This window comes from Streptomyces sp. NPDC007896 (assembly GCF_042959425.1).
Classification (GTDB): Bacteria; Actinomycetota; Actinomycetes; order Streptomycetales; family Streptomycetaceae; genus Streptomyces.
The window spans coordinates 450,472-676,322 of sequence record NZ_JBIBKX010000003.1 but is presented as its reverse complement, the minus strand read 5'-3'; the positions used below and the strand labels follow the sequence as shown (position 1 = coordinate 676,322).

The following is a 225,851-nucleotide window of genomic DNA, read 5'->3' as shown; positions in this document are numbered from 1 at the left end:
TCTTGTCGAGGGGGTACGTCGCCGGGTAGAGGTAGCCCTCGGGGTTGCCCTCCGCGTCGTTGGGCAACTTGAGGTCGGCCTTGGCCAGGGACTTCTTGGTGGATCCCAGGGGCAGCGCGAGGGCCATGTCGACAGCCTCGTAAACCTGGCCGGTGCGCCAGCCCTCCCGGATGACGAGGGACGTGGGCCGCGTCTCCTCGTCGTCCTCCTTGGTCAGGGTGAGCAGCGGCACCGCCACGGCGGTGGCCACCACGACGGCTCCGGTCGCGATGAGGGCGACCCGGCCCCGGCGCGTCAGTCGAATCGTGCTCCGTGGCGGAGTGTTCATCTGCATGCGGGCACGGTAACCCGCTAAAGCCCATAAACCCGGCATATCGTCATCTTGTCGACTCCAGTTGGGCGTCCCGATGGACGAGCGCCGCATAGCGCCCCTCCCGCTCCAACAGCTCCTCATGCGTGCCGCGTTCGACCGCGCGGCCGGAGTCCAGGACGACGATCTGGTCGGCGCCACGGATGGTGGAGAGCCGGTGCGCGATGGTGAGCGTGGTCCGGTTGGCCGACAGGGCGTCGATGGCCTCCTGCACGGCGTACTCCGTGCGGGTGTCCAGGGCGCTGGTCGCCTCGTCGAGGATGAGGACCGGCGGGTCCCGCAGGATCGTGCGGGCGATGGCGAGGCGTTGCTTCTCCCCGCCGGAGAACCGGTGGCCGCGCTCGCCCACGACCGTGTCGTAGCCGTCGGGCAGTGACGCGATGTGGTCGTGGATCTGGGCCGCCCTGGCCGCCGCCTGCAGCTCCTCGTCGGTGGCGTCGGGCCTGGCGAAGCGCAGGTTGTCCGCGACCGAGGCGTGGAAGAGGTACGTCTCCTGGGAGACGACGCCGATCCCGCGGGCGAGCGTGTCGAAGTCGAGGTCCCGTACGTCGACGCCATCCAGCGTGACGCGGCCGCCCGTGACGTCGTACAGCCGTGGGACCAGATAGCTGAGCGTGGACTTGCCGGAGCCGGTCGGGCCGACGACGGCGAGACTGCCGCCCGCGGGAACCGTGATGTCGATGCCCTCGAGGATCGGGCCGCTCTTGTCGTCGTAGCGGAACTCGACGTCCTCGAAGCGGATCTCGCCCTTGACCTGGTCGAGGTGGACCGGGTGCTCCGGCTCGGTGATGTCGATGGGCAGGTCGAGGTACTCGAAGATGCGCTGGAAGAGCGCGAGCGAGGTCTGGATCTGGACTCCGGTGGACAGCAGGCTGACCGTCGGCCGGAACAGACCCTGCTGGAGCGAGACGAAGGCGACGAGCGTGCCGATCGACACGGACGGGCCGCCGAACTGGAGGGCCATGCCCGCGGCCCAGTAGATGACGGCCGGCATGGCGGCCATGACGATGCCGATGACGGACATGCGCCAGCGTCCCGCCATGTTCGACTTCACCTCGAGGTCGACCAGGCTGTCGGACTCGGCCTCGAACGCCTTGGTGAGCGAATCGCCGCGGCCCATGGTGCGGCCGAGCAGGATGCCGCTGACGGAGAGCGACTCGGTCACAGTGGCGGCCATCGCGGCCATCTGCTTCTGACGCTGGGTCGCTATCTTCTTGCGTTCGTTGCCGACGCGTCGGCTGATCCACACGAAGACCGGCAGCAGGAGCAGCGAGACCACGGTGAGCCGCCAGTCCAGGGCGACCATCGCGACGATCGTGGCGACCACGCTGGTGAGGTTGGAGACCAGCGAGGTGGCCGTGGAGGTCACGGTCGCCTGCATGCCGCCGATGTCGTTGGCGATGCGGGACTGGACCTCGCCGGTGCGGGTCCGCGTGAAGAAGGCGAGCGACATGCGCTGCAGCCGGCCGTAGACGGCGGTGCGCAGGTCGTGCATGACACGCTGGCCGACGGTCGTGGAGATCAGGGTCTGCAGGACGCCGAAGATGCTGGTGACGACCGCGCTGAGGATCATGCCGAGCGCGAGCAGGCTCAGCAGACCGGTGCGGCCCTGGGGGATCGCGACGTCCAGGGTCTCCTTCAGCAGGAAGGGGGTCGCGACGGTGACCAGGGACGAGGCGCCGACCAGCAGGCCGACGATCGCGAGGCGGCCGCGGTAGGGCCGGAACAGCTTCAGGATGCGGCGCACCTGCCGTGGCTGTTCGCCCTCGGCGGGTGACGGGGTCCAGGTGGATTGGTCGGGACGCATGGGCTCCTACGGGAGGTGAGACGACGGCTACGCAGGGCAGGCAAACGATGACTGGCGGAGCCTAGCTCATTGTTACCTATACTCACAATGAACCGCATCCTGATATTGTTCCCGCATGACCACCCCCGATGCCGACGGCCTGCTCGCCGAGCAGTTGCTGCGGCTGACCCGACGTGTGCACCGCATCCAGAAGCGGCACCTGGAGCAGCGCGAGCTGGGCATCACCCCGGCCCAGTCCCGGCTGCTGCGCACGCTCGCGCACTACAGCTCACCCCCGCGCATGGCCGATCTCGCCGAGCGCCTGGAGGTGGTCCCCCGGGCCGTGACCACGCTGGTCGACGGCCTGGAGGCGAGCGGGAAGGTGCGCCGGGTCCCCGATCCCACCAATCGGCGGGTGATCCGGATCGAGGTCACGGACGAGGGGCGCGAGGCACTGCGGGAGCTGCGCGGCGCACGCCGGTCGGCCGCGGAGGAGATCCTGGCGCCGTTGACGGACGAGCAGCGCGAAATACTCGGGGGGCTGCTGGACACGCTGGTGGACGGCATGCCCAGGCTTGAGCAGCGCTGCTGAGGGGTTGTCATTGGCGCGCTCGTGGCGCGGCGGACGAAGCGACGGGCCGCGGCCCCCACTCCGTACGACTGGAGTGGGTGCGCGCGACCCGTTCCGGGGATCCGGGGCGGTGACCCGTCCCGGGTCGGTCAACCGACCTCGGGGGCAGGTTCCTTGGCCGAATGGGCGGGGACTTCCGGCTCGACCGAGTGGGTGGGGACTTCCACCTTGGTCGAACGGGCGGGGACTTCCACCTTGGCCGACTGGGCGGGGACGTCCGCCCTGTTCGACTCGGACCCCGGTTCTTCCGTCGGCGACTCCGGCGTCCGCGGCGCGTCGTCCTCCTCCACGAACGCGATCTCGCCGTCCAGCATCTTCTTGGCCCGCTCCGTGTCGAGCGCGCCCTCCCAGCGGGACACCGCGAAGACGGCGACGCAGTTGCCGAGCAGGTTCGTGGCGACGCGCATCGAGTCCATGATGCGGTCCACGCCGAGGAGGAGGGCGACGGCTCCGGCGGGGATGACACCGAGCGAGGACGCCGTCGCGGAGAGGGCGAGGAAGGCCGAACCCGGCACACCCGCCATGCCCTTGCTGGTCAGCATGAGGACCAGGACGACGGTGATCTGCTGGCCCAGACTCAGATCCACCCCCACCGCCTGCGCGATGAACAACGTACCGATGGACAGATAGATCGAGGCGCCGTCGAGGTTGAAGGAGTAGCCGGTGGGCAGGACCAGGCCCACGGCGTCGTCGCGGCAGCCCGCCTGGCGCAGCTTCTGCATCATGCGGGGCATGACCGTCTCACTGGAGGCGGTACCGAGCGCGAGCAGCATCTCCTCGCGGGTGTAACGGACGAACTTCCACAGGCTGAGCCCGGTGACCGCCTTCAGGGCGACGGCGAGCAGCGCGAGGAACAACAGCGCGACCGCGTAGCACAGGACGATCAGCTTGCCGTACGTCTTGATGACGCCGAGCCCGTACTCCCCCACCAGGTGGACCATCGCGCCGAACACCGCGAGCGGGGCCAGCTTCATGATGAAGCCGACGATCGCGAAGACGACGTCCTGGACCTGCTCGATGGCGGGCAGCACCTTGGGCACCTTGGTGTTGCCGAGGTGGAGCAGTGCCGCGCCCACCAGGCAGGCGAGGACGAGGACTTGGAGCAGGGAGTTCTCGGCGAAGGCCCCGACCGCGCTCTGCGGCAACGCGTTCAGGATGAATTCGCCGGTCGACGGGAGCGAGCCGCCGCCGGTCTTGCCATCGACGGCCGAGGCGTCGAGCTTGGAGGGGTCGGCGTGCATGCCCGAGCCCGGACCGACGACGTTCGCCGCGATCAGTCCGAGGAGCAGTGCGGCGGTGGACGCGACCTCGAACCAGATCAGGGCCTTGAGCCCGATCCGGCCGAAGGCCTTCAGGTCACCGGCCTTGGTGACGCCGACGACCACCACACAGAACACGAGCGGTGAGATGACCGCCTTGATGAGGCGTACGAATCCGTCGCCGAGCGGCTGGAAGGTCGTGGCCGTGTCCGGCCACAGCCTTCCGACGACGATTCCGAGGACGAGCGCGCAGGCGACCTGCGCGAACAGTGAGGTACGCAGTATGCGTGCGACGCGTCGCGGGGACGGTACAGACGGCGGCACGGGCACTCCTCCGAAGGGACTTCTGGTATGCGGAAACTTCCTTCCGCAGCGATCACTATTGAGGAGTTGCCGGTGCCGCCGGATACCTCTGTGTCACGTCCATGTAAATCCTGGAACAGACCTGCCGTTCCCCACCCGGGGCCCCAGCAGGCTCAGCAGTCGCTGTGGTCCCGCGTCAGCATTCCCTGCACGGTGACCAGAACGCGGTCGTAGCAGCCGTCCGAGCCGTACAGCCGGTAGCGCTCGCTCGTCGTGCCGACCGCATGCCGTTGGTCGCGGGGCACGTTCGCGGTATACGTCGCGTCTCCCGCGTACGTGTCGTCGAGCCGGGACCACGTGATGCGCCGGCCGCCGCGCGTCTCGTCGACCGCGGCCCGGTCGCCGAGCGTCAGGACGGTCCGCAACCGGTCGTCCGCGGCGAGCGTCGTGGTGCCGTCCATGGTGTACGTGCGGTGGGTGCGCGTCACGCCGACCGGTCCCCGCCCGTCGACGGTGACCGTCTCGTCGTCGGTCCAGGTGGCCTTGAGCGCATCCGTGTTCTCTCCGTCGGTCCATCGGTGCGCGGAGGTGCTGGCGAGCGTGCGGCGCACGGTGGTCCACACCCGGCCGTGCGAGGTGTCGACGTATCCGGCGGTCGTCAGCCGGTGTCCGCCCACGGTGTCGAGCCGCTCTTGCGAACCGGGCGTGTACGTAGAGGAGTTGGTGAGGTCGCCCGCCCTGACCTCGGTGAGCGCGCCACTCAGGTGCGCGCGCTTCGCGTCCTGCCAGACGAGGACGTCGACCGGGGCGCTCCATCCGGTCTGGCCCGCGGGGACGCCCACGACGGAGACGTCGATCCGGTGCGGACGACCGTCGTTGAGGAGACCGGCATAGGGCGTCAGGTCGTATTCGATCGGCTTGATGTCGAAGGCGCGCGGGCCCGGGATCACGTACCAGAGGAAGGGGTTGGACCAGCCGCCGGTCCACACGGTCGGGAACGGCTCGGCGATGCCCGCGAGTTGGCCGTCCACCTTGATCTGCACCTCGCGGTAGGGGCCCTTGTCCGCCTTGCACGAGTACGGGGCGGGGTCGGGCACCGTCAAGTACCAGTACTCCTCGCAGCCGCCGCCGGAGCCGGTCGCGTACACCTCGGCGACGATGCGCTCGCTGTTGCGCGGGGTGGTGAGGGTGCCGTCCTGGAGGGTGAGGACACGGTCGGGAGGCGCGGCGGACTTCACGGCGCCGCCCTCCGCGTAGAAGGTCAGGGTCACCTTCACGTCGAGGACTCCGGTGTACGTGTCGTCGACGACGTTCCCTATGAGCATCTCGACGTCGCCGCCGCTCCGGAACGTGTCGCTGTACCTGGTCACGTCCTTCTCGACGGACCACTGGATGCCGTCGGGCGAGGGCTCCGGGGTGGAGGTGCGGAGGATCTCCACGCCGCCGATGTGGAGATAGCCGAGCCGGTCGAACTGGCGTCCCTTGACCTTGCCGTCGAGCCGCAGGACGACCTTGCTCCAGCGGTCGCCGCAGCCGCTCGGCGGTGTGTACGTGCCCCGGTACGGCGTGAAGTCACGGAACTGCGCCTCGGCCACCGTCACCGCGCAGGACTTGGTGGCGGGTCTCGCCACCGGCGGGGCGGCGGTCAGGGGGTCGTGCCAGTCGGTGCCGAACTCGGCGGGCGTATCGGCGGTAGTCCCGGTGGGCGTCTCGGCGGCGGTCCCGGTGGGCGTCTCGGAGAGCGCGTCGTGGGGCGTATCGGCGGTCTGACCCGCCGGCCGGGCGGGGGTGCCGACGGGCCGGACAGCGTCCGTCGGCGGTGCCGCCGAGGCCGGGCCCGCTCCCAGGAAGGTGCTCGCCGAGAGGATCACTCCAGCGAGCATGGACATGACGATCCGTCTTCTCATGTGCGGTGTTCTACGGGGGAGTCGGCCCGCCCCGCAATGGGCTCTCGGTGACCGCACCACGCGGGGCGGCCCGGTCGGCCACGGCCGCTACACCTTCAGATCGGCCTTGTCCCCCATCACGATGACAGGGTGCTGATGCGGGTCGAGCGTCCGCAGGAGATATTCCATGGCCGACTTGGGCACGCTGACACACGCGGACGTACCGCTGCCGTGGTCCATGTGCAGCCAGATGCTGCCGCCCTTCGTCTGACCCAGGGGGCGGTCCGGGTTGTCCGGCGGGGTACCCACGCGGCGGTTGTAGTTGATGGCGACGACGTAGTCGAAGTCGTGCCAGTGCGACCTGGCCCAGTCACGGGGAGCCTGATAAGCCGCCGAGTGGTCGTACGGGAGCAGTGCGCCCGGGTCGTCGAGCACTCCGCCCGCGTCGGTGAGCGAGAACACCCCGACGGGGCTGCGCTTGTCGCCCTCGTGATGGTCGGTGGTCCAGCCCTTCGTCCCGTTGTGCGCGTGCCAGGAACGCCGCACCTCCCAGGTGGAACCGGACTTCTCGTACAGCACGACCGTGGAGTCGGCGGAGTCCCTGCCCTCGCCGTAGACCGCCACCACCTGGTGGGAGTCGGACGGGATCCGGGCCTGCAGGCGGTTGCCGACCTCCGGTATCCGGGTCAGATCGACGGTGCGTGCGGGGGCTTGTTCGCCCTTGGCACCGGCTCCGCCGTGGTCTTTCACCGCGCCGCTCCCCCCTCCCGAGCCACCGCAGGCCGACAGGAACACAGCGAGGGCACCGCACGCCACAGCGGTGAACCCCGTACGCCTCGCACTGTCTTTTCGCATGCGCCCCATCGTTGCATCACGTATCGGACGAATAACCCCTACCCCCCCGACTTCTCGGTCAGGTGTTGTCTTTCCGGGCGCACTTTCGATGGGCCGGAGGTGGTCCCAGCCTTGTCTCGGTGCCCCTGCCCCGAACTCCTGTCACACGAACTCGCATCCCGGCCCTCTGTCCTGAATCCATGTCCTGGGATGAAAAATCGTTTGCCTCCGGTCGCGCCATGACGCGAACCTTTCACGGTTTGCTGCCGACCCCCCACGGTCGGTCGCCGGAGCTCCACGGCTTCGCCCCGGCCCCATTCCCTGACCCACCCCTTACACGAGCCACTGGGACGTCATGCAGATTCAAGACCTTCCCTATCCCGACCCGGGTGTGCCGGACGCGCGCTCGGGTCCCCGATTCCTGTGGTGGCTCGGCCGGAATCAGCTCGGAGGGCAGTTCAAGGCCCTTGCCTGGGGGCTGCTGCACTTCGTGGCCGTCTCCGGGCTGCCGTTCTGCGTCGGCCTCGCCGTCCAGGCCGTCGTCGACCGCTCCGGCGCCCGACTCGCCCTGACCGGTGGGCTGCTGGTGCTGTGCGGCGCCTGCATCGCGCTGGGCGACACCATGCTGCACCGGGCCGCGGTCACCAACTGGATCACCGCCGCCGCGCGCGTCCAGCAACTGCTGGCCCACAAGACCGCCCAGTTGGGCTCCGCCCTGACGCGACGTGTCGCGGCCGGCGAGGTCGTCGCGGTCTCGACCGGCGACGTCGAGAAGATCGGCTGGTTCGTGGAGGCCCTGTCGCGGTTCGCGGCGGCCGCCCTGACCGTCGTGCTGGTCTGTGTCGGCCTGGTCGTCTACCAGCCCGCGCTCGGCGTACTCGTCGCGGTGGGTGTGCCCGTCCTGGCGCTCGCCGTACTGCCGTTGCTGCCCCGTGCCACCCGGCGCGCGGACTTCCAGCGAGAGAAGGCCGGCCGCGCCACCGAGTTGGCCTCTGACACCGTCGCGGGCCTGCGCGTGCTGCGCGGCATCGGCGGCGAGCAACTGTTCCTCGACCGCTACCGCCGCGCCTCCCAGGAGGTCCGCCACGCGGCCGTGCGCAGCGCCCGGATGTGGTCGCTGATCTCGGCCATCCAGGTGCTGTTGCCCGGCCTGCTGATGATCGCCGTCATCTGGCGCGGCGTTCACCTGGCCCGCGACGGCCGGATCACGGTCGGCGAACTCGTCACCGTGTACAGCGCGGTCATGCTGCTCACCTACCCATTGCGACACTTCGAGGAGATCGCGATGGCCTACTCCTTCTCCCGCCCGTCCGCCCAGCGCGCCGCCCGGGTGCTGTCCCTGGAACGGGCCATGGACAGCGGCGGATCGCGCTCGGCCGAGGTGCCGTCCGGCGATCTGTACGACCCCGCGACCGGGCTGCTCGCGCCCGCCGGGCGGCTCACCGCCGTGGTGTGCGGCGACCCGGACGCGGCGGGTGTGCTCGCCGCGCGGCTGGGTGGCCACCCCACGGAGGGGGGCACCTCGGTGCTCCTCGGAGGCGTACCCCTCGACGACTTGCCGCTCGACTCCGCCCGTACGGCCGTCCTCGTCCAGGACAAGGACCCGGTGCTGCTGTCCGGCTCGCTGCGCGACCTGCTCGACGTGCCTTCCTCCGGTCTCGTCAGCGCCGAGGCCGCGCTGACCGCCGCGCAGTGCGGCGACGTCCTGGACGCGCTCACCCAGGGGTCGTTGGACGCCGGGGACCCGATGCAGGCCCGCATCACCGAACGCGGACGCTCCCTCTCCGGCGGCCAGCGCCAGCGCCTGGCCCTGGCCCGGTCGCTGATCACGGACCCCGAAGTGCTGGTCCTCGACGAGCCGACCTCCGCCGTCGACTCGCACACCGAGGCCCGGATCGCCGACGGCGTGCGCGCCCTGCGCACCGGGCGCACGACGGTCGTCCTCACCTCCTCGCCGCTGCTCCTGGACCACGCGGACCGCGTCGTTCTGGTGCACGAGGGCGAGGTCGTGGCGGTCGGCGTACACCGCGAGCTGGTACGCGGTGAGCCGCGGTACCGGGCCGTGGTGACCCGGGAGACCGATGACGAGGCCGCGCGGAGCAGGGTGCGGGAAGAAGACGGGGCCGCGCGCGGCCACGTGCGGAAAGAGGACGAGGCCGACCTGAGCGGCGTTCTGAAGGAACTGGAAGAAATCGAGGAGACCGCATGATCGGCCTGGCGCCACCGGCCTACGACCCGGCGGCCCCGACGACGGCGCACACCCTGCCCGTCGGTGCCCCCGCGACCGTACGCGCCTACGTGACCGAACTCTTCCGGCGGCACCGTCGGGCCTTCCTGCTGCTCATCGCCGCCAACACGGTGGCCGTGGTGGCCTCGATGGCCGGCCCCTATCTGTTGGGCTCGATCGTCGAGCGGGTCTCGGACCACGCGCGGGAGCTCCATCTGGAGCGCACCGCCGCACTGTTCGCCGTGGCACTCGTCGTACAGGCCGTGTTCGTACGCGAGGTGCGGCTGCGCGGGGCCGTGCTCGGCGAGCGGATGCTGGCCGATCTGCGGGAGGACTTCCTCGTACGGTCGGTCGGGCTGCCGCCCGGCGTCCTCGAGCGGGCCGGCACGGGCGACCTGCTGTCCCGCATCACCACGGACATCGACCGGCTCGCCAACGCGATGCGCGAAGCCGTACCGCAGCTCGCCATCGGCGTGGTGTGGGTGGCCCTGCTGCTCGGCGGGCTCGCCGTGACCGCGCCGCCGCTCGCCCCCGCCGTACTGGTAGCCGTGCCCATCCTGCTGATCGGCTGCCGCTGGTACTTCAAGCGCGCACCGTCCGCCTACCGCTCCGAGGCCGCCGGTTACGCCGCCGTCGCCGCCGCGCTCGCCGAGACCGTGGACGCGGGTCGCACCGTCGAGGCGCACCGCCTGGGCGAGCGCCGCATCGAGCTGTCGGAGCGCCGGATCAAGGAGTGGACGGCCTGGGAGCGCTACACGCTCTGGCTGCGCACGGTGCTCTTCCCGGTCATCGGTGTCACGCACGTGGTGATCCTCTGCTCGGTCCTGATGATCGGCGGGGTCTTCGTCCTTCAGGGCTGGATCGGTGTGGGGCAGCTGACGACGGGCGCGCTCATCGCTCAGATGCTCGTCGATCCGGTGGGCCTGATCCTGCGCTGGTACGACGAGCTGCAGGTCGCCCAGGTGTCGCTGGGCCGGCTGGTCGGCGTCCGGGACATCGAGCCGGACGCGGGCGACCCGGAGATGGTCCCGGACGGACGGGACGTGCGCGCGGACGAGGTGCGCTTCGGCTACCGGGCCGGGGTGGACGTGCTGCGCGAGATCTCCCTGGAGGTCTCCCCGGGCACCCGGCTCGCGCTGGTCGGACCGTCCGGCGCGGGCAAGTCCACGCTGGGCCGGCTGCTCGCCGGGATCTACGCACCCCGGGACGGCCGCGTCACGCTCGGCGGTGCCGAACTGTCCCGGATGCCCGCCGAGGCGGTCCGCTCCCACGTGGCCCTGGTCAACCAGGAGCACCACGTCTTCGTGGGCTCCCTGCGCGACAACCTGCTGCTCGCCAGGACGGGAGCGGTCGACGCCGAGCTGTGGGCGGCGCTCGGAGCGGTGGACGCGGACGGCTGGGCGCGGGCCCTGGACGAAGGTCTGGACACCGAGGTCGGCTCGGGCGGGCTCGCGCTCACCCCGGCCCAGGCCCAGCAGATCGCCCTGGCCCGGCTGGTCCTCGCCGATCCGCACACCCTGGTTCTGGACGAAGCGACCTCGCTGCTCGACCCGCGCGCGGCCCGCCACCTCGAACGCTCGCTGGCCCGCGTCCTCGACGGACGCACCGTGATCGCCATCGCCCACCGGCTCCACACCGCCCACGACGCTGACGTCATCGCCGTCGTGGAGAACGGCCGGATCAGTGAGCTGGGCAGTCACGACGAGCTGGTCGCGGCGGGCGGTGCCTACGCGGCGCTGTGGCGGTCCTGGCACGGGTGAGGGTGCCCTGCCGGTGCGGTCCGCGGTCGTGTGCGGCAGCGGTCGCACCGGCGCCCGGGACCTGCCTCCGTGGGCGCGCCCGCACCGCCTCGGACCGTGTGGCGTTGCGCAGTGCCGAACCGGAGTGGAAGGCTGGATAACGGCACCGGCTCGGGGAACGCCCGGGAACCACCCGGTTCGCGAAGGGCGAAGCCTGTGTCGAGTGGCCCGCGCGCCCGCCGTCGAGCGCGGTGGGATCGGGCTCGCCCGCATCACCTGGAGGTACCCGTGAACAGCGTCGACGGATGGGGAGACGACGTCTACCAGCCCGACGGATCCGAGGTACAGGACGACGCGGGGCTGCTCGACTCCGAGGACACCCTGCTCTCCGACGGTGTCGGTGACCCGCTCGACCGGGGCTGGTCCCCGCCGGAGCGGCCGTGGGCGGTGGAGCATTCCGGGGTGACCGCCGCGGAGCGCCGACAGGGCGAGACTCTGGACCAGCGCCTCGCGGAGGAGATGCCCGACGTGGCCGAGCCGGACGGGGACGGCATCGGCGACTGCCAGGGCACCGACGGCGAACCCTGGGACAACGAAGTGGGCGCCAGCCGCTCCGGTCGTCTCGTCGCCCCCAATGAAGGAGCGCACGAGGACGACGAGAGCGGGCTGATCGCCACCGACGTCGGCATCGACGGCGCCGCGGCATCGGCCGAGGAGGCCGCGATGCACATCGTCGACGAGGACACCGCGTCCGGCTGACCGGCCCCCGCCCCTCTCCCCCAAGGAGCACCCATGCAGCAGGACAAACACCCCGACTACCGCGCCGTCGTCTTCCGCGACCGCGCCGCCGGGTACGCCTTCCTCACCCGGTCCACCGCGACGAGCGACCAGACCATCGAGTGGGACGACGGCGAGACCTACCCGGTCGTCGACGTCGAGATCTCCTCGGAGAGCCACCCCTTCTACACGGGCAAGGCCCGGACCGTGGACTCGGAGGGCCGGATCGCACAGTTCGAGAGGCGGTACGGCGGTGCGGGGCAGGGAGCGGGCAAGGACGGGACGGCGTGAGGGGTTGTCCCCCGCGCTCGGGCGCGAGGAGCCGGCGCTCCTCCTCGGGCGTGCGGGGCTGACACTCTCGCTCAGATGACGTTGAGCGCCGCCGCGCAGCCCACTCCGCCGAGCAGCATGAAGACCGGCATGAGCACCTTGAGCTCGACCCAGCTGCCGGCCCGGAAGCGCATGACCTTGGGCGGGCCGATGGGGTACCAGCGCTTGCGGCCGAGCGGGATGGGCCACAGGATCGGGCAGCCGGACACCGTCAGCGCGTCCCCGATGTCGTGTACCAGGGCTCCCAGGACGATCGGCAGTCCGAGCCACAGGTACTGCTGGCCCGGTGCGGTGAACAGCCAGTCCGAGCCGTTGCCCGGCTTGTCCAGGACTCCGGCGAGGATCCAGGCGCTGGTCGCCGCCAGCAGCCAGACCAGGACGTCGCTGCTGGAGCCGCGGGCGGCCCGCCACAGCAGGCCCTCGATCGCGAGCACCATGTGCACGAAGAGGATGGCCAGGACCGCCCAGCGGCCGCCTGTGATCGCAAGGACCGCGGTGCCCGCGCCGATCATCACCGCCCACAGCCAGGTGTGCGTCAGCGTGCGATGGCCGCCGTTGCGCCGTGGGTCGCCCGGCTTGCGGGTCGACTTGTAGACGGCGTAGGAGAGCTTGTCGACGATCTCGCACAGGGTCCGTGAGACGGGCCCGAAGGCCCGCGAGATCGTCGCCGCCTTGTGGTCCAGGTCGGGGGCGAGCGCGGCACCCGCGCAGATCAGGGCGCCGACGAGGAGGACAGGCCAGGGCATCGTGTGACCGGCGGCGGCTGCCGCCGCTCCGACGCCGAGCCAGGCCGCGGCTCCCGAGAGTGAGTGTGCTGGTCCCATCATGGCCGTTCCCCGCCCCATTCTTCTTTCGCCGCTGTCCAGTTGCCCGCATACGCTGATGCTTCGTCGGCGCCACAGCGTAACGGTCGTGATCTTCGGACGAGCATCCGATTCCCCCATCGAGCGGGTTGACAGGCAAGATGGGGGCGTGACCCTTATCGATCAGCTGCCGCAGACCGCAGATCCCGACGCCCTCTACGAAGCCTTCGAGTCGTGGGCCGGAGAACGCGGTCTCACGCTCTACCCCCATCAGGAGGAGGCGCTGATCGAGGTGGTCTCGGGTGCGAACGTGATCGTCTCGACGCCCACCGGCTCGGGCAAGAGCATGATCGCCGCGGGCGCCCACTTCGCCGCGCTCGCCCGCGACGAGGTCACCTTCTACACGGCGCCGATCAAGGCACTCGTCTCGGAGAAGTTCTTCGAGCTCTGCAAGATGTTCGGCACCGAGAACGTCGGCATGCTGACCGGCGACGCCTCCGTGAACTCCGACGCCCCCATCATCTGCTGTACCGCCGAGGTGCTGGCGTCCATCGCGCTGCGGGACGGCAAGCACGCCGACGTCGGCCAGGTCGTGATGGACGAGTTCCACTTCTACGCGGAGGCTGACCGCGGCTGGGCGTGGCAGATCCCGATCCTGGAACTGCCACAGGCGCAGTTCATCCTGATGTCGGCGACGCTCGGCGACGTCTCGATGTTCGAGAAGGACCTCACCCGGCGCACCGGACGGCCCACGTCGGTGGTCCGCTCGGCGACCCGGCCCGTGCCGCTCTCCTACGAATACGTGCTGACCCCGCTGACGGAGACACTCACCGAGCTGCTCTCGACCAAGCAGGCTCCGGTCTACATCGTCCACTTCACCCAGGCGCAGGCCGTGGAGCGGGCGCAGGCACTGATGAGCATCAACATGTGCACGCGCGAGGAGAAAGACCAGATCGCCGAGCTGATCGGCAACTTCCGCTTCACCACCAAGTTCGGCCGCAACCTCTCCCGGTACGTACGCCATGGCATCGGCGTGCACCACGCGGGCATGCTGCCCAAGTACCGGCGGCTGGTGGAGAAGCTGGCCCAGGCCGGTCTGCTGAAGGTCATCTGCGGCACGGACACCCTCGGCGTCGGTGTCAACGTCCCGATCCGCACCGTGCTGTTCACGGCGCTGACGAAGTACGACGGCAATCGGGTGCGCACGCTCCGTGCCCGTGAGTTCCACCAGATCGCCGGCCGTGCCGGGCGCGCCGGATTCGACACGGCGGGCTTCGTGGTGGCGCAGGCGCCCGAGCACGTCATCGAGAACGAGAAGGCGCTCTCCAAGGCGGGCGACGACCCGAAGAAGCGCCGCAAGGTGGTCCGCAAGAAGGCTCCCGAGGGCTTCGTCGGCTGGACGGACAACACCTTCGAGAAGCTCATCACCTCCGATCCCGAGCCACTCACCTCCCGCTTCCGGGTCACCCACACCATGCTCCTGGCGGTGATCGCCCGGCCCGGGAACGCCTTCGAGGCGATGCGGCATCTGCTGGAGGACAACCACGAGCCGCGCAGGCAGCAGCTGCGGCACATCCGGCGGGCGATCGCGATCTACCGCTCGCTCCTCGACGGCGGCATCGTCGAGAAGCTCGACGAGCCGGACGCCACGGGCCGCATCGTGCGCCTCACCGTGGATCTGCAACAGGACTTCGCGCTCAACCAGCCGCTGTCGACCTTCGCGCTCGCCGCGTTCGAGCTGCTGGACCCCGAGTCCCCCTCCTACGCCCTGGACATGGTGTCCGTAGTGGAGTCCACCCTGGACGACCCGCGGCAGATCCTCGCGGCCCAGCAGAACAAGGCGCGCGGCGAGGCCGTGGCAGCGATGAAGGCGGACGGCGTCGAGTACGAGGAGCGCATGGAGCGACTCCAGGACGTGTCGTACCCCAAGCCGCTGGAGGAGCTGCTCTTCCACGCCTACAACACCTACCGCAAGAGCCACCCGTGGGTCGGTGACCATCCGTTGTCGCCGAAGTCCGTCATCCGTGACATGTACGAACGGGCCATGTCCTTCACGGAGTTCGTCTCCCACTACGAGCTCGCCCGTACTGAGGGCATTGTCCTGCGCTACCTCGCGAGTGCCTACAAGGCGCTTGAACACACCGTCCCGGACGACCTCAAGTCCGAGGACCTGGAGGACCTGATCGCCTGGCTGGGCGAGCTGGTGCGCCAGGTCGACTCGAGCCTCCTCGACGAGTGGGAGCAGCTCGCCAAACCCGAGGAGATGACGGCCGAGGAGGCCCAGGAGAAGGCCGACCAGGTCAAGCCGGTCACGTCGAACGCCCGCGCCTTCCGTGTCCTCGTCCGCAACGCGATGTTCCGCCGTGTCGAACTCGCCGCACTCGACAACGTCGACGAACTCGGCGAGATGGACGGCGAATCCGGCTGGGACGCCGATGCCTGGGGCGAGGCGATGGACAAGTACTGGGACGAGTACGAGGACCTCGGCACGGGCCCCGACGCCCGTGGCCCCAAGCTGCTGTCGATCGTGGAGGAGCCGCAGAACGGTCTGTGGCGCGTCCGTCAGACCTTCGCCGACCCGAACGGTGACCACGACTGGGGCATCAGCGCGGAGGTCGACCTCGTGGCCTCCGACGCGGAGGGTCGCGCGGTCGTCAAGGTCACCGACGTCGGCCAGTTGTGAGCACAGGAGAATCCCACACATGACGAACCCAGCCGAGAGGCTCGTCGACCTGCTCGACCTGGAGCAGATCGAGGTCAACATCTTCCGTGGCCGCAGCCCGGACGAAAAACTGCAGCGGGTCTTCGGCGGCCAGGTGGCGGGCCAGGCCCTGGTGGCGGCCGGGCGCACCGCCGAAGCCGACCGGCCGGTGCACTCACTGCACGCGTACTTCCTGCGCCCGGGCCGGCCGGGCGTGCCGATCGTGTACCAGGTCGAACGGGTCAGGGACGGGCGGTCGTTCACCACCCGTCGCGTCACCGCCGTGCAGCAGGGGCGCACGATCTTCAATCTGACCGCCTCCTTTCACAAGCCTGAGGATGGGAGCTTCGAGCACCAGCTGCCGCCGGCCCGCGAGATACCGCACCCGGAGTCGCTGCCGACGGTCTCGCAGGAGATCACCGAGCATCTGGGCGCGCTTCCCGAGTCGCTGGAGCGCATGGCGCGCCGCCAGCCGTTCGACATCCGGTACGTGGACGGACTGCGCTGGACCCCGGAGGAGATAAAGGACGCGGAGCCGCGCAGCGCGGTGTGGATGCGTGCCGTCGGCCCGCTGGGCGACGACCCGCTGGTGCACACCTGCGCCCTCACCTACGCGAGCGACATGACCCTCCTGGACGCCGTCCGCATCCCGGTGGAGCCGCTGTGGGGTCAGCGCGGCTTCGACATGGCCTCGCTCGACCACGCGATGTGGTTCCACCGGCCGTTCCGCGCGGACGAGTGGTTCCTGTACGACCAGGAGTCGCCGATCGCGACGGGCGGTCGCGGGCTGGCCCGCGGGCGCATCTACGACCTGGAGGGACGCCTGCTCGTCTCGGTCGTCCAGGAGGGGCTTTTCCGGGCGCTGTAAGGATGCGGGAATGGGTCCGGCCCCCCAGGAAGAAGCCGTCCGGGGAGGACTCGTCAGGGCGTCGCGGGCAGGAGCGCCCCGTCAGGGGTTTCTGCGGCGCAGCCACCCGAGGAGCCTCCGTGGCCGCTCGGGCTCCACGCTCGGGGCCCGGTCGTCGAGGGCGGCTTCGCGCGGTCGCGAGGCCGCCGGAGCCGCCGCGGCCGAAGGGGAGACCGGCGTCAGCGGGGCCTTGGGGGTCGGGCGGGGTGCGGGGCGGAGCTCTCGGGCCTCGACAAGTGCCTGGCCCAGGTCGGCACGGAGCCAGCTGATCTCGTCGGGATCCTCGGCCGTCATGATGCGCGAGACGAGGTGCGCGGCGGGAGTGTCCGGCGCGGCGCCGTGGGCGGCCCGCTCGGGCCGGAAGCGGTTCAGATACGCGCGCTCGTACGGGTCCCTGACGATCTCGGCCACCTGAACGGGGTCGAGCAGGGAGGCCACGATCGCGGCCCGCGCCCAGGGGTCCTCGGTCTGCCGCAGCAGGAATCCCATGTGCCGGCCCCGCCAGTTGCGGGGGCGGAGGTCCAGGCCGGCTTCCAGCTGGTCGCGGAGTCCCTCGGGTGTACGGCCCTTCAGCAGCGGGGCGTTCTGCTCGTTCGCCCCGAACTGGCGAAGTTCTTCGCCCAGGTACAGCCAGACCACAGCCCTGTACCGGTTCAGGTAGAACTTCACGGGCACCACCAGACCCAAGCGCGCGAAGCGCGTGAACCTGGCGGACGTCACGCCCATGAGCGCTGCGCCCTCCGTGGTGCCGACGGCCTTGACGCGTTCCCGCAATGCCTCGGGGAAGCCGTCCTCGGAGCGCACCCGCTCGATCTCCGCACGGGTGACGCGGCGTCCGCCTCCCCCCTCGTCGGGAACGGTGCGGATGCATCCGAGATGCAGAGCGAGGTCGAACTCCCCGCGCTTGAGCTCCAGTTCTCGCGCGGCGCGTCCGAGCGACGATGTGGCGGCCCTCGATGCGGTGGACTGCGCGGTGGTGGACTGCGAGGCGGTGGACTGCGTGATGGTGTTGCCGGACATGACGGTTCTCCCCCGTGGAGTGAGGTGCTCGCGCCGTCGGGCGCTTGCTTCGAGAAAAACCGTAGCCGGTTTGGCCGATCTCGCGGCGAGCCTGTGGATAACTCTGACCGCGATGACGTATCCGCAGGTCAGAGGTCTACAGAAGACGGACGTTCCGGTTGGCGGACGTCCACGCCGAGGTGTTCGCCGACACGGTTGACGAGCAGTGTCATCTCGTAGGCGACCTGACCGATGTCGGCTTCCGCGGCGCTGAGAACACACAGACAGCTGCCCGCGCCCGCCGCGGTGACGAAAAGTACCGCGTCGTCGAACTCGATCATCGTCTGGCGCACCTGACCGGCGCCGAAGTACCGACCTGAGCCCTTCGCCAGGCTGTGCAGGCCCGACGAGACCGCCGCGAGGTGCTCGGCGTCCTCACGTCGAAGTCCTGTGCTCGCGCCGGTCACCAGCCCGTCGTTGGACAGCACCAACGCGTGCCGTACGTGTTCGACGCGCTCGGTCAGGTCGTCGAGCAGCCAGCCGAGCCCCGTGTTCTGCGCCATGCTCCATCTCCCCGTGATGCTTTTCCCCCTGGCTGGAGGATCCGACCAGCCAGCCTTCCCCACGGCCGCCCTCCGGGCAAGCAGGATGGGCGCATGGCACAGAAGATGACCGATGAGCAATGGCGGGCCTTCGTCTCCCAGGGCACCCGCACCGGAAAGCTGTCGACCGTCCGCGCCGACGGAAGTCCGCACGTGGCGCCGATCTGGTTTCTGCTGGACGGCGACCACGTGGTCTTCAACACCGCGAAAGAGAGTGTGAAGGGACGGAATCTGGCCCGCGACGGGCGAGTCGCCCTCTGCGTGGACGACGATCAGCCGCCGTTCGACTTCGTGGTGGTGGAGGGTCGTGCCGAGTTGTCGGAGGATCTGGCCGAGCTGCGTCACTGGGCAGCTCGGATCGGCGCACGCTACATGGGTGAGGACCGGGCCGAGGAGCTCGGGAAGCGCAACGGCGTGCCGGGGGAACTCCTCGTCCGTGTGAGGATCGAGAAGGTCGTGGCTTGGGCCTCGATGGCGGCCTAGGTCTCTCCTTCGGAGGTCTCGGCCCGATTTTTCCCCGGCCTCAACCGACGGAGTCGAGCAGCCGGGCGGTGTGCACCCGTCCGGCGTACTCCACGAGCCGGATGAGCACCTCCTTCCCGGAGTCGCGGTCCCTGGCGTCGCAGAGCACCACGGGCGTGCCCCGGTCGAGGTCGAGGGCGCGGGACACGTCCTGGGCGCCGTAGGCGCGGGCGCCCGTGAAGCAGTTGACGGCCACCACGAACGGGATGTGCCGGTGCTCGAAGTAGTCCACCGCGGGAAAGCAGTCCTCGAGCCTGCGGGTGTCCGCGAGGACGACGGCCCCCAGCGCGCCCTGTGACAGCTCGTCCCACAGGAACCAGAACCGGTCCTGGCCCGGTGTGCCGAAGAGGTAGAGGGAGAGGCCGGACCGGATGGTGATGCGTCCGAAGTCCATGGCTACGGTCGTCGTGACCTTCCGGTCCACGCCGTCGGTGTCGTCCACCGACTGACCCGCCTCGCTGAGCAGTTCCTCGGTGCGTAGCGGCCTGATCTCGCTGACCGCGCCCACCAGGGTGGTCTTGCCCACGCCGAACCCGCCGGCGACCAGTATCTTCAACGCCAGGGCCGTCGTTTCGTCGGCCGAGGCGTCGGAGTTCTCGGAGACCATCGATCACTTCTCTCGGGAGTGGCGGCAGCGGTCGGCGCCGGCCGAACGATGCCGGGTATGCGTCGGTGCGTGTGTGCGCGTGCGTGGAGTCGCGTCGTTCACCCGGATATGCAGAGTCGCGTCGTTCATCTAGAGCGCCCTCAGTCCTTCGATCACCTCGCGGAGGATCCGCTCGTCGGGCAGTTGTGCGGGCGGCACCGGGCGGCTGATGGTGACGCAGCCCAGTTCCAGCAGATCGCCGAGCAGCACTCTGACCACGCCCACTGGCAGGTCCGCGCCCGCGGCGAGTTCGGCCACGGATTGCGTCTCCGTGCGGCACAGGTCGATGAGGGCCCGGTGTTCCGGGCCGAGCAGGGAGTCCTCGTCGACTCCGGGTGCGCCCTTGTCGAGGGTGACCAGGGCGATCAGATCGAAGCGCACTCCGGTGGGGCCCGGTTTGGTGCGGCCGCCCGTCATCGCGTAGGGACGGACGAGCGGTCCCGCTTCGCCGTCGTACCACTGGCTGCCCGCGAGGTCCTCGGTCATCTGCGCCGCCCGCCCTCGGTCATCCGGCGGCGGGCGGCTGCGCGGCGACCCGCGGCGGCGTGTAGAGGTGCTCGCCGACGCGCTTGACCAGCCGCGCCATCTCATAGGCCACCAGGCCGATGTCGGCCGTGACCGCGGTGAGGACGGCGAGGCACGAGCCGTCGCCCGCTGCCGCGACGAACAGGAAGCCGTCGTCCATCTCGACCATCGTCTGACGTACGCCCCCGGCACCGAAGTGGCGTCCCGCGCCCTTGGCCAGACTGTGAAAGCCCGAGGCGACCGCGGCCAGGTGTTCGGCGTCCTCGCGCCGGAGGCCGGTGGAGGAACCCACCGCCAGTCCGTCGTTCGACAGCACCACCGCATGCCGCACTTCGGCGACACGCAGCACCAAGTCGTCCAGCAGCCAGTCGAGTTCGCCGGATCGCTGGGCGGCCCTCATGCTCGGGTCCTGGATCATGCGGGGTCTCCTTCACTGCTGTCGCTGCCCGCATCGGGGTCTGGAGTGGCGCGGCGACCGGATGTTCTGCCGCCGCCGCGCGCCCAGCCGTCGCGGTAGGCCGCCATACGGTCCCGTACGAGTTCGGGCGTGCGTGTGTCGTCGTGCTGGTGGGCCGCCACTTGTGTCGGCTCCTCGATTCGCTGTGCGCGCAGTTGGGGCGCGAGGCTCGCCTGCCGTACGCGCCGTGGGAGGTCGTCGGACCCTTCGGAGTCGTCCGGAGGGCGGTGCAGCCGCAAAGTGGTGACTCCAGGTGGTGGGGTTTCGGGCGAGCCGTTCGCAGGGGTTTCGGACGAGACGTTCGCAGGGGCTTCCGGCGAGCCGTGCGCTGGGGGTTCGACAGCGGTCTGCACGAGGGGCACGAGTGCGGGCCGCTCGATGGGCGCCTGGACGGAGTCGTGCTCCGGGGCGGCCGACACACGCGCGTACTCGCGTTCGTCGGGCCTTCCGTTGCCCGCCTTGCGGGGGGAACGTTCCGCCGCGCCTTCGTGCAGCAGCGCGGTCGGCAGCAGGACGACGGCGGTGGTGCCCCCGTAGGGCGAGGTGCGCAGGTGCACCTTGATGCCGTGCCGGGCCGCGAGCCTGCTGACCACGAAGAGACCGAGCCGGTCGCTGTCGAACAGGTCCAGCGCCTCGGACTGTTCGATGCGTCGATTGGCCTCGTCGAGTGTCTCCTTGCCCATGCCGAGCCCTCGGTCCTCGACCTCCACGGCGTATCCGTTGCCGACCGGTTCGCCGGTGATGCGGACGCGGGTGTGCGGCGGGGAGAACTGGGCGGCGTTCTCGACGATTTCCGCCAGGAGGTGGGTGAGGTCAGCCACGGCGGCGCCGCCGACCGCTGCCTCGGGCAACTGTCGTACCTCCACGCGCGCGTAGTCCTCGACTTCGGACACGGCCGCGCGGACCACGTTCGTCAGCGAGACCGGCATCCGCCAGGCCCGGCCGGGTGCGGCGCCGGAAAGGATGATCAGGCTCTCCGCGTGGCGCCGCATCCGAGTGGTGAGGTGGTCGAGCCGGAAGAGATCACTCAGTTCGTTCGGGTCCTCGGACCTGCGTTCCATGCTGTCCAGCAGGCTCAGTTGGCGGTGTACGAGGACCTGGCTGCGCCGGGCGAGATTGACGAAGACCCCCGAGATCCCGCTGGCCAGTTCCGCGCGTTCGACGGCGGCGCGCAGGGCGGCCCGGTGCACGGTGCCCAGGGCCTCCGCGACCTGTCCGGTCTCGTCTTCCGAGGGTGGTCCTGGCGGAGCCTCCGCGCGGACATCGATCTCCTCCCCCGCGCGCAGCTTGCGCATCGCCTCGGGCAGCTTGCGTCGAGCGATCTCGAGGGCGCTGTTGCGCAGGAGCACCAGTTCGACGACGAGGCCGCGTCCGATGCGTACGGAGATCACGAGCGACGCGGCGACGGCGGCGAGACCGAATACGACAGCGGCGCCGGCGGGTGTCAGCAGGCCACGGGTCAAGGGGTCGGCCCGGTCCGCGACACCCCGGCCCGCCTTCGCCTCGATGGCGCGCATGGCGTCCTGCACACGCGCGTGGGCGGTGTTCCAGTCGGCTTCCGACGCGGCGTCGGCGGCGTTTCCGCCGGGCCTTGACGCGAGCACCTTGTCCTCGACGGCGCGTACGTCGGCGTACGCACTCCCCGTCACGAGGTTGCGCCAAGAGGCCTGTTCGGGTCCGCGCAGATCCGCGACGGCGGCGTCGGTCAGGGTGCGGCGGGTGGCGACCGCCCCGGTGAACAGCCGCAGTCGCTCACCGTCCAGGGTGCCGGCGAGTCGGGCACCGGACAGCACGGTGTCCTCCTGGGCCAGCGCCTCGCCGGCCCGGGAGAATTCGAGGAGTACGCGCGCGTCGGAGCCCAGGTCGGCGTCCTGGATGCCGGTGAGGGCGCCCCCGACCGCGAAGGCCGCCGAAATGGTCCTGGTGTACTGCCCGTACGCCTCGTCCCATCCGGTACGGCGCTCCAGTACGGCGGCGCGCAGGGGCCCCAGGCTCTCGGCCCCGTTGACGAAGGCGTCGAGCCGTCCGGCCACTCCGACGGGCAGGTCGGCGCCGTCGGCGACGGTGTTGTGGGCGCCCAGTCGCAGCTTCGCCACCGCGCGGTCGGTGCGTTCCGCCAGCGTCTTGAGATCGCTCTGTGGCTCGGACGACGGGTCGGTCGCATGGCGGACGGCGGCCGCGCGCTCGGCCTGGAGCGCGGCGACGGCGTCGTCGACCGGGGCTCGGACGGTGGAGTCCACACGCTGCAACTGCCGCAGTCGCGCGACGTCCTGGGCGGTACTCACCGTGGCGTACGCCCACAGGGCGAGCAGCGAGACGACCGGCACCATGAGCAGACAGACGATCTTGGCCCGCACCGTACGGGGACGTACGCGCCATCGTCCCGCGCGCGCGGATGCCTCTGGCGGCGTCCCTGTGGCGTCCTCGTCGGGGTCGGTGTACTCGTCGGCGGGCGGTCCCGCGTGGGCGCGGCGACCGCGCTGCGGGGGTGGGGCCGGCGGCTCGGCGCCGGCTGCAGGGGTCCTACGGGGTGTACGCATGGCCTCCTCGCTCGGAGTGGTTCGGGGCGTGTCGTCCGAGCCGTCGTGGCTCGGGCCCGCCACTAACGGGCGACGCTCTCGACCGGCCGCTGGGCCGATGCGGATGCCTCGCGCTCGCGGGCTGTCGGGGACAGCGCGACGAATGCCGAGGTCAGGAAGAGATAGGACCCGAGGCCGACGGCGAGGGGGAAGATGAACTGCATCGCCGTGGCCCCGGGAAGGGCCTCCCCGGAGGGGCTGACACGCACGCTCACCGCCATCATTCCGGTGTAGTGCATGCTGCTCACCGCCCCACCCATGACGAGGGAGGCGACGGCGACCGCGACGGGCGACCTGATGTTGAGTGCCGCCCACAGGGCCGCGGTGGCCGCGACCACGGCGATCACGACGGAGAGCCCGACGAGCACCGGGTCGTAGCGCACGGCGCCGTGCAGCCGCAGCGCCGCCATGCCCAGGTAGTGCATGCTCGCGACGCCGAGTCCGGTGGTGAGTCCGCCGAGGACGAGCGCACGACCCCGGTCGCGGCCGTAGCCGACGGCGAAGACGCCCGCGCCGACGACGACCATCGCGACGAGCAGACTGAGGATGGTCAGCGGCACGTTGTAGCGCATTTCCGTACCGCTCACACTGAAGCCGAGCATCGCCACAAAGTGCATCGTCCAGATGCCGGTGCCGATCGCGGAGGCCGCGGTGAGGAGCCAGTTGCGGCGTGAGCGCCCGGTGGCGCCGAGCGCGCGGACCGTGCAGCGCAGCCCCAGGGCGGCGCCGATAGAGGCCATCGCGTACGACAGCACGGGGGTCAGCCAGCCGAAGGCGGCGTGGTCCAGGTGTCCCATGGCCCAGGGACGCTAGTCCGCGCAGGGGCGCACAAAGGTGGCGCATTTCGAAAGGTGTTGAAATATGACACAGACAGGTACGTGACCGATCGTGTGACGCTCGAACGTGTGCACAGCGTCGTACTTCGTGTCGGTGAGAGATCATGCGGAACATGAGCGAGGACCACACACACGTCCAGGAGTTCTTCACGGCGCGCGCGGCCGACTGGGACGCACGGTTCCCCGACGACGGGCCGGCCTATGCGGCGGCGGTCGGCGAACTCGGCCTGCGCGAGGGGGACCGGGTGCTCGACGCGGGCTGCGGAACCGGGCGGGCGCTGCCGCCGCTGCGCGCGGCCGTGGGGCCCTCCGGAGTGGTCGTCGCAGCCGATCTGACCCCGGCCATGCTGGCGGCCGCGGTACGGGCCGGCCGGCACCGCGAAGGGCAGTTGCTGCTCGCCGACGTCACTGCGCTGCCGCTGCGCACCGAGTCACTGGACGCCGTCTTCGGGGCGGGTCTGATCGCGCATCTGCCCAACCCCGCCGAGAATCTCGGGGAGTTGGCGCGGGTGGTGCGGCCCGGCGGCACGCTGGCGCTGTTCCATCCGATCGGCCGGGCTGCGCTCGCGGCGCGCCAGGGGCGCCGGATCACACCGGGCGACCTGAGGGCGGAGGCCAATCTCCGCCCCCTGCTGGCCGCTTCCGGCTGGGACATGACCTCGTACGTCGACGAGGACGCCCGCTTCCTGGCGCTTGCCACACGGCGGGGCTGAGGCCTCAGACCTTTGCGGCGACCTCGGCCACGAAGGCGTCGGGGTTGTCGAACATGACGTTGTGCCCCGCACCGGGAACGGTCACCACCCGGACGTCGGCGGCCTCCAGCCCCTCCCTGTCCTGCAGTTCACCGCTCAGCGCCCCCTGCAGGTAGACACGGTCCGCCGTCAGCCCTTCGAGCAGGCGGCGCATCGTGGGGACCGTGCCGCGCGCAAGGCCGATCGCGGTACGGTGCAGCGCGCGCGGGTCGGCGAGCCGCATGGTTGCCGCCCAGGAGGGGCCGACTTTGTCGAGCACGCGCGCGTGGCCACCGCTTTCGACGTACTCCTCCTCCGAGTACGAGGCGATGCCGCTGCTGCCCGCCTTGACCGGCGGATACGGGTCGAGGTTCGCCTCCACTAGGACCAGTCTGGACACGAGCTCGGGGCGCCGATGGGCCAGCACGATGGCCACCGAGCCGCCCATGCTGTGCGCGACCAGTTCCGCCGCCGTGGCACCGGCCTCGTCCAGGGCGGCCGCGAGCGCGTCCGCGTGGTCCTCCAGGGTGTAGCCGAAGTCCGCGGGGCGATCGCTGATGCCGTGACCGGGCAGGTCGACGAACAGGGTCCGGCGCCCCGCCAGTTCGGGCCGGGCCGCGATGTGGGCGTTGTAGGCCGTTGAGGCCGACCCCAGGCCGTGTACGTACACCCGGGCCGGTTCAGCGCCTGTCGCCTCCGTCCAGCGGATGCAGCTTCCCTTGCCGTCGAACTCGGCCTGCCTCATTGCTCTCCCTCAGGTCTGTCTCATCGTTTCTCGCGCTTCAGGAGAATACATCGGAGCCGATGTATAGAGGAAGCGATGTACAGAGGAGATGATGTACACCGCTGGTGCGGCAGAATGCGGGACATGCTTGAGCTGTCCATCCTCGGTTTTCTGTACGACGCCCCACTGCACGGCTACGAGCTGCGCAAGCGCATCACCGCGCTGACCGGCCACGTGAAGCCCGTCGCGGAGAGCACGCTGTATCCCGCGATCAAGCGGCTGGAGAAGGCGGGGTGGCTGGCGCGGGCGACGCAGCCCGGCTCCGTGGCCGCCCCTCGTCATGTCCTGACGCTCACCGAAGAGGGGAGAAGCGAGTTGCGCCGCCGACTCGCGGAGCCCGTGCAGCGCGACATCACCGACGAGAACCGCTGGTTCACGGTGCTCGCGTTCCTCAGACACCTGGCAGACCCCCCGGCGCAGGCCGCGGTACTGCGCCGCAGGCTCGCCTTCCTGGAGGAGCCCGCGAGCTTCTTCTACGAAGGCGACCGGCCGTTGCGCGCCGAAGAGCTCGACGATCCCTTCCGGCAGGGCATTCTCACCATCGCCCGGGCCACGAGCCGGGCCGAACTCACCTGGCTGCGGGGCACGATCGGCTCGCTCGAAGGGAACGTTCGCGACGCTTCACCGGACCGCCCCTCTTCTGCCGCCGGGCCTTCAACTCTACGTTGAGTAGCAGCAGGTGAACGATCAGCGATGGCAACCGCGCAGGGGGAAGGTGGCCCGATGACCGGAATGTTCGGCAGACTCCGCGAGATATGGCGCCGGAAAGCGACCGACGGGGCCGAGGCGCAACGGCCCGCCAAGCGACGACCGGAGAAACGTACACACAATCTTTTCGAGGCGGCCGCGGCCTACGTGTCGGCCTGCGCGGAGGACGACCAGGAGCAGATCGACGAGGCTGCGGCCTGGGTGTCGCCCGAGGCGCTGTCGTTCGGGGTGAACGAGCTGGCCTGCCGTGCCGTCATCGCTCTGGCGCGGGAGCGCGACGAGTCGCCCCGGACGGTGGCCCGGACGCTGCTCGGCCTGCCCGCCGTCTGACCGCGGTGGGCGCGGGCCGGGCGTTTCGCCCCCGTCCAGCCGGATAACTGCAGCTCCGCGTCTGTTTCGGGCTCGTGACAAGCGCCGTCGGGGCGCATTATGGTGCGCCGACGAACGTAGCGATCGGGAGGCTGGGATGGCCGGGACGGACGATGGCGCCGTCGCCACCGGGGACGACGACGCACTGTATGTACTGACGGCGGTGCTGTTGACGCCCGCGAAGTTCCCCAGCGTGCTGGGGGACGACTACCCGGAGGCCTGCGCGGGGCTCGACCTGGCACCCCTGGCCGACGGGTACGGTCTCGTGCTGGGCCAGGATGGCGAGGGTGCACGGTGGACGGTCGTCATCGACGACGTCTCACTGGTCGCCGTCGCCATCGCGTCCTGGGACTGCGGGATGGAGCACGAGTTGTCGCCCGACGAGCGCACGGTCGTCTCCGCGCTGCCCGGCTGGCCCCTGGACGTCGCCGTCGCGGCCCCCGGGGTGCCGGCCCCGCACGACCCCGCGCCCGAGCTCACGGATCGGCCCGCGCTCGCTCCACCGGACACCACCGTCTGGGGACCGGCCCAAAGGCGCCTCGGAGCCGACGAGATCGCCCTCCAGTGGGCGATCTGGCGCGAACAGATCGACGACGGCGACTTCGTCACGTCGGAGGACACCGCCCAACCCGACGACGCCCCCCGGGACGAGACCGAGAGCACCGACGGCGACAGCGGCGAGACCCGCAGCGGTGTCCGCCGGGTGCTCGCGGAGGCGCGCTCCTACGTGGACACCCCGCCGCCCCTGGGCCGTGTCCGCTCGTCCTTCGCCAGCGGTGACGCCCGGACCCTGCGCGCGGACGGCCCCGGCTGGTCCATGGTCGCCCGGACCGACGACATCGCCTTCGTCCTCCTCGACGAGGAGCCCGGAGAGGTCCTGCCCGTCGGCCGGGGCCCGGAACTGCCCGGCCTTCTGGAGGCCCTCGACAAGATGGCCGTACGCCCCAGCTGAGCGGTCGCGCAGCGGGTCGCCCCTCGCCCCGGACGAAGCCGGGCACGCACCCGCTCGCGGACCCTGCCGTCGGCACGGTCCGCGAGCGGCGACCGAGCCGCCTCCCTCATGCCGGGAGACGCACCCGATCGGCAGCGCCTCAGCGGCCGAGTTCCTTGCGGGTGACGCGACGCAGCCTGCGCCGCTGCGAGGGATCCAGCGTCAGGTACGCGGCCGCCGGAACTCCCACCACGATCAGGAAGGCGGCCCACCAGGGCAACCAGATCAGCAGGATGAGGCCGACCGCCACACCTCCTGCGGCGATCTTCGCGTTCTTCGACATGTGTCGCCTCCTTCGCGGCTGCTGCCGCTCTCTGTCCTGAAAACGGGTCCACGCCTCTCACGGTTCCAGTGCGCGACCCTGAGACATCCCTGAGGCGCTCCCCTGACTCACCCCTGAGACCCTCCGAGCTCACTCACCCCCTGAGACCTTCCGCGGCTGCTCGGTCCTGAGGGGTTCGCCGACCTCGTGCATGTGACGCAGGGCCTGCCGGTAGGAGTCGACGAGCCCGGTTTCCGCGTAGGGGATACCCAATTCCCGACAGTGTGCGCGCACCAGCGGTTGCGCGAGCCGCAGGTGGGGTCGAGGCATGCTGGGGAACAAGTGGTGCTCGATCTGGTAGTTGAGGCCACCGAGGAACCAGTCGGTCAGGGCGGCGCCGCGGACGTTGCGGGAGGTGAGCACCTGGCGGCGCAGATGGCCCCAGCGCTCGCCGTCCGGGTCGGGCATCTCCATCCCCTTGTGGTTGGGCGCGAAGGCCATGCCCAGGTGCAGGCCGAACAGCGCCTGGTGCAGCGCGGCGAAGGCCAGGGCCTTGCCGAGGGACATGGAGGTGAGCAGCAAGGTCGCGTACGCCACGACGTGGGTCACCAGCAGCAGTGCCTCCACCACCCGCTCGCGCGGCGGCTGCCTGCGCAGGTCCTGGAAACCGTGGACCTTCAGGGCGACGCCTTCCAGGAGAGTGAGCGGGAAGAAGAGCCAGGCCTGGTTGCGGGTGAGCCAGCGCCGGAAGCCGACCCTGACCTCGGCCTGCTCACCCGTGAAAACCAGGACGTCGGCGACGACGTCGGGATCCTTGTCGATGTGGTTCGGGTTGGCGTGGTGGCGGTTGTGCTTGTGGTTCCACCAGGAATAACTCAGTCCGAGGAGCAGGTTGCCGTGGACCAGGCCGATCGCACGACCGATCCCCTTGTTGCCGGTGATCTGTGTGTGGCCCGCGTCGTGGCCTATGAAGGCCGTGCGGGCCGAGAACACGGCGAGCAGCGGTGCGAGGACGAGCACCCACCAGGAGTTGCCGACCAGGGCGACACCCGTCACGACCGCGGTCAGCGCCAGCGCGTTCACGGTGATCGCGCATGCGTACCAGCCATGGCGCCGGTCCAGGAGACCCCGATCCCTGACGGTGCGCAGGAGGGGCGCGAAGTCACTCCCGGGACTCTGCCCGACGCCGCCCCCCGGAGGGCCTTCCACTACGGCTGTGGCGGTCTGGGGCATGACGGGTCTCCGGTTTCTCAGGGAAGGGGCTGACCTGATGAAACGTACGAATCAGTGACCCTCGGCGACCATGACGCCACCACCCGTGTCCGTGCTGAGGCCTGCCCCGCCCATCGAGGGGGGTTACGTACACCCCCGCCCAGGGGAGAGCCCCCTCGCGGTCCGGACATCCCCGCCCGGCGTACGCGGTGCTGTACCCTCGGCGACTCCGAGCCAGTAGTCAAATTTGAGGAATGCGTCATCGCTGTGCAGAGAATTCCTGCGGCAACGCCCGCCGAGATCTCCGAACTGGCCCCATGCTGTGCCGTGTTCATGCCCGCCGATCCGTCCCGTACCGGAAACGTCGCCTTCTGGCGGCCCGACGGTGACGTCCCACCAGTGGTGGCCTCCGGCGCCTTTGACGACCTGACCGTCGCACTGCCCGGAGACGACGGTGTCGAACTCGTGACCGTGCCCGCCGTCCTGCTCCCGGTGCGCGCCGCGCTGCCGGTCCTCACGCGCGCGCGTGCCACCGCGCACGCACACCGGGCGACCACGTTCTGGGGCGCGGCCGCCGTGCTCGCCCTCCAACTCGCCGCGCGGGGGCTGCTGCTGCCGGGGCTGACGGCGAGCGACCACGACGCGTGGCGTGCCGGTCCGCTGCGCGCCGACGACCTGGAGCGCGTACGCGAACTCGCCGCGGCGATGCCGCCCGAAGCGCACGCCGTACCGGTGGACGGCCGTGAGCCGGTGCGGCTGCCCGACCCGGAGCGGTTGCTGCGAGCCTTCCTCGACGCGGTCGCCGACGCGCTGCCCCGCTCCCCCGCCGCGTCGCCGGCCGCGGGAGGCGCGGCCTTCGCGGCGCCGGAGCCGCAGCATGTGCCGGAGCAGCGCGCCTGGGCCGCCGACGTGGCCGCGGGGCACGACGCGGGCGTACGCGTCTCGCTGCGCGTCGAGGTCCCTGGGTTGGCGTCGGTCGGGGCGGACGAGACGCGGCTCCCGTTCCGCGGGGTGCTGCAGGTGCACAGCGTGAACGACCCGGGTCTTGTCGCGGACGCCTCCGCCGTCTGGGCCGGATCGGCGGCCTTCGGCCCGCGCGCGCGGATGGACGTCCTGCTCGCCCTGCGCCGTGCGGCCCGCGCCTGGCCCCCGCTCACCCCGTTGCTCTCGGCGACGGTGCCGGACGCCGTCGAACTCGCCGACGAGGAGGTCACCGAACTCCTCGGTGAGGGCGCCCGCATGCTGGCGTCCGCCGGTGTCGACGTGCACTGGCCCAAGGAGCTGGCGCGCAAGCTGACCGCGCGCGCCGTCATCGGCCCGCCGGACGACGAGCGGAGTCCGGACAAGGTCGCGTCCGCCTCGCCCTCCTTCCTGTCCGCGGACGCGCTGCTGGCCTTCAACTGGTGGTTCGCGCTGGGCGATCAGCAACTCACACGGCAGGAGCTGGACCACCTCGCCGAGGCGAACCGCCCCATGGTGCGGCTGCGCGACCAGTGGGTCCTCGTGGACCCGCAGGAGGTGCGCCGTGCCCGGGCGCAACAGGACCGCAAGGTCACGCCCGTCGAAGCGCTGAGCGCCGCTCTGACGGGCTCCACGGAGATCGACGGCCGCAGGGTCGACGTACGGCCCACGGGGTGGCTGGCGACGCTTCGGGAGCGGCTCTCGGACCCGGAGGGGCAGGAGCCGGTCGGGCAGCCCGCCGCGCTCACCGCGACGCTGCGGGACTACCAGGTGCGGGGCCTCAACTGGCTCGCCCGGATGACCTCCTTGGGACTGGGCGGCTGTCTGGCCGACGACATGGGCCTGGGCAAGACGATCACGCTGATCGCCCTGCATCTGCACCGGCAGACCGACACGTCGGCGGCGGGCCCCACCCTCGTGGTCTGTCCGGCCTCCTTGATGGGCAACTGGCAGCGCGAGATCGAGAAGTTCGCGCCCGGCACGCCGGTTCGCCGATTCCACGGCTCGCGGCGCAGTCTGCAAAGCCTGGCGGACGGGGAGTTCGTGCTCACCACGTACGGCACGATGCGGCTCGACGCGCCGCGACTGGCCGAGGTGCCGTGGGGGATGGTCGTCGCGGACGAGGCGCAGCACGTGAAGAACCCCTACTCGGCGACGGCGCGGGCGCTGCGCACCGTCGGCGCACGCGCGCGCGTGGCGCTCACCGGCACGCCGGTGGAGAACAACCTCTCGGAGCTGTGGGCGATCCTCGACTGGACGACGCCAGGTCTTCTCGGGAGTCTCGGCTCCTTCCGGACGCGTTATGCGCAGGCCGTCGAAGGCGCTCAGGACCCCGCGGCGGCCGAGCGGCTCACCCAGTTGGTCCGGCCGTTCCTGCTGCGGCGGCGCAAGTCGGACCCCGGTATCGCGCCCGAGCTGCCGCCGAAGACCGAGACCGACCGTGCCGTCTCGCTCACCAAGGAGCAGGCGGGTCTGTACGAGGCGGTGGTGCGTGAGACCCTCGCGGAGATCTCGGGCGCCGACAGCATGGCGCGGCGCGGTCTGATCGTGAAGCTGCTCACCGGGCTGAAGCAGATCTGCAACCACCCGGCGCAGTTCCTCAAGGAGGACCGGCCGAAGATCCCAGGCAGGTCCGGGAAGCTGGAGCTGCTGGACGAACTGCTCGACACCATCCTCTCCGAGGGAGCGAGCGTTCTGGTCTTCACGCAGTACGTGCGGATGGCGCGCCTCATCGAGCGCCATCTCGCGGTGCGCGGCGTCGCGACGCAGTTCCTGCACGGCGGGACGCCCGTCCATGAGCGCGAGGCGATGGTGGAGCGCTTCCAGGAGGGCGAAATCCCTGTCTTCTTGTTGTCGTTGAAGGCCGCGGGCACGGGCCTGAACCTGACGCGGGCCGAGCACGTCGTGCACTACGACCGCTGGTGGAACCCGGCCGTGGAGGCGCAGGCCACGGACCGCGCGTACCGCATCGGCCAGACCCGGCCCGTGCAGGTGCACCGGCTGATCGCCGAGGGGACCATCGAGGACCGCATCGCCGAGATGCTGCGGCGCAAGCAGCAGCTGGCCGACGCGGTCCTCGGCGCCGGAGAGGCGGCGCTCACAGAGCTAACGAACGCCGAACTGGCTGACCTGGTGGAGCTGCGAGGGGACGCACGATGACGGATCGGAACGAGGAGCGTACGTTCGCTGCGCTGCCGCCCGCACAGGGGCGGGGCTTCGCTCAGACGTGGTGGGGCCGGGCCTGGCTGAAGGCTCTGGAGGACGCGGCGTTGGACTTGGAGCAGGTGAAGACGGGCCGCAGACTCGCGCGCGCGCAGGCGGTGGGAGCCGTGTCGGTGCGGCCGGGGCGCATCACCGCCGTCGTTCGGGACCGGGACGGCACCGCTCACCGCTCGGACGTGCTGCTTCAGGAACTGTCCGAGGAGCAGTGGGACCGTTTCCTGGACATGGCCGTCGAACGGGCCGGGCATGTCGCGGCGCTGCTCGACCGCGAGATGCCCCCACATCTGGTGGAGGAGGCGGCGGCCTCGGGAGTCGAACTGCTTCCGGGGTTGGGTGACTTGGAGGCCGAGTGCGACTGCGGGGCCTGGGACCACTGTGGGCACACCGCGGCGCTCTGCTATCAGATGGCGCGGCTGCTCGACCAGGATCCGTTCGCCCTGCTGCTGATGCGCGGCCGCGCCGAACGCAGGTTGCTGGACGAGCTTCAGTTGCGCGGCAGCGCGACCGCGAAGGATCGGGCGGACGCCCCGGAACCCGCGCAACAGGGCGTGGACGCCGACGAGGCGTACGCGGCCGGGGACATCCTGCCGTCCCTGCCCGCTCCTCCGGATCTGCCCGAGGCGCCCGGTCGGCCGCCCTCCCTGGACACCGAGGCCGCGCCCGCACCCGGCGTCGACCCGCCCGCCCTGGAGTTCCTCGCTGCCGCGACCGCGGCCGAGGCGCACCGGCTGCTCGCCGAGGCGCTCAGGCCGGCTCACGGGCAGGAAGCACCGGCGGCGGAGTTGACGGTCGAGCAGGACGCGGTTCGGCTCGCTGCGTCCGCCACTGAGGGTGCGATCGTCGAGCGGCTGGCCGGCGGATCGGGGCGCGACCGGCAGGAACTGGCGCTCGCCGTACGCGCCTGGCACTACGGGGGCGTGGTCGCGCTGGCCGTGCTGGAGGACGAGTGGGCCGTGGAGGCGGAGGCGCTCGCACGCGCGCGTGCCTCCCTGGAGACGGCCTGGGACGAGGACGAGCAGCCGCGACTGCGTGCCACCCGCAACCGTTGGACCGCCGTCGGCACACCTGCCCAGCTGCGCCTGGGGCGTGACGGTCGATGGTGGCCGTACCGCAAGGAGCGGGGTCGTTGGACGCCCGCAGGGCCGGCGGCGGGGGATCCGGCCACCGCCTTCGCGATGGCACAGGGAGACCCGGGCGGCGACCCGATAAGTGGTTGACGCCCCACATTCACCTCGAAGTCGTACGGCGTTCGGTACAGCGGCCAACTCTGGCCGCTGTCAACGAACTTGTGCCTCAGGAGGCCCGATGTCCCCGCACGCCGTCGGCCGGCGCCACGTCCACCGAACCGTCGCCGCGGGTGTACCGCTCGCGATGCTGGCCGCCCTCGTGGCGGTCGGCACCGCGAGCGCTCAGGGCTACCCGTCGCAGCCGAGGGTCACTCGCACCGCGACCCTTGGCGACATCCCCCTGGGCACGTTCAGCAACGCGCTGTTGCCCGGCACGGTGGGCGACGACCGGGGCGTGGACCTCGGTGGGATCGGCAGCGACATCTACCCGGCCGGGCGCCGGGGCGAGTTCTGGACGGTCACCGACCGCGGTCCCAATGGGCAGATCAAGGTGGACGGCAAGAAGCGCCGCACGTTCCCGGTGCCCGGCTTCGACCCGGCGATCGTGAAGATCAGGGTGTCCGGTGACACCGTGAAGGTACTGGACGCGCTCCCGATCACCACGTCCTCCGGGAAGCCCGTCACCGGGCTGTCCAACCAGGCGGGGCGCGACGAGGCGCCGTACTCCTATGACGCGCAGACCCCCCTCACGTACAACCCGAACGGCGTCGACACCGAAGGCATCGTCCGTTCCGCGGACGGCAGTTTCTGGCTCGTCGACGAGTACGGTCCCTCGTTGGTCCATGTCTCCGCGCGCGGGAGGGTCCTCACACGCTATGTGCCCAAGGGACTGAACCTGACCGGCACCGACTACCCGGTGGTCGAGGCGCTGCCGGCCATCCTGCTGCACCGGAAGGTCAATCGCGGCTTCGAAGGGCTCGCCCAGCTTCCTGGCGGCGACCTGGTGATGGCTGTGCAGAGCCCGCTCTCCCTGCCGGATGGCGCCGCAGGGGACGCCTCGCGCACGACGCGGCTGCTGCGCTTCTCCCCGAAGAAGCGGGCCGTCACCGCCGAGTACGCCTACCGCTTCGACCCGGTGAACGTGGTCGACCCCAGCGAGGACGACACGTCGGAGCTGAAGATCTCCTCCGTGGTGGCTGTCGGTCGCGATCGGCTGCTGGTGGAGGAACGCACGGACAAGGCGGCGCGGTTGCAGGTGGTGGAGCTCACGCGTGGCGCGAACATCCTCGGTAGTCCCTGGGACAGCGACACGACGTCCCCGTCGCTGGAACAGCTCGACGATCCGGCCGCCTCCGGCGTCCCGGTGCTCGCCAAGCGTCTGGTCGTGGACCTGGGAACGGTCGCGGGGGTACCCGGGAAGATCGAGGGCATCGCGCGCGTGGACCACGACACACTCGCGCTGATCAACGACAACGACTTCGGGATGACCGACGGGGCGGGGGCGTTCGACGCGCAGGGCCGGCTGGTGGACAGCGGTATCGAGACGACGCTCACGTACGTACGGCTGCCGCACGGGATCTGACCTCGGGACCCTTTTCGTCGGGCACGCGTGCGTGAGTCGCGAAACGGCGTCCATGCGCGCGTGCCCGTCACCTCAGTGACTTATGGCAGCGCGCCGTTCCCTAGGTCCTGTCGTCAAATTCCCGTCCGCCCTCCGAGCGGACGACGGGAATTTGACGACAGGACCTAGGTCGGGAGGAGCGACTGCAGGTCGCTCGGCAGGATGCTGCGCAGGTCGCTCGGCAGCTCCGAGGGCAAGGAGGAAGGCAGGGCCGAGGGCAGCGACGAGGGCAGCTCGCTGGGCAGCTCGGACGGAATGCTCAGCGACGGGGAAGACGATCCCTGAGTGCCGCCGCTCTCGGTGGGCCCCTTCTTGTCGGGCGTGTTGCTGCCGCCGCGGACCATCAGCACCACGGCGACGACAGCCACGACGGCCACGAGCGCGGCGAGCGCGAGGAACATCGGAGTACGGCGTCGCCCGCCACCAGGGCCTCCCGGACCGCCGGGAAATCCAGCGGGAGGTTCGGGCCCATCACCCCCCGGAGGGGGACCGTAGCCCTCGAAAGGGGGACCTTGGCCTCCCGAAGGAGGCCCATAGCCTCCGGGCGGCGGGCCGAAGCCACCGTTTCCCGAAGGGGGCGTGTCTCCCGGCGGCCGGGGAGGCTGGGGCGGTAAGGGCGGGGTGGCCATAGCGTCAAGACTCGCCTCGAACCGGTCATGGGGCGACCCCTGTGCCGAAGTTGATACGGACTCATGCCGTGGATCGCATGATTCCGGAGCATTCCCCGCCGGGTCCACGCAGCGAGATGTGAGGCCTGGCCCGCCGGACGGGCCAGGCCTCACCGGGACACGATCAGCCCCGCACGCCCAACAGGTGGTCCATGGCGAGCTGGTCCAGCTGCTCGAAGGCCATCCCGCGCGCGGCGGCCGCCTCCACGTCGAACTCCTCGAAGGCCGCACGGTCCGCGAGCAGCCCCGTCAGGCCGTCCGCCGCGGTGGGCTGCGCCAGCTCGTCGAGGCGCGACGCGCGCAGCGCCTCCTGGACCTCGGGGTCGGCACGGAAGGCAGCCGTGCGCTCCCGCAGGATCAGGTAGTTGCGCATGCAGCCCGCTGCCGACGCCCACACCCCGTCGAAGTCCTCGGTCCGCGGGGGCTTGAAGTCGAAGTGCTTCGGCCCCGCGTACCCGGCGCTCTCCAGGAGGTCGACCAGCCAGAACGCCGAGCGCAGGTCACCGGCACCGAAGCGCAGGTCCTGGTCGTACTTGATGCCGGACTGACCGTTGAGGTCGATGTGGAACAGCTTGCCCGCCCACAGGGCCTGCGCGATGCCGTGCGCGAAGTTCAGCCCGGCCATCTGCTCGTGGCCCACCTCGGGATTGACGCCGTACAGTTCCGGGCGCTCCAGACGCTCGATGAAGGCAAGCGCGTGGCCGACGGTCGGGAGCAGGATGTCGCCGCGCGGCTCGTTCGGCTTCGGCTCGATCGCGAACTTCAGGTCGTAGCCCTGGGAGGTCACGTACTCGCCGAGGAGGTCGAAGGCCTCCTTCATGCGGTCGAGGGCGACGCGCACGTCCTTGGCAGCGCCGGACTCGGCGCCCTCACGGCCGCCCCAGGCGACATACGTCTGCGCGCCGAGTTCGACCGCGAGGTCGATGTTGCGGATCGTCTTGCGCAGCGCGTAGCGACGCACGTCCCTGTCGTTCGCGGTGAACGCGCCGTCCTTGAAGACGGGGTGCGTGAACAGGTTGGTGGTGGCCATCGGCACCCGCATGCCGGTCGCGTCCAGGGCCTGGCGGAAGCGCTTGACGTGCGACTCGCGCTCGCTGTCCGAGGACCCGAAGGGAATCAGGTCGTCGTCGTGGAAGGTCACACCGTAGGCGCCGAGCTCAGCCAGGCGCTGTACCGACTCGACCGGGTCCAGGGCGCGCCGGGTGGCGTCGCCGAACGGGTCCCTTCCCTGCCAGCCGACGGTCCACAGGCCGAAGGTGAACCTGTCATCGGGGGTGGGCTGGTAGTTCATGCCGCGGCTCCTTGCTAGCTCCGACTATTTCGTCATGGCGATTAACAAATTAGTATGCGGAGGCATCTCTGGGAAGAGACGAAGTGCGAAACCTGGGCCACACCGGTCCGCAAGCCCCACCACCAGGACAGATCCCGCGGAGCCGCGGAAGAGGGAGAGCCCGATGTCAGCAGCCGAGGGTCCGCTCGTCGTCGGGGTGGACACATCCACCCAGTCCACCAAGGCCCTGGTCGTCGACGCGTCGACCGGACAGGTGGTGGCGAGTGGGCAGGCGCCGCACACCGTCTCCACCGGGGCGGGCCGCGAGAGCGACCCGCGGCAGTGGTGGGACGCGCTCCGCGAGGCGCTGCACCAGTGCGGCGAGGCGGCCCACGAGGCCGCCGCGGTGTCGATCGGCGGCCAGCAGCACGGGCTCGTCACCCTCGACGCCCAGGGCGATCCCGTACGCCCGGCCCTGCTGTGGAACGACGTGCGCTCGGCGCCGCAGGCCCGTCGGCTGGTCGAGGAGTTGGGCGGCCCGAAGGCCTGGGCCGAGCGCAGCGGCAGCGTGCCCGGCCCCTCCTTCACGGTCACGAAGTGGGCCTGGCTGGCCGAGAACGAGCCCGACGCCGTCCGCGCGACCACGGCCGTACGGCTGCCCCACGACTACCTCACCGAGCGCCTCACAGGAGAGGGCACGACCGACCGCGGCGATGCCTCCGGTACCGGCTGGTGGGCGTCCGGTACGGAGAGGTACGACGAGGAAGTCCTCGCGCACGTCGGACTCGACCCGGCGATGCTCCCCCGCATCGCCCGGCCCGGCGAGGTGGCCGGAACCGTGCACGCCCGCGATGAGCTGCCCTTCTCCAAAGGCACGCTGGTCGCCGCCGGCACCGGCGACAACGCCGCCGCCGCGCTCGGCCTCGGACTGCGCCCCGGCACCGCCGTACTGAGCCTCGGCACCTCCGGCACGGTGTACGCCGTCTCGACACGGCGCCCCGCCGACCCGACCGGCACCGTCGCGGGCTTCGCCGACGCACGCGGCGACTGGCTTCCCCTGGCCTGCACCTTGAACTGCACGCTCGCCGTCGATCGTGTCGCCGCGCTGCTGGGCCTCGACCGCGAGGCCGTCGAACCGGGCGTCGGCGTGACGCTGCTCCCCTACCTGGACGGCGAGCGCACCCCGAACCTGCCCCATGCCTCGGGACTGCTGCACGGCCTCAGGCACGACACAACGGGCGGACAGTTGCTGCAGGCGGCGTACGACGGCGCGGTCCACTCGCTCCTCGGCGCCCTCGACCTGGTGCTCGACCCGGACGCGGACCGCTCCGCGCCGCTGCTGCTCATCGGCGGAGGCGCCCGGGGAACGGCCTGGCAGCAGACCGTACGCCGACTGTCAGGACGTCCGGTTCAGGTGCCCGAGGCCAAGGAACTGGTCGCGCTGGGTGCCGCCGCGCAGGCCGCGGGCCTGCTGACCGGCGAGGACCCGGCCGCGGTGGCCCGCCGCTGGGGAACGGCCCACGGGCCGGTGCTCGACGCCGTGGACCGGGACGAGGAGACGCTCGCCAGGATCGCCGGGGTACTCTCCGACGCGGCCCCGCTCCTGGAACGGGAACCGAACAAGGACTGAGCGAGCACCGAGCGAGCACAGACGAGGACAGCCCCTAGGGGACCGGCCGGACGAGGACTGACGGAGGCATGACCGCACCACTGCACGAGGCCCACCCGACCGGTTCCGGCCGTCGACTGCCCGACACCCAACAGGGCATGCGCCGCCGCAACCTCTCCCGTGTCATGCACACCGTGAGCGCGGAGGGGCCGCTGTCGCGTGCCGCCGTCGCCTCGCACATCGGTCTGACGAGGGCAGCGGTCTCGACGCTGGTGGACGAACTGATCCGCTCGGGGCTCCTCGAGGAGCTGGGCCCCGAGCGGCCCGGACGGGTGGGGCGACCGGGCTCGGCGCTCGCCGTCAGCGGGCACGGCCCCGCCGGGATAGGCGCGGAGGTCGGCGTCGACCATCTGGCGGTGTGCGCCGTCGATCTGCGCGGTGACATACGGGCGCGGGCGGTGCGGCACGGCACGAACCGCGGTCGGCCGCCCGAGCCGGTGCTCCAGGAGCTGACCGCGCTGGTGCGGCAGGTCGTCGCCGAGGCCGAACGGGAGAGGCTGTGGCCCGCGGGCCTCGCGGTCGCGGTGCCCGGTCTGGTGGCCCGCGACGCCCGGACCGTGGTTCGTGCCCCCAACCTCGACTGGCACGACACGGATCTGGGCGCGCTGCTGCCCGGGGACCTCACGCTGACCGTGGACAACGAGGCCAACTTCGGCGGTCTGGCGGAACTCTGGCTCGGCGATGCCACCCCAAGCGACTTCCTGCATGTGTCCGCGGAGATCGGCATCGGTGCGGCCGTGGTCGTGGACGGAAGGTTGCTGCGCGGAACCCGCGGTTTCGCGGGCGAGCTGGGGCATGTACCGGTGTGGCCGGACGGCCCTCCTTGCCCGTGCGGCGGACGGGGCTGCCTCGAGCAGTACGCGGGTGAGGAGGCCGTGCTGCGCGCGGCCGGTCTGGAGCCGCGTGAGGACCGTGTCGGGCTGCTGGCCGAGCGTGCCGCCCAGGGCGATGCGGAGGTACGGCGTGCCCTGCGCGACGCCGGGACCGCGCTCGGTATCGCGCTCACGGGCGCGGTCAACCTCCTCGATCCGGAGACGGTCGTACTGGGTGGAGCGCTGTCCGGTCTCGCACCGTGGCTGCTGCCTTCGCTGGAGGACGAGTTGTCGCGGCGCACGGCGGGCCCCGCCTGTGCCGTGTCCGTGTCACCGCTGGGACCCGAGGGGCCGCTGCTGGGGGCCGCCCACTCGGTGGTGCGGGCGGTGCTCGACGATCCGGCGGGGTTCGCGGAGCGGGGGTAGCGCGGTCATCTCGGTCGGCGGCGCGGTGCTCAGGGTCCCTTTCCCCCTCACGGGTGACCGAGTTGTCCACAGTCCCGGAGTTGTCCACCGACGAACGCCGTGCCCTCCCGCCCAACCGGCAAGCGCCGTACCGTAATTCACGCGAGGCGCAGCCGTCGGGCCGATGGCCGGCTGTCCGGGCGAATCGGGGGATCGGGGGGTTCAGATGTCGGGGGAGACGGTTCCAGAACTGCGGCGCGAGGCTGTCGGGCTGCGGGAGGTCCTGTTCCAGAGCATCACGGCCATGGCGCCGGCCGCGGCTGTCGCCGCGTCCATTCCGTCGGGCGCGGCCTTCGCGGGCGGCAGTCTGCCCCTTTCCGTACTGATAGCCCTCGTCGCCTGCCTCTTCACCGCGTCCTGCGTGGCCGAGCTGGCACGACAGTTGCCCACCGCGGGCTCGGTGGCCACGTACGCGGCCCAGGGACTGCACCCGGCCGTGGGGTTTCTCGTCGGCTGGGGCTACGTGTTCGTCGAGGCGCTGGTGCCACCGCTGCTGCTCCTGCAACTCGGGTTCACCACGGCGGGCACACTGCACCAGGAGTGGTCCTCCTACCCGGACGAGCTGTGGTGGCCGTGGTCGCTCGCGGGCGCGGCGATCATCGCGGTCGCCGGATACTTCGGAGTGCGCGCCTCGGCTCGCTTCGGCACCGTCCTCGGCGTCTTCGAAGTGCTGGTCTTCCTTGCCTTCGCGGTATGGCTGATCGCCAAGGCCGGAGGGGACAACACGCTGTCGGTGTTCGGAACCTCTCACACGGCCAAGGGATACGAAGGCGTCAGCGGCGTGTTCGCGGGATCGGTCTACACGGTGCTGGCCTTCGCCGGATTCGAGGCGGCGGCACCGCTCGCCGAGGAGACGAAAGATCCCCGCCGGACCATGCACCGCGCGGTCCTCGGCGCGGCACTGGGGATCGGTCTCTTCTACGTCCTCACCACGTACGCCATGTCGGTGTACTTCGGCCCCGACCGCTTCGGGGGCTTCGGAGCCTCCGGCGCGGCGTCCTGGGAAGGCGTGGCTCGCGCTTCCTTCGGACTGTTCTGGGTGTTGGTGTTCCTCGCGGTGGTCAACTCCACGATCGCCAACGCCAACGCCTGCGCGACGGTCTCCACCCGCACGGCCTTCGCCCTGGCCCGGATCAAGCTGTTCCCGCGGCTCTTCACGCACCTGCATCCGAGGCACCGCTCCCCCGTCGCCGGCGTCGCCGCGCAGTGCGCCGTGGCGGTCGCGGCTGTCCTGGGCCTCGGTCTGTACTACGACCCCGTCACGGCGTTCCTGCTGCTCGCGACGGTGATCGTCACGGTCGTCATCGGCGTGTACATCGTGGTGAACCTCGCCTGTGCGTGCTATTTTCTGCGCCGCCGACGCGAGTTGCTCAAACCGGTGCGGCATCTGCTCTTCCCTCTGCTGGGCATCGTCGCCTTCGTCCCCGCGCTGCTGACGGCCGCGGGCCTGCCCGTCTTCGACTTCATTTCCGAACTCACCGCGCCCGTCTCGTACGCGGGACCGGTTGTCGGAGTCTGGATGGCGGCCGGGGTCGTGGTATTGATCGTCCTGTCGCGGCGCCACCCCGGGCGCATAGCCGAGACCGCCCGTGTCCACCTCGACGAGACCTCGTCCCCCGAGTCCCCCGAGTCCTTCGACCTTCGGCAGAGCGGAGCCGTGCAGCCATGAGTGACCCTCGCATCCTGACCGTGCGCCCCGAACCGGGCGAGTACGCCTGGACGTTCGGCGGCGCGCCGCCCGTGGCACGCATCGCGCCGGGCACCGTCCTCGATCTGTACACGGAGGACTGCTTCGCCGGACGGGTGCGCTCGGAGAAGGACCTGGTGTCCGAGGTGTGCGAGTTCCCGTTTCTCAATCCCCAGACCGGTCCCTTCCACGTGGAGGGCGCGGAGCCGGGCGACACCGTGGCGGTGCACTTCGTGTCGATCGAGCCTGCTCGCGACTGGGCGGCCTCGACGACGGTCCCGCTGTTCGGCGCGCTCACCTCCACACACACCACGGCCACGCTGCAGCCGCCGCTGCCGGAGACCGTGTGGATCTGGCAGCTCGACCGGGAGCGGCGCACCGCCCTGTTCAGCGCCCGGGACAGCGACATCCGGATCGAGTTGCCCATGGACCCGATGCACGGCACCGTCGGAGTGGCGCCCGCGAACCTCGAGGTGCGCTCCGCGCTGGTGCCCGACGCGCACGGCGGGAACATGGACACTCCGGAGATGCGGGCCGGCGTCACCTGCTTCCTCGGGGTGAACGTCGAGGGTGCCCTGTTGAGCCTCGGTGACGGGCATGCGCGGCAGGGCGAGGGCGAGACGTGTGGTGTGGCCGTCGAGTGCGCGATGAACACGGTGGTGATCGTCGAGTTGCTCAAGGGAGTCGCCACCCCTTGGCCGCGTATCGAGTCCGACACGCACATCATCTCGACCGGCTCGGCACGCCCGCTGGAGGACGCGTTCCGCATATCGCAGCTCGACCTGGTGCAGTGGTTGGTGCGCGACTACGGGTTCAGCGAGCTGGACGCCTACCAGTTCGCGACCCAGGCGGTCGAATCGCCGCTCGCCAACGTCTGCGACACCAACTACACGTGCGTCGCCAAGATCCGCAAGGAGTGGCTGCCCGCCCGCGAGACACACCGCGGCCTGCACGCGCACCTGCGTGACACCGCCGCGGTGCTGCGCCGCTGAGCGCGGCTGACCCTCGCCCCCCACCACCGAAAGGCAACTCCCCCATGGAACGGGCCAGTTCGTTCCCGAGCCGACGACGCCTGCTCAAGGGCGGCGCCGCCCTCGCCGCCCTCCCTTACGCGTTATTGCCCGGTACAGAGGCGACGGCGAAGACGGCGGCCGTCGACTATCCGCTCGCCGAATGGGCACCGGCGAGCACCTCCAACTACACGGCGTCCAGTCGGCCGACGGCCTATCCGCTCGACTACGTGGTCATTCACGTCACGCAGGAGACCTATTCCAAGACCGTGGCCATCTTCCAGAACCCCGAGAAGGAGGTGTCCGCGCACTACCTCGTGCGATCGGCGGACGGGCATGTCGCCCAGTGTGTCCGGGAGCGTGACATCGCCTGGCACGCGGGGAACTGGGACTACAACACCCGCAGCATCGGCATCGAACACGAGGGCTGGGTGGACCGGCCCGCCTATTTCACCAACGCTCTCTACGAGGAGTCGGCCAAGCTGACCGCCGCGATCTGCGCGAAACACGGCATCCCCAAGGACCGGGCTCACATCATCGGCCACTACGAGGTGCCGGGCACCGACCACACGGATCCGGGGCCGAACTGGGACTGGACGCGGTACATAAGGCTCGTCAACTTCGCCTGACGGAGTGCCCGCCGCGGCTCCCCGACGACCCACGCCGATGTGAGCGCCACGTGAGGAGCTCCGTCACGGTGCTTGTCCGCGCCCGCACCGGGAGTGACGATGGTCCCAGTCGCATCGCCTACCGGGAGGCCGAGTTGACCGAACCGTGGGTGGCCCTCGAACCAGGAGCCGACCCCGTCGAGCGGGTGCGGATACTGCGCCGTGCGCACGAGGCGTTCACCGAGGCGGGCACGGTGCCGCGGCCGGTGCGCTCCGTGGTGGCCGATTCATGGCGGCGGTCGGCACGGGCCGGTGTCGCACCGGACGGCACGGCACGGGTGGAGCTCACGGACGGCGACCTGGGCTCCTACCGGGCGGAGCATCCGCTGGCCCGGGTGATGCCGCTCTTCCGCGAGCTCATGGGGACGTTCGCGGCGGACGGCGAGCACCTTCTCGCGGTGTGCGACGCGCAGGGTCGGCTGTTGTGGGTCGAGGGACATCCGGCGACGCGGCGGCAGGCGGGGCGGATGAACTTCGTACCGGGCGCGCGGTGGTCGGAGACCTCGGTCGGCACCAACGCACCGGGAACGGCGGTCGCCGTGGACCGGCCCGTGCAGGTGTTCGCGGCCGAGCACTTCATCGAGCGGGTCCAGCCCTGGACGTGCGCCGCGGCGCCGGTGCACGATCCGCGCACGGGGCGAGTGCTCGGCGCGGTGGACATCACGGGTGGGGACGGGCTCGCGCATCCGCACAGTCTCGGTTTCGTACAGGCGGTGGCGCGGGCCGCCGAGTCCCAGTTGGCACTGCTCGCACCGGCGGAATCGGCGGCGGACACGCTCGAGCTGACCGCGCTCGGCCGCGACGAGGCCCAACTGGTCACGGGCGGCCGGAAGGTCAGGCTCAGCCGCAGACACAGCGAGATCCTGGTGCTGCTGGCAAGACACCCGGAGGGGCTGTCGGGCGACGAGTTGCTGTGCGCGCTGTACGAGGACGAGTCGGTGACGCCCGTGACCCTGCGCGCCGAGCTGACCCGACTGCGTCGGCTGCTCGGCCCCGGCCTGCTGGGCTCACGGCCCTACCGGCTCATGGCGCCGGTCGAGTCCGACGTGGCGGTGGTCGAACGGTGGCTCGGTACGGGCGCGGTCACGGCGGCCGCGGCGGCGTACGCCGGTCCGCTGTTGCCGGGTTCGGGGGCCCCGGCCGTGGTGCGGTTGCGGCACCGCCTCGCCGACGGGCTGCGTTCGGCGCTCATCGCCCGTCGCGACCCCGACCTGTTGGCGGACTGGGCGCGCGCCCCGTGGGGCGAGGACGACCTCGACGTATGGCGGGCGCTGGCCGCCGTACGTCCGACGGCGACGGTGCGGGCCCGGCTGGAGGGGCTGGAGCGCGAACAGGCCGCGCCATCGGGCCGACTGCACCCCGCGGCGTTCGAGGCGGGGCGTCGGCCGGCCGTCGGGAAGGGCTGACCTGCCGCGTCCGCAACGTCGTTGCAACGTCCGCGCTCCTAGCCTCGCGGCGAGAGCTGTCCAACGGCGGGCAGCGCTTCTCCGGGAGGCAGACCAGCATGACCCGTTACGCGGCGCCCGGCACCGAGGGCGCGATCGTCTCCTACCAGGCGCGTTACGACCACTTCATCGGCGGCGAGTACGTGCCGCCGGCTCGTGGGCAGTACTTCGAGAACCCGAGCCCGGTGAACGGGCAGCCGTTCACGGAGATCGCGCGGGGCACCGCCGAGGACGTGGAGCGCGCGCTGGACGCGGCGCACGCGGCCGCGCCCGGCTGGGGCCGCACCTCCGTCACCGCGCGTGGCGACATCCTGCTGAAGATCGCCGACCGGATGGAGGCGAACCTGGAGAAGCTGGCGGTCGCCGAGAGCTGGGAGAACGGCAAGCCGGTGCGCGAGACCCTGGCCGCCGACATCCCGCTGGCCATCGACCACTTCCGCTACTTCGCGGGGGCGATCCGCGCCCAGGAGGGTTCGCTCGGCGAGGTCGACGACGACACCGTCGCGTACCACTTCCACGAGCCGCTCGGGGTCGTCGCGCAGATCATTCCCTGGAACTTCCCGATCCTGATGGCGGTCTGGAAGCTTGCCCCGGCGCTGGCGGCGGGCAACGCGGTCGTCATCAAGCCCGCCGAGCAGACCCCGGCGTCCATTCACTACTGGATGAGCCTGATCTCGGACCTGTTGCCGCCGGGCGTCGTCAACATCGTCAACGGCTTCGGCGTGGAGGCGGGCAAGCCGCTCGCGTCCAGCCCGCGGGTTGCGAAGGTGGCGTTCACGGGTGAGACCACGACCGGGCGGCTGATCATGCAGTACGCCTCGGAGAACATCAAGCCGGTCACGCTGGAGCTCGGCGGCAAGTCCCCGAACATCTTCTTCGACGACGTCTGGGCGCAGAACGACGACTTCCGGGACAAGGCGCTCGAGGGCTTCACGATGTTCGCCCTCAACCAGGGCGAGGTCTGCACCTGCCCGTCACGGGCGCTCGTGCAGCGCGGTCACTACGGCGAGTTCATGGAGGCCGCGGTCGCCCGCACCGAGCTGATCAAGCCGGGCCACCCGCTCGACACCGACACGATGATCGGCGCGCAGGCCTCCAACGACCAGTTGGAGAAGATCCTCTCCTACCTGGACATCGGTCGGCAGGAGGGCGCCAGGATCCTCACCGGTGGCGAACGTGTCGAGCACGACGGGGAGTTGAAGGGCGGCTACTACGTCCAGCCGACGATCTTCGAGGGTGACAACCGGATGCGGATCTTCCAGGAGGAGATCTTCGGCCCGGTCGTCTCGGTCACGTCGTTCGACGACTTCGACGACGCCATCAAGACCGCCAACGACACGCTGTACGGCCTCGGTGCCGGCGTATGGACGCGCGACATCAACACCGCGTACCGCGCGGGCCGTGCGATCCAGGCGGGCCGGGTGTGGACGAACTGCTACCACGCCTACCCCGCGCACGCTGCGTTCGGCGGCTACAAGCAGTCCGGCATCGGCCGCGAGACGCACAAGATGATGCTGGAGCACTACCAGCAGACCAAGAACCTTCTGGTGTCATATTCGCCGAGGAAGCTGGGCTTCTTCTAGAGGCCCAAGGAAGGGCGCCTGACCTGGGCTTTTGCCCGTCAGGCGCCTTCCTCTCGGTCCGTCCGGGGCAAGGACCAACTTACGTCATAACTCCCAGTTCCTCCCACTGCTATCCCGCTCCTGACCAGTACTTCCGGACCAGTCACGGACCAAACCCCGGCTCACCCTTCAGACTCCACACCCTGGCTGACGCGATCCCACTCCTGCATCGACTGCTCGATGAGGCGGTTGGCCTGTTCTCGGACGCCGTCCAGGAATTTGGCGTAGTGGCGGAAGAGGACCTCAATGCTCTGGCCCGCGCGACGAGCGCACTCTGCGGGGTCCACACCGGAGTACAGCCAGAACGAGATCCCGGCGTGCCGGAGATCGTAGGGCCGCTTTGCCAGCCTGGAGGCGAGTTCTGTACGGGTCAGGACGTACTTCCGTGCCCGCGCCCACGTTGTGCCATATGCAGCTGCGTCCACGTAGTTGCCGGCCTGGTTCCGAAACAGTCGGCCGTCCGGCGCCACACCGAAGCGTTCTATGTGTGCACGGAGCATGCGTACGAACTGCGGCGGGATGGGCACAGGCCGGGTCGCGGTAGCCGCGCGGCGCTTGAGGGAGTGCACCTCGTGCACCGAACCACTGTCCGTCCACTCTTTGCCTGATGTGACGACGCCACCCGATAGGTTGAGCATCCCCCAGCCGGACTTGGGCAGATGGCACTGTTCGAGCCGGAGATGGATGACCTCCGCAGGCCGCATCGCCGCGTAGTACATGCAGCCGAAGAACGCCTCCAGGTGAGGGCCGCGCCCACGCTGTTGGGCAACCGCCCTGAGCAGACGGGCGACCTGGGCGGGATTGGGAACGGCAGCCGGGTCCACTTCCTCGTTGACCGCTGGAGCGTTCCACCTGAGCCCGTTGAGGGGATTCTCCGTGAAGAATCCTTTCTCCACAGCGATGTTGAGAACTTCGTTGAACGCAGCCCGCTTGCGTCGTGCCGTCTTGGCCGCAGCCTCTTTGCCGTCCAGCTTGAGGCACAGGGCGTCCAATGCCCGTCGCAACACATCGGCTTCCGCGAGAGCGCTGACAGGCAGGGAGTTCCGCTTCATCCAGTCCAGCGCCTGCCGCCATTCCTCAACTGGCTCTTTCTCCCACGCCTTCTTGTTGAACGCCCAGGAGTACAACGCTCGCCGCAGCACCCGCGGCTCCGCATAGGTCACGCCAGAGCGCACAAGGGCAGGCGTGATGGTGGCGAATGCGTCGGCCAGTGTACGGCGGGTGTTTCCCGGGGTGCGGTCCCAACGCTGGTCGAGGTATTCGTGCGCAAGGTCATACCATGTCGTCCGCTGCTTGATATCTCGCAGTTCGGACGCTGGCAGCCCTGTGCGCTCATCGAAGGGTTCACCATCGCGCGCCGCGGTCATCAGCTTTGACCGTCTACTGTCGGCGAGCCCGACGGTCATGAATGACTCTGATTTTTCGCGCCCATTGACCGTCCACCGGACCATAAACGGCTTGCGCCGATCGGGGCGCTCCCGTATGTCCCAGAAGCGGACATTATAACTCATCGCCAATTATCAGTATCTTTCTCGCACATGTCCCACCAGGCATCCAGGTCAGCGCGACGACACCGGAGTTCACCATTGGGCAACTTGATCATGCGGGGCGCTTGCCCGCGAGTGCGCATTCGATAGAACGCCGACGGACTCATACGAATCTCCGCGAGAACCTCGGCGAGCTTCAGCGCCGGAGGACGAGCCATGCAATATCACCTTCACATTGAGAAAGGCTTCATGCCAGAAATCCAGGCGCGCATCGTGTGCAGCAGAAATTCCCATTTCTGCACGGCCGCCGTCCCGAAGTGGACGACATGACACAGCCAGGTATCACACGTCGATACAACGGATGTTTTCCTCTCGGCGCACAAGCGAGCGGTCCGGAAGGAGACCTTGCGTAGCGAGCAGTAGTGGCCGTGGGCATGAAAGCTTGGTCATTGATGTAGCAGCAGGCAACAGCCACCCAAAATCTCCTCTCGGATGCGTACGGCCGTGCCAACTGCGTCCGCCACGGCTCCACCGCCAAGCGCAGCCGAATGCGAACACCATCAATGCTCTGGAAGATCCCCGGTTTCGGTAACCGGGGATCTTCTGCTATGTATCGCCCTGCGCTACGAAGGCGTGCTCATCGCGCCTGTTTCCGCCTCGGTCACGAGGCCAGGCGGTACGAGCAGAGGGCGAGGGTGCGCCATCCGTGACGAGCACGGGCAGCCTGCCGCCGGTGAGCCGATCGAGATTACGGACCCTCCGACGTCACAGCGCCAACAACCCAGGCTCCGTGGCACGTTGCTGTGCTGCGGTGCGGTGCGCACCGATGTACGTAGGCACCTCTCGGCCACTGCGGTAACCGCGATACAGCAGATCCTCGCCAATAAATCCTGGCGTGCAGCCCCAGAGAGGCAGAGCCTGGGAAGTGGCGCCAAGGCCCTCCGTCTCCGGGGCAGTCGTTCGCGGTGCCGAGCGGGATAGGGCGCGTGATGAGGGCGAATCGCAAGACGGGACTCGACAGGTGGACCTCCTCGGAGCAGGACGCGGCCGTAAGACCGAGCAGCGCGGCATGCGTACTGCCTAGCGACCAGCCCCTCCGCGGGCTGACCTTCAATGCCGCGCCTCGTGGCTGACCTGGTGTTTTCATGGTCCTTGTACGTTGGCATGATCCCGGACGGGGTTCCAGTCCCGTGGGCCATTTCCTCGTCTGCCGTGGGCGAATGCCGGAGCCTCGTCACACAGACCCACTCGCCCCTTGATGATCCCCGCCGTGGATCTGGCCGGCTTCCCCGACGGTGACCGGCGCATGCGATGCCGATGGTCCAGTACTGCTGCGCTGCAGTGATCAGCTGACCAAGGGCGGCGCCAAATTCCGGTCGCGCACGACTGTCTGAGGGAAGAGGGTGCCTGTCTGATCACTAACTCAGATCACCGAGTTGTACGCCCAGAATTGGAGCGGCGCGCATGGCTGTCCCGGATCACGATGCCGCTGGCACCTAGAGCTGACGCCAGCTGTCCTTGCAGCTCGTCCGGGATGGCCCCTGCCCCGAGGGGCGCAGACATGCACGAGAGCGCGGCAGTCCTGGGCTTGCTTGCCCGTGGCGATCGCGGTGAACAGCGGGTGCGCCAGGTTCTCGCGGGCCGCGTAGCCGTCTTCGGCACCGGCTGTCCTGCGGTGGAGGTCTTCGACGATGCGGTCGACAGTAGGAGCCTCGGCAGAACCGGTCGCGTCGAGCGCGGCAAAGCCGAGCCGGGTATCGAAGACGGTCATCCCAGGTTCGGTCGGCCACTCCAGATAGGTCGTCGCCAGCGCCGCCAGTTGGTCTTCGACCGGCAACTCAGCGCCGCGGCGACACAGGACGGTCAAGCATGCCGTGATGGCCTGCTCCCACGGATCGCCGAGCATCGTTTCGGCAAGAAGAACAGCTGCCCTTGCCGTCTCACCCGCAACGAGGGCAGTGAGTATGGCAACTTGGCGCCCGGCGAGCCCCTACCGTGTAGGCGGTGAACGGGCTGCGGTCGACCCACGGCGCCCAGACCCAAAGCATGAGGCCGATTGTGACGGCCACTATGCCGGTAGCAGTGGCCCACATCGGTATGCGTCGTCAGTCCTTCTCCGGGGTCTTTGTGAGCGACACCGGCGCTGGCTCCGCTACAGCTTCCCGGCCCTCAGCCATGCAGTGGATCATGCCAGCTCGGGCGCTGCTCAAGGTGGTCGGCCCCTGCAATCCCCGCCTCGGAAGAGGTGGGCAAGCACCGGAGACGGCTGGATAGGGTTGTGCTACACCAAGCTGGAGAGGTAGTTGCATGGCCAACGAGATTGTGATCGCGCAGACGACCATCGACGACGAGGAACAGGCAAAGGCCCTGGCGCGGGGCGCGGTTGAAAGCAAGTTGGCAGCCGGCGTTCACATCGAGGCACCGATCACCGCCGTCTACTGGTGGAAGAACGCGGTCGAGACGGCGCGGGAGTGGCGTATCTCGTACATGACGACGACGGACCGTCTCCCGCAGTTGGAGGCATGGCTCTCCGAGAAGCACCCGTACGACGTCCCCCAGTGGATCACGCTTTCTGTGACCGGCGGGTCTGAGGCGTATCTGTCGTGGGTTCTTGAGGAGACGACACGGGACTGAGGAACGACGTACCGCGCGACTGCGGTCGACTTCTGACCTCGCCGTGTACCGAACTAGAGGATCGATTCAGGACGCGAACTGCCGCAAATGGTGGGCGAGTTCCAGCTCACTGTCGGGGAGGCATGCGGCGATTTTCGCGGCGCGTTCCTTGCCCATCGTGTTGGGCTTGGCCTGTGATGCGGCCGTGAACTGGCGGGATACGTAGACGCCTTGGTCAACGTCGCCTCCGCGCAGCAGGGCGGAGGCGAGATCACCGAGGACGACAACGCCCCCGTCCGGTAGTTCGTCCCCCAGGCGGTCGACCGCGGTGTCGGCCGTGGCGGTGAGTTCGGATCGCCCCAACTGCCCGTATACGGAAAGGGCCAACGAATCCATTCGGTACGGCGTCACGAAGCGGACCCATGCCTGTTCGCTGGTGTGATCCGCGAAGTCGTAAGCGAAGCGTGCTTGGTCAAGCGCACGCAGCGCCCCTGTCTCGTCGCCGACCGCGGCAGCTTCCTCCGCGTGCCTCCCGAGGACCCAGGCCGCGGCAGTGGCATTGCCGTGTCCGCGCACATCCTGGGACGCCTGGGACAGGAGTTCCAGCTTCCTCTTCGGTGTCGGAGCCCCGTAGCTGGCGTAGGTGAGGGCCAAGGCTCTGAGGGGAGGATGCCCGGCCTTCACCGCGCACTCGGTCGTGACGTCGTAGTAGGAGCCTGCCTTGTCGTACTCGCCCAGGTCCCAGGCCACCCATCCGGCAAGGGCGGCGGTTTCTCCGGCTGCGATGGTGAGAGCCCGTTCGTGCTCGCCGGCGTGGGGCAGGGCTGCGGTGATCGCGTCGAGGTGGGACTCAACTGTGCTTTGCAGGCGGCGGGCGCTGACGTTGAGTTCCTGGACGTGCAGGTCGGCAGCCCGGTTGATGAGCGCGACCGCGGCGGGCGTGTCGATGTGGGAGCCCTTGCTGAGAGCGAAGGCGAGCCGGCCCCAGGGCTCGGCAGCCGCGCTCGCGCCGATGGCGGCACTGCCCAGCAGCGTGCGGCGCTTCACGTCGTCCTGGTCCTCCTGTTCACGGACGTTCCCCGACTTCCGTCGGGCGCGGGCGGCCTTGGCCTCCCGCAGTAGTTCCTCGAAGGGGACGCCGGAGGCCACTGCGATGTGGGCGAGTGTGCGGTTCGTAGGGATGTTCTCAAACTTCTCATAGCGGCCGATCTCTCGGCGGGTCATGGTGACCCGGCCGGAGACCGCGTTGATCGCGTCTGCCTGCTCCTCTTGCGTCCGGCCCGCTTCCTTCCGGAGCCGGAGCAACAGTTCGGCGAACGGATCTGTCATGAGTGTGACCTCTGTTGTGGGCGGATTTCAATCATGGCCTCAATTCCCCCTGGAGTTTCCCCCCTTGACAGATTTTTCCCCCTCTGGATTCCCCTGGTAGACGGCTTTGCAACGCGATGCCATGGGCCCATGACCACGTTCCTTAAGTCGAGTGACCGAGGCCGGCCGGTGCTGCTCTGGGACGAGATCCAGTTAGGCGGCCATCTCCTGCCGAATCCGGTCCAGGGCATGGTCTGCGACTTCCCTGATCTCCGGCAGCCGGTAGTCCGCCGCGCGCACGATGCGTTGCAGTTGGTGGGGAAGTCGCTGGCGGACTGCTTCGTCGACGGCGGTGCGCAGGGACTGCGCGGCGCTGCCATGATCGTCGGCGGCCAGCCGTACTTGGGCCACCGTAATGAGTTCGATCACGCGCCACTGCGGGGCGACGGTCGTCGTCGGTACAGGACTGCCCTGCTCGATCAGCTGTATGGCGATCTCGGTCCTGCCGGTGGCCATCAGCCCTCGCAGGCGGATCTCGTGCAGGGCGTAGGGGTTGAACAACGAGGTGTGTTCGGTCTCGTCCAGGAGCCGATTCGTCTCCCGCATCGCCCCGTCGAACAGGAGCTGGTTTCGGATGGCGCCGGCCGCCCGAGCGAGCAGCGGAAGTACGGCTGCTTTCGCCTCGTTGTGCGGTGCGATGGCAGCCGCGTGCTGCAGCCGGTCGACGGCGGCTCCGTGGAGGTGGGCCTTGCGCAGTTCGTTGCCGTGCATGCGCAACACGTAGGAGGTGAAGGGCGGTTCGCCGAAGTAGCGGGCGATGTCGATGCTCTTCGCGGTCCGGTGCGCGGCGGTGCTCAGTCGTTCCTCCGGCAGGACGTTGCCCAGGGCGACGCCAAGGCCGACACGGGCTCGGGCCAGGAGGTGCAGGACGTCCCGTTCCGTGTGCCCGTCCTCCATGCGGGCCTCGAGCCGGGCGACCAGGGGCCACAACTCGGCGACGGCTTCGGAGGCGTGTCCGGACTGGCGGGCGATCTCGGCGAGCCGGACCGTGGACTCACCGAACTGGAGCATGGCGCGGTGGTCGGTGTCGGCTGGATCGGTGACGCCGACGACATGCGGGGGCAGACACAGGGTCTCCGCGATGTGTCGGCGGGAGCCGATGTCATCCAGGCTCCGTTTGCCCAGTTCGAGGAGCGAGATGTACGTCTTGTCGTAGCCGAGGAGCCGCCCGAGTTCGGACTGGTTCATGCCGTGCACGGCACGGTGGAAGCGCAGGATCGCCCCGATATCGCGGGAGGCGAGGACTGCCTCGGCCTGCGGGGTTGCCCAGTGCCACACGGTGTGTTGCGAGCGCCGCAGGACCATCGACCTGTCCATGATCCGTCACATCCGTGCGTACCAGGCGGCGATGGACTGCTTGTATCCGTCCGGCATGGTCAGGCCCGCCACTTCGTCAGCGGTGAACATGCCGAGCTGCTTGTGCTCGTGACTCACCACGGGCGTCTTGTCCGGGGTGAGGACGATGCAGCCATAGGTGACGATCACGACTCGCCGGTCCGGCATGGCCACGGGCAGGGGCTGGTAGATCCACACGTCCAGGAGAGGACCGGCCTTCACCGCCCAGCCCGTCTCCTCCTCGATCTCCCTCTCCACCGCCAACTCAGGTGTGCCATCAGAGGGTTCGAGTCGCCCACCGGGCAGCTCCCACTCCTCGCGTTCGTTCTTCAGCAGCAGTACGCGTCGGTGGCTGTCAACGGCTACGCCCTTGACGGAGACGGGCCAGGTGGTGGGCGTGTACGCCATCGCTCTCCTCGGATTGCACGTACGGCCGGGGGTGGTCGGAACGTAGCACGCGGCCGCTGGCACGAGTCGGGCGTGGGCGAATTGCCCGAGTCGACAATCTGTCGCTTTACCTCCGGTCCAGCGGCGCCGAACAGTGGGACCAATCCACCGCAGCCAAGGAGATCCGTGATGCGCCGAGCTCAGCAGCCGTACACCGATGTCTTCATGCGCAACCGTGTCGACCTCGCTGTGCCCGGAGCCGCTGAGGAGATCGCGGAGCGGCTGCGGGACACGGGCCTGGTCACTGTCGACGGACTCGCCTCGCGCGCTGCCGTGCTCGACTTCGCGACTCGGACCATGAATGTGGTGCCGCACCGCGACAGCGACTCGGACGGGCTCACCACGATCCGCGACACCCGCCGCCACGCGCAGCGGACGGGATTTGCCGGGCTCGGCAACGGCCCGCTTGATCCGCACACCGAACGCTCCGGCACCCCCAACCCGCCCCGTCTGATGCTCCTCGTGTGCGGGCAAGCTGCCGCCACGGGTGGGGAGTGCCTGCTCACCGACGGACAGGCCGTGCACGCCGACCTCTTCGCCGGCGAGCAGGAGGCGGGGGCTGCGCTGGCACAAGCGCGCACCGCGTTCTTCGGGGCCGGAGACGGCCATGCCACGCAAGTGTTCACCGTCCACGACGATCTACGGGTGTCCGTGCGCCTGCGGTTCGACGAACTGGCACGCTGGAACCCGATAGTGCAGCCCTACCTCCCGCAGCTGCGGGCAGCAGCCGGACGTCACCAGGTGCGGCTTGCCCTGGCTCCCGGTCAGGGCTACCTGCTGGACAACGAACGCTGGCTTCACGCGCGACGCGCCTTCACCGGAGATCGGCTCTTCTGGCGGGCCCTCGGCGAGCCCCTGTTTCCGATGCCCCGAGGGTTCGCGCCCGCCCCCGCCTCCAGCCGTACACCCGTGTTTTCGGAGGCGGGGTGATGACCCAGCGAGCCCAGCCGCTCGCCGTAGGAGCGAGGACTTCCCGCACGTCTGTCGCCGCGGCCATCGAAACCTGGGACCAAGCGGGCGAGGGCGGCTTCGAGGCCGACTTTCCTCCGGATGAGTGCCGCGTTGGGCAGATGAGACGGATCACCAGGGCTCAACTGCGCCACTGGGACCTGGCGATGCTGACCGACGCCGCCACGCTCGTCGTCTCCGAGTTGGTCACCAACGCCATCAAGCACGGCAAGGGACAACCAGTCCAGCTCCGAGTTCGGCACTCCGCCTACGAACTGCGCATCGAAGTGACCGACGGCACCCCTACTCCGGCTCGACTGCGATCCGCCAGCGTGGCCGACGAGAACGGCCGCGGCCTGCTACTCGTCGCGGCCCTCGCGAAGGAGTGGGGGGTGAGCCGCGACGGCAAAACGACGTGGTGCTCCCTCGCGATCCCCGACGGGAGGTCGTGATGGTCACAGTGACGGCTGATGTCGCCGTGCGGCTACTGCGTCCACGAACCTCCAACGATCACGAGACGCTGGGTGTGGTCCTCTTCGGCCTTCGCCGCTCGCTCGCCGGCGAGGCGATCGACGAGCAGCTGTACGAGGACCTGGAAGCCGTACTTGGCGAGCACGCCCACCCTGACCTGCATCTGGTCGCGGCCATCGCCGCGCGCTTCCGGGAGGCGACCACCACGTTCGTGGAGATCGTTCCCTACCTCGTGCAGCCATACCCGGTCGACGAGATTCGGCGCCTTGTCTACCTCAGCGCCGAGTACCCCTACCCCGATGACGCACCGGGCCATCTCCGGCGGTTCGCCCTGGCCGTCCTCGCGATCCTCGACCTGATGGGAGATACCGCCTTATGACGCGCGCTACGTCGAGCGAGGCGCGCTCCAGGACCAGCACGCACGCCCCGGCCAGCCGCCTCGTGCCGTACATCACCGCACGCCAAGGCGAACAGGCCGACTCGCTGTCGAGCCTGGGCCTGCGGCCCGGCGGCAAGGGCTTGTTCTATCTGAACGAAGGACCGGGCGATCGGGACGAGCGGGGCGTGCTCTGGGCACGCTGCTCCCAGTCCCGCCACAGCAACGACATCGTCGGGAGACCACGGTGGCGGGACGTACACCCATCGCGGCAGCGCGAGTGCATGGAAGAACTGCGGTGCCAGGTATGCGTGCAGCAGCCCAGCCGTACCCAACTGGGATACCTGTTCCTGGCCGCGCAGCAGGACACCAGGTCCACCGACGGCTGGGAAGGGCACCTCACGGCCCAGCCGCCTCTGTGCCTGGAGCACGCGAAGGCCGCCGTCGAGCAGTGCGGATACCTCGTGCGGGCCGGAACTGTCGCACTCCGGGCCAGAGTGCCGCGGCTTCACGGAGTGATCGGGACGCTCTACCGCACCGGTGCCAACGGACGCCCCGAACCCGTCGAGTTCGACAGCGAGTTGGCACGAATCCCGCTGCCCTACAGACACCGGCAGTGGACCCCGTGGTTCCTGGCCTCGCAACTCGTGCGCGAGCTACGAGGCGTCACCGTCGTCGACCTGGACGACCTGGTTTCCGCCGCTCAGGAAGAGCAGCTCCCATAACGCTGACCAGAGGAGAGGTATGCATAAGGACACCGACTTCACGAATCCGCCCCGCCGTCGTACGGGGGGCACTCGCCATCATCCGGGACGAGACCGGGGCGGTGCTCATGGTGCAGAAGAGCTACAAGGACGGGGCCTTTGGACTGCCGGGCGGCTGCGCGGACGGAGACGAGGCGCCGCACTCGGCTTGCGCGCGGGAGGTGCGCGAGGAAACGGGTCTGATCATCACGCCGGGACGGCTCCTTGCGGTCGATTACGTTCCACGCAACGAGGCGACCGGGGCGACAGAGGGGCTGAACCTCGTCTACGACCTCGGCACGGTGCCGAGCGACACGAAGGTCGTCCTGCCCGAAGCGGCCCCGGGGGAACAGCCGGAGCTGATCGGGTACCGATTCGTACTGCTCCATCAACTGGGCGACGTGGCCGGAGCGCACACCGAGCGGCGCATCCGAGCAGCCGTCGCGCTGCTGGAAGACCCGTCCCTGCACCCCGCGTATCTCGTGGAAGGCCGATCGGTCCAGGCCGACGCGCCATGAACTTCCGTCCGCTGACTGCGAAGGCGCCTCCGCTCTGCCCAGGGCGGATGGCCCGCAACAGGGGACGGGCTACCGAGACCCCGCTCCGACCGCCCCCTTGAGACGGCCGACAGATGGAGCGGTCCCCGATGAGAACCGAGCAGAAAGAATACGCAACGCGTGACGAGCAACAAGAAGTCCACCATCAGAGCCGCGATAGCCCAGATCAAGAAGGACACCAAGGACAACCCCAACCCGAAGTCGACGAACACCCAAGGGGCTCTCGCGGACCGGCACATTCGCAGTCACACACCCGACAGCCTCTACGGCGATGACGCAATCACTACCAAGTAACCGGTAGCCGGACCCCGCACAACCGCTGACCACGCACAGCGCGACGCAAGAGTGCCAGCCCGCCATCGACTTCGCGCCGGTCGCTGATGACCGTGCAACAGGTGGCCGCGCCTGACACCGGCGCCATCAGGTTTATCGACGCTGCCGGCCTGGGCCGGGTCACCAACCCCGTGGACATCCCCGCTCCCGACCCCCGTGCGCGGCAGTCCCGTTCTCATCCACTGCCGCGCACGGGTTCAACTCCCTGTAGCCGAGCCCCACTTGACTCCACTTTGTTCTCACGATCTGGAGAATGCATTGCTCACAGCATCGATCTTCGACAGCGTCGAGGGTGCCTACGTCGCTCTGCTGCGTCTCGCAACGGAGCAACCGGAGCATCGAATTGACGCGCGCGGTAATGCCGCCCGTGAAGTGATCGGGGTCAGTTTCCGACTCACGGATCCCCGCCAGCGCCTGCCGTATCTGGCCGAGCGCCGGGCGAATCCGGTGTTCCAGTTCGCCGAGGCTCTGTGGTACCTCGCGGGCCGCCGGGACCTGGAGATGATCGGCTACTACTCGACGTCCATGCACGCCAGCAGCGCCGACGGCATCCGTCTCGGCGGGTCCGCCTACGGACATTCGCTGTTCAGCCCGATCCGTGGCGGCAAGTCTCAGTTCGACCAGGTGGTGAAGCTGCTGCTGAACGAGGCCGACAGCAAACGCGGCTACCTGCCGGTGTTCGAGGCGAAGGAACTCGCCGACCTCGACAACCCCGACGTCGCATGCCTGGCCGGCTTGCACCTGCTGCTGCGCGACGGGCGACTGCACATGGTGTGCAACATGCGGGCGAACGACCTCGACTGCGGCCTGCTGTCCGACGTCTTCTCCTTCACGATGATCCACGAGTACGCGGCGATCCAACTCGGCCTGGAGCTGGGGACGTACACGCACACGATCGGCTCCGCCCACGTCAACGACAGCGACGCCGAGCGTGTCGAGCGAGTCCTGGCGGAGGCGGACTCCCGGTCGGCGCCGCCGTCCTTCCCGTTTCCGGAGATGCCGCGGGACACCGATGGTTCAACCATCGCGGACGTACTGCACCACGAACACGTGCTCCGCACGAACTATCGCCGCTACACCGCCGAGCGCATTGCGGGCCTGGACCTGGATCCGTACTGGCAGCAGGCAGTGCTGCTGTTCGAGCTGTACCGGCAGATCCAGCACGACCAGACGACGGCGTTCGACCCGGATGTCCTGGCCGCGCTCGATCCTGGCCTGCGCTGGCTCATGGAACGCAAGTGGCCGGTCTGCGCTGCGACTTCGGGCGGCGGTTCCGAGTGAGTGGCGGCCGGCCGCTCAGCGGTGCTGTGGTGGAGGGCGAGGGCATCGACTTCGACCGCTGGGCGGTCATCCTGTGCAAACCCGACGCGGTGGCGCGCGGCATGGTGGAACAGGTCCTCGACCGGATCTCCGGCGCGGGCGTCACCGTGACGGACCGTCTGAACTTGATCGCTGAGCCGTGGCAGCCGCACGTCGTCTACCGGGATCTCCTCGCCGACACCGGGCGTCGCAACCGACCCGATCTGCCTGTCCGGATCGATGCCGCGTTCGCGGGCCGACGGGTCACCGTCGCTCTCGCGCACGGTGAACCCGGCCTCCACGCCCGGCTGCGGGAGCTGATCGGGCATACCGATCCACTCCGGGCGGCAACCGGCACGATTCGCGGTGACCTCGGCGACGACAGCCTTACAGCGGCCGAGGCGGAGAACCGTCTCGTACGCAACCTCGTCCACACCAGCGACGACGCGGCCAGCGCCCGCCGGGAGTACGGGACCTGGTACGGGCCGGGCCGCCGCCTGCAAATCACCGACTTCGACCGGTGCTCGGTGATCCTGTGCAAGCCGGATGCCGGCGAGCGCCGCCTGACGGACACCGTCCTGGCGCGGATCGAGGCCGCCGGCTGCACCATCGCGAGCCGCCGCACCGTCGTCGTGCAGCCTTGGCAGGCCCACGTGCACTACTGGGATCTCCTCGTCGACGCGGACCACTTCCCCGACCGGGACATCCCCACCTGCCTGGACGACGCCTACGCGGGCAAGGCCGTGACGGTCGCTCTCGCCTACGGCGAGCCCGGTATCCACAACCAACTGCGGCGCCTGATCGGCCACTTCGATCCGTTGCGGGCCGCGCCCGGCACCATCCGCGGCGATCTGGGCCACGACAGCCTCGAGCGCGCGCTCGACGAGAAGCGCCTCGTGCACAACCTCGTACACACCTCGGACGACGCGGACGCCGCCCGCCGCGACTTCGGCACGTGGTTCGGCGCCAACCGCCGCAGCCTGCTCACCGCTCCCGCCCACATCCCCGCTCAGCCCACGTCCGCCGACTGCTGAACACCCCCGTGTGGAGGTCCTGATGACCGTTCCCGTCGTACCTGGCCGCCTGCTTCCGCTCCTGACCGGGGAGCAGATCGGCGAGTTGAAGCCCGCGCTCGCCGAGGTGATCGAATACCGCAAGTCCGGGCTGTCGCTCAACCACATCGTCGGCTGCCCGCTGGAGTGCGGCTACTGCGTGCGCCACCTGTTCGACAACTTCGACATGAAGACGCCGAAGCGCCTGATGACCGACGAGGCCGCCGTCGCCGCCCTCGTCAGCCACCCCTACTTCCGGCCGCACCGGACACCGATCCAGCTGTTCAACCGGGCCACCGACCCGATGCTGCCGGTAGTCAAGCCGCACCTGTTCGCCGTACTGCGCGACCTCGACGACCGCGGCCTGACCAACCACGTCCTGGTCATCACGCGCTGGCGCGTGAGCGCCCAGGACTGCGCCGTCCTCAACTCCCACACGAACCTGCGCCTGACCATTCTGGTGACGCACTCCGGCATCGACGACCCGGCCATCGAGCCGGTGAACTCGACGTACGCGGCCGACAGCCTCCGCATGCTGTACGAGCACGCCGACCGCTACCGGACCGTCCTGTACTGGCGTCCGATCGTGCCGGGCCTCAACGACTCCGACGAGCACATCGAGCGAGCTCGCGAACTGTCCCTGCACGCCCACGCCACCGTGTTCACCGGCCTGTTCTTCCGCGACGAGATCAGGGCCTACTACGAGGCACACGGCCTGCCGACGCCGTACGACGCGACGGCTCGGCGGAAGATCATGCCGGAGCTGGCCGAGCAGCGGATCACGGAGGCGTACGCGTCCCGGAATGAGCCCGGCGGCGCCCCGTGGGGGACCTTGTTCCTCAAGACGAGCTGCGGCGTCGCCTACGCCCACGGCGAGGCCGATTACAACGGCCACTTCGGAATCGAGGAGCTGTGCCGCATCTGCCCGCCCGAGCAGATCGCCTTGTGCAAAGGGGCTTGGGCCAGGCCGGATCTGGCGGAAGTCACCCGGCAGGCGCGCGCCCTCGGCGCGATCGGCGACGTTGAGATCAACGATCGTGCCATCGTCGTCGAGGGACTGGACGAGCCGCCGCGCTACTACCTCCAGCACGGGTTCGGCTACCAGTGCCACGACCGCGCCAAGCCCCACCTCTACCGCCGACACGGCCGGGCCCCCATTGGCTGGGAGGCGGAGAACGGACCCATCACGCCATGAACTTCGCCTCCTGGCCCCCGCTGCTCGTCGTCGACGTCGAGGGCAACGGCACCAACCCGCCCGACCTCGTCGAGATCGCGGCACTGCCCGTCCGCGCCGGAGTCCCCGATACCTCCACAGCCGGAGCATGGCTGATCCGCCCCGAGCGGCCGGTCACGGCACGGGCGGCGGGCATCCACGGCCTGACCAACGACGTCCTCGCCGACCAGCCCGTATGGGCTCAACTCGCCGACGAGGTAGGTGACTTCCTCGGCCAGGACTGGATCTGCGCCCACAACGCCCATGTCGATTACCGGGAGTTGCATCGCCACCTACCCGCGTGGAAGCCGGCCGGGGTCATCGACACCCTGCGCCTGGCCAAGGCGACCTATACGGACTTGTCGTCGTACACCCTCGACGCCCTGATCAAACACGTGACCCCGGACTTGTCGCAGGCCCCGAGGGTTGGCCGACACCGCGCGACCTACGACGCCTACGCCACGGCCCAGCTCCTGCTCGCCATGGCCGGCCACTTCGAGACCTGGGACCAGCTGATCGCTGCGGCCGTGCCGCCCGGCCTGCCCGGCGCCCCACAACCAGAAGAGGACCCCACCCTGTGGTGACCACCCACCAGCCCATCCGTATCGGAGTGCTCGGCACCCACTCCACCGGCAAGACCACGCTCCTGAAGCGCATAGAGATGGAACTGCGCGCCGAAGGAATCACCGTGGGCCGCACCAGCCGACTCGGTAAACGCGCCGCAGCGGCCGGCCTGCCCAAGATGCAGCACCACACCGCCCAGTCCACCGAGTGGATCATCACGCAAGGGGTTGCCGACGAGATCGCCGCCATCGCCCAGGGCGCCGAAGTCGTCCTCCTCGACCGAGCCGCCCACGACGCCCTCGCCTACTTCCACGCCGCGCTCGAATACCGCGGCGAAACCGCTCCCCGGACGGAACGCGAGCGCCTCCTCACCCTCGCCGCCACCCAGCTCCCCAAGTGCCACCTGCTGTTGGCGACCGTCCTCGACGAGAGCGTGCCGGTCGCCAGCAGCCACGACTACGACCCCCGCTACCGTCGCCTCGTCGACCGCCATGCCCACCAGCTCCTGGACCGCGACGACATCCCCCACCTCCGGGTCTACAGCGACCCCGACAGCCAGGCCCACATCGTCGACGAAGCCGTGCGGAGCTGCCTGACGGAGGCCCTCGTATGACATCCGCGCTGCCCGGGGGCGCCATCACCATCGCCGGGAAGTCTGTGTCCCGGCTCGGCTTCGGGACGATGCGCCTGACCGGCCCCGGCACCTGGGGCAAACCCGCAGACCGTGAGACCGCGCTCAGCGTCCTGCGCCAGGCCGTACACACGTATGGCATCAGCCATATCGACACTGCCGACGCCTACGGCCCCCACACGGCCGAGCAGTTGATCCGCGACGCGCTCTACCCGTACCCGGAGCACATGCTGATCGCCACGAAGGTCGGCTTCGTGCGCCCAGGTCCAGGTCAGTGGATACCTCTCGGCAACCCCTATTACCTGCGGGCCTGCGTGGAAGCGAGCCTGCGCCGACTGGACGTGGAGCGGCTGGAGTTGTGCTACCTGCATCGCATCGATCCCGAGGTGGCACTCGACGATCAGATCGCCCTCCTGAAGGCGCTGCAGGATGAGGGAAAGATCGGGCACATCGGCCTGTCCAAGGTCACCCCCGAGGTCATCCGCCTGGTGGGGAAGACCCTGACGGTCGCCGCGGTGCAGAACGTCTTCAACACCACCGACCGTTTCGACGACGCGGTGGAGGTGTGCGGCGAACTCGGCATTCCCTACGTTGCCTTCCGACCGCTCGGCGCCGGCCTCCTCGCCCGTACCAACGGACCCGCCGAACCCCTGAATTGGCTCCTCGATCGTGGAAGCCACATCGCTCCCATCCCCAGCACCAGCCGACCACAGCACCTCGCCCAGATCGCGGCAGCAGTACAAGGGGGCTCCCTTTGACGCCCACCACCGCCGCGATACCCACACAGCGCAGAACTCCGTACGCGGACTGGCGCCCCCCGATCGTCGGCATCGCACTCTTAATACCAGTCGGCACGGACTGCCTCGCAGTCGCCGACCTGTGCGGGATGCTCATGTTGCCCGTCGGCGATGTCCGCGTGGGGCAGTCCCCGGAGGAGGCGGCTCAGCGGGTACTTGCTTCGCGCGAAGGTCTCCCCATCCTTCGGCGGGTCGTCGTGGATCGGGTGCAGACTCGTCGGCGGAAGGTCATCACCCACGTGCTGGCATCCGCGCTGATGACCAGTGCAGCGGTTGATGGCCTGGCCTACCGCGACCCTCGGGCCAACGTGCGCGTCATGCCCACGTATCAGTTCATCGGCGAGGTGCGGCCCGAGGCGAGGCTGAGGATTCTCGTCGCTCTGCAAGCTCTCGCCACGGGCACGACAGCCTGTATCGAAGGCGGTGCCGTACGGGATGGCAGCCCGCCTCTCAGCAACACTGCGGCCCCATCTTCGCCCTGGACACCTCCGGCCCTTCCATCGACTTGACGGCGAAGGCGCTGAAATAGCCTATAAACACTGGGAGTTCAGCGCAATAGAAAATACTCTCTGCAAACCGAGGCCACAGCACGCCCACCTGATCGGGGGGATTCTCCGTCATCCGCTGCAGCGGAAAAGGCCGCCAAGCAGGGTCAGCACGCATGCCGTCGCCAGCCGCGCCGCCTGACATATTCCTCGACTGCCGAGCCACAGCTCCGGCATCCGAATCTGTCGAGGACCAACACCACCAAGACCAAGACCTAGTTGCTCGATACAGCCTCTGCGGGTGTAACGACCATGAGGCGGCATGAGGGAAGTTCGTCAGGTGTTCCTGCCATGAACCGGACGGCGAATTCCTGGTTCCCCCGGCCCGCCAGATAGAAGCGGCGGGGTTGTTCCGAAGCCGGGTGGGTAATGGCGGGCAGGTCAGGTGCGTCCCAGAGCTTGCGTGCGGTCGGGTCGGCTCGGACGGTTTCGACCACGGCCCGCATGCGCTCGTCGGTGCGCCACTCTTCGGCGTGCACGCGCAGCTGGGCCATCATGGGCTTGGCCCACTCCTCTTCCCAGTTGACGAGCTGGGTGCGCGCCTCGGGCCAGGCGAGGGCCCACTCCATGACGTTAAGTCCGTACTGCATCCACGGGAAGTACTCCAGGGTCTTGGCGTTGTAGGCCAGGACGTCCCAGCGGTAGTCATTGAGGTAGAGGGCCCAGGTGCGGCTCTCCTCGATGAAGGCGCGGAACGCGTCGGGCAGCAGAGCGCCGAGGTGACTGACGGGGGCGGCTGCAGGGGCATGGCCGCGGGTGACGCGGTAGACGATGCCCCATTCCTCGTCGTTCAGGTCGAGGATGCGCCGCACGGCCTGGAGGAACGCGTCACTGTAGTTGGCGGGGCGCCCGGCCTCCAGATTGCCGTACCAGCGACGGCTGACGCCGGCCAGGCGGGCCACCTGTTCCTGCGTGATTCCGGAGGGTTGACCCGTCCCGAAAGCCGCTTCAAAGCCCGGGATGTCTGATGTGTCACGACGCGCCCGCGCTTGCTGCAGAATGCGGGTGACTATCGGGTTCTGCATCTCACTCTCATTCATAACGCTTACATAACGACAGGCACTGAGACCCAGGTCACATTACCCGCGCATTCACATCCCCCTTTTCCCGTTGGCCGCTCAGCGCATCACGGCCCGCACGTAAGGGAGTTGACGTCGCACACCGTGTCCAATATCTGGAACGCAATGGCTCTTCATCGGGCAATGGGAACTGTCAGTTCCCATGCCCAGGATAAGCACAACCTTTGCGTTCCTTTGAATCACACAGCGACGTCTTACTGTCACTGGCACCGCCGCCGCGACGCGATCTCCGCGACGGTGAACCAAGCCAGCCGACTCGTGTAAAGGATCTCCATGTCGCGCTCTGTTCTGATCACCGGCGGAAACCGTGGAATCGGGCACGCCACGGTCCGCGCATTCCTCCAGCGCGACGACCTCGTCGCCTTCACCCACCGCACCGAAAGTGCCTCGTTCGATCTCGTCCACGACGGCGCCTTGCCCGTGTACTGCGACGTCACCGACCCCGAAGAGGTCGAGAGCGCCTTCAAGGAGGTCGAGGCCGAGCACGGCCCGGTCGAGGTCCTGGTGGTCAACGCCGGCATCACCCGGGATAACCTGCTGCTGCGCATGTCGGAAGAGGACTTCGCCGCAGTCCTCGACACGAACCTCACGGCCTCCTACCGGCTGGCCAAGCGGGCTGTGCGCGGCATGCTGAAGGCCAGGCGCGGCCGGATCATCCTGGTGTCCTCGGCCGTCGCGCTCAAGGGCGAAGCCGGCCAGACCAACTACGCGGCTTCGAAGGCGGGTCTGATCGGCTTCGGCCGCTCGCTGGCCAGGGAGATCGGCTCGCGCGGGATCACCGTGAACATCGTGGCTCCGGGGCTGACCAACACCGCCATGGCCGCGGCGCTGCCCGAGGAGCGCGTCGCGAAGATCATCGGTGACGTTCCGCTGGGCCGGATCGGGAACCCGGAGGAGATCGCCTCGGCCATCGCCTTTCTGGCCAGCGAGGAAGCCGCCTACATCACTGGCGCCGTGATGCCGGTCGACGGCGGCATCTCCATGGGGCACTAGTCCCTCCTCCCCCGACGACCGCCTGCGCCGCTTTGCGCTGTACCGCCGGCGCGGGCAGATCAGGACGCACGCTGTGGTGCTCAGAGTTCGTTCGGCGGACAGCGCCCCGCCGCAGCCGCCTTCCTGCGCGACCGGCACCGGGTGGCCATCTGCCGGCGTTCGGTGCGCCGCCCGTGCCAGGAGTGGTTGTCTCAGATGCCCATCCCACCGCCGTACCTCTGCCGGCGTCTCCTACGCGATGCCACCTGTGATCACCGCCGACGTCGCGCTGCCAGTCGTCGTGCTCGTGGGCGGATGGCTGACTCTGCGCCCCGAGCCCACGTTGAAACGGCGCGGCCGTCTGCGCCGACGGCGTGGGTCGCATTCCTCGCCACTGGCTGCTGTGCCTACGACATCGGCGGTTCGCGCCTTCTACGTCTACGTGGCGGGTGCCTCCGAGCACGCCGCCTTGTCCGGCGACCCCGAACTCGCCCTGTTCGACGCTGCCCTGCGTTGTGGCGTGAGATACGAGGGGCGCCGTGAAGTTCATCACCGAGCGCGTCGGGGTGATCAGTCGCTGCCGGCGTCGCGGCCCGCAGCCTCCACCCGTGGGGACAGATTCCGCCGTCCTCCACTGCGACTTGTAGAGAGTCCTTTAGCAAGGTCTGGATCTTGCCGCAGGCTCTGCATATGTTCGTCGTCCCTCGCCGGGCGCACCGCCCGGCAGCAGATGACCACTAGGAGCCATATGCGGAACGCTCGATCCAGTCCGGTGGCATAGCCCCGAAAACAGCGACGGCGTCCATGGAGCGGTAACTCCCGGACGCCGAACGCCAAATGGCACTCCTGCCCCGGCAAGGGCGGAGATTTACCCACCTTCACCGCACCGGTCCTTTCCTACGAGGCGCACCGGCGCGGGTTTCACTACGAAGGAGAGTCTTACATGCCGCCTGCCCTGCGCCAAAGGCCGACGTCCCCGGCCCGCGCGGCAGCCGACCCTGGTTCGCCGTCCGACTCCCTGCCGGCGCACCGACGGTTCGGTGCGCTCACGCCGGAGCCGCTCGTCGGCACCCGCCCCGTTTGGGCGGTGGCCCGATGAGCCGGGACGCCCGCGAATGGGTGTGGGAGTACAGCGCCAGCCGCGGAAACACACGCTTGGTCCTGCTGTCGATCGCGGACCGGATCACCGACGAGCAGTGCGTCGCCTGGGCGTCCCTCACCTCGCTGATGAAGCGTACGAACGCCAGCCGCAACGCCGTGCGAAGCGCCTTGGCCTCGCTGGCCGAGATCGGCGAGCTGGAGGTACTGGACGACCTCGACAGCCCGCAGCACAGCACGGTCTACCGGCTGCCGCGCACCGCTGCATGGCTGGCCAAGGTCGCGGCAGCCTGGGAGGACGACCCCGAGGCGTACGTCGAGCCCCTGGCCACGTCCGATCCGGTGCCCGAGCTGGACATCGAGCGGCTGCGCAAGCACGGCATCTGGCGCAAGACAGGGTCGGAACCCGCCCCCCGTCGCCAGAACCTGACCGGGTCAGATCCCGACCCCTCTCGTCAGAATCCGACCCCTCCCCGGGTCAGATCCCGACCCCTTCCCGGGTCGGATTCTGACCCCCAGAACCGTAGTGAACCGAAGGTGAACCGTAGGTACAGCAGCAGTAGTGCTGCCGATCTCACCTCCGCCGCGGACTGGCAGGTGGACGACGCGACCCTGTCCTGGGCGCAGCAGCAGGGGCACCTCGCCCGCCTCGGCGAGCAGGGCCTGGAGGCCGCCGACGCGAAGTGGCGCCACCACCGCAGCACCTGGAGTCCTCGCTCCACCGCAGCGTGGGCTACCGACTGGCGGTCCTGGATCGCCCGTGAGCACAGCCCCACCCCCCAACGCCCGAACCTCTATGCCCTGCCCGGTGGCACCCCCACCCCGCCGACAGGCATGACTCGCGCCGACGCGCACATGGCCGCCCTGCTCGCCGCCGTCGACAAACGAACTGGAACGGAGTAACTGCCTTGGACCACCGCGAAGTTGCTGCCGTACTCACCTACGCCGGCCGCCTCGACCCCCGCCTCATCCGCACCGACCCGGGCGAGGCCGACAACCAGCTCGACACCTGGCACGAGCTGCTCAACGACGTCCCGATGACCACCGGTCAGGGCTGGGACGCGCGCGGGATCGTCCGCAAACGCATCGTGATGTCGCCGTACCCGATCCTGCCGGCGGACGTGGCCCGCGATTGGCAGGCGTACCGCCGCGACCGTCTGGTGCGGCACACCGACCCGACCCCGGCGGCCGATCCGGACAACCCACAAGCCTGGCGGACGGAGCTGCTGGCGGCTCGGGATGCCGTGGCCGCCGGGCAGGCCGCCCCCGCGGCACATCGCGGGATCACCGCGGGGCGGCACCGGCCCGGTCTCAAGGACCAGCTGGCCGCCGTCGGCTCCTACATCCCGCCCGCCGCACGCGCCGCGCTGGCCCCCTACCGGCCTGCCCGCGCCGCCCGCGAAGCCGCCATCGCCGCCGGAGGACCCGACGTTCTCGGCGTGCCGTGCGACTGGTGTCACGCCGACAAGGGCGAGCCGTGCCGCCGCCGTCGCATCAGCCTCGACGGAACCGCCCGGGGCAACGCGCCGCGCGCCACGGTCCACCCCGGCCGCATCGACAGTGCCCTGGCTGCACAGGCCCAACAGGCATCCGCCGCCTGAGTGCAGCCCGCTTCTCCACAGAAACGTTCCGCCTGCGGTACGGCCCGACGCCGTACCCCGAGCCCGCCTCGAAGCGCCCCGCCGCACCCCGTCAGCCGCCGGTGCCGCGCGCCCCGCACCGACCGAGGCGACTTCCGGAGACTGCCTTGCGCCACATCGCCACCAACGACACACCCGCCCCGACGATCCGGGGCATCGCCGATCACAGCTGGCAGGAACGGGGCCTATGCCACGGTCTGCCGGCAAAGGAGATCGACAAACTGTTCTTCCACGCGGCCCGCAACCACCGTGCTATCGCCGAGGCCAAGGCGATCTGCGGCGGCTGCCCGGTGAAGAAGGCGTGCTTCGACTACGCCCTCGACAACGAGATCCGACAGGGCATGTGGGGCGGGCTCACCGAGGACGAGCGCCGCCCCTGGCACGCCCGGGTCAACAAGCGCCTGGACTACGTCCGGGTCAAGGCCGCCTTCGAAGGCCGGGACGTCCACCTCAGCGACGCCGAGCGCGAAGCCGTCACTCGCCACGCCTACGTGCGCGGCTGGAGCCCCGAGCGCCTCGCCTACGCCCTGCGGCTCGACAACCTCGACTGGGCGCGCGACCTGATGCGCAACGCCGCACACGCCGTCGCCGACCGCGACCGCTACTGGGGCCAGGCCGAACCGGAAGAGGCCACCGACGACGAGTACGCCGAGGACAAAGACGCCTCGGGTGGGGACACCGAGGACGCCGCATCCCTGGTGCAGGTGCCCCGCCAGGCGCAGACCCACGCCCTGATCGCCGCTCTCCGAAAGGCCGCATGACTCACCCCATCGCCATGCCGTTCCTTCCTGCCGGCATCGAGCCCGTTCACCTCGTCGCAGCCGTCGGCGTGCTCGCCCTGGTGGTGGCACGATGGTCGGTCCTGCGCAACAGGACCCGGTCGGGCGGCCAGAGCGCCGGCACCCCCGCGGTCTGGGTCGCGGCAATCGCCGCCCTCAACTGCACCGCCTACAGCGCCGACACCAGCTGGCGGTTCGCCGCCGACTACCTCGACATGGCCGGCACGGTGGAGCGGGCCATGATGTTCAGCGCGGCCGAACTGGCGTTGTTCGCGACCGCGCTGATGGCCCGGCAGAACCTGAAGACCCAGGGAGCGTCCGGTCTCCCGGGCGGCCTGGTCTGGGTGATCACCGGGGTGCAGATCATCCCCGCGTACGCCGAGTCGGGCACGGTGGGCGGCACCGTGCGGGCCTTCGTCGGGCCGGTCATGGCGGCTGTGCTGTGGCACCTGGCCATGGGCATCGAGCTGCGGCTGCACAAGCCCGACGCCGCCTCGCAAGGTCTGGTGGCCACGCTCGGACGCGAAGTGCGGGAGCGTCTTCTCTCCCGCCTGGGTATCGCCACCCGCAACCGCGATGCCGCGCAGATCACCAAGGACCGCGCGACCCGACGGGCCGTGGCGCTCGCCTCCCTCCTGGCCTCGATGCCCGAGGAGGAACGTGAGAACGGTCGTGGCTGCCGGGTCACGCGTCGGCTTCAGTCGGCTCTCGCACGATCCGGTGTCGGCACCGACCCGCAGCAGCGTCGTGCGCTTCTGGAGCAGCTGGCCGCGCGCCGGCACGCCGCGGAGCTCGCCACCGTGATCCTGCCGTCGCCCTGGATTCAGCCCGCGCGCGAGCAGGACGCCGATCGCGGGGACTGGTCCCCTCTCTACGCGTCCATCGCGACGTCGGCGGTGAACGGGATGCCAGCAAGTACGGGGGTGGGGACGGTCCCCGACGGCGGTCCCCGAAGCCCCGCACCGATTGGGGACCGGGCAGACGGGAACGGCACGGAACCGGGGACGGGACACGAACCCGACGGGGACCGTCCCCACCCGGTCTCTCTCGGCAACGGGGGCCGAGCCGCCAAGTCCGGCTTGGGCCTGCTGCATGAGGGCCAGGAGGCAGCGGTCGGGGACCGGGAAACCGTGCCCGCCGGGGCCGAAGAGCCCGACGATGACGCGAGTGGCAGTGCTGACAACGTGCACGAATCCGCTGCTCAGGGTGGCGCAGGCCCGTCATCGGCGGCCGTCCCCGCTGAAGACGGGGGACTGCAGCACCCGGACACCGAAGCGGGGATGGAACCCGTTGGGGACCGTCCCCACGCGGTCCCCGACGACGACGGGGACCGCGAACGCCCCGACGCCGAAACAGGGACCGCCCCCCAGGGGGACCGTCCCCTCCCAGTCCCCGTACGGCGAACCTCGAAGACGAGGGCGTCCCGGAACCGGCCGCGCAGCGGTCAGTCCACTGGGTCCCGGAAGCAGCAGAAGCTGAGCGTGGAGGAGATGGTCGAGCGGGTCCGTCCCCACGTGCCCGCGCTGCTGGAGCGCGACGGGAACGAGTCCCTGACCCGGGTTCAGCTCCGGGAAATCCTGCGCGCCCAGCAGATCCGGGGAGGTCGGAACGAGCGGCTGACGCCGGTTTTGCAGCAGCTCCGCGACACAGCGGGCACCACGACGGCACGGAGTACGGCTCGATGAAGAACTGCCAGCGCTTCGCGCACATCAAGTCCGGCTTCGAGCAGGACATCCGCCTCCTGCGCGGTCATGCCGAGCGTTACCAGGGATCGGCGTCGGCGAAGACCAGCGCGAGGAACGCCGCCTCCCTGACGCGGAACATGGCGCGGGCCCTGAACCGGCACCTCGATCGCTGCCCCGAGTGCGGCTGACCTTCATAAACCAGCAGGCCAAACGCCTGTTTCCATCAATCCTTCCGGTAGCCCGGTCTCGGCCAGGCCGCCGCCCCCGCGCTGGAGGAACCCGCCATTCCTGCCCTTCACCCGCGTACGCACACACCGTCCACCGCCGAGGCCGCCGCCTGGGCGGAAGTGCTCGTGCGCCACCAGCTCCTGCACGCCGCCGTGCCGGCCCCCAACGGCCAGTGGCTCGTCCAGCACCGCGCCGAATCCCCCGTCCAACTCCTCGACGGCCCGACCGCCATGGTCGATCTCGCCGCCGACATCCAGCACCGCATCCGCACCACGAGGAACCGCACCCGATGACAAACCCGACGACAAACCCCACCCCCGAGACGGGTGAGCCGGAAACCAACTCCCTCTCAGCGGAAGCAAGTTGGTGCAAGAGCATTGCTCCCGTTGGGAGCAATGCTCTTGCGTCTCCCGCCCCGGGGGTGGCGGGAGCGGATCGGCGCCAGGGGGCGCCGATCCGTCAAGATGCGGCCGAGGGCGGCTCGCATCCAGAAGAGGGGGGCAGCCACTCCTGCCACAGCACCGACTGCGCCCACGCCACACCGCCCAAGCCTCACGTCCAGCAGCGTGAGCGCCTGCGCGACGAGAAGAAGCGCATGCACCAGCCGAGCTGCCGCATGAACGACGACGAGTACCAACTGCTCGTCCGTGCCGCTGCCGTCTGCAACATGAGCATCGCCAACTACCTTTCCCGTGCCGCCCTCAAAGCTGCCCGCAACCTCGACCTCACCGCCGCAGAGATCGCCGGCGAGCGCGAGATGGTGAAGGAGCTGTTCGACCTGCGAACCGCACTGAACCGGATCGGCAACAACCTCAACCAGGTTGCGGCGGCGCTGAATTCGGACGAGCTGGCGCCGCAGGCCAAGGCAGTCCTCGCGGGCGTCGACCGAGTGGCCTTGCGCGTGGACTCCTTGGTCCAGCGCTACCTGGACGTCGAGCGTCCGGCCGCATGATCCCCTCAGTCCACGACATGGGCGATGACACCTACGGCCTGCTGAAGTACCTGTATGGGCCCGGCAACGCCGAGGAGCACATCGACCCCCACCTCGTCGCGGCGTGGGACCGCCTGGCCCCCGACCCCGGCCGCGACCCCAGGGCGACGTACGGCGACCTGCAGCGACTGCTCGACCAGCCCGTCATGGCCCTGCCCGAAAGCGCCAGGCCCGCCGAACACGTCTGGCACCTCTCCGTTCGCGCCGCCCCCGAAGACCCGATCCTCACCGACGAGCAGTGGGCGGACATCGCCCGCCGCATGGTGTCCGCCACCGGTATCGCACCCGATGGCGACGACGACGCCTGCCGCTGGGCGGCCGTCCGCCATGCCGACGACCACATCCACATCATCGCCACCGTCGTCCGCCATGACGGCCGCCAGGCCCGTATCCGCCACGATGGCGCCCGCTCCCAGGCGGAAGCACGGAAGATCGAAATCGACTACGGACTACGCCGGTTGAACACCGGCGACGGAACCGCCGCCAAGCGCCCCTCCAGTGCGGAACGCCATAAGGCCAACCGCCGGGGCAAGGAGCGAACGTCACGCGAGGAGCTGCGCGAGACGGTGCGCCGCGCCGCCGCCGGCGTCGCCGGCGAGCAGGAGTTCTTCGACCGCCTCGCCGCCGCCGGCCTCCTGGTCAGCCAGCGCGTCGCGCCCTCCGGCGATCTGCTCGGCTACAAGGTCGCGCTGCCCGAGGACCGCAACGAGGACCAGGAACCGATCTACTATTCGGGCTCCACCCTCGCGCCCGACCTCTCCCTGCCCCGTATCCGCGAACGGTGGGCCGGCAACGCCCCCGAACCCGGCCGCGACGCCACCACGGACCACTCCTCCGGCTCGGCGCGTGTCAGCCCCTCGACCGCACGCCGCCAAGCGACGTCGGCGTCCTGGCAGGCCGTACTCCTCGTCGATCAGGGTGACGACGGACAGATCGCCGCGCTGATCGCCGCGGGCGGCGAGGTCCTCGACGCGCTCGCCAAGACCTCGGCCGCGCACACCCGCCGCGAACTGCGCGACGCCGCCTTCGCGTTCGAGAGGGCCACCCGCTCCCACATCCGGGCCCAGCGCGGGCACGCCCGCGGTCTGCGGCAGGCCGCCCGCGACCTCGTCCACAGCGGGCCGGCACTCGGCCGTGGGGAGGACGGCGCCACCACCTCGATGCTGATCGACATGATGTTCTTCCTGGTCACCGCCGCCGCCCACTGGCACGGAATGAAGGAGCACGCCCAGCAGGCCGCGGCTGCCCGCCAGGCCGCCGAGCACCTGCGCGCCGCCTACCAGGCCGCCGCGCCAGTGTATTTGGGCGTCATGCACCAGCGCGGTCGGCGCCTGTCCCAGCCCCTGCAGCGCAAGCAGACCGCCCACCTGCGCCAGGCGGTACCGGAGCTGGCCGAGCAGGTCCTCGCCGAGCCGGGATGGTACGCGCTGGCCGCCACGCTCGCCGACGTCGAGAGCGCCGGGCACGACCCGGCCGCGCTCCTGGCCGAGGCTGCCGCGCGGCGCGAACTGGGCACCGCCGACTCGATCAGCGACGTCCTCGTGTGGCGGCTGCGTCGTATGGCCGACCTGCCCGCCGACGCTTCCGCCATGCCCGGTCCCACGGCCACCGCGCCCACCGCCGGCCGCGGTGCAGCGAAGCGTCCGACGAACCGCAAGGAGCGCTCAGCCAAGTCCCGCTGAATTCAACATTCTTAGAGTTGCAGCAGGTCAGGGACTTGCGGCACTCTCCTCGTGCAGGCGAGACGACAGAGATGGAGACGGCATGTTCCGACGCAACCGTGCGGACCGAGACTTCCGTGAAGCCCAGCGTGCCGGCCAGGCTGTGCTGGCGACGCACACCGAGTGGCCGCAGCCGGACCTCACCGGTCCGCTCGCTGCGCCGGCCGACGCCACGGTGGTGCCCGACTTCCTGCCGCCGCAGTTCCGGGCACCATGCCGCCAGGACGTCTCGGGCTTCATGATGCGCTGGGACCTGCCGCTCGTCATCAACGGCGAGGTCCACGCGTGCCACTGCGGTGCGTACCGGAACTGGATCGTCTTCAACATGCGCGACGACTCGGTGTGGCTGCGCTGCGAGGCCGGCCACGAAGCGGAGGAGACCCGGCTGGACACCGCCTGGTACAACCGCAACTCCGGTCCGGTCGACCACTTCCACCCCACCCTCGACGAGGGCCTGCGCCACCTCGGCCACTGAGACCCGCGAAACCCCTTCCCCTGCCCCTGCGTTCGTCGGCGCCCGGAGAGCCGACCAGGTCAGACCGTCCGTCCCGCACCACCTAGGGGTTTCCGCATGCGCCTGTCCACCACGACCGCCCTCGGCCTGAGCGCCCTCACCATCCTCGCCCTGGCCGGCTGCTCCACCAGCACCGAGCCCCCTACCCACTCCACCTCGCCGTCCGCACCCGTGCACCAGGGCAGCACCGCAGCGAAGGCGTCCGCGCCGCTGTCCTCGGCCGAGCTGGGCGAGCGGCTGCTGAGCGAGAGCGACCTGGGCGAGGGCTACACCCGCAAGACGCAGCCCGCCGTCCGACACGACGACGTCACCGTGCTCGGCTGCCCGGCGCTGGCCAAGCTCGGCGGCGACACGACCACCGGCGGCAGCCTCAGCTTCCCCCGCAAGGCCAAAGTGTCCTTCACCTACGCCGACAGCAGCTCCGAGATGTCCGAGGAGCTGTACAGCGACAGCGCGGCGAAGTTGTCCAAGGGCATCGGGACGGTCTTCGACGCGATGCTCTCCTGCCCCACCTACCAGGTGGTGTCGGGCAGCACCGTCATCGACATGGGCACCACGAAGACGAACGCGCCGGAGATGGGCGACGAGCAGTGGAGCCAGCTGCTCACCTACTCCGCCGGCGGGCAGCGCAGCGTCGTCAAGCAGACGGCGATCCGCACCGGCAACGTCCTGGTGATCGTCTCCGGGTCTCCCGCACTCGTCGACGCCCACCTCGCCGACGCCGTCCAGGCGGCGCAGGCCCGCTAACCCACACCACTCCGCCGCGCCCCGTCCTGCCCTGCTTGTCAGGGCAGGACGGGGCGTTTGTCGTGCGGTACTACCGTGTTGCCGGACACTGCACACCGCGAGAGCCGTGATGTGACCCTGGCTCGTGCCGTGAACCATCCGCGTGTCGCTGTACAGAGGGAGGTCACCGAGGTGGAGGAGCGTCCCACGAAGACCCGCGGGTGTTTCGCGTTCGTCACCACACCGCGCCGTGAAGTCGTGTTGCAGCTGCGGGACGAGAAGGCCGGTATCGCCTGGCCGGGACACTGGTCGCTTCCCGGCGGCGGGGCCGAGGCCGACGAGACGCCGCTCAATACGGTTCTGCGGGAGTTGCTGGAGGAGACCGGTATCGTCGCGGAGACGATCGAGGAAGTCCCGGTAACCGCCCACGAGAAGGGCAAGACGCCGCCCCACCTGTTCGCCGTGTCCTGGGACGGCACCGAGTGCGAACTCGTCCTCGGTGAGGGACAGGCCCTGCGGCTCTTTCCCCTCGACGCACTGCCCGAGCCGATGCCGCCCCACGTCCGGCACTACATCGAACAGCTCGCACTGCGCCTGCCGCCCCCGTACGCCTGACCCCCAGCGCCCACGCTGTTCGGGCGCCTGGCGCACGGAGGCGGGCACACCACCCCCGACACAACGCAAGCGGGCCCGTTCTCCCACCGTGACAACGGTGGGAGAACGGGCCCTGAGGCACTGCCGAACGCAAGCGGACGTCGTGGCACGGTCGAACCAGGTCGACGCGTGTGCCGACGCAGGAGGTCATGGCAGCGCGGGCATACCCGCCTCCAGCACGTGAGGCCGTTCGATGGCGAGTAGACGGTTGTGGTGGAGGCCCAGCTCCACGATCTCGTCATCAGCCGGGACGTAGGCGAGGGTCGTGGCACGCCTGCCCCGAGCGGGGTGGGTCACGGTCAGGACGTGGTGCCGGTCCATGCAGCCGGACACGGTATACGCGTCACCGGAGTTGAGGTCCGCAGCGCGTCCCTGGAAGATCGTCAGCTCCCGGCGCTGGTGCCACGAGTGGGCCCGCGCCCGCATCCGGGTCAGCTCCTTCGCTCGTCGGTCGCGCTCGGTCTTCCACGGGCGCCGGCAAGGGGCGCACTCTACGGTGGCGTCGGGGTTCGGTGCGGAGAGCAGCGTGCCGCACAGGGCGATGCCGGTGGCGGCGTCGCGGCGGTGTCCGGTGACGAGGTTGCCCCGGCCGGCGGGCGCCCACAGGACGTCCTCCTCTCGCGGACAGACCTCGGCGATGGGCACGCGCACCTCGCCCGCAAGGCGATGGAAGCGGTCCAGCGCGGCGACCAGCGCGGTGCAGTTCGCGCACGTCCGCCGCGCGGACGTCGGGCGGGGATCGAGCGATTTGCCGCAGTAGCCCATCAGGTGGCCCGGGACCGGTCGGTGCGCGGTGGCGCCTTTACCCGTCCCGACGGCGGGTCGGAGATCCGGTTCGCCACCGGGGTGCGGCGGCGTGGTCAGGATCAGGAAGGCGCGCGTACAGCTCTGGCACACGGAGTGCGCCGTGTTCCCTCCGATCGGCGCGAAGTCCGTCGAGTGGGTGGCGCACACCGTCAACGGCTCGGTGCCGAGCATCACGCCGTGGTGCGCGGTCCCGTTGGTGGGCGAGACGGACAGCCGGATCAAGGGCAGGGGCAAGCAGACCTCCAAGGTCAGGGTTGGATGGCGAGGGTGTGACGTGTCGTCAGTCGCGGCGTACGACGGTGAGCCGTTCCTGCGCACCGTCGGGCAGGGTGCGCCGGGGTACGGGGATCGGGGAGGCGAGAGAGGCGGCGAAGGCCGCGACCAGGTCGTGCGGGACGCTGGCGCTGAAGCTGGCGCACCACAGGTAGGGCGCTCCCAGTACGGGTTCCGCCCACGCCTGCCATCCCAGAAGGTCGTCCCGGGGATCGGCGTCATGAATGAGCGGCGGCAGCATCTCCAGCGAGATGCTGGCGGAGAAGCCGGGGTCGCTGGCGGTCGTGCGCGGGCGGTCCAGATCGCGCAGCCAGCCGTACGCGCTGAGCGCGGTGAGCACCGTCTCGGCGCTCTCGAACCCGATGTCGGGGGCCTCTCGGGCGTCGAGCGCAAGCAGGAGGTCGGCGAGCGCCTCGTGCGGAACGCCTGCGGTGAAATACGCGTTCCACTCGGTCATGGCCGAGGCCGTGTGCGGACGGGCCGAAAGCTGCCAGGCCACCGGGAGCCCGCCCAACTCGAACGGGTAGGCGGCCAGGATCCACTCAGCGCCGCGCAGACCGTCCGGGCTCACATAGAGCAGGGTGTTGCGGAAGGTCGGCCACATGCGCCAGCCGAGGCCGCCGAGGGTGTCGCCGACCCGCTCGGCGAGGACGCCGTCATCGCCGGCCAGGTGGCGCGGGGTGACCCAGTACATCGGGTCCCGCGAGTGAGGGTGGGAGGGATCGCTGGGGTGGTGCGGGTGCAGGGGCGCCTCCGTCAGTTAGAGATTGGATCACTGGCCGGCGCTCGGTCCGGCCGCGCCGCGCCGGCGGCGCGCAGGGCCCTCGGTCGGCCGCTGCCAGGCCAGAGCGGCAGCCACGGCGGGCGGCAGGGGGCCGAACTGCTCGGCTTCCGGGGACTCGGCAATGTAGACCATCGGCCGCCCCTGCTCGTCCAGCGCCTTCTCCACTCCGCCGAGCCGGTGGGCCATAGGGAAGAAGGGGTTGACGGCGAGACGGACGGACGCGTCACGGTCGCAGGCGGACAGCAGGTCGAGCAGATCTCCGACAGTCATCTCGGGCATGTGCGGGTCCAAGGCGTTCTCCAAGCGGTAGCGGACGGGGCCGCGAGAACAGAGGCAGGGTACGCGGCGCGGACGAGGAGACGGGACGTGCCGGTCACAGGGGCCGGGAGGTGGCCAGGATCTGAGCCACAGCAGCAGCGACGATCTCCGCCGGGGTCCCCGTACCGAAGGACATCCGGTACCCGGGTACGTTCGCCGTGCCGGTGACAGCGATCACCCATCCCTCACCTGTCACCCAGCCCTCGTCCACTCCGCCGGACCGGCCGTTGGGGAAGTAGCCGAGATAGAACCGGCCGTCGCGCGAGCCGATGTGGACATCGGCTCGGTCGTCCACGATGTGGGTGAAGTCGCCTTCCGTGAACTGGTCGATCACCTGCATCGGCTGGCCGACGCCGAGCTTCCAGGAGTGGAGCCGCAGGGCCTCGACCCTCGTGGTCAATCCAGGCTGAGCCACATCGAATGCCACAGCATCACCTCTCTGACCTGGGGTTTTATGGAAGGTCGTTTAGGTTGACATGGTGTCGCGGCAATCACCAGTCCCTGCGGGCTCTTCCCTGTCTGCCATAGGCGAACTGTCCTTGTACGGGGATTCGGTGACTACGTAGCTGCGTGCCCGCTATCGAGCGGCTCGGCGGGCCCCTTCAATGTGTTCATCGAGCTTCGTGGAGGCGATGACCATGCGCGACAGACTCATCTAGCACGTCCCTGGCCCTGCCAAGAAACGCTTTGCGCTGCGCTATGAATGCCATGCCGGTCTCGTGCACGGTGTCGCCCGCGTCTGCAAGGCCATTCACCGCCGATGCTTCCGCGTACTCCCGAACCCCTTGGACCAGAGAAGAGAGCCGATCAACATGGTCTTGTGCTGCCTCCGCAACAGTCCCCGGTCCTTCCAGCATCACCACGAGCGCCGCGGCTTCGGCGTCCTTGAACTTCAGTCTGATATCGGCGATACGCGTCGTGTCGAGCGACACGGGTGAGCGCCCGGCCCGCAGTTCATGGAAGAGAGATTGGTTGTCCCGGTCAGTGGTCCCCAGGGCTTCGAGGAAGGAAAGGTAGGCAGTTTGTCGGCGCTCACGGCGCCACCGCTGATGCTCAACGCGCAGTTCATTGACCTGCAGCCGGCTCTGTGCTGCTTCTCTGCGCTGTTCCGCACGGGCTGCCACATAGGCGGTGAGGGCTGCCCCCATGACGGTGCCCATCACGCTGACGACTGCTACGACAACGGTGGTCATACCGACGTGTCTTCCCCAAGGTTGCCCGCAGGTACCCCGGCATCGATCGAAGCACACGTCGGCCGCCGGAGAGGCGGCCATTCGCTGGCCGCCCAAGGTGAATTGCCCGTTCGATGGCATCAGGCCCGGTGGGGCCGCTCCCACCGCGTCACGGAAGTGGACCGTGCCGCGCCGCTGAACACCGCGCTGGCGAACTGCACTGTGCCACCGTTGAACGCGGCTCAAGAGAAGTCGCCGCCGTAAAACTCCGCCTCGGTGAAGTCGAAGTCGTGGCCTTGCCAGGAGTGGGCGTGGTTGATGCCCGTCCCTCCCGGCGGCTCGTCTGCCGCCGATGGAAGGCGTGGCATATCGTCTCGGTCCTTATGCGGGGCCGCGGACCAGGTTGATTACTCCTGTGGAGAACTCGAAGCAGATGCCGCCAAAGATCGTGGTGGGGCGGTAACCGGCTGAGCCATGGTGGTAGTCAAGGACGGCGCTGCCGAGCCACTCGCGGGTCATGTTGAGGTCCTCGGCTTCCTCGTGCAGCAGTGTCCGGGCCCAAACCGGGAGCGTTCCGTCGGGGGCGGTCAGGTCACGGAGGAGCGTGTCGAGGGCTTCGTGACGTTGGTCGGCGAGGTAGACGTGGTGGCGCACGAGTTCGTCAACGGCACGAGGTCCCCCCTGGGCTGCGGCCGTTCGCAGATCGGCTTCCTGGAGGAGGCCCTCGAAGAGTCCGGCGGCCCGATCGACGTGCATGGCGACAGTCCGTCGGTGTTCTGCGGGAACATGCTCGTACTTGCTGGAGCACCATCCGGCGTTGAAGTAGTCGGCGTGCCAGGCCACCGTGTCCGGCAGACGGCGCAGCCGGATTTCCGCGTCTCCGATGCTGATGGTGTGAAGGTCACCGCCGACCTCGCACCACCTCCCGTCGGGCGCGAAACCTTCGGCAATGGAGAGCTTGAGGTCGTCCATGTCGCCTCCGTGTCCGCGCACGAGTTCCGGCGAGGCGGTGAGGACAGGGCGTTGGCGGACTGCGACGTCGAGGACGGAGATGTCGATGACCGTGCCGGGCATCAGGGTGTCCCATCGGGTTCGTGGGGGGAGCGCAACGAGGGCAACGGACGGTCTTGAGAGCGGAGTTGTGCCAGTTCCCTGGAGCCCGCCTCGGGCACCGCGCCGTGCCGCCGAAGCGGGAAACGGACCTTTTGTGCGTGGTAACGAATTTGATCCGCGAACCGTTTCGGCCGCGGGCCGGGGGATTCGAGTCCCGAACGTCGTGGACGCGACGTTGCGGCACCTCCCCGGCACGGATCTACGGACGTGACGGGGGGATTTACACCCTGCCTGAGCTGCGGTTTCATGCCGAATCCGGCCCAAAGGTGGTAATGTTTTAAGAGTCGGTGGAGTCTGACTCCCGTCGGCGCAGAGAGACCCGGCCCGGCACCACCCGAGCCAGGCCCCTCCACGCAGTTCACGAGCCCGGCCGAGTTCAAGGCGGCCGGGCTCGCTGCATTCGACAGCGGGGCACGGACCGTTCCGGCCGGTCGTGAGGCGGACTCAGCAGTGTCACTGAGCGAACTGCACCGCCAGCGCGATGACCGCCACCAGCAGACTTGCCGCCGCAAGGATGACCTGCCACTTGTCCGGCTCTGGCCACTTGTCCCTGCCGCGCTTGTCCAGCGGAGCGCCCATCAGCACCACCTCACTTCCCCCTCCCGGTCCGACACCAGGTGTGCTGGCACCGAGGGGCATGTGAACTGGCAGCCCCCGCTGCCCAGTTCGGGAGGATCTCTGAGGCGACGCCTACAATACCCTTACTTTCCAAGAGGCGTGACGGGGTATAGCACTGAAAGTGCCCGATAAACTGTCCAAGAAATCAGATTCAAAGGTATCGGCCTAGGCGGCGCCCTGATAGTCACAGGTCGGTCTGTCAACGCACCTATGAATCGAGGGAAGATTTTTCCGGGGTCGTCGGCGGCGGCTGCTGCTTCGCCGTCGCGGCACGCTCCCGGGCCTGCTGGCGAATGCGGTCCTGCGACGCGAACAACCGCCGATTCTCCTCCACCAGCGACAGCGGCTTCGGTCTTGTCGGCCCTGCACGCTTCTTCGAGTTCTTCCTGCGTCGTACGCCCTCGGTGGCGACCGCCTTCTTCTCGCACTCCGGGTGCACCGGTTTACCCCTGCACGGCCCCTGCTCACGGCTGACCCAGACCTTGCCCTCGATCGGGTCCCCGCACATCGCGCATACGGCCGGACCTCGCCGCAGCGCAGTCGGTGCCGCGGCCCGCGATGCTCGTGCCGCTCGAGTCTGCACCGTTCCGTCGGCCTGGGTCACGGTGACCTCGGACGCCGGTGTCACCTCGTACGTGCGCAGGTCCTCCGGGGTGGCCCGATGCCTCTGGCCCTTCCTGCCCCCGCGCACGGGAATCTTGCTGGTCATGCCGAGCAGCGTAGAGGTCACAGAACTTCACGATCACGCGGAGCCCGTGCCTGAAACGTACGGGCCACCTCGCCGACTCCAGCCCTCACCACTTGCCGATCGGTCCTATGCCGCGTCCTCCATCGCCACCGCGTGCCGGACTGCCTTCTTCACATCCATCTCGACCGAAACCCGGTCCTTGCCCTCCGCCTTCGCGTACGCCGTCACAGCCGTCTGGAATTCCGCGGACGCGTCAAACCAGGGCTTCCACGCCTCTGCGCTGTACGGCAGGCCCTTGACAGCGTCGTTCGCCTTGACGGCAGCGCGCTCCAGGTTGATCAGGTCATCGAACGAAATAGCGGTCACGTCGAAGGATCCTACGTCCGGCCACGGCAGGGCCGGCCCCTCCCGTCCGTGGTCGGCGAGCCGAGACAGTCGGGTTGCGGGGACCTGCGGCGCTCCCGCCCCCGGAGCAGCAGGGCAACTGGTGCGCGGCCCGCGCCGACGGCCCGGCCGAGGTGTTCGCGCACACACGCGCCGTGTCAACTGCCGCACACGGGCATGCCCGGACCAGGGAGGGCGAGCAGTGCCCCGTGGCACCCATTGCCAGCGGAGACCTCGTCACGATCTTCCGAGCCGTGCCAGCCGCCGGTGCCGACATCAATCCGCTGACGACACCCGACGTGCGCACCCTGTTCGCCGCCCTGATGGCTCCTCGGTCGGTCGCCACCGTGCCCTGACGTGAGGGGTCCCGCCCGGATTCATCGCCGTCGGGGACGGGGACGGGATGCCGCCGACTCCGCCATGGCCTCGGCTTGGTGGACGATGACGTTGACCGCGCCGTACGACCGCTCCACGTGCCCGTCCAGGAGGACGGCGGGAGCGTCGAGCAGGGTGCGGTGGCAGCGTTCCCACACGGGTGGGGAGAAGACGAGGTTCACCATCCCGGTCTCGTCCTCCAGCGCCCCGAACGCGACACCGTTCGCGGTGGGCGGGCGCTGGAGGTATTTGGCGAGTCCGCCGAGCCGTACGCGGGTCTGGTCGGCGAGGCCACGGACCACGGCGGCGGTCAGGACGTCGCGGCGATCGAGGTAGGGCCGGATGTGGTGGACCGGGTGGCTGGTGGCGCTGGCGCCGGTGGCGGCCAGGTCGGCGGCGGTCTCCTCGGCCGGGCTCATCGCCGGCAGGTCGGGGGCGGCGGCGAGGGTGCCCAGCCCAGGGAGGTAGGGCTGATGGCTGCGGGGGAAGGCCCCGGCCGTCCACAGGACAGCGCGGCGGTGGCCGTCGAACGCGGCGAACGCGCCGGCGATGGCGAGCTGTTCCATCAGCCGGGCAGGCAGCCGGGTGCGGCGGGCGACGTCCTCCAGGTCGGCGAAGGGCTGTTCGGTGCGGGCGGCGACGATGGTGTGGGCGATCGTCTCGCTCAGGCCGGTGACGCTGGTCAGGCCGCGGCGGATGGCGAACTGCCCTTCTGGGCCGTCGGGTTCGAGGGTGGCGTGCGCGTGGGAGGAGTGGATGTCGACGTCGCGCACGGTGATCCCGTGGCGTTGGGCGTCCTGGATGAGGGTCTGCACGTCGTAGAAGCCCATGGGCATGTTTGCCAGGATTCCGGCGGTCAGGGCGGCCGGATAGTGGTGCTTGATCCAGGCGCTGGCGTAGATGATGTGGGCCATCGACTGGGCGTGGGACTCGGGGAAGCCGTAGTCGCTGAACGCCTCGATCATGTGGATGATCTGCTCGGTCGCCGCGGGCGGGATGCCCCTCGCGGTCATACCGTCGGTGAGACGGCCGCGTAGCTCGGCGACCTTTTCCGGGGCGTGTTTGGCAGCCATCGCCTTGCGCAGCCGGTCCGCGTCGCCGGGGGTGAATCCCGCGCAGTCGATGGCCAGTTGCATGGCCTGCTCCTGGTACAGGGCGACGCCGAGGGTCTTCTCCAGCGCGCGGCGGGCGAGCGGGTGCGGGTAGGAGACGGGCTCCTCGCCGCGTCGGCGGCGCAGATAGGGGTGTTTGGAGCCGGCCTGAATCGGCCCAGGCCGGATGATGGAGGCCGCGATGGCCAGGTCGTTGAAGTTCTCCGGCCGCAGCTGGGGCAGGGTGCTGATCTGGGCGCGGGACTCGACCTGGAAGACCCCGATGGTGTCCGCCCGGGCGATCATGTTGTAGACGTCCGGGTCGTCGGGCGGGATCGAGGCGAGGTCGAGGCGTACGCCGTAGTGCTCGGCGATCAGATCGCAGGCGGTGTGCAGGGCACCGAGGGTCCCCAGACCCAACAGGTCGATCTTGATGAGGCCAGCGGCGGCGACATCGTCCTTGTCGCCCTGGAGAACGGAGCGGCCCTCGGCGGTGGCCCACTCCAGCGGCATCACCTCCCCCAGCGGCTGCCGGGTCAGCACCATGCCGCCGACGTGAATGCCCATGTGCCGTGGCAGCGTGTGGAGTTGGGCGGCGAGGCCGCGCACCTCGGCCGGCAGGTCGACGTCGGGGCCGGGCGGCGTGTGGTGGATGTGCCGGGTCATCTCCCTGATCTGGGCGGCCGGGTAGCCCAGGACGCGGGCCGCGTCATGCACCGAGAGGCGCGGCTGATAGCTGATCACGTTGGCGACCTGCGCGGCGTGGTCGCGGCCGTAGCGCCGGTAGACGTACTGGATGACCTCCTCACGGCGGCCGGCTTCGAAATCGATGTCGATATCCGGCGGACCGGCTTTCTCGACGCTGATGAACCGTTCGAACAACAAACCGTTCTTGAGGGCGTCGACCGCGGTGATGCCCAGGACGTAGCAGACCACGCTGCTGGCGGCGGAGCCGCGGCCCTGGCACCAGATGCCACGGCCGACGGCAAACTGCGTGATGTCGTGCACGATCAGCACGTAGCCGGCCATGCCCAGCGCGCTGATCACGCCGAGTTCGTGGTCGAGCTGTTTCCACGCCGCGCGCGCCTCGCGGTCGGGGTCGTCGCGGTCCGCGTACCGCGCGGCGCAGGCCCGTTCGGCGAGGTAGCGCAGCCACGTGTCCTCGGTGAACCCGGACGGGGTGGGGAAGCCGGGCAGCTGAGGCTGCAAGGCTCCGAGGTCGATCACGCTGGTGCGGCCGAGGTCGAGGGTGGTCTCCAGCACGCCGGGGTAGCGGGCCATCCGCTGTCGCATCTCCTCGTACGAGCGCAGGTGCGCGGTCGGGGCCGGCATGAGGTGCCCGGCCGCCTTGTCCAGGGTTTCGCGGCGGCGCAGTGCGGCGAGCGCCTGGGCGAGCCGGGCCTGATGGGGGGTGGCGTAGTGGACGGCGCCGGTCGCCACGACGGGCAGGCCCAGGCGGCGGGCGGCGACGGCGGTGACATCGTTGGCCACGGAATCGCCGGGAAGATGGTGATCGAAGAGTTCGGCGTACACGTTGCCGGTGCCGAAGACGTCGCTCAGGCGGCCCAGGCGGTGGGCAACCGAGGTGACGTCCCGTCGCTCTGCGTCGGGGGCGGGGCAGCCGGGCAGGACCGCCCAGTGACCGCTGCCGGCGGCCGTGGACAACACGTTCAGGTCGTAGACGGGGGCGTTCTTGGCGCCGGCCAGCTGGGCGGCGCTGATCGCCGCCGACAGCAGCCGGAAGCCCTCCACGCTGCGAGCAAGCACCACGGGTGTGCCCAACTCGGCGTCGCCGAGGGCGAGTTCGGCGCCGTATACGGTGCCGATCCCGCTCGGGGTCGCGGCCTCGGCCAAGCGCCGCGCGGCGTACAGACCGTCCCGGTCGGTGACCGCCAGCGCCGTGACGCCCAAGCGCCCGGCCTCGGCGACGAGTTCGTCCGGCTGAGCAGCGCCCTGCAGGAAGGAGAAGGCGCTGTGGGCGTGGAGTTCGACCCAGCCCGGCTCCCCGCCACCCGGCCGACGAGCGGTCGTGGAGCGGGTGGTGGGCAGGTGCAGGACGGTGGCGTCGTTCTCACCCATAGTGGGCCTCGGCCCACCAGCGGCCGTGTTCAATCGTCAACAGCCAGGCGTGGCCGCCTGCGGTCGTGATCTGCATGCGGGCGATCCGACGACCATGGCCGCGGTCCCACCACCGTTCCAGGGCCGGCCACGGGCCGCTCCAGCCGTCCACCACGGCCTCACCGTGGCCCTCGACCGTGAGCTGGTCGGGTGTGGCAGACAGGGCCAGGCGTCCGGAGACGGTCACCTGCTGGCCGCGGGGGTCGGTGAGCTGGGCCGGCAGCCACCGTGGAAACACGGTGGCCGGGTGCGGTGCGGGCAGCCGCCCCGGCCAGGGCCCGTCGGGCAGGCGCGGTCCGGTGTCGAGGTCGCCGAACGGGACGAGGCGGACCTGGTCCGCCGGACCCCGGCCGCCGCCCAACTCGGCACGCACGACGGCCCGGTGGCCGAGCAGCGCCTGCACCCGGGCCGCCGCGCGCTCGATCTCCTCCGAGGTGCGCCCCTCGCCGAACAGGGCACTCTGGCGACCGGTGGCCGCCGTCAGCTGCTCCGGACGCAGCACCAGCTTGACGATGCCCACCTCGCCGCCGGCATCGAGCAGGCCGGCGTCGGACCAGGCTTGCAGGACGCCGCGCACCCGCTCGGCCACCGCCAGGGACGACAGCCGTCCTTCGTGACGGAAGGTCCTCGACAGACTCCTGCCGCCGGCCAGTCCCACGACGGTCTCCAGCCGGGCACACACCACACCGGCCGCCGTCAACCGCTCGTGGAGCTGCTCGGCGGACGACTTCGCGGCGAACACGACGGGGTCCAGGAGGTGCACGGCCGGCTCAAAGACGTACGACACGGTGTGCTCGCCGGAATCCGTCCGTACGGCGAGAGGGCGCTCATGGTGCCCGCGGGCGGTGCGGTGGGCGGCGATGCCCTCGGAGCCGAACCGGGCCAGCACCCGCTTCTCGGGCAGCGCCGCGAACGCGCCGACCGTGCGGATCCCCAAACGTTCCAGCAGCTCCGCCAGCCGGGGCAGGCCCAGGACTCCCACCGGGTAGGGGGCCAGCCAGGCCGCGTCGCCGCCCGGGGGGACGAGCTGTCCGGTGCGGGCGGCGAGTGCCGCCGTGAAGACCGAGTCGGCGATGCCCGCCCGGGTCGGAAGGTCCACCTCGGCCAGGGCTGCGGCAAGGCGTTCGGCCAGGTGCGGCTCGCCGCCCCAGTAGCGGGACGGGCCACGGGCGGGTGCGGCGATCAACCCGGGCCTGATCACCTCCAGGCGCGGCATGACTGTGTCCTCGATGTGCCGTACGGCGGGCTCGAAGACACGGAACTCGGCGGCGATATCCCGCTCGACCACACGCAGCTGCGGGCAACGGGACTGCGCCACGCGCACCCGCATCCGGCGCCGCACGCCCGCCACGCGGGCGGAGCCCGAACAGGCCACCACCTCGTCGCGATGGACAACGGCGATCGGCCCAGCGTCCAGGGCTCCGGCGGCGATGACCGGATAGTCCGGGATCCAGCCGACGATGATCCTGCTGCCCATCGCGGTCACCCCACCACGCGCAGTACCGGCCGCTCCCCGAGTTGGACGTCGGACACGGTCGCGAGACCGTCCGGTACGGCAGCGCCCGTGGGCAGGGGAGCGACTCGACCGTCGGGGCCGGGCAGCCACATGTCCGCATACCGCGGTACCGCGGACGCGCCGCGCCCAACGGCCGCCACCCGCACCCGTCGGCCGCGCAGCAGGCCATGGCCCTCGCTGACCCCCTCCCATGCTGCGGACACCACGTTCATCCGGACCTCGGCGCCATCCCACGACCCGGCGGCCAGCAGCACCGACCCGCTGCGCCGAAGCACGGCAGCCAGCCGACGAGCGATCTGGCCGGGCACCGTACCGAGTTGTCCCACCAGGACGACCGGGACCACCTCAGCCAAGGTGGCCACCACCTGCGCCCACTGGCGTCCGGGCTCGTCGACCCACAGACCGCTCGCCAGATCCAGACCGACGGACTTGGCCGCGAGTGCACCCATCTGCGACAGGCCGACTGCCGCCCAACCGGCCGTGCCGACGGACGCCTCGGCGGCGAGTGCCAGTAGCAGAGGCATGTCACCGCCCGCGCTCACCGCGGTTCCGGGACGAATGCGCCCCTCCGGCAGCAAACCGCCGATCGACGACCCGTACACCGCCTCGGCAACACGCTCATCTGCCCGCTCGCTCGCCACCGGTCTTACACCCATGACTCGATATTCGGTCATCAGTTCGAATGATTCAAGTCGCGACTGCCGTGCTGTTGTGACGTCCAGAGATAGATGGCCAGTGCTCAGCGATAGATGGCCACTCATCCCCTAGCTGTGATCTCTCACGAGGTTGGTGCCGCCCACCCGGGCACCTGACCGAAAGCTGAGGCACGCCCGAGGCGGGCGTCCGTACGTCAAGGAAACTCGCCCTGGAGGTTTCTCCATGCCTTTGGGATGGCCTCTGTTCAGGCAGTTGTCGTCTTCAGCGCGGCGGCTGCGGCACGGGCGATGTGGGGGTTGGCCCGGATCGCCGCGGCGACCTCGTCGGCGGTCAGGCCGGCGTCTTGGGAAGGCACGGTGTGGCACACGCGGCCTTCTAGCTCGCTCAGGAACTCCAGGGTGGGCCTGATCCCGAGGCTTACCGGGACCGGCCCTGAGCCTTCACCTAAGGGTTGTCCCCGTAAATGATCTTCCGGGCGGCATGAGTGCGACTGTCTGTTGGGCGGGGCGCTCGCTCGGCCCGTGAGGGCGAGGTTGTGCAAGCGGGCGATGCCGAGCGTGGCGTGGTGCACGCCGTCGCCTTCAGGCGGCAGTCGCGGAGGATGCGACTGGTTCCACCGACTGGACCGAGCCGGCCCTACTTCATGTCCGACGGTCTGGTCCGGCTGCCAGGAACGCCGACGGTGACGATGTGCCTCGGGACCGCGTCGCCTGGCACATCGAAAGCCGTATGCCCGATGAGCGCGCTCAGGTGTGGCGGCGCCCCGGTGGGATCGAACGCCTTGTGGCGCAGTGAAACCAGGAATCCGATTCGGATGTCCGTGGTCTGATATGTGACCGCCTGCTTGAGGTACGCCTGTTTGTCACTCAAGGGCTGCTTCATCGAATCGACCTTCATCTCGATGCAGATGCTGAATCCGCTGAACTTGAGTCGCAGGTCGATTCGCCCGCCGCCGACGTGCTGGACCTCGAACTCAACGATCGCGCCGAGGCTACTGGACTTCAAGTAGTCGAGGAGGTCCTTGTGGATGTGGCCTTCGACGGCCTTCGGGTCGAACAGATACGGGTACAGGTCCGATTGGGCATTGGTCCGTGAGCTGACGAACTGGATGATCAGCCGAAGAACGTCGTCCACTGCATCCTTCGGATCCCCGACGTAGTCGGGGCTCGTCTCCAGACACGTTCGGATCCCGGAGTAGACCTCGGCCTCGATCAGGTTGAGGCTGTGCCTGCCGATGGTTTTGTCGCTGACTGCTTTAGCGAGTTCAGCCAGGGTCTCGGGCGACACTTTCTCGGCAAGTTCGATCGCTGCTGCGGATCCGGGCAGGACGAGTTGGTTGAGGGGTTGCGGCAGCGACTCGGTGGCTGTGCCACTATGGCCTTTTCCCGGCCCTGCACCTGCCAATGCTTGCGCCTTCGCCCCTCGAAGGACCGCTTGCGCGGCGGCGAGCTTCTCGGTGACCTCGCGTTCACGGTCGCCCGCCGCGGTCGCGGCTTCCTGCTCCAAGGCGTGGGTATGATCTTCGAGGTTGCACAGAAGGCCCGCCGTTCTGGCGAACCCCGACTCGATGACCGGCTGAACGAGCCTGAGCAGGCCGTCAATGTCCTCCTTGTGAGAGACGACAGCCGCAGAGCGCGAGCCCAGGTATATCTGGAGTAGGTCGTCGACAACGACCTCGGCCTTGTAGAAGCTATCCCGTTGAAACTCTTCCCGGAGCCTTCCCAGGTCGTCGGCCAGTTGAGTCCACGCCAGCAGCGCCGCTCGCTTCGGATCCCCGTACCAGTGGTTCAGCCCAATCGACGTCACGTTGAGCCGGCGAATCCGCTCAGCCAGGTCGGCCAATGCGTGTGGTTCGAGCCGAGGGGCCGACAGGGCCGCCACGTGCAGCCTCGGCGAGGACTCGGCGAGGAGCGCACACAGCACTTCGACTACGGCCAAGAGGATGCTCGCGTCCTCACGCTCGTAGGTGTCCCAGGCGACCTGCAAGTACCTTGCGGAGGCTTCGAGGTTGTTCAGCATGAGCGGCAGGTCCGCGGCGCGGAGTGCGCTGACCAGTTCGATACCCGCCAGTACCCATGCGGCGTCGGAGGCGACGCCCTCGGGGTCGGCACCTGGGCGCGGCTGGCCAGCTGGGGGGTCGATGCCAGCGACGAGGCGGACAACGCTGGCGAGGCTCGCGGCGTGCGGCCAGTGGTCGACGGCAACACCGACGGCGCGGACAACTGCGGTGCCGAGCGGCTTCGGCACCGGTGCATCGAAGCGTTCCAGAAGGGCTAGCAGTGCGAATGGTGATCCGATCCCGCACAGGGCAAGTCGGGTGCGGGCCTCCAGTGCGCTTGCCGTTCTCAGGGCGGCACGGCTGTCCGGATCCGGCACGTCAAGGAATTCCTGGACAGCATCCTCCAGGGCCTTGGCCAGACCCGCGCCGACCTCGTTCAGCGCGGGTCCACTGGTAAGCAGAGCCTCCAAGCTGTCGGTGAGGATGGCCGGACTCGTGGTGGATGTGACAGCAGCTGATACGCGGCGCAATGCTGCCGGATAGCTGTCGGTTCGGCTGCTGGAGTTGGCTGCCTCGTGCGCGACCAGGTGGACGAGAGGCGGAAGCACCGGACTGTCGGTGAGGTCAGAGGCTTCCCGAGCCAGTCGGTCCCAGCCACCAAGCGCCGCGAAAGCGCCCTCGACCGGCGGGCCTCCAGCGTTTGCCGAGAGGAGCGCGGTGAGGTCCTTCTCCAGCTCAACCGCCGCACTGCCGCTCATGGCTTTCCTCTCGTCAGCAACCACCGTTCAGCTTCTCACCACACGTAGGAGTTACCCTCCGCGACAACCCGGTTGGCTTGCGGAAGAAGATCAAGGAGGGGAGCGGCGTTGCGGGTAGCGACGAAGATCTGCATCTCGGCTTCGCCTGCGACCTCCCGCAGTGCCCTGACCATGGTGGCGAGGTCCTCCTCCGGCATTTCCTCGGCGGAGGGCGAGTCCAGGACGAGGAACCCGGGGTGGCGGCCGATGCCCTCGACGTAACCGTGCTGGATGAGGGCGATGGCGGTCGCGATCTTGACCCGCAGCTTCTCGCCGGCTGTGAGCCCGGAGTAGGTCTGCTTGACGCCGTTCTCTCGAAGCGTCATGTTCGCTGCGCCGCTGAGGGTAAAATCACTGAGGTTATCGGCGCCGAAGCTCTGCGTCAGGCGTTCGATGTCGGCGGAGATCTGGACCAGCATCGGATCCTGGTCGTTCTTCACCCACTTCTTCAGCACCTGCTCGGCTGCTTCCACGACGGCGAGGTGCGTCGAATCGACCGGGTCAATCAACTCCGGGTCGCTTGACCGGGTCAACGCCCCCAGGGCGCCTTCGGCGCGGGCCAAGTCGAGTTCGAGCACGCGACGCTCACCCGCGACCGTGAAAAGTTCGCTCCCCACCTCTGCCCGCGCCGCCGCCTCTTCCCGCTCCGTCGTCAGCGCCGCGATCTCGGCAGTCAACTCCGCCACCGCGGCTTCGGCCGCGGCCACCGCGGCCTGCGCCGCTTCAACTTCGTCCAGGGGGCCCTCTTCGGCATCCGCGGCGTCGCCGTCACTTTCGGACGTCCGCGCAACCAGGCCGGTCACGAACTCATCCGGCGCGGACGCGGCCACGATGACATCGGACTGGAGGGCCTCCAGATTCAGTTCACTGGTGCACACCGAACACTCATGTTTGTCCGGTTCCGCTGCCTGTCGCTCTGGAGTGACCTGCGCCGCGCAGCGTGGGCACACCGACGGACGCATGTGATGGAAGAACCTGGCGGCGAGCACGTCCTCGTAGTTGGTATGCACCCGAGCCTTCGCCGCCTTGAGCTGTTGACGTGCTGTTCCGGCCAGCGAAGTCTGCGCGATCAGCTTTGTCTCAAGCCTGTGATTCTCTCGTGCGAGGTCGGATGCGCGGGTTGCGGCGTCGAGCACCACCTGCATGTCCGGCGTCCCGGCGGGCAGGTTCCCAATCTTCGTTCGAAGATCTTGGACCTGCTTCTCCGCCGCGATTCGACTCGCCTCTACCGCCTCGCCAGCCGCCTGCGCCTTGCCCTTCGCGGCGTCCCGTGCCGTGTCCATGCCGCGCCGCGCCGTCATTGCCGCAGCCTGCACCGGTGCCCAGTCCGTACCGATGAACATCTGCATCATTCGGAGGCCGATGGTCTGCTCGTTGCCGACGATCGGATCGAGCTGGTTCGCGCGGACCACGAACGAACTGGAGTACGAAGGCCACGCGTGCACCCGAGCCGCCGTGTCCGTCCAGACCGGGATGTTCTCCAACCTCAGCCGAGTCATCATCAGCGAGCCCATGACGCCCTCGAAGTCCGCGCCGTCGAACTGCCCGAGGACCGTGGATCTGGAGTCCGAGTCCACCCCCATGATCCTGATCACTTGTCCGGTGGCCGCCCCGTCCACCGCATCGAAAGCCACCCGCAGCCGCTCCGCGCCGACCTGCCAATCGACTTCAACGTGCTCGATCCAGCTGCGGACATCGTTCTGGAACTGCGGGCACCGGCCGGTCAGCGACCACATGAGAACGTTCAAGAGGGTTGACTTGCCGCGTAGATTCCGGCCCGAGCCAATCCCGTTGACACCGGGCTGCGGGGACCATTCGAAGTCAAATGGGACCCGCGCCTTCGGTCCTGCCTGCTTATCGACCTCCGCCGCCTCGCCCTCTCCGGCCGAGATCGCTGCGGGTGAGTACTTGTCGACGACCGGTCGGATCCACTCAGGGAGATCGTTTACATCGACCAACGGGTGTCCATGGGCGCCGGGGTGATCCGGTTCGAGCCATTTCGTCCCACGGAAGTGCATCCGCGTCGCGCGTAGCGGCACGGGAACTGCCTTGGTGCCGCCGAGCGGCACGCCGAGTCCGCTGAGGATCTTGTCAACCTCGTCAACAGCGAGGCTCAGCGAACCGCCTGCCCGTCGCCTGGCCAGGATGTCAACAACCTCTTTGCCGAGAGCACTCACGTCTGGTCTCCTTCCTGACCTACTCCTCCAGTAGCCGATGCCGGCGCGGAAGCGCTCAGCGCATCCAGCCGTTCGCGCACCCGCGGAGCGATCGGCGCAATGGACACCCCCAGCTCCGTCCCCGCGTACGTGGCCTGCCGGTATTGCCGGTCCTTCAGTGCCTGCCCACCGTCGTCCCCCGCGACCAATGCGACCAGCTTCACCTGCTTGGCGTACCAGCCCAGAGTCGGATCCTTCGCGAGCTCAGCGACCGCAGCGGCCCCGGCCTGCGTCAGGAAGAACTGGTTGCGCTTGCTCTTTTTGCCTGGCTGCCCGGCACGGCGCAACGTGGCGAGGCCGTACGTTTCGAGGATGGAGAAAGCATCATCGAGCTGCTCGTATGCGCCGAAGAACCAGCGCGGCATCGGGTACCAGCGAAGGTCAGGTTCTGGATCGTCCAAGAGCGACCGCGCTGTGTTCAGGAGACCAGCGTCGGCCGTGCTGGCTTCCACCATCGACACCAGCTCATCGGCGAGGTAGTCCGGGTTTCGCAGCCAGAAGTCCATCGCTTGGAGCCGCAGTTCGCTTCGTACCGACCTGATCGTTCCGGGTGGGTCTCCATCCACACTCGGCGTACCACATCCATCGAGCAGAACTAGCAATCGAATGGCGTGCTGAGTTCGCGTCGAAGCAGGGCGACCATCTGTACCTGCGGACTCCGCACCGGTAGCCATCTCGTCCAACCTGGCATTCCCCCCAGAAGCACCGCTACTCGACCGGACGACCTTCACCAGAACGACCGCCAGGTGATCACGGGCGGCAAGGTTGTGGTGTGTAATCACGCCGTAACCACATTGGGCCGACGCGACCACCCATTACGCTCGGAGACCCAATGTAACGGGTGTGGCATGTAACGGATACCTAAGGGCTGCCCCGCAATGATTCGGGAGCTCGTGGCCCTGCCTTTCTGCAGGTTGGCAGCGAGGCTGTGGGGACAGTTCAATGCCCTCGTGACGGACTGGACGCAGGTGGTCGATGCTCACGGGTCGGTTGGGCGAGTGCCACTGCTCCTGGATCAGGTGGAGCGAGAGGAAGCACCGGAGACGTGGGACGAGCTGTGGGACCGTCTCTGCCTCTTCCACGCAACCAAGCTGAATGAGCTCAGTGAACACAACGACTTGACAGGGAACGCGACACCTTCACTCTGGCGCGGGCCGTTGCGACTTACGTGCGTGCGTAACGGTGTGCCTTGACGGCTATCAGCGATACAGCTGTACGGCGACACGCGTGACGAGCGACGAGAACCAGCGCACACCACAGCTCGGCTCTGCGCCTATGCCACTACGTGCGTCCGGGCCCGTCTGGAGGTCACAGGACGTCTTCAGGAGCGAGGTCCGGGCGTAGTCGGTGCCATGAGGGATGGCGGAGGTAGCCGGCCCGGGTTCGGGTGGTGTACTCGACCTCGCCGACCAGGCGCGGCAGCACCCAGCGGGCACCCGCAATCTGGAGTGCCGGGGCAAAGGGACAGGACGTCACGGCGGCGACCTGCAGCAGCTCGGCGAGGGCGGTCCGCTCGCGGTCGCTCCATCCGGTGCCGACACTGCCGATGTACCGCAAGTGCCCTTCCTGCCGCTGCCCGAGCAGGAGCGCCCCGGGCCGGCCTGCCAGGCGTCCCTTGCCCGGCACCCACCCGCCGACGATCGCGTCTGTGGTCAGCACGTTGCGGATCTTGATCCACGACCGGGAACGCGCCCCCGGCTCATACCGGGATGTCAACCGCTTGCAGACGATCCCCTCCACGTTCGCGGCCCGGGTGACGTCGAGCGCCTCCGCGCTGTGACCGACCACAGCGTCCGGGACCGACCAGCCGGGGCCGACCAGATCCAGCGAGCGCAACACCTGCCTCCGCTCGCCATACGGCCGCTCCAGGAGGCTGTCGCCGCCGAGGAACATCACGTCGAAAACGACCAGGTGGGCAGGGACGAACGCGGCTCGGCGGGCCGCCAGCCCAGGGGAACGGGCCAGGCCCATCCGCGATTGCAACCGCTCGAAATCCGCTCGCCCCTGCTCGTCCAGGGCGACGATCTCGCCATCCAGGACCGCCGGCACGCCCCGGAGCACCGCGCCCAGCCCATGCAGGTCCGGATAGGCGGCGGTGATGTTCTCCCCCGACCGGGACCGGAACTCCACCGTCCCGTCCCCCGGCACGTAGACAATGGCCCGCTGACCGTCCTGCTTGGTCTCCACCGACCACCGCTCATCGCCACCCGGCAGCGGCAGGCGGCCCGGTGACGCGAGCATGGGCGAAATCCTCGGCAGGTTGACCATGGCCGAACCTTCACCGCAACACCCCCTGGCGCATCCCAGCAGAGAAGCGATTCCCCCGAAGGCACGCACCACGACCAACCGCGTGGCCTACTCGGCGCCACCTCAGGTCGCAGGCGACCAGCCTCGCCAGACCAACAGCCACAGGCCCCCTGCCAGTTCAGCCTCCAGTGGACAACGGACAGATCAAAACCCTGGCCATGACGTGCGCTGCCGGACTACGCCGCTGAGCAAGCGGACACCCGGTCGCGGGCCTGCGCGAGCATCAGTGCCACCGGCGGTCGCAACACCATCCGCCCGGTCCACGGCCCGATCGCCGAATCCGCGACTTGAACAGTCCCTGCCAGAGGTTATCCACAGGCCGGCACACGGTTGTGGACTAAGTCGTACCGTGCCAAGAAATGATCACGAGCACGGAGATACGCGATGCGGTACGGCGTGGTGATGGAAGAGCTGGCCTCCGACGTGATCGGCGAGCTGCCAGAGGAGGCGCGGCGCGAGGTCCTGGAACTCGTCGAGCTGGTGCGCACGGACCCGCGCGCGTGGCCGGACGTACGGGATCTCGGCAGCGCCGAGGAGATCCGCGAGGCGTTCGGAGGCCGTTGCTGGCTCCAGTACATGCCGCATGCGGGGGCCATCGAGGTTCGCGATATCGGTTGGGCCGGATAGCGGTCGCCACCATCCGGGATGACGACGTGCCCGGGAGTCGGTAGGGACTCCCGGGCCTTGGTGTCAGAGGTGGTCGGTCGTATCAGCCGTTGCTGGACGGGGAGTTCTCGTCACGGTCGCTGCGGCGGGTGCGGGCGGCGACGACAATCGCGATGCCTCCGGCGACGAGGAGTCCTGCACCACCGAGGAGCCACGGGGTGGCGTCGGTTCCGGTGTGGGCCAGGGAGCCGGTCTGGGTCTTCGGTGTGGCTTCGCGGGACGCGTCGGCCGCCGGTGAGGAGCCAGCGTCCATCGCAGTGTGCCCCGTCGGGCTTTCGGATGTCGTGGCGGAGCCGCCAGTCGTGGGCACTGTACTGGTCGGCTGGCTTGTCGGCTTCTGGGTCGGGACAGGGCTCGAGCCGGTCACAGCCTTGGAGTTGGTGACGGTCACGGTGACCGGAGTGCCAGGCCCGGCCGTGAAGCTCTTCGAGGGGCTGTAGAGCTTGTAGCCGGCGGGGGCCTTGATCTCCTTGACCCAGAACTGCGTCTTGCGACTCGACACCGGCAGTTCTCCGGAGGCCGTGCCCTTGGCGCCGGTGGTCATGGTGAGCAGAGTCGAGTCGCCGGTACCGATGTTCACGGTCGCGCCCGACAAGAGCTTGCCGGTCTTGTCGTCCTTGGCCTGCAGGAGGACCTTGGCGGCCTCGAACGGGTCGGTGATGGTCAGCGGGGTGTCGGCACCGGGGGTGACGATGACGTCCTGGTCGTCGACGACCTCGTACAGCGGGCTGCCGCTGGCGACTTCCTTGAGCCGGTAGACACCGGGTGCCAGGTCCTGGAAGGCCAGCTGGCCCTCCGCGTTGGTGGTGCCGCTTGCGGCTTGCTTGCCGGTGGAGTCGAGCAGGGTGAATGTGGCACCGGCGAGAACATCGCCGTCCGGGTCCTTCTTCAGGATGGTGACGCTGCCGTTCCCGGCCGCGCTCAGCGGAGCCGCGGACGTGGACGGGGTCGGCTCGGGGGTCTTCGCGGAGGCAGCCGGGGCCAACGCCGACGTGCCGGTCACGGTGGCAACGGTGACAGCCACGGCGGACAGGCGGCGGCCGGAACGGATAGACAAGAAGGAGTTCTCCTGGAGGGGACGCGGGCAGGGGGTACAAGCGGGATGAGGCCGGTCAGCGGGTCCGGGCTGGCGACGGCTGGGGCGGCAGGGGCGGACGAGATGGCCCGGGAAGATGCGCGGGGGCGTCGGTCTCCTTTCTGTGGGCGGCAGTCTGGACGAGGTGGTGCTGGTCCTCGATGGGCAATGTCGCGATGTGCGACAGTCCCTGCGCGACGGAGACACCGCGCAGTGCGCCCGCCGACAGGCCGGCGGCGTGCACGATCCGCGCGGCGGCCTCGGCTTCGATAAGAAGGCCGAACGCCGGTGGAATGCCGAGCAGTTGGGCGACGTGTTCGCTGCTTCCGGTCAGTGCCTCAGGGAGTGCAAAGTCGTCGTCGAGAGCGTCGGCGACGATGTCCAGCCAGAGCGGCGTGGCCTGGTGGAGGCGGGTGAGGAAGTCGGCGTCGGTGAGCCAGCATCCCCGGGCTGGCTCAGGTTCCGTATCGACATGCGCCGGCCGCCGTTGTGCGCTGTCGGCGCTGCTGGCTGGTGACGGTTCGGGCGTCCAGATCTTCAGGTAGTCCTGGATGGCGTGGCTCAGGGGTATGACGGCGGCGCCGATCCAGGGTGAGGTGTCGTCGTGGTGCCAGTCCCGTATGACGCCGTACCCGTCATGGCCGAGCCGTTTGCCGCGGCGGGAATCGCGCACGGCGAAGGTTCCGTGGTCGGCGAAGGACAGGTACGCGTGGTCGAGGGCGCCGTGGTCCGGGTGAAGGATGCTCAGCCGCAGGCCGCTGTACTCGCGTTCTCGGACGGTCTGGGCGAACTCGATGCGCAGTCTCAGAGGCGAGTCGGGCGAGATGACCGCGTAGCAGGTGTCGCCGACTACCCGTCGTTGGTGGACGGGCAGGGCGAGCAGGTCGGTGAAGAAGTGCTGGGCGTGCAGGGACAACGGTGGTGGTACTCCTGGGCAGCGGGCGGTTCTGCGGGGCCGGTTACCTCCGTTGGCCAACCGGCGGGGCGGAAAGGGCGGACTGCGTGGGTGCGTTGCCCGGTGCCCCGGCCTCCGAGGTGTGCGCGGACGGCAAGGGCGGCGCGGAGGTCGCTCGGCTCTGCGCCGGGGCGCCCGGGTGCGCGACAGAGTCGGTCAAGGTGGCGGGGAGAGTGAGATAGAGGCGTGTGTCGGCCGGGATGTTCGACACGGCGCGGGCGAGCGGCACGGGTGAGGCGAGAGAGGAGGTGAATGCCGCGACCAGGGAGGCGGGTGCGGCGGGGGAAAAGGTGGCCTTCCACAGCGGGTGGTCCGGTGGCCCACCCCACGCAGACCATCGGGGTGCTGCCCCGTTCTTTTGCACGTAGGCGTGTTGCAGCACGCCGTAGCCGTCTGGGCTGCGGAAGTACTGGACCCCGTCCGTCGTGACCGTGTGGTGCCAGCCTGCGGTGAGCAGCGGCAGGTATACGTCTTGGGGGCGGACGTCGTCTGGGCGCAGCAGATCGCGTTCACCCCGCCTGTCCGCCTCGCACAGCGCGATCACCGCGGTGTACAGGTCGCGGACGAGCTCGACGGGGGTGCTGCGGTCGAGCGTGGCCGTCCAGGTGGCCGGCCGGAAGGGGTCCTTGTGCGCGGCGACCAGCCACTCGCCACCGCGTACATGGCTCTCGGAGGGCATGTGTCCGGCGAGCAGGCGCATGCCGGGGCTGACGGCAATGGCCGGTCCGTCTGAGGAGTGGGTCAGGGTCCAGTCCTGGCCGAAGGGGACGGGCCACACGTCGGCGAGGTCGTGAACGCCGGGGCCGGCGAGGTGGCGGGGCAGGACTTCGACCACGTCGTGGTCGTCGAGATCGTCCAGCGGGCTGAGCGGCACAAGGTCCTTTCATCGGACGGGAGTTGCTGGTCGCGGGCGGCGCGGATCAGCGGCGCGCGGCGGTACGTGGGGCGGAGACGGGGAGGCTGGTGGTGCTCCAGCGCGGGACGCTTCGGGTACCGAGTGCGGGTGGGCGGCGGGCGGCGGCGTTCTGGACGTCGAGAGGGGTCGGAACCGGCAGCGGGGGCGGTGTGACGGGGGTGAGCTGGGCAGCCTCGCGCAGCCGCGGGAGCATCGAGTCCTTCCAGCGCGGCAGGGGTGCCGGGTCGCAGACGCTCTGGGTGATGGCCTTGACCAAGGCGATGGGGGTGTGGGTGGTGGCGGTGGCGTACCAGCGGGCGTAGCCGCTCTTCGGACCACCCCATAGGTGCCATCGGGCCTCAAGGGTGGTGAGTTCCTGCTCGGGGTCAAGCCGGTTGGTGGTGTACTGGCAGGTGGCCATCCCGTCCGGGGGCTGTAGTGCGATCACGCCCCAGCGCGGTTGCTGGAACTGCCAGCTGTTCTTGATCAGCGGGACGACGGCGCCGAAGGCGCCGAGTTCGGGGTCCTTGAGATCGGGCTCGGCGAGGTAGGTGTCGGGGCCGGCGATGTACGCCTGGGCGAGGACAGTGGTGAAGGCGGTGACGAACTCCGTGGGCGCCATGTCGTTGAAGCTCACGCCCCAGGCGGGCGGGCCGAATCGGTCGCGGTAGGCGTTGATCCGCCACAGTCCGTCGTCGTCTCCCTCGGGCAGATAGCCGAGGCGGATGCGGTGGTCGGGCGCAGTGACATAGACGTTGCCGAGGTCGTCGTCACGGTGGTCGAAACCGAGCGCGAGGAGCGGCTTCAGCGCAGGGTCTCCGGTCCAGGTGCTGCCGGCGAGGTAGCGGGGGGAGACATAGACGTCGCCGTCGATCTCTTCGGTGTCGGGCACGAAAGTCCAGGGTTCGGGGCGGTGGTGAGCGGCGCGGTGCGCGGTCAGGAACCGGCGCGGCTCGCGAGGGCGGGCAGCAACTGCTGTTCCAGGTCTGCGGGTTGGCCGGTGTAGTGCAGGGTGCGCAGGCCCAGATCGGCGGCGGCCCGGCAGTTGTCGTCACGGTCGTCGATGAACAGCACGCGTGCCGGGTCGGCGATGCCGGTGGCCGCCAGGGCGTGTTCGTACGCGGCCGGATCGGGCTTGCACAGGTGCAGGCGGGCGGAGTACAGAGCGTCGGCCATCAGCTCGCGCCGCCACTCCGTGGCGTCCAAGACCTTGCTGAGGTGGGCCGGCGCGTTGGAGAGCAGCACCATCGTCACCCCCGCGGCCCGGGCGCGAGACAGGATGCCGAGGACGCGCGGGTCGGTGCGGGTCCACATGGCGGTATCAGCGGCCCGCAGCGTACGCAGCCACCGCGCGCCCGGGTGGTGTCCGAGAACCTTGGCCCAATAGGAGAGATCACTCAACTCCCCCGCGTCGTACGCATTCCGGGGCGCCCAGAAGGCGTCCTGGAACGAGGGCAGGTGCCGGCCGGGCCACTCGGCAAGGTCGGCGAGACGGGTCCACATGGCGGTGGTGGGTTGCCGGCCCAGGACGCCGTTGTAGTCGAGGATCAGGGCGTCCACGTCGTTGTGGGAGACGGATTTGTGGGTCAAGGGGCGGGTTTCTCCAGGGCTTTGGGGGCGAGGGCAGCGACGGCTGCGGCGAGGAGGGAGGGCAGCAGCAGTGCGTTCGGCAGGGCGGTGACGGTCGCGAGGGCGCCGATGAGGGCAGGTCCGGCGAGCAGGCCGACGTAGCCGGTGACCGCGACGGTGGCGACCGCACGCGGGCCGCCGATGCCTGCGGCGGTAATCAGGCTGGGGATGGTGACGGACAGCCCCAGACCGAAGGCCGTCCACCCGAGCAGGGCGAAGCCGGTGGTGGAGCCGACGAGGCCGGTGGCGAGGCCGAGCGCGGCCAGGGCAGCCCCCGTGCGGACGACGGCGGGAGCACCGAACCGGGCGGTGAGGCGATCTCCCACGAGGCGACCGGCGGCCATGGCGGCGCTGTAGAGGCCGTACGCTGCGGCGCTGGTCGCGGCTGACGCGCCGAGGTCGTGCAGGTGGACGGCGGCCCAGTCGGCGGCAGCCCCCTCGCCCAGCAGCGTTGCTGCCGCGAGCGCGCCCAGCAGCCACAGCCGAGGACGCGGCAGGTCCGCGCCCTGGTCCAAGCCCCGTGCCACGCGGTTGTGTACGGGCTCAAGTCCGGGGCTGGCCAGCGTGCGGGTGAGCCGTGTCGTTGTCCCTGCCGCCACGGTGGCGGTGGCTGCGACGCCGGCGAACAGGACGGCGTGCGGGGTCTGGGCGGTTGCTGCGGCCAGCGCGGCGCCGGTGAAGGCGCCGAGGCTGTAGCTCGCGTGCAACCGGCCCATGATCGGGCGCCCGTGGGCGTCCTGGCAGCGCACTGCGGCGGCGTTGACGGCGACGTCGAGGACGCCGTGTGCGGCGCCGAAGGCGAACGCCGCCCCAAGGAGGATGTGCAGGCTGTGACAGGCCCCGAGGGTAGCGAGGCAGGCGGCTAGCGCGAGGGCACCGCCGGTCAGCAATGTGGGCAGGCGGGCCGGATGGGCGATGCGTCCGCCGGTCTGGAGTCCGGCCACCATGCCGAGGGCGGCGGCCAGCAGGATCAGGGCGAGCCCGGCGGTGCTCACCCCGGCGGTGTTCTGGACGGCGGGTATGCGCGCGCCCCAGACGGCCATCACCACGCCCAGTCCGGCGAAGTACCCGGTCAGCAGGCGGCGGCTGCGCGCCAGTTCGGGCGCCGCGGCCTGGTTCACGCGTCGTTCTCCCGCGTGGCCGGGGCCTCCTGCGCGACCGGATCCACCTGGATGTCGAGGTTGCGGTACGCCTCCTGGGCTCGGGCCTGGGCGACGGTGGCGGTCGGTCCGGTGGTGATCAGGTAGCCGATGCGGGCGGTGAACAGGTGGCCGCCGTCCTGGGGCAGCAGGAGCGGGTCACCGGCCTGCCGTTGGAAGCACACGCGTTCCACTCCCCCGGTGGGTTCCGTAACCCGGCGGGCGGTGAGGGTGCCGGAGTATGCGGGGTAGATGAAGCGGATCGCTGCGGCCTGCCGGCGGGTGGGCGTCAGGTCGGGGGTACGTCCGCAGGCGATGTCGGCGGCCACGCGGGCGAGATCGACGCCTGTGGCCAGGTGGACGAGGTGGCTGATCATGTCGCCGGCGATCCGGGCGTTGACCTCGATGAGCCGGGGGCGGCCGTCGACCACGCGGATCTCGATGTGGCTGACGCCGTCGGTGACTCCTAGGGCGTCGATGGCCGCGACGGCGGCCGGGGCAACGGTGGCGAGAAGCGGGTCGTTCGCGTCGACCGTGTGCGCCAACTCTTCGAAGTGGGGCGGCATGCCGACGGTCTTGCGGGTGACGGCGACGACGGTGGTCTGCCCCTGGTGGGTGACGCACTCGACGCTCACTTCCGGGCCGTCGAGGTATTCCTCGACCAGGACCTGGGTGCTTTCCACGCCATGGTCGGCGGTTTTGGCGGCGAAGGCGTACGCCACGGGCAGCTGGTCGGCGGTGTCGACGCGGATGACGCCCATGCTCGCGGCGTGCGCGGCGGGTTTGAGGACGACGGGGAAGCCGATGCACCGGGCGGCAGCGTGCGCCTCGGGTTCGGTGCGCACGCTGACGGAGGCGGCGGAGGGCACCCCGTGGCGGGCGAACAGGCTGCGGCTGGTGTGCTTGTTGCGGCAGCCCTGGAGGGCCTCCGGAGCGGTGGTGGGCAGGCCGAGTCGGCGGGCCAGGCGGGCGACGGGGACGAGGTACCACTCGGTCCACGTCATCACGCCGGCCAGCTCATGCCGCTCGGCGAGCGCGTACCCGGCCGTGGTCAGCGCCGCCTGGTCGGCGGGGTCGGCGATCTCGTAGTCGAGGAGGAACTCATTCTCCCAGGTCGGCTCGGCGCCGGAGATCAGGACGACGTCGTAGTGGGCGGCAACGTTCTGAAGGCAGGTGCCGCGATACGCCTGGGCCTCCATGTCGGCTGCGGCAACGATCAGGACGACAGGGCGAGAGGACAACAAGGCTCCAAACGGTGTGGGGGAAGGGAGAGTTGAGGCAGGGCGTCTGGATCAGGGGGTGCGGCGGCGGCGTAGCTCGAAGGCTGACGCCCACTGGGGGTGGTCGTCGATCAACCTGCGGGCGTACAGGGAGGCGAAGGAGTTGTTCAGTCCGCGCACGCCCGTCGGCAGCTGCCAGCGCACGTCCTCGAACAACGCCTTCAGCCCGACCCGGGTGGCGCCGGCGGCGAGCCGGTCGGCCGTCAGACGCTCCAGCGCGCGGTAGACGTAGGGGTGCTCGGCGTCGAAGGCCAGGAAGCGGTCGGTCAGCGTCGGGCGCGAGCCCGCTCGAAACGACGGTCGGGCTACCGGCAGGGCGTAGGGGCCGGCAAGGGTGCGGGATGTGGGCATGGCGGCGGTCTCCATGGGGTGTTCCGGGAGGTCAGGCGAAAGAGGTGCGCAGGGCGGGAGCGGTGCGCAGCCGGGCGAAGGCGGCGAAGAGGCCCAGGGCCTGCAGTGCGGCGCACAGGGTGATCACGTGGCCGAGCTGCGCGGGCGGCACGGCGGCGACGAGGACACCAGCGAGGGGGAAGGGGAGCAGGAGCAGCAGGATGGTCAGCGACAGGGTGGCGCCGAACACCGGGGCGGGGATGAGACAGGAGCGCACGGTGCGCAGCACGACGGTCAGGCCGCCCTCGCCGGCCATGAGGACGGCGAGCAGGGCGAGATAGGTGCCGTAGGTGTCGGTGAAGGAGACCGCCATACACGCCGAGGCGGCGATCGTGGCGGACACGGCGCCGATGGGCCACAGGCCGAAGCGCTCGATCGCCCGGCGGCACAGGGCGATCGCGAGGAGAGAGGCGATGGCGGCTGCCGACCAGATGAGGCCGACGTCGGCCGGGGAGTGTCCGAGCTGCTTGACGACGATCACCGGGGTGGCGGCCTGCAGCAGACCGACGGTCAGGTTGGAGATGGCCAGTCCGGTCACCAGCCAGCCGAGAGCTGGTAGCGCGCGGAGGGTCGTCCAGCCGGTGTGCAGCCCGCTAATGGCTGGCTGCGGCCCTGCGGGCTTGCTCTGGTGGCGCTGGCGCGGGGCCAGGAGGCTGGTGAGCAGCGAGAAGGCGGCGATCACGATCAGCATTCCGGCGGCGTGGGCCTGCTGCAGGAGCAGCCCGGCGAGCGCGGGGCCGCCCAGGGTGGCGATCTGGTCGATGCCGAGCAGGACGGACTGAACGCGGTGGGCGCGCTCACCGGCCTCGCGGCCGGCGATCCCGCCCGCGGTCTCGGCCGCGAGGTAGGAGCATTCGGTGAGGATCCCGGTGGACGCGGCGAGGAGCATGACGGTGACCGTCGTGCCGTATCCCGCTGCCTGCGTCGGCAAGATGAATGCGGCGGCCAGGACGACCAGGGCCCGGCCCGCGGAGGCCAGGCGGAGCACGGCGGTGGTGCCGTGGCGGTCGACCAACGCCCCGGCGAAGGCGAACGTGCTCAGTCGCGGCACCCATTCCAACGCGAAGGCAAGGCCGGTCAGGGCGGCGGAGTCGGTGGTGGCCAGCACCAGCAGTGGGATGCCGTAGGTGGCCATGGCGGACGCCGCGGCGTCCGTGCTGCGCGGCAGGTAGATGCCGCGCAGCGCAGTGGGGACTGGCCGGCGGGCGTGCCGGGGCCCGACACGGGATCTCACGCAGCGCGCCCCGATTCCTGCGCCGCGTGGGAGGAGCGTGCGACGTCCTGGTGCAGGACGCGGGGGTGCGCCGTGAGCCACTCGGACAGCGCCTCGTGGGGTGCCGACGGTTCGGTCGCTGCGCCAGGCCGCCCCGGGCCGCCGTCCTGCGGCTGAAGGGCGTACTGGACGCGCGCGATGAAGTCGCTGGCCGGGCTGGGGAGTTGGCGGGTGCGGGCCCAGCGTGCGGCGCTGTCGTACAGCTCGGCGAGGTCCTGGCCGCTCGCGGTGAGCTGGTAGCGGGCCTGGGCGTGTCCGCGGGCGTGGATGAGGCCGAGGTCGCGGGCGGTGTCGATGGCGTGGCGCAGTTGTCCGGTTTCGAGGTCACCGAGGGCGCCCTGCAGGCTGCCGCGGTGGCGGCTGATGGGGCCGTTGTCGTCGATCTCGGTGACCAGGCGTATCAGGCCCGGCAGGGTCAGGGCCCTCATCGCACGGCGTTCACGCAGGATGCCGGCGCGCGGGGAGGCGGTCATCGGCGGGGACCTCCTGCCGGGGTGATGGGGCGGGCGGGTATCTGGTGGGAGAAGAGGTCGCCGGGCTTCCACGCCGGGCCGGCCGGGGGTGTGGTGGCCAGGGCGGGGCCGGCAGACGGTGCGGCCGGAACTGCGGGTGCCGGAAGGCGGGCCGGGGTGGTCGCCCACGGGCCGGAGCGGGTCTGGGACGGGGCGCTGCCTCGCCGGCGAAGCGGGTCGGTCTCGGCGGGCGGGCGGGCAGCCCAGGTGGTGATGGCCTGAAAGACGGGGCCGAGTGCCTGGCCGCTGGCGGACAACTGGAAGTCGCCGCTGCCTGCGGCCGTGACCAGGCCGTCGGCGACCAGGCGGTCCAGGGGCTTGTAGACGGCGGTCAGTCCATAGCCGGGCATGGCCTCGGCGGCCAGGGTCTTGGCGCTCGCACGGCCCCTCGCCTGCAGGGTCACCAGGATCGGGGTGGCGTGCCGTGGGGCGATCAGGGCGAGCGCGTCGTCGATGTTCTGGGCCGGGGCGATCCGCTCGGGCTCCAGCTCGCCGGTGGCCTTGCTGGCGACGAGCTGCTTCTCCAGATGGGTATCGCCCCAGGAGGCGATCTGGGCCAGGACGGGCAGCAGCTCGGCGCCGCGGCCGGTGAGGCCGTAGGTGACGTGACGCGGGGCGTACTCGGTGCGTTCGACCACGCCGGCGCCTGTGAGGTGGCGCAGGCGGGGGTGGAGCTGGCCGTCGGCGAGCCACGGCAGCATCGGCTTGATCTCGGCGTAGCGCAGCGGCTGAGAGGACAGGGTCATCAGCACCCACACGCTCCAGCGCGGGGCGAGCAGATCCAGGGTCTTGGTGACACTGGCGAGGTCGTTCGGGGTGGTGGGGGGCTGAGCGGTGGTGGCCAAGGACGGGGCTCCTCAAGCAGTACAGGGCAGATCAGCGGGTGCGGGACGTGGCGGGCGCCGGGGCGGCAGGGGTGGGTGGCATCGCAGGCTCGGACTCCGGGGCCGGCGCGCGGCGTAGTCCTGCCAGGACCGCGCCGGTGTGTCTGGCGCAGGCGTCTCGGATGGCGACGGACTCGGCGATGCGGCGGGCGCAGTCGAGAATGTGGCCGGCGGCAAAGCGGCCCATCTCCCTTTCAGGGGTGGTGAGTTCGCGCAGCCTCTCCAGCTGGAAGGCGATGGTGCGTTCGGCGAGGACCATGTCGCTGTGGCTGCCGGTGAGCGCGCCGAGCAGCGTGGCGTCGGGCGTGCTGTCGGCGAGGACTTCGAGTTCGGCGAGCGGCTGTCCGTACAGCGCCTCGATGCGCTGGGCGATGATGTCGGAGACGGCGTGAGCCGCATCGGGCTGGGGCAATCGGCGGGCTTTCAGGGACGGCGGGCCTGCACCACCCCGGCACCGGTACTGGGGGCGGGCGGAACAGTGGCGGTGATCTTCGGCTGGGCGAACTGCACCGGCCGTGTGGGACGTTGGCCGGGATCGGGCATGGTCCGTAGGAGGTCGTCGAGGGCGGCGACGTAGCCGTTGCGGCCGGCCAGCGCCGCCTCCAGCCACTGGGCGTCCATGCGCAGGTCCTCGGCGGACAGCTCGCCCAGGTCGCGGTCGGCGGACATGCCAGCGCGGACGCGGTCCCGTACCCAGACGACCTGTTCCTCGGCGATGGCGAGGAAGCCGCGCAGCTCCAGCGCGCGATGGAGGGCGGCGCCGGCCTCAAAGTGCGCTGCCTGGGCGTACAGTTCGGCGACGGACGCGCCGAATGCCTCCTCCAGCGCGGTGTCGCGACTGGTGGACTTGTCGGTGACGCTCATCGTGCGGCCCCTCGCGCCGGGACACCCCGCGTGCCGGGCAGTGCGGGCGCGGAGGTGGGCAGCGCCGGTGCTCGGCGCGCGGCGGGTTCCGTGCCACGCCAGGCGCCCGGTCCGCGCTTGCCCGGGGCGAGGGGGTCGAGGAGGTAGTCCACGACCATCACGCGCCCGTCCCGTGCGGCGACCGCCGCGTTGACCTGATGTGCCAACTCCATGGCGGGGTCGTCGAGTTCGCCCGGCTGGGTGCCGAGCGCCGCGACGAGCGCGTCCTCCGCGGTGTCGAGCGCGTCCTGGGATTCGGCGAGCAGGCCGTACCAGTGCACGACGCTGGTGGCATCGGGGTTGGCCTGGGGTGCCGCCTGGACTGCCCTGCGTAGATCGGCGAGAGGCATCTGGAAGCGGGCCTCGATCCGCTCAGTGACGACGCCCATCACGTCCTCGCTGAACTCGGGCACAGCAAGGCTCCTTTCCTTGGCGTTTTCGGGGGCGGGGAAATCTGCACCACGTATCCGGCCTGCGGGGGGGAATGTCCGTGGACTCGGTTGCCGGACAAGGGAATTGCGGGTCGGTCTGCTAGTCCAGGCACATGGCGACGTCGCGGTAGACATACGTTTTGGACACCCAACCCTTTACGCCGGTGGTCTTGTCCGTGATGTAGTGCCAGTTCCCGCTGCTCTTGTGGACGGTGAACGTGTGGCTGCGGTAGAGCACGCCGAGCGCCGTCGCCTTGGCGGACGCCCTGGAGCGGATCGTCACCGCCTTGGTGTGCACCGTGTACGGGAGCGGCTTGGCCGCACAGCTGCTGACGGTGGTGGCAGCGCTGGCGGTGGGGATCGAGACGAGCGGGAGAGCGAGCGCGCCGAGAACGGCGGCACCGACGGCTATGCGGGTGGTGCGCATGGGAAGGTGACCTCCACGGAAACCGGGGACGGGAATGCGGAAACGGACCCGGGCTGATGCCGTGCGGGCCGAGAACAAGACTCCGGAGAATCCCCGGTTTCGGTAACCGGGGATTGCGTGCTACATTCCGCGCCGCCTCTCCGAAGGCCGCCGGTATTTCACCGTGCAGGAAGTGCGGAGTAGGGCCGGCGGGCCGCGAATTCAGCGGCCCGGACGGCGCGGTGGAGCAGGTCGCGCGGGTGGAACAGGAAGGCCCGCAGCGGTGGAGTGGCGGGCTGTGGGGGAGGCGGGCGGCAGCGGGATCGCCTCGCCGCTCCAGTGCGCCTCCCACCACTGGGTGGCGGCCTCGAAGGTGGTGAAGCCGCCTTCGCGCAGGGTGTGTGTCCACGCCGTGGTGTCGACCTCTTCGAGCAGGATCCGGAACGGCACCGGCGCCTTCTCGTCGAGGGCGCGCAGCAGCACGGTGATCTCCATCGGCTCGGTGTCGTGCGTGTAGCTGGTCAGCAAGGCGAAATGGTCGCCGTCCCTGCGCAGTCGCTTCTCCAGGGCGCGGGTGGCCGGGTCGGCTGGTTCGCTTCCCATGCCGTCGGCGAGGAGGATCTGCTCCTCGGGGCAGCCTCGGGCGATCAGCCAGGACTGGGCCATCGCGGGCAGGGCGAATGCGGCCTGGTCGAAGCGGAAGGTCCGCGCGCCGGTGTCGCGCTGGAGGTGGAGGGCGACGAGCTGCGGCTCGCCCGGGATGCCCCAGGTGACGGCCCCGTTGTGGAGGAGGTAGAAGCTGTGCCCGCTGTCGCTGGTGTGGTGCTCGGCCAGGACGGTGAGCTGGTCCTCGTTGATGCCGATGTGCTGCCAGAACTGTTCGTCAACGACGTCGTTGACGGCGTGGTAGCCGCCAAGGCGGAAATCCGGTGGGTGGGTGGGCATCGGTGCTTTCGGTTCGATGACGCCAACGGCGCCGTGGGCAAGGCGTGTTGAGCCGTTCAGCGACGCACGTGCGCGGGAGCCGCAAAGGCCGCCGGCCGGGGCGGCGGCGTGATACCGGGCGGCCCTGCGGGACGCGGAGCAGCAAGGACGGCACGGCCGGCGTCGGTGAGGATGACGGGCTGGCCGGCACCGGCACGGAGCAGCCGGGAGGTGTCACGGTCCACGAGACCGCTCGCCTCCAGGTGCTGCAGGTGGGCGTAGGAGATGCGGGTGCGCGAAGGGGTCGCCACGGCGAGCCGGTGGGTGATCAGGTTCTCGTGGAGCTTGGCGCCCTGGGCGATGGCGAGCAGGGCCGCGACGTCTTTCGCCGGCACGTGCCGTGGCGCGCGCGGCGGAGCGGCGGCTTCGATCGGCTCCAGCGCGGCAGCGGTCTTGACCAGTTGGGTGTCGCGCGCGTCGATGGCGTGCGCGAGCTGGTCGACGGTGCGCTCGATCCGCACGAACAGAGCCTGATCGACGGGGAATTCGCCGGAGGCGAGGTGGGCGAGACGGGCGCGGTGGAAGGTGACGTCCCGCTCGGCCCGGACGAGGTCACGGTGGGCGTTGGCCAAGGCTGTGTGCGGGGCGTCGAGGAGAGCGTCGTCGAGGTGGCGGCAGAGCGTCTCGATGCTGCACCCGGTGGCCGTCTCGATCCGGTGGTCGAGCCCGGTGCGCGGGCGGCGGTCGGGCGAGGACGCGGGAGGTGGGGTCATGTCGGGACGCTTCGTGCTGGCGGGAGAGTGGCTGGGGGGTATGCGTCGAGGGCGACGCGGACCTCGGCATAGGGGCCGTCGCGGGTGCGCCGGGTGGGGCCCAGATGTTCCAGGAGCCGGAGCATGGGCGTGTTGGACGCGTGCGTGAACGCGGTGAGGGTGTGTGCCCCGCGCGTGCGGGCGATCCGGGCTGCCTGCCGGGCCATAGCTGTTCCGATGCCGCGGCGGTGGTGGTCGTCGGCGACTTGCAGTCCGAGGTCGACGACGCCCGGCTGACGGTTGACGGATCCGACGCAGACGAGGGCCAGGGGCCGCTGGGTGGCGTCGAGTCCGATCCAGCACTGCGCCTGGGCGAGCAGCAGGGCCAGGTCACGGGGCGTGAGGCGGGTACGGCCCCAGCGGAGCAACAGGCTCTGTTCGCGACACTGCGCGTGGAAGGCGGCGACCAGGTCCCCGTCCGCCGCCGTCACCTCGCGGGTACGTGCCAGGGCGGGGTGGGTCAGCAGGAACAGTCCGGGCGGGCGGCGTGCAGGTCGTCGCGCCGGTAGGCCCGGTAGCGGCTGCCGTCGGCGTTGCGCGGCTTGCGGGACTGGACTCCGTAGGGGCGCAGGAGCAGGGCGAGGCGGACCGGGGTGAGGTCGGCATAGCGCCAGCGGCCCTCTGCCTCACCGGGCAACTCGCGCAGGCGCGCGACCAGTTCAGCGGCGCTGACGTACCGCGCTGCGCCCACGGCGTCGAAGATGTCGAGGCAGGCGTGGACGATCGTCCACGGCCGGCTCGGGCAGGTCAGGAACTCCTCACACGTGTCCTCGTGAAGGTCGTCGAGATCGTCGAAGTCATCTAGGTCGTCGGGACCCTCCAGATCCTCGACGTCCTCGAAGCCGTCGGCGTCGGCGTCGGCGTCGGCGTCGGGATCGGGGTCCGTTTCACCGTAGGGCTCCTCGTCGTCCTCCGGCTCGTACTCGCTGAGCGGTTCGGGTTCGTACGCCGCCGCGCAGCAGCAGGAGGTGGACAGCAGCGCGCTCAACTCGGCTCCGGCCGCCATGCGTTCGATCAGCAGGTCGGTGAGCGCATCGAGCTGCTCGGTCGCGGTGACGCCGGCAGGACGTCCGGCGCCGGCCAGGGCGGCGAGCTGCCCATCGAGGTCCTGGATCTCGACGAACACATCGACGATGGCGCGGTGGTGCGGGTTCTCGGTGACCTCGGTCGGCGCCAGTACGGCGGCGGCGACCTGGTCGATCAGGCTGGGGAACTGCGTCAACGAACGGGGCCCTTCAGGGTCGGGGACAGTGCGGGGTGGGGAAGGCCGGGCATCGCGTAGGGAGGCGGTCCGGGCTTGGGAACGGGCTGGCGTACGCCCAGTTGCGGCGAGCGGGTACGTGCCGCGTGGGTGCGCTCGCCCAGGGGCCGCCGGGCGATGCCGAGTCGGTCGCGGGCGGTGTTGTACACGTCGTGCGCCTCGCGCGGGCGGACGGCCACGACGTGGATCTCGGTGGTGTACGCGGAGGTGGCGGGCGCCGGCCGCTGGGCGTAGACGATGCGCCACGCGTTGCGGTGATCGACGTAGACCTTGCGGCAGCCGGCGAGATCGCGGGTGAGTTTGGCGCCGAACAGACGGGCGTTGACGACGTCCTGAAGCTGGGCGAGCGCCAGGTCGCGGATGTCGCCCGGGGCCTGGAGAAGGTCACTCAGGGCGCACGGGTCGAAGGAGAGGCCGAAGGCCGGCCGGTCATGGCCGCTCATCCGGCCCCCTGGCCACGCTCGCCGTTCTCCTCGGACTCTGCGGACTCCTCAGGTGCGGCGCTCGTCCGGCTGGAGGGCGGCGGGCCGGGCAGCAGGCGGTGGGCGGGCCGGTCCGGATCGGTCATGCACGCCGACAGCGGACCGCCGGCCGCCCGGACGGCAGCCATGGCGTGGGTGAGGAAATCCCGGTGCCACACAAACAGACCGGACAGCCCGGCCTCGGGATCCTTGTGCTGCTGGTAGGCCAGCCACAGGGCGTGGAGCCAGGCGACGACGTCGGCGTGTTCCTGCCACTGCTCGCACCACGGGGCGGCGGTGGTGACCTCTGCCCCGTAGACCCGGACGAGGTAATCGTCCACCCAGTCCGACAACGCGTCGAGTTCGTCTTCGTACTCCTCGCCCTCCAGCTCCAGGATCGGGCGGGGCTCCGGCGGAGCCGCCTGCGGCGGCAGGCCCGCGAACCCCGGCATGCCGAAGGCGCCGAACGGCATGTCCGGGGGCAACGGTGCGGACGCGAGGTTGTCGAGCTGGAGGGCCTGCTCCGCAGACTGCTCCAGCAGTTTGCGGACGCTCGCCGAAACGCTCGCCAAATCGGAGTCCGGCAGCCGGACCGGTTCCGTCCCCCCGTCCTGCGAGGGGTTTGTGGATTCAGGCACGAAAAGGGGCCTCCTTGAGCCGCAGCCGTCGGGCGTGAATTGCGACTCAAACCATCCGGAGAATCCCCGGTTTCGGTAACCGGGACTTGGCTGCTATAAAGCGAAGCGCGGCACCGGCAGGGCGTGGCGGGCCACGCACCACAAGCCGATCCGCACGGCACAACGGGGTCAGGAAGTGAGGGTCAAGTCATCCTGGGACAGGGTCTGTTGCATCGTCTGCAGCAGCCGCTCATTGGCGACCTTCGCGTAGTGCTTGGTCTTCTCGACGCCGATGAAGTCGCGTCCCTCCAGCAGGGCCGCGACTCCCGTCGAGCCCGAGCCGCAGGTGAAGTCGAGCACCGTCCCTCCCGGCGGCGAGATCTGCACCAGCTCCCGCATGACGGAGACCGGCTTCTGCGTGATGTGCTGCCGGCTCTTGCCCGACGGCTGCGAGGCGCTGTACAGGCCGGGCAGATAGACCGGGTTCCTGGAGGCGTCGATCGGCCCGCGGGACCCCCAGACGATGAACTCGCAGTTCTGGGTGAAGCGCCCCTTCTGGGGGCGGGCCTGCGGTTTGTGCCAGGCGAGCACGCCCCGCCACAGCCAGCCGGCGGCCTGGATGGCATCCGTGGTGATCGGCAGCTGCCGCCAGTCGGTGAACAAAAGCGCCGTGCCGCCGGTCTTCGTGAGCCGGTGCGCCTCGGTCATGACCTGGGTCAGCCAGAAGCCGTAGGAGCGCTGGTCCATGTTCTCGCCGGTGAAGTCCGGCAGCTCGTGCCCGGCGTCGGCGGAGGTGTACTTCTGCTTCGCGCTGCGGGAGGTGCGCTCCTTGGCCGTCCGACCGCCGGAGTTGTACGGCGGGTCGGTGATGACGGAGTCGACGCAGTCGTCCGGCAGTTGGGCGAGGACGCCGAGCGCGTCGCCCTGATGCAGGGAAAAAGGCAAAGAGATACCCCAATTCGGGTCGGGTGAGATGCGGGAGAGGTCCTCCAGGCCGCCCCGATAACCCGCGGGACCGAATGCAGGCAGGACGGCACCGCAGGTCCGTGGAGCGGGAGGGGCGAGAGGGGGGGAGCCAAAACTGTAGGGCACGATCCCCGGTTGAGCGCTATCGCCGCCGAGAACCCCGAAACCAAGCCTTGGTTACCAACGATTTCGGCAACCGGGGATCCGCCCTTACTGTTTTGGAACTGCCCGGCCGATACAGCCGATGGCGCATCCCCGCCCCTGCCCTCGTGGAGGTAGCCCCCTGTCCTGGCACACCTGACCCGACACCCCTGTGCCGGTGCGAGCGGCAACTCGCGCACGTGCACCCGGGCCCCGATTTACCCACCACCCGGCCGTCGCGCCCTTTCCTCAACGACGCACGCGCCGCCGGGACTTCACCAAGGACCTCGCCATGTCATCGCTCTGCCCACCCCTGCCCGCGTTCCGGCCTCCGGGCCGTGACCGCCTGCCGGGAGGCATCCCCGGTTGAAGGGCCTGGCCGCCGGCATCGGCGTCTTCGTCCTCTCCCCTTTCCTCCTCGCCGGCACGGCCATGCTGATGGCCACCAGCAGCGAGGCCGCCCAGACCGTCTCGTCCTCCCTCGCCTGCGCGGGCGACGTCGACACCGACACGGTCGTCGAGCAGGTCACCAAGATCCTCAACGGCGCAGACACCAAGAACATCCACGTCGAGGGCCTGTCCCTGCCCGAGGAGCAGATCCCCAACGCCCGCACGATCGTGGCGACCGGGATCGACCTCCACGTGCCGAAGAAGGGGCAGATCATCGCGCTCGCCACGGCGATGCAGGAATCCCGGCTGCGCAACCTCAGCTCCGGCGACCTCGACTCGCTGGGTCTCTTCCAACAGAGGCCCAGCCAGGGCTGGGGCACCGCTACGGAGATCCACGACCCCGTCTACGCCGCCACCCAGTTCTACAAGCACCTGCTCGCGGTGGACGGCTGGCAGCAGCTGACCGTCGCCCAGGCCGCGCAGACGGTTCAGCGATCCGCCTACCCCGACGCCTACGCACCGTGGGAGCCGCTGGCGACTGCCCTCCAGAAGGCGATCGCCGCGACGTTCCCCGATGCCGGCCAGGACATCAGCGAGACGGGCGCCGCCTCCGGCACCGCGTCCTGCGCGGCGACGGAGGACGGCTCCGGGTACGGCACCATCCCGGAGGGGTCGGTGCCGAAGGGCTACTCGATCCCCAAGAACGCCGATCCCGCAGCGCGCAAGGCCATCGCCTGGGCCATGGCACAGCTCGGCACGATGTACCAGTGGGGCGGCACCTGCACCGCACCGCACGGCCCCGACCCGATGGGCCGCTGCGACTGCAGCTCCCTGACCCAGCAGGCGTACAAGCACGCGGGCATCACCCTCACCCGCACCACGTACACGCAGATCAACGAGGGCAAGGCCGTCTCCACAAAGCACCTTCAGCCGGGCGACCTGATCTTCGCCCGCGGCAGCGCCGCCCGCCCCGAACACGTCGGCATGTACATCGGCTCGGGACTCGCGATCGAGGCACCCAGAACTGGAAAACCAGTCCGGATCACGCCCCTCGCGGACTGGGCCATCCTGGCCGCGCGCCGCGTCATCTGACCCCGTCGGGGTCCGGCAGCCACGCGCACCGGCCCTGACCGGGATACCCCCCGGGGCGCCTTCCGCGCTCTCGGCGCCAGGGCCGCGCAGAACGCGCCGCCCGTCCTGGATGTCGGCCGGGCCGGCCTCTCCTCGCACGGCGGCCAGCCCTCCATCTCAGGGCAGTTGCCCCGCCCCTCCCTCTTTTCGTGATTCCCGCGCGCCGGGCTTCGGCGCGCCCAAGGAGCTTCATTGCATCTGCTCGAAACCGTGCAGTACCTGGCCTACGACCCCGGCATCACACCCTCGGGCGGTGGCCTCCCTGGCCTGGCCGTGCTGAAGAACGTGGTCAGCTCGGTCAACCTGTTCGCGATTGTCGCCGTGGTCGGCGCACTCGCCGTCTCCCTCGGCGTGTGGGCATGGGGCCACCACACCGGCGGCCACCAGGCCGAGGCCAACGGGAAGAAGGGCGCAGTCGTCGCGGCGGGCGCCGCCCTCGGTCTCGGCGCCGCGAACGGGATCGTGGCGTTCTTCTCCGCCCTGGGGTCGCAGGTCCATTGATGCCGAAACGATTCCCCGCCCTGTCCGACTACGGCCTCGGCTGGTCGACCCGGCAGCGCATCACAGCTATCGCGACCGGCCTCGCCGTCCTGCTGGCTCTCGCCGCCGCCGTCGCCCTGCTCACCGGCCGCACCACAGCCGGTGACGGCCGGGCCTCCGCTGCGACCTCCCAGCCGAGCAGCAGCACTTCCGCGACCGCCGACCCGACGGCTACGGCCGGGGCCGGGTCGGTCGCGAAGCCTCCGCAGCTGGCGGACCCGGTCGCCTTCGCCAAGGCCGCCGCCACCGCGCTGTGGTCGTACGACACCCGCAGCAACAGCCACGATCAGCAGCTCGCCGGGCTGAAGGCGTGGCTGACGTCGGAGACGACGTACGCCGACTGGTCCTCGATCTCCGCGCAGGTGCCGGATCCGGTGCTGTGGTCGCGGATGGCCGAACAGGACCAGTACGCCACCGCCACCGTGACCGAGGCCCACTACCCCTCGGCGTTCAAGGAGGCGCTGGCGGACGATCCGTCGGCGATCACTCAGGCGTACATCTACGCCGTCACCGTCACCGGCAAACAACAGATCGCCTGGAAGAACGGCGGAGCCGGAGCCGAGGACCGCTCGGTCACCCTCGCCGTGCAGTGCCGCCCCAACGCGAACTGCTCCCTGGTCGCCATCGCCCCAACCGTCGTGCCCTGACACGCCCCACGCCTACCTGAGAAAGGAGAGACCCCCTTTTGGGCTTCTGCGACCTTCCCCTCGCGGACAAACTCTGCGCGGTGGGTGACGCCGTGGACTTCGCCTCCGACCCGGGCGCCGCCATCGGCAACTGGATGGCCAAGAGCGCAGGCGAACTCGCCGCAGCCGCAGCGGACCTGGCCGCCGAAGCGGTCAACACCACCACCAAGGTCGATTTGAATGCGGGGTGGTTCCGCGACAACTACGAGATGATCCTGCCGATCGGTCTGGTCGTCCTCGTCGCCACGTTCTGCGCCCAACTCGTGCGCGCGGCGATCCGCCGCGACGGGCAGGCGCTGGCACAGGCGTTCACCGGAACCGCCACGGGCGTGCTGTTCGCGTTCACCGCGATCGCCTTCACCACCGTCGCCATCGAAGTCGTCGACGCCCTGTCCGACGGGCTGTTCAAAGCCGCCAATCTGGACGTCGCCACGGCGGTGCGGCGGATCGTCAAGGTGGGGCAGATCGCTTCCCTGTCCGGCCTGGGCTGGCTCGTGACGGTCTTCGTCGGTGTCGGCGCCGCGATCGGCGCCATCCTCTACTGGTGCGTGATGATGGTCCGCAAGGTCGGCATCCTCGTCATGGTCACCCTCGCCGTCTTCGCCGGAGCCGGCGGCGGCTGGGAGGTCGCCCGCCGCTGGCGTAAGGGCTGGATCGAAGCCACCGCCACCCTGGTGGTCAGTAAGTTGCTGATGACCGTGATCTTCGTTCTCGGGATCGCCGCAATGGGCAAGACGGAGGCGAAGGACGGTATCGCCGCCCTCGCCGACGTGATGGCCGGCATCGTCATCCTGGCTTTGGTGTTGTTGTGCCCGTACGCCACGTTCAAGTTCGTGCACTGGGCCGCCTCCGAGGGCTCGGACGCCGAAACGCTGCACCGCTCCGGCGGAGCCGGTGCGCAGATGGCCCGTCAGCACGCCGAGCGCGCCGGGCGCAAGGCCACCGCCGCGGTCGCGACCGCGGGGACCGGCGGTGTTGCGGCCGGAGCAGGCGCTGCTCCTCAGGGCCCGGACGCGGTGCCGGGCGGTTTCCCCGGCGACATCGCCGCCAACCCCGCGCCGGATGCCGGCAAGGAAGGCGGCAGCTCGAACACCGCGTCGTCCGGGGGCGAGGGGATCAAGAGCGGCCTGGACAAGGCCGTCCAGCCTCCTCCGACCAGCCCCCGTGACGACACCAGTGGTCAGTTCGGCGGTGCACCCGGACCGGGTGGCGGTTCCGCATCGCCCTCCAGCGGCGGCAGCGGCTTCATGTCGCAGCCCGGTGCCACCGCCTCGACGCCACCGCCGCAGGGAGCCCCGCCCGCGCCGGACTCGGCCGGTACGTCCAGCGGCAGCGGAACACCGCCGCCCCCGCCCACCGGCCTGTGATCTTGCCCGCCTCCGGGGCGGTACGCGCTGCGCATTCCCCGCCGCGTGCCGCCCCGGCCACCGCCCTGCGCACCATCGGAACGGCCCTTGTCTGATCTCACTGTCCAACCGCTCACCGTCAAATTCCCCCACCGGTCCAGGCGCGGCATCCTGCTCGGCCTCTCCCTGCCCCAACTCGTCCTCGTGTCAGGCGCGTTGGCGCTCCTGCTGGTCACGGTGGTATCCACCGGGCTCCTCGGCGCCATCGCCCTGACGCCGCTGTGGGCCGCGGTCGCCGCTCTGGTCGCCGTCCGCCGTCACGGCCGTTCCCTGATCGACTGGGCGCCGATCGTCCTGCGCTTCGCTCGTCGGCAGCGCACCGGCCAGAATCTGTGGCTGGCCCGGCCCGTCACCCGGCCCCGCCAGGACGGCGTTCTGCACCTGCCCGGCACTACCGCCTCGCTGCGCGTCGTCACGCCCGGCGACTCCGCCAACGGCGCCGCCGCCGTGCACGACCCGCACGGCCAGACCCTGACCGCCGTCGCCCGCGTCTCCAGCAGGGCCTTCGCGCTCCTCGACCCGGCCACCCAGAACCACAACGTCGCTGGCTGGGGGCGGGCCCTGGCCGGTATCGCCCGCACCGGACACATTGCCACCGTGCAGGTTCTGGAGCGCACCGTGCCCGACAGCGGCGACACCCTCGCCCGCCACTGGGCCAGGCAGGGCCACCCCGACACCCCGGTCGCCGGACAGGTGTACTCCGACCTGGTCGCCTCCGCCGGTCCGGCTGCCGCCCCGCACGAGGCATACCTGGCGATCTCCCTCGACCTCAAGGCCGCCAAGCGCCTCATCAGCCAGGCGGGCGGCGGACTGCCCGGCGCCTTCACCGTGCTGGAACAGACCACCTCCGCCATCGCCCAGGCCGCACGCAGCGCCGGACTGACGGTGACCGGCTGGCTCACGGCCCGCGAGATCGCCGCCGTCATCCGCACCGCCTACGACCCGGGTGCGCTGTCCGCGCTCCAGCAGTGGTCCAACTCCGGCCGGGCCGAAGCCGACCCCGCCGCTGCCGGACCCGTGGTACAGGTCGAGGAGTACGACCGGCTCGCCACCGACTCCGCCCGGCACGCCACCTACTGGGTCGAAAACTGGCCCCGCACCGAAACCTCGGCCGGCTTCCTGCACGGGCTCATGTTCACCGCCGGAGTCCGCCGCGCCCTCTCCCTTATATACGTGCCGCAGGGGCTCGAGTCCGCGATGCGCGACGTGCAGCGCGCGAAGGCGGCGATCATCGCCGACGCCAGCGAGCGCTCTCGCCGCGGGCAGGTCGACTCCGAAGCGGATTCCGTCGAATACGCCGACGTCAAGGTCCGCGAACGGCAGTTGATCGCCGGGCACGCCGATGTGGCGCTGACCGGACTGCTCACCGTGTCCGCCGAGACCGACGCCCTGCTGGATGCCGCGTGCGCGCAAATCGAGACCGCCGCCGTCACCGCCCAGGTCGACCTGCGGCGCCTGCTCTTCCAGCAGCCCGCCGCCTTCGCGCTCGGCGCGCTTCCACTCGCCCGCTCGGCCCTCTAACCCCGCCCCGACACCCGCCGACGTCCTGCCGCCGCGGCAGGAAGGAACTCTTCCCCATTGCCCTCCGCTCTTCCCGTCGGCGACGCGTACCCGTACCTGCGGGCCGCCAGCGCCGGTATCCGCCACCACGCCCGCGCCCTCACCTCGCGCGACCAGCACGCCGCCGCGGACCGCGTGCATCTCGACGTGCTGCACGCCCATCTGACCGCGCTGCACCAACTGCTCGACCAACTCGCCGAGACCACCCGGCCCCCGCTGCCGGCCGCCGGCCGACACCTCGCCACCGCTCAAGCCCGGCTGTGGCAGTGCGCCGCCGCCGTACACGACGCCTTCCACCTTCTTCCCGCGGCGGACACATCCTCGGCGGGCACCGAATGCCGTCCCGACCGGCTGCCCGAGGGGCCGCCCGTCCTGACCATCTGCCAGCGCCACCTCGCTGCCGGGCACGCCGTACGGCGCAAGACCACCCCGAGCGACCTCAACACCCCGCTGCCCGGCCACACCACCACCTGCAGCCAGTAACCCCGCACCACCGAAAGGCCCTGCATGCGCACCCTGAAGCGCTCCACCTCCGCCGCCGCCGGCCTCGCCGCTCTCGCCGGCACCGCCGCCCTGGCCACCGCCGCCCCGGCATCCGCCGCCAGCTACCACTGCAAGACCAGCACCGCCACGGTCGACGACCCGAGCTACAGCGGACCCGACTCCGACAACTGGGACCTGAGCGTGACGCTCTGCGCCAAGCGGTCCGGCGGCTACATCTACACCACCGCCACCGTGTACTGGGACGGCCCCTATGCGGCGGCCCAGCACAGCACCTTTACTTTCAACAAGGCCAAGTTCCAGCTCCAGACCAAGCACAGCGTCCGCGGCACGGACCCGGTCGTCACGACGGCCGCCTACACCGGCCTGGAGCACGCGCTCGAACACAGCAGCGCCCACGGCAACGGCTCCTATGCGACCGGCACCCTCAAGTACCGTGCGGGGACCGGCCGTTACCTCGCCGACGGCTACATCCAGCTGGACTGGAGCGGCGACGGCAAGAGCTATCGCAGCCCGGTCCTGTTCACCGCCTCACCGGTCGTCTGACCCCGTACCGCGTCCAGACCGCCGTCATGTGAAAGCGCCCCCTATGAGTCACCGGCCCGCGCGCCGAGGCCACCGCGCCAGCGCCACCGCCCTGTTCACCCCGCACGGCAGCGACCGTGCCGCTCGCAGAGCTGCCCGCCGGCAGCTCGCCGAGGCCGCCGCCAAGGCCCGAGCCGAAGCAGCCACGCATGCCAACGCCACCGGGGTGCAGGACCAGGAGATGCCTGCTCCTCTCTTCCCCCCGACCGGCCGGCCCGGCCCGGCCTCCGCGCGCAACAACAAGATCAAGCTGCCCGCCCAGCGCATGACCACAGCCACCGCGAGCGGGGCGTATCCGTTCCTCGCCGAGGGCGGGCTGGGGGCCGAGGGCATCTACATCGGCCGCGACGTGCACGCGGAAGCGTCATTCTGCTTCGACCCGTTCTCCCTGTACGGGCGTCTCGAAGGGTTCACCAACCCGAACCTCTTGCTGGCCGGCGTGATCGGGCAGGGCAAGTCAGCGCTCGCCAAGTCCTTCGCCTTGAGGTCGATCGCCTTCGGATACCGGGTCTATGTCCCTTGCGATCCGAAGGGCGAATGGACGCCCGTGGCCCAGGCGTTGGGCGGAGCGTCCATCGCGCTCGGTCCGGGGCTGCCTGGACGGTTGAACCCGTTGGACGCGGCGCCGCGCCCGACCAACGTCTCCGAGGCCGACTGGGCGGGCGAGATCCGCAAGCGGCGTCTACTGTTGCTCGGATCGCTGGCCCGCACCGTGCTCGGGCGGGACCTGCTGCCGATGGAACACACCGGCCTCGACGTCGCCCTGGACGCCGTCGTCACCGGCGCCGCCGCGAGGGGACGCACCCCGCTGCTCGGCGACATCGCCGCCACCCTCAACAACCCCGACGAACTCGACCAGGCCGGCGGCGTCCTGTCCGGCCGCCTCGGCGACGCCTCCCGCGACCTGGCCCACGCCATGCGCCGATTGGTCCACGGTGACCTGGCCGGCATGTTCGACGCCCCCTCCACCACGGCTTTCGACCCCAACGCGCCGATGCTGACCATCGATCTGTCCCGGCTCGGCGGATCCGGCGACGACACCGCCCTCGTCCTCGCCATGACCTGCGCGTCCGCGTGGATGGAATCCGCACTGTCCGACCCGGACGGCGGGCGACGCTGGATCGTCTACGACGAAGCATGGAGGCTGATGCGCCACCCCGGCCTGCTGCAACGCATGCAGTCCCAGTGGAAGCTCTCCCGTGGCCTGGGCATCGCCAACCTGATGGTCATCCACCGGCTGTCCGACCTGCTCACCGCCGGCGACGCCGGATCCCGCGGACGCGCGCTCGCCGAAGGTCTACTCGCCGACTGCTCCACCCGCATCATCTACCGCCAGGAAACCGACCAACTCCACGCAGCCGCAACACTGTTGGGGCTCACCTCGGTGGAGACCGACGCGATCTCCCACCTCAACCGAGGCCGTGGCCTGTGGAAGGTCGCCGGACGATCTTTCATCGTGCAGCACCTCCTGCACAGCCACGAGCTGGCGCTCTTCGACACCGACGCCCGCATGCACTGAAAGGTCCGTGGGTTCACGAACAGTGCGGCCCCAATCCCAACGAACGGAAGCGCACATAACCAGTTCCAAGCCGGACTACTACGAGTACGAAGGCTCGCGCAAGGTACCTCGATGGCTTCCGGAAAAGGCCCCGACGCCGACGGTCGCTGACCAGCCCGAACCCTACGTGCAGCCGCCGGACTCCGGCGTCTCCGTCCGCGCCGCGACGGAAGCGCTCCAAGCCGCCCCCGATATCGATCGGTTCACCGAGGTATACGAGCACACCGTCGCTGACGGTCACGGCGCATTCGCCCAGATGCACCAGTTCCTGGAAAGCGCAGCCAACTGGTGCCGCGACCGTGGCGCCCTCGCCTCCGCGGGCGAACTGGAGTTGCGGGCGTCCCTTTTGGACGACCTGATCGAAGACGCCCAGCTCCTGCCGGAATCACTGGTCATCGAATCAGCCGCAGTGTCCAGGGACGAACGCCAGGAGCCGGCCGCCCGCCTACCCTCTCCGACCGCGTCCACCACCAAACCCGCACCCGTCCTACCCGCCGACGGGCCGCGCGCCGGAGCAGCTGCGCCTGTGGCGGTACGCCGCCGCTGATACCTGCGGATCCGCTCCGCCCGCCACAGGCACCAAAGAACCGGCAGCAACAGAGACACCGCACGAGGCTTATGAAACCCGGCATCCAGCGCGACCTGATACCGCCCGACGACGCTCTCCGCCTCGTCGGCGCGCTCAACACGATGAAGGCCACGTTCTACGACCGCGCCCAGCAGTGGCAGCTGCTGGACGAGAGCGGCCACGTTCCGGCCGAGCCCTCCTACACCGAGCTGCTCGGGCACGCGACGAGCGCACAGGACCTCTCCCGCGACGTTCTCCGGCTCACGGGCGAGTTCGCCGCGAGTCCCCACAGCGCATACCGCGCAGGCCGCGCCACTCTGGCCCATCTCGCGATGGCGAGCACCCTGTCGGCCCACGCAACGTCGCACTTCGCGGAGACCGCGGAGGCCGCCCTGTGTCTACCGCGCTCCTCTGGCCCGGCCGGCCAGCACTATCTGACGAACCGCATGGTCATCGACCACGCCTCGGCGCGCGCCTTCTTGCGGCGCGCGTCGGAATCCCTCCGCGACGCGGCCAAGGAACTCGAAGACCATCTCCGCTTCCAGCACTTCCTCTCGACGCTCACCCCTCGGGAAACGCCGACGCTTCCACCGTCCAGGCCGAGCGGTCGCCGCCACTGATCCTCGGGCGGAATTCCGAGCCGGCATCACCACCTCAAGGAGTCCCCTGAACCGCCCCGCCCATTTCAGCGACACCGACTGGGCCCAGTACCAGCAGTGCCAGGCCGAGCACGATGACCTCATGGCGCAGGCCGCCGAACGCGAAGCCCAGATGGAGAACGATCTGATCTCCACCTACGACGAGTACGAATTCGACTTCACCCCGATTCCGGATCCTCGCCCCGTCCTGCGGACACCACCCCTGCACCGCACGCCCGCCTCCCGCAGGAGGAGCCGTGGGCGCTGACGACGACAGCGCGACGCCGCTCGCGCCGCTTCCCGACCATCGCCGTGCGGCCACCGCATGGTGGCAGGAGCTGTGGCGCCGGCACGCGCACATCACCACGCCGCTGCGGCAGCGTGGGCTGGAGTGCGACATCGAGTTCGGCCTGAGCGCGTATATGGTGCGCGCCTCGCTCCCCGACGGCAGCTACCTGATCATCTCTCCGCCGCAGGAGCCGCCGTCCAGCCGTCCGCCGGGAGACCCGGAGGGATGGTCCGTCACCCGCCAACACCCCGACACCAACGAGCAGTTCGAGCTGGTCTACGACTCGACCCCCTCGGCCGACCCCGGCGTTCCCTACCGGCCCGAAGTGCGCAACGGCGCCGACGTCCCGCCCATGATCGAGGCTATCGACGCGAGGTTCACCCAACTCGGCGTGCGCATCCGAGATCTCGACGACGTACACCCCCGGGTCACCGACCGCGGCCCCACCCAGGTAGGTGATGGCAGCCGCCGGGACCGCATCACGCACGGCACGGCGCACGACTGCCATGTCAGCGCCGCGGTCGACGGCATCAACCAGCACCGCAGCGGGGAACGCTTCACCGCCACGGTCCGGGCTCCGACACCGCCGACCGCCGGGCCGCCCTTGCACACACCGGTGAGCCGATGACCCACCCGACCACAGACCGCCTCCCGCAGACGTCTCCGTACGTCCATATCGTGTGGGACTGGAACGGCACCCTCAAGGACGACGTCGGCGACCTCCTCGACGCGGTCAACCACACCCTCGCGGGACTGCGGGCGGCGCCCATCGACCTGGCCACCTACCAGGCCAAGCACACGGTCCCCATCCGCGGCCTCTACGACCGGTTGCTGAACCGCCCGGTGACCGATGGTGAATGGGCCCAGGCTCAGGCCGACTTCGCGGTGTTCCTGCGCTCGCGGGCGCCCCGCCTGCGCCCGGGAGCCGAACAACTCCTGTACCAGGCAGTGGAGTTGGGCCACAGTCAGTCGCTTCTGTCGCTGTATCCGCACGACGTGCTCGTCGAGGAGACCGACCGGCTGGCCATCACCGGCCATTTCAGCCGCATCGACGGCCGTCGCGGGCGTGACGGGACCAAGGCGGGCGTCCTTGCCGACCACCTCGCCGCCCTGCCGGACGCTCTGCGATCGCGGCCGGTGCTCGTCATCGGGGACAGCGTGGACGACGCCCGTGCCGCGCATGCGGTCGGTGCCCGGGCCGTCCTGCACTCCGGCGGCCTCGACTCCGCCCACACCCTGCGCCGCGCCGGGCTGACTTTCACCCCCACCCTGGAAGCCGCCCTCGCCCTCGGTCTCCGCCAGTGCACGAGCCCGCCCCGGCTCCGGCACACGCCCCTGGCGGACCCGGCCCCGGCGCCGGGTCCCACATCGCGCCGCCGTACCTGACCTGGAGTTCCCCTGCAAGACCCCGATTTCGAGCTGTACGACAACGTCGGCCGCACCTCCGATCAGATCCGCGCCTACCACACCCGATCTGCCACCAGGGACGACCTGTACCGCTGGGCCGATCGCGACGCGGCAGACTTCCGCGCACACCACACGCTGCCCGCCGAGCCCTATCCCGCGCCGGACCTGAGCCATTTCCGCCGGGCTCTGGACGCGGCCGACACGCCGGCCGAGTTCAGTACCGCCCTCAACGCCGCGCTGGACGCGGTCGCCCCGTTCCTCAACGAGGTCATCGAGCACCTGGCCGCCACCGCCAAGTGGAAGGGCCAAAACCGCGGAGCCGAACCCGGGTCACCGCCCTGGCTGCTGCGCGACGCCGCCAGCCGCATCTCCTCCGCCCTCGCCATGGCGACCGAAGCGGACCTTGCGATCCTGCGCGCGTACTACGACCCGCTCCCGGACCGGGAAGCGCTCACGAAGCAGGTCCGCACCACTCCCAGCACGCCTCCCGCCCCGCCCGGACCACAGCCCGGACACGGCAGCCCAGGGCGCTGAACCTCCGAACCATCCACCACCCGCCGCCTCCGTCAGGAACCATGCCCACCCCTCACGACGAACTGTCCGCCTTCGCCACCGCCCTTGCCGCCCGACTGCCCGGCACCTGGACCAGCACTCCCCCGCAAGTCGACGACGCCAGCTGTTCCCTCATCGTCCGGGTGTGGGACGTCGGCCACATCAACTGGGCCGCGGGGTACGACAGCATGCTCCACGTCCTTCTCGACGGACCCGACCGTCAGCAACTGTGCGTCTTCAAACGGCCTGTTGGACGCGGCGGCGAGTTCCTCGTCACCCCGATGCACCCCACCGGTTTCAAGCCCCACCACGTCGAGTCAGTGGACGCGCCCAACGGAATCGTCGTCCCCGACAACCCGCTGCGTGCCGCCGCCGATGTCACCCGACGTGTCCTGCCCCGCTACGAGGCGGCCCTCGACGCGGTCCGCCACCACGCGCGCATCCAGCCCGAGCCACCGTACCGCCGGCCCGCGCCCGAGCCTGCCCAGACCCTCACGTTGATCTGGTATCCAGACGGCGTCGTGGGCGCTCCGGTCAAGTCGGTGCCCAAGGACGCGTATGACGTGCTCTACATCTGTAATTTCCAGTACCGGACGCACGAGGCGGCGTTCGCCCTGCCCGCCTCCTACAGCCGCGCCGAGCGGGCCAATTTCCTCCACGCTACGGTCCGGCTGCTCACGGCCCAGGGCATCGGCGTGAATTTCCGCCACGCCACCCCGGTCACCCCCGCCGTGGCCGCGCCCCACCTGCTCACGGCCACCGCCACCCCCGCCGCCCAGCGGCGGTAGCCGCTTGCGTCCGCGCGTCATGGAGTTGTTTCCCTCGGATCTCGACCAGCGGGTGCTGCTGCACAACGTGGCCGACCGGCTCACCACCGTGGCCGACCACCTCCCTCTCCCCCACCAGGTCGGCCCAGATCCAGCGCTGAGCGAGATCCTCGACGACGAGATCCGCAACCTGGCCCGCCTGCTCGGCTACCTGACCGGGCAACACGCCTTCCGCCACCGGGCCGCAGCCAATTACCCCGACACGGCTACGGCCTCCCGCCGCCGCGTCACCCTCGCGCTCGCCGAGGCCGCCGAGCCGACCGGTGCCGCGCTCGCCGCCCTCAGCTCCGCCGTTCACCACCTCGCGCGCCTCGCCAACCTCACCCGCCAGCGCCCCGGCCCCGCCCGCACCCGGGCCATCGCCACCGCCCACCAGTACCTCGTGGACCGCCTCGGTGAGAGCCGCACCCAACTCGCCCGCGCCGCACGGCACTTGCGGGCCACCGCCGACACCCGCACGACACCACCAGCAACCGCCCCGGTCCCGCCGACAGCATCACCCGCTCCATCCCGCACCCGCTGACCCGCACGCCCTTGAGCCATCGGCCCACCGCGGCGCACCAGCGGCAGCCGCACTCCCGCCACTCCCTGAACCGTCCCGCCTAGGAACTGCCCTTGCACATAAGCGAGTTCACCCGAGCGCTCGCCGACGGTCCGCGCTCGCCCCTGCCACGCACACCCCCGCGCCCGGGGCGGCGCCGGTGAGTGAAGCCGACGACGCCGTCGTCGTCCACACCCAGCTCACCAACTGGCAACGCCGCATCCAGCAGACCGCCGCCGGCCTGACCCCACCCCAGACCGGCAGCCCGCAGCCGGCCCTCGATCGCCTGCTCCATCAGCTCGTCTCCGTGTACAACGTCGCCTCCGGCCTCATAGGCGAGATACTCCGGTCGGCCGACAGCCCCCTCGCCACCACCGACACGGGACGTACCTACCTCGTCCAGCTGGCCACCGCGCTCGAACACACCAACCGGACAGCCGCACACCTGAGTACGGCCGTGACCGGTCTCGCCGAGATTCACCGGCTCTCGCCCCGCCCCGGCACCACCGCCCCGGCCGAGAGTTCGTTGAACGTCATGCTCGGCCACGCCGCCGCCCTGCGCAGCCTCCAGCGCGCGCTCACCGCCGTCACCGCACCCGTCGCCGACGCCCCGTCCCACACCAGGCCCGCACCGACGCCCGTGGTGGCCGAGCAGCACCGCCGGCCCGCCGACGGCGGAAGCCGGCCCGCACGCCGCCGCCCCTGAACCACCCATCGTCCTCACGAGCTTGGAGCACTGCTGGCCCCCCGCTCTGTCATCGCCCGTCCCACCACCACCGGCTACGCCGGGACGTACGTCCACGGGGACGGTTATCCCAGTTACCACCTGCCGCTGCTGCTCGCCGCCCACCAGCACCGGTTCGCCGGCGACACCGAGGCCCTGGCGGCCTACCTCATCGACGACGCGCCGGAAGGCTGGTCCTTCCTCGGCACCGACCTCCTCGACGGCACGCCCGCTGCCCTGCGCGAGCACCTCGACGCCGGCCGCGACGCGCCCGGCAAGCGCTACCCGGCCCGGCCGGCCGAGCCACCGCTGATCTTCGCGGAGCGGACGGTGTCGCGCCTGGACTGGGGATACGTCCTGCACCCGCAGGGTTGTTTACGCACAACTGCGGTGTCTCATAAGGCTCATTGGAGTTACGGGTCGAACGAACTTGGTGGTGTTGTGCGCTGCGTCCGGTCCGTATGGTCGGGCGCATGGAACTGGCGTTCTACTCCAGTGACGGCTGGGGGCCCTGCGGATTGTCGGGGGCGCCGACGATTCCCGAGGGGATGGCGTTCCTTGTCGACGAGGACCTTCTGTTCGAGGACGGACGGGGTTGCGGGGGACAGCCGTGACCAAGAAGTGGTTGCGGGCGGGGTCGACGGAGAACTGTCCGGCACCGTCGCCCTGGGGGGACATACACACGGCTTCACCGAATCAGACACCCAGTCAGTTATCGGTTCCTAACGCCCGCCGTGCGGCGACCTGGAACGCCACCTCTAGGGGCTTCTTGGCCTCGAAGCCAGCCATGAATTGCCGGTCGTGCTCCGCGAGATTCCCAGTACCTTGCTGGATTGCGGCTCGAATCCAGGTTCCAGTTAACAGCTCCCACTGTCGTAGAGCTTCTCGCAGATCCTCAGCGGCCGCAGCCACCGTGTGGGGGCCGGCCATCGTGACCGCCGCCGACGCGGCACTGAACTGAGTCCAGGCGTCGTGCACGCTGCGACGGGCGCTCTCCCAATCCTCGACACCAGCTTCGCCTTGAAGTAGATCGGACGCCTTCCAGACAGCATTGGAAAGTTGCTTCGCGCAGGTGACAAAGCCTGTATAGGTCTCGCGGCGCAAATCCGCGAGCCAACGCCTCTCCTCTACGCGATGCTGAGCGTCGAGACTCCGGAGCTGCGTGCTGAGGGTGAGCAATCCGCCGCCTACACCGCCAACAGCACCGATCGCGGCACCAAGTATCGCCGCAACGCTAGCGTCCACTTGGCAGGCCCTTCTCGTTGGGTTCCCAAACGTTCTACCCGTCGCGCCACTGCCCAAGGCAGATGGTCAATATGGATCACCGCAACGCGATACGAACCGACGGCCCAGCCTGGCGAAAAAGCAACACGACCTGCGCGGGACACGGTCTCTGCCGACACAAGCAGGGCATCGAAGTGATCAGCGCACCCGGCATAGAACGCGGTCCCGTCGTCACGTGGAGCACCGACCCCCGCGTCCGGCTCCGCGATACCCCCGGCCTGTGGAAGCCCGTTCGGCCGATCCCCGCCAGCACACCGCCCCAGACCACCGCGCGGACCGCCGCACCTGCCCCCACCACGGCTTGGGCGGCGCGCGCCCGCTCGCACTGACCCGTCCCACCCCAAGGAGACTGATCTGTCCACCCGTGCGGTCGTCGCCCGCCCCACCGCCGACGGGTACGCCGGCATGTACGTCCACTTCGACGGCTATCCCGACAGCAAACTCCCGCTGCTCCTTGCCGCCTACCAGCACCGGTTCACCGGTGACCTGGAGGCGATGGCCCGGCACCTGATCGACGAGGTCCGCCACGGCTGGGAGGAGCTGGGCACGGACCTCCTCGACGGCGCCCCCGCCGCTCTGCGCCGCTCCCTGACCCGGGGCCAGGAGTGTCCCAGCCTCCAGCTCACCAACGTGTACAACACCGACGGCTCCCCGGCCGAGCGTGAACTGATCACGCAGGACGGCACCGACGACCTGGACTGGGCCTACATCCTGCACGAACGCGGCATCGAAGTGATCGCCCTGCGGGCGTACGACCGTGGCCCCGTCGTCGCCTGGGACACCGACCCGCGCGGCGTCATCGGTGCCGATCCGGGCGCCTGGCATCCGGATTCCCGGGCTCCGATCGTCCCGCCGCGCTTCATGCCCCACTTGTCCACCACCGTGCCCGTCACGGCGCCGACGCCCCATAGGGCTGCCCGCCGATAGCCCCGGCCGCTCCGCACCGATCCGCCGCCTGCCCGGAGAACCCTCTGTCACCGCGCCCCCGCCCGAAGATCACCGTGGTCATCGCCACCCAACTCCGCCCGGACCGCCTGGCATTCCTCGTGTCCATGCATGCCAGCCTGTGCCGGCAGAGTGTCCCGTGGGAGGCCGTCGTCGCCCTCGACGGCGCCGACCCCGCCCGGCTTCCTGCAGCCCTCGTCGCCGACCCCCGCGTCCGCGTCCTCTCCCTGCCGCGCGCGGTCGGAGCGGCCTGCGCCCGCAATCTGGCGCTCAACGAGGTGCGCACCGAGTTCGTCAACTGGGCCGATGACGATGACGAGTTCACCGACAACGCCATGGCGCTGCGACTGCGTGTCCTGGAGGAGACCAGGGTGGGCTGGTGCGCCGGATACAGCCAGGACCTGCACGACGACGGGTCCACGGCTCTGTGGCGGTGCCCGACGCCGCCGGGCCGGCACGAAGCCGGGGACGTGTGGGCGTACTGGAAGGACCCGGCCGACACCATCCCGCTGGGCCCCACCACCCTCCTGGCCCGGACCGACCTGGTGCGCGCGGCCCCCATGGGCGGGCTGGTGCAGGGCGAGGACTACTGCACCCTCGCGATCACCTGCCTCGCTCCGGGAATCCTGCTGCCCGTTCCGGTCTACCGGTACCGCAAGCACGTCGGGCAGATGACTGCACAGGACTCGTACGACCATCTGGAGGCGAAGGCGCGGGTCTTCGCCCACCGGTTCGGCGCCAGCCTGCGCGCAGCATCGCTATCCCTTTGCGATGCCGCCTCCGCCACCACGTAGTTGGGCACCCGCCTTCGTCGCGCCCCGCTCCCCCGTCCATCCCACCGAGAAGGCCCATGCCCAACGACCCCGCGCAGAAGATTCCCCGGGAGAAGGTCCTCATCTCTCCCCGCTATCTGGCCGCCAGTCTCCCTGGCGACCACCGCCTGCTCCTGGACGTCTTCGCCGAGGACTCCGCGTGGAGCGTGCACACCGACGACTCGTCGTTGATCGTCACCAGCCCGTGCCAGCGCATCACGATCCGCCATGACCGGACGGCCGTGGGCCACGGCCCCCACCTGGTGGTCGCGGCTCGAACCGACGCACAAGCGCCGGAGCGCTGGCGGACGAACATCAACGGCAATGTTCCGATCGAGTTCGTCTCCACCCTCGTCGGCACCCTGGCCGCTGAACTGGCCGCCGACCCGGATCACGTCGTCTACGGCATCGGCGCCGAGCCCGGCCTGTTCGAGCTGTACGTCGACATCGACTCCTGGAGCTACTTCGACGACTTCGGGCTCTCCGGATTCATCTCGCACGACGGGCACGCCGCCGTGGTCGGCCGCCCCCCGGACTCGCCCGCGCCGCCCATCCACGGAGACGCGTCCATCACCTGGCACCTGGCCGCCTCCCCGGACGGCCTCGGTCACCTGTGGGACATATCGTTCACAGAGAAGACGCCGGCCTTCCTCATGCACGCGGTCGTCGCCGAGACCCTGGACCCTCGGCCCACTCTGCGCTCCACAGCCTTCCCGTTCCCCAAGGCCGTCGTCCCCCTGGTGAGCATCGAACGCGTCCCGTCGCCGACCCGTCCCCCCTCGGCGCAGCCTTCGCACGCCGAACCACCGCGCAGCCCCGAGCCCAAGCGCACCCCGAAGTCCCGCTGAGCCCCGTCCACCCGATAAGGATCCGTCTCTGTCCGAACACTTCCTCTTCACTTCCCATCCCGAGCACGGTTACGTCGCCGAAGCCGACCCCCGGATCCCCGGCCACCTGGCCGACTGGCTCCTCACCCGCGAGCAGTTCGAGCCCATCCCCGGTGCCTCGGGCCGCTACCGTCTCACCCATCCGCACCACGACGGCCCGCGCCGCACCCGCCAGGCCGCGCAGGATCTGCGCCGCCTCGGCTACCAGGTGCACACCGCCGCCACCCTCACTCCCACCCGAACACCGGGCTCGCCCCAACCGAGCGTGAACAACGGCCTGTTGGAGGGCCGCGCCCGCATCGCGCAGGCCGCGGCCACCCGCTCCCCGCAGAGCCCCGCCACCCCGGCCACGTCCCTCCCCGAGGTCATGCCGCAGACCGCCGCCGTTGCCGTGGGCAGCCGAGCCCGGACAGCCGGAGGAGGGCGGGGCCGATGAGCGACGCAGCGATCCGCATCACCCGCGGCCCGGGCGGCAAGGTCGAAGTCGACGGTCCGGTCGACGCCTTCGCCGCGAGCGTCCTGGCCCGTGCCAGATTCGATATCTCTCCCATGCTGCGCGGCGTCTGGATCCGCCTGCCGTTCGACCTGGGCCGCCGGTGGGAGAACGAACACGCCACCTGGGCGGCCGAGATGCTCACCGCCGCCCGCTACACCGTCGACCTCGACCCCGGCCTGCGCAACTCGTCGCCGTCTGCTCCCGCCGCACCGGCGGCGCCACACCGCACGACGATGACAGCCCAGCCGGCGCCCATCGCTCCACGACGGTCCGTGCGCTGAACCCTCAGCGCACGGTATGCACCACCGCGCAGAGACCACCGTGGCGCATTGCCCCCGGCCTCGGATGCAACCGTTTTCAGCCGGTGAGGGACGGAACCCCTGCGGCCTGGGCAGAATTGAATGACCGTCACCCCAATGGGTGACCACCGTTCCACGGCCGAGCCAGGCTCCACACCCCGCCCCGGCCGCCCAGCCGCCAGCCAGACCTGCGGACATCCGAGACCTCGCCCTCGCCGCAGCACGCTCCGGCTCGGGCGACGCAGCATCACACGAAATGCCAGCACCAAAAAATTGTCCGTCACGCATTTGGGTGACCGGGGCGAAAAGTCCAGCTCGCCCCACAGCATTTGAAACCCTGCGAAGCTTAAATTTCGGGACACCCACACAATATTGCAGCAGCCATTTCGGTGATGCGGCAGAAAATGCCGAGCCATATTTTCGCTCTCGCGAAATCACTTCAGTGGTAGAGTCTTAAGCGTCATCCACAATGACGGCGGGGCCTGCCCGGACTCCAACCAGTACAGACCCCGCCAGGGTTGACGTGGATGCCACGTAGGGGTCCGCCGCACGCGGACTCCTACGTGGACACCCCTGGTTACAACAGCCAGGACTTGAACACTTGCGCCAAGCGCACAGCGATCAGCCCGAGTTGCGCCCAGAGGAGCACAACCCTCAAGCGTCGAATCCGGCGCACGCGGCGTCGGAGCCTCGACCTCTCGGCTGGCTCTTCGTTGTCCAGGGTCACGTCTATCACCCCCTTCCGATTCCGGCCCGGAAAAGGGCTTTTCCAGGGATCAACTTACCATCCCGAGGGGTGACCGACTCGCCGCCGGACACGCGTGCCCTAACCGCACCGCTGGCGATTGAGTAAATTAGTGAATGGGCCGCCCGCCGCCCCCAACGGCGAAATAGATACTAGCTTTAGACCGGAGCCGCAGGTCACCCTGGGTTTCCCCGTGAGCCTTAAGAGACAATCACCGATCCGGGCACCCCCGCATTCGTCTCCACACCCCGTCCACGACGTGGCGCAGGTCACAGTCCATGCGTTCTCGTGCCGTTCATCCGGGGAGGTCTGGCCGCCGCCCCTATCCCACCTGTGCCGGGCCTTGCGCCGTCCGCCACGTCCGACAGAGTCCGCGCACCGTCCCTGTTTCCCTCAACTACCTGGAGTTCTACGACCGTTGTTGGCACACCCGGCTATCGGAACGTGCGGAAGGGCGAGTCAGGTAGCTGCGGGGCGGTGAGGCCCGCCCTGGAGCATGTCGGCAGTCATTGCCCATCGTTCGTGGGTCCAGCCACGCACCGTTGATGTGCTGGAAGCTCCGGGCCCACCTCGCCTTCGCCCAACACCCCACCGCTTTCCCGCCACCACCGATAGGAGATCCGCCTTGCCCGAAGCACCAGCAGAGCCGTTCATGACGATCCGGCACACCATCACCGGCGAGATCACCACCACCGGCTACAACGCCGCCGCCCGGCGGATCCTGCTCCAGGCCGGCTTCGAAGAGACGCCAGGCTGCGCCTGCCGAGCGACGGAACCCGGTACGGAGCGGACGCACGGGCCTGCTCGCCAGCCGGCGAGCTGCTCGTCGCCGGCCATCCCGTGCACCTGGACCGAGCCCCCGGTCGGCCGGTGAGCGCCGACGGTACGCCCCGGTTGGCCCGGTCGCCGATGTCGGCACAGTCCGTGATCCGCTCCGAGAGCGGCCAGCCTCTCCAGCGCATCGCCAACCCCGCCCGCACCCGCACCTGTTGAAGGGGCCTCGCTTTGACCACACCCCAAACGCCTACCAGTCCAGCGCGCACCAAGGGCGGCGAACTACGGGCCAAGGTGGCCCGCCTGCTGGCCGACCGGCCGGCGGACACGCTCACCATCGGGGACATGGCCAGGCAGCTGGGCCACTCCCACGGCGCCGTCCGCAACGCCGCCCTCACCCTGGTGCGACGCGGCGAGGCCGACCAAAGTGGAACCAGACAGCCGGAGTTCCGCGCGAACGCGAAAACCGCCGCAGCCGCGCAGACCGCTGTGATCAGCCCACCGGGCACCCACTCTCCCCGCGCCGCCCAGGCGGCCACGGCCCGCACGACCATTCCCGCAGCAGCCACACCCAGGCAGACCGGCCCGATCCGCCGCGCAGGGGGCCAGCTCTACCACCCCCGGGAGCTGGCCGATCTGCCCGACGTCGAGGCGTTGAATCGCTTGCGCGACGCCGACGTGCCGGTGCTGCTCTACGGCCCTCCGGGCACCGGCAAGACGAGTCTGGTCGAGGCGGCGTTCGAGGACCTGCTCACCGTCGCCGGTGACGGCGACACCACGGTCGGCGACTTGATCGGCGAGTACACACAGGACGACGCGGGAGCCTACATCTTCCAGTACGGTCCGCTGGTCACCGCGATGACCGAGGGCCGCGCCCTGCTGATCGACGATGCCACCTTGATCTCACCGAAGGTCCTGGCAGCGCTGTATCCCGCGATGGACGGACGCAGGCAGATCCAGGTCAAGGCCCACAAGGGCGAGACCATCAAGGCCGAGCCGGGCTTCTACGTGGTGGCGGGCCACAATCCCGGCGTCCACGGCGCGGTGTTGACGGAGGCGCTCGCGAGCCGGTTCAGCGTACAGATCCAGATCGGCACGGACTATGACCTCGCCCTGGCGCTGAGGATCGATGCCCGGGTGGTCCGGGTCGCCCGACACCTCTCCCGCCAAGTCGAACTAGGCGAACTGGGCTGGGCCCCCCAACTACGAGAGCTGCTCAGCTACCAGAAGACCGAGGCCGTCCTCGGCACCAAAGCCGCGCTCGCGAACCTGGTCGGCATCGCCCCTCTGGAGGATCGCGACGCCGTCGCCGCTGCCGTCATCAAGGCTGCCGGCGTCAAGGAGGTCGCCCCCCTCACCCTCGGCAAGCAGCTCTCCGCCTCGGCCGTCCGGCAGCCCCCGGGCAGCACCGGCTCCGCACACCGGGGCCGCTCGCGATGAGCGCCCACCACCACGTCCAGTCCCCCGCCACCACGCCGGACGACGACGCCGACCTCGCGCGATGGGACGACGACGGCGCCCCGCCCGCGCAACCCCGTTCCTCCCCGCACTTGTGGCTGCGCGTGGGAGCCGAACTCGGCGATCGGCTGGTCGCCCTCTCCGGCCGCCCAGACCTCCTCGTCACCTGCCGCCCCGGCACGCGCAGCGGCGCACCGGCCGCGTTCTTCCCCACTCTGGGCGAGGTCGAGTTCGACGCCGACCTGTTCGCCCCGCTTAAGCCCCACGAAATCCATCCGCGGATCGTGGGCGACGAGGAGCGGTATCCCGCCGCCTGGGGAGTGTTCGTCCACGAGGCCGCGCACGCGGCCCACTCCATCTGGACGGCACCTGCCGGAGCGAACCCCCGTGTCGTCGAGGCCGCGCTCCTGCTGGAGGAGAGCCGCGTCGAAGGCGCACACCTGAACCGGCGGCCCACGGACCGCACGTACCTGCGCACCAGTGCCCGAACCCTGGTCATGCCCGACACCGCCCACCCCACCCTGAAGGGCATCGAGCACGCCGCCGCCGTGGCGGCCCTCGTCCTCGGCCGCCGTGACGTCGGCATCCTGGACGCCGGCGAGACCCGGGCCGTCGCCGATCTGTGCGAAAAGGTGCTGGGCGCAAACCTGCTGGCCACACTCACCCGCATCTGGACCGCAGCCCACCAGTGCGCCGACCACGACGCCACGACCATGCTCGCGCACGCGAAAGAATGGTGCGACGCTCTGGACACCGCAGCCCCCGCCCTGCCCATGCCGGAGAACCTCACCGACCTGCTGTCCGGCGCCGTGGGGGTCGTCATGGACAGCACGACAGCCACCGACGCCGCCGACCTCGCGGCACAGGCCGCAGCGACCAACGCCATGACCGCGCAGTCCAAAGCGCAGGCCAACGACCGCGCCCAGCAGGCCAGTCGGCGACGCCAGGCCGCCGCCACCGCGAGGTCCGTCTTCAACTCCGGCGGCGCCACCGTCACCCCCGACGGCACACCGGCGCCCTACAGCAACCCCGTCACCGGCACCCGCCGGCCTACCGCCGCTGAACAGAGCGCCGCCGCGCGCCTGAGCCGCGCGCTCCGGGTCGCGGCCTACCGCGAGCGGACCGAGGAGCGGACCACCAGCCCCACCCCGCCCGGCCGCCTCAACATGCGCGCGGCCCTCGCCCGCGACGCTCAGCGCGCAGCCGGGTCGGTCCCCACCGCGGAACCGTTCACCCACACCCGCCGCCGCAACTCCCCCACCCCACCCCTGCGTGTGGGGATCGCGGTCGACGTCTCCGGCTCCATGCGTGCCGCCTGCGCACCCGTCGCATCCGCTGCCTGGATCGTGGCACGCGCAGCAGCCCTGACCGACCCCGACTCCCTAACCGCCACCATCGCCTACGACACGCATCTGACCGCACTGACCCGACCCACCCACCGAGCACCAGAGCGCGTGACAACGTTCGGTGCCAACGGCAGCAGTCACAACCTCGCCAACGCCCTGGACGCACTCGACCACGGCCTCGAACTCAGCCGCCCCGGCGCCGGCCGCCTCCTCGTGATCGTCACCGACGCCATCTACACCCCCGACGAAACCGCTCAAGCCGTCACCCGCGTCAAGCAGCTCACGACCGCCGGCTGCGCCGTACTCCAGCTCACCCTCACCGCGAAGTCCCGCCACTTGCCGGGGACCACCTTGCTGCACCTGACCCAACCCTCCAGCGCTCCCGTCGCCATCGCCAAGGCGGCCACAGACGCCATCCGCAGGACACGCTGAGACGACGCAGAAGGCGGAAGCGTCCCCGCACCGCCTGAATCCACCGGCGCCCCACACCGTCACCCCGTCACCCCGTCACAAGGAGATTCCCCCGTACATGTCCGTCCGTAAGACCTGGACCGTCGTCCACCGCTGTGGACACGAAGTCCCGCATGATCTTTCCAACCGTCCCGCCGACCGGCGTGCCTCGTTCGCCCGCTGGCTGGAAGAACGCGACTGCTCTGCCTACTGGAAGGCCGCCCGTGACGAGGACGGCGCTGGCAAGGCGGAGTGGCTTGCCGCGAAGCGCGCCGAGGAGCAGCAGGCCGCCGCCGAGTGGGCCGAGCAGTTCGACATGCCGCCGCTCGAAGGACCCGAGAAGGCCCTCGCCTGGGCCGAACGCTCCCGCCACCAGCTCGTCACCGCCGCGTACAGCGCGCTGGTGACCGAGGGCAGCTGGGACGAGGGGGACTGGGCGGTCCTGGAGGACACGATCCGCACCCTCACCCGCGCCGGGTGGTGGCTCGATCAGCGTGCCGCCGAGGGCACTGACCTGCCCGAACTCCTCGACGCCGCCACCAGTGGCGACGTCGGAACCGAGAATCCGTTCCGCTAGACACGGGTTCTTATACCCGACGATCCCCGGTTACCGAAACCGGGGATTCTCCGGAGTCTTGTTCCTCCCACCGCCTCCCCTGCGCCTGCTCGTGGAAGGAACACCCTGCTGTGCCCGACGCCGTCTCCCGTCCACCGCATGCCCCCGGCGACATCGTCACCCCCGAACGGGACATCAATCACCAGCACTTCCGGCCCGGCGACCAGGTCGTCATCCTCAAGGGCACCTCCGGCAGCAATCTGTGGGGGGACACCTACAAGGTCGTCACGCCCTCGTGGCACACGCCGACCGACGAGGACGGGTGGCGGCTGTACGACCCGGACGGCGGCGCGCGCACCTACGTCACCGCTCACCCGCGCTACCTCGTCCACCTCTCCCGCCGCTGCCCGGACTGCCTCATCTACCAGCAGGCGCTGCGCATGTATCTCCTCCCGCGCCTGGCCGGCACTTTGGGGGACGTCGACTGCGGCTGGTACTCGCTCACCCCTCTTAACCAGGTGGTGCACGTCGCCGACGCCCGAGGCGGGCGATGACCCGCACCGTCGGCTCGGAGCGCACAGCGGCGATGGCCCGCGCGGCGTCGATCGCCATCGAGACGGTCGCCGGGACCCAGTGGCCGGTACGGCTGGCCGAGGACCTGCGTGATCTGGACGCGACGTGGCAGGAGTCGGCCGAGGTGTGCGCCGAGGTCGCCTGGCAGGCCCGCGCCGCCGGGAACAGTGCACTGGTGCTGCTCGCCCCCGGGGACGTCACCGACCCTGGCCCCGGACCGGGCCCGGTCGTCTCGCGGACGTACCGGCACCTTTATCTGGGCGCCCTGCGCTACGACTTGCGGTGCCGCTCCATCGAATCCCTCCTGAACCAGGTGCCGTTGAGCGTGCTGAACGCGGACCCGTACAGCTGGGCGCTGTACGCCTTCGCGCGCCTGGGCCAGTCCCGCTCGGACGGTCTGGCCGTGATGGAGCAGGTCCTCGCCACCGCGGCGGATCACACCAAGACGCTGCACGTCCTGCTGCACGGGGTGTGGCTGGGCGGCCTGCTTCCCGGCCGCGCGGACACCCTCCTGGCTCTCGTGGACCGGCTGCCCGACGGCGGCGACGGTGATCCGATCGCGCAGTTCCGCAAGGCGTCGGCGCTGCGCGCGCTGGGGCGCTACCCCCAGGCTCACGCGGCCGTCGAGCGCGCCCTGGAACGTCTGCCACCGGGCCATCTGGCCGTCCACGCCGACCTGGTGCGCGAGCACACCCTGATCACCGCCGCGTACGACCTGACCCACCTCACCCATCAGCGCCGGAAGCCCAACCCGCAATGATCATCCGTATCCATCCACGCCACTTCACGCCCGCCGAGCCGCTCACCGAGGCCCTCGGCCGGCCGGTCAGCAACCTTGAGGGGCTGACCGAATACACCGTGGTCGCCCACTGGCCGGGGCTGGACTACTGCACGCCTGACGACGAGCAGAAGACCTGGACGTCCGCCGAGTGGGCCGAGCACCTGGACGCCTCCGCCTGGCAGCACCCCGACGCGGCCAGTGCGCCGGACGACATCCGCTCCATCTGGCACGCGGATGTGCGCCGGCATCCCAGCGACCGCGTGCTCACCGGCCCCGAGTGGTCCGAGATCGCCCACCGGATCGCCCGCGTCGCGGGCATCCGGCGACCGGGGGACGACCACGGCTGCCGCTGGATCGCCGTCCAGGCGCAGCCCGGCCGCCTCGACCTGCTCGCCAACCTCATCCGCCCGGACGGCACCTGGACCGCGCAGCACTACCGGCTGCTGGCGCTCCTGGCAGCCGAGGGCCGGCGCATCGAGACCGAGCTGGACCTCCGTTCTCCCCAGGGCGGCGGCCCGGATTCCAGGCAGACCGCCCGGTTCGCGCAGCGCGCCGCCGCTCCGGCCAACGGTGCCTCGCCCGGCGTTGCGGACGCCACCGCCCAACTCGCCGATCTGCTCGGGCGGCTCGCCGACGAGAACACCGGTCCGCTCGCGACCGTGCGCGGCCTTGTCGAGCACACGGCCCACCGTCTCGACCGTCTTCCGCATGCTTACGGGCCGGCCGCCGGACACCAACTGGAGCTGATCGCCCGCCGCTTGCACGGCATTCAGGAGGACCTCCTCGCCACCGCCCGCGCCCTGCCCACCGCCGTAGGACCGGCGCCGCTCTCGACCCGGATGGCCACCAGCCCCGTCATCGCAACTGCGGCACCAGCCTCGGGCAACCAGCCGCGCTGATTCCCACCTCCTACTTCCTTTTGAGGAGACCATGCACGACCCCGCCCCCGACCTCGCTCTCGGCTCGTTCGCTGCCGTCCTCTCCGGCGAACTGCCCGGCGCCTGGACCAGCACGTATCACCCGAACCGTGGCGGCACCACCGGCCACAACGCCCTCACCGACCGTGTGTGGGACCTGAACGACGTCGCCGACGCCCTCGCCAGGGACGCCGTGGACCACTGCGCCGTGCTGACCCGCGACGACGGCACCCGGCTGTTCGTCGCAGACCGGCCGGGGTCCGGAGAGGGATACCTGATCGCCGCCGTGGCCCCCGCCGACGCACCGGCCGAGGCGTTCCGTGGTGTCCGCGAGCCCGACGGCATCGAGGTGGCCGCTGATCCGTTCAGCGCCGCCGAGGACATCCGGTACGACCTGCTGCCCCGGTACGACAAGGCCCTCGCCCAGGTCCGCACCAACGCCCTCCGCATCGCGGCGTCTTCGGCCGCCGAGCCGGAGCACGTGGTGATGACCTGGTCCGGCGGCACGCTCGTCGTCGAGCGGCCCGACTGTGAAGACATCACCGGGGTCCTGACCGGTCACGGCTTCGTCCTCGACACCGAACGCGACGTCTTCGTCCTGTCCGGGGACGACTCCGCGCGCCAGGCCGCGTCCGTACGAGCCGCCGGCCACCGGCTGTCCGAGCTCGGCGTCGGCGTGGTCCTGCGCAATCCGGCCGTCCGGCCCGCCCTCGGCACCGCCGCGGCCATGGCTCCGCCTCCGCCGGTCACGGCCCCGCACCGCAGCCACTGACCCCATCCCCGAAGGGGAGCACGGCATACATGGGAAACCGCGCCGACGACGAAGGCACCGACGTCGAGATCTTCATCAGAGAGCTGACCGACACGGTCCACGCCGACACACCCACCGGTGCGCCCGAGGAACTCCTCGCTCTGCTCGACCAGTTCGGCTTCGAACGCAACACCGTGAAACCCGCCGGTTGTTCGGGCCCAACCTACGTCTGGCACGAGGCCCCCGCCCATCTCTCCGAGGCCCAGAAGAAGCAGCTCGCCACGCGCGCTGTTCCGCCACTGCTGATGGCCGGATACATCGTCCGCATCCCCGACTACCTCTTCGACCCTGTCGCCTACCGCAGTGCCACCGCCCGGATCCGCTCCCAGCGCGCTACACCAACTGCCCCCGTATCAACGCCCGATACGTCCTCCAGGGCAGGCCGCTCCCGCCGTGCCTGACGCCGTCCAAGCCCTCCGTTGGCAGGATCTCCTGTGCCCCACCCCACCGTCCCCTACATCCTGGCGGCCCCCGGCTACCTCACCGGCGGCAGCGACTGGGAACTCCTGACCGAGTGGCTGCTGCGCGGCCACGGCTGGCGAAATGTGTCCACGATCGACCACCACACCTTCCTGGCCAGCCCCGACGGCCGCCTGCACGTTGGCCTCGATCGCCGCGGAGCCTGGACCTGGCACCTGCACGCGACCGGCCCGGCCGGGCCGGTATGGGAGGCAACCTTCGGCGCTCACCTCCCCGTCGAGTACGTCACCGCGCTCGTGGAGAGCCTGCTGCGACCCGACAACCGCCACATGACCGACGTCCTCGGCCCCTTGCACGCCGTCGGCTGGACCGCTGACGCCGACGACGGAGCGCCCACGGCCGTGTCACCAGACGGCCTGGTCCGCTTCACCCAGGAGGACGCCGACAGCCCGTCGCCGTACACGTGGCACGCGGCCTGCACGGTCGACGGATACACATGGTGGACCGCCGCCTTCACCGCCCACACGCCGATCGGGCTCGTCTCCGCGCTCACCCGCAGCCTCGCCTCCCCGGACCCGCTGCCCCGGATGGCCATCGGAACACCGATGTACCGGTGCGGGCCCTACACCCGCCTCAGCCAGACCGACTTCAGCTACGCCGACGAACAAGCGCTCCTCGAAGCGCGGATCACCGAAGCCCGCCAGCACCGCCGCTCCAGACCGCCAGCCGGCGCACCACCACCCCCGGCACGCCGCGAACACCGCACCCGCATGCCCTGACCGTGTCCTCCCCGCACCCCGCTCGTCACTCTCGTCTCAGGAGCCCTCCGTATCTCCCGCACCACGTCGCACTCCTCCACCCATCACCGCTGAGCGTCCGCCCCGCCTGGTCACCGCCATCTTCCGCCGATACCTGCGCGCCTTCGTCCTGAGCACCCGGGACAGGGCCAACCCACTGGTCACCGGCCGCCCCGAGTCCGCGCTGGATGAATGCCGGCGCCTCGGCCACCACACCTGACCCCCACCCGACCGCTTCCAGGAGGCCCATGGCTGAGCAGTCTCCCTTCCCCGTACGGCTAGCCGCCGACATCGCCCGTCAGCTCGGCGCGCTCACCAATTACCTTCCCGATGCCACGCCACACGAGGCCGCCCGCATTCTCGTCGCCATCCTCAGCGAAGACGGTGTCCTTGATCAGTTCACGGGCCTGCTGGTCACCGGCTCCCGGTTCGCCCAGCACCACTCCGAGCGGGGCGTCCTTCCTCCCGAGGTCTGGCTGGCGGTAGGCCGTGCCGCCAACGAACTCCATGACATCCACGTGGACCTCGACGAGCACACCGAAGCCCTCGCCGCCCTCGCCGGCACCGGGGCCAAGCCTCCCAAGACGGCCTCGAAACCGGTGCCGACCGCCATGGTCGTGAGGCGACACCGATGAGCAGGAAACAGTGGACCGGCTGGAGCACGCCGCGCGCCGGGGACGAACAGGCCGAGCAGCACTACCTCATCGAGCCGCGTTATCTCGCCGGCGGCGGGGACCTGCGCCATGTCACCGAGTACCTGCGTGCCTGCGGGTGGAGGGACAAGTCCAAGACCGGCGGACCGGTCGTCTTCGACAGCCCGGACAAGTCCGTGCGCATCGGATACGACCCGTTCACACAGCCCGGCGGCTGGACCATCCGCGGGAAGAGGACCGCGCGCCAGGAGGCATGGCACGCCACCTTCGGCCGACAGACGCCCGTCGAAATCGTCGCCGGTCTCACCGACGCCCTGACCACCGCACGCACGGCGCACGCCCCCAACGTGTGGGAACCCCTGCTGGACCAGGGCTGGAAGACCGAGCAAGGCCGGCACTTCACCGCCCGCAGTCCCGACGGCGACGCCTTCGTCCGCTTCCACCAGTCCGGCCCCGGACAAGCACACTGGTGGGCCGGGGCCCGCAACGAACACGGCCGAATGTGGGAGGCAACGTTCACTCCGACCACGCCGATGCACCTGGTGCAGGCGGTCAGCACGGCACTCGCAGACCCGCAGCCGGTGATGCGTCCCCTCGGCCACATCCCGCCCTCCCGGAGGATCCGCACGACCTCCGTGTCCGTCCTGCCGTCCCGGCTCGCCGCGTGGCAGCAGGCCAGGATCACCGCCGCGAGGGCGGCCACGTGGGCGCGTCACTCCTTCGCCGCCAACCGGTCCCGCACTCCGCCCGGCGCGCGCCCGTACGCCGGGCAGTCAGGCCGGGCCCGATGAGCCACGAACGCTGCTCCTCCCCCATCAACGGCCCCACCGTTCACCAGGACAACCACACGCGGTGGCTGGGCCAGGTCACACCACGGCACCTGGCAGGCGGCGACGATCCCCGGCACATGACCGAATACCTGCTCGCCGCCGACTGAAGCAACCACTCAGGCCCACTCCGCACGCCGCCAGCAGCCGGGCCCCCGGACGTCGCCAACCCCGCCACCGGCACCAGCCCCACGCCACTAACCCCGGAAGGATCCACCCGATCTCCTTCGACCATCTCGTCCACCGCGGCCTCCTGCACCACCTCGACGTCTTCCTCCGCGACAGCGAGAAGATCCACAACGCCTGGGACCTCTACTCCGACGAGCACACCGACCTCGACGGCTGGCCCCACGACGACCACGCCTACGGACTGCGCCAACGCCAGCGCGACGCCGACACCGCCGCCGCGTTCGAGACCCTAGGCGCCGGCGCCCGCCACCTGTTGGCCACCGCCGGCATACAGCTGCCCCGCCTGCCGCCCGGCTCGGTGCAGTCTCACTGGGTCTACCGGCTCGGCGTCCTGCACACCGCGCTCGATCAACTCGACGCCCTGCACGAACAATGGCTACGCACCCGCGACGGACTCCCCGCCGACGCCGCGCCCGGCACACCGGCCTTCGACGACGCCCTCGCCGAGCACCACGCCGAATGCTGGAGCTACCTCGACGACTGGGCCACCCACGGCCACATCATCGACAACATCAACTCCGCCGCCCGGCACGCCCCTTCACCGCTGGCACCCCCGCCGCGTACGGCACCCGCACCGGCACCGACCGCCGGCCGGACGGTCGAGGTGCGCAGGTGAGCAGGTTCCCCGACGAGAGGATCGTGGTCGACTATGTCGCGCCGCGCCACCTGGCCGGCGGCGGCGATCCCACATGGATCACCGTTCCCCTCCACCGCGCCTGCGGCTGGAGCCTGGAACACGAACCGCTGACGCCCAGCGTCGGTCTCACCAGCCCCGACCAGAAAGCGCTGCTGCGCCTGGAGCCCGACCCCGACAGCCAGTGGTGGACCCTCCACCACACCGCCGAACCGGCAGCACCGGCCTGGGACGCGAGTTTCGGAGCCCGTACCCCCGTTGAGTTCATCGCAGCCGTCACCGACGCCCTCACCGACCCGGCGGCGGACACGGCTGCGACGCCGGACCCCTACCACATACTGCGGCAGGCCGACTGGACCCCCGCCGGTATTCGCAACGGGCTGGTTTCGCCGGACGGCACCGCGTTCCTCCACCGCGCCGACGAGGCCAGCGCCTGGTTCGCCACCGTCATGGTCAACGGCTCCCGGATCGTGTGGCACGCCCACTTCAGCGAACACACGCCACCCCGCCTGATCGCCGCGTTCACCGCGTCGCTGACCGACCCCACTCCGGTCGCGCGCGTCGTCGACACATGGCGCCCGCCGACGCTCAATCCCCGCCTCGTCACCCGCACCCAGGTCGGCATGCGCGCAGCGCTGGTCGCCTTCGCCCTGGAAGACCGCGTCCACACACTCAGTACCCGCCATGCCCCGCCCGCCGCACCGCCGAGCGCCCCGCCCGGACAGCCGCCCGGCCCCGGCCGCAGCCGCTGACCTCCCGTCCCCGCACCGGAACACACCGCGCCCTTGCCCCCTTCCTCCAGCAACAACGACGGCTACGATCTCGCCTTCCGGCTCCTCCTGGGCGTCCTGGCCGTCGTCGTCCCCCTCTCCCACCTCGCCTGGCTGTCCGGCAACATCACCGCCCGCCTCACCGGAGGCACCTGGGCGCCCTACCAGCCGGCCGCCGCCCTCCTGCACCCCGATCAGCTCTGGCCCGAGGCCGGAGAAACATCCCTCCTGATCGGCGCGCGCATCGTCCCGACCGCCGTCCTCCTCGCCCTCGGCGCCACGGCCGGCCTCCTGTGGGCCCGGCACAAGAACCGCGGCAGCCGTAAGACGATCACCGGTATGGCCAAGGCCAGGGACGTCGAACCCCTGATGACCAAGGCGATCACCGCCAAGGCCCGCTCCCTGCGCCCGAGCCTGAAGAACACCAAGCATGTTGAAGCCCGCGATACCGGCATCCTCCTCGGCAACTTGCAGGGCAGCCGCCACGAGGTTCGGATGGGATACGAGGACGTCGCCGTCGCGATCATGGCTCCCCGGTCCGGGAAGACCACCAGCCTCGCGATCCCCTCCATCCTCAACGCCCCCGGCCCGGTCCTGCTGACCTCCAACAAGGCCGCCGGGGACGCCTTCACCGCCAGCCATGACGCCCGCGCCCGCGTCGGACAGGTGTGGTCGATGGACCCGCAGCAGATCGCGCATGTCGCACGCGCGATGTGGTGGAACCCGCTCGCCGACGCCAAAACCCTCGACGGCGCCGGAAGACTGGCCGGCCACTTCCTCGCCGCCTCGGTAGACGCGAATCAGCAGGGAGATTTCTGGTCCAAGGCCGGATCCAACATCCTCAGCCAGCTTTTTCTCGCCGCCGCGCTCGACGAACGCCCGATCACCGACGTGATGCAGTGGCTGGCGTTCCCCGCCGACCGCACCCCGCTGGACATCCTGCGCGACCACGGTTTCACCGCGGTTGCCGCGCAGCTCAAGGGCACCGTCGAAGGCCCGCCCGAAACCCGCGACGGTATCTACGAGACCGCCCGCCAGTACGCCGCGGCCCTCCTCAACTCCGAGATCGCCGCCTGGATCACGCCGCAGAAGGACGTCCCGGAGTTCCGGCCCACGCAGTTCGTCACCTCCACCGACACCCTGTATCTGCTGTCGAAGGACGGCGGAGGCGGAGCCTCGGCGCTGATCGCCGCGTGCGCGGACTCCGTGATGCGGGCCGCGACCGCCCAGGCCGAACGCGCCGGCGGACGCCTCGACCCGCCGATGCTCGCGATCCTCGACGAGGCCGCCAACGTCTGCAAAATCAGTGATCTCCCCGACCTGTACAGCCACTTGGGCTCGCGCGGGATCATCCCGATCACCATCCTGCAGTCCTACCGGCAGGGCCAGAAGGTCTGGGGGGACACGGGCATGGACGCCCTGTGGTCCGCCTCCACCGTCAAGGTGATCGGCTCCGGCATCGACGACCCCGATTTCGCCGACAAGCTCTCCCGCCTCATCGGCGACCACGACGTGGAAACCACCTCGACCTCCACCTCCGACTCGGGGAAGTCGACCTCGGTCTCGATGCGGCAGGAGCGGATCCTGCCCGCGGACGCGATCCGCGCCCTGCCCAAGGGCACCGCCCTCTGTTTCGCCACCGGCCTGCGCGCCGCGATGCTCGACCTGCGCCCCTGGTACGCGGAGCCCGGCGCCGACGAACTCGCCGCCGCCTCCGCCCGCGCCTCCCAGGCCATCACCGCCCGTGCCATCGCCAAGCACACCCCCCGCCAGGGCGACTACGGCACAGCCGCCTAACACCCGCCCGCACGCTCGTCGAGGGCGGCTCGCATCTTTTGGAGTTCGCATTGCAGATCGTCGACCTGGCGAGCAGACACGCCTCCTCGGCCAGGTGGCTCCCACACTGGAGACCCTGACCGCGGAGGCGGAACGGGTCCGGGAGGAGGAGATCCTCGCCCCGATCGATCAGCTCACGCCCCTCGTCCTGCGCCTGCACGAGCTGGCACTCACGTGCACGAGGCAGCTCCACGACCTCTCCACCAGCCAGTACGCCGTCATGGCGTACGGCCGGGAGAACGTCGCCCGTCTCACGGAAGCCTGTTCACAGGTGTCCCTCGCCTCCGCCCTGTGCACCATCGCCATCAGCAGCCGCACGGAGATCCTGCTGTACAGCGGCGCCGACCCCACCCCCAGCACCAGCCGCAACCACCTTCGACGGGCCTGCGTCGAAATGGACCGTGCGGCCACGACCTACCAGGCACTGGCCCAGCGGCTCTCGCGGCGTCTGGCCTCCGCCGCCGCCCGCAACGAGGACCAGCAGCTCATCGACCGCTCTCTCGCCGCCCCCGTCGCCGCCGACTCCGGCACCGTGATCGCAGGCCCGCCGCTCACCATCCCACCGAGCACTCCTCCCGAACCCGCCACGGCCAGCTCGCCCCGTACCCGGCACTGACGTCCCCCATCCCGTGCCGTGCGGCAGTCCCGCACTGATCACCGTCGCCCCCCGGCACTCCCGACTCAACTCGCCTACGGAGGCGCCCATTCACACCTATGAGACCGTCGACCTGGACGACATGGAGCTGAGCGAGGCACTGGACGCCGTCGCCGCCGACATCCGCGATCACCGCGTCACCCCGGACGGTCATGGCCTGTTCACCGCGATCCGGCACGTCGACCTGCTGTGTCACCTCGTCGCCCGTACGGCAGCCGACTCCGAGTACCGCCTCCCGCCCGCGCATCCCGATGCGCCGGCCCGCCCTTCGGCCGAGGTGCTGGGCCTAATGGCCGGTCACCTCGGGCGTGCCGTCGCCCACTACACGCAGGCCCTCGCCCCGCTCGTCTCGTTCGCCAGGCCCGCGCCGGCCTCCCTCCAGGGACAGCTCGACGCGATCGACCTTCACCGTCGCCTGCGTGTCCATCTCGACGACGCCGGCCAAGCCCTGGCAGCGGCCCGCGCCTGCCTTGGCGGACCGCGCCGTTCCCCCACGCCGAGCACGGCCGCCGCCGTACCGCGGCGCGCTGCGACCGGACGGCGCAGCGCATGAGCACGCCGCCCGCCGACACCCTGTTGTTCGACGTGCCGCCACCGCTGACGCCCGTCGAGCGGCTGCTCCACCTCGCCGATCTCTACACCCGGCACAACGACTCGCTCGACATCGTCCTGCTCACGGCGACCGCGCCTGAGCCGGAGGTCCACGTCGTGTCCGCACAGCGCCTGGCGTCCGAGACCCGCGTCGCCGTCAAGGCCATCCATGGTGAACGGCTCTACGAGAGCACGGAGTTGACGGAGACCGTGCTGCGGCTGAAGCAGCTCGCCTTCCTCAGCACCGCGTCAGCCGACTACGGCATCCAGGCTGCCCGTGAACTGACCGCGCTGGCTCCCGAAGCCGCGGTCGGCTGCGCCGCGGCTCTCGCGGCGGAGACCAGGCGACGTCACTTGTCGACCGCCCCTGTACCGGATGAACGGCTCACCGCCACCCAGCGCACCGCCCTGGCGCAGATCGCCTGCGGTCACGTCGTGGCCAGCAGTTCCCTGGGCCGGGACTTCACACGGTCCCGAGAGCCCAAGGTCCTCATGAGCACGCTGAGGGCCCTGGAGGCGAAGGACCTCGCCGAACGGACCCCGAACTCCGCTCGCGCCGCTTACGCCGGCGGCCCGGCCCAGGACCGCGTGCGCCTCACACCTGCAGGCATCACCGCCCTCGCCTCCGTCATCGGACTACCCCTGACCACGCCCGGTACCGCGCCCGGTGCGACGCCCCGTCCGAGCCCCTCCGCCGCGCAGGCGACCGCCCGAAGCCACTGAACCGCCGTCCCAGGAGCCCACCCCATCTCCACACCTCCACTCGACCTCAAGGAATTCGTCCGCCAACTCCGCGACCTCGCAGGGGACTTCGAAACCCTCCGCGCACGCGTACGCGACGTTTCCTACACCCCCGGCACGGACGCGCTGCGCCGCATCAGTCCTCTCTTGACCAAGACACAGGACCTCACGGCCACCGCCGTAGCCCGACTGACCGCGCTCGACAACAGCGCGTACACAACGCCGCCCAAGTCAGCGGTGAGGCAGGGGATAAACCGGTGAACCCGTACATGCCCGACGACCGGGTCATGGTCTCGCCCCGGTACATGGCCGGTGCCGGCGACCGGATCGCCGACGTGATCGGACCGCTCATCCACCTCTTCGGCTGGCGCCACGAACACGACGCCGACACCGGGCACATCAAGTTCGACAGTCCTGACGCCAGTCTGTTCCTCGACTTCAACCCGCTGCACCCTCTCGGCCGGTGGGTCACCGTCGCCCACCATGAGCCGTACTGGGAAGTGATGTTCAGCAGGGACGCGCCCCTGGAGGCCGTCGCCGCCGTCACCCAGGCGCTGCCCCAGCTGCTCGGCGATGCCCGTCACGCCGACCGCATCCCGATCACGGACCTGAGCCTGGACCAACTCGCCGCGCTGCACGACTGGTCCGCCGACGGTGACGTCCTCACCTCACCCGACCTGTACTGCCGACTGCACCACACGCCCGGCGAGGACATCTCCTGGCGGGTCGAGCACGCCTACTGCGAAGACGCGCCGCTGGCCACGTTCACCCAGGACACACCCGAGGCCCTCGTCCGCAACTTCTTCGACGCCCTGGCCACCCCTTTCGCCGTGGAGCGGGCCCACGCCGACGTGCCCATCATCACGCGGCATGCGAACAGCGCCCTGATCACGCCCGTCCGCCGAGCCTCGGCGAATCCACGCCTCGATCACGCCCTCGCCCAGTTCGACCGCGCCGCACGCCGCCGCTGACCCCCACCGAAACGGCTCCAGGCTGACCCCGAACACCGCACCCATCGCCCCCGCCGAACAACTCCTGCTCCTCGGCGCCGACTTCACCCGCTACAACGACACACTCCTACGGCACCCGCTGGGCGGCACCCGCACCGCAGCCGGCCTCACCGAACAGGCCGCATCCGCAGGGCAGTTGGCCCGGCAGGCGCTCGACATCCTGGACACCCTCAACGCCCAGCGGCAGATGTACCGCAGCGCCGCGATCAGTTCTGTGTACGCGCGTGTCCGTCAGCTGGCCCATCTGGCCACAGGCGCAGCCGACCACCTCCTGGCCGGTGCCGAAATCCTTGATGCCACGGGCGCCGGACTTCCCGTCGGGATCGACGACTCGCTCCTGGTCACGCTGACCGACCAGCAAGCCTGGTGGGAGGCCGGCAGGCGCGTCGCCCTCGTGACACATCTGACTGCGCTCGGGGCCGACGACGCGCTGGCGACCGCTGAGCTGTTCGTCACCGAGCGCTCTTACCGGGGCTTCCCGCCCCTCCACCATCCGCCTGCTGTCACCGCCGCCCAGGGTGCCGCGCTGCGCGCCGTCGCGCGGGGCGACGTGACGATCAGCCGCGACAAGCCCTTCGTCCGCCACGAGAACCTCCGCGTGAGCATCAGCACCGTTCGCGCTCTGGAAGCCCGCCGCCTCGTGGGCCGCGAGCAGTTCCCCGAGTGGTCCCACTACGAGCGGGTCCACCTCACCCCCGAAGGCTGCCGCGATCTCGCCGCCTCGTTCTGCCGGCCGAAGGCCCCCACATTCACCACCACGCGTCCGGCAGCGGCGCTGCCCAAAGCCACCGCCGGCCGGTCCTGCTGACGCGCCGCCCCCCGCACCCCGCTCGGCATCACCACGCCCTCACCCACGGAATTCCATGACCGCCCCCACCCTGAAAATCATCTCGCTAGGTGCCGGAGTCCAATCCAGCACCCTGCTCGCCCTGTCCGCGCACGGAATTCTCCCGAAGGCCGACTACGCCATTTTCGCCGATACCGGCTGGGAGCCCCGCGCGGTCTACTCGCACCTCGACCACCTCGTACGAGAAATCGCCGATCCCGCCGGAATACCAGTGCTGCGTGTCACCTCCGGGAATATCCGAGACGACGCTCTCGACCCCGGCCACCGGTTCGCATCCATGCCTCTCTACGTCCTCAACGAGGACGGGAAACAAGGCATGACCAGGCGACAGTGCACCGGGGAATACAAGATAAAGCCGATCAAGAAGAAGGTCCGGGAACTTCTCGGATACCCCTATCCGCAACGCATTCCGAAGAGCGTCTTCGTCGAGCAGTGGGTAGGTATCTCGACCGATGAATTCCATCGGGCCAAGGACGCCGACGTCCGTTACATGCGCAACCGCCACCCCCTGATAGACCTCAACTGGTCGCGCGCGGACTGCATCCGGTATCTCACGTCCATCGGTCTGGCGGACACGCCGAAATCGTCCTGCCTGGGCTGTCCCTTTCACGGCAACGCGCAGTGGCGCACCATCCGGGACACGAGTCCGCAGGAATGGCAGGACGTGGTCGCCTTCGACACGGCGATCCGCCAGGGCAACGCCCGCGCGAACGCGTCCGGAAACCCCCTGCTGGGGCAGGCGTTCCTGCACCGCTCCCGCGTCCCGCTCGACCAGGCCCCCATCGACCATGTCACCGCCGCCGAGTGGGCCGCCCGCCAGCAGGAACTCGGCGACCACGCGCCCGAGGTTCAGGAGCTGGAGGACGGGGTGGTGGACGGCTGCTCCCCGTGGGCCTGCCGCGGCGCCGAACCGGTGCAGGACGGCTTCGGGCTCACCGCGTGAGGCGGATCGTCCTGGACCTGTTCGCCGGACCGGGCGGCTGGAGTCACGCCCTGAGCGTCCTCGGGACGCGGGACATCGGCTTGGAGTGGGACGCGTGGGCGTGCCAAACCCGTGCCCGCGCGGGCCAGTTGACGATCCGGACGGACGTCGCCGCCTACCCCCCATCGATCTTCTGCGGCCGGGTGCGCGGACTGATCGCGTCTCCGCCGTGCCAGGCGTGGTCGATGGCCGGCAAGCGGCTCGGTCTGGTCGACCAGCCATACGTCCATCAGGCCGTCGCAGATCTCGCCTCCGGCCGCGACACCCGCGAGCGGCTGCTGGCCGCGTGTGCGGACCCGCGGTCCCTGCTGGCCGCCGAGCCCATGCGCTACCTGCACGCCCTGAACACGGTGGGCGAACCGGAGTGGCTGTTGATGGAGGAAGTACCCGACGTGCTGCCGCTGTGGCGGCAGTACGCGGCGATCCTGCGGAGCTGGGGCTTCTCCGTGTGGACCGGCATCCTCAACGCAGCCGATTTCGGTGTGCCGCAGACCAGGCGGCGCGCCATTCTGCTCGCCTCCCGCGTCCGCACCGCACAGCCCCCCGTGCCGACCCATGCCCAACTCGCCGAGCCGGACTCGTTGTTCGGGCCGGGCCGCCAGCGGTGGGTGTCGATGGCGCAGGCGCTCGGCTGGGGGGCCACCGACCGGCCGGTCCCCACCGTCTGTGCCGGCGGCGGCCCCGGCGGGGGCCCGGAGCCTTTCCCCTCCGGATCCCGCAAGGCGCTCGTGGACGCCCGCGACCGCGGCACCTGGACGCCCCGGGACGCGGACAGCCCTCTGCCCTCCTGCACAGCGGGGTCCCTACGCATCGCCCCGCGCGCTGTCCGGGCGACGAGCGCAGAGGACATCGCGGCGGCCGACTCCGCCACCGGAGAGCCCCGATGGTCGTGGTCGCTGCGCAGCAACAACCAGACCAACGCCACCGTGCGCCGCGCCTCGGAGCCCGCCGGCACCCTGTTCTTCGGCCACCGGGCCAACGAGTGCACCTGGGTCGCCGAACCCACTGACGGTGCCGAGGACGGAGAGCCGGGTACGGCGCCACCGCCGATCAGGATCACCGCGCGCGAGGCCGGCCTGCTGCAGACCTTCCCCGCCGCCTACCCGTGGCAGGGCAACAAAGGCCAGCAGTTCTCCCAGATCGGCAACGCAGTCCCGCCCCTGCTGGCCGCGCATCTCCTCGCCCCCCACCTCGGCGTCGCCCTCGACCCCGACGACTTCACTCTGGCCGCCTGATGTCCCCCACCCCCGAACCCGACGAAGACGATCTCGACGCCATCCCACCACCGCAGCCGGTGTTCCACATCGAGCAGGCCCTCCTCGGCGCCCTCCTCCTCGATCCGCACCGTCTCGGCGACGTGAGCGGCATCTGCGCCGACTCGTTCTCCACCGCCGCACACGCCGCCCTGTTCACCGCCATCAGCACGCTGCGCCCGCCCGATCCGGCCGAGCACGCGAAGAACGCCAAATGGCTCGACCGCGTGCTCGCCGCGAGCCGCAAAGAGGCACGCGGGCTGACCGCCTCGTACCTGCACACGCTCATTCAGGTCTGCCCCTGGTCCCGCCACGCACCGGCCTACGCGCGGATGGTCGAGGCCGAGCACGCGCGGCGCCGTCTGCAGGGCGCCGCCGAACACCTCGTCCACACCGTCCACGACGCCTCGCTCCCCCACCCCGTCCAGACGGTGCTCGACGAGGCCGAGGCACTCGCCAGGGTCGTGGACGACATCGCAGCCCGGTTCCCCCCGCGCGGCGGTGTCCTGCCTCGTACCCCGGCACCGCCTTCGCCACCCGCGCCCGACTACGCCGAGGCGTTGGAGGAGGAGCAGGTGCTGCTCGCGACCGCCACCGCATACCCGGCCGCCATCGAGTCCGCCCGGTGGCTGATCCCCGAGGACTTCACCCAGCCCTTGCACGCCGGACTGTGGCAGTGCCTGACCGCCCTCGCCCGCCGCAACGAGCCCGTCGACCCCGTCACCGTCCTGTGGGAAGCCCAGCAGCGCGGTCTGCTGGACAGCGGCAGCGAACCGGCGGAGGTGCTCCGCCTGCTGGCCGAACCGGCCGCTTCCCTGGAGCACTGGGGCGAACGCGCCCTGCAGCGCGCCCTCCTGGCCACCGCCGACCACGCCGGCCGCCAGATCCAGGCGTACACGGGCGACCCGGCGAACACACCCTTCCAACTCGTCGTCGGCGCCCGCCGATCCCTCGCCGACATCGGCGCCGTCCGCACCCGCTGGCAGTACGCCACCAGGCCGCTCCCGCCACCGCGACCGCGCCCCGCACCCACCACCCGCGCCGGCCCGCCGACCACCACGGCAGCACCCACCGCACGGGCAACCCGATAGCCACCCCGCATATGCCGATGGCCGGACCTCATGGCCCAGCCACCGGCACAGGAGACGACACCGCAACGTGACCCCCGCCCCGCCCATCGACGCGCACGTCCGCCTCGACACCCACCCCACTCATCCCAGCGCCGTCATAGCCGTCCTGACAGGCTCCCAGGCCAGCATCACCCACACGGGCCTGGAGGCAGCCGGCTGGACCGTCGTCGCCGAGAACGTCCTGGTCCTGGTCCGCATCGACCACGAGGAGCCCTACTGGGCCAAGGACGCGGCCACGCACCTGGCCGCCGAGGGCACAACCGTCGAGATCACCCCTCGCCTCCAGGAAGCCATGGACGAGGAATGGACCTGGGCCAGCTACCCGATGTCCTGGTGCACCCGCAGCGAGATCCGGGAGGTCTCCAACGCGGCCCAGAAGATCCACGACGACATCCGCCACGGCCGGCTCCTCATCCACGCCCACGCCGACGACGGCCACACCGCCGTCGCGGTCGGCACCTACCTCGGCCGCAACGGCAAGTCCGTCTACCTCTACGGCGAGGACCACCTGCGCCAGATCGCCGACACCTTCGACTCACCCGCCCAAGCCCTGGTCGCCTTCGAGAAAGTCCACGCCGCCGACATGCGCCCCGGCCCGGCCCCCCTGACCGACACCGAACGCGCTGCCGCCGAAGCCCGCGCCCCCCTCGCCCTCACCGCCGCCAAGCCTGAACCGGCCCACCCGGAGCCGGAGACCGTCCCGGCCTACGCAGCTGACGCCGGAGACCACGACGCTCTCCTCGACGCGTTCCTCGACGCACACGGCGACTGGGAGAGGTGGAGGACCTGGGATGACGACAGCACCGTCGCCAACCACGAATCACTCACCCTCCGGGCGCTCTTTGACCATGAGGCCCAAGGGCGCGATACCAAGTGGACGCTGGCGGCCTACGAGACACCAGTCAGCGAGCGCCTGTGGCACGCCACCGTCGCAGCCTCCACACCCGCCGAGATCGTGCTCGCCGTGCTCAACTCCGCCGCAGGCGAGTCAGCATGGGGCCCAGCCGCCAGCCTCACGGAGACCACCATCACACAGGCGACACGCCCGCTCGCCGACGCGGGCTGGAAGCAGACCATCGAAGGCCACTACATCCGCTGGGAAGCTCCCGGCGAAGAAGCCGCAGGCATCCAGTTCGACGCCTTCGCCGCAGGACAGCGCCCCAGCAGCGCTCTGCCGACGTGGACGGTGTGGGGCGGCAACGCCGTCCACCAGCCCACCTGGGCCCTGGAACTGTCCGCGCACTTTCCGACACCCCTTCTCCAGGACATTGCCTTCGAACTCGCCGGAGGACACGGCATACGGACCGTTCGGCCAGCGCCCCCGGAAGGCCCGGCGCTGCGCACGGTCCAGGCCGGCGTATCGCCCGCGCCACCGGCACCCCGCCTTTCCAACCGAGGCCGGTGACTCCGCATCCTGGCGAGACGACAGCGTCCTGGACCGGGCTGGGAATCCTCACAGCTACTGACAGCACGCATGTGCGGAGTTTCATCTGCCGTCCCGCTGCGTTTATTGAACCGCTTCCAGCCCTGAGCCGACCGACTGTCCTCCGTTCGGGGTAACTCTTTCTCGTCAGATCCCCAGGGCTTGCGTCGGGACAGGGCGGCGCGGTTGTCTGCTGTCTGCCTGGCTGTACGTGGCGGCCAGTTCCGGGTGGCGCAAACCGACCCTGCCACCGACGGAGAACACCTCCTCAAACGATGTCAGCACAGACCGTCAGATTCTGATCGTCACGCACCTCCTGCCGGGTCGGGGCAGGAACAAAGGAGAGCGTGATGCTCATTGAGCAGTACGTCGTCGACGTCCGCCGGCAGTTCACCGGCGAGAGCCTGATGGGAGCCCGAGATCGCCTGAGCGATCTTCGGGACTGGTCCAAGCTCCTGCCTGCGGCCAAGAACAGCGACCAGGCACGACTGGAGTCCTACCTGCTGCAAGCCCTCGGCGGCGGGCGAGGACGTCACCCCCTGGGCATCAACGAAGTCGTCCCCTACGCCGACCACCTCGTGCTGCGCCTGGAGTCCAAGGAACTGCTCACCCCGCTGCTGCATCTGCTGCCCCACCGGGACAGGCGCAGGTCCCGGCACGGCGTCGTCGACCTGCGGGCCTCAACCGGTTCCCGGGGCATCGAGCTGGTCCTCGGCAGGACTGGCGGCGGACGCGTCGTGGTCGTTGGACCTCAGGACTGCCATCTTGCCGCCACTCTGGAGGCGCACCGTCAAGAGGTGGAGGGCCGGGGACACGTGCCGTTGTGGACCAAGGACACTCCACACGACCCGATGCCTCGGCCCATGCGCCGCAGCCGCCCTGGGCAGACGACGAGCAAGACGGCCAAGCCCGTAGACCCGCACACCGTGCAACCACGCCTGGCCAGCGCGCTGCTGCGCCGTCTGCATCTGTGGAACTCCCTTGCCGCTGGCAGCACGGTGACCCTCACCGCCGAGCCGCACGAATCGGGGTTGGCCTGGACGGTGCAGCGCTGCCTGCCGAGCGGCCACCGGATGCACGACGACAACGTGACGAGGGCACTCACCGAATCAGTAGCCGGACCAGGGCTGATCGCAGACGCCGGCGGACACCGCTGCAACCAGCAGCAGTGCGTTCAGACGTTCGACTCAGCGCGGCTCACCGTTCACACAGTGCACGGCACAGACAACCGCCCCGCTCGACGGCCGGGCCGTGCCCGCGCTCATGTCCTCTCGACGTTCCTGAAGGAACGTCGCCCGGAGGCAGACATTGACGGTGCAGGCCGTAAAGGACACGTACTCCAGCTGATCGATCCCTGGGGAGACGGCCCGACGGACGCCGCCGAGCAACTCGCCGCCGTCTGGGCGCAACAGGGGCTGTACACACTGGTGCTCCGCGTGGACGGTAGGTATCCCCACGGTCTTGCCACAGCTTCGTGGGACCGTGCACGTCTGACGGGCGGATCCGGCGCCATGTTCGAAGGGATGGCCGACTTCGTTCACGGCGATCTCAAGGCCGACATCGCCCGGGCTCGCACGGAGTTCGACCACATCATCATGGTCAAACACCAGTGGTCGGACTTCCCCTTGCTTGGCTTCTCCCCGCTGGCCGACGACCACCTCATCGTCACAGGCAGCCCTTTCCCGAGGACGACCAAGAGCACCACAGTGCGAGCCGGGGAACTGCAGCGCCGCACCATCCCCCTCACGCCCGCCGAGTCCGCGATGGCCTGGCTGCACAGTCGCCTGGCGAGAGTCCCTTTCGCCGACGTGCCCATGACTGGCCTACTCCTTCAATGCCCCGACGAGGAGCGCGGTCCGGACGCCTTCGACTCCATGGTGGATACCGAACTCGCCCGCCACGGATTGCCGGTACTGGGCAGGCTTCCACAGCCTCCTCGCCGCAGCCCGCACCGGACCGTGCTCGACCATCTCCCCGCAGAACAGCGAGCGTTCGTGATCAAACAAGGTACCCAGGTCCGTCGGGGCCTTGGCCCGGCGCGAGCGGACGCAACCGTGTTCCTCACTGCCCTGCGTGAGTACGCCGAGTTCTGACGGGCACAGCACGCCGCCCCCGATCCGGTCCATGGCCGCGTCGGGGGCGACCTCAAGACGGCCCCACCGATACGGCACACCGGAGGATTCGACCTGTTGGAAGCCCGCGCTCGGTCCTCTCCCGGACTCGAACGCGAACGGAGACCATATCGGGATGCGTCTGATCCTGATCCGCCACGCCCAGACCCCCGCCAACGTCGCGTACACCATGCACACCAGCCTTCCCGGTCCCGCACTGACCCACCTCGGCCAGCAACAAGCCGCAGCCCTCCCAACCACCCTCGCGAACGAGAAGATCGACGCCCTCTACGCCTCCACCCACCAGCGCACGGAACTCACCGCAGCCCCGCTCGCGGCAGACCGCGGACTGCCCATACTCGTCCGCGACGGGATCCGGGAAGTCTCCGCCGGCCGCTGGGAAGGCGCGAGCGACCACGCCTCCCACACCGCCTTTCTTGAACTCGTCTTCGGCTGGCACACAGATCCGACCACGCACGTACCCGATGGAGAGAGCGGCCTGGACGTGCTGCAGCGATTCGACAGCGTCGTCGACGAAGCCGTTCGTAGCGGCGCGCAGACGGTGGCCATGGTCAGCCACGGCGTGGCGATCCGTGTCTGGCTCGCTTCCCGCGCAGCCAACGTCACCGTCGAGGACGTGCAGCAAAGAGAGCTGAACAACACCGGCATCGTGATCATCGATCACAGCACAGAAGCCACCTGGCACGTCCAGTCCTGGGACGGCTTGCCGCTCACTTAAGTATCGCCATTGGAGAGGCTCTTGGTCCTCCCGTCGTGACGTCGGCCGCCGCGAACAACGCCTGAGCGTGCCTACCTCCGCCCGGTGGCCCGGCTCACCGGTCCGTCAGCAGGTAGCACGCGGTGTGGCCGGTCATCGTTGCTGGGCTGCGAGCTCTTGATCACGGTCGAGGAGCTGGGCGAGTCGCCGGCGCACGGGCCTCTGGTACGGGAGGTGCAGTCCGAGGATCAGTGTCGGCGGCAGCGTCCGGTATCTGAACCATCGGGGATGCTGTGGTGGTGCAGTCCCCTCGGCGTTGTTGCACAGGGTGCATAGGAGACCGCGGACGAGGCCGGACTCATGGCAGTGGTCGATCACCGCCTCGGCGTGAAACGGGTGCCCGCACCCGGCGCACCTCCCTTCCTGCCAGGCAACCAGCAGTTCGAGGGGGTCCTGGTCAGGCAGAGGCACCGCCCTCAGGTACGGCCAGAAATGGCAGGCGGGTGGTTGAGCCTCCCAGAGCTTTCGTTCCACCTGCTGCTCAACCGTCATTTGGACGCAGCCGCCGATGACGTCGCGGAAGTACGCGTGCGGGTAGTCGACCGTGTCTTGCCACTCCTCGTCGTCGAGGTGGCGTGCGCATCCAGCAAGGCCCGCCAGCGGCCACGACCGGCATTTCCTGACTCCATCGCTCAGGGGCCGCCCGCACCGAACCTCGCCAGGACGCAGCCCGTCGGCTCGCTGCTTCTGTCGGATGCGTTCGACCAGAGCGAGATGTCGAGCTCGCGCCGGTGTCATCTTCGGCTCGCGAGGGGCAACGGCCGTCGTACGTAAGCTCATTCGGGCGACTCCTGAGGCAGCGGCAACGGTGCTGTCCTCATCCCATCACGCACCACTGACAGCGCGGCCGTGAGCCTTCCCGGACTCCGGGAAAGAGCCTGCAGTCACTGGCGAACGACCAGCACGCTGAGACGCCGTCCGGTCTTCGTATCCACCAATTCAGGCGCGCAATATAGCGGCGGAGTGCCGGTTACCGAAACCGGGACTCCGCCGCACTATTGGTAGTCCACCGCCACGACCTGCCCGCACGTCGAAAGGGACACCCGACGACCGAAGACTCAACGCCTCACACTCATGGCCGAGGCGCCGTCGAGCGATCAAGCCGCCGCGTAGCTCGCGCGAAACAGATCCTGCGCCCGCTCCACGTCCCTCGGCGTGCGGAGCTGCACCTCCAGATCACCCGTCCCGTGGTGGCCGAGACCGGACACGTCCCGGGTGAACCCGGGAACGAGGGCGACGCGCTTCGGGTCGACCCTCAGGTAGACCAGGAGCTTGCTCCGCTGGGGCGGGCACACGCAGGCGAAGTTCCGCAGACGCTGATACGCCCGGTAGGTCTTGCGCTCGACGCGGTTGACGCCGTCTCCGAGAGCGAGCAGCACCTCGTCGACCGCGTTCGCCAACTCCACCATCGACGCGCCCTGGACTTCGGCCGCCGCCCGCGCGACGGCCTGTCGACGCGCCCTGCGGGCTACCGGCATGCCGCCACTCACGGACGCCACGGTCTCAAGCCCGAGCAGGTTCCTGCCGAAGAGTCGGTAGCGAACCAGGTCGATCGACCTCCGGTGCTCACGCACCGCGTGCACGTCGTAGCGGGTGAAGTCGCCGGCCACGCAGATCAACCGGGGCGCGCTCCACAGCACCTGGGCCGCGGCCGTCGCCCCGAACCGGTCGCGGACCAGGTGACCGAACTCGGCACGGTGGTCCATCAGCCAGGACAGATAGAACAGTCCCTGATTGATGACGCCTGCGTCGGTGCCGCGCTTGTACTCGACGATCACAGGGGCACCGTTCTCGTCAAGGCCGAGCGAGTCGATCCGACCCCCGTGCGCGGGGCCGGTGCTGTACTCGCTCACCAGGAACCGCACCCCCAGCATCGTCTCCATGTGCGCCTCGATGAGGGCCTGCACATCCGCCTCGGCCTCAGCAAGACGCGGCGCGACCTCCATCACGCCGCCATTCGTCGTGTGGAACAGCTTCAGGCCCGACACCTTCCCCTCCTCGGCTCGAAGATGGGGAACGCCGGGGAGGGGTGCGATTGTTTCCGCGATCACCTTCGATCGCGTGAAGATGGTGTGAGAGGTTACGCCCGAGCCAATGGGACATGCTGGCGCCCCACGAGTCCCACAGGTCACCTAGTCCCACATACGTCCCACAAAACGGCTGACGCCATGTCAGAGACCTGGAAAGCCGCAGGTCAGACCAAGGGGGCCATGGATGCAGCAGGCGCCTCCTAAGCACCTGCTCTGTTGCGCGTCGTCTGGGCCGCGCAACGTTCTCTTCCGAAGAAGTCGACAGGGACAGCGACTCGCCCATGACCCGCTGTGCGGCGAGTGCACCCCCAGGAGGACGAACGCGGTTCGGGTAACCCGCCCACTCACGTCTGGCGAGCAGCGATGAAGCAGGCGGGTCAATCGTGCTCCAGCAGGCAGGTGATGACTTCGAGGGCGTGGCGGGGTCGGGAGTGGTGCGGGCGAGGTCGGGTACCTGCAGGACGCAGTGGGCCACGAGCCGGGCCATGAGATCGCCGTGGGGCAGTCCGGTCTGCTCGATGATGGCGATGATCAGGAAGTCTTCGGCTGCGGCCCAGGTTCGCCGTGCGTGCTCGCGCTGTTCCGGGGTGGAGTCGAGGAGTGCGACCGTGCACCGCATCCAGCCGCCTCCTGAGACATCGGCCCCCGATACACCACTCCCGCATGCCTCCACGCGACGCCCCGCAGCCCTGCCCGTTCGGCCGGACGTTCCGCCACCAAAATCCTTGTCGGAACGTCCTGACAAACCGATTGGCATCGCCCGGGGCCGGTCTCATAGTTACGAGCTACTAGAGCGCGCTAATGACACGCTCTACTGCGCCTCGCACTCCTTCCACCTCTCGGGCTCCGACCCGACCGCGGACATCGCCGCGATGATGCGCTACGCCGGCGACAAGCTCCAGCACGTGCACATCGCCGACTCCTTCAACCACAAGGGCTCCAGCGGCCTGCGCTACATCCTCAACCCACCCGGCACCACCGCCCGCATCCACCAGCACCTCGACATCGACCAGGGCAAAGTCGACTGGAACGCCTTCTTCGGCACCTTCCGCGCACTCGACTTCGACGGCGTGGCCACCGCCTGCGTCTTCGCCTGGGAGGAACGCGCCCACGAGTCCTCCACCTTCATGCTCGACCGCATCACCAAGGAACTCACCGTGTGAACGACCGCCCCACCAGGCCGACTTGAGAGGTGCTCTGGACATCCGGGAACCGGGTGAGTGCTCGGTGACATCACTCATCGAATCGAGTGCCCGGCCCTCCCGTGCCCAAGGCATGCCCCGCTGTGAAGTGGTGGATCCCCGGGCCTCGTTGGGCGGTGGTGCCGTCGGGCAGCAGGATCTCAGCGCGCGTGCCGGCCGGTACGGTCGCGGTGAGCTGGAAGGTGTCGTCCTCGTCGATGAACCATGCGGAGGCGATACGGCTCTACGGGCTGTGGTGTTCGGCCTCGGCGGAGCGCAGGCCGCCTCCCGGGCGGGGGGGCGATCAGGAAGCGACGGTAGGCGGGCTCCAGCTGCCGGATCCCCGCGGTGCGGGTGTGCAGGAAGGAGATGACGGCGCCCTTGCTGTAGTGGTTCAGCGAATCCTGCGGGGTACCGTCGTCGGCCAGTCCCTCCCAGCTCTCCCAGACCGTGGTCGCTCCCCGGTCGATCATCGCCAGCCAGGACGGCTGCGTGCGCTGGAGCAACAGGTCGTATGCCAGGTCGAGATGGCCGTGGTCGGCCAGGACCGGCAGCAGGTCGGGGGTGGCGAGGAAGCCGGTGCCCAGGTGCGTGCCGGCTTTCCGGACGAGCGTCGCGAGGCGGTCGGCGGCGGCCGGGCACAACCTGTCCGGTATCAGGCCGAAGGCCAGAGCGCGGACGTAGGTCGCCTGGGTGGCAGGTGTGACGGTGCCGTCGTCCGCGAGGTAGTGGGCCTGCCACGCCTTGCGGGTGCCGTCGGCGAGGGCCGCGTATCGGGCGGCGTCGGCCGTGCGGTCGAGCAGCTGGGCGATGCGGGACAACAGGTCGGCCGAGCGGTGCAGGTAGGCGGTGGCGACATCGGCGTGGTCGGCGGTGGGATCGATCACTGCAGTGCCGCCGGGCTCCAGCCACTCGCCGAAGTGATGGCCGGTGTCCCACAAGTACGGATCCGGCTCGGCCCGTTCGGGATGGTGGCGTTCCCGCGCGCACCGGGCGGCGTAGTCGACCCAGGCTGTCATGGACGGGTGCTGCTCGCGCAGGATGTCGAGATCGCCGTAGGCCTGCCACAGTTCCCACGGCACGATGACGGCCGCGTCGCCCCAGCCCGCCGAGCCGTCCAGGGCGTCCATGACGCCGGACGGGCCGCGCGGGACGATGCACGGAACGTTGCCGTCTGGCTTTGACAGTGGTTCGTGGCCCCGATCGGTAACTTGGGTTCGAGAGGTGGTTGCAACACCTGACCCTCGGGGTTGTTGCGATGACCAAGCCGCGTCGGAAGCCGAAGAAGCCCGGACCTGCGCCGTTGGCGGACAAGCGTGATCAATACCTTCGCCTCATGGCGCAGGGGATGAGCAACTCGGCCGCGTGCCGAGAGGTGGGAATCAACCGTAAGACCGGGAACCGCTGGAGGTACGGAAGGAAGGTCGTCGACCGGGCCGACAACGTGCGCGTCTACCTGCCGATCACCGAGGTAAGGGAGTCCGACGCGGTCTCCGAGCGGTTCTTGTCGGAGGACGAGAGGATCGTCATCGCCGACCTGTTGCGGGCCAAGAAGTCCTTGCGCGCCATCGCCCGGGAATTTGGCCGGGACCCGGCCACGATCAGCCGGGAGGCGCGCCGTAACCGCGACCCGCGTACCGGTATGTACCACCCCTTCCAGGCCCAGCGTCGGGCATCCGTGCGCCGCGCCCGTTCCAAGGAGGGGAAGATACGGCGTGATCCGGAGCTGAAGGAGTTCATCCAGCAGCGCCTGGACCGGCGTTGGAGCCCGGAGCAGATCTGCCAGGCCCTGCGCGCAGCCTTCCCGGACGAACCCGACCGTCACCTGGCGCACGAGACCATCTACCAGGCCGTCTACCTGCCGCACCGCGGCGGCCTGGAGCGCACGGCCAGCGCCTTGCGTACCGGCCGGCCCGCGCGTCGGCGGGCTGCTCAGCGCGCCACTCGGTTCATCGACCCAGGAACATTGATCAGCCACCGGCCGGCGGAAGTTGACGACCGAGCGGTCGCCGGGCACTGGGAAGGCGACCTGATCGTCGGCACGGCCAACCGCTCCGCGATCGGAACCCTGTTCGACCGCACCACCCGCTACGTCAAGCTCCTCTACCTCCCCGACAACCACTCCGCCGAGAACGTCCGCGATGCGCCCCTGCACGCCTTCGCGGACCTGCCCGCCGGACTCGCCCATTCGCTGACCTGGGATCAGGGCAGCGAGATGAGCCGTCACGACGAGTTCACCCGTGCCACCGGCATCCCCGTCTACTTCTGCGAGCCTGCCAGCCCCTGGCAGCGCGGCTCGAACGAGAACACCAACGGCCTGCTGCGCCAGTACTTCCCGAAGAGCACCGACCTGTCCATCTTCAGCGCAGAGGACCTCGCCTTCGTCGCCGCCGAACTCAACAGCCGCCCCCGCAGGACTCTCGGCTGGCAGACCCCCGCAGACCTCCTCGCTAAGCTCGTCGCAACACTGGAATGATCACCGTGTTGCGATGATCGCTGGAATCCGCCCTTCCGACGCGGCTTGGTCATCGCAACAACCCCGAGGGTCAGGTGTTGCAACCACCTCTAGAACCCAAGCTGTCAGCCGGAGCCAGAGACCGCTGCCGAAGCCATGGGCGGCCTGGCGGTCCGTCAGGTTCTCCGCGAACTGCAACACACTGACCAACGCCAGCTGCCCCGGGGCAACACCAACGGCGCAGGCGAAGCACAATGATCCGATTCAGTCCGGCTTCGAGAGTCACGTCCCCAACGCGGACCGGGGCAGGTGCGCTCGTGACGACCTCGCACTCGACCGTCCCGGTCCACTCCGGCCTCCACCGCGGCGAGGGCCACGTGATAGCTGCGCTGTGCGAGGTCGTGCGCGCTTACTCGGTGCTGCCCAGGGGGTGCTTCCGTTTTTCGTCGCGTGCAGTTCTGGCTTCTCCCTCCCTCGGTGGCGCACCACTGGGTCTGGTACTTCATCCGGGTCGCGGAGCCTCGATGTTCACTGGACGGACAGTGGCGTTGTACGGGCGGAACGACCTTCCGATACTCGCGTGTGAGTGCTTGCCGCGGGGTCGGCAGCCGACCGTGACGAGGAGACGCCGAAGTGATCATCCAGGATGAAACCCAGCTCACCGCGGCGGTGCTTGCCGAGACCGAGCGGGCCGGCGACCCGCGTGTCAAGGAGATCATCCAGGCGCTGGTGCGCCATCTGCACGGTTTCGCTCGCGAAGTACGGCTGACCGAGAAGGAGTTCGACACCGCCGTCAACATCGTGACCAGGCTCGGCCGGCTCACCACGCCCAGCCATAACGAGGTCAGGCTGATGGCGGGCTCGCTGGGCCTGTCGACGCTGGTTTCCCTGATGAACAATGGCACCGAGGACAAGCCCACCTCGGCCAACCTGCTCGGCCCGTTCTGGCGCCAGGGCAGCCCGACCATGGACAACGGCGAATCGATCGTCCGCTCGCCCACCGAGGGACCGCCGCTGTTCTTCACCGGCCGTATCGTCGACACCGATGGAAACGCGGTTGCCGGCGCGGAAGTCGACGTCTGGCACGCTTCACCGGCCGGCCTCTACGAGAACCAGGACCCCGAGCAGGCCGATTGGAATCTCCGCGGCAAGTTCTTCAGCGATGAGGAAGGTGTGTTCGCCTTCCGCAGTATCAAGCCTTCCGGTTACCCGATACCGACGGATGGGCCGGTGGGCGATCTCCTGACCGCGCTCAAGCGCCATCCCTTCCGGCCGGCGCATCTGCATGCGCTGATCTACACACCGGGTTACAAGACGATCGCGTCCCAGCTGTACAGCCACGACGACCCCATGCTGGAGACCGACGCGCAGTTCGGTGTCGTACAGCGCCTCGTCGGCACGTATGTGCGCCACGAGAGCGAGCCGGCGCCGGACCCGGACGTGGCCGAACCCTGGTACGGCCTCGAGTTCACCTTCGTCGTCGAGCCGGGTGAGGCCTGGCTGCCGACGCCACCGGTGTCCGCCAAGCGCGACACGACGTCGGACAGCGTGTGACGTGATCGTGCCATCACCCAGCAGAGGCATGCCCTGCTCCACCCGCGCGCCGCGCGACCGCGCTCCGCACCTCCCGAGAGGAAACCGGTGATCACCGAAGCAGAACGTCGCGCAGCCGCGGCTGCCCTCATGCAAGCCGACCGTGATCGTCAGCCGATCACCCAGCTCAGCCTGACCTATCCCGATCTGGAGATCGTCGATGCTTATGCCATTCAGCAACTCTGGGCAGCGGAGCGTGTGGCGGCTGGAGCCCGGCTCGTCGGGCACAAGATCGGACTGACGTCTCGTGCCATGCAGATGGCCTCGCAGATGACGGAACCCGACTACGGTTTCCTCACCGACGACATGGTCGTCAACGACGGCACCTGTCTCGACGTGAGCCGCTACACGAAGCCCAGGCTGGAGGTCGAGCTCGCGTTCGTGCTCGGCGCGGACCTGTACGGTCCGAATCTGCGCGTCCACGACGTCCTGCGGGCGACGGAGTACATCGTCCCCGCGCTGGAGGTCATCGACTACCGCACCGAGGTGCCGCGCTCGATCACCGACACCATCGCGGACAACGCCGCCGCTGCGGCGATGGTCGTCGGTGGGCGGGTCGTGCGTCCGATGGACGTCGATGTCCGGTGGGTGGCCGCGACATTGGCGAAGAACGGGGTGATCGAGGAGTCCGGGGTCTCGGCCGCCGTCATGGGACACCCGGCGGCAGGCATCGCCTGGCTCGGCAACAAGCTCGCTGAGGTCGGCCAGCACCTCGAAGCCGGCCAGCTGCTGCTGTCGGGCTCGTTCACCCGACCCGTCTCGGTCGAACCGAACACCGTCATCCACGCCGACTTCGGCCCGTTGGGCTCGATCGGGGTGGCGTTCCAGTGACCGTGCACCACCCGCCGGCCGGCGCCCCGCGGCCCGCACCGGGCCAGTGGCCCCTGCCGCCGAACGCGTTCAAAGCGGCGCTCGCCCGAGGCGAGCAGATGATCGGCATGTGGTGCTCGCTGGCCGACCCGTACCCCGCCGAGATCATCGCCGGCGCCGGCTTCGACTGGCTGCTTCTCGACACCGAACACTCGCACGCCGACATCGCGACCGTGCTCTCACAACTCCAGGCGGTCGCCCCCTATCCCTGCTCGCCCGTGGTGCGTCCCCCGGTCAACGATCCCGTCGTGATCAAGCGGCTCCTGGATGTCGGCGCACAGTCACTGCTGATTCCGCAGGTCGAGTCGGCCGAAGAAGCGCGCGCCGCCGTCGCCGCCACCCGTTACGCCCCCACGGGCGTCCGCGGCGTGGCGGCCTTGACCAGAGCGACCCGGTTCGGTCGGGTCAAGGACTATGCCGAACTGGCGCACACCGAACTGTGCGTGCTCATCCAGGTCGAATCGCGGCACGCCCTTGAGCAGATCGGGCAGATCGCGTCCGTTGACGGCGTGGACGGGATCTTCATCGGCCCCAGCGACCTGGCCGCCAGCCTCGGTCACCCCGGAGACCCGAACGCACCTGGCGTCATCGACGCGGTGGAGGAGGCAATCGGACGCGTGCGCGCGGCGGGCAAACCGGCCGGCATCCTGACGACCAACCCCACGTTCGCGCGACGGTGCATCGATCTCGGGACCACGTTCACGGCCGTCGGCGTGGACGTAGGCCTGCTGGCACGCAGCGCCGACGCCCTCGCCCAGGCTTTCCGGCAACAGGCCGCGGCGGCTGCCGCGCCTGCCACAGCGGGCGGATCCTCGGAGGCGGCGCTATGAGGGTGGAGTCATCGGTCCTGCCACCACAGGTCCGTCGTTCACCGCGAAAAGGCGTCGGCTTCGCCACGCCGTGGCCGACACAATCCCGCAGCGGACCGGCCCCTGGACTGGCCACAGCTCCGCTGTCGCCGTAGGCCTTCTCACCTATCTCTCCGCGACCCTGGCTGAGTAAGTCACGCGGATGAGTCGCAGGGCCCGCTGACTTCGCCGTCTGGCCTGCCCAGTTGGCGGGCCCCTGCCGCTCAGCGCGACGCCGAGGCCAGGGGCCCGCCTCGGCGAGCGTGCCCCGGGCGGCTGCCAGGCCGGCGAGAACATCCCGGGCGACCGCTCGACTGGCGCAGGTCACGCCGTCGTAGTCGAGCGCAGTGCGCGCAAGGCCTCGTCGACGCGCACGAGTTCGTCAAGCATCACTGTCGCGGATCCGGCCATGACGTCGTTCGCAACCAAGCCCTGTTCCTCGTCGATGAGTTGGTGCACGAAAGGAATCGACACCGACTCGACGACTGGTGTCATTTTCAAGGTTGTCACGACCTGCTTGATCATCTGCGCGGCCCTGGTGCCGGCCGAGACACCGCCGTAGCTGACCAGGCCGACCGGCTTGTACTGCCACTCGCGGTGCAGGTAGTCGATGGCGTTCTTCAGTTCGGCGTTGTAGCCGAAGTTGTACTCGGGCATCACGAACACGAAGGCGTCCGCCTCCGCGACCTTGGCGCTCCAGTCGCGGGTGTGCTGGTGGGTGTACCTACCCAGGCGCGGGTGGTGCGGCTCGTTCATGAACGGCAGGTCGACCTCGGCCAGGTCCACCAGCTCGATCTCGTCGAATCCACCGTGCTTCTTGGCGTGGCTCTCGAACCACTCACCGATGGTGAGACCGATCCGGCCCGGCCGCGTGCTCGCGATGATGATCTTCAGCTTGGCCATGGGAAGTCTCTACTCCTTTGATACGGGACGCGGGGTGTGGCGACATGCGGGTCTCAGGGCACTGGGTCGAACAGGCGTTTTTGGAGAGGGCGCGACGCTCCGCCGCATCCGCCGGAGGCACGCGGCGTACGAGCCTGGAAATGGACCGCGGATCGCACCGCGTCGGTCATCTCGTCCGGGAGGCGGCGCTCGTACTCGGTCTGTTCCGCATGCTCCCGGAAAGGGGAGAGCAGACCCTGTGCGGTGCTCGTCGGTTTCCCACGCGTGCCTGCCGCATCGGCTGCCGCTTCCGTGGCGCTGACTGCGTGAATCGTCATGAAGGAGCTCCTGCTCGGGGCGGAGTTACGTCTGACTTCGGCTCTGGCCCGGTGGGTGTGTATCGAGATGCGATCGCGCTAGTACGCGGCCGGGACCAACTGAGACAGCTCGCTCAGCTGATGCCAGGTCCGGTTGTGGTAAACCAGCGGACCCGATGCGTCACTTCGGGCGTCGGCGCCCGTCGGCGCATGGTGCGCGTGGGTGGCGTTGACGACGACGAGCGTCGAAGCCCCGGCTGTGAAGGTGGCCGCGATCCTGCCCCGGATGCTTACCGGAGCCGCGACGAAGTGCGGCTCTCCGGTCGGCAGCCGGGTCCAGGCGGCGGTGTCCGCGAAGCGGTCCGCTCCGCTCGTCGCGCAAAGACGCGCGAGGTCGATCTGACCGGCCCCCAGTAGGTGTACGACCACGGACGACGACTCCAGGATCGTCGGCGTCGTCGAAGAGAGGGTCGAGGCGGAGAACACGAGGAGAGGGGGCGTTGCGCTCACTGATATCACCGATGTCGCGGTCAGGGCGACAGGGCCTCGGCCGGCGTCAGCGGTCACGACCGCGACGCCGCCCGCATGGTTGCGGAACGCCTCGCGGAAACCGTCAGGCGACAGCCCCGGCTCCAGAGAGGATTCGTCGATCAGCGCGACGTGCTGTCGCGCCTGCTTGTGATCAGTGAGTTCGGACATCGGCGGCGTCTCCAGTCAACATCGACGAAACGATGTATTCATCGAACCCGAAGGGCCGACCTGGCCTCTTGCCCGATCTCACCAAAATGCCCTTTGCCGATTGCGCCGACGAACCAACGCCTCGCCGAGCGACTGGTGGCGTGGCCGGCGCGGGAGAGCTCGCATCTGGGCCGATGACGGCCGCGAGCCGCAACGCGGCGCGCGGTTCGACCTGCCGAGGCCTGATGTCTGGCCGAGCAGTTCCTCCGCGCGCTTGACGCGGAAATTGACGGTGTTCATCGCCGCGAACAACGCGCGGGCCGCGTCCTGCGGTCGGCAGTCGGCAGTCGGCAGTCGGCAGTCGGCAGTCGGCAGTCGGCAGTCGGGATTGCAAGTACACCCGCACCGTCTCGCGCAGCACACGCGGCGTCTCCCCGCTTCCGCTCGGCTTGTTTCCCGGTGTCGGGCTCGGTCTCGCCGGGCTCGACCGGTTCCTCCCCCTCCGCGAGGGTGATACGGCTCGCCGTCGTGGGCAGCGGGCCGAAGTTCCCGGTGGACCTGTTGAAGACCAGGTTTCCGTGCCGGTCGCCGCGGCATCTCCACCTCGAGCTCATCGGCCAGGGACAGACGGGCGAATTCACTGTCGCGGCGTCCGCCGCAGTCTCGGCTGTGGACGCGATGACTCTGTTCGTGCTTGTCGGCTTCGAATGTGTTCTGACTGCGTCGCTGAGCGGACGTGTTCTCAGGCGGTCGGGGGTTGTCCGGACCAGGCGGCGCGCAGGAGATGGCTCAGGCCGTCCGCGGTCACCGCGCGGGGGTTGGCGTAGGGGTTGGCCAGCGTGACCTGCACGATTCGGTCGATGTCGCTGTCGGCCATGCCGAGCTCTCGCAGGGACCGCGGGGCGCCGAGCCGGTCGGCGAGGTCCCACAGATACGCGGCCGGGTCGGCGGAAGTGCCGAGGGCACGGCCGAGGGCGGCCACCGCCTTGGGCGCCGCATCGTGGTTGTAGGCGAGGGCGTGCGGGAGCACCACGGTGTGGGTGGGGGCGTGCGGCAGGTCGAGGGTGCCGCCGAGGGCGTGGCAGAGCTTGTGGTGCAGCGACATGGTGGTGGCGCCGAGGCAGGCGCCGCACAGCCAGGCGCCGTACTGGGCACGGGCGCGGGCGTCGAGGTCGGCGCCGTCGGCGACGAGGTCCGGGAGCGCGGCGGCCAGCGCCCTCACACCTTCCTCGGCCATCAGATCGATGACCGGGGAGGCGTCCGGCGCGTACAGGGCCTCGACCGCATGCGCGATGGCGTTCATGCCGCTGGTCACTGAGACCGCCGCCGGCAGGGTCACGGTGAGCGCGGGGTCGTACAGGACCGAGACCGGCAGGACGCGTGGATCGCGGCCGGTGCGCTTGACGCCGTTCTCGGTCAGACCCCACACCGGCGTCATCTCGGACCCTGCGTACGTCGTCGGAACGGCGATGACCGGCAGGCCGTACTGGAGGGCGACGATCTTCCCGAGGCCGATCGCCGAGCCGCCGCCGACGGCGATGCAGCCGTCCGCGTTCACCTCTTGCGCACGCCTTTGGGCGTCGGCGGCCGACTCGGCGGGCACGTGCATACGGGCGTGGGGGTGGATGTCCGCCGCTCGCGCGCCGATGAGGCTGGCGACCGTCTCGGCGAGCTCCCGCTGCCCAGGGGAACACAGCACCATGACCCGCTTGAGTTCGGCGTGGTCGATCTCGTCGGCAAGCCGGTCGAGGGCGCCGGTGCCCATCACCACGCGCATCGGGAGTGCCTGGTAGGTGAAGCCGAGCGGGGTGTTCATCGGGCGTCCTTGGTCGTCTCGGGCTCGACGGTCTCGGGCTCGACGGTGATGTCGAAGTCGGCCATGCGATAGGGCGCGGTGACCCGGTGCTCGCGGGCCCTCTCCTCGTCGTCGACCTGTGGAAAGTCGACGACCAGGCTCTCCTTCACGGCGAAGACGGCGTCCGAGTCAAGGTAGGGACTGTCGGCGACGAAGATGTGCGTTGTCAGCGTTCGGTGGCCGTCGGCCTCGACGATGAAGTGGATGTGGGCCGGGCGGTAGGGGTGCCGCTCGGTGGCGTCGAGCAGCACTCCCACCGGGCCGTCGGTCGGAATGGGGTAGTGGCTGGGCACGATCGTGCGGAACCACAGGCGGCCTTCGTCGTTGGTCCGGAAGAGCCCGCGCCCGTTGCCCAGCGGCTGGACATCGGGCTGCTGCACGTCGTAAAAGCCGTCCTCGGTGCACTGCCAGACGTCGACGCTCGCACCGGCCAGCGGGCTGCCGTCCACCGATGTGACGCGCAGCGAGACGACGCAGGGCTTTCCGGTGCCCATGAGATCGATGGTGTCCCCGCTCTCGCGCTTCGGGGACTCCACGACGTGGAACGGACCGAGGACCGTGCTCTCGGTGCCGCCGCCCTGCTCGTTCACCGTCTCGACCAGCATGGAGACACCCAGCACATCGGAGAGCAGGATGAACTCCTGACGGGTGGGATCACATTTCTGCCCGACGGCGGTGAGGTAGTCCACCGCGCACTCCCACTCCTGGATCGTGGGGCGCAGCTCACGGACGTAACCGTGCAGATGGCGGACGAGCCCTTGGAGCAGCTCACGCAACCGCGGATCCGGGGTGTCGCGGAAACTGTCGACGGCCGCGGCGGTGATGGCCTTCGCCGCTTCGTCGGTGCCTGGCATGACATACCTCCAGTGGTGGCGGGCGTTCGAGGAAGCGGTACGAAGTCGCAGCCGGGGGCGATATCCGCGGAGCGCGACCGGCAGCCGCATCATGCGACGAGTGGCGAACGGCCCTCGGTGCACCTACCCGCTCACCGGCGTCGACTGCGTCAGCGGCGTCTACACCGACCACGGCGTCTTCGACGTCGGCCCCGACGGCGCACGGATCCGGGAGACCTACGGCGTCGACACCCACGAACTCGCGGAGCAACTCGGCATCACGCTGTCATAGGGTGAGCGTCGTGCCGTTCTACGGCGGGGGACGGGAACCGGGCACGATCAGAACCACCGGCTCCCGCCCCGCCCGGCCGGTCAGACGCCGTCGCTCTGGGGGATGAGCACCCGCAGCTCCGTGATCAGCCCGTCCGAGTTCACGGTCACGTGCTCAATGCCGCTCTGGGATCCGAGTTGGCCGTCGGCGGTGCGCCACGCCATTATGAAGCGGACTTCGATCGTGCCTCCGTCGAGCACCGTGGTGGTCCACACGTGCTTGCTGTCGGCCATGTCCGAGTAGAGACGTCGGTAGAACTCCGTGATGTCAGCCAGGCCGGTCACCGGAGGGAGTTCGCCGAAGTGCACGGTGGCCCTCGGCACGAACACCGCCTCAAGCTCCTTCAGTGCTTCGGGCTCGTGCGCCGCACGGTCGACGAGCGTGAGGTAGCGATCGACCACTGTCTCGGTCGTCCGAGTCATTGCGTTTCCTCTTTCTGGTGAGGTGTCAGCCCATCAGGGCTTTGCCGAGTTTGGCGCCGACCGAGGTGGAGGCGGCGCGGATCAAGGTGCTGCGGGCGATGCGGCCGAAGCGGTTGGCGGGCATGAAGAAGTGCCGCATGAGCAGGGCTTCCTGCTGGTAGCGGGTGACGAACAGTGGTGCACTCGAGACGCAATGGAGGCGCTGCCACAGCTCCCGGTCGTGAAAGGTGCGGCGATGCCGTTCGCTTCCTGCTGGTACCAGGTACGGGCGTAGACGTGATCGCCACCGACGACAGGATGGTCGTGGCCGAAAGAGCGGCCGCTATGGCGGGGGCTCTTCCGAGCACGCGTGCCGGGCTCAGGAGCGCCTGCAGACACCACAGTTCGTGCCCGTCGTCGCGGTGGGGACCCAGATCCGCCCCCGCCGTCGGCCGCGTGCACCCACTCGCCGGCGGTGGCGAGGTTGTCCTGGTCGTAGCGGTGCTGTGGGACCCATCCGCAGGTGGGCAAGGCTGAGCAGGGTCCGGCGGCCAAGGCCCAGACGCCGCCGACGGGAGCCGATCTCGCGGCGGCGTCACCGCAAACTGCCGCGTGAGCACACGGGGCATCGCTGGACACGTCGACGTCCGGCGGCTGAGCGAACACGTGAAGCCTCTGGCCGAGGCGCCATCTATCAGGGGCTTCACCACATTGACAGCCCAACTGCCTTGCCCCGAGGGGGGGCTGGAATGGCTCCTTGGCCCTAAACGGTGTTCAGGTCCAGCCCGAAGTGGGCCCTTGCCGTCATCACAGTGATGACAGGCACGTGCTCCGCGATCTGCGCCTTCGACATCTGTGTCACCAGGAAGTAGTCCTGCAGCGGCAGACCCTTCCGCGCCACCGAGGAGCCCACCGAGCGGAACAGCAGTTCAGTGGCTTCGTGCGACAGCCGACACGACGCGTACAGCACATTGCCGAGGGCGGCCCAGTCCTCGAAGGACGGGAGGTCGCCGCTCACCCAACGCTCGCCCAGTCGCTCGTAGTCGCGGGCCGCTGCGAGAAGCACCGACTGCGCGGCGTCGATCGTCGCCCGCGCCTGGCCCCAGATGCTCTGGCCTTCTTCGTGCTTGTACCGCTCGACCAGCGGAGGGTACAGGCGCTTCTTGGTCAGGATGGTCTCTTCATAGGCATCGAGCGCCGCCCACGCCGCACCGACCTGGACAGCCGCGAGTGAGGCCGGATACAGCGGCTGGATCTGGCCCAGGTACAGGGGGTTACCGGTGGAACGGGTGCCGTGCGTGCCTTCAGGGAAGTTCGAGTATCCCCACTCGAACAGGGGAGACACGTTCTCAGCCGGGATGAAGACGTCCTCCACGACGACAGTGTTCGACCCGCTCGCGCCGAGGGCCATCGTGGCGTGCGCTCCCCAGTCGTCCCGTACGGTGTAGTCGCCACGCGGGAGGAGAACCACGGCCGGGACGGGGTCACTGCCCTCGGCCAGGATGATCGTGCTCACCATCGCGTGGGTCGAGTACGGGACACCGGACGAGTACGGCCACACCCCCGTGAGGCGGAATCCGCCTTCCGTGGGAACGAGCGCGCCTCGGGGGGTGGCGGAGTGCGGCGCGATGAAGACGCCGTCCTCGCCGAAGGCCTCCCGCACGACCTCCTCCGGAAAGTGCGCGACCAGGGGGATCGTGTGACCCGTCCCCAGGGTCAGGCACCAGCCGATGCCGGGGTCTCCGCGCGAGATCTCGATCATCGTCCGGTAGTAGGTCTCCAGGCCGAACTCGTACCCGCCGTACTTCCGCGGCTGCACGAGGCGGTAGAAGCCGGCGTCCTCGAACGCCTTGTGGATTTCGGCGGAGTACTTGCCCTCCTCCGCTGCTTTCACGCGATTCTCGCGGAGAGTCGGGCGCATCGCCGCGGCACGGGCGATGACCTCCTGCGGGGTGAGGTCCGGCTCCGGCACCCGGAGATCGCCGATCACAGCGGTTGCGTCGTTCGACGACATCGTCGTTCCCTTCGTCCGCTCCTTCTCACCCGGCCTCGTTGCCGTGGGATGAGGAGTGGATCGAGTCAATCCCCCCGCACCCGCGCATCGCTTGCCCTGATCCGCCAAATCCGGCGCAGCGGATTGCCCCAGAGAGGCAAGCAAAATCGGCGCACCCCGAACGAGCATGAGAGACGACTGCTCGACGAACGTGCAGTCGTACGACGAATCAACGGAAGAGTTGGTGACGATGGTCGATGAAGACTTTTCGTACCCGCCGGCGGATCGGGCAGCGAGCCTGCGCGAGCGGGTCGAAGAAGGGCGCTTCTGATGGCGAGTGTCCAGCACCTGGCCGTACGCGTCTCGGACATCGAGCGCTCCACGAGGTTCTACGTCGAGACGTTCGGCGGTAAGGAAGTCCTTCACCCCTATCACACAGGCAAGCAGATGACCGAGATCATCTTCGGCCTGAAGGACACCGACTACCGAATCGGATTCATCGAGCTGCCCGACGGCTTCGGCCTCGAGCTGTTCCAGTTCCTCCCCGACCGCAATCCGACGATCGGCGTGCCGCAGCCGGAGGCGTCGTTCATGCACTTCGCCATCGCCGTCGACGACGTCGCGGCCACCTTGGCGCGTGCAGTGGCGAACGGCGGGGAGAGCTTCGGCGATCCGGCCGGGTGGGCTCCGAGCGACCCCGCGAAATACGCCTACGTCAAGGACCCGGACGGGAACATCCTCGAAGTGAACGACACCTCGTGGGAGCGCATCCTGCGCTCCGCGATCGAGCTGTACCCCGAGGCCAAGCACTAACATGGGCTGAATCGAAGGGAGGGCCGGAGCACCGTCCCCGCCCCTCCCACCAGCGCCGCCCCGTCAGCGGGATGCGCGCATAGAGCGTGCTGCCATCAGGCCCGACCACCTCGGGCGCTCGCAATGACGCGAGAGGGGATGCGGATGTCCGCCACCGGGTCCTGGGTGTGTCAGCTGCACCCCACCGCTCCCCCTGATGAGCTCGAGCCGACCTGCCTTCCGGAGACCTGGAACCGGACCGTTGCCGACATCGGAATCGGGGCGTCCTCGTGGGCCGTCGAATTCTGTCACGAGCTCGCGGCGCTCGCAGTCGACCCCGACCTCCTTGCCGTCCGCCGCGCGGAAGCCGCCGAGTCGCTACGCCCCACCGCCGAGGCGGTCGTCATGGAGGCCCTGGTGGCTCTTCACCTCGGTCGGCCGGTCCCCACCACGGTCCCCCCGGAGACGACCCGACAGATCGCCCGAGCGGTGAGACAACGGATTCCGCTGGAGCGCATACTCGCGTTCCAGCGAACCTCCCACGCCCGCTTCAGCGACGCCCTTGTCTGTGAGTTCCGCCGCCTTGTGCCGGCCGATCAGCAGTCGGAGGGACTCTCCGACCTGTCACGGTTTCTGGTCGACCTCGTGAGTTCGTTCTCGCTCGCGTGCAGCGCCGCCTACGCGGCCGAGGAGCAAGCGTGGCTCACGAGCATCGACGGCTCGCGTGGGGAGCTGGTCAGGACTCTGCTGCGTGGCGACCACACGGACCTGGACCCCTCGAAGTCGCTGCGGTACGAGCTCACGAACCGGACCCATGTCAGCCTGATAGTCCGACGCGACGCGCGCGACGACGACGCGGAGTCGGAGGGACTCGATCGGGTGGCCGCCAAGCTTTTGACGCGCATCGGCGCGACCGCACACTTGGTGATCCCGTCGGACGATCGCGAGGTGTGGGCATGGGGCGGGTTCACCGACCCGCGGAGTGCGGCGGTCCGCTCGATCCCTGTGGTGCCGGGTGCCCTGGTCACCGTGGGTCGACCGTCACGCGGCCTCGATGGTTTCCGGGCCACGCACGAAGAGGCGAAGGCAGCAGCCCGCGTCACGCTGTACAGGACCGCCCGCTCATGCGGCCGCACGGTCTTCTTCGAGGACGTCCGGCTCGCGGCGTTGCTCACCTCGGACCCGGAGCGGGCGCAAAGGTTCGTCCGGGACGAGCTCGGGGCCCTGGGACATCCGCGAGAGTCGCTGCTCCAGGAGACCGTGCGCGTCTACCTCGAATGCAACTGCAGCCCCGCGACCGCCGCGGCACGGCTCGACGTGGTGAAGAACACCGTCGTGTACCGCATCCGACGTGCTGAGGCGATGCTGGGACGGAGCGTCAAAGAACAGCAGGGCATTCTGTGGGCGGCGCTCCATCTCATCGACGTCGTCGAGCCCATGGAGTCGCAGTATTCGGCCTGACGACGGATCGCACAGGCAGTGCGCCGCAGAGCCCACTGATCAAACGGTTCGAGCGGCAGCCCGCTGGTACGCCGATACCCGACGGCCGCGTCATCGACGGCACGTGGAGAGCCAGGTGCGCTGCGACATCCTCCTCGCGAAACAGGCACTGCCTCGCCCACCCATGACCATTGGCGCGGCGGTGCCGACAACGGTCGCCGCAGGTAGGTGCTTTGTCCAACAAGGCCGCCGGTAAGGTCGTCCATGTGACAGGGGAAGAGACGGCATCAGGAAAGTCGGGAGCGGCGTCCGGCAGGCAGCAGCGCCGGAGGCACCCCGATGATCCCGGTCGTCAGCGCGACCCGGTGGGCACCCGGCGGGCCATTCTGGCCGCCGCCGGCGCGGAGTTCGCCGCCCACGGTTTCGACGGGGCCCGGGTCGTGCGGATCGCGGAGTCGGCCGGCGTCAGCCATCAGCTGATCACCTACTACTTCGGGGGCAAACGCGGGCTGTACGAGGCGCTGAGCGAGCAGTGGCTCGAGGAGTCCATGCGCGTCAGCCAGGCCCGCACCTTCGCGGATGCCGCGCGGCGCTACGTCCACTGGGCGCATGAGGACCCCGCGTGGGTGCACACGCTGACGCGCGAAGAGCCCGGCACGCGCCCACCCGCCGAGGACGAGCGGGCCGCCGAGCTGTTCAAGCACGTCGAGGAACTCCGCGAGCGACAGGCACGCGGTGAATTCCGCAGCGACCTCGACGTGGGGGCCGTGGCCCTTGTCTTCTTCGCCGCCTCGATCGCTCCGGTGGCCATCCCATGGATCGCCCGTGAACTCGGCCAACAGGACCCCGAATCACCAGAGTTCATCGACCACTACGCGGAGCAAGTGGGCCGGATCGTCTCCGCACTCTCCGAAGCCACAACAGCGACACGGGAGACACAGGAGACACAGGACGAGGACCCGCCGGCGGACGGCGAGCCCCAGGACTGACGACCACCGGATCCCCGGGTTCCGGGAATCCGTACGCCGCTCAGCCGGGCGGCAGCCGCCGGGCCATCTGGAGGTGCGCCAGCTGCCAGCCGCCCGCCGGGGAGCGCGCCCAGACCCGGGTGACGGCGGCCTGGATGACGAACGGAGTCAGCTCGGGCACGAAGGCGACCCGCATGTCCTGGAGACAGCTGACCACGGCCGTGGCGCCGAAGCGCTGGACGGTCACGTCATGGGTGTCCACCTGGCTGGTGCGGCCCAGGCGTGCCGCGTATCGCAGCCAGTCGTCCACGCCGTGGATGTAGCCCACCGCAGAGTGCACGATCACGCAGTCGGGACGCATCAGGACGCGGAGCGCCGGTTCCGGGTCCGGAAGGGTCTGTGCCGCGCGCCAGGCGGCCTCGGCCTCCTCAACCGTGGCGGGAGCGGAGGCAGGGACGGGGGCGGAGACGGCGAGGTCTTTCGCCACGGGCGCCTCTGTCGCTGAGCCGGTCACAGCTCCAGCTCCAGGATCGAGGACTTCGACCGGGACGAGCACGGGGTGAACAGCCCCTCCCCGCGCTCCTCGTCGGTCAGGACGTCGTCCCGGTGGTCGGGCTCACCGGCTCGCACCCGCACGATGCACTCGCCGCAGATGCCCTGTCCGCACGAGTTGGGCGCATCGACGCCGTTCGCCAGCAGGACGTCCAGGACGCTCTGGTCCTCGGGAACGAGGTACTCCGCTCCCGTGGAGGACAGGCGCACGGTGAATCCGCCCTCCCCTCCCCCACCGGGCTCGGCCGCGACCGTCGGCGAGGCGCTGAAGCGCTCCTTGTGCAGGGCGGACGCGGGCCATCCGAGCTCGGCCGCCCGCCCCAGCGCGTAGTCCATGAACCCGCCGGGGCCGCAGACGTAGACCGCGGTCCCGGGAGCAGGGTTCCCCAAGTCGCTTCCCAGATCCAGGCGTTGCTCCGGGGGCTCATCGTCGAAGTGAAGGGTGACCCGCGGGTGGTTCTCCAGGTCGGCGAGGAAGGCGGCCTCGCTCCGGCTGCGGGCGCAGTAGTGCAGGTGGTAGTCGCCGCCGGTGGCGTCGAGGCTCTGGGCCATCGACAGCAGCGGGGTGATGCCGATGCCGCCCGCGAGAAGCACGTGCCGGCGCGCGGACGTCAGGCCGAAGCGGTTGCGCGGTGCAGCGATGCGCAGGGTGTCGCCCTCTGCGAGGGCGTGCATGGCGCGTGAACCGCCGCGCGAGGCGGGCTCGTCGAGGACCGCGATCCGGTACTGCTTGCGGATGTCCGGCGGTCCGCACAGGGAGTACTGCCGGATCAGTCCCGCCGTACCGACAGTCACATCGATGTGGGCGCCGGGCTCGTACTCCCACAGCTCGTCGCCGTCGGCCCGGGCTAGGTCGAAGACCGCGATTCTCGGCGTGGCGTCGTACCGGGCCACGACGACCGCGTCCGTCCAGGTGGTGCTCACGCTTCGGTCACGCCCCTGCCGCCGTGGGCGCTGCCGCCCGGTCCGTCCTCGTGGGCGTCTCCGGCCGGGTGAAGAGGCCTGCTTCCACACGGCGGACCGGCTCGCCGGGGGTGGCGACGCCGAGCGGGGTGCGTCCGGCCTCGACGTCGTCCAGCATCGCGCGCAGCATGCGCCGGAGCATGACGACACCCTTGTCGGACGGCGCCAGGGTCTCTTCGGAGTGCTGGGTGATGGGGCCCTGCGACCACTGGGCCTCGTAGTCGCCGGGGAAGCGCTGCTTCTCCTCCTCGCTCAGCAGCCAGCCGTCCTTGCCGTTCTGTTTGATGCCGAACATGAAGGACGTGGCCCGCTCGGAGTCGGCGGAGCGGACGGAGAAGACCAGTCGGTGGTGGGTGTCGTCAGCGGGGACGACCCAGATCAGCATGTCGTTGCGGACGTCGGGGGTCGAGCGGATGAAGTCGGGCAGCGCGATGATGTTGGGCAGCATGCACTCCACCGACCACTCCAGGTCGACGGGCGCACCGCCCTCGCCCTTGGCGTCCTGGTAGCGCCAGATGTACTTCACGCCGTTGTCGGTGCGGTGGTACGTGGTGCGCTCGGCGGCGGTGCGGTGGTCGTAGTAGTGCTCGGGGAAACCGGTCGTGCCGGTGCCCTGGAACTGGAACCCGCTGTGGTTGGAGTGCAGCCACGCCGCGTGCACGGGGTCGACGGCGTTCTCGAACAGCTGGAGCCAGTTGTAGTCCTGCTCCAGGCCGATGACCTCGGCGCCGGGCACCATCCAGCTGGTGTGGTAGCTCTCGCCCTCGCCCAGGGGTTCGAGGCTGTCGTAGCGCGGCAGCGGGGGCTTGAGCTCGGGCGGGCCCATGTAGACGAAGACCAGGCCGTAGGCCTCCTCCACCGGATACCACGGCTGACGTGCGAGATTGCGTCGCTTGCCGCCGTCGATTTCGCAGGCCTGGTCCAAGCAGTGGCCCTGCACGTCGAACTTCCAGCCGTGGTAGCAGCAGCGGATGCCATCCTCCTCGATGCGGCCGTAGAAGAGGCTGCTGCCGCGGTGCGCGCACCGCTCGAAGACGACGCCGGGGCGGCCCTGGCCGTCCCGGAAGACGATCAGGTTCTCGCCCAGCAGGCGCACGCGGTGCGGAACGTCGCTGGTCAGAGCGGTGGAGCTGGCGATCGGCTGCCAGTGGCGGCGCAGCGCCTCGCCCATCGGGGTGCCGGGGCCGACCTCGGTCAGGCGGGCGTCGTGGGAGGAGGGGTTACGGCCGTAGCCGGTTCCCGTGTCGGGCACGGTCGTGTCGGTCATGTGGACCATCTCCTCGGCGTTGAGGCAGTGGGGACGCGGGTACGAGGGCCGTTCGAGGGTCGGACAGCCCGCGGTCGAGGCTGCTTCGCGCTGTCGCGAGGCGTTGTGACACGAGCGTGCGGCGGCTCTTCCGGCACGCTCGGACAGGGACGGACGGGCACCGCGAGCGATGTGTGCCCCTGAGGCGTTCATGCCGTTGTACGGCTCTGATGAAAAACTGTCAATGGCTCCGACCTGCTTTGATGAATTACTTGCAGACCCCTGTCGGATCGCCGGACGCCCTTGTTACGGTGACCCGGCACCGAGGTGATGACCCGCTCACGGACTCCGCCACACCTCGCGACAACACCTGAGAACGTGCCGAGCCGGCAACCGCCTCCCCGCGATTTTCCGCAGCTCCTTCAGCGCGCGTTCGCTCCAGAGCCGAAGGAGACGAGATGTCCGGAACCACCGCAGGACCCTCCGTATGAGCGCCGGGCAGGGCGCCGAGTACGACTACGTCGTCGTCGGTGCGGGTACGGCCGGCTGCGTCCTCGCCGCGCGCCTGTCCGCGGACACCGGGACACGGGTGCTGCTGATCGAGGCCGGCCCGCCCGCGGACCGCGGCCTGCTCGTTCAGCTGCCCCTCGGGGTCGGGCTGCTGTCGGGACGCAAGGACATCAGCTGGGGTTACGAGTCGGAGCCCGAGCCGGGCCTGGACGGCAGGCGTATCCCGGTCCCGCGTGGCCGACTGGTCGGCGGCACCGGATCGATCAACGGCTCGACCCATGTCCGTGCGCATCGCCTCGACTACGACGACTGGGTCAAGTCCGGTGCGACGGGCTGGGGTTGGGACGACCTGCTGCCGTACTTCCGCCGCTCGGAGAGCAGTTGGCGCGGGGACACCGAGCACCACGGCGGGTACGGCCCCGTGACCGTGTCGACCACGGTCCGACGAGGTCCTTTCGGCCGCCGTCTGGACCGCGCCGCCCGATCGCTGGGCATCGAGTTCCCCGACGACACCCAGAGCGGGGACCCCACCGGAGCAGGCCAGGTCGAGAACGCCATCCACCGCGGACGGCGGCACAGCACCGCCGCCGCGTACCTGCGCCCCGCCCTGCGGCAACGCCCCAACCTCACCCTGCTCACCGGGGTGCTGGTGGACACGCTCGCGCTCGACCGGGGACGCGTCACGGGCGTCCGCGTCGTGAAGGACGGACTGAGCCGGGTGATCCGGGCGGCCCGCGAGGTCGTGGTCTGCGCGGGTGTCTACAACTCGCCGCAGCTGCTGATGCGTTCGGGCATCGGACCGGCGGATCACCTGCGCGAGCACGGCATCGAACCGGTGGCGGACCTGGCCGGCGTCGGCGCCAACCTCCAGGACCACCCGGCGGCTCCCGTGCTGTTCGATGTGAAGGATCCGGTGACCTTCCACGAGCACCTGCGCGTCGACCGCGCGGCGGTGGGCGCGCTCCGCTGGCTGCTCACCGGGAACGGTCCGCTGGCCGGGATGCCCGAGTTCCTCTCCGCGTACATTCGCACCCGCCCCGACCTGGACCGTCCCGACGGGTTCCTCGGCATCCTGGGCGGCGGTTTCGACGCCCGGCCGTGGTTCCCCGGCATCCGGCCGCTGAAGAACCGGCACTGCGTGGCCCTCAACGCCGTCGCGACCCCGCGCAGCCGCGGTGAGGTCCGGCTTGGCTCCGCCGATCCGGCCGCCCCGCCGCGGATCACGTTCAACCTGCTCACCGAGCCGGAGGACGTCGCCGCGCTGCGCGAGACCGTGCGCACCACGCTGGCCCTCCTGCGCAGCTCTGAGGTCTCCCCGATGATCAGGGTGGAGCTCGCACCGGGCCCCGACGTGCGCACCGACGCCGACTTCGAGCGTTATCTGCGCGAGACCGGTTATTCCGCCAACCACGCCTGCGGCACGTGCGCCATCGGCACCTCCGAGACCGCGGTCGTCGACCCCGAGCTGCGGGTGCGCGGCATCGACGGGCTGCGTGTCGTCGACGCGTCGGTGCTGCCGACCGTGCCCGGCGCGAACATCAACGCCACCGTCATCGCCGTGGCGGAGAAGGCCTCCGACCTGATCCGCGGGATCCCGGCAGCCTCCGGCGCCCCGCTCCATGAGAGGACCGCGGGATGAGGGAACCGCTGCCGTACGCCATCGCGTACGGGGCGGCCGAGGCCGCGCTGGAGGCGGCCCGGGCCGAGGGGGCGCGGATCTGCGTGGCGGTCGTCAACCGCAGCGGCGTCACCAAGGTGCTGCTCAGCGACGACGGAGTCGGCCCCATCGGGATCGAGACCGCGCGCCGCAAGGCCTACACCGCCGCCGTCACCGGCGTGCCGACCTCGAAGTTCGCCGCCTTCGCCGCGTCACCCGCGATGGCCGTCGCGCCCGTGCACCTCGTCGACGCCGGCCTCCTCGCCGTACCGGGCGGGGTGCCCATCACCGTAGACGACGGCGAGGTCATCGGTGCCGTCGGCGTCGGCGGAGCCGACGCCGAGACCGACGAGCGACTCGCCTCCCGCGCCCTGGAAGGCCTGAAGGACCTGGTCGCGTGAGCGCCCCTGCCACCCGTGACACCAAAGGAGAACAACCGTGATCGAGGACTTCCTCGTCGTCGAGGGCGTGGCCCACAACTACAACTTCCGGCGCGAGAACTGCGTCAACCCGCACATCGGGGCGGCCATCGCCGAGCACCTCTACGGCCTGCACAAGCGGGTCAGCGGCCCCGAGTACACCCTCGAACGCTCCACCTACATGCAGGGCGCGGGCGCGGACATCATCGGCCGGGCCCTGCTCGCGGAGAGCCAGACCGACGTGATCGCCTACCACGAGACGCCCATCTACGGCCACTTCCGGGACGGGGGCTCGGCGCTGAGCGTCGGCCTCGAGATGCGCGAGATGTGGCCGGAGCGCGTGCTCATCTACGGCGCAGTGTCCCCGCTGCGCCCCGGCGCCCTGGACCGGGTGGACGAGCTGGTGGAAAAACACCGCGTCAACGCCCTCAAGCTCTATCCGATCGACGTCGTCGAGGGCCGCGTGACCGCGCTGGACATGGGTGACCCGGAGATCTGCTTCCCTTTGCTGGAGCGGGCCCAGCAGCACGGCCTGAAGGTCGTGGCCATCCACAAGGCCCTCCCGGTCGGCCCCGGGCCGACCTCCGCCCTCGGGATGAGCGACGTGGAAGCCGCCGCGCTGGCCTTCCCCGACCTCACCTTCGAGGTCGTCCACGGCGGCATGGCCTTCGTCGAGGAGACGGCCCTTCAGCTGGAGTCCTTCCGCAACATATGGGTCAACCTGGAGGCCACGTCGTTCATGGCGGTCTACGCGCCCCGCCGCTTCGCCCAGGCGATGGGTGCCTTCCTGCAGGCCGGTGCCGCCGAGCGGATCATCTGGGCGACCGGCTGCGACGCCGTCCACCCCCGGCCGGCGATCGATGCGTTCTGGAACTTCGAGATGCCCCGTGACCTGATCGAGGAGTACGGGATGCCCGCGCTCACCAAGGAGATCAAGGCCAACATCCTCGGCCGCAACTTCCTGCGGATGCACGGCATCGACGAGAAGGACCTCCGCGAGCGCATCCGCGGCGACGAGTTCGACACCACCGAACTCCAGGAGCCCTGGGGCGGACGCATCGCCCCGGTCGACGACGTACTGGCCGGTGCCCGATGACCGTCACGGAAGCTCAGGTCCGCGCGACGCTCAACGAGATCGTCGATCCGTGCAGCATCACCGCGGGAGTCCCCGCCGGACTCGACGACATGGGACTCGTCGGTGACATTCGTGTGCAGGACGACGGCGCCGGCGGCCAGCGCATCGCGGTCACCGTCGGCGTGACCGAGCCGAGCTGCGTGCTCATCGGCTCGTTCGCGACCGAGGCCCAGGTCCGGCTCACGGCTCTGGCCGGTGTCTCCGCGGTGGATGTGCGGCTGGCGGACGACTTCGACTGGACCCCGGACAGGCTCGCACCGCACTACCGGCAACGGCTCGACGAACACCGCGAACACAAGCGTCGCACCCTCCCCCTTCTCGCCGTGACCAGGACAGGACCAGCCGGTGACCAGTGAGACCTCACAGCAGCCGCACACCTCCGACCCGACGGCGGTGACGGCGAACAACGCCGCCGTCATGGGCCGCTTCATGGATGGACTCAGCCAGGCACCGCTCCCGCCCGAGAAGGTCGCCCCGACTCCCGTCCGGGTGGTGCGCGACATCGCGTACGACGTGGCACCGGGCGCGGACCTGCGGATGGATCTGTACCTGCCGACGTCGTCCGCGACGGTCCCCACCCCCGTGATCGTATGGCTGCCCGGTGGCGGCTGGCGCCATCAACGCCGGGGCTACGGCCCCCACTTGCCCCGGCTGTTCGCCGAACGCGGATACGCCATGGCGGACATCGAGTACCGCTCCTCCGAGGCCGCCGTCTGGCCCGCGCAACTGCACGACGTCCAGGCCGCGTTGGGCCACCTGCACGACCTCGCGGACACCCACGGCCTGGACCCGGCGTCGATCGGCCTGTGGGGCAGCTCGTCCGGCGCACACCTCGCCCTGCTCACGGCCTTCGCCACCGACGCCGAAGGCTCCCCCGCGGCGTCCGGCGTACGCGCGGTGGTGGCGGGCTATCCCCCGAGCGACCTGCTCCGGCTCAATGAGGACGCGCTGCCCGGTGGAATGCTGGGCGTGGATCACTCCGATCCGGCGTGGGGTCTGCTGGGCGGCCCGCCGTCGGACCATGCCGCCGCCGCGGTTGAGGCCAGCCCGGCCCGGCAGGCCCACCCGCGGGTGCCGCCCGTGCTGCTCCTGCACGGCGACGCCGACCTGCTCATCGGCCCCGCCCAGAGCCGCCGCCTCCACGACACCCTGGTCGCCGCGGGCGCCGAGTCCCATCTTCTGCTGGTGCACGGCGCCGACCACGGCCTCCTCAACACCGGCGCCTGGGAACTGAACCCCATGACGGCCACGGTGCGGTCCTCGCACTTCCCGGACGCCGAGAACTCCGTGCGGCTGACTCCCGCGCTGATCGAGCGCTTCTTCGACCGCCACCTGCGATCGGACCCCTGGAACGCCTGACACACCACGGCGCTACGACGACATCAGCCGCGCTCCGTTGCCACCTCCGTGGCTCACCTCCGACTCACGGCATCGTGCGCCTCATCGTCACTCCGGGCGTCGCGTGCCGACGCGCTGTCCGGTTGCCACTCGGCGTTGTGCACCTTTCGCGGCACGTGACGAGGGTCAGGGCCTTGCGGCGGGCGCGGTTGCCCGTGCCCCGTGTACCCGCCGGGACCCCGGGACGGAGAGGCCACAACCTACTCGTGAGGGCTGCAGAAAGGATGGTCCATAAACAAGCACCGCCGACATCGGCCTCGACGCGCTGCATCCGCACACCCTCGTCGTCGAGAGTGGCCAAATGAGCTCGAGCCGAGTTCCGCAGGCTCCGGTCGCTGACAAGGCCGGGCGAGCGGGGAGGCGCCCCGGACCTGACCGTGAGACCGCCTACGTTCGTTGCACAGAGCAGACTCCCGCACCCATGGACGCAGGATGCGGGACTCTGTCATGCCTGCGCGCGCTCCCTCGCTCGCGTCCTACGTGATCCGGTCTCGAACGGGACTCAGCGGGCCGCCGTCGCAGCTTCGGCAGGGCCGATTGTTGTGCACACCCGGCAGGTCAGCCGGCCTCACAAGGGGTTCCGGCCGGACGTCAGGCCGCCCGTTCGGAGGACGGTTCCCGAGTCTGCCCGGGGCTGACTCCGGCCGTGATCGACGCTACGTAGCCGAGCTCCGGTCGGCCCGGCCGGAGCGGCCGGACATCCAGGGTGGTCTGCTCGCCGCCCACGTCGCGGAAAAGGACGTCCTCCTGGTTGGTGACCCGCTTGGTGCCGGTGTGCTGCACGTACGGCTCCATGAGGGCGACCTTGCTGCTGATCTCCTCGGGGAAGTACAGCTGGCCCGTGTGCACCTCCTGCCCCTCGACGTGCACCGTGAGGTGGATATGGATCGTTCGCCCGTAGTACCAGCCCGGGTAGATGGAGCGGAACCCCACTTCACCGCGCCGGTTGGTGATCTGCAGCCCTCGAAGGAACCTGGAGGGGTCGGTCGGCTCGATGTGATCCGTGGTCGGGGCCGGGAGGTCGGGACTGATGTCCAGGTGTCCCGAATACCAGCCTCCCGCGTCGCAGTGCCAGATATCCACCTCTGCCCCGGCGATCGGCGTGCACTTGGTGCCGTCCACGATGGTGATCCGCAGATCCAGGGGCACTCCCTGGCGATCCTCGACGATGTTGCGCCGGATCAGATCCTCATCGACGAAGTACGGCCCTGCGATCAACTCGGGGCTCAGGACGCAGGAGGGCTGCGCGAACGCCGCCGGTGTGGCGGACGCAGGAGCGGACGCACCCGCCTTGGGGAGGCTGGTGGCCTCCAGTCCCAGACCGGTGGCGCCGATCCCCAGCGCTGCCAGGACTGTGCGGCGACCCATCTTCCTGGTCGGCGTGCTGTGCGTGGCAGGCGCGGTGGACTGAGGCTGCGCGGTGTCGTGGTCCGATGCCGGTTCGCCAGCCTCGTGAGCGCGCAATGACGCGTTGTCAGAAGTCATGGGCGCAGCCTAGGAAGGTTCACCGGACTGGCCGCGCCGGCCGGACCGTAAATCCTTGAGTCCTCAAACTGTTGGATCAGACCCCTCGCGGTGGTCCCAGACGAACGGGTCCATGCTGCGCCTGCGCCGCCACGCCCGCAGCGCCATGTCGATCGCGGCCAGGGTCTGCGGTGGCGCCGGTCGGGGACCGTGCAGGTCCGTCCAGGCGCATGCGTCCTGCAGCACTTGTAACCACACCTTGTGGGTCGGCGTCAGATGCACGTGTAGTCGGGGCTGCTCGAACTGCCAGCGGTGCAGCGCCATCAAGGTGGCAGGGTTGCTCGCGTAGCAGACCAGGTCCAGGTCGGTGTCCGTCGGCCTGGTCGTCGCCAGTCGCTGCAGAAAGGCCGTGAAGCCGGGGGTCGAGCGGCCACCGGAGGACGGCTTCCGATCGGCGAGGGAAGCGAGGGCGGCGGAAAGTGGTTCGGCTCCGTCGTCCGGATCGGCGGACGGTTTCACCGGGCGGTTCTCCGAAAGAGAAGCAACAAGGCTGGACATGGCCATCGCGTTCATGGTTCTGCACAACGCGAGGACGGAGAGCGCCTTGTTCACATAGATCGCCCTCACCATGACGGTTGGCGGGCCACCGCCTGTGGCGTCGTCAGCCACAGGTGCAGCGGGCCGGGCGCCGGCACCCGGCGTGATGCCATGGGCACGCCAGATACGCGCCACAGTGGAGGCCGAGAGCCCGGCCCGAAGGGCAAGCGTCCGTTTGGACCAGCTCTTACCGACCGGTGGTGGCTCGTGACGGGTTATGTGGAGCACCTCGGCGATCGTCTTGTCCTCGATCCGACGGGGCGCCCCTGGCCTGGGGCGGTCCCACAGGCCCGTCAGTCCTTCCGCCGCGTATCGCCCAGCCCACTTGTCCACAGTCGGCACGGAGACCTCGTACCTGCGGGCAACCTCGGCCCGTGCCACGCCATCCGCCAAGGCCAACACGATATGGCAGCGCAGCACGCGCGCCTGCGGCGTCGACGCCCCGTTGACCTGTTGGAGGAGCTGGGCGCGCTGCGGCGGAGTGAGTTCGAGCCTGGAGCCGGACATCACCGATGTGACTCGCAGATAATATTGAGGCACTTCTGGTCCACCTTTCTCAGCGGCGCCCCGGCGATGTTCGGCGAACGGCCGGTCACCGCGCGGACCGCCCAGCGACTGGGACCTTCCTTCCGGTCGGTCTGCGCTCCGGGACCGCGGCAGAGACCAACCCCTTTCCAAGGACTGGGCCCCCAGGCCCGGCGTCTCCTGGCCGACGCCAAGCCGCATGCCACAAGTACGCGATCAGCGCGGTGCTCGCCGTCATCGCACGACAGCGGAAGGGACAGGTCACCGTCTTCACCTCGGATGTGGACGACCTGGAAAGTCGGGTTCCGGAGTCGATCGTCGTCAAGAGTTATGACCCGGCGCCCTGGTCTCTGCCTTCTGTGCGACCTCGCCGGGTCAACTGACCTTCTGATCTTGGCTGTTTCGTGAGACAGCAGGGCGGCCGTTCTTCACGCTTCGTGGTGTCGAGCAACGTGGCGTGAAGGAACGGCCGCTGTGAAGAGCCTGGCTTGTGCTGGTCCCGCTGACGCAGCGCTGAGCGTGCTGCCCTGAAGGCTCCTCCGATACCAGAAGGACAGGTCGCGGCAGGGACGGGGCTGCCCTCGACCACGAGAGGAGAGGAGCCTTGGTGACCGAGGAACAGGAGCCACAGGCACTGGACGACGACGAGCTGTTCGACCTCATCGGCGCGGCAGGCGCCGGGATCGGCGTCGCCGAGGACGAAGGGCTCCCCCCCCTCAGCCGCCCATCAGGTCGGCACGGACGCTGCGGAGGACGCCGTCGGCTGAGCACGCGGACCTCAAGCGCCTGAGGCAGATATAGAACCGCGCGCCCACCTGGACCGGTCGGCAGGCACCGATCCGCACATCACCGCGAGCCTGCCGACGGGCCCATTGCACCACCGATGAGAAGTGAGGGACTGACGAGCGTCATCGCGCCACCCGCCCGATCCCATGGAGCCACAAGCCCGCTCCGCAGCCGTCCGGCCGTTCGCCGCTTCCAGAAGGCCCACCGCGCGACCACGCCGACCTGTCCTTGTCTTACTGGTCACCGAGGAGGAGGCGGACCGCCCTATGGGGGCACGTGGAGCTGTATGAGCGCCAATCTTCGATCGGACCCCGGTCACTTCCGGTCGCTCATTGTGATCACCGGATTCTGCTGCCCCTGGTTGCTGGAATCCGTAACAGGCACCGCTGCCGGTCCCGGCAGCGACGGGTTCAGGAGGCCGGGCCGCAGTTCAGTACGGCGGGGTTGACCGTTCCGCGCTGCACCTTCGCGTCGTGGGGCTCGGCGAAACCGGCGTCGGTGATGTAGAGCCGGTTTCCGCGTACCGCGATGGAGGTGGGTGAAGCGAGGCCGTCCGAGGCGGTCAGGACGGTCTCGGTGGTCCCGTCGGGGTGGACGACCGCGACCTGGTTGACGCCGTTCAGCGCCGCGAACACCACGTCGGAGCGGTCGCTGAGGAAGTTGAAGTCGTCGACGCCGGTGAGGCCGCCGGCCACGGTGTGGATTCGGCCGGGGGCGCCGGTGGCGGTGACCGGGATCCGCAGCAGGGTGCCCTTCGCGGTGTTGGAAACCCAGACGGCGCCCCTGTGGAAGCGGACCCCGTTCGAGCCGAACGGGATGGACGGGTCGGGCGCGAGGGCGGGGTCGGTCAGCCAGGGAGTCGCCTTTCCGCCGGAGGCCGGGACGGCCCAGACGGTGCCCTTGGTGCTGTCGGTCGCGTACAGGGTGCGCCCGGCGGGGTCGAGGGCCAGGCCGTTGGGGAGTCCGTCGGTGGGCAGGGCGGCGACGCGGCGAGGGGCGCCGACCGGGGGCAGCTTCCATACGCCGGCCCGGGAGACGTCGTCGGAGGCCACGTTGTAATAGGTGGTGCCGTCGCGACCGACCGCGATGCCGCTGAATGCGTCGCCCTGCTGCCCGGCCACGATCACCGTGGTGCGCCCGGACGGGTCGATCCGCAACAGTGCCGGGCGCTCGCCCGCTGCGGTGTGCCCGCCCAGCGTGGAGACGGTCAACGAGTTGTCAGGGTTGACAGCGATGTTCTCCGGGGAGTCGCCGGCGGTGAAGTCCAATGCGGCGAGAGTTCTCACGTCGGCGACGACCGGCTTGGAGGACGCCTGCTGTGTCGCTGCGGACGCGTACGGCGCCGAGACGAGGACGGCCGCCGCGGCGATCACCGCCGCACGTGTGGACTGCCTCTTCAGGAGGGTGGCCGTGGGGACTGTTATGGAGATTTCCATATGGGTCATCACACTTTTCTCGAAAGGGCGCAGATACGGCTGCGCGAGAGGTGGGGCATGAGGGAATGGGGCAGGAGAGTTGCTCGACTCGGCCCCGGACAAACGTATTTCCTTGATGTCGGGGTCGGCCTGCCCGGTCGTGCGGCGCCACCTGGGTGCTGTACGACCGTGGTGAGGGCCTGCGCCCCAGCGGGATGTCAGTCCTGGGTGGCGGGGAGGGACAGGAGTCGCCGGTAGGCGGGGACGGCAACGGCGGTGACGACGACGTGCATGACCATCAAGGCGGTGACGGCACCCCAGCTGGTGCCGGGCCGGCTGTCGGAGACACCGACCATGATGTCCGGGATCAGGCTGACGATCAGGACGACGGGCACGAGGGTGCGCAGCACCCGGTCCGGGCGTGCCGAGCGCGCGCGGATGATCGCCCAGGCGGCAGCGGAGGCCAGAACGCCGAAGACGGTGAGGGGTGCGTAGGCGGACAGCTGGAGGGGCTGGAAGTCGTCCGAGGCACCGGCGGCGTGAGCTATCGCGGCGACGACGGCATTGACAGCGACGGCGACGGCAGCCGTGCCGATCAGACCGCCGGTGACGACGAGACCGCTGGGGCGGGCGGGGCGGGCGGCGAGCTGGTGGCTCATGGTGTTTCTCCGGATCAACTGGGGACGGGGCGGGGAAGCGGGGCGGGTCAGCCGGCTATCGCGACGGAGCGGCGGCTGGTGGTGTTGTCGGTGAGCGCGGTGAGGATCCAGGCGGCGACATCGGCACGGCTGATGGTGTCCCCCATGCGCAGGGTGGCTGACCCGGGCAGCAGCTTGATAACGCCGGTGGCAGGGCCGTTGGTGAGGCGGACGGCGTGGACGAGGGTGTAGTCGAGGTCGCTGGCGCGCAGCGCGTCCTCGGCGGCCGCCTTGTCCTTGACCATGGCGCCCATGACCGTGCTGGACATGAGCTTGGCGGGTCCGCTCAGGCGCTCGCGCAGCACGGCGAAGGAGGACAGCTCCACGAACCGGCTGACACCCGTGGTGGCGGCTCCGGAGATGACGGCCTGCGTGGCGTCGGTGATGACGGATCCGCCGGTGGCGCCGAGCGTGCTGATCACCGCGCCGACGCCCGACATGGCCTGCGTGACGTCACCGGCGTCGGTGGCCTGCCCGGCAACCACGTCGAGGCCGGGCCGAGCATCCAGCTTCTCGGGTGAGCGGACGAGCGCGCGCACGGAGTGGCCCGCGGCCAGGGCCTGGTCGACGACCAGGCGTCCGGTGGCACCGGTGGCACCGAGGACAAGCAGCTTCATGGAGGAACTCCTCAAGGCTTCGACGCTGCTCGGAAGCCCGGGCAGTCACTTAAAGCGTTAACTGAAAAGTAGCGGCATTGACTTCAAGCTTCAAGTCATGACGAGGTGGATTCACTTCAAGCGTGAACCGTCGGTACATTGGAGGGCATGACGAACACCCCCGCTGACGAGGCACCCCGCTGGCTCGACGAAGAGGAGCGCCGCGCCTGGCTCGGACTGGTCGGCATCATGCGGCGCCTGGAACACGCGCTCGACACCCAACTGCGCGACGAAGGACTGACGCATTTCGAGTACGGGGTGATGGCGGCGCTGTCCGAGTCGCCGCAGCGGGAACTGCGCATGAGCGCGCTCGCCGCGTTCGCCGAGGGCTCGCTCTCTCGCCTGTCCCAGGTCGTGGCCCGGCTCGAACGCAAGGGGTACGCCCATCGCCGGCCCGATCCGGCCGACGGCCGCTACACCCTGGCCACCCTGACCGACGAGGGGTACGAGAAGATCGTCAGCACTGCTCCCGGCCACGTCGCGGAAGTGCGCCGCCTGGTGTTCGACCCGCTGACCAAGGCACAAGTCAAACAGCTCGCCCACATCGGCCAGCGCATCCTGCACACCATCACCCCCGACCACTGCGACGGTGACCGCGGCTGAGACCCCCCGTCAGCCGGACATCCGCCCTCGGCCGTGCAGGCGTGCACGCAGCGCGGGGCGCGCTGGATCCAGGCGTCGTTGGTGGCGTGCGTGGTGACCGGCAGCACGAGAACCACGGCCAGCGCGGGACACACCGCGCCCACACGGGCTGTGCGTCACGCCGACGGAAGGCCCCCATTCCTGGCGTTGCTCCTCGCCCGTTCCCCTGCTCGAAGCTGCGGCAGTTACCTCTCATCGTCCCGCCGACCAGGGTCCTGAGGTGGCACCGTGATCTCATCCGCCGTCTCGGGGGCCGCCTATCATCGCAGGCGACCGGGAGGCTGCCGACCCGACGCTCCGTCCAGGGTCGGGCCTCGGGTCACACCGTCGAAGCGGCATGTACGAGCCCGGGCTCACCCGAGGCATCCCCGTGCGGGATGTCCTGCTCTGTCCATATGCATTTGCCGTCGTCGAGATACCGGGCGCCCCAGCGCTGGGACAGCGCTGCGACGAGTTGCAAACCGCGTCCGTCTTCGTCCGTGAAGGTTGCTCGGCGGATGCGAGGGGTCGTGAGGCTGCCGTCGTAAACCTCGCAGGTCAGTGAGTGGCTACGCAACAGGCGCAGGCGGATTGGTCCCGTGGCGTGCCGGACGACGTTACCGACCAGCTCGCTCACCAGCAGCTCCGTGGCGGGTACGAGATACTCCAAGCCCCACGCGTCGAGGTGTTCGCGAACGTATGCGCGGGCCTGTCCGGCCGCCTGGGGGTCCTCCGGGAGACTGCAGGAGGCGACATCACCGGCAGCGGTGCACCGGGTGTGGACGATGAGCAGGCCGGCGTCGTCATTCGTCTGCCCAGGGTCGGGCAGCAGAGCCGAGACCACGGTGTCGCACAGATCTTCCAAGCGCCGAACGTCGCTGTCCTGGTCAGCGGGGTCGAAGTACGCGGTGTTGGCGGCGGCCTGGGACACGATGTGCCGGAGTTGAGCCAATCCTTGATCAACATCCCGGGTGGCCGATTCGACGAGGCCGTCGGTGCACAGGACGAGGAGGCTCTCGTCGGGCAGGTCCAGCTGGTGAGTGTCGAACGGCGGTTCGGCGGCGCCCAGCGGCGGGTCCGGGCTCACGTCGACTATGTGGACGGTGCCGTCGGGGTGGACGACGACGGGCGGCGGGTGACCGGCCAGGGAATAGGTGCACCTACCTGCGACGGGGTCGAAGACGGCGTATAGGCAGGTGGCATAGCAGTCCTCGCCGAGGTCGCTGACGAGGTCGTTGAGATGGATGAAAAGTTCGTCAGGAGACATTTCGAGGTCGGCGAGGGTGCGTACAGCGGTGCGCAGACGGCCCATGGTGGCCGCTTCAGTGATGCCGTGCCCCATGACGTCGCCGATCACCAGGGCGACCCGGTCGGCGGACAGCGGAATCAAGTCGTACCAGTCACCGCCCACATCTTCGTCCCTTCCCGCGGGCAGGTAGCGGGCGGCGGCGCTGGTGGCAGGCAGGCGAGGCAGCATCCGGGGCAGCAGGCCGCGCTGCAGTTCCTGGGCACGGGCGTGCTCCACGTCGTACAGACGGGCCCGCTCCAGCGCCTGGCCGACCAGACCTCCGAGAGCCGTCAGCAAGGTGCGCTCCCCGTCGCCGAAGGAACGTGGATGGCTGAAGGACACTGCGCACATGCCCAAGACACGTCCGGACGCCATCAGGGGCAGGAAAGCCCAGGCCTCCTTTGGCGACAGCTCCCACAAGCCCCTCATCGTCGGATATCGCCGCAAGAACTCCGCACTCGATTCGACGAACCGGGGAACACGGGTACTCACTACGTCGAGGACCGGGGCACTGACGGAGGCCGGAATGTCTCTGACTGCTTGGAGGAATTCCGGTGGGTAGCCGATGTCGGCGACCACATGGACTCGCCCGCCCTCCAGCACGGTGAACATCAGCCCATCGGCTCCGAACGGAGCCAGGACGTGCTTCGCGAACGCCTCCGCCACGTCCTGGGAGGTGACGGCTTCGGCCAGCGTTGCGGTCAGCTCACCCATACCGACGGAGCGATCGGCCTCGGCCACCAGGCCTGCCCCCGGCAGTATGCCCGGCCCGCCGCCCAGGCGCCCAACAGCCCACCCCGCCACGGCGCACAGGAAGGACCGTTGCACCTCACCGGGTTCAGCCGCCCCCGCCATGAGCACAGACAGCACTCCGACCGGCCCCTCGACCCCCAGGAGTGGCACAGCCGCAGTGCCGGCCGCCCCGACGCCCAGGCTGTCCCCGGCCACCCAGAAGAAGTCGCCACCCCGCACGGCCCGCACGGGCGCCACGTCCTGCTCAGCATGCAGATCTGCCCACGCTTCGGCACTGGCCGAGCCGATCCCGCTGACCGACACTAGGCGCAGCCGACCGGCATTGGGGTCCCACCGGTGCAGCAAGGCTCCCAGGCCACCCAGGCACGTCGTCGCCTGCTGAAGCACCAGGTCCAGCATCTCCATGGTCTCCGCGCCCCGCGGTCCCTCCCGCCGCGGCCCTTCTTCCCAGGTCACCGGGCAGCCGGACGTCACCGGCTGAGGCTGCTCCTCAGCGCGGTCGTCGGGGCCAGCATCGTCAGCGGTCACTTCGGCTCCTTCCCCCCCCAGGAAGTCCGCCCATATACTCACAAATGGTATGCCCAGTGCTCATCGTCGACTTCGGCAAGCAGGGAGGCGGCGTTTCGAAGATGTCGGTGGTCAAGGAGGACACCGGCTGGTACACGAGGTCGGAGATCCGCCTCCCGCTCGGAACAGGGCCCTCCGACAAGCAGGGCGTGGACATCCACTCCGACAACATCACCGGGACCGGCGACGCCAAGGAGCAGAAGCTGCGCGCCAAGGTCCCCGACGGGACGATCTACGTCACGCTGCGCCCTCGCGGAAACGTCCTCTACAACCTGGGAACGGGCTACTTGACTATGACGGCAGCGCCAAGGTCACCGGCACCTACGACCTCGGCAAGGTCACCGGCGCAACCTACGCCGAAATCACCAGCGGAAAGTAGCGCCGATCAGTTCACGGCCCCGGAGCCGCCCCAAGGGGATGGCGCCGAGGCCGTCGACAGGTACGGGGCTGCGCGGAAAGCGCTAGGGCAGCGTGATGCCGAGTCGCTCGGCGAGTTCGTCAGCGCTGGCACCGTACGTCTCCCGGAGTCGTACACCGTCGGGTCCGACATCGAAGACGCCGCAGTCCGTGTAAACACGGCTGACGCAGCCGACTCCGGTGAGCGGGTAGGTGCATCGCGGCACGAGCTTCGGCTCCCCGGAGCGGGTGAAGAGGGTCATCATCACGTAGACGTCCTTGGCGCCGATGGCGAGGTCCATGGCGCCACCGACGGCCGGGATGTCGTCGGGCTTGCCGGTGGTCCAGTTGGCGAGATCGCCGTTGAAGGCGACCTGGTACGCCCCGAGGACGCAGACATCGAGGTGCCCGCCGCGCATCATCGCGAAGGAGTCGGCGTGATGGAAGTACGCCGCCCCGGGCAACTCGGTCACCGGGACCTTGCCGGCGTTGGTCAGGTCGGAGTCGATCGCGTCGCCCTCGGCCTTCGGGCCCATGTTGAGCATGCCGTTCTCGGTGTGCAGTACCACCCCGGAGTCGGCCGGCAGGTGGTCGGCGATCTTGGTGGGCTGCCCGATGCCGAGGTTGACGAAGGCGCCGGCCGGGATGTCGCGTGCGATGACGGCGGCCAGCTCGTCCATCGAGAGCCGGTCGGCGCGCACCTGATCGCTTGACGTGGTGGTCATCGTGCCCCCTGGACGGTGTAGTGGCGGGCCTCGACCCGGACGAACCGGTCGACGTAGATGGACGGGGTGACGACGGCCTCGGGGTCGAGCTCTCCGGGCTGGACGACCCGCTCGACCTGGACGATGGTCGTTGTCGCGGCCGTGGCCATGACCGGTCCGAAGTTGCGGGCGGTCTTCCGGTAGACGAGATTGCCGAGCGTATCCGCGACGTGTGCACCGATCAGCGCGTAGTCGCCCTTGATGGGGTACTCCAGGAGGTACTTGCGCCCGTCGATCTCCCGCTCCTCCCTGCCCTCGGCCAGCGGCGTGCCGACCGCGGTCGGGCAGTAGAACGCGCCGATCCCGGCACCAGCCGCGCGCATCCGCTCGGCGAGATTGCCCTGCGGCACCACCTCGAGCTCGATCTTCCCCTCGCGGTACAGGCCGTCGAAGACCCAGGAGTCGGCCTGCCGCGGAAAGGAGCAGAGCACCTTGCGCACCCTGCCTGCGGCCAGCAGCGCCGCCAGCCCGACGTCGCCGTTGCCGGCGTTGTTGGACACGATCGTGAGGTCCTTCGAGCCCTGCCGGATGAGCGCTTCGATCAGGTCGAACGGCATCCCGGCCAGACCGAAGCCGCCGACGAGGATCGTGGAGCCGTCCTCGATCCCGGCGACCGCGGCGTCGGTGCTTTCGAGGATCTCCGCGCGGCTCATCGGTCCGCCCCCGTGACAGCGCAGTTCTCGAGTACGACGGCCAGGCCCTGACCGACCCCGATGCAGATCGCGGCGACGCCGTAGCGCTGCTTCGTCTCACGGAGCACCTTGGCCAGCGTGGCGAGGACGCGTCCGCCCGAGGCGCCCAGCGGATGTCCGATCGCGATGGCGCCGCCCTTCTGATTGACGATGCCGGGGTCGACCTTCCACGCGTCGACGCAGGCGAGCGACTGCACGGCGAAGGCCTCGTTGAGCTCGACCGCGCCCACCTGGTCCCAGCCGATCCCGGCCCGGGCCAGCGCACGATTCGCGGCCTCGACCGGGGCGTAACCGAAGGCCTGCGGCTCCAATGCCATCACGCCGCGGCCTGCGATACGGGCGATCGGGTCGGCTCCGATCGTGGCCGCAGCCTTCTCGCTCCCCAACAGCACCGCGGAGGCACCGTCGTTGAGCGGGCTGGCGTTGCCCGCGGTGATGGTGCCGCCCTGCTCCGGTGTGCGGAAGACCGGCTTGAGCCCTGCCAGCGTCTCCGGCGTGGATCCGGCCCGGATGCCCTCGTCGCGGGTCAGGGCGACGCCCTCGACCGGTGTCACCAGGTCGTCGTAGAAGCCCGACTCCCAAGCGGCGTGGGCGAGTTGGTGGGAGCGGGCGGCGAACTCGTCCTGCCGCTCGCGGGAGATCCCGAAGCGTTCCCGGAGCTGCTCGTTGGCCTCGCCGAGGCTGACCGTCCACTCCTTCGGCATGCGCGGGTTGACCAGCCGCCAACCGAGCGTGGTCGAGACCGCGGTGACGTCGCCGACCGGGAACGGTTTCGCCGACTTGGGCAGAACCCAGGGCGCGCGTGTCATCGACTCCACGCCACCGGTCAACACCACCTCGGCGTCGCCGGACTCGATCGTTCGGCTGGCCGTCATCGCCGCATCGAGGCTTGAGCCGCAGAGCCGGTTGATCGTGGTGCCGGGCACGCTCACCGGAAGCCCGGCGAGTAGCGCCGCCATGCGGCCGACGTTGCGGTTCTCCTCACCGGCGCCATTGGCGTTGCCCCACACCACGTCGTCGATCGCGGCGGGATCGAGACCCGGCACCCGGGCCAGCGTCGAGGTGATCGCGGCGGCGGCGAGGTCGTCGGGACGGACGCCGGCCAGCGCGCCGTTGAAGCGGCCGAACGGCGTGCGTGTCGCGGCGTACAGGAAAGCACTCATGGCAGCGACGCTAGCCCCGGGCCGCGATATTCTGAAGTACGCATATCCGAGCCGATTGATATGGACGACATATGGATCTGCGCCACCTGCGGTACTTCGTGGCGGTGGCTGAGGAGCGTCATTTCGGCCGCGCCGCCGAGCGACTTCACATGGCTCAGCCGCCGCTCTCCCAACAGATCCGGCAGCTTGAGGCCGAGCTCGGCGTCGAGCTGCTGCACCGCACCACACGCCGTGTCGACCTCACCGAGGCCGGCCGGGCCTACCTGAAACGCGCGCGCGTGATCCTCGCCGATGTCGACGAGGCCGCGCACCACGCACGACTCGTCGCCGCCGGCTCGGTGGGCCACCTTGCGATCGGGTGTGTGGGCTCGGCCACCTACAGCCTCATCCCCACCCTCTCGCGGCGGCTCACGGAGGAACTTCCCGGCGTCGACTTCTCTTTCCGCGGCGAGATGCTCGCGCCCGACCAGGTCGAGGCGCTGCGCACTGGCGCCATCGACGTCGCACTGCTGCGCCCTGTGGCCGCCAACCTCTCCCTCACCACGCACACCCTGCGCCGGGACCGGCTCGTCGTCGCCGTACCGGTCGAGCATCCCCTCGCACGCCGGAAGAGGCTCCGCATCGCCGACCTCGCCGGCGCGGACCTGATCGTGCACTCCGCCGACCGCCGGTCCGTGATGTACGACGTCGTGCTCGGCCTCCTGCGCGACGCGGGCGTGGAGCCGCACATCCGCCACGAGGTCGGCGAGACCTCGACACTGGTCACCCTCGTGGCCGGTGGCCTGGGCCTCGCGGTCGTGCCGGAGCCGGTGACCGCGCTCGCACTCGACGGCGTCGTCTACCTGCCGCTCGCCGGGGCGGACGCACGCGTGGAGCTGGCCGTAGCCCACCGCGCCGACCGCTCCGAACCCCACCTGGAGCGCACCGTGGGGATCATCCAGGCGATGTTCTGAGACATCCAACGACGCCTGACACGGTTCGACGTGGACCGCGGGGGGAAGGTGCGACCGGAGCCTGCGGATCTTGCCTCAAGCTCACCTGGCCACTCTCGGCGACGAGGGTGCGCGGAGGCAGCGCGTCCAGGTCGATGTCGGCGGTACTCATTGGAGGACCATCCCTTCTGCAGCCCTCCGACGCGGAACCAAACACAAATCACCGGACCAATCGCTCAGTTGGTCGTGTCGGCCGAGGGTGTGTCGGTCAGCGGAAGTCGTCGATGGTCTGTACGCCGCTCCAGCGGCTGGTCTCGACTGCCAGGTCCAGGGGTTCGACGGGCACGGTGGTCGCGTACGAGGCCCACTGCTCGCGCGGGAGCATCCACATGATCTCGAATTCGTTGCCGTCGGGGTCTACGCCGTAGACGCTCTTGGTTGTGCCCCCGTGACTGGACTCTCCGGTGTACGCGCCGACCTCGGCCAGCACTTCGCGGGCGTGCTGGAGCTCCTCGATGGTGTCGACCTGCCAGGCCAGGTGGTAGAGCCCGATCCCACCGCGCCGCTTGCGCGGCGCGGACGGGCCGACGCCCATGAGGCCGAGATCGTGATCGTTGGCGGAGCCCGGCAACCGCAGAAACACGGCCCGGCCTCCGGGTGCACGCGCGGCGACGTCCATGCCGAAGACTGCGGTGTAGAACCGCTCGGATCGCGCCACATCGGCGACGAACAGAACGGCGTGGTTGAGTCGCACCGGACCGATGCTCATCGGAATTCTCCTTGTTGTGACTGCTCAGGAAAGCGTTGCTGGTTGGCCCCGGACCGCTCGGGGAATGTGCGGCCGGCGGCACTGTCGGCCGCACATCCCCCGAGCGGTGATATCACTGGGCGAGGGCGAATCCGCCGGTCCAGGAGATCTTCTCGCCGACGGCGAGGGTGAGTTGCAGGAAGCCGACCGCCTCCAGCTCCCGGGCCCGCTTGAGGCCGCCCGCGTCCACGGCGCGCAGACCGGCGGCACTGATCACACCGGCGAGCACCGCCTTGGCGTCCGCGTCGTCGCCGGCGAGCAGCACGGTGGTCGGCTGCCCGCCGACCGTGCCGGTGGCCAGCGCGCCGGCGAAGTTGGTGTTGAACGCCTTGACGACGCGCGAGTCGGGCAGCGCGGTGGCGATCTCGGCGGCGGCCGAGCTGTCGGCCGGGACGGTCAGCGAGTCGAAGGTCTCGAAGTTCAGCGGGTTCGTGATGTCGACGACGACCTTGCCAGCCAGCTGCGCACCGTGCTGGGCGATGACCTGCTCGACCGCCGGGTAGGGCACGGCGAGCACCACGATGTCGCCGGTGACCGCCTTGTCCGCGTCGGAGCTGCCGATGAGTTCCACGGTGTTGCCGCCCTTGCCGGCCAGGCCGGCAAGGGCCTGACCCATGTTCCCTGTGCCGATGATGCTGATGTGCGTCATGACGACCTCCATAGGTTGTAGCTACAACCATGACACATCGATCCAGTTGTAGCAACAACTATTTTGGTGACATACTGTGCGCGTGGACACGCGATGGCTCACCCGGGAACAAGTGGCGGCATGGGTACGGCTGGCTGCCGTACTGGAGTTGCTGCCGACGGCCCTGGACGGCCAACTACGACGCGACGCTCAACTGACGCACTTCGACTACTACGTGCTCGCCCTGCTCTCCGAGGCGCCCGAGCGCACGATGCGGATGACCAAGCTCGCCCAGAGCACCACGGCCACCCTCGCCCGACTCTCCCACGTGGTGCAGCGCCTGGAAGGCCGCGGCCTGCTCGAACGCGCTCCCTGCCCGACAGACCGGCGCGCCACCAACGCCCGCCTCACCGAGGCCGGCTGGCAAAAGGTGCAACAGGCCGCCCCAGGCCACGTGACCTTCGTGCGAGACCACGTAATCGACGCACTCACACCCGACCAGGTCACCCAACTCGCCGACATCGCCCAGGCCATCCTGCACAGGCTCGACCCCGACGCCGGCCGGGCCGACACGAACCGGTTGTACGACTCGCTCGACTAGCCTCTCGCTTTCGCGAGTGTGAGTGGCCGTGGCCGTGGCCGCGCACGCCAGCCGGGTCGCACCTGCCCGGAAGCCTCAGTCCATCCCTTCCGCAGCAACATCAGCCGTACCAGGTCCGCCGCGGCCTGACTGCGGACCGTCTGTTCACGGGTGAAACAGCTCATGAGTCTTCGCCAGTACCAGCACAAATGGGCTCTGCCGCGTGAGCTGGTGGCGCACCTGCAGCTCGGCGGAGTCGATCGTGATGACACCACGCCGCCATCCTTCCTGCACGACCACGTCGTTCAGCTCCGGACACCGCAGAACAAGCGGTTGCCTCATGCGGGGAGGCCGCGACCAGCACCGGGAACACAGGCGGCCGGTGCCGCACCCTCCACGCCCACCCTCCACTTCCGGGAGAGCCACAGTCAGCACCGGAAGAGCGTTCTGTACCCTGATCTCAGATTGTTCAAATTTGAATAACTCATGGAGAGTAGGCCCCATGCCCGATCCCCTTGTCCACTGGTCCGCCGCCGAGACGGAACGCGCCGGAACACCCCTGGTCCTCGCCCTTCACGGATGGGGCGCCGACGAGCGGTCCTTCGCCGAGCTGGCACCGCAGCTGCCTGCCGGGACGACCGTCGCCTCCGTCCGGGCGCCCATCCCGGCAGGCGGCGGCTACGCCTGGTTCGCCAACCGCGGCATCGGACGGCCGCTTCCGGACTCGATCGCCGACACCGCCCGCTGGCTCTTCGACTGGCTCCACACCGTGCAGCCGCAGCATTCCTCCGTCACCGTGCTGGGCTTCTCGGGCGGCATGGTCATGGCTGGCGGTCTGATCCTCGCACGCCCCGGGGAGTTCTCCGCCGCCGTCCTGCTCTCCGGCACCCTGCCCTGGGACGCGGCCCTCCCGGACGAACCCGGCCGACTCGGCGGGCTCCCCGTCTTCTGGGGGCGCGACACCGAGGACCAGGTGATCCCGGCCGATCTCGTCGCGCGCACCGGCACCTGGCTCCGCGAGCAGTCCGGCGCAGTCCTGCGTGAGCACACCTACCCGGGCCTCGGCCACGGCATCAACGCGCAGGAGGTGGCGGACATCCGCGACTTCCTCACCGCGCTCCCCACAGCCACCGCCAGGGGGTCGGCGTCAGGAGCGTGAAAGGCACTGTCACGTTGACTGACTCGCGGGATGATCAAGTTGATCAGGCTCAGGAGGCTGTCCGTGGGGGACGTATCGTCGTCGCACAAGGGCTGCGGTACCCGGTCTGGGTAATCTCCCACTGCGAGTGGCTGACCACCGCTTCCCGCTGTCGTTCCGCGAAGTCGAGGAACTGATGCTGGAGCGCGGTGTGAGCGTCTGGTGCGCCAAGTTCGGGCGGGCAGTACGCAAACGCGCCGCGAGATCTTCACAAGGATCAACGGCAAGCTGAAGTTCCTGTGGCGGGCCATCGACCAGCACAGGACGGTACAGAACCGCCGGGACAAGACCGCGGCCGAGCGTTTCTTCCGTGGCCTTCTGAAGAAGACCCGCACGGTGCGCCCGGGTGGTCGTCGCCGACGAGCTCCGCTCCTACGGCGCGGTCCACCGCGAGGGTCTTGCCCTCCGTCGAGCACCGCTCTCACAAGGGCCTGAGCGGCTTGTCGAGCGCGGGACCCTGGTCGAGACCGAGCTGGGCTTGTTCACCCACCCCCGGCCACAGGCCGCCCGGCGTCGGCGCTACCTGCCCGCCCCACCTCCCGTCACAAGCCACGACCGGTCGGTAAGAGCTGGTCCAAAGGGACGCTTGCCCTTCGGGCCGGGGTCTCGGCCTCCGCTGTGGCGCGGATCTTGGTGTGCCCGTGGAATCCCCACCTAAATCGCCCTCACGGTGACAGCTGGCGGGCCACCTCCTGCGGTGTCGTCAGCCGCAGGTGCCAGCCGGCGGGCGCCGGCACCCGGCGGCGGTCACCCGCGGGTGGCCCTGCGGTCGTGGGCGCGTCGAGATCGACGTCTGCTGCGCGGCGGCAGTGCCTCGCATCCCCGAAAGCCGCTCGTCCGCTGTTGTTGCACCATCTGTTGACTGTCCTGCATGGAAGACTTAGCGTCCTCCATAGGGGACACCACAGATGGGTTTGGCGATGAAGCTCTCTTCTCAGTTCGACGTACCAGCGGCGCCCGACAAGGTCGTTTCGCTGTTCTTCGATCCGGCGACGATGCGTGAGTGTCTGCCCGGTTGCGAGGAGCTCGAGCAGGTCGATGACAAGACGTTCCGCGGCATGCTCACCAACGAGATCGCGCACGTGAAGTTCAAGGCCGGCTTCACCGCCGAGATCGCCTCGGTCGAGCCCCTCGCCGAGCAGCCCGGCGGCTCCGCGGTCACCGCGGTCCTCAAGGGCGAGGACCGACGGTTGGGCAGCACGATCAAGGTCGACGCTCGCATGACCATCGCGCCGCTCGGCGAGGCCTCGCGGGTGACCTACGAGCTCGAGATGGCGATGTGGGGCAAGCTCGGACGCCTCGGGGAACCTGTCATCCGTCGGCGCAGCGTGGAGGTCGAGAGGCAGTTCTCCGAAGCGCTCACGGCCGTGTGCACCGGTCAGCCGATCCCGCATCGCCAGGGCGTGAAGGCAGCGACCAGCGCCGACGGCGCGGTCGCGAGCGGCGTGGCGGGAACGCACGTCGCGGGCGGCGTCCCGCATGAAGCGACTGCCGACGGGACGACGCTCACCGCTGTGCCGGTGCCGACGGGACCGGTCGACCGGAAGCAGGACCTTCCGTTCCTGATCGCCGTCGCAGCCGCCGCGTTCGCCTTCGGCGTGATCTGGGGTGACCGGAGGCCTCGCAGCTGATGTCCACGTTCTATGTACCGCAGACGCTGGATGAGGCAGTGGGCCTCCTCGCCGAACTCGACGACACGATGGTGTACGGCGGCGGGACCGCGATCCAGATCCTGCTCAAGCAGGGCATCCTCTTCACCGACCACTTCGTCGACATCGGCCGGATCCCGGGCCTGCGCGACATCGTGGACGAGGGTGAGGTGATCAAGGTCGGCCCTCTGGTCTCGCTGCGTCAGATGGAGACCGATCCCCGCGTTCGTTCCCAGCTGCCGCTGGCGGCCGAGACGTACGCGAAGGTGGCCAACCCCCGGGTCCGGAACACCGCGAGCGCCGGCGGCAACCTCGCGCACGGCGACTACCGTCTTGACCCGCCGACCGCGCTCGTGGTCCTTGACGCCATGGTCGAGCTGACCTCGACGAGTGGTACGCGCGAGGTGTCCGTTCGCGAGTTCTTCGTCGACTTCCAGGTCACCGACCTTCGAGCTGACGAGATGATCACCGCGATCCGGATCCCGAAACAGGGCGAGGACTCTCGCGGCACCTTCGTCAAGCACAGCAGCCTGGCCGCCAACGACTGGCCCTGCGCCTCGGTCGCGGTGCTCGCCGTTCCCGGGGAGCTGACCGAGCTTCGCCTCGGCCTGGGTGCGCTCGCCCCCACCACGCGGTACCTGGCCCTGGACATCGACCAGGACATGTCGGAGCAGGAAGTCGTCGACGCCGCCCTCGAGATCGCCGGCACCGCGATCGACCCGATCGAGGACGTGCGTGGCTCGGCCGGCTATAAGGCTCACCTGGGCCGCATCGCCGTCGAAGAAGGCGTCCGCTCAGTGATGAAGGAGCTCGCCCATGCTTGAGGTGGATGAGAAGCAGCCCGCGTCGACGGACTCCACGGCCACGACATCCGAAGACGCGCCGGCCCAGCCGGCAGACCCGGACACACTGTGGGGTGTGGGCGAACGACGCAGGCGGTTCGACGCCCTCGGCCGGGTTCGGGGCACCATCAAGTACGTCGGAGACGAGCCTGTCGCGACCGACACGGCGCACGTCGCAATCTGTCGCAGCACCCGGCCACACGCCGTCATCGCGAGCATCGGCATCGACGCGGCCGCGGCCGTCGAAGGCGTGATCGCCGTCGTCACCGGCCGAGACCTCTTCGCCGAGTACGGCGACCGGATGTACACGGGCCCGGCGTTCGCGGACCAGCCGGCGCTGGCGGTCGACAAGGTGCGCTACGTCGGTGAGCCGGTGGTCGCGGTTCTGGCGCACGACGAGCCGACAGCGCGTGCGGCCGCCGACCTGGTCCACGTCGAGTACAAGGATCTCGACGCGGTCTACGACATCGACGCCGCACTCGAGGGCACCGACTACGTGCACGCCGAGCTTCGCCCGTCCTCGGTCTTCGCCGACCTCGCCCATCTCTCCGGTGTTCGCGACACCAACGTCAACTACGAGTACCGCCAGATCAAGGGCGATGCCGCCAAGGCACGCGAGCACGCCGCGACCACCGTAGAGGCCACCACCTGGGCACCCCCCACCCACCACGTCACCATCGAGCTCCCGGTCACCATGGCCTGGGTCGACAGCGGACGGCTCGAGATCCTCACGACCACGCAAACACCCTCCTACGTGCGCCAGACCGCCTCGGACCTGCTCGGCCTGCCTCTGGCCAGGGTCCGGGTCCGGACCCGCGCGCTGGGGGGCGGGTTCGGCGCCAAGATGTACGACCGTCTCGAGCCGCTGGCGGCGGCGCTGGCGTGGAAGCTCCAGCGCAGAGTCCGCATCGCGACCACCCGCGAGGAGGCGTTCCTCCTGACCACACGGCACGGTGCGCAGGTCACCGGGTCCCTCTCCGCGGACAGCGAAGGGAACCTGGTCGCATCAACCGCCGACGTCCGCTACGACACCGGAGCGTTCGCCGACGTCGGGCCCCGCATCGCCGCGAAGTCCGGAATGGTCGTCCCCGGTCCGTACCGGATCGAGAACGTCGCCGTCCAGTCACGGTGCATCTACACCAACAAGGTCTCCGCAGGCCCGTTCCGCGGCTTCGGCGTGCCCCAGGTGACCTGGTCCCACGAGACACTCATCGACGAGCTGGCCCATGAGCTGGGCGAGGACCCCTACCGGTTTCGCAGGCGCCATCTTCTTCGCGAGGGCGACATCGCGACGATGGGAACGAAGATGCACAGCGCCGACTTCGTGTCCTGCCTGGACGCTGTCGCCGAGGCCGTCGGCTGGGACGCCCCGACGCCGGCCGACGACGGACCGATCCGGTACGGCAAGGGCATCGCGGTCGGCATGAAGGCCGTGCTCACCCCGACGGTCGCCAACGCCACCCTGAACCTCAACCAGGACGGATCGGCGACCCTGCTGATCAGCACCGTCGAGATGGGGCAAGGCGCCGACACCATCATGGCGCAGGTCGCCGCCGAGGTCCTCCAGATCGACTCCACCCTGATCCACGTCGTCCAGGCCGACACCGACGCCACCCCCTACGACACGATCACCGCCGGCAGCCGCTCCACCTACCACACCGGCAACGCCGTACGCCTGGTCGCCGAGCGCATGCGTGACCGGTTGATCGAGATCGCCGCGGAGCAGACCGGTGCGCAGGCCGAAGCGATCTCGCTGACCTCCAGGGGCATCAGCATCGACGGACAGCTCACCACGACCCTGCCCGAACTCGTCCACCGCACGTTCGGCGCCCGGGGCGCGACCCTGACCACCACGTCGAACTTCACCAGCTGGTGGCACCCCTACGACAAGGCCACCGGCCTGTCGGAGAAGGTCACCGAGCACTGGTTCGCGAGCGCCGTCGCCGTGCGCATCGGCGTCGACACCAGGACCGGCCGGATCCGGACCCAGCACCTCGCGGTCGCCGCCGACGTCGGGAAGGCGCTCAACCCGACTCTTGTCGAGCAGCAACTGACCGGCGCTGCCGTCATGGGCATCGGGCACGCGCTCTTCGACCAGCTCGTGTTCGACCACGGGCAGATGATCAACGCGACGTTGCTCGACTACCAGCTGCCCTCCATGCGGGACATGCCCGAGAAGATGACCCCCATCGTCGTCGAGGCTCCCCACCGCGACGGCCCTTTCGGAGCCAAGGGAGTCGGCGAGAGCGGAATCCTGGGGGTCGCGCCCGCCTACGCCAACGCGCTGCGAGACGCATGCGGCATCCGGCTCACCCGACTGCCCCTGACACCGGAGTCCGTGCTGGCAGGTATCGAGGAGAGCACCCGGTGAAGGCCATCAAGCTCAACGTGAACGGCACCTCGCACCCCATGCAGGTACGCGACGACGAGGTCCTCCTCGACTCGCTGCGCAACCGGGTCGGCGTGACCTCGGCACGCGAGGGCTGCGGCGTCGGGGCATGCGGTACGTGCACCGTGCTCGCCGACGGCCGGAGCGTCTCCGCGTGCCTGGCGCATGCCCGGCGCTACGACGGAGTGGCGATCACGACCGCGGACGGGCTGCCCGAAGACGACGTCGTCGTGGCCGCTTTCGTCGAGAGCAACGCGATGCAGTGCGGCTACTGCATTCCCGGGTTCGTGCTCATGACCAAGGAACTGCTGAAGGACAACCCGAACCCCACGGACGACGAGATCGCCGAGCATCTTGAGGGAAACCTCTGCCGGTGTGGCACCTACCCGGAACTCATGAGAGCCGTGCGTCTCGCAGCGGAACGGAGCCGATGATGAGCCTGCGGACTTCCTGGGGTGAGCAGACCTGGGTCGAGGAAGGCGAGGGGCCGCTCGTCCTGCTGCTCCATCCCCTGGCGCTGGCCGGCGAGTTCTGGCGGCCCCTGATGCGTGCGTTCTCCTCCAGCTTCCGCGTCGTGGCACCGGACGCCCGCGGGCACGGCGGCTCGACCTGGGACGGAACCGACTTCTCGGTCGAGGACATGGCCGCCGACGCCGCCGCGCTGCTCGAGCACCTGGGGGCGCCGGCCGCGGTGGTCGGCCTCTCCATGGGCGGCTGCGCCGCAACCGCACTGGCCGTGCGCCGCCCCGACCTGGTGACCAGGCTCGTACTCGCGGACACGACCGCCGACTACGGCCCCGGCAAGGAAGCCGCCTGGGAAGGGCGCGCCGTGAACGCCGTGGAGACCCCGCGAGAGCAGCAGCTGAAGTTCCAGCACGACCGCTGGTTCTCGCCGACGTTCCTGCAATCGGAGCCTGCCGAGGTCGATCGCGTCTCGGCGATCTTCGTCGGCACCGACTCCACCGCGCACGCCGCCGCCTGCCGTGCCCTGGGCCGCTACGACGACAGCGGACGCCTGGGCGACATCACCGCACCCACGCTGGTGCTCGTCGGGGACGAGGACTACGCGACCCCGCCCCCGATGGCGCAGGCGCTGCACCGCGGAATCCGGGACTCCCAGCTCGTCGTCCTCGACCGGACACGGCACATGAGTCTCATCCAGAACCGCGAGATCTGGCCGACCGTGCTCGCCCACCTGAAAGCCGACACGGAGAGCTCACCGGCCACGGAGTCCTGACAGCAGCCCTGAACCACAGCCCTGGACAGAGCCCTGGCACGGCCGGGACATCAGGGGACGTCGCGGGCGGCTCCGGACGCACGGACCCGCCCGGGAGCGCCCGAGAAACGGCCCGGGGCAAGGCGCCGCAGAGTCCTCCCGCAGTTGCCGCGCTCTGCTCATGCCGGTGCGGCATCCTGCTGTTCGTGAATGCTCCGGGGGCTTCCCCCGTGGCCCGTCTCGGCGTGTGCCCGGGGAACACGGCCGCCGAGCCGCTCGGCCACCCGCAGGCCACCCGCGGCCAGGAGGCGCCCAACGGCCTCGACGTTGTCCCGGCAGAGCTCGGAGGAGAACGCCAGACAGCACAGGACCATCGAGACCTCTCCGTGCCGGTCGAAGACGGGCGCCGCCACACCGCTCTGTGCGAGGTCGTACTGCTGGAGGCTGACGCTGAAACCGCGCTCGCGAGTCTGCTCGGCCTCGGCAAGGATCGCGGCGCGTTCGGTGATCGTGTTCGGTGTGAACGCGTTGACGCCCACACGGGCGATTTCGTCGCTGAACGTCTCCGGGTCCGACCAGGAGTGAAAGGCGTACATGAGCGCGGGAGCCGAGAACTGGAAGTACTCGCCGACGCCCACCGTGACCCGGACTCCACGCCGGTGCTCAGCACGCGCCACCACCACATACCCGCCGGACCCGTCCGGTTGTGCGGCGAAGACGACGAAACCGAGCCGCCGGGCCAACTGGTCGATCTCCTCGCGGACGATCGCCAACGCCACGTCGTCGGTGACACCGGTGAGCGTCAGGAGCCGTGGCCCCAGCGTCCAGCCGGCACGATCGCCGAGGGAACGCACCCACCCCGCGTCCTGCAGGGTCGCCAGGATGTTGTAGCAGGTGCTCCGGTTCATGTTCAGCTCGGAGACAAGTACCCGCGGTGAGACGGGCTCGGGCCAGTCCGCGGCGATCCGTTCGATGATGCGTGCAGTCGAAGTCACCGCGGGCACGCGGGCAGTCATGAGTCGCTCCTAGGCATCGGGTCGGCTCTCGCGTTCGCGCCTCTCGGCCGACTGGCCGGGGCGGGTGAGCCGCAAGTGCCCTGCCGAACGTCGCCGGCGAGGCGCTGACCACTCGACATCCCACTGTACCGATCCTCTCAGGAGGATCGTCAGACCTCAGGGCGAGACCCGTGGGTGGGGTGAGTGTGCGTGAGCATGTGTCAGTCCGCCGGGCGGCGACCACGCCGTCGGTGAGTCATCCGTGGCCTGGTGCCCGCGGCCGACGCGTCACTGCGCGTGGAGGCGGTGCGGCTGCCGGCGAGCGGTGCGGCTGCGGCTGCGCTACGACGACGTGCGCACGACCATGGCGCCGACACTGGCGCGCGGCGAAGGTGACGCCCGGTCGATCCGTTCCCCGGTGCCGACGGGCCGCCTCAGCGGATCCGGTGCTCCTGGTCCGCCCAGGCCTTCTCACGCAGGACGAACTTCTGGATCTTGCCGGTGGAGGTCTTCGGAAGCTCACCGAAGGTGACCGTTTTCGGTGCCTTGAACCGTGCGAGCCGAGCGCGTACGTGTTCGCGGATCTCTTCCTCGGTCGCCGACGCCCCCTCCTTCAGCGCCACGTACGCGGCGGGAACCTCACCCCAGCGTTCGTCCGGCATCGCGATCACCGCTGCCTCCAGGACCGCGGGGTGATCCATGATCACCTGCTCCACCTCCACCGAGGCGATGTTCTCCCCGCCGGAGATGATCACGTCCTTGGACCGGTCACGCAGCTCGATGTAGCCGTCGGGGTGCAGCACGCCGATGTCGCCGGTGCGGAACCAGCCGTCCGGCACGGCAGCGGCCGTGGCCTCGGGATCGTCGAGGTAGCCGAGCATGAGGTTGTTGCCACGCAACGCGATCTGGCCGGTGGTGCGGCCGTCAGCAGGCACGTCTGTGCCGTCGTCGGCGATCACCCGTGGCACGCAGGAGATCATGTTCCCCACGCCCTGGCGTGCCTTGAGTCGCGCCTGGGCGGTGGCATCGAGGGTGTCCCACTCCGGGCGCCAGTCGCACAGCATCGCCGGACCGTAGGTTTCGGTCAGCCCGTACAAGTGGGTGGTCTCGAAGCCGAGCTCAGCCATCCGCCGCAGGATCGCCGGCGAGGGGGGTGCACCACCGGTGGCGATCCGGACGGGCTGTCCTTCCAGCGGTGCCGCGTCGGGGGCGTAGGCGAGCATCGACAGCACGGTCGGGGCGCCGTTGAGGTGCGTGACGCCCTCGGCCCGGATCAGGCGCCACACCTCGGCCGGGTCGACCTTGGGCAGACATACATGGGTCGCGGCCGCGGCCGTGACCGCCCACGGGAAGCACCAGCCATTGCAGTGGAACATCGGCAGCGTCCACAGGTGCACGCTCGAGGGTGTCATACCCGTGTGCCCCACCATGGCCAAGGCCTGCAGGAACGCACCGCGGTGGTGGTACATCACACCCTTGGGTCGTCCGGTGGTCCCGGAGGTGTAGTTGATCGACAACACCGACAGCTCATCGGACGGCGTCAGGTGCAGCGGCTCGGCCGAGGCCAGGAGGTCCTCGTACTCCTGGCCGGCCCGGATCCGGCGAACGGGTTCGGTCAGCTGGGCCAGAACCTCCTCGACCAGGGGGTCGAAGGACGGGTCGTGGACCAGCACAGCGGCGTTGGAGTGCTCCAGGATGTAGACGATCTCCGAGGCCGACAGCCGCGTGTTCACCGCAACCAACGGCACCCCGGCCCATGGCACCCCGAAGTTCGCCTCGAGCAGGACGTGTGTGTTCGGGGCGAGCACCGCGACCGGTCGCCCCTCCGCAAGGGGGGCCAGACCCCCAGCCAGACGCATGCACCGCTCACGCATCTGCGCGTAGGTGAACCCGCGGCCCTCATCGACCACCCCGATGCGGTCCCCGTGCGCAGCCGCCGCACGGTCCAGGAACGAGGTCGGCGTCAGCGGCTCGAAGGACAGGCCGGCGGACGCCCTGCCCGGAACCTGCCCGAGCGACGCCCTCGCCGCCTCCCCGGCGCGGTCGGCCTCGCTCGACTCGTCGGCCGCGGTTGCGGGGGCCGCGTTCTGGGCGGACGTGGCGTCTGTGAAGGCGGTCATCGCTGCTCCAGGGTGTCGGTGCTCGAGTGCCCGGTGTGCATCGCGGTCACCGCGGCAAGGGCGCCTGCAGGGCTGCGGAGATCTCCTCGACGGAGGCGACCTCACCGAGCAGCTGGAAGGTCTCCAGGGTGGCCTGGTGGGCCTGGTCGGAGGCGGTGGAGCAGGCGTCGGAGGCGATCACGGTGCGGTAGCCGAGGTTGACGGCGTCGCGGGCGGTGCCCTCGACCGAGATGTTGGTGGCGACGCCGCACGCGATGACGGTCGTGATGCCACGTGCCCGCAGCAGGACGTCGAGTTCGGTTCCGAAGAAACCGGTCAGGCGCTGGTGATCGATGACCAGCTCGCCGTCCCGCGGAGCGAGCTCGGGGACGATCTCGGCGCCCGGCTTGCCGTCCTCGAGCGCCCCCGTCTGGGCGGCCATCCCGAGCAGCGGACAGTTCGCGACCAGGTCCGGGTAGCCGGGCTTGAACACGACGCGGAGGTAGACAGGGGTGGCGCCGCCCGCGCGAGCCGTGGACAGCAGTCGGCCGACCTGGGGCACGACCTGGTGAAGTTCGACGCCGTCGGCGAAGATCTGACCGAATGCTCCTTCTCGGGTGACGATGTCACGCACCATGTGGACCACGAGGACCGCGGTCTTTGCGGGGTCAAGCTCCATCAGAAGCCCTCTCATTGCTGTTGTCCGAGATTCTGGGTCGGTGTCGGGAGACGCCGCACTGGGCTACGCCGTGCTCGAACCGTCGGCATTGGGCCGCCGGTTCACCGACCCCCGGTCGCGTCAACCCGCTTGCACCAGCGCGTTGCAGCATGTGCCTGGGACGGCGCTCCAGGGAGTCGCTGGTCAGACCCCGCTGGGGACCATCCGGGCCGGTGAGTCCTCACTGCCGGCCGGTGCGGGGTCCGGGTCATTCGGGCCGATGGCGAGGATCTGCCGCACCACCTCGGTCAGCCGCTCTGTGGGAAGGGCGTCCATCTCCTGACTTCGCCAGGCAACCATCCCGTCGGGACGGACCAGGACTGCTCCGCTCTTCCCGACTCCGCTCACTTCGAGCCACCGTCGTTCCGCGTCGATGCAGGCGTCGACGCCGACGCGGATCGCGGTGATCTCAACCGGAAGCCGGTCCTGAAGGGCTGAGGCGGCGTCGCACCATGCCTTCCCCTTTTCGTTCGCGATCAGGAGGAACTGCCCCTGCCGCCCGAGGAAGTCGTGGGTCGAAACCCGTCGGCCGTCGACGTCGAGCCACGCGTGCGGCAGGCGGTGGCCCGGGCGTGTCGAGGGCGTGTGCTCGAAGCCCATCGGGTCGCGCGGCGGGCACTCGGTGCCGTCCGGGACCAGCGCTCCCGCCTCGTAGGCGAATCCGATCTCGACGTCGTGTGCCTGCAGTTCCTGCCGCTGAGTCGAGAACATGTCACGCAGCCGAGCTCGTCGCATCCGGCCATCGGGGGTGTCTGCCAGGAGGGCTGCGATCGCGGTGCTCTCACCGTCGTTCTCGTGTCGAGCGGGCGGGTGCGTCGCGTAGATCGAGTCCTCGACCGCACGGCGGTTGAAGAACGTGGACAGGGCCCAGTCCACGTTGAACGCGCACACGGGTCGACGCTCGATCTCATAGGTGTCGAGAAGGGCGTCGGAGGCCCGTCCCTGGAGTACCGCGGCAAGCTTCCAGGCGAGGTTGTGAGCATCCTGGATGCCGGAGTTCAGGCCCAGTCCGGTCGTGGGCGGATGCCGGTGCGCGGCGTCGCCGATGAAGAGGACCCGGCCGATGCGGAAGTGCTCGGCCAGGACGCCCTCGATGGTCCACTTGTTGTAGGTGACGACCTCAAGCTTCAGGTCCTCGGGCAGGTTGAGGAGTTCCTTGAGCCAGCGCGCCACTGTCGCGTGGTCCGCGGCTGCCATGTCGTCGGGTGTCATGTGGACGTGCGACATGAACTCACCGCTGTGTCGTCCCCACGGCGCTGACAGCGGCATCACCGAGCAGCGTACGAAACCCGATCCCGCCATGGTCGAGCGTCGGACGGGGTGGAGGAACATGTTCAGCAGGGCGCGGTCGTCAAGCCAGTACTTCGACAGGTCGGCCTTGAAGTGGACGGTCGTGCTCTGCGCGAGGTTCTTCTCCCCAGACAGGATGTTCCCAGTCCGGGGACCGATCGTGCGTCCGCCGTCGGCAGCGACCAGGTAGTCGGCGTGGATCTTCAGCATCTCGCCGTCCGACACGTTCTTGACGGTAGCGACGATCCCGTCGGCGCCGTTGTCGAGGTCGACCACCTCGAACCCGTAGAAGGCGCGATCGCTCGCGCGGTCCAGCAGCCGGCGGGCCAGCAACGGTTCGAGGTCACGCTGAGGCAGGTTGGTCGCGGGAGTCGGGCTGTCCCGCTCGTAGACGTACCGCAGCGACTCGCCGCCGCCAGGGCTGTCGGCTCCATGGATGAGCTGCCGGTCCAGGGGACCGTCCCCACCCATCGTGGTCCACACCGCGAACCGCGACATCTTCTCCGGCGGCGCACCCAGTCGGTAGACCTCGTCCGCGATGCCGTGCTGACGGAAGATCTCCATGGTCCGCTGGTTCAGGTAGTGCGCCTTCGGCAGGCCGGTCGAGGCGGCTCGGCGCTCGAAGGTCAGGAAGTCCACCCCCAGGTCGGCCAGCAGGTTCGAGATGGTCAGGCCGGCGCCGCCCGCTCCCACGACCAGCACGCCCGTACGCAGTTCGTTCACGGCTCCCTCTTTCCTCTCCAGGTCCGCCGAGGCCGCAGGCTGGGTGGTACCGACCGTCGGTCGGTGACATGAGCCGCTTGCGCCGGAGGAGTGCGGGGCCCGCCACGGACCTGTCCCGAAGTCGAGGTGGCGGGCCCGCCGTACATCGGTCTCAGAGCGCCTGGACCGCTGGTGCCGGCAGGTCGTGGCGCGCCTGCGCTGCTTCGTAGAAGGCACACAGCTCTCGCTCGATGTCCGGTCCGCCCGGCTGGTACAGAACTCCGGCGGCGCCGGATGCCTCCAGGTACCGCAGCGTGTTGGCGACCTCGGCGGCCGTACCCGTTGCGGTACCGCGGCTGATGGCAGTGGCGTTGAGGAACCGCCGGTCGATCTCGGTGGGCTCCATCAGATGGCCGCGGTGGTGTTCGAGGTGGCGCCGCGATGCGTCGAACTCCGCGATCGCGGCCTCGTAGCCGACGGCCTCAGGGGTGCCGGCCAGGGGGCCCTGCTGACCCAGGTGCAGTGCCAGTGCGGCGCCCGGGCCGGCGGCCTCCAGCACGCGCGGCGACTCGAGGCTCTCTCCGTCTTCGAGGACCGTACAGTAGAACATCACCTGGCTGGGCCCCTCGAAGGTGACTTTGGTGTCGCCGTGCATCGGCACGGTGATGATGCCCGCAGCGTTGAGACGGGTGGCGCACTCGTAGGCCTTGGGGCCGTGGGCGCCGATCCAGATCGGGACGTCGATCGGGAAACGGATGCCGGACCGGGGCGGGTGCAAGAGGCTGACCACGGTGCCGTCGACCTCGGTGTCGCCGCCGGCCAGCAGGGTGCGCAGGTTCTCGGCGTACCGTTCCACGTCGGCCCACTTCGCCGGCTTTCGGCCGATGTAGGCGGCGCTGGTGAATCCGGAGCCGATCCCGACGTCGAAGCGGCCCGGCGCGATCGTGGCCAGGTGAGCGACGAGCGCCGCGTTCACGACCAGGTGCCGCAGATGCGGGGTGAGGACGGCGACGCCGAGCCGGATGCGACTGGTGCGGGCCGCGGCCATCGCCAGGGTGATGCCGGTGTCTGCGTAGGTGACCGGGACGTCGTACACGTAGGCGCGCTCGTATCCCAGCTCTTCGGCCAGCGCGATGTGGTCAGGGGTGTCGAGAGACGGGGGAAAGATCGCACTGACTTCCATCGTTGATTCTCCTCATTGAGAATGAAAGCAAGGAAAGCACCCCGTCCGGGTCCGTACTGTCCTCTCGACGGCGGAACCTGTGTGCACCGCCGGAGTACTCGGAGGACCGAGGATCAGTGAGCCGGGGAACCTCGGCGCGTCCGGTACACCGCCACGGGCATCTCGTCCCTCGGCCGGCTGGGTGGCGCGCCCTCATGGTGACCGGCGTCACGTCCCGCTGTAAATGAGGGGATTACGAAGAGGGCCATAAGCAAACCTGAGGATGCAGGGTCAGAGGCGTCAGAGTGGGGTCACGCCGTCCGATATCGCGTCGAAGCCGAACGTGCTGGAAGGGCCGCTTGACTCGACGGGCGCGCATTCGGGTCGTGTCCCGCTTCGTGGGGTAAGTGACCTTGGTCGACGCGTTCCGGCAAGCCACGCGTCGGCCGCTCCATGAAACACGGCTCCCGGGTCGCGCGGCGGCTGACCTGCCGTCAGCACCGTGCGCGGCCCCGAACCGCGCCGCCGCGGCGATGGCCTGCGGATACCGGCGCCTTGATCCTCTACACCACCTGGCGGTCGCCTGGCGGGACGCCACCCGCATTCGTGACGCGGTCGACCCGGCACCGATCACATGCGAACGACGAAGCCGGCAAACCAAGCGTTCACCAGCACGGTCCACACCCACCCGCCCAGACCCGAAGGCTCCAGGGTGGTCAGACTGCCTCGGCCCGGATCGGGTGCTCGGTGGCGTGTGTGCGCAGGAACGAGATGACCGCCGCGGCCCGACGGCTCAAGTGGTCATTTTGCGGCCAGGCGACGACCACACGGTAGTCAGGAACGGTGCTCTCCAGCGGAACGCACACCAGCGGCAGGCCCTCCAGGCTTACGTTCATGGGCCAGCGCTGCAGCATCGGTGAGTACCCCAACCCGCGGGCGACCAGGGAACGCACGACTTCGATGTTGGGTGAGCTGTGCACGACCTTGGGAGTCACGGCCGCGTTGCGCAGCAACTCCTCTATGTCGTTCGGGCTCGGATGCAGCGAGAACTGTACGAGCGGCTCGTCGGCGAGATCGTGGAGCGTCACGCTCTCCCGGTCGGCCAGGGCATGACTGGCGGCCAGCAGAACGTAGGGGCGCAACGTCCGGATCATCTCCATCGCCACGCCGGGCCCCAGGCGGTTGGCGTACGTCAGTGCGATCTCGCAGGTGCCGTTCATCAGCGCTCGCCGGAGGTCTTCCTGCGCTCCCTCCACCACGGTGAGCTCGAGCCCCGGGTGCTGGATCGCAAACGAGTCGTAGAGCGCGGGAAGGTAGAGGGGCGCCATGGTCGTGAAGCAGCCAAGGGCCAGCGAGCCGCGGAGATCGGAGCCTGGAGCGCGAGCCTGGCTCAGAACGTCCGAGGCGGCAGCGAGGACCCGGCGAGCGTCGGCGAGTATGCCCAGCCCGGGCTCCGTGAGGGAAACGCCATGCCCGGGGTGACGTGCGAGAAGGCGCACGCCAAGTCTGCGTTCGAGGTCGTTGATCCCTGCGGAGATGGCCGCCTGCGACACATGCTCGGCCTCGGCTGCGGCTGTCATCGATCCCGAGTCCGCCACTGCCACGAGGTAGCCCAGTTGGCGCAGCGAGAAGTTGGGAACCATGAGCAACCACCTTACGTAAGCCTGAGTCGAGCGGCGAGGCGGCCACAAAGCGGGCGGACAGGGCTCACCCTCACCCGACCATCAGCCCGAGCGCCGTGCGAAGGGTGGCGCTTCATCATGCAGCACGGTCGGCTCGACCCGTAGCGGTCCGGGGAAGTCCGGGTCATCCGGGTGGATGTCAACGCGGCACCTCGGGCGGCGTCGCCTTCCAGTGCGCGTGGGCACCGCCACGGGAGGTGGATCCCTGGCCGTGACCCATTGACCGGGGTGTCGGCAGGGCTTCGGATTCCCTTATGACCCCCTTCACGACTCTCCGTTTTACAACGCGTCGCGCGGCTTGCCATCGTGTGACGACGCCCACTCGTGACACCGCGTCGACTCTTGCGCCTCATTGCGCGAGCGGACATCCAGGTACTGCAGAGGGTCGACCGGCTCACATCGTGCAGCTTGAGGACGAAGGGGCATGTCCATGCCGTATTTCGCTCGCGTCGGCGAGTTCCCGCGCAAGCGCCACACCGTGTTTCGACAGCCCGACGGGTCTCTGTACTGGGAAGAGCTGATCGGCGAGGACGGATTCGTCGGTGACACTTCTCTCCTGTACCACCGCAACCCGCCGACCGCCTTGACGGCCATCGAGCCGATCCCGGTCGCAGGCGAGGAACTGGTCCCCAACCACCCGATCACGCCGCTGCACCTTCAGCCCCGGCTGCTGTCACTCAAGGGCGATGCGGTTCTGGACCGGTCCACCCTGGTCGGCAACGACGACGTCCGCATCGCGTACGCGGTCGCCACCGAAACCAGCGCGCTCTACAAGAACAGCGTCGGTGACGAGCTCGCCTACGTCGAGAGCGGGCACGGGACGCTCGAGAGCACCTTCGGCCGGCTCGACGTCTCCGAGGGGGACCACGTCATCGTCCCGACCTCGACCATCCACCGCTGGGTGGTGCCCGACGGTGTCGAGTTGCGTCTGCTGATCGTTCAGGCGACCGGGCACATCGACCCGCCCAGCCGGTACCTGTCGGCGCGGGGCCAGTTCCTCGAGGGCACCCCCTACTGCGAACTGGACATCCGCCGCCCGGAGGAGCTGGTGTTCGATGACGGCACCGACGTTCCTGTGGTCATCCGCACCCGTGCCGGTCTGACCCGGCACGTGCACCGACACCACCCCTTCGACGTGGTCGGCTGGCACGGCGGCATGTACCCGTGGGCGTTCTCGATCTTCGACTTCGAGCCCATCACCGGCCGACTGCACCAGCCGCCGCCGACCCAGCAGACCTTCGAGGCCCCGGGCTTCGTGATGTGCGCATTCGTCCCGCGGCTTCTGGACTACCACCCCGACGCGGTGCCGATCCCCCCGGCGCACTCCAACGTCGACAGCGACGAGTTCCTGTTCTACGCCAAGGGCGCCGCCAGCACGCGTCGTGGCAGCGGCGTGGGCATCGGCTCCGTCACGGTGCACCCCGCCGGGTTCATCCACGGACCCCACCCCGGCACCGTCGAGCGAACCCTCGGTGCCGACCGAATCGACCAGTACCAGGTCATGCTCGACACCCACCGGCCCCTGATGATCTCGGCTGCCGCACGTTCCGTCCTCGACGGGGACTATCCGCTCTCCTGGGCCGCCATGGAGGACAAGACCCATGCGTGAACTCGTGCCCGTCCCCATGCAGGACTCGATGGGCGACGATGTCTATTCCGGGATCGCCCGAGCCGCAGGCCTGCTGTGGTGCGGGCGTGAGCGCGCCGACGCGGAGGCCGGGAACAGCGACACCGTCTTCGTGTACTTCCACCCGAGCTCGAACTTCGTCAACCACTACGCACTGACGCCCACGGCCGCACAGGGCGTCGACGCGGTCGGCGTGGTGACGCGGTACGCCGGCAACGACACCCAGGTCATCCTCGAGAACTGCCTGGCCGACATCGGTTCGGTCATCCGTCATCTGCGCGAAGTCGAGGGATACCGCAAGGTCGTTCTCGTCGGGAACTCAGGCGGCGGTGGCCCCGCGGCCTTCTACCAGGCCCAGGCCGAGACGCCGACCGTGCGCGACGCTCCCGGCGGCGGCGGTACCGACCTGACCAAGGCCACCCTGCCGCCGGCTGACGCGGTGATCCTGCTCAATGCTCACGCCGGCCGCGCCAGCCTGCTGTCGCAGTGGCTCGACCCCGCGATCGTCGACGAGAACGCCCCATTCCGACGTGACCCCGAGCTGGACATCTTCGTGGACCGCGGCGACACCCTCGATCGCGGATGGGTGCGTGAATACCGTGCGGCACAGCTGGCGCGGATGGAGCGCATCACCGCCTGGGTCCGGGCCCAGCAGATCGAACTCGACGAACGCTACGGCGGCACGGTGCCCGACATGGCGTTCACCGTGCACGGCACCTGCGCCGACCCGCGGTTCTTCGACGTGTCCCTGGACCCGTCCGACCGCGATCCGGGAACCCTCTGGGGCGACCCGATTTCGGCGAACCTACGTCCCACGACGCCCGGCAGCACCAGTACCCTTCGCTCCTGGCTGTCCCAGTGGTCCGTCACCGATTCCAACGGCTATGGACCCGACTGCCTCCGGCACGTCTCCGCGCCGGTCATGGTCGTCTATGCCACCGGCGACAAGGGCTGCTTCCCGTCCATGGCGCAGGACCTGTACGACTCCGTGCGGCATCCGTCGCGAAAGCTCCTCCCCGTCAAGGGCGCAGGGCACTACTTCGAAGGCCCGTCGCACCTGCTCACCGGTGCGGTCACTGAGATGGTCGACTGGGCCCTCAGTGTCTGACCGCGGGCTGCGCGCGTCCCTGAGGTGTGCCGGCGTCGCGCACGTCGGGGCAGACAGGCCCGGCATGGTGCCGGTCGAGCGTGGTCAGGAGGCGCCGCCGGACGCGTCAGCAGCTGGGGAGTGCCGGCTACGCGTCGGCGCGGCACTCGCTGTTCGCAAGGTCGGTTGCCGTCACCTGGGGTTCACCGGTCACCGAGGTTCGCCGGAGGCTCGCGAGGTCCCCCACCTCGGCGGGGACGGGTCGCCAAGCTCACCGACGAGAGGGGAGAGAACGGGCCATGCGTGAGGTGCTGCGCGAGCTGCTGGCCTGGTGGGAGGCCGGCCACAGCGTGGGCATGGGCACGGTGGTGGCCACCTTCCGGTCCGCCCCGCGGCCGCCGGGCGCTTCCATGCTGGTGGGACCTGACGCGTCCGCCGTCGGCTCGGTGTCCGGCGGCTGCGTCGAAAGCAGCGTGTACGACCTCGCCCAAGAGGTCGTTTGCTCCGGCACCCCGGTGCTGCGGCGCTACGGCGTCTCCGACGACGATGCCTTCGCTGTCGGCCTCACGTGCGGCGGCATCCTCGACGTCTACGTCGAGATGGTCAGCCGGGACACCTTTCCCGGACTCGGCGCCATCGTGGCCGACATCGAGGCCGGTCGGCCTGTCGCGGTCGCCACGGTCGTGGAGCACCCCGACCCGTCGTACGTCGGGAGACGGCAGGTGATCCGCCCGGACAGCTCGGCCGGCAGCCTGGGGGCAGCGCGGATCGACGACGCGGTGCGCGACGACGCACTCGGGCTGCTGGCGGCCGGCCACCACGGCGCCCTCTCCTACGACCTGAACGGCGAGCGTCGGGGAGAGGAGATGCGGGTCTTCGTCCGGGCGTTCGCCCCCGCGCCACGGATGCTGGTCTTCGGTGCGATCGACTTCGCCGCAGCGGTCGCCCAGGTGGGCGGGTTCCTCGGCTATCGCGTCACCGTCTGCGACGCACGACCGGTGTTCGTCACTGCAAGCCGGTTCCCCGGGGCGGACGAGGTGGTTGTCGAGTGGCCACACCGCTACCTGGCCGCCGAGCAGGAGGCAGGGCGGGTCGACGGGCGGACGGTCATCACCGTGCTCACCCACGAGCCCAGGTTCGACGTCCCACTGCTGGAGGTGGCACTGCGATTGCCCGAGGTCGGGTATGTCGGGGCGATGGGCTCGCGTCGTACCCACGACGACCGGATGGACCCGGCTGCGGAAGGCGGGGCTGACCGAGGAGGAACTGGCCCGTCTCTCCAGCCCGATCGGCCTGGACCTCGGCGCACGCACGCCCGAGGAGACCGCCATCAGCATCGCCGCCGAAGTCGTCGCCCACCGTTGGGGAGGATCAGGGCAGCCCCTGGCCCGCTTGGCAGGGCCGATTCACGGGCTGAGGCGGTCCGGGCACGCCGACCAGCGCGAGGGCCTCCTGAGCGGCGGGCGTGGGCTGGTTCAATCGGGGTGGCCTCCGGCTCACCTGTCCGGGTAGGCAGCGCCCTCACCGCATCGGCCCAGGGCCACGTCCCCAAGAGACAGCCGCGCGACCGGGATCACGCACGCCGGCCGGCGCCCGGAAACCAGCCACACCGCGCGGGACGCAACGGCGGCGGCGGTCCTCGACACAGCCGCCGTACCAACCAGGAGGCAGCCCTGCGCGACAAGAACCTACGCGACGATCTTCACGACGGAATCGCGAGCCTGCTGCGCAATGCGGTCGTCCGTGGTGTCGTCCGCCCCGCCCACGCCGATGGCGCCGATGACCTCTCCGTCGGCCGTCACGATCGGCACGCCGCCGGCGACCGGCAGAAGGTTGGAATCGACCAGGTGGGGAGGCGCCACCTGCATCTGCGGGGATGCCGCGAAGGCTGCGAACTTGGCCGTCGGGACACCGCTCACGGCCGAGGTGTAGGCCTTGCGTCGCGCGGTCTCCACGCCGAGGAGTCCCACGCCGTCGTCACTGAGGAGAACCTTCGTGACACCACTTCGGTTGACCACGACAGCGCACAGTTTGTGCCCTTCGGCCCTCCCTGCTTCCAGCGCGGCGAGTGCGGCGCCGTGTGCGATCTCGTAGCTGAGCGGCTCTCGCATGGAGCGGTTCCTTCCCTTGCCGACCGGAAGGTCAACCGGTCGCCTTCCATGAAGTCCGCTCAGTATGTCGCCGCCCGACGCAAATGTGAAGGGGGGATCGCATTCGCATCTGGTGATCCAGGGCATCACTGCGCCGGCGCGCCGAGCAGATACAGGCAGGCGACGTTCACCAGCTCGTCGGTGAGCTGACACCACGTCAATGGCCGGTCGGACTCGAACACTTCGCCGTACAGCACGCGGTTCTGACAGGTCCCGTAGATCAAGCGGTAGACGACATCCACACGCACCTCCGGTTCCGGCGCGTCGATCATCAGCACGATCGGCTCCAGGAACTGGCGGAAGACACGGGCGGCGTCGATGGCGGCCTCGGAGCCGACCCGGGCCACCGCGGGATCGGTGGCGCCCGCGGCCAGGAAGACGCGCATCAGGCGCTCGTGCGCTTGATACGTCTCGGTGAGTCCGGCGACCGCCGAGGCGATCAGCGCGGCCGGATCCGTGCGCAGTGGAGTGAAGCGGCGGACGATGTCGGCACGGAACTGGTCGATCATGTCGTGCTGCAAGGCCGCGATCAGACGGTCCTTGTCGCCGAACCGCCGATAGACGCTGCCCACCGAGACGCCCGCCCGGGAAGCCACCGCCGCGACGGTGAGTGCTTCAGTGCCGCCCTCTTCGAGCAGGGCCGTGCCTGCCTCCAGGATCCTCTGTTGGGTCAGTCGGCTGCGCGCCTGCTGCGCCGGCGGTAGATCGAGAGACGGTTCGGTACTCACCGCATCAGCGTATACGCCGCCAACATCCCCTCCGGTGGCCCGCGTACGCGGGCCCGTCGGACCGAGACGAGCGGTGCGCCTGGCCACCCTCCCGCCCCATCAGGCCTTCTGTCGACCGATCATCTCCCCGGTCCACGAGCACTTGAATGTGACCCTTGACGCACTCGCAGGTTAAATGCGAATGTGAATCAACACTTCTATTCGAGGTCGCACACGACGGTGCCCTCGCAGGTCCCCCCACCGCCCTGCATGCTCCATCTGCTGTGCACCCGAGCCGCACGGGAGACAGAACGATGACCACCACCTCAGAGATCGACACCGGAACGGCCTATGGCCGCCCGAAGCCCTCGTACAACGCCCGCCTGCGCGAGGTCGGACCCGGCACGCCCATGGGCGAGGCTCTGCGCCGCTACTGGCACCCGATCGCCAGCTCGGAGACGCTCGTCGCCGGCGCCCTGCCGCAGAAGACCCGCGTGCTGGGCGAGGACCTCGTCGTCTTCCGGGACGGCCAGGGCAACCCCGGCGTCGTGATCGAACGCTGCACCCACCGCGGCGCCAGCCTCTTCTACGGCCGCGTGGAGGACGACGGCATCCGCTGCTGTTACCACGGCTGGAAGTTCGACGTCCAGGGCCACTGCATCGAGCAGGCCTGCGAGCCGGGCCTGGGGCGCCGGCGCGACGCCGCCCGTCAGCCGTGGTACCCCGTCGCGGAACGCTACGGCCTGGTCTTCGTCTACATGGGCCCGCCCGAGCTCAAGCCCGAACTCCCCCGCTACGACGCGCTGGAGAACCCCGCGGAGGACGAGAAGTACTTCGCCAGCTGGCCGGTCCCGCACGCGGCGGTCCTCGGCATGCCGTCGGACTTCAGTTGGCTCAACATCTACGAGAACTCCGCCGACCCGACCCACGTCACCTGGCTCCACTCCACGCACAGCGGATACCAGATGCTGGGGACCGGCACCTTCGGCTACCCGGAGAACTTCTTCGACCCGGCGACCATCGCCGAGCGCTTGTCGTACGAGCGCACCGACCACGGTGTGAAATACACCCAGCGGTTCGAGATGGAGAGCGAGGACGGCGAGGTCACCGAGTACGGCTTCGCGGTCGATCAACACCTGCCCAACGTCTTCGGCCTGCCGGACTACGTGAAACCCACACCCGACGGACGGTCGGACCAGCTGCTGTGGGTCGTGCCCTCCGACGACACCAGCCACCGCGTCTTCTTCTCGATCCGCACGAACGACCCCGAGCGCATGGTCCGCTTCGTCATCGGCATCGCGCAGGACGGCAAGCAGAACCACGAGCTGACCGACGAGGAGCGGCAGAAGTTCCCGGGCGACGCGGAGGCCCAGGGCTCGCAGGGAGCGATCACCCTGGACTCCGAGGAGACCCTGGCCACCGGGGACCGCGGCGTCGTCATGCTGCGTCGCATGCTTCTGACGATGGCCGACGATGTCGAGGCCGGGCGCGACCCAATCAATATCATCCGCGACGCGTCGGAGGTCCACCACGTCGAGACCGGCCTGTTCACCCTCGGCAAGGGCTCTGAGGGCGACGACGCCGCGGCCCAGGCCGCCGCCGGCGTCTGAACAACAACGATGAGCAATGAGTGGATCGACACCATCGTGGCGGCCCGGCGCGACGCGACTGCCCGGATCGTGGTGCTCGACCTGGTCAGTCCTGACGGCTTCGAGCTCCCGGAGTTCGCTGCCGGCGCCCATGTGGACGTAGTGGTGGACGGTGGCACCGGACTGGTCCGCCAGTACTCCCTGTGCGGGCCGCCGCACGACCTCACCCGATACCGGCTGGCGGTGCTGGCCGAGACGGAGTCGCGCGGCGGCTCGCTGGGGATGCACCGGCTCCGCGAGGGCGACAGGCTGCGGATCTCCCCTCCGCGCAACAGGTTCGGCGTATCGGACGAGGCACGTCGCCATCTGCTGGTGGCCGGCGGGATCGGCGTCACACCCCTGCTGGCCATGGCGCACGCGCTCGAAGCCAAGGGCGCGGACTACGAGATGCACTACTGCACTCGGAGCCGGGCGGATTCCGCGTTCCTCGACGAGCTGGAGCACAACCCCCGTGTTCGGCTCCACTTCGACGACGGCCCGGACGACCAGCGGTTCAGCATCGCCACCGACATCGGCCGGCCGGACCCCGAGACGGCGATCTACGTCTGTGGTCCCGGGGGCTTCATGGACTTCGTGATCTCCTCCGCGCTCGGAGCGGGATGGCCTGCCGAAGCGATCCACAAGGAGCGCTTCGCACCGGTGGCGGACGCCGCCGAGCACACGGCCGGCGGGTCGTTCACCGTGCGGCTCGCGAAGTCCGGCGGCGAGTACGAGGTCAAGGACGGCGAGAGCGTCCTCGACGTCCTGCTCGCGGGCGGCGTCGACGCCCCCTACTCATGCCAGCAGGGGATCTGCGGTGAGTGCATCGTGCGCGTACTCGCCGGAGAACCCGACCACCGCGACGACATCCTGACCGACCGTGAGCGCGCGGACGGCATGTTCACCACGTGCTCATCGCGAGCACACTCACTGATTCTGGAGCTGGACCTATGACATCCGCGTCCACCGCGAACACCGAAGCCGTCGAGGCGATCAAGCAGGCAGAGGCCGCATGGCTCGCCGCTCTCGTCGAGGGCGAGAAAGCGTTGATCCCCCTCATGCTCGAGGACAGCCGCGTCGTCCATGGCCCGGTCGGGATGGTCGACGACCGGGAGACCTGGGCCCACTTCCATAGGACCCGCCGCCGCTCCGTCGCCGCGAAGGCCACGCAACTCGAGATCACGGTGCGAGGCAACACCGCGATCACCACGTGTTTCCACGAGATGTACACCGTCCTCGACGAGAACCTCGCGCCGTTCCCGATGCAGGAGGTGGTGACGAAGGTCTGGCAGGAGACCGCGCAGGGCTGGCTCCTGGCGCACATGGTCATGGGCAGGCGTTTCCCGCCGGTCTGACGTCCCGGAAGGCCGACGGCACAATCCTCCGCCGCTGTTCGATGAATGGACAACCGCGTTCAGGGTCTGCCGCCGGTCATGGAGTGTTCGAGTACATGGTTCCTGCGGCGATCGCCATGCATGGTTCATGCGGCGATCGCCGCTGTCGTAGAAGTGAGGCAACACATGTCAGCCACTCAGACCGAGGCACCCGCATCCGGCGCGGTCCGGACCAGTGACCTCCTCATCGCGGGCGAGCACGTCGCGGCCAGGGACGGCCGCTACTTCGAGACGACCGAGGCCCTGACCGGTGAACCGATCGCACGGGTCGCCGCCGCCTCCGTCGAGGACGTCAACCTCGCGGTGGACGCGGCGGCGGCCGCGCTGCCCGAGTGGTCGAGCCTCCCGCCTGCCGCACGGCGGTCGGTTCTGGAGCGTGCGGCCGTGCTGCTCGGCGAGCGCACCGACGACATAGTCGCCACGATGAGCCGCGAGATGGGCGCGACTCTTCCCTGGTGCGGTTTCAACGTGCACGTCGCGACGGGCATGCTCGTCGAGGCGGCGGCCCAGGCGTACGCGGCCGTCGGCGAGGTCATCCCGTCGGACGTGCCCGGCCTGACCGCCCTCGGCGTACGTCAGCCGGTCGGCGTCGTCGTCGGCATCGCACCCTGGAACGCGCCGCTGATCCTCGGCGTGCGCTCCATTGTGTGGCCGCTGGTGTGGGGCAACACCGTGGTGCTGAAGTCCTCCGAGCAGACGCCGCTCACCCAGGCCGCCATCGTCCAGGTGCTGCACGACGCCGGTGTGCCCGCCGGTGCGGTCAACCTCATCAGCAACGCGCCCGAGGACGGTCCGAGCGTCGTCGAGGCGCTGATCGCCCACCGCGCCGTGACGCGCGTGAACTTCACCGGGTCCAGCAGGGTCGGCCGTATCATCGGCGAACTCGGCGGTCGCCACCTCACCCGTGTCGTGCTCGAACTCGGTGGCAAGGCGCCTTTCCTGGTGCTCCCCGACGCCGATCTGGAGGAGGCCGCCGCGGCGGCCAGCTTCGGTGCCTTCATGAACCAGGGCGAGATCTGTATGTCGACCGAGCGCGTCATCGTCGACAAGACTGTCGCCGACGAGCTCTCCTCCCGGCTGGCCGAGCGTGCCGCCAAGCTCGTCGTCGGGCCCCCGAGCGACCCCGCCTCGCAGATCGGCCCGCTGGTCCACGTCGCCGCCCGGGACCACGTGGTCGCCTTGATCGAGGACGCCCACGCCAAGGGCGCGCAGGTCCTGACGGGTGGCACGCACGACGGCCTGTTCGTGAAGCCCACGGTGCTGCGTGGTGTCACGCCGGACATGCGTATCTACAGCGAGGAGACCTTCGGGCCGGTGGTCTCGATCATCGAGGTCGATTCGACCGACGAGGCCGTCGAGGTCGCCAATGACACCGAGTACGGGCTCTCCGCCGCGGTCTTCGGCAAGGACGCGGCCGCCGCACTCGACGTGGCCCGCCGCATCAGGTCCGGCATCTGCCACATCAACGGCGCCACCGTGCACGACGAACCCCAGATGCCCTTCGGCGGGGTCGGCGCCAGCGGCTGGGGCCGGTTCGGCTCCCGCGCCGCGCTGGAGGAGTTCACCGAGTTGCGCTGGATCACCATCCAGTCCGGATCCCGCCACTACCCCATCTGACCTGCGCAACGAGATCGATCGGAGATCGAACCATGTCGCAGGCCTACAACGACCGCCAGGAGATCCGGCGGCTCATCGAGAACTGGGCGCTGTGGCGCGATGCCGGTGACTGGGACCGCTTCGCCACGGTCTGGCATCCGCGCGACGGCTGGATGAGCGCCACCTGGTTCCAGGGAAGCGCCACCGACTTTATCAAGGCCAGCCGCGAAGGTTTCGAGAACGGCGTCAGCATCCTGCACTTCCTCGGTGGCCACACCGCGGACATCGTCGGCGACCGGGCCATCGCCCAGACGAAGATGACCATCAACCAGCGCGCGAGCATCGACGGCGTCGAGGTCGATGTCGTGTGCACCGGCCGCTTCTACGACTTCCTCTCCCGCCACGAGGGGCGCTGGACCCTCGTGCGCAGGCAGCCGATCTACGAGAAGGACCGGCTCGACGTCGTCGACCCCGCCGCCTCACTGACGTTGGATCCCGAGCTCCTGAACCGGTTCCCGACCGGCTACCGGCACTTGGCATATCTACAGACCAAGGCGGGTTTCACGGTGAAGGACGGGCTTCCCGGTCTCACCGGCACAGCCGTCGAGCAGCTCTACGGCGAAGGCAAGCAATGGCTGGCGGAGGCCTGATGAAGTTCACCCACCAAACCCTTC

General features: G+C 69.6%; 226 protein-coding genes and 6 pseudogenes (2 of these 232 only partly in view). 132 read left to right on the top strand and 100 right to left on the bottom strand.

Annotated features, from left to right (window positions below; genetic code table 11):
• Both mltG and ACFZDJ_RS14465 read right to left on the bottom strand, forming a co-directional pair.
• Positions 1-334 carry the beginning of an endolytic transglycosylase MltG gene (mltG, locus tag ACFZDJ_RS14470; RefSeq protein ID WP_391059073.1) on the bottom strand. 572 nt of this gene lie to the left of the window's left edge, so only the first 334 of its 906 coding nucleotides appear in the window; its start codon is at positions 332-334; its stop codon lies beyond the left edge, outside the window.
• 43 nt (positions 335-377) lie between these two features.
• On the bottom strand, positions 378-2,177 hold the full coding sequence (locus ACFZDJ_RS14465) for an ABC transporter ATP-binding protein (RefSeq protein ID WP_384919980.1): 1,800 nt from the start codon (positions 2,175-2,177) through the stop codon (positions 378-380).
• A 115-nt stretch (positions 2,178-2,292) separates the two neighbouring features.
• Here ACFZDJ_RS14465 and ACFZDJ_RS14460 point away from each other — a divergent pair, with 115 nt between their 5' ends.
• A complete protein-coding gene (locus ACFZDJ_RS14460; RefSeq protein WP_101407650.1) occupies positions 2,293-2,748 on the top strand; it encodes a MarR family winged helix-turn-helix transcriptional regulator in 456 nt (151 codons plus the stop codon).
• Positions 2,749-2,876: 128 nt separating this feature from the next.
• Here ACFZDJ_RS14460 and ACFZDJ_RS14455 read toward each other — a convergent pair whose 3' ends face one another.
• The 3 genes and pseudogenes from ACFZDJ_RS14455 to ACFZDJ_RS14445 form a co-directional block, all read right to left on the bottom strand.
• A complete protein-coding gene (locus ACFZDJ_RS14455) occupies positions 2,877-4,370 on the bottom strand; it encodes a cation:dicarboxylate symporter family transporter (RefSeq protein ID WP_391059070.1) in 1,494 nt (497 codons plus the stop codon).
• Positions 4,371-4,522: 152 nt separating this feature from the next.
• Positions 4,523-6,040, bottom strand: a pseudogene (locus tag ACFZDJ_RS14450) (peptide-N4-asparagine amidase); the annotation flags it as partial.
• 303 nt (positions 6,041-6,343) lie between these two features.
• Positions 6,344-7,090 (bottom strand): L,D-transpeptidase family protein, encoded by a 747-nt coding sequence (locus ACFZDJ_RS14445; RefSeq protein WP_248296486.1) that lies wholly within the window; start codon positions 7,088-7,090, stop codon positions 6,344-6,346.
• A 334-nt stretch (positions 7,091-7,424) separates the two neighbouring features.
• Between ACFZDJ_RS14445 and ACFZDJ_RS14440 the strand changes: the two genes are divergently transcribed.
• The 4 genes from ACFZDJ_RS14440 (at position 7,425) to ACFZDJ_RS14425 (ending at position 12,103) form a co-directional block, all read left to right on the top strand.
• Entirely contained in the window at positions 7,425-9,278 is a 1,854-nt protein-coding gene (locus ACFZDJ_RS14440) for an ABC transporter transmembrane domain-containing protein (protein ID WP_391059067.1), read from the top strand.
• Entirely contained in the window at positions 9,275-11,056 is a 1,782-nt protein-coding gene (locus tag ACFZDJ_RS14435; protein WP_391059064.1) for an ABC transporter transmembrane domain-containing protein, read from the top strand. Before ACFZDJ_RS14440 ends, ACFZDJ_RS14435 begins: the two co-directional genes overlap by 4 nt.
• Before the next feature lie 267 nt (positions 11,057-11,323).
• Entirely contained in the window at positions 11,324-11,794 is a 471-nt protein-coding gene (locus ACFZDJ_RS14430; protein ID WP_099924115.1) for a DUF5709 domain-containing protein, read from the top strand.
• 33 nt (positions 11,795-11,827) lie between these two features.
• On the top strand, positions 11,828-12,103 hold the full coding sequence (locus ACFZDJ_RS14425; RefSeq protein WP_385374715.1) for a type B 50S ribosomal protein L31: 276 nt from the start codon (positions 11,828-11,830) through the stop codon (positions 12,101-12,103).
• 71 nt (positions 12,104-12,174) lie between these two features.
• Here ACFZDJ_RS14425 and ACFZDJ_RS14420 read toward each other — a convergent pair whose 3' ends face one another.
• Positions 12,175-12,969, bottom strand: coding sequence for a metal-dependent hydrolase (locus ACFZDJ_RS14420; RefSeq protein WP_384907486.1), 795 nt, complete (start codon positions 12,967-12,969; stop codon positions 12,175-12,177).
• Between the two features lie 145 nt (positions 12,970-13,114).
• Between ACFZDJ_RS14420 and ACFZDJ_RS14415 the strand changes: the two genes are divergently transcribed.
• Together ACFZDJ_RS14415 and ACFZDJ_RS14410 are read left to right on the top strand one after the other, a co-directional pair.
• Positions 13,115-15,628 (top strand): DUF3516 domain-containing protein, encoded by a 2,514-nt coding sequence (locus tag ACFZDJ_RS14415; protein WP_391059061.1) that lies wholly within the window; start codon positions 13,115-13,117, stop codon positions 15,626-15,628.
• A gap of 19 nt (positions 15,629-15,647) precedes the next feature.
• The gene (locus ACFZDJ_RS14410; RefSeq protein ID WP_168506593.1) at positions 15,648-16,514 is read left to right on the top strand and encodes an acyl-CoA thioesterase II; all 867 of its coding nucleotides are present in this window, start codon (positions 15,648-15,650) and stop codon (positions 16,512-16,514) included.
• A gap of 81 nt (positions 16,515-16,595) precedes the next feature.
• Here ACFZDJ_RS14410 and ACFZDJ_RS14405 read toward each other — a convergent pair whose 3' ends face one another.
• Positions 16,596-17,573 carry a DUF6397 family protein gene (locus ACFZDJ_RS14405; protein WP_391059059.1) on the bottom strand — a complete coding sequence of 326 codons (978 nt, stop codon included), beginning with the start codon at positions 17,571-17,573 and terminating at the stop codon, positions 16,596-16,598.
• Between the two features lie 128 nt (positions 17,574-17,701).
• Entirely contained in the window at positions 17,702-18,115 is a 414-nt protein-coding gene (locus ACFZDJ_RS14400) for a roadblock/LC7 domain-containing protein (RefSeq protein WP_168489728.1), read from the bottom strand.
• 93 nt (positions 18,116-18,208) lie between these two features.
• On the opposite strand from ACFZDJ_RS14400, the gene ACFZDJ_RS14395 reads away from it, so the two are divergent.
• A complete protein-coding gene (locus ACFZDJ_RS14395) occupies positions 18,209-18,637 on the top strand; it encodes a PPOX class F420-dependent oxidoreductase (RefSeq protein WP_168489729.1) in 429 nt (142 codons plus the stop codon).
• A 40-nt stretch (positions 18,638-18,677) separates the two neighbouring features.
• Here ACFZDJ_RS14395 and ACFZDJ_RS14390 read toward each other — a convergent pair whose 3' ends face one another.
• From ACFZDJ_RS14390 to ACFZDJ_RS14370, 5 genes are all read right to left on the bottom strand, one after another.
• Complete coding sequence (locus ACFZDJ_RS14390) at positions 18,678-19,283, bottom strand: ATP/GTP-binding protein (protein WP_095856070.1); 606 nt, start codon at positions 19,281-19,283, stop codon at positions 18,678-18,680.
• Between the two features lie 129 nt (positions 19,284-19,412).
• Positions 19,413-19,808: a DUF742 domain-containing protein gene (locus tag ACFZDJ_RS14385; RefSeq protein ID WP_101407664.1), complete on the bottom strand. Its 396-nt coding sequence runs from the start codon at positions 19,806-19,808 to the stop codon at positions 19,413-19,415.
• A 19-nt stretch (positions 19,809-19,827) separates the two neighbouring features.
• Positions 19,828-20,265, bottom strand: a complete 438-nt coding sequence (locus ACFZDJ_RS14380; protein WP_054228912.1) for a roadblock/LC7 domain-containing protein — start codon at positions 20,263-20,265, stop codon at positions 19,828-19,830.
• Positions 20,262-22,844 (bottom strand): nitrate- and nitrite sensing domain-containing protein, encoded by a 2,583-nt coding sequence (locus ACFZDJ_RS14375; protein ID WP_391059057.1) that lies wholly within the window; start codon positions 22,842-22,844, stop codon positions 20,262-20,264. Before ACFZDJ_RS14375 ends, ACFZDJ_RS14380 begins: the two co-directional genes overlap by 4 nt.
• A gap of 62 nt (positions 22,845-22,906) precedes the next feature.
• A complete protein-coding gene (locus ACFZDJ_RS14370) occupies positions 22,907-23,680 on the bottom strand; it encodes an MHYT domain-containing protein (RefSeq protein ID WP_168506599.1) in 774 nt (257 codons plus the stop codon).
• A gap of 152 nt (positions 23,681-23,832) precedes the next feature.
• On the opposite strand from ACFZDJ_RS14370, the gene ACFZDJ_RS14365 reads away from it, so the two are divergent.
• Complete coding sequence (locus tag ACFZDJ_RS14365; RefSeq protein ID WP_390931268.1) at positions 23,833-24,432, top strand: methyltransferase domain-containing protein; 600 nt, start codon at positions 23,833-23,835, stop codon at positions 24,430-24,432.
• Between the two features lie 4 nt (positions 24,433-24,436).
• Here the strand turns inward: ACFZDJ_RS14365 and ACFZDJ_RS14360 are convergent, their stop codons facing one another.
• Positions 24,437-25,195: an alpha/beta fold hydrolase gene (locus ACFZDJ_RS14360; protein ID WP_391059054.1), complete on the bottom strand. Its 759-nt coding sequence runs from the start codon at positions 25,193-25,195 to the stop codon at positions 24,437-24,439.
• Positions 25,196-25,318: 123 nt separating this feature from the next.
• Between ACFZDJ_RS14360 and ACFZDJ_RS14355 the strand changes: the two genes are divergently transcribed.
• From ACFZDJ_RS14355 to ACFZDJ_RS14345, 3 genes are all read left to right on the top strand, one after another.
• The gene (locus ACFZDJ_RS14355) at positions 25,319-25,903 is read left to right on the top strand and encodes a helix-turn-helix transcriptional regulator (protein WP_390931265.1); all 585 of its coding nucleotides are present in this window, start codon (positions 25,319-25,321) and stop codon (positions 25,901-25,903) included.
• 63 nt (positions 25,904-25,966) lie between these two features.
• On the top strand, positions 25,967-26,272 hold the full coding sequence (locus ACFZDJ_RS14350) for a hypothetical protein (RefSeq protein WP_168517043.1): 306 nt from the start codon (positions 25,967-25,969) through the stop codon (positions 26,270-26,272).
• Between the two features lie 136 nt (positions 26,273-26,408).
• Entirely contained in the window at positions 26,409-27,263 is an 855-nt protein-coding gene (locus tag ACFZDJ_RS14345) for a hypothetical protein (protein ID WP_390931264.1), read from the top strand.
• Positions 27,264-27,402: 139 nt separating this feature from the next.
• Here the strand turns inward: ACFZDJ_RS14345 and ACFZDJ_RS14340 are convergent, their stop codons facing one another.
• Both ACFZDJ_RS14340 and ACFZDJ_RS14335 read right to left on the bottom strand, forming a co-directional pair.
• Positions 27,403-27,585, bottom strand: a complete 183-nt coding sequence (locus ACFZDJ_RS14340) for a hypothetical protein (protein WP_101407670.1) — start codon at positions 27,583-27,585, stop codon at positions 27,403-27,405.
• 129 nt (positions 27,586-27,714) lie between these two features.
• On the bottom strand, positions 27,715-28,797 hold the full coding sequence (locus tag ACFZDJ_RS14335) for a fatty acid desaturase (protein WP_390931262.1): 1,083 nt from the start codon (positions 28,795-28,797) through the stop codon (positions 27,715-27,717).
• 246 nt (positions 28,798-29,043) lie between these two features.
• Here ACFZDJ_RS14335 and ACFZDJ_RS14330 point away from each other — a divergent pair, with 246 nt between their 5' ends.
• The 3 genes from ACFZDJ_RS14330 (at position 29,044) to ACFZDJ_RS14320 (ending at position 34,608) form a co-directional block, all read left to right on the top strand.
• Entirely contained in the window at positions 29,044-31,896 is a 2,853-nt protein-coding gene (locus ACFZDJ_RS14330; protein WP_391059052.1) for an SNF2-related protein, read from the top strand.
• Positions 31,893-33,176, top strand: a complete 1,284-nt coding sequence (locus ACFZDJ_RS14325; RefSeq protein ID WP_391059049.1) for an SWF or SNF family helicase — start codon at positions 31,893-31,895, stop codon at positions 33,174-33,176. The genes ACFZDJ_RS14330 and ACFZDJ_RS14325 overlap by 4 nt, the downstream gene beginning before the upstream one ends.
• 88 nt (positions 33,177-33,264) lie before the next feature.
• The gene (locus ACFZDJ_RS14320; RefSeq protein ID WP_391059046.1) at positions 33,265-34,608 is read left to right on the top strand and encodes an esterase-like activity of phytase family protein; all 1,344 of its coding nucleotides are present in this window, start codon (positions 33,265-33,267) and stop codon (positions 34,606-34,608) included.
• 164 nt (positions 34,609-34,772) lie between these two features.
• Here ACFZDJ_RS14320 and ACFZDJ_RS14315 read toward each other — a convergent pair whose 3' ends face one another.
• Together ACFZDJ_RS14315 and xylA are read right to left on the bottom strand one after the other, a co-directional pair.
• Entirely contained in the window at positions 34,773-35,048 is a 276-nt protein-coding gene (locus ACFZDJ_RS14315) for a hypothetical protein (RefSeq protein ID WP_384907516.1), read from the bottom strand.
• 391 nt (positions 35,049-35,439) lie between these two features.
• On the bottom strand, positions 35,440-36,606 hold the full coding sequence (gene xylA / locus ACFZDJ_RS14310; protein ID WP_391059043.1) for a xylose isomerase: 1,167 nt from the start codon (positions 36,604-36,606) through the stop codon (positions 35,440-35,442).
• Between the two features lie 163 nt (positions 36,607-36,769).
• On the opposite strand from xylA, the gene xylB reads away from it, so the two are divergent.
• From xylB to ACFZDJ_RS14275, 7 genes are all read left to right on the top strand, one after another.
• Positions 36,770-38,215 carry a xylulokinase gene (xylB, locus tag ACFZDJ_RS14305; RefSeq protein ID WP_384907520.1) on the top strand — a complete coding sequence of 482 codons (1,446 nt, stop codon included), beginning with the start codon at positions 36,770-36,772 and terminating at the stop codon, positions 38,213-38,215.
• Between the two features lie 68 nt (positions 38,216-38,283).
• On the top strand, positions 38,284-39,492 hold the full coding sequence (locus tag ACFZDJ_RS14300; protein WP_391059040.1) for an ROK family protein: 1,209 nt from the start codon (positions 38,284-38,286) through the stop codon (positions 39,490-39,492).
• A 205-nt stretch (positions 39,493-39,697) separates the two neighbouring features.
• Positions 39,698-41,200, top strand: a complete 1,503-nt coding sequence (locus tag ACFZDJ_RS14295) for an amino acid permease (protein ID WP_391059038.1) — start codon at positions 39,698-39,700, stop codon at positions 41,198-41,200.
• Entirely contained in the window at positions 41,197-42,210 is a 1,014-nt protein-coding gene (locus ACFZDJ_RS14290) for an acetamidase/formamidase family protein (protein WP_390931251.1), read from the top strand. The genes ACFZDJ_RS14295 and ACFZDJ_RS14290 overlap by 4 nt, the downstream gene beginning before the upstream one ends.
• Before the next feature lie 44 nt (positions 42,211-42,254).
• Positions 42,255-42,857 carry an N-acetylmuramoyl-L-alanine amidase gene (locus tag ACFZDJ_RS14285; protein WP_390931249.1) on the top strand — a complete coding sequence of 201 codons (603 nt, stop codon included), beginning with the start codon at positions 42,255-42,257 and terminating at the stop codon, positions 42,855-42,857.
• A 134-nt stretch (positions 42,858-42,991) separates the two neighbouring features.
• Positions 42,992-44,302, top strand: coding sequence for a GAF domain-containing protein (locus ACFZDJ_RS14280; RefSeq protein WP_391059182.1), 1,311 nt, complete (start codon positions 42,992-42,994; stop codon positions 44,300-44,302).
• 98 nt (positions 44,303-44,400) lie between these two features.
• Positions 44,401-45,924: an aldehyde dehydrogenase family protein gene (locus ACFZDJ_RS14275; protein ID WP_391059035.1), complete on the top strand. Its 1,524-nt coding sequence runs from the start codon at positions 44,401-44,403 to the stop codon at positions 45,922-45,924.
• 161 nt (positions 45,925-46,085) lie between these two features.
• Here ACFZDJ_RS14275 and ACFZDJ_RS14270 read toward each other — a convergent pair whose 3' ends face one another.
• The 3 genes and pseudogenes from ACFZDJ_RS14270 to ACFZDJ_RS14260 form a co-directional block, all read right to left on the bottom strand.
• Positions 46,086-47,474, bottom strand: a complete 1,389-nt coding sequence (locus ACFZDJ_RS14270; RefSeq protein ID WP_391059032.1) for a tyrosine-type recombinase/integrase — start codon at positions 47,472-47,474, stop codon at positions 46,086-46,088.
• Positions 47,471-47,668, bottom strand: a complete 198-nt coding sequence (locus ACFZDJ_RS14265; protein ID WP_078939917.1) for an excisionase — start codon at positions 47,666-47,668, stop codon at positions 47,471-47,473. Before ACFZDJ_RS14265 ends, ACFZDJ_RS14270 begins: the two co-directional genes overlap by 4 nt.
• A gap of 1,210 nt (positions 47,669-48,878) precedes the next feature.
• Positions 48,879-49,437 (bottom strand): annotated as a pseudogene (locus ACFZDJ_RS14260) (hypothetical protein); the annotation flags it as partial.
• A gap of 320 nt (positions 49,438-49,757) precedes the next feature.
• Here ACFZDJ_RS14260 and cutA point away from each other — a divergent pair.
• The gene (gene cutA, locus ACFZDJ_RS14255; protein WP_391059029.1) at positions 49,758-50,084 is read left to right on the top strand and encodes a divalent cation tolerance protein CutA; all 327 of its coding nucleotides are present in this window, start codon (positions 49,758-49,760) and stop codon (positions 50,082-50,084) included.
• A gap of 66 nt (positions 50,085-50,150) precedes the next feature.
• Here cutA and ACFZDJ_RS14250 read toward each other — a convergent pair whose 3' ends face one another.
• The 3 genes from ACFZDJ_RS14250 to ACFZDJ_RS14240 form a co-directional block, all read right to left on the bottom strand.
• A complete protein-coding gene (locus ACFZDJ_RS14250) occupies positions 50,151-51,392 on the bottom strand; it encodes a helix-turn-helix transcriptional regulator (protein ID WP_391059026.1) in 1,242 nt (413 codons plus the stop codon).
• A 192-nt stretch (positions 51,393-51,584) separates the two neighbouring features.
• Positions 51,585-52,748: a helix-turn-helix domain-containing protein gene (locus tag ACFZDJ_RS14245; RefSeq protein WP_391059025.1), complete on the bottom strand. Its 1,164-nt coding sequence runs from the start codon at positions 52,746-52,748 to the stop codon at positions 51,585-51,587.
• 6 nt (positions 52,749-52,754) lie between these two features.
• Positions 52,755-53,174: an NUDIX domain-containing protein gene (locus ACFZDJ_RS14240; protein WP_391059022.1), complete on the bottom strand. Its 420-nt coding sequence runs from the start codon at positions 53,172-53,174 to the stop codon at positions 52,755-52,757.
• Positions 53,175-53,342: 168 nt separating this feature from the next.
• Here ACFZDJ_RS14240 and ACFZDJ_RS14235 point away from each other — a divergent pair, with 168 nt between their 5' ends.
• The 12 genes from ACFZDJ_RS14235 to ACFZDJ_RS14180 all read left to right on the top strand — a co-directional run bounded on the left by ACFZDJ_RS14235 (position 53,343) and on the right by ACFZDJ_RS14180 (position 62,158).
• Positions 53,343-54,143, top strand: a complete 801-nt coding sequence (locus tag ACFZDJ_RS14235; RefSeq protein WP_391059019.1) for a TauD/TfdA family dioxygenase — start codon at positions 53,343-53,345, stop codon at positions 54,141-54,143.
• Between the two features lie 65 nt (positions 54,144-54,208).
• On the top strand, positions 54,209-54,613 hold the full coding sequence (locus ACFZDJ_RS14230; RefSeq protein WP_391059179.1) for an ATP-binding protein: 405 nt from the start codon (positions 54,209-54,211) through the stop codon (positions 54,611-54,613).
• Entirely contained in the window at positions 54,613-55,011 is a 399-nt protein-coding gene (locus ACFZDJ_RS14225) for a DUF6415 family natural product biosynthesis protein (RefSeq protein ID WP_391059016.1), read from the top strand. Before ACFZDJ_RS14230 ends, ACFZDJ_RS14225 begins: the two co-directional genes overlap by 1 nt.
• Positions 55,008-55,733 carry a hypothetical protein gene (locus ACFZDJ_RS14220; RefSeq protein WP_391059013.1) on the top strand — a complete coding sequence of 242 codons (726 nt, stop codon included), beginning with the start codon at positions 55,008-55,010 and terminating at the stop codon, positions 55,731-55,733. The genes ACFZDJ_RS14225 and ACFZDJ_RS14220 overlap by 4 nt, the downstream gene beginning before the upstream one ends.
• Entirely contained in the window at positions 55,625-56,269 is a 645-nt protein-coding gene (locus tag ACFZDJ_RS14215; protein ID WP_391059010.1) for an NUDIX domain-containing protein, read from the top strand. Before ACFZDJ_RS14220 ends, ACFZDJ_RS14215 begins: the two co-directional genes overlap by 109 nt.
• A gap of 159 nt (positions 56,270-56,428) precedes the next feature.
• Positions 56,429-56,602, top strand: a complete 174-nt coding sequence (locus ACFZDJ_RS14210; protein WP_391059007.1) for a hypothetical protein — start codon at positions 56,429-56,431, stop codon at positions 56,600-56,602.
• Between the two features lie 297 nt (positions 56,603-56,899).
• A complete protein-coding gene (locus tag ACFZDJ_RS14205) occupies positions 56,900-57,922 on the top strand; it encodes a thymidylate synthase (RefSeq protein ID WP_391059004.1) in 1,023 nt (340 codons plus the stop codon).
• A complete protein-coding gene (locus tag ACFZDJ_RS14200) occupies positions 57,880-58,974 on the top strand; it encodes a nucleoside-diphosphate kinase (protein ID WP_391059002.1) in 1,095 nt (364 codons plus the stop codon). The genes ACFZDJ_RS14205 and ACFZDJ_RS14200 overlap by 43 nt, the downstream gene beginning before the upstream one ends.
• 22 nt (positions 58,975-58,996) lie before the next feature.
• Complete coding sequence (locus ACFZDJ_RS14195) at positions 58,997-60,187, top strand: radical SAM protein (RefSeq protein WP_391058999.1); 1,191 nt, start codon at positions 58,997-58,999, stop codon at positions 60,185-60,187.
• Positions 60,184-60,789 (top strand): exonuclease domain-containing protein, encoded by a 606-nt coding sequence (locus tag ACFZDJ_RS14190; RefSeq protein ID WP_391058997.1) that lies wholly within the window; start codon positions 60,184-60,186, stop codon positions 60,787-60,789. The genes ACFZDJ_RS14195 and ACFZDJ_RS14190 overlap by 4 nt, the downstream gene beginning before the upstream one ends.
• Positions 60,786-61,382, top strand: coding sequence for an AAA family ATPase (locus ACFZDJ_RS14185; RefSeq protein WP_391058993.1), 597 nt, complete (start codon positions 60,786-60,788; stop codon positions 61,380-61,382). Before ACFZDJ_RS14190 ends, ACFZDJ_RS14185 begins: the two co-directional genes overlap by 4 nt.
• Positions 61,379-62,158, top strand: coding sequence for an aldo/keto reductase (locus tag ACFZDJ_RS14180; protein ID WP_391058991.1), 780 nt, complete (start codon positions 61,379-61,381; stop codon positions 62,156-62,158). Before ACFZDJ_RS14185 ends, ACFZDJ_RS14180 begins: the two co-directional genes overlap by 4 nt.
• Positions 62,159-62,957: 799 nt before the next feature.
• Here ACFZDJ_RS14180 and ACFZDJ_RS14175 read toward each other — a convergent pair.
• Positions 62,958-63,767, bottom strand: coding sequence for a helix-turn-helix domain-containing protein (locus ACFZDJ_RS14175; protein ID WP_391058988.1), 810 nt, complete (start codon positions 63,765-63,767; stop codon positions 62,958-62,960).
• A gap of 327 nt (positions 63,768-64,094) precedes the next feature.
• Between ACFZDJ_RS14175 and fabG the strand changes: the two genes are divergently transcribed.
• From fabG to ACFZDJ_RS14115, 12 genes are all read left to right on the top strand, one after another.
• Positions 64,095-64,814, top strand: coding sequence for a 3-oxoacyl-ACP reductase FabG (gene fabG / locus ACFZDJ_RS14170; RefSeq protein ID WP_391058986.1), 720 nt, complete (start codon positions 64,095-64,097; stop codon positions 64,812-64,814).
• A 1,074-nt stretch (positions 64,815-65,888) separates the two neighbouring features.
• On the top strand, positions 65,889-66,794 hold the full coding sequence (locus ACFZDJ_RS14165) for a helix-turn-helix domain-containing protein (protein WP_391058983.1): 906 nt from the start codon (positions 65,889-65,891) through the stop codon (positions 66,792-66,794).
• A gap of 5 nt (positions 66,795-66,799) precedes the next feature.
• Complete coding sequence (locus ACFZDJ_RS14160; protein ID WP_391058982.1) at positions 66,800-67,492, top strand: hypothetical protein; 693 nt, start codon at positions 66,800-66,802, stop codon at positions 67,490-67,492.
• A 146-nt stretch (positions 67,493-67,638) separates the two neighbouring features.
• Entirely contained in the window at positions 67,639-68,292 is a 654-nt protein-coding gene (locus tag ACFZDJ_RS14155; RefSeq protein WP_391058979.1) for a WhiB family transcriptional regulator, read from the top strand.
• Positions 68,289-69,995 (top strand): hypothetical protein, encoded by a 1,707-nt coding sequence (locus ACFZDJ_RS14150; RefSeq protein WP_391058976.1) that lies wholly within the window; start codon positions 68,289-68,291, stop codon positions 69,993-69,995. The genes ACFZDJ_RS14155 and ACFZDJ_RS14150 overlap by 4 nt, the downstream gene beginning before the upstream one ends.
• Entirely contained in the window at positions 69,992-70,183 is a 192-nt protein-coding gene (locus ACFZDJ_RS14145; RefSeq protein WP_391058974.1) for a hypothetical protein, read from the top strand. Before ACFZDJ_RS14150 ends, ACFZDJ_RS14145 begins: the two co-directional genes overlap by 4 nt.
• Before the next feature lie 165 nt (positions 70,184-70,348).
• Complete coding sequence (locus ACFZDJ_RS14140; protein WP_391058971.1) at positions 70,349-70,516, top strand: hypothetical protein; 168 nt, start codon at positions 70,349-70,351, stop codon at positions 70,514-70,516.
• Between the two features lie 302 nt (positions 70,517-70,818).
• The gene (locus ACFZDJ_RS14135) at positions 70,819-71,175 is read left to right on the top strand and encodes a plasmid mobilization protein (RefSeq protein WP_391059176.1); all 357 of its coding nucleotides are present in this window, start codon (positions 70,819-70,821) and stop codon (positions 71,173-71,175) included.
• Positions 71,172-72,896, top strand: a complete 1,725-nt coding sequence (locus tag ACFZDJ_RS14130; RefSeq protein WP_391058968.1) for a relaxase/mobilization nuclease domain-containing protein — start codon at positions 71,172-71,174, stop codon at positions 72,894-72,896. Before ACFZDJ_RS14135 ends, ACFZDJ_RS14130 begins: the two co-directional genes overlap by 4 nt.
• An 82-nt stretch (positions 72,897-72,978) precedes the next feature.
• A complete protein-coding gene (locus ACFZDJ_RS14125) occupies positions 72,979-73,410 on the top strand; it encodes a hypothetical protein (protein WP_391058965.1) in 432 nt (143 codons plus the stop codon).
• A 96-nt stretch (positions 73,411-73,506) separates the two neighbouring features.
• Positions 73,507-74,196, top strand: a complete 690-nt coding sequence (locus ACFZDJ_RS14120; RefSeq protein ID WP_391058962.1) for a hypothetical protein — start codon at positions 73,507-73,509, stop codon at positions 74,194-74,196.
• A 171-nt stretch (positions 74,197-74,367) separates the two neighbouring features.
• Positions 74,368-74,790 carry an NUDIX domain-containing protein gene (locus ACFZDJ_RS14115; RefSeq protein WP_391058959.1) on the top strand — a complete coding sequence of 141 codons (423 nt, stop codon included), beginning with the start codon at positions 74,368-74,370 and terminating at the stop codon, positions 74,788-74,790.
• Between the two features lie 186 nt (positions 74,791-74,976).
• On the opposite strand, the gene ACFZDJ_RS14110 is transcribed toward ACFZDJ_RS14115, so the two are convergent.
• The 10 genes from ACFZDJ_RS14110 to ACFZDJ_RS14065 form a co-directional block, all read right to left on the bottom strand.
• Positions 74,977-75,870 (bottom strand): hypothetical protein, encoded by an 894-nt coding sequence (locus tag ACFZDJ_RS14110; RefSeq protein ID WP_391058956.1) that lies wholly within the window; start codon positions 75,868-75,870, stop codon positions 74,977-74,979.
• Positions 75,871-75,916: 46 nt separating this feature from the next.
• A complete protein-coding gene (locus ACFZDJ_RS14105) occupies positions 75,917-76,603 on the bottom strand; it encodes a DUF317 domain-containing protein (protein ID WP_391058953.1) in 687 nt (228 codons plus the stop codon).
• A gap of 78 nt (positions 76,604-76,681) precedes the next feature.
• Positions 76,682-76,963, bottom strand: coding sequence for a hypothetical protein (locus ACFZDJ_RS14100; RefSeq protein WP_391059174.1), 282 nt, complete (start codon positions 76,961-76,963; stop codon positions 76,682-76,684).
• 103 nt (positions 76,964-77,066) lie between these two features.
• Positions 77,067-77,438, bottom strand: a complete 372-nt coding sequence (locus ACFZDJ_RS14095) for a DUF317 domain-containing protein (RefSeq protein WP_391058951.1) — start codon at positions 77,436-77,438, stop codon at positions 77,067-77,069.
• A gap of 184 nt (positions 77,439-77,622) precedes the next feature.
• The gene (locus ACFZDJ_RS14090) at positions 77,623-78,204 is read right to left on the bottom strand and encodes a hypothetical protein (RefSeq protein ID WP_391058948.1); all 582 of its coding nucleotides are present in this window, start codon (positions 78,202-78,204) and stop codon (positions 77,623-77,625) included.
• 221 nt (positions 78,205-78,425) lie between these two features.
• Positions 78,426-78,551 (bottom strand): hypothetical protein, encoded by a 126-nt coding sequence (locus ACFZDJ_RS14085; protein WP_391058946.1) that lies wholly within the window; start codon positions 78,549-78,551, stop codon positions 78,426-78,428.
• A gap of 13 nt (positions 78,552-78,564) precedes the next feature.
• Complete coding sequence (locus ACFZDJ_RS14080; RefSeq protein WP_391058943.1) at positions 78,565-79,257, bottom strand: hypothetical protein; 693 nt, start codon at positions 79,255-79,257, stop codon at positions 78,565-78,567.
• Between the two features lie 492 nt (positions 79,258-79,749).
• Positions 79,750-79,884 carry a hypothetical protein gene (locus ACFZDJ_RS14075; protein WP_391058940.1) on the bottom strand — a complete coding sequence of 45 codons (135 nt, stop codon included), beginning with the start codon at positions 79,882-79,884 and terminating at the stop codon, positions 79,750-79,752.
• Between the two features lie 238 nt (positions 79,885-80,122).
• The gene (locus tag ACFZDJ_RS14070; protein ID WP_391058937.1) at positions 80,123-80,623 is read right to left on the bottom strand and encodes a hypothetical protein; all 501 of its coding nucleotides are present in this window, start codon (positions 80,621-80,623) and stop codon (positions 80,123-80,125) included.
• A 105-nt stretch (positions 80,624-80,728) separates the two neighbouring features.
• Positions 80,729-80,968: a hypothetical protein gene (locus ACFZDJ_RS14065; protein WP_391058934.1), complete on the bottom strand. Its 240-nt coding sequence runs from the start codon at positions 80,966-80,968 to the stop codon at positions 80,729-80,731.
• 227 nt (positions 80,969-81,195) lie between these two features.
• Here ACFZDJ_RS14065 and ACFZDJ_RS14060 point away from each other — a divergent pair, with 227 nt between their 5' ends.
• The gene (locus ACFZDJ_RS14060; protein WP_391058931.1) at positions 81,196-81,342 is read left to right on the top strand and encodes a hypothetical protein; all 147 of its coding nucleotides are present in this window, start codon (positions 81,196-81,198) and stop codon (positions 81,340-81,342) included.
• 21 nt (positions 81,343-81,363) lie between these two features.
• Here ACFZDJ_RS14060 and ACFZDJ_RS14055 read toward each other — a convergent pair whose 3' ends face one another.
• The 8 genes and pseudogenes from ACFZDJ_RS14055 to ACFZDJ_RS14020 form a co-directional block, all read right to left on the bottom strand.
• Positions 81,364-84,531, bottom strand: coding sequence for an error-prone DNA polymerase (locus ACFZDJ_RS14055; protein WP_391058928.1), 3,168 nt, complete (start codon positions 84,529-84,531; stop codon positions 81,364-81,366).
• The gene (locus ACFZDJ_RS14050; protein ID WP_391058925.1) at positions 84,524-86,047 is read right to left on the bottom strand and encodes a DNA polymerase Y family protein; all 1,524 of its coding nucleotides are present in this window, start codon (positions 86,045-86,047) and stop codon (positions 84,524-84,526) included. Before ACFZDJ_RS14050 ends, ACFZDJ_RS14055 begins: the two co-directional genes overlap by 8 nt.
• 5 nt (positions 86,048-86,052) lie before the next feature.
• The gene (locus tag ACFZDJ_RS14045) at positions 86,053-86,760 is read right to left on the bottom strand and encodes a hypothetical protein (RefSeq protein WP_391058922.1); all 708 of its coding nucleotides are present in this window, start codon (positions 86,758-86,760) and stop codon (positions 86,053-86,055) included.
• Between the two features lie 500 nt (positions 86,761-87,260).
• A pseudogene (locus tag ACFZDJ_RS14040) lies at positions 87,261-87,355 on the bottom strand (IS5/IS1182 family transposase); the annotation flags it as partial.
• A 24-nt stretch (positions 87,356-87,379) separates the two neighbouring features.
• On the bottom strand, positions 87,380-89,524 hold the full coding sequence (locus tag ACFZDJ_RS14035) for a hypothetical protein (protein WP_391058919.1): 2,145 nt from the start codon (positions 89,522-89,524) through the stop codon (positions 87,380-87,382).
• A gap of 11 nt (positions 89,525-89,535) precedes the next feature.
• Positions 89,536-91,716, bottom strand: a complete 2,181-nt coding sequence (locus ACFZDJ_RS14030; protein WP_391058917.1) for an ATP-binding protein — start codon at positions 91,714-91,716, stop codon at positions 89,536-89,538.
• Entirely contained in the window at positions 91,713-92,261 is a 549-nt protein-coding gene (locus ACFZDJ_RS14025; protein ID WP_391058914.1) for a hypothetical protein, read from the bottom strand. Before ACFZDJ_RS14025 ends, ACFZDJ_RS14030 begins: the two co-directional genes overlap by 4 nt.
• 802 nt (positions 92,262-93,063) lie before the next feature.
• Positions 93,064-94,023 carry an ATP-dependent DNA ligase gene (locus tag ACFZDJ_RS14020; RefSeq protein ID WP_391059173.1) on the bottom strand — a complete coding sequence of 320 codons (960 nt, stop codon included), beginning with the start codon at positions 94,021-94,023 and terminating at the stop codon, positions 93,064-93,066.
• Positions 94,024-94,446: 423 nt separating this feature from the next.
• On the opposite strand from ACFZDJ_RS14020, the gene ACFZDJ_RS14015 reads away from it, so the two are divergent.
• Positions 94,447-94,689, top strand: a complete 243-nt coding sequence (locus ACFZDJ_RS14015) for a hypothetical protein (RefSeq protein WP_391058911.1) — start codon at positions 94,447-94,449, stop codon at positions 94,687-94,689.
• A gap of 82 nt (positions 94,690-94,771) precedes the next feature.
• Here the strand turns inward: ACFZDJ_RS14015 and ACFZDJ_RS14010 are convergent, their stop codons facing one another.
• The 22 genes from ACFZDJ_RS14010 to ACFZDJ_RS13905 form a co-directional block, all read right to left on the bottom strand.
• Positions 94,772-95,785, bottom strand: a complete 1,014-nt coding sequence (locus ACFZDJ_RS14010; protein ID WP_391058908.1) for a SpaA isopeptide-forming pilin-related protein — start codon at positions 95,783-95,785, stop codon at positions 94,772-94,774.
• Positions 95,786-95,840: 55 nt separating this feature from the next.
• Complete coding sequence (locus tag ACFZDJ_RS14005; protein WP_391058905.1) at positions 95,841-96,719, bottom strand: hypothetical protein; 879 nt, start codon at positions 96,717-96,719, stop codon at positions 95,841-95,843.
• 43 nt (positions 96,720-96,762) lie between these two features.
• Entirely contained in the window at positions 96,763-97,632 is an 870-nt protein-coding gene (locus ACFZDJ_RS14000) for a DUF317 domain-containing protein (protein WP_391058902.1), read from the bottom strand.
• A 46-nt stretch (positions 97,633-97,678) separates the two neighbouring features.
• Positions 97,679-98,545, bottom strand: a complete 867-nt coding sequence (locus ACFZDJ_RS13995; protein WP_391058900.1) for a DUF317 domain-containing protein — start codon at positions 98,543-98,545, stop codon at positions 97,679-97,681.
• 44 nt (positions 98,546-98,589) lie between these two features.
• Entirely contained in the window at positions 98,590-99,243 is a 654-nt protein-coding gene (locus tag ACFZDJ_RS13990; RefSeq protein WP_391058897.1) for an HAD-IA family hydrolase, read from the bottom strand.
• Positions 99,240-100,403: an MFS transporter gene (locus ACFZDJ_RS13985; protein ID WP_391058894.1), complete on the bottom strand. Its 1,164-nt coding sequence runs from the start codon at positions 100,401-100,403 to the stop codon at positions 99,240-99,242. Before ACFZDJ_RS13985 ends, ACFZDJ_RS13990 begins: the two co-directional genes overlap by 4 nt.
• Entirely contained in the window at positions 100,400-101,620 is a 1,221-nt protein-coding gene (locus tag ACFZDJ_RS13980; protein ID WP_391059170.1) for an ATP-grasp domain-containing protein, read from the bottom strand. Before ACFZDJ_RS13980 ends, ACFZDJ_RS13985 begins: the two co-directional genes overlap by 4 nt.
• A gap of 93 nt (positions 101,621-101,713) precedes the next feature.
• Entirely contained in the window at positions 101,714-102,052 is a 339-nt protein-coding gene (locus tag ACFZDJ_RS13975) for a hypothetical protein (protein WP_391058891.1), read from the bottom strand.
• A gap of 31 nt (positions 102,053-102,083) precedes the next feature.
• Positions 102,084-103,325, bottom strand: coding sequence for an MFS transporter (locus ACFZDJ_RS13970; RefSeq protein ID WP_391058888.1), 1,242 nt, complete (start codon positions 103,323-103,325; stop codon positions 102,084-102,086).
• Complete coding sequence (locus ACFZDJ_RS13965) at positions 103,322-103,837, bottom strand: hypothetical protein (protein WP_391058885.1); 516 nt, start codon at positions 103,835-103,837, stop codon at positions 103,322-103,324. Before ACFZDJ_RS13965 ends, ACFZDJ_RS13970 begins: the two co-directional genes overlap by 4 nt.
• Positions 103,834-104,721, bottom strand: a complete 888-nt coding sequence (locus tag ACFZDJ_RS13960) for a winged helix-turn-helix transcriptional regulator (protein WP_391058882.1) — start codon at positions 104,719-104,721, stop codon at positions 103,834-103,836. The genes ACFZDJ_RS13965 and ACFZDJ_RS13960 overlap by 4 nt, the downstream gene beginning before the upstream one ends.
• Before the next feature lie 31 nt (positions 104,722-104,752).
• Positions 104,753-105,172, bottom strand: a complete 420-nt coding sequence (locus ACFZDJ_RS13955; protein WP_391058879.1) for a hypothetical protein — start codon at positions 105,170-105,172, stop codon at positions 104,753-104,755.
• An 11-nt stretch (positions 105,173-105,183) separates the two neighbouring features.
• Positions 105,184-105,624 carry a hypothetical protein gene (locus ACFZDJ_RS13950; RefSeq protein ID WP_391058876.1) on the bottom strand — a complete coding sequence of 147 codons (441 nt, stop codon included), beginning with the start codon at positions 105,622-105,624 and terminating at the stop codon, positions 105,184-105,186.
• Positions 105,621-106,076: a hypothetical protein gene (locus tag ACFZDJ_RS13945; protein WP_391058873.1), complete on the bottom strand. Its 456-nt coding sequence runs from the start codon at positions 106,074-106,076 to the stop codon at positions 105,621-105,623. The genes ACFZDJ_RS13950 and ACFZDJ_RS13945 overlap by 4 nt, the downstream gene beginning before the upstream one ends.
• Before the next feature lie 118 nt (positions 106,077-106,194).
• On the bottom strand, positions 106,195-106,521 hold the full coding sequence (locus tag ACFZDJ_RS13940) for an SH3 domain-containing protein (RefSeq protein WP_391058870.1): 327 nt from the start codon (positions 106,519-106,521) through the stop codon (positions 106,195-106,197).
• A 201-nt stretch (positions 106,522-106,722) separates the two neighbouring features.
• On the bottom strand, positions 106,723-107,445 hold the full coding sequence (locus tag ACFZDJ_RS13935; protein ID WP_391058866.1) for a hypothetical protein: 723 nt from the start codon (positions 107,443-107,445) through the stop codon (positions 106,723-106,725).
• Positions 107,446-107,501: 56 nt separating this feature from the next.
• Entirely contained in the window at positions 107,502-108,197 is a 696-nt protein-coding gene (locus tag ACFZDJ_RS13930) for a hypothetical protein (RefSeq protein WP_391058863.1), read from the bottom strand.
• The gene (locus ACFZDJ_RS13925) at positions 108,194-108,667 is read right to left on the bottom strand and encodes a GNAT family N-acetyltransferase (protein ID WP_391058861.1); all 474 of its coding nucleotides are present in this window, start codon (positions 108,665-108,667) and stop codon (positions 108,194-108,196) included. The genes ACFZDJ_RS13930 and ACFZDJ_RS13925 overlap by 4 nt, the downstream gene beginning before the upstream one ends.
• Before the next feature lie 29 nt (positions 108,668-108,696).
• Positions 108,697-109,458: a DUF3631 domain-containing protein gene (locus tag ACFZDJ_RS13920; RefSeq protein WP_391058858.1), complete on the bottom strand. Its 762-nt coding sequence runs from the start codon at positions 109,456-109,458 to the stop codon at positions 108,697-108,699.
• The gene (locus tag ACFZDJ_RS13915) at positions 109,455-109,940 is read right to left on the bottom strand and encodes a hypothetical protein (RefSeq protein ID WP_391058854.1); all 486 of its coding nucleotides are present in this window, start codon (positions 109,938-109,940) and stop codon (positions 109,455-109,457) included. Before ACFZDJ_RS13915 ends, ACFZDJ_RS13920 begins: the two co-directional genes overlap by 4 nt.
• Complete coding sequence (locus tag ACFZDJ_RS13910; RefSeq protein WP_391058851.1) at positions 109,937-110,596, bottom strand: DUF4913 domain-containing protein; 660 nt, start codon at positions 110,594-110,596, stop codon at positions 109,937-109,939. The genes ACFZDJ_RS13915 and ACFZDJ_RS13910 overlap by 4 nt, the downstream gene beginning before the upstream one ends.
• A gap of 168 nt (positions 110,597-110,764) precedes the next feature.
• Positions 110,765-111,520: a DNA methyltransferase gene (locus ACFZDJ_RS13905; RefSeq protein ID WP_391058848.1), complete on the bottom strand. Its 756-nt coding sequence runs from the start codon at positions 111,518-111,520 to the stop codon at positions 110,765-110,767.
• 528 nt (positions 111,521-112,048) lie between these two features.
• Between ACFZDJ_RS13905 and ACFZDJ_RS13900 the strand changes: the two genes are divergently transcribed.
• The 18 genes from ACFZDJ_RS13900 to ACFZDJ_RS13815 all read left to right on the top strand — a co-directional run bounded on the left by ACFZDJ_RS13900 (position 112,049) and on the right by ACFZDJ_RS13815 (position 126,199).
• Positions 112,049-113,164 (top strand): NlpC/P60 family protein, encoded by a 1,116-nt coding sequence (locus tag ACFZDJ_RS13900; RefSeq protein WP_391058845.1) that lies wholly within the window; start codon positions 112,049-112,051, stop codon positions 113,162-113,164.
• 231 nt (positions 113,165-113,395) lie between these two features.
• On the top strand, positions 113,396-113,704 hold the full coding sequence (locus ACFZDJ_RS13895) for a DUF6112 family protein (RefSeq protein ID WP_388108875.1): 309 nt from the start codon (positions 113,396-113,398) through the stop codon (positions 113,702-113,704).
• Positions 113,704-114,390 (top strand): hypothetical protein, encoded by a 687-nt coding sequence (locus ACFZDJ_RS13890; RefSeq protein WP_391058841.1) that lies wholly within the window; start codon positions 113,704-113,706, stop codon positions 114,388-114,390. Before ACFZDJ_RS13895 ends, ACFZDJ_RS13890 begins: the two co-directional genes overlap by 1 nt.
• Before the next feature lie 38 nt (positions 114,391-114,428).
• Positions 114,429-115,796: an ATP-binding protein gene (locus ACFZDJ_RS13885; RefSeq protein WP_391058838.1), complete on the top strand. Its 1,368-nt coding sequence runs from the start codon at positions 114,429-114,431 to the stop codon at positions 115,794-115,796.
• Positions 115,797-115,883: 87 nt separating this feature from the next.
• Positions 115,884-117,356, top strand: coding sequence for an SCO6880 family protein (locus tag ACFZDJ_RS13880; protein WP_391058835.1), 1,473 nt, complete (start codon positions 115,884-115,886; stop codon positions 117,354-117,356).
• A gap of 57 nt (positions 117,357-117,413) precedes the next feature.
• A complete protein-coding gene (locus tag ACFZDJ_RS13875; RefSeq protein WP_391058832.1) occupies positions 117,414-117,878 on the top strand; it encodes a DUF6238 family protein in 465 nt (154 codons plus the stop codon).
• 24 nt (positions 117,879-117,902) lie between these two features.
• Positions 117,903-118,442, top strand: a complete 540-nt coding sequence (locus ACFZDJ_RS13870) for a hypothetical protein (protein WP_391058829.1) — start codon at positions 117,903-117,905, stop codon at positions 118,440-118,442.
• A gap of 43 nt (positions 118,443-118,485) precedes the next feature.
• Positions 118,486-120,000: an ATP-binding protein gene (locus ACFZDJ_RS13865; RefSeq protein WP_391058826.1), complete on the top strand. Its 1,515-nt coding sequence runs from the start codon at positions 118,486-118,488 to the stop codon at positions 119,998-120,000.
• Positions 120,001-120,007: 7 nt separating this feature from the next.
• Positions 120,008-120,586, top strand: coding sequence for a hypothetical protein (locus ACFZDJ_RS13860; RefSeq protein WP_391058823.1), 579 nt, complete (start codon positions 120,008-120,010; stop codon positions 120,584-120,586).
• Positions 120,587-120,657: 71 nt separating this feature from the next.
• A complete protein-coding gene (locus tag ACFZDJ_RS13855; RefSeq protein WP_391058820.1) occupies positions 120,658-121,227 on the top strand; it encodes a hypothetical protein in 570 nt (189 codons plus the stop codon).
• Between the two features lie 121 nt (positions 121,228-121,348).
• Entirely contained in the window at positions 121,349-121,513 is a 165-nt protein-coding gene (locus tag ACFZDJ_RS13850; RefSeq protein WP_391058817.1) for a hypothetical protein, read from the top strand.
• Positions 121,503-122,162 (top strand): hypothetical protein, encoded by a 660-nt coding sequence (locus ACFZDJ_RS13845; protein WP_391058814.1) that lies wholly within the window; start codon positions 121,503-121,505, stop codon positions 122,160-122,162. Before ACFZDJ_RS13850 ends, ACFZDJ_RS13845 begins: the two co-directional genes overlap by 11 nt.
• On the top strand, positions 122,159-122,920 hold the full coding sequence (locus ACFZDJ_RS13840; RefSeq protein WP_391058811.1) for an HAD family hydrolase: 762 nt from the start codon (positions 122,159-122,161) through the stop codon (positions 122,918-122,920). The genes ACFZDJ_RS13845 and ACFZDJ_RS13840 overlap by 4 nt, the downstream gene beginning before the upstream one ends.
• Before the next feature lie 405 nt (positions 122,921-123,325).
• The gene (locus ACFZDJ_RS13835) at positions 123,326-123,475 is read left to right on the top strand and encodes a hypothetical protein (RefSeq protein ID WP_391058808.1); all 150 of its coding nucleotides are present in this window, start codon (positions 123,326-123,328) and stop codon (positions 123,473-123,475) included.
• A 41-nt stretch (positions 123,476-123,516) separates the two neighbouring features.
• Complete coding sequence (locus ACFZDJ_RS13830) at positions 123,517-124,281, top strand: hypothetical protein (RefSeq protein WP_391058805.1); 765 nt, start codon at positions 123,517-123,519, stop codon at positions 124,279-124,281.
• A gap of 19 nt (positions 124,282-124,300) precedes the next feature.
• Positions 124,301-124,843: a hypothetical protein gene (locus ACFZDJ_RS13825; RefSeq protein ID WP_391058802.1), complete on the top strand. Its 543-nt coding sequence runs from the start codon at positions 124,301-124,303 to the stop codon at positions 124,841-124,843.
• 178 nt (positions 124,844-125,021) lie between these two features.
• Positions 125,022-125,567 (top strand): hypothetical protein, encoded by a 546-nt coding sequence (locus ACFZDJ_RS13820; protein ID WP_391058799.1) that lies wholly within the window; start codon positions 125,022-125,024, stop codon positions 125,565-125,567.
• A gap of 491 nt (positions 125,568-126,058) precedes the next feature.
• The gene (locus ACFZDJ_RS13815) at positions 126,059-126,199 is read left to right on the top strand and encodes a hypothetical protein (RefSeq protein WP_391058796.1); all 141 of its coding nucleotides are present in this window, start codon (positions 126,059-126,061) and stop codon (positions 126,197-126,199) included.
• A gap of 94 nt (positions 126,200-126,293) precedes the next feature.
• Here the strand turns inward: ACFZDJ_RS13815 and ACFZDJ_RS13810 are convergent, their stop codons facing one another.
• Positions 126,294-126,830: a hypothetical protein gene (locus ACFZDJ_RS13810; protein ID WP_391058794.1), complete on the bottom strand. Its 537-nt coding sequence runs from the start codon at positions 126,828-126,830 to the stop codon at positions 126,294-126,296.
• Between the two features lie 444 nt (positions 126,831-127,274).
• Here ACFZDJ_RS13810 and ACFZDJ_RS13805 point away from each other — a divergent pair, with 444 nt between their 5' ends.
• From ACFZDJ_RS13805 to ACFZDJ_RS13660, 30 genes are all read left to right on the top strand, one after another.
• Complete coding sequence (locus tag ACFZDJ_RS13805; protein WP_391058792.1) at positions 127,275-127,796, top strand: hypothetical protein; 522 nt, start codon at positions 127,275-127,277, stop codon at positions 127,794-127,796.
• 74 nt (positions 127,797-127,870) lie between these two features.
• Positions 127,871-128,608: a glycosyltransferase gene (locus ACFZDJ_RS13800; RefSeq protein ID WP_391058790.1), complete on the top strand. Its 738-nt coding sequence runs from the start codon at positions 127,871-127,873 to the stop codon at positions 128,606-128,608.
• Positions 128,609-128,664: 56 nt separating this feature from the next.
• A complete protein-coding gene (locus tag ACFZDJ_RS13795) occupies positions 128,665-129,474 on the top strand; it encodes a DUF317 domain-containing protein (protein ID WP_391058787.1) in 810 nt (269 codons plus the stop codon).
• A gap of 471 nt (positions 129,475-129,945) precedes the next feature.
• A complete protein-coding gene (locus ACFZDJ_RS13790) occupies positions 129,946-130,290 on the top strand; it encodes a hypothetical protein (RefSeq protein WP_391058784.1) in 345 nt (114 codons plus the stop codon).
• A 1,415-nt stretch (positions 130,291-131,705) separates the two neighbouring features.
• On the top strand, positions 131,706-131,927 hold the full coding sequence (locus tag ACFZDJ_RS13785; RefSeq protein ID WP_391059167.1) for a hypothetical protein: 222 nt from the start codon (positions 131,706-131,708) through the stop codon (positions 131,925-131,927).
• Between the two features lie 194 nt (positions 131,928-132,121).
• Positions 132,122-133,267, top strand: coding sequence for an AAA family ATPase (locus ACFZDJ_RS13780; RefSeq protein WP_391059164.1), 1,146 nt, complete (start codon positions 132,122-132,124; stop codon positions 133,265-133,267).
• Positions 133,264-135,063, top strand: coding sequence for a hypothetical protein (locus ACFZDJ_RS13775; protein WP_391058781.1), 1,800 nt, complete (start codon positions 133,264-133,266; stop codon positions 135,061-135,063). Before ACFZDJ_RS13780 ends, ACFZDJ_RS13775 begins: the two co-directional genes overlap by 4 nt.
• 97 nt (positions 135,064-135,160) lie before the next feature.
• Positions 135,161-135,658, top strand: coding sequence for a hypothetical protein (locus tag ACFZDJ_RS13770; RefSeq protein ID WP_391058779.1), 498 nt, complete (start codon positions 135,161-135,163; stop codon positions 135,656-135,658).
• A 110-nt stretch (positions 135,659-135,768) separates the two neighbouring features.
• Positions 135,769-136,191 (top strand): hypothetical protein, encoded by a 423-nt coding sequence (locus tag ACFZDJ_RS13765; RefSeq protein WP_391058777.1) that lies wholly within the window; start codon positions 135,769-135,771, stop codon positions 136,189-136,191.
• Positions 136,188-136,970 carry a hypothetical protein gene (locus ACFZDJ_RS13760; RefSeq protein ID WP_391058774.1) on the top strand — a complete coding sequence of 261 codons (783 nt, stop codon included), beginning with the start codon at positions 136,188-136,190 and terminating at the stop codon, positions 136,968-136,970. The genes ACFZDJ_RS13765 and ACFZDJ_RS13760 overlap by 4 nt, the downstream gene beginning before the upstream one ends.
• The gene (locus tag ACFZDJ_RS13755) at positions 136,967-137,890 is read left to right on the top strand and encodes a hypothetical protein (protein WP_391058771.1); all 924 of its coding nucleotides are present in this window, start codon (positions 136,967-136,969) and stop codon (positions 137,888-137,890) included. The genes ACFZDJ_RS13760 and ACFZDJ_RS13755 overlap by 4 nt, the downstream gene beginning before the upstream one ends.
• A gap of 31 nt (positions 137,891-137,921) precedes the next feature.
• Positions 137,922-138,680, top strand: coding sequence for a hypothetical protein (locus ACFZDJ_RS13750; RefSeq protein ID WP_391058769.1), 759 nt, complete (start codon positions 137,922-137,924; stop codon positions 138,678-138,680).
• A 29-nt stretch (positions 138,681-138,709) separates the two neighbouring features.
• The gene (locus ACFZDJ_RS13745; protein ID WP_391058766.1) at positions 138,710-139,120 is read left to right on the top strand and encodes a hypothetical protein; all 411 of its coding nucleotides are present in this window, start codon (positions 138,710-138,712) and stop codon (positions 139,118-139,120) included.
• Positions 139,121-139,153: 33 nt separating this feature from the next.
• Positions 139,154-139,918: a DUF317 domain-containing protein gene (locus tag ACFZDJ_RS13740; RefSeq protein ID WP_391058763.1), complete on the top strand. Its 765-nt coding sequence runs from the start codon at positions 139,154-139,156 to the stop codon at positions 139,916-139,918.
• Positions 139,919-140,184: 266 nt separating this feature from the next.
• Positions 140,185-140,571: a hypothetical protein gene (locus ACFZDJ_RS13735; protein WP_391058760.1), complete on the top strand. Its 387-nt coding sequence runs from the start codon at positions 140,185-140,187 to the stop codon at positions 140,569-140,571.
• Positions 140,568-141,380, top strand: coding sequence for a DUF317 domain-containing protein (locus tag ACFZDJ_RS13730; protein WP_391058757.1), 813 nt, complete (start codon positions 140,568-140,570; stop codon positions 141,378-141,380). The genes ACFZDJ_RS13735 and ACFZDJ_RS13730 overlap by 4 nt, the downstream gene beginning before the upstream one ends.
• A gap of 61 nt (positions 141,381-141,441) precedes the next feature.
• Positions 141,442-142,221 (top strand): hypothetical protein, encoded by a 780-nt coding sequence (locus ACFZDJ_RS13725; protein WP_391058754.1) that lies wholly within the window; start codon positions 141,442-141,444, stop codon positions 142,219-142,221.
• Positions 142,218-142,991: a DUF317 domain-containing protein gene (locus tag ACFZDJ_RS13720; protein ID WP_391058752.1), complete on the top strand. Its 774-nt coding sequence runs from the start codon at positions 142,218-142,220 to the stop codon at positions 142,989-142,991. Before ACFZDJ_RS13725 ends, ACFZDJ_RS13720 begins: the two co-directional genes overlap by 4 nt.
• Before the next feature lie 33 nt (positions 142,992-143,024).
• Complete coding sequence (locus ACFZDJ_RS13715; protein ID WP_391058749.1) at positions 143,025-144,806, top strand: TraM recognition domain-containing protein; 1,782 nt, start codon at positions 143,025-143,027, stop codon at positions 144,804-144,806.
• A gap of 94 nt (positions 144,807-144,900) precedes the next feature.
• Complete coding sequence (locus ACFZDJ_RS13710; protein ID WP_391058746.1) at positions 144,901-145,461, top strand: hypothetical protein; 561 nt, start codon at positions 144,901-144,903, stop codon at positions 145,459-145,461.
• Between the two features lie 13 nt (positions 145,462-145,474).
• On the top strand, positions 145,475-146,053 hold the full coding sequence (locus ACFZDJ_RS13705) for a hypothetical protein (RefSeq protein WP_391058742.1): 579 nt from the start codon (positions 145,475-145,477) through the stop codon (positions 146,051-146,053).
• Positions 146,050-146,814, top strand: coding sequence for a hypothetical protein (locus ACFZDJ_RS13700; RefSeq protein ID WP_391058739.1), 765 nt, complete (start codon positions 146,050-146,052; stop codon positions 146,812-146,814). The genes ACFZDJ_RS13705 and ACFZDJ_RS13700 overlap by 4 nt, the downstream gene beginning before the upstream one ends.
• A gap of 275 nt (positions 146,815-147,089) precedes the next feature.
• Positions 147,090-147,803, top strand: a complete 714-nt coding sequence (locus tag ACFZDJ_RS13695; protein ID WP_391058736.1) for a DUF317 domain-containing protein — start codon at positions 147,090-147,092, stop codon at positions 147,801-147,803.
• 175 nt (positions 147,804-147,978) lie between these two features.
• The gene (locus tag ACFZDJ_RS13690) at positions 147,979-148,650 is read left to right on the top strand and encodes a hypothetical protein (protein ID WP_391058733.1); all 672 of its coding nucleotides are present in this window, start codon (positions 147,979-147,981) and stop codon (positions 148,648-148,650) included.
• A gap of 112 nt (positions 148,651-148,762) precedes the next feature.
• Positions 148,763-149,632 carry a hypothetical protein gene (locus tag ACFZDJ_RS13685; protein ID WP_391059161.1) on the top strand — a complete coding sequence of 290 codons (870 nt, stop codon included), beginning with the start codon at positions 148,763-148,765 and terminating at the stop codon, positions 149,630-149,632.
• Positions 149,633-149,637: 5 nt separating this feature from the next.
• Positions 149,638-150,906, top strand: a complete 1,269-nt coding sequence (locus ACFZDJ_RS13680) for a DNA cytosine methyltransferase (protein ID WP_391059158.1) — start codon at positions 149,638-149,640, stop codon at positions 150,904-150,906.
• Positions 150,906-152,015, top strand: coding sequence for a DnaB-like helicase N-terminal domain-containing protein (locus ACFZDJ_RS13675; RefSeq protein WP_391058730.1), 1,110 nt, complete (start codon positions 150,906-150,908; stop codon positions 152,013-152,015). Before ACFZDJ_RS13680 ends, ACFZDJ_RS13675 begins: the two co-directional genes overlap by 1 nt.
• A 67-nt stretch (positions 152,016-152,082) precedes the next feature.
• Positions 152,083-153,459 (top strand): DUF317 domain-containing protein, encoded by a 1,377-nt coding sequence (locus tag ACFZDJ_RS13670; RefSeq protein WP_391058727.1) that lies wholly within the window; start codon positions 152,083-152,085, stop codon positions 153,457-153,459.
• Positions 153,460-153,827: 368 nt separating this feature from the next.
• A complete protein-coding gene (locus ACFZDJ_RS13665) occupies positions 153,828-155,570 on the top strand; it encodes a hypothetical protein (protein ID WP_391058725.1) in 1,743 nt (580 codons plus the stop codon).
• Between the two features lie 154 nt (positions 155,571-155,724).
• Positions 155,725-156,327 (top strand): histidine phosphatase family protein, encoded by a 603-nt coding sequence (locus ACFZDJ_RS13660; RefSeq protein ID WP_391058722.1) that lies wholly within the window; start codon positions 155,725-155,727, stop codon positions 156,325-156,327.
• 132 nt (positions 156,328-156,459) lie between these two features.
• Here ACFZDJ_RS13660 and ACFZDJ_RS13655 read toward each other — a convergent pair whose 3' ends face one another.
• Together ACFZDJ_RS13655 and ACFZDJ_RS13650 are read right to left on the bottom strand one after the other, a co-directional pair.
• Positions 156,460-156,858, bottom strand: a complete 399-nt coding sequence (locus ACFZDJ_RS13655) for an endonuclease domain-containing protein (protein WP_391059155.1) — start codon at positions 156,856-156,858, stop codon at positions 156,460-156,462.
• Positions 156,859-157,463: 605 nt separating this feature from the next.
• On the bottom strand, positions 157,464-158,354 hold the full coding sequence (locus ACFZDJ_RS13650) for a DUF5655 domain-containing protein (RefSeq protein ID WP_391058720.1): 891 nt from the start codon (positions 158,352-158,354) through the stop codon (positions 157,464-157,466).
• A gap of 851 nt (positions 158,355-159,205) precedes the next feature.
• On the opposite strand from ACFZDJ_RS13650, the pseudogene ACFZDJ_RS13645 reads away from it, so the two are divergent.
• Positions 159,206-159,559 (top strand): annotated as a pseudogene (locus tag ACFZDJ_RS13645) (TIM barrel protein); the annotation flags it as partial.
• Positions 159,560-159,629: 70 nt separating this feature from the next.
• Here ACFZDJ_RS13645 and ACFZDJ_RS13640 read toward each other — a convergent pair.
• Both ACFZDJ_RS13640 and ACFZDJ_RS13635 read right to left on the bottom strand, forming a co-directional pair.
• Entirely contained in the window at positions 159,630-159,797 is a 168-nt protein-coding gene (locus ACFZDJ_RS13640) for a hypothetical protein (protein WP_391059153.1), read from the bottom strand.
• Entirely contained in the window at positions 159,739-160,764 is a 1,026-nt protein-coding gene (locus ACFZDJ_RS13635) for a hypothetical protein (protein ID WP_391059150.1), read from the bottom strand. Before ACFZDJ_RS13635 ends, ACFZDJ_RS13640 begins: the two co-directional genes overlap by 59 nt.
• 161 nt (positions 160,765-160,925) lie before the next feature.
• On the opposite strand from ACFZDJ_RS13635, the gene ACFZDJ_RS13630 reads away from it, so the two are divergent.
• The 4 genes from ACFZDJ_RS13630 to ACFZDJ_RS13615 all read left to right on the top strand — a co-directional run bounded on the left by ACFZDJ_RS13630 (position 160,926) and on the right by ACFZDJ_RS13615 (position 165,325).
• Positions 160,926-162,053, top strand: coding sequence for an IS30 family transposase (locus ACFZDJ_RS13630; RefSeq protein ID WP_391059147.1), 1,128 nt, complete (start codon positions 160,926-160,928; stop codon positions 162,051-162,053).
• A 612-nt stretch (positions 162,054-162,665) separates the two neighbouring features.
• The gene (locus ACFZDJ_RS13625; protein WP_391058717.1) at positions 162,666-163,586 is read left to right on the top strand and encodes a dioxygenase; all 921 of its coding nucleotides are present in this window, start codon (positions 162,666-162,668) and stop codon (positions 163,584-163,586) included.
• Positions 163,587-163,715: 129 nt separating this feature from the next.
• The gene (locus ACFZDJ_RS13620) at positions 163,716-164,456 is read left to right on the top strand and encodes a fumarylacetoacetate hydrolase family protein (RefSeq protein WP_391058714.1); all 741 of its coding nucleotides are present in this window, start codon (positions 163,716-163,718) and stop codon (positions 164,454-164,456) included.
• A gap of 98 nt (positions 164,457-164,554) precedes the next feature.
• On the top strand, positions 164,555-165,325 hold the full coding sequence (locus ACFZDJ_RS13615) for an aldolase/citrate lyase family protein (RefSeq protein WP_391058711.1): 771 nt from the start codon (positions 164,555-164,557) through the stop codon (positions 165,323-165,325).
• Between the two features lie 342 nt (positions 165,326-165,667).
• Here ACFZDJ_RS13615 and ACFZDJ_RS13610 read toward each other — a convergent pair whose 3' ends face one another.
• The 5 genes and pseudogenes from ACFZDJ_RS13610 to ACFZDJ_RS13590 all read right to left on the bottom strand — a co-directional run bounded on the left by ACFZDJ_RS13610 (position 165,668) and on the right by ACFZDJ_RS13590 (position 169,929).
• Complete coding sequence (locus ACFZDJ_RS13610) at positions 165,668-166,246, bottom strand: NAD(P)H-dependent oxidoreductase (RefSeq protein ID WP_391058709.1); 579 nt, start codon at positions 166,244-166,246, stop codon at positions 165,668-165,670.
• Between the two features lie 395 nt (positions 166,247-166,641).
• Positions 166,642-167,241 (bottom strand): flavin reductase, encoded by a 600-nt coding sequence (locus ACFZDJ_RS13605; RefSeq protein WP_391058706.1) that lies wholly within the window; start codon positions 167,239-167,241, stop codon positions 166,642-166,644.
• Positions 167,242-167,681: 440 nt separating this feature from the next.
• A pseudogene (locus ACFZDJ_RS13600) lies at positions 167,682-167,813 on the bottom strand (CoA-transferase); the annotation flags it as partial.
• A 149-nt stretch (positions 167,814-167,962) separates the two neighbouring features.
• Positions 167,963-169,036, bottom strand: a complete 1,074-nt coding sequence (locus tag ACFZDJ_RS13595; protein ID WP_391058703.1) for an iron-containing alcohol dehydrogenase — start codon at positions 169,034-169,036, stop codon at positions 167,963-167,965.
• Positions 169,033-169,929, bottom strand: coding sequence for a dioxygenase (locus ACFZDJ_RS13590; protein ID WP_391058700.1), 897 nt, complete (start codon positions 169,927-169,929; stop codon positions 169,033-169,035). The genes ACFZDJ_RS13595 and ACFZDJ_RS13590 overlap by 4 nt, the downstream gene beginning before the upstream one ends.
• Before the next feature lie 100 nt (positions 169,930-170,029).
• On the opposite strand from ACFZDJ_RS13590, the gene ACFZDJ_RS13585 reads away from it, so the two are divergent.
• Positions 170,030-170,200, top strand: coding sequence for a hypothetical protein (locus tag ACFZDJ_RS13585; protein ID WP_391058697.1), 171 nt, complete (start codon positions 170,030-170,032; stop codon positions 170,198-170,200).
• Between the two features lie 80 nt (positions 170,201-170,280).
• Here the strand turns inward: ACFZDJ_RS13585 and ACFZDJ_RS13580 are convergent, their stop codons facing one another.
• Both ACFZDJ_RS13580 and ACFZDJ_RS13575 read right to left on the bottom strand, forming a co-directional pair.
• A complete protein-coding gene (locus ACFZDJ_RS13580) occupies positions 170,281-170,661 on the bottom strand; it encodes a nuclear transport factor 2 family protein (protein WP_391058694.1) in 381 nt (126 codons plus the stop codon).
• Between the two features lie 742 nt (positions 170,662-171,403).
• A complete protein-coding gene (locus ACFZDJ_RS13575) occupies positions 171,404-172,654 on the bottom strand; it encodes an acyl-CoA dehydrogenase family protein (RefSeq protein ID WP_391058691.1) in 1,251 nt (416 codons plus the stop codon).
• Between the two features lie 166 nt (positions 172,655-172,820).
• Between ACFZDJ_RS13575 and ACFZDJ_RS13570 the strand changes: the two genes are divergently transcribed.
• The 4 genes from ACFZDJ_RS13570 (at position 172,821) to ACFZDJ_RS13555 (ending at position 175,854) form a co-directional block, all read left to right on the top strand.
• Complete coding sequence (locus tag ACFZDJ_RS13570; protein ID WP_391058689.1) at positions 172,821-172,964, top strand: hypothetical protein; 144 nt, start codon at positions 172,821-172,823, stop codon at positions 172,962-172,964.
• Complete coding sequence (locus ACFZDJ_RS13565) at positions 172,964-173,446, top strand: VOC family protein (RefSeq protein WP_391058686.1); 483 nt, start codon at positions 172,964-172,966, stop codon at positions 173,444-173,446. The genes ACFZDJ_RS13570 and ACFZDJ_RS13565 overlap by 1 nt, the downstream gene beginning before the upstream one ends.
• Positions 173,447-173,830: 384 nt before the next feature.
• A complete protein-coding gene (locus ACFZDJ_RS13560; RefSeq protein WP_391058684.1) occupies positions 173,831-174,886 on the top strand; it encodes a helix-turn-helix domain-containing protein in 1,056 nt (351 codons plus the stop codon).
• Between the two features lie 245 nt (positions 174,887-175,131).
• Positions 175,132-175,854: a TetR family transcriptional regulator gene (locus ACFZDJ_RS13555; protein WP_391058681.1), complete on the top strand. Its 723-nt coding sequence runs from the start codon at positions 175,132-175,134 to the stop codon at positions 175,852-175,854.
• A gap of 40 nt (positions 175,855-175,894) precedes the next feature.
• On the opposite strand, the gene ACFZDJ_RS13550 is transcribed toward ACFZDJ_RS13555, so the two are convergent.
• The 3 genes from ACFZDJ_RS13550 to ACFZDJ_RS13540 are packed head-to-tail and all read right to left on the bottom strand — an operon-like array spanning position 175,895 to position 178,615.
• Positions 175,895-176,320, bottom strand: coding sequence for a DUF4440 domain-containing protein (locus tag ACFZDJ_RS13550; protein WP_391058679.1), 426 nt, complete (start codon positions 176,318-176,320; stop codon positions 175,895-175,897).
• A 23-nt stretch (positions 176,321-176,343) separates the two neighbouring features.
• Positions 176,344-177,309 carry a 2Fe-2S iron-sulfur cluster-binding protein gene (locus tag ACFZDJ_RS13545; RefSeq protein WP_391058675.1) on the bottom strand — a complete coding sequence of 322 codons (966 nt, stop codon included), beginning with the start codon at positions 177,307-177,309 and terminating at the stop codon, positions 176,344-176,346.
• A gap of 7 nt (positions 177,310-177,316) precedes the next feature.
• Complete coding sequence (locus ACFZDJ_RS13540; RefSeq protein ID WP_391058672.1) at positions 177,317-178,615, bottom strand: Rieske 2Fe-2S domain-containing protein; 1,299 nt, start codon at positions 178,613-178,615, stop codon at positions 177,317-177,319.
• A 466-nt stretch (positions 178,616-179,081) separates the two neighbouring features.
• Between ACFZDJ_RS13540 and ACFZDJ_RS13535 the strand changes: the two genes are divergently transcribed.
• The 5 genes from ACFZDJ_RS13535 to ACFZDJ_RS13515 are packed head-to-tail and all read left to right on the top strand — an operon-like array spanning position 179,082 to position 183,674.
• Complete coding sequence (locus tag ACFZDJ_RS13535) at positions 179,082-180,743, top strand: GMC family oxidoreductase N-terminal domain-containing protein (protein ID WP_391058669.1); 1,662 nt, start codon at positions 179,082-179,084, stop codon at positions 180,741-180,743.
• Complete coding sequence (locus ACFZDJ_RS13530; protein ID WP_391058666.1) at positions 180,740-181,162, top strand: heme-binding protein; 423 nt, start codon at positions 180,740-180,742, stop codon at positions 181,160-181,162. The genes ACFZDJ_RS13535 and ACFZDJ_RS13530 overlap by 4 nt, the downstream gene beginning before the upstream one ends.
• Before the next feature lie 37 nt (positions 181,163-181,199).
• Complete coding sequence (locus tag ACFZDJ_RS13525; protein ID WP_391058663.1) at positions 181,200-182,276, top strand: amidohydrolase family protein; 1,077 nt, start codon at positions 181,200-181,202, stop codon at positions 182,274-182,276.
• Positions 182,273-182,671, top strand: a complete 399-nt coding sequence (locus tag ACFZDJ_RS13520) for a metal-sulfur cluster assembly factor (protein WP_391058661.1) — start codon at positions 182,273-182,275, stop codon at positions 182,669-182,671. The genes ACFZDJ_RS13525 and ACFZDJ_RS13520 overlap by 4 nt, the downstream gene beginning before the upstream one ends.
• Positions 182,661-183,674 (top strand): alpha/beta hydrolase fold domain-containing protein, encoded by a 1,014-nt coding sequence (locus ACFZDJ_RS13515; RefSeq protein ID WP_391058658.1) that lies wholly within the window; start codon positions 182,661-182,663, stop codon positions 183,672-183,674. The genes ACFZDJ_RS13520 and ACFZDJ_RS13515 overlap by 11 nt, the downstream gene beginning before the upstream one ends.
• A 630-nt stretch (positions 183,675-184,304) precedes the next feature.
• Here the strand turns inward: ACFZDJ_RS13515 and ACFZDJ_RS13510 are convergent.
• Together ACFZDJ_RS13510 and ACFZDJ_RS13505 are read right to left on the bottom strand one after the other, a co-directional pair.
• Positions 184,305-185,198 carry an intradiol ring-cleavage dioxygenase gene (locus ACFZDJ_RS13510; protein ID WP_391058655.1) on the bottom strand — a complete coding sequence of 298 codons (894 nt, stop codon included), beginning with the start codon at positions 185,196-185,198 and terminating at the stop codon, positions 184,305-184,307.
• A gap of 63 nt (positions 185,199-185,261) precedes the next feature.
• Positions 185,262-186,281 (bottom strand): helix-turn-helix domain-containing protein, encoded by a 1,020-nt coding sequence (locus tag ACFZDJ_RS13505; protein WP_391058652.1) that lies wholly within the window; start codon positions 186,279-186,281, stop codon positions 185,262-185,264.
• Positions 186,282-186,906: 625 nt separating this feature from the next.
• Between ACFZDJ_RS13505 and ACFZDJ_RS13500 the strand changes: the two genes are divergently transcribed.
• Positions 186,907-187,089 (top strand): hypothetical protein, encoded by a 183-nt coding sequence (locus tag ACFZDJ_RS13500; RefSeq protein ID WP_391058649.1) that lies wholly within the window; start codon positions 186,907-186,909, stop codon positions 187,087-187,089.
• A gap of 406 nt (positions 187,090-187,495) precedes the next feature.
• On the opposite strand, the gene ACFZDJ_RS13495 is transcribed toward ACFZDJ_RS13500, so the two are convergent.
• The 3 genes from ACFZDJ_RS13495 to ACFZDJ_RS13485 form a co-directional block, all read right to left on the bottom strand.
• Entirely contained in the window at positions 187,496-188,530 is a 1,035-nt protein-coding gene (locus ACFZDJ_RS13495) for an SMP-30/gluconolactonase/LRE family protein (RefSeq protein ID WP_391058646.1), read from the bottom strand.
• Between the two features lie 188 nt (positions 188,531-188,718).
• Positions 188,719-189,159, bottom strand: coding sequence for a DUF6069 family protein (locus ACFZDJ_RS13490; RefSeq protein WP_391058643.1), 441 nt, complete (start codon positions 189,157-189,159; stop codon positions 188,719-188,721).
• 47 nt (positions 189,160-189,206) lie between these two features.
• Positions 189,207-189,815 (bottom strand): NAD(P)H-binding protein, encoded by a 609-nt coding sequence (locus ACFZDJ_RS13485; protein WP_391058640.1) that lies wholly within the window; start codon positions 189,813-189,815, stop codon positions 189,207-189,209.
• A gap of 147 nt (positions 189,816-189,962) precedes the next feature.
• On the opposite strand from ACFZDJ_RS13485, the gene ACFZDJ_RS13480 reads away from it, so the two are divergent.
• Positions 189,963-190,457 (top strand): MarR family transcriptional regulator, encoded by a 495-nt coding sequence (locus tag ACFZDJ_RS13480; protein ID WP_391058638.1) that lies wholly within the window; start codon positions 189,963-189,965, stop codon positions 190,455-190,457.
• A 358-nt stretch (positions 190,458-190,815) separates the two neighbouring features.
• On the opposite strand, the gene ACFZDJ_RS13475 is transcribed toward ACFZDJ_RS13480, so the two are convergent.
• The 4 genes from ACFZDJ_RS13475 to ACFZDJ_RS13460 form a co-directional block, all read right to left on the bottom strand.
• Positions 190,816-193,044, bottom strand: a complete 2,229-nt coding sequence (locus ACFZDJ_RS13475) for a SpoIIE family protein phosphatase (protein ID WP_391058635.1) — start codon at positions 193,042-193,044, stop codon at positions 190,816-190,818.
• Positions 193,045-193,544: 500 nt separating this feature from the next.
• Positions 193,545-194,204 (bottom strand): 3-oxoacid CoA-transferase subunit B, encoded by a 660-nt coding sequence (locus ACFZDJ_RS13470; RefSeq protein WP_391058632.1) that lies wholly within the window; start codon positions 194,202-194,204, stop codon positions 193,545-193,547.
• Complete coding sequence (locus ACFZDJ_RS13465; protein ID WP_391058629.1) at positions 194,201-194,896, bottom strand: 3-oxoacid CoA-transferase subunit A; 696 nt, start codon at positions 194,894-194,896, stop codon at positions 194,201-194,203. Before ACFZDJ_RS13465 ends, ACFZDJ_RS13470 begins: the two co-directional genes overlap by 4 nt.
• Positions 194,893-196,098: an acetyl-CoA C-acyltransferase gene (locus ACFZDJ_RS13460; RefSeq protein ID WP_391058626.1), complete on the bottom strand. Its 1,206-nt coding sequence runs from the start codon at positions 196,096-196,098 to the stop codon at positions 194,893-194,895. The genes ACFZDJ_RS13465 and ACFZDJ_RS13460 overlap by 4 nt, the downstream gene beginning before the upstream one ends.
• Positions 196,099-196,169: 71 nt before the next feature.
• Here ACFZDJ_RS13460 and ACFZDJ_RS13455 point away from each other — a divergent pair, with 71 nt between their 5' ends.
• Positions 196,170-197,051, top strand: a complete 882-nt coding sequence (locus ACFZDJ_RS13455; protein WP_391058623.1) for a LysR substrate-binding domain-containing protein — start codon at positions 196,170-196,172, stop codon at positions 197,049-197,051.
• A gap of 247 nt (positions 197,052-197,298) precedes the next feature.
• Here the strand turns inward: ACFZDJ_RS13455 and ACFZDJ_RS13450 are convergent, their stop codons facing one another.
• Entirely contained in the window at positions 197,299-197,799 is a 501-nt protein-coding gene (locus tag ACFZDJ_RS13450) for a VOC family protein (RefSeq protein WP_391058620.1), read from the bottom strand.
• Positions 197,800-197,911: 112 nt separating this feature from the next.
• Positions 197,912-198,487, bottom strand: coding sequence for an NAD(P)-binding domain-containing protein (locus tag ACFZDJ_RS13445; protein WP_391058618.1), 576 nt, complete (start codon positions 198,485-198,487; stop codon positions 197,912-197,914).
• An 82-nt stretch (positions 198,488-198,569) separates the two neighbouring features.
• On the opposite strand from ACFZDJ_RS13445, the gene ACFZDJ_RS13440 reads away from it, so the two are divergent.
• Positions 198,570-199,067, top strand: a complete 498-nt coding sequence (locus tag ACFZDJ_RS13440) for a MarR family transcriptional regulator (RefSeq protein ID WP_391058615.1) — start codon at positions 198,570-198,572, stop codon at positions 199,065-199,067.
• Between the two features lie 144 nt (positions 199,068-199,211).
• On the opposite strand, the gene ACFZDJ_RS13435 is transcribed toward ACFZDJ_RS13440, so the two are convergent.
• The gene (locus tag ACFZDJ_RS13435) at positions 199,212-199,346 is read right to left on the bottom strand and encodes a hypothetical protein (RefSeq protein ID WP_391058613.1); all 135 of its coding nucleotides are present in this window, start codon (positions 199,344-199,346) and stop codon (positions 199,212-199,214) included.
• A gap of 202 nt (positions 199,347-199,548) precedes the next feature.
• On the opposite strand from ACFZDJ_RS13435, the gene ACFZDJ_RS13430 reads away from it, so the two are divergent.
• From ACFZDJ_RS13430 to ACFZDJ_RS13400, 7 genes are all read left to right on the top strand, one after another.
• The gene (locus tag ACFZDJ_RS13430) at positions 199,549-200,205 is read left to right on the top strand and encodes an alpha/beta hydrolase (RefSeq protein ID WP_391058610.1); all 657 of its coding nucleotides are present in this window, start codon (positions 199,549-199,551) and stop codon (positions 200,203-200,205) included.
• Positions 200,206-200,406: 201 nt separating this feature from the next.
• On the top strand, positions 200,407-200,679 hold the full coding sequence (locus ACFZDJ_RS13425; RefSeq protein WP_391058607.1) for a DDE-type integrase/transposase/recombinase: 273 nt from the start codon (positions 200,407-200,409) through the stop codon (positions 200,677-200,679).
• 485 nt (positions 200,680-201,164) lie between these two features.
• Positions 201,165-201,875, top strand: a complete 711-nt coding sequence (locus tag ACFZDJ_RS13420; RefSeq protein WP_391058604.1) for an SRPBCC domain-containing protein — start codon at positions 201,165-201,167, stop codon at positions 201,873-201,875.
• The gene (locus ACFZDJ_RS13415; RefSeq protein WP_391058601.1) at positions 201,875-202,717 is read left to right on the top strand and encodes an FAD binding domain-containing protein; all 843 of its coding nucleotides are present in this window, start codon (positions 201,875-201,877) and stop codon (positions 202,715-202,717) included. Before ACFZDJ_RS13420 ends, ACFZDJ_RS13415 begins: the two co-directional genes overlap by 1 nt.
• Positions 202,710-205,106: a molybdopterin cofactor-binding domain-containing protein gene (locus ACFZDJ_RS13410; protein WP_391058598.1), complete on the top strand. Its 2,397-nt coding sequence runs from the start codon at positions 202,710-202,712 to the stop codon at positions 205,104-205,106. The genes ACFZDJ_RS13415 and ACFZDJ_RS13410 overlap by 8 nt, the downstream gene beginning before the upstream one ends.
• Complete coding sequence (locus tag ACFZDJ_RS13405) at positions 205,103-205,558, top strand: 2Fe-2S iron-sulfur cluster-binding protein (RefSeq protein ID WP_391058595.1); 456 nt, start codon at positions 205,103-205,105, stop codon at positions 205,556-205,558. Before ACFZDJ_RS13410 ends, ACFZDJ_RS13405 begins: the two co-directional genes overlap by 4 nt.
• Complete coding sequence (locus tag ACFZDJ_RS13400) at positions 205,558-206,361, top strand: alpha/beta fold hydrolase (protein ID WP_391058592.1); 804 nt, start codon at positions 205,558-205,560, stop codon at positions 206,359-206,361. Before ACFZDJ_RS13405 ends, ACFZDJ_RS13400 begins: the two co-directional genes overlap by 1 nt.
• A gap of 158 nt (positions 206,362-206,519) precedes the next feature.
• Here the strand turns inward: ACFZDJ_RS13400 and ACFZDJ_RS13395 are convergent, their stop codons facing one another.
• The 6 genes from ACFZDJ_RS13395 to ACFZDJ_RS13370 form a co-directional block, all read right to left on the bottom strand.
• Positions 206,520-207,356, bottom strand: a complete 837-nt coding sequence (locus ACFZDJ_RS13395) for an IclR family transcriptional regulator C-terminal domain-containing protein (RefSeq protein WP_391058590.1) — start codon at positions 207,354-207,356, stop codon at positions 206,520-206,522.
• A gap of 413 nt (positions 207,357-207,769) precedes the next feature.
• Positions 207,770-209,455, bottom strand: coding sequence for an AMP-binding protein (locus ACFZDJ_RS13390; protein WP_391058587.1), 1,686 nt, complete (start codon positions 209,453-209,455; stop codon positions 207,770-207,772).
• 46 nt (positions 209,456-209,501) lie between these two features.
• Positions 209,502-210,113, bottom strand: a complete 612-nt coding sequence (locus ACFZDJ_RS13385; protein WP_391058584.1) for an isochorismatase family protein — start codon at positions 210,111-210,113, stop codon at positions 209,502-209,504.
• 183 nt (positions 210,114-210,296) lie between these two features.
• Positions 210,297-212,165: an FAD-dependent monooxygenase gene (locus tag ACFZDJ_RS13380; protein ID WP_391058581.1), complete on the bottom strand. Its 1,869-nt coding sequence runs from the start codon at positions 212,163-212,165 to the stop codon at positions 210,297-210,299.
• 151 nt (positions 212,166-212,316) lie between these two features.
• Complete coding sequence (locus tag ACFZDJ_RS13375; RefSeq protein WP_391058579.1) at positions 212,317-213,327, bottom strand: LLM class flavin-dependent oxidoreductase; 1,011 nt, start codon at positions 213,325-213,327, stop codon at positions 212,317-212,319.
• A gap of 695 nt (positions 213,328-214,022) precedes the next feature.
• Positions 214,023-214,949, bottom strand: coding sequence for a LysR substrate-binding domain-containing protein (locus tag ACFZDJ_RS13370; RefSeq protein WP_391058576.1), 927 nt, complete (start codon positions 214,947-214,949; stop codon positions 214,023-214,025).
• A 469-nt stretch (positions 214,950-215,418) separates the two neighbouring features.
• Between ACFZDJ_RS13370 and ACFZDJ_RS13365 the strand changes: the two genes are divergently transcribed.
• The 3 genes and pseudogenes from ACFZDJ_RS13365 (at position 215,419) to ACFZDJ_RS13355 (ending at position 219,214) form a co-directional block, all read left to right on the top strand.
• On the top strand, positions 215,419-216,597 hold the full coding sequence (locus tag ACFZDJ_RS13365) for a homogentisate 1,2-dioxygenase (RefSeq protein ID WP_391058573.1): 1,179 nt from the start codon (positions 215,419-215,421) through the stop codon (positions 216,595-216,597).
• Positions 216,590-217,723 carry a hypothetical protein gene (locus ACFZDJ_RS13360; protein ID WP_391058570.1) on the top strand — a complete coding sequence of 378 codons (1,134 nt, stop codon included), beginning with the start codon at positions 216,590-216,592 and terminating at the stop codon, positions 217,721-217,723. Before ACFZDJ_RS13365 ends, ACFZDJ_RS13360 begins: the two co-directional genes overlap by 8 nt.
• 278 nt (positions 217,724-218,001) lie before the next feature.
• A pseudogene (locus ACFZDJ_RS13355) lies at positions 218,002-219,214 on the top strand (XdhC family protein).
• Positions 219,215-219,390: 176 nt separating this feature from the next.
• Here ACFZDJ_RS13355 and ACFZDJ_RS13350 read toward each other — a convergent pair.
• Both ACFZDJ_RS13350 and ACFZDJ_RS13345 read right to left on the bottom strand, forming a co-directional pair.
• Entirely contained in the window at positions 219,391-219,813 is a 423-nt protein-coding gene (locus ACFZDJ_RS13350; protein ID WP_391058568.1) for a heme-binding protein, read from the bottom strand.
• 125 nt (positions 219,814-219,938) lie between these two features.
• Entirely contained in the window at positions 219,939-220,580 is a 642-nt protein-coding gene (locus tag ACFZDJ_RS13345; protein ID WP_391058565.1) for a TetR family transcriptional regulator, read from the bottom strand.
• Positions 220,581-220,873: 293 nt separating this feature from the next.
• Between ACFZDJ_RS13345 and ACFZDJ_RS13340 the strand changes: the two genes are divergently transcribed.
• The 6 genes from ACFZDJ_RS13340 to ACFZDJ_RS13315 form a co-directional block, all read left to right on the top strand.
• On the top strand, positions 220,874-222,169 hold the full coding sequence (locus tag ACFZDJ_RS13340) for a Rieske 2Fe-2S domain-containing protein (RefSeq protein WP_391058562.1): 1,296 nt from the start codon (positions 220,874-220,876) through the stop codon (positions 222,167-222,169).
• A gap of 9 nt (positions 222,170-222,178) precedes the next feature.
• The gene (locus ACFZDJ_RS13335) at positions 222,179-223,141 is read left to right on the top strand and encodes a 2Fe-2S iron-sulfur cluster-binding protein (protein ID WP_391058559.1); all 963 of its coding nucleotides are present in this window, start codon (positions 222,179-222,181) and stop codon (positions 223,139-223,141) included.
• The gene (locus tag ACFZDJ_RS13330; RefSeq protein WP_391058556.1) at positions 223,138-223,542 is read left to right on the top strand and encodes a DUF4440 domain-containing protein; all 405 of its coding nucleotides are present in this window, start codon (positions 223,138-223,140) and stop codon (positions 223,540-223,542) included. The genes ACFZDJ_RS13335 and ACFZDJ_RS13330 overlap by 4 nt, the downstream gene beginning before the upstream one ends.
• 165 nt (positions 223,543-223,707) lie before the next feature.
• Positions 223,708-225,198 carry an aldehyde dehydrogenase family protein gene (locus ACFZDJ_RS13325; protein ID WP_391058554.1) on the top strand — a complete coding sequence of 497 codons (1,491 nt, stop codon included), beginning with the start codon at positions 223,708-223,710 and terminating at the stop codon, positions 225,196-225,198.
• 32 nt (positions 225,199-225,230) lie between these two features.
• Positions 225,231-225,827 (top strand): nuclear transport factor 2 family protein, encoded by a 597-nt coding sequence (locus ACFZDJ_RS13320; RefSeq protein WP_391058551.1) that lies wholly within the window; start codon positions 225,231-225,233, stop codon positions 225,825-225,827.
• Positions 225,827-225,851: the beginning of an iron-containing alcohol dehydrogenase gene (locus ACFZDJ_RS13315; protein WP_391058548.1), read on the top strand. Its footprint extends 1,031 nt past the window's final position; only the first 25 of its 1,056 coding nucleotides appear in the window; it begins with the start codon at positions 225,827-225,829; its stop codon lies off the right edge, out of view. The genes ACFZDJ_RS13320 and ACFZDJ_RS13315 overlap by 1 nt, the downstream gene beginning before the upstream one ends.

What these genes read in the sequence shown, in the direction of transcription:
- ACFZDJ_RS14370 (WP_168506599.1), bottom strand. Translation starts at nt 23,680, where the DNA reads ATGGGACACCTGGACCACGCCGCCTTCGGCTGGCTGACCCCCGTGCTG.
- ACFZDJ_RS13365 (WP_391058573.1), top strand. Translation starts at nt 215,419, where the DNA reads ATGCCGTATTTCGCTCGCGTCGGCGAGTTCCCGCGCAAGCGCCACACC.
- ACFZDJ_RS14405 (WP_391059059.1), bottom strand. Translation starts at nt 17,573, where the DNA reads ATGTCCGGCAACACCATCACGCAGTCCACCGCCTCGCAGTCCACCACC.
- ACFZDJ_RS13630 (WP_391059147.1), top strand. Translation starts at nt 160,926, where the DNA reads ATGAGCAACTCGGCCGCGTGCCGAGAGGTGGGAATCAACCGTAAGACC.
- ACFZDJ_RS13790 (WP_391058784.1), top strand. Translation starts at nt 129,946, where the DNA reads ATGAGCGACGCAGCGATCCGCATCACCCGCGGCCCGGGCGGCAAGGTC.
- ACFZDJ_RS13480 (WP_391058638.1), top strand. Translation starts at nt 189,963, where the DNA reads ATGACGAACACCCCCGCTGACGAGGCACCCCGCTGGCTCGACGAAGAG.
- ACFZDJ_RS14025 (WP_391058914.1), bottom strand. Translation starts at nt 92,261, where the DNA reads ATGGACTTCTGGCTGCGAAACCCGGACTACCTCGCCGATGAGCTGGTG.
- ACFZDJ_RS13730 (WP_391058757.1), top strand. Translation starts at nt 140,568, where the DNA reads ATGAGCAGGAAACAGTGGACCGGCTGGAGCACGCCGCGCGCCGGGGAC.
- ACFZDJ_RS13350 (WP_391058568.1), bottom strand. Translation starts at nt 219,813, where the DNA reads ATGCGAGAGCCGCTCAGCTACGAGATCGCACACGGCGCCGCACTCGCC.
- ACFZDJ_RS13410 (WP_391058598.1), top strand. Translation starts at nt 202,710, where the DNA reads ATGCTTGAGGTGGATGAGAAGCAGCCCGCGTCGACGGACTCCACGGCC.
- ACFZDJ_RS13325 (WP_391058554.1), top strand. Translation starts at nt 223,708, where the DNA reads ATGTCAGCCACTCAGACCGAGGCACCCGCATCCGGCGCGGTCCGGACC.
- ACFZDJ_RS14145 (WP_391058974.1), top strand. Translation starts at nt 69,992, where the DNA reads ATGAAGAACTGCCAGCGCTTCGCGCACATCAAGTCCGGCTTCGAGCAG.
- ACFZDJ_RS14175 (WP_391058988.1), bottom strand. Translation starts at nt 63,767, where the DNA reads ATGCAGAACCCGATAGTCACCCGCATTCTGCAGCAAGCGCGGGCGCGT.
- ACFZDJ_RS14325 (WP_391059049.1), top strand. Translation starts at nt 31,893, where the DNA reads ATGACGGATCGGAACGAGGAGCGTACGTTCGCTGCGCTGCCGCCCGCA.
- ACFZDJ_RS13915 (WP_391058854.1), bottom strand. Translation starts at nt 109,940, where the DNA reads ATGAGCGGCCATGACCGGCCGGCCTTCGGCCTCTCCTTCGACCCGTGC.
- ACFZDJ_RS14180 (WP_391058991.1), top strand. Translation starts at nt 61,379, where the DNA reads ATGACATCCGCGCTGCCCGGGGGCGCCATCACCATCGCCGGGAAGTCT.
- ACFZDJ_RS13930 (WP_391058863.1), bottom strand. Translation starts at nt 108,197, where the DNA reads ATGACCCCACCTCCCGCGTCCTCGCCCGACCGCCGCCCGCGCACCGGG.
- fabG (WP_391058986.1), top strand. Translation starts at nt 64,095, where the DNA reads ATGTCGCGCTCTGTTCTGATCACCGGCGGAAACCGTGGAATCGGGCAC.
- ACFZDJ_RS14425 (WP_385374715.1), top strand. Translation starts at nt 11,828, where the DNA reads ATGCAGCAGGACAAACACCCCGACTACCGCGCCGTCGTCTTCCGCGAC.
- ACFZDJ_RS14250 (WP_391059026.1), bottom strand. Translation starts at nt 51,392, where the DNA reads ATGACAGATCCGTTCGCCGAACTGTTGCTCCGGCTCCGGAAGGAAGCG.
- ACFZDJ_RS13850 (WP_391058817.1), top strand. Translation starts at nt 121,349, where the DNA reads ATGGCGCAGGCCGCCGAACGCGAAGCCCAGATGGAGAACGATCTGATC.
- ACFZDJ_RS13840 (WP_391058811.1), top strand. Translation starts at nt 122,159, where the DNA reads ATGACCCACCCGACCACAGACCGCCTCCCGCAGACGTCTCCGTACGTC.
- xylB (WP_384907520.1), top strand. Translation starts at nt 36,770, where the DNA reads ATGTCAGCAGCCGAGGGTCCGCTCGTCGTCGGGGTGGACACATCCACC.
- ACFZDJ_RS14055 (WP_391058928.1), bottom strand. Translation starts at nt 84,531, where the DNA reads ATGGGTGAGAACGACGCCACCGTCCTGCACCTGCCCACCACCCGCTCC.
- ACFZDJ_RS13805 (WP_391058792.1), top strand. Translation starts at nt 127,275, where the DNA reads ATGTACGTCCACTTCGACGGCTATCCCGACAGCAAACTCCCGCTGCTC.
- ACFZDJ_RS13755 (WP_391058771.1), top strand. Translation starts at nt 136,967, where the DNA reads ATGATCATCCGTATCCATCCACGCCACTTCACGCCCGCCGAGCCGCTC.
- ACFZDJ_RS14275 (WP_391059035.1), top strand. Translation starts at nt 44,401, where the DNA reads ATGACCCGTTACGCGGCGCCCGGCACCGAGGGCGCGATCGTCTCCTAC.
- ACFZDJ_RS13535 (WP_391058669.1), top strand. Translation starts at nt 179,082, where the DNA reads ATGAGCGCCGGGCAGGGCGCCGAGTACGACTACGTCGTCGTCGGTGCG.
- ACFZDJ_RS14050 (WP_391058925.1), bottom strand. Translation starts at nt 86,047, where the DNA reads ATGGGCAGCAGGATCATCGTCGGCTGGATCCCGGACTATCCGGTCATC.
- ACFZDJ_RS14375 (WP_391059057.1), bottom strand. Translation starts at nt 22,844, where the DNA reads ATGCGTACACCCCGTAGGACCCCTGCAGCCGGCGCCGAGCCGCCGGCC.
- ACFZDJ_RS13330 (WP_391058556.1), top strand. Translation starts at nt 223,138, where the DNA reads ATGACATCCGCGTCCACCGCGAACACCGAAGCCGTCGAGGCGATCAAG.
- ACFZDJ_RS13980 (WP_391059170.1), bottom strand. Translation starts at nt 101,620, where the DNA reads ATGGAGGCCCAGGCGTATCGCGGCACCTGCCTTCAGAACGTTGCCGCC.
- ACFZDJ_RS13420 (WP_391058604.1), top strand. Translation starts at nt 201,165, where the DNA reads ATGAAGCTCTCTTCTCAGTTCGACGTACCAGCGGCGCCCGACAAGGTC.
- ACFZDJ_RS14445 (WP_248296486.1), bottom strand. Translation starts at nt 7,090, where the DNA reads ATGCGAAAAGACAGTGCGAGGCGTACGGGGTTCACCGCTGTGGCGTGC.
- ACFZDJ_RS14100 (WP_391059174.1), bottom strand. Translation starts at nt 76,963, where the DNA reads ATGACTGTCGGAGATCTGCTCGACCTGCTGTCCGCCTGCGACCGTGAC.
- ACFZDJ_RS13940 (WP_391058870.1), bottom strand. Translation starts at nt 106,521, where the DNA reads ATGCGCACCACCCGCATAGCCGTCGGTGCCGCCGTTCTCGGCGCGCTC.
- ACFZDJ_RS13360 (WP_391058570.1), top strand. Translation starts at nt 216,590, where the DNA reads ATGCGTGAACTCGTGCCCGTCCCCATGCAGGACTCGATGGGCGACGAT.
- ACFZDJ_RS13675 (WP_391058730.1), top strand. Translation starts at nt 150,906, where the DNA reads ATGTCCCCCACCCCCGAACCCGACGAAGACGATCTCGACGCCATCCCA.
- ACFZDJ_RS13605 (WP_391058706.1), bottom strand. Translation starts at nt 167,241, where the DNA reads ATGTCCGAACTCACTGATCACAAGCAGGCGCGACAGCACGTCGCGCTG.
- ACFZDJ_RS14120 (WP_391058962.1), top strand. Translation starts at nt 73,507, where the DNA reads ATGCGCCTGTCCACCACGACCGCCCTCGGCCTGAGCGCCCTCACCATC.
- ACFZDJ_RS13770 (WP_391058779.1), top strand. Translation starts at nt 135,161, where the DNA reads ATGTCCGTCCGTAAGACCTGGACCGTCGTCCACCGCTGTGGACACGAA.
- ACFZDJ_RS13655 (WP_391059155.1), bottom strand. Translation starts at nt 156,858, where the DNA reads ATGACGGTTGAGCAGCAGGTGGAACGAAAGCTCTGGGAGGCTCAACCA.
- ACFZDJ_RS13520 (WP_391058661.1), top strand. Translation starts at nt 182,273, where the DNA reads ATGACCGTCACGGAAGCTCAGGTCCGCGCGACGCTCAACGAGATCGTC.
- ACFZDJ_RS13385 (WP_391058584.1), bottom strand. Translation starts at nt 210,113, where the DNA reads ATGGAGCTTGACCCCGCAAAGACCGCGGTCCTCGTGGTCCACATGGTG.
- ACFZDJ_RS14015 (WP_391058911.1), top strand. Translation starts at nt 94,447, where the DNA reads ATGCGGTACGGCGTGGTGATGGAAGAGCTGGCCTCCGACGTGATCGGC.
- ACFZDJ_RS13795 (WP_391058787.1), top strand. Translation starts at nt 128,665, where the DNA reads ATGCCCAACGACCCCGCGCAGAAGATTCCCCGGGAGAAGGTCCTCATC.
- ACFZDJ_RS14085 (WP_391058946.1), bottom strand. Translation starts at nt 78,551, where the DNA reads ATGCCACGCCTTCCATCGGCGGCAGACGAGCCGCCGGGAGGGACGGGC.
- ACFZDJ_RS13340 (WP_391058562.1), top strand. Translation starts at nt 220,874, where the DNA reads ATGACCACCACCTCAGAGATCGACACCGGAACGGCCTATGGCCGCCCG.
- ACFZDJ_RS14235 (WP_391059019.1), top strand. Translation starts at nt 53,343, where the DNA reads ATGCGCCGAGCTCAGCAGCCGTACACCGATGTCTTCATGCGCAACCGT.
- ACFZDJ_RS13735 (WP_391058760.1), top strand. Translation starts at nt 140,185, where the DNA reads ATGGCTGAGCAGTCTCCCTTCCCCGTACGGCTAGCCGCCGACATCGCC.
- ACFZDJ_RS13575 (WP_391058691.1), bottom strand. Translation starts at nt 172,654, where the DNA reads ATGTCGTCGAACGACGCAACCGCTGTGATCGGCGATCTCCGGGTGCCG.
- ACFZDJ_RS13495 (WP_391058646.1), bottom strand. Translation starts at nt 188,530, where the DNA reads ATGACCCATATGGAAATCTCCATAACAGTCCCCACGGCCACCCTCCTG.
- ACFZDJ_RS14315 (WP_384907516.1), bottom strand. Translation starts at nt 35,048, where the DNA reads ATGTTCCTCGCGCTCGCCGCGCTCGTGGCCGTCGTGGCTGTCGTCGCC.
- ACFZDJ_RS13935 (WP_391058866.1), bottom strand. Translation starts at nt 107,445, where the DNA reads ATGCCCACCCACCCACCGGATTTCCGCCTTGGCGGCTACCACGCCGTC.
- ACFZDJ_RS13590 (WP_391058700.1), bottom strand. Translation starts at nt 169,929, where the DNA reads ATGCCAGGCACCGACGAAGCGGCGAAGGCCATCACCGCCGCGGCCGTC.
- ACFZDJ_RS14410 (WP_168506593.1), top strand. Translation starts at nt 15,648, where the DNA reads ATGACGAACCCAGCCGAGAGGCTCGTCGACCTGCTCGACCTGGAGCAG.
- ACFZDJ_RS14080 (WP_391058943.1), bottom strand. Translation starts at nt 79,257, where the DNA reads ATGCCCGGCACGGTCATCGACATCTCCGTCCTCGACGTCGCAGTCCGC.
- ACFZDJ_RS14245 (WP_391059025.1), bottom strand. Translation starts at nt 52,748, where the DNA reads ATGGACAGGTCGATGGTCCTGCGGCGCTCGCAACACACCGTGTGGCAC.
- ACFZDJ_RS13415 (WP_391058601.1), top strand. Translation starts at nt 201,875, where the DNA reads ATGTCCACGTTCTATGTACCGCAGACGCTGGATGAGGCAGTGGGCCTC.
- ACFZDJ_RS13750 (WP_391058769.1), top strand. Translation starts at nt 137,922, where the DNA reads ATGCACGACCCCGCCCCCGACCTCGCTCTCGGCTCGTTCGCTGCCGTC.
- ACFZDJ_RS14380 (WP_054228912.1), bottom strand. Translation starts at nt 20,265, where the DNA reads ATGATCCAGGACCCGAGCATGAGGGCCGCCCAGCGATCCGGCGAACTC.
- ACFZDJ_RS13890 (WP_391058841.1), top strand. Translation starts at nt 113,704, where the DNA reads ATGCCGAAACGATTCCCCGCCCTGTCCGACTACGGCCTCGGCTGGTCG.
- ACFZDJ_RS13830 (WP_391058805.1), top strand. Translation starts at nt 123,517, where the DNA reads ATGCCCACCCCTCACGACGAACTGTCCGCCTTCGCCACCGCCCTTGCC.
- ACFZDJ_RS13950 (WP_391058876.1), bottom strand. Translation starts at nt 105,624, where the DNA reads ATGAGCGTCACCGACAAGTCCACCAGTCGCGACACCGCGCTGGAGGAG.
- ACFZDJ_RS13510 (WP_391058655.1), bottom strand. Translation starts at nt 185,198, where the DNA reads ATGACTTCTGACAACGCGTCATTGCGCGCTCACGAGGCTGGCGAACCG.
- ACFZDJ_RS13610 (WP_391058709.1), bottom strand. Translation starts at nt 166,246, where the DNA reads ATGGCCAAGCTGAAGATCATCATCGCGAGCACGCGGCCGGGCCGGATC.
- ACFZDJ_RS13370 (WP_391058576.1), bottom strand. Translation starts at nt 214,949, where the DNA reads ATGGTTCCCAACTTCTCGCTGCGCCAACTGGGCTACCTCGTGGCAGTG.
- ACFZDJ_RS13665 (WP_391058725.1), top strand. Translation starts at nt 153,828, where the DNA reads ATGCTCATTGAGCAGTACGTCGTCGACGTCCGCCGGCAGTTCACCGGC.
- ACFZDJ_RS13865 (WP_391058826.1), top strand. Translation starts at nt 118,486, where the DNA reads ATGAGTCACCGGCCCGCGCGCCGAGGCCACCGCGCCAGCGCCACCGCC.
- ACFZDJ_RS14290 (WP_390931251.1), top strand. Translation starts at nt 41,197, where the DNA reads ATGAGTGACCCTCGCATCCTGACCGTGCGCCCCGAACCGGGCGAGTAC.
- ACFZDJ_RS13825 (WP_391058802.1), top strand. Translation starts at nt 124,301, where the DNA reads ATGGAGTTGTTTCCCTCGGATCTCGACCAGCGGGTGCTGCTGCACAAC.
- ACFZDJ_RS13560 (WP_391058684.1), top strand. Translation starts at nt 173,831, where the DNA reads ATGGAGGCCCTGGTGGCTCTTCACCTCGGTCGGCCGGTCCCCACCACG.
- ACFZDJ_RS13870 (WP_391058829.1), top strand. Translation starts at nt 117,903, where the DNA reads ATGCGCACCCTGAAGCGCTCCACCTCCGCCGCCGCCGGCCTCGCCGCT.
- ACFZDJ_RS14130 (WP_391058968.1), top strand. Translation starts at nt 71,172, where the DNA reads ATGATCCCCTCAGTCCACGACATGGGCGATGACACCTACGGCCTGCTG.
- ACFZDJ_RS13615 (WP_391058711.1), top strand. Translation starts at nt 164,555, where the DNA reads ATGATCGGCATGTGGTGCTCGCTGGCCGACCCGTACCCCGCCGAGATC.
- ACFZDJ_RS14125 (WP_391058965.1), top strand. Translation starts at nt 72,979, where the DNA reads ATGTTCCGACGCAACCGTGCGGACCGAGACTTCCGTGAAGCCCAGCGT.
- ACFZDJ_RS14390 (WP_095856070.1), bottom strand. Translation starts at nt 19,283, where the DNA reads ATGGTCTCCGAGAACTCCGACGCCTCGGCCGACGAAACGACGGCCCTG.
- ACFZDJ_RS14345 (WP_390931264.1), top strand. Translation starts at nt 26,409, where the DNA reads ATGGCCGGGACGGACGATGGCGCCGTCGCCACCGGGGACGACGACGCA.
- cutA (WP_391059029.1), top strand. Translation starts at nt 49,758, where the DNA reads ATGGCCAACGAGATTGTGATCGCGCAGACGACCATCGACGACGAGGAA.
- ACFZDJ_RS13785 (WP_391059167.1), top strand. Translation starts at nt 131,706, where the DNA reads ATGACGATCCGGCACACCATCACCGGCGAGATCACCACCACCGGCTAC.
- ACFZDJ_RS14350 (WP_168517043.1), top strand. Translation starts at nt 25,967, where the DNA reads ATGTTCGGCAGACTCCGCGAGATATGGCGCCGGAAAGCGACCGACGGG.
- ACFZDJ_RS14165 (WP_391058983.1), top strand. Translation starts at nt 65,889, where the DNA reads ATGAGCCGGGACGCCCGCGAATGGGTGTGGGAGTACAGCGCCAGCCGC.
- ACFZDJ_RS14105 (WP_391058953.1), bottom strand. Translation starts at nt 76,603, where the DNA reads ATGTACTGGGTCACCCCGCGCCACCTGGCCGGCGATGACGGCGTCCTC.
- ACFZDJ_RS14340 (WP_101407670.1), bottom strand. Translation starts at nt 27,585, where the DNA reads ATGTCGAAGAACGCGAAGATCGCCGCAGGAGGTGTGGCGGTCGGCCTC.
- ACFZDJ_RS13375 (WP_391058579.1), bottom strand. Translation starts at nt 213,327, where the DNA reads ATGGAAGTCAGTGCGATCTTTCCCCCGTCTCTCGACACCCCTGACCAC.
- ACFZDJ_RS13430 (WP_391058610.1), top strand. Translation starts at nt 199,549, where the DNA reads ATGCCCGATCCCCTTGTCCACTGGTCCGCCGCCGAGACGGAACGCGCC.
- ACFZDJ_RS14020 (WP_391059173.1), bottom strand. Translation starts at nt 94,023, where the DNA reads ATGGTCAACCTGCCGAGGATTTCGCCCATGCTCGCGTCACCGGGCCGC.
- ACFZDJ_RS14220 (WP_391059013.1), top strand. Translation starts at nt 55,008, where the DNA reads ATGACGCGCGCTACGTCGAGCGAGGCGCGCTCCAGGACCAGCACGCAC.
- ACFZDJ_RS13395 (WP_391058590.1), bottom strand. Translation starts at nt 207,356, where the DNA reads ATGACTGCCCGCGTGCCCGCGGTGACTTCGACTGCACGCATCATCGAA.
- ACFZDJ_RS13965 (WP_391058885.1), bottom strand. Translation starts at nt 103,837, where the DNA reads ATGACCGCCTCCCCGCGCGCCGGCATCCTGCGTGAACGCCGTGCGATG.
- ACFZDJ_RS13490 (WP_391058643.1), bottom strand. Translation starts at nt 189,159, where the DNA reads ATGAGCCACCAGCTCGCCGCCCGCCCCGCCCGCCCCAGCGGTCTCGTC.
- ACFZDJ_RS14295 (WP_391059038.1), top strand. Translation starts at nt 39,698, where the DNA reads ATGTCGGGGGAGACGGTTCCAGAACTGCGGCGCGAGGCTGTCGGGCTG.
- ACFZDJ_RS14300 (WP_391059040.1), top strand. Translation starts at nt 38,284, where the DNA reads ATGACCGCACCACTGCACGAGGCCCACCCGACCGGTTCCGGCCGTCGA.
- ACFZDJ_RS14460 (WP_101407650.1), top strand. Translation starts at nt 2,293, where the DNA reads ATGACCACCCCCGATGCCGACGGCCTGCTCGCCGAGCAGTTGCTGCGG.
- ACFZDJ_RS13460 (WP_391058626.1), bottom strand. Translation starts at nt 196,098, where the DNA reads ATGAGTGCTTTCCTGTACGCCGCGACACGCACGCCGTTCGGCCGCTTC.
- ACFZDJ_RS14045 (WP_391058922.1), bottom strand. Translation starts at nt 86,760, where the DNA reads ATGACCGAATATCGAGTCATGGGTGTAAGACCGGTGGCGAGCGAGCGG.
- ACFZDJ_RS14240 (WP_391059022.1), bottom strand. Translation starts at nt 53,174, where the DNA reads ATGGCGTACACGCCCACCACCTGGCCCGTCTCCGTCAAGGGCGTAGCC.
- ACFZDJ_RS13700 (WP_391058739.1), top strand. Translation starts at nt 146,050, where the DNA reads ATGAGCACGCCGCCCGCCGACACCCTGTTGTTCGACGTGCCGCCACCG.
- ACFZDJ_RS14335 (WP_390931262.1), bottom strand. Translation starts at nt 28,797, where the DNA reads ATGCCCCAGACCGCCACAGCCGTAGTGGAAGGCCCTCCGGGGGGCGGC.
- ACFZDJ_RS13465 (WP_391058629.1), bottom strand. Translation starts at nt 194,896, where the DNA reads ATGAGCCGCGCGGAGATCCTCGAAAGCACCGACGCCGCGGTCGCCGGG.
- ACFZDJ_RS13570 (WP_391058689.1), top strand. Translation starts at nt 172,821, where the DNA reads ATGAGAGACGACTGCTCGACGAACGTGCAGTCGTACGACGAATCAACG.
- ACFZDJ_RS14320 (WP_391059046.1), top strand. Translation starts at nt 33,265, where the DNA reads ATGTCCCCGCACGCCGTCGGCCGGCGCCACGTCCACCGAACCGTCGCC.
- ACFZDJ_RS13745 (WP_391058766.1), top strand. Translation starts at nt 138,710, where the DNA reads ATGGGAAACCGCGCCGACGACGAAGGCACCGACGTCGAGATCTTCATC.
- ACFZDJ_RS14395 (WP_168489729.1), top strand. Translation starts at nt 18,209, where the DNA reads ATGGCACAGAAGATGACCGATGAGCAATGGCGGGCCTTCGTCTCCCAG.
- ACFZDJ_RS13775 (WP_391058781.1), top strand. Translation starts at nt 133,264, where the DNA reads ATGAGCGCCCACCACCACGTCCAGTCCCCCGCCACCACGCCGGACGAC.
- ACFZDJ_RS14360 (WP_391059054.1), bottom strand. Translation starts at nt 25,195, where the DNA reads ATGAGGCAGGCCGAGTTCGACGGCAAGGGAAGCTGCATCCGCTGGACG.
- ACFZDJ_RS13580 (WP_391058694.1), bottom strand. Translation starts at nt 170,661, where the DNA reads ATGACTCGGACGACCGAGACAGTGGTCGATCGCTACCTCACGCTCGTC.
- ACFZDJ_RS13455 (WP_391058623.1), top strand. Translation starts at nt 196,170, where the DNA reads ATGGATCTGCGCCACCTGCGGTACTTCGTGGCGGTGGCTGAGGAGCGT.
- ACFZDJ_RS13620 (WP_391058714.1), top strand. Translation starts at nt 163,716, where the DNA reads ATGCAAGCCGACCGTGATCGTCAGCCGATCACCCAGCTCAGCCTGACC.
- ACFZDJ_RS13390 (WP_391058587.1), bottom strand. Translation starts at nt 209,455, where the DNA reads ATGACCGCCTTCACAGACGCCACGTCCGCCCAGAACGCGGCCCCCGCA.
- ACFZDJ_RS14090 (WP_391058948.1), bottom strand. Translation starts at nt 78,204, where the DNA reads ATGACCACCGTTGTCGTAGCAGTCGTCAGCGTGATGGGCACCGTCATG.
- ACFZDJ_RS13855 (WP_391058820.1), top strand. Translation starts at nt 120,658, where the DNA reads ATGAAACCCGGCATCCAGCGCGACCTGATACCGCCCGACGACGCTCTC.
- ACFZDJ_RS13450 (WP_391058620.1), bottom strand. Translation starts at nt 197,799, where the DNA reads ATGAGCATCGGTCCGGTGCGACTCAACCACGCCGTTCTGTTCGTCGCC.
- ACFZDJ_RS14270 (WP_391059032.1), bottom strand. Translation starts at nt 47,474, where the DNA reads ATGAGTTATAATGTCCGCTTCTGGGACATACGGGAGCGCCCCGATCGG.
- ACFZDJ_RS14265 (WP_078939917.1), bottom strand. Translation starts at nt 47,668, where the DNA reads ATGGCTCGTCCTCCGGCGCTGAAGCTCGCCGAGGTTCTCGCGGAGATT.
- ACFZDJ_RS14400 (WP_168489728.1), bottom strand. Translation starts at nt 18,115, where the DNA reads ATGGCGCAGAACACGGGGCTCGGCTGGCTGCTCGACGACCTGACCGAG.
- xylA (WP_391059043.1), bottom strand. Translation starts at nt 36,606, where the DNA reads ATGAACTACCAGCCCACCCCCGATGACAGGTTCACCTTCGGCCTGTGG.
- ACFZDJ_RS14365 (WP_390931268.1), top strand. Translation starts at nt 23,833, where the DNA reads ATGAGCGAGGACCACACACACGTCCAGGAGTTCTTCACGGCGCGCGCG.
- ACFZDJ_RS13565 (WP_391058686.1), top strand. Translation starts at nt 172,964, where the DNA reads ATGGCGAGTGTCCAGCACCTGGCCGTACGCGTCTCGGACATCGAGCGC.
- ACFZDJ_RS14440 (WP_391059067.1), top strand. Translation starts at nt 7,425, where the DNA reads ATGCAGATTCAAGACCTTCCCTATCCCGACCCGGGTGTGCCGGACGCG.
- ACFZDJ_RS14355 (WP_390931265.1), top strand. Translation starts at nt 25,319, where the DNA reads ATGCTTGAGCTGTCCATCCTCGGTTTTCTGTACGACGCCCCACTGCAC.
- ACFZDJ_RS14190 (WP_391058997.1), top strand. Translation starts at nt 60,184, where the DNA reads ATGAACTTCGCCTCCTGGCCCCCGCTGCTCGTCGTCGACGTCGAGGGC.
- ACFZDJ_RS14465 (WP_384919980.1), bottom strand. Translation starts at nt 2,177, where the DNA reads ATGCGTCCCGACCAATCCACCTGGACCCCGTCACCCGCCGAGGGCGAA.
- ACFZDJ_RS13320 (WP_391058551.1), top strand. Translation starts at nt 225,231, where the DNA reads ATGTCGCAGGCCTACAACGACCGCCAGGAGATCCGGCGGCTCATCGAG.
- ACFZDJ_RS13815 (WP_391058796.1), top strand. Translation starts at nt 126,059, where the DNA reads ATGGAACTGGCGTTCTACTCCAGTGACGGCTGGGGGCCCTGCGGATTG.
- ACFZDJ_RS13485 (WP_391058640.1), bottom strand. Translation starts at nt 189,815, where the DNA reads ATGAAGCTGCTTGTCCTCGGTGCCACCGGTGCCACCGGACGCCTGGTC.
- ACFZDJ_RS14435 (WP_391059064.1), top strand. Translation starts at nt 9,275, where the DNA reads ATGATCGGCCTGGCGCCACCGGCCTACGACCCGGCGGCCCCGACGACG.
- ACFZDJ_RS13335 (WP_391058559.1), top strand. Translation starts at nt 222,179, where the DNA reads ATGAGCAATGAGTGGATCGACACCATCGTGGCGGCCCGGCGCGACGCG.
- ACFZDJ_RS14285 (WP_390931249.1), top strand. Translation starts at nt 42,255, where the DNA reads ATGGAACGGGCCAGTTCGTTCCCGAGCCGACGACGCCTGCTCAAGGGC.
- ACFZDJ_RS14225 (WP_391059016.1), top strand. Translation starts at nt 54,613, where the DNA reads ATGGTCACAGTGACGGCTGATGTCGCCGTGCGGCTACTGCGTCCACGA.
- ACFZDJ_RS14195 (WP_391058999.1), top strand. Translation starts at nt 58,997, where the DNA reads ATGACCGTTCCCGTCGTACCTGGCCGCCTGCTTCCGCTCCTGACCGGG.
- ACFZDJ_RS14135 (WP_391059176.1), top strand. Translation starts at nt 70,819, where the DNA reads ATGCACCAGCCGAGCTGCCGCATGAACGACGACGAGTACCAACTGCTC.
- ACFZDJ_RS13470 (WP_391058632.1), bottom strand. Translation starts at nt 194,204, where the DNA reads ATGACCACCACGTCAAGCGATCAGGTGCGCGCCGACCGGCTCTCGATG.
- ACFZDJ_RS14150 (WP_391058976.1), top strand. Translation starts at nt 68,289, where the DNA reads ATGACTCACCCCATCGCCATGCCGTTCCTTCCTGCCGGCATCGAGCCC.
- ACFZDJ_RS13760 (WP_391058774.1), top strand. Translation starts at nt 136,188, where the DNA reads ATGACCCGCACCGTCGGCTCGGAGCGCACAGCGGCGATGGCCCGCGCG.
- ACFZDJ_RS14420 (WP_384907486.1), bottom strand. Translation starts at nt 12,969, where the DNA reads ATGATGGGACCAGCACACTCACTCTCGGGAGCCGCGGCCTGGCTCGGC.
- ACFZDJ_RS13660 (WP_391058722.1), top strand. Translation starts at nt 155,725, where the DNA reads ATGCGTCTGATCCTGATCCGCCACGCCCAGACCCCCGCCAACGTCGCG.
- ACFZDJ_RS13540 (WP_391058672.1), bottom strand. Translation starts at nt 178,615, where the DNA reads ATGACCGACACGACCGTGCCCGACACGGGAACCGGCTACGGCCGTAAC.
- ACFZDJ_RS13505 (WP_391058652.1), bottom strand. Translation starts at nt 186,281, where the DNA reads ATGTCCGGCTCCAGGCTCGAACTCACTCCGCCGCAGCGCGCCCAGCTC.
- ACFZDJ_RS13595 (WP_391058703.1), bottom strand. Translation starts at nt 169,036, where the DNA reads ATGAACACCCCGCTCGGCTTCACCTACCAGGCACTCCCGATGCGCGTG.
- ACFZDJ_RS13445 (WP_391058618.1), bottom strand. Translation starts at nt 198,487, where the DNA reads ATGACGCACATCAGCATCATCGGCACAGGGAACATGGGTCAGGCCCTT.
- ACFZDJ_RS13835 (WP_391058808.1), top strand. Translation starts at nt 123,326, where the DNA reads ATGGCGACCGAAGCGGACCTTGCGATCCTGCGCGCGTACTACGACCCG.
- ACFZDJ_RS13400 (WP_391058592.1), top strand. Translation starts at nt 205,558, where the DNA reads ATGAGCCTGCGGACTTCCTGGGGTGAGCAGACCTGGGTCGAGGAAGGC.
- ACFZDJ_RS14385 (WP_101407664.1), bottom strand. Translation starts at nt 19,808, where the DNA reads ATGACCGAGGACCTCGCGGGCAGCCAGTGGTACGACGGCGAAGCGGGA.
- ACFZDJ_RS14070 (WP_391058937.1), bottom strand. Translation starts at nt 80,623, where the DNA reads ATGACCAGCAAGATTCCCGTGCGCGGGGGCAGGAAGGGCCAGAGGCAT.
- ACFZDJ_RS13530 (WP_391058666.1), top strand. Translation starts at nt 180,740, where the DNA reads ATGAGGGAACCGCTGCCGTACGCCATCGCGTACGGGGCGGCCGAGGCC.
- ACFZDJ_RS13975 (WP_391058891.1), bottom strand. Translation starts at nt 102,052, where the DNA reads ATGCCCACATCCCGCACCCTTGCCGGCCCCTACGCCCTGCCGGTAGCC.